Raw genomic sequence first — 230,686 nt, 5'->3', positions numbered from 1 at the left:
CCTCGGCGATGACGTCGATCTCGTCGAGCACCATCACCACGCGCCGGAAGACCACGCCAAGCGAGCGCAACGCCCGCGCGAGCACGACGACGTTCGCGTCCGGGATCTTGCCGCTGAGCAGCTCGTTGCCGATGATGAGCGCCGCCGCCGTTCGCACGGAAATGCTCCTAGCTCTCGAACTCGCGCACGATGGGCTTGCCCTGCGCGTCGATGCCGAGCAGCTCCTCGACGCGACGCTCGGCCCGGTCGAGCCGTTCCTTCGCCGCACGCGCGAGGCGCACGCCCTCCTCGAAGAGCGCGAGCGAGCGCTCGAGCGGCAGCTCCCCGCCTTCGAGCTCCTCCACGATTGCGGAGAGCCTCCGCGTCGACTCCTCGAAGGAGAGCGCGGACGCCTGCTCGGCTCCAGCAGGCTTGGTCATCGAGGCCGTCTCTTGGCTCATGGCGACCCAGCGTCCCCCGGGATGGCCTCGGGCGCAAGCGTGAGCGCGGCAGGGCCGTCCGGCAGGGCCGGGACGAGGACCACGCCGTCCGGATCCGCCACGATCGGCACGGCCACGCCATCCGAGCGGACGAGCCGCGCCGCGCGCCCTTGGATCGACGGGAGCGCCGAAGGCGCGTTCGCCACGAGCGAGACCCACGCGACCGGGCCGCGAGGCACGGCGAGCGTCGGGAGAAGCGTTCGGCCGGACAAGGCCGCGCGCGCGAGGGCGCGGACCTGGTCGTCCGGATCGAGGTCGCGCGCGAGCGCGAGCGTCGCCGCGCGCAAGGGCTCGCGACGCACGGAGAGGGCTCGCACGATCGCGCGACGCACGGTCGGATCCTCCTCGAAGCGGTAGGCGTTCGCGAGCAGCGACGTCGCGTCCGGCTCCGGATCGAGCGCGAGACCGAGCGCGGTATGCGCGCGGATGACTGGATCGGTGCCCGCGAGCAGGCGCTTGATGCGGCCACGGATCGCCTCGTCGTCGCGGCTCGGCAAGGCGCGCGCGGCGAGCGGGGCGAGCGGGCTCTCCCCTTCGGCCCAGCGCGCGAGCAGCGCCGTCGGCAGGCCCGCGCCGCTCGGATCGGCGAGGAGCGCGACGCCCGCCGCGACCTCGAGCGCCGAAGGTGCGTCCCCCTTCGACGCTTGGGGCTTCGGGTCGCCTTCGGCGCCCTGCGCCCCAAACCCCCGCCCCGCCGCCTTCGCGCCGAGCACGCGCCCGAGCTCCGCCGGGGCGTCGTCCTTGCCGATCGCCGCGCGCGCGAGCGAGGCGCGCGCCGTCGCGGCCACGATCGCCACGTCGCACGGGCGTTTCTCGGGGCAAGCCGCGTCGAGCGCGGCGCGCACGCTCGTGCGTCCCGTCGCGACCCGACCGAAGACGCTCACCGCGCGGTCGGCCGCGTCTTTCTCGTTCGCCATCGCCGAGAGCGCGCCCTCGAGGCCGTTCGGTTCGTCCCCCAGCACGAGCACGCGCACGAGCGCCGCGCGCGTGATCAGCCGGCGCGGCGCGCCCTTCTTCGCGGACGTGCTCCCGAGCGCCCGCTCGAGCGCCGCGCGCGCCGCCTTGCCCGGCCTCCTCGCCAGCGCGAACGCAGCTGCCGTCGCGTGCTCGGGCTTGCCGAGCTCGGCGAGCAGCGCCGTCGCCGCCTCCGGCCCGCCTGCGCGCCCGATCGCCGCGATGGCTTGCTCTCGTTCGTCGCCGTCGAGCGCTTCGAGCGACGCGACGAGCGGCTTCACCAGCGCCGGCGAGGGCGCGACGAGCGCGAGGCGCACGCCGTCGACGCGCGTCGGGCCTGCTGCGAGGAGAGCCGCGATCGCCTCCGCCGCACCTTCCACGCCGAGCCGCGCGAGCACCTCGGCGCCCGCGCGCTTCTGCTTCACGTCGTCGCTCTTCACCCACGTGCGCGCCGCGGCTTGCGCGCTCGTGTCGCCGAGCCGCGCGAGCGCGAGCGCCGCGGCCGCGCGGTAGGCCGGATCCGTGTCTTCGAGCGCTTGCCGGAGCCGCGGGATCGCCCGCACGTCGCCGAGGTCTCCGAGCAGCACGGCGAGGGGTGGATCGATCCGGCGACGCCCTTCGAGCAGCGGCGCGATCGACGCGGGCGGGTACACCACGAGCGCCGCCGACGCGGCCTCTCCGCCCGGCCCGCCTTGAAGCACCGCGCCCACGAGCGCCGACGTGGCCTTCTTGTCGCGGCTCCTCGCGAGCGCGAGCGCCGCGGCCCCGCGCGCGAGCCCTCCGTGGGAAGCCGCGCGTGCCTCGGGCCCGCCCTCCGTGAGCTCCCGGATGAGCAGCGGCCGTACGGCCTCGCGATCGGCGTGCGCCGCGAAGATCCTCACGCCTTCGAGCCGCGTGCGCCCGTCGCGCGTCAGGAGCGACGACTGCTCGAACGCGTTCGTCAGGGCGTCGATCGCCTCGGGCGTCCCGATCGCGCCGAGCCGCCGCACGCCGCGCAGCCGCTCCTCGACCGAGCCCGCCACGAGCAGCCGTTCGGCCACGGGCACGCCGAACAGGCCACGCAGCGTCCCTCGGCTCGGGGCCTCGGCCTCACCGTCCTCGGCCTCGCTGACGAGGGTGTTACGCGCCACGCCCACGGCGAGCCCTTGCGCGCTCGCCGCGGCGGGCGCGAGCGAGAGCGCGGCGAACGTGAGCGTTGCGAACAGGCCAAACGAGCGGCGCATGGGGCGCAACTATCGCGCGAGCGCGGGCGGGTTGTCACGCGTGGTCTTCGGGAGGCGACGATGCGGATGTCCGGTCCGTCTGGCGGCAGAGCCCGCAAGAATGGGGCAGGTCGTCACGCTTCACGAATCAGACATCCCCCTCGGCTCATTGCATACCCGCAGTCACGAACACCTCACGGTATCGCTCCAATGCCGTCCAGGTGGCGCCGCCGATGCCCGCCGGGATGATCTGCTGGAGCCTTCGCCAAGCCGTCTCGCGCCATAGCCCCTTGGGCAAGTGGCAATCAATGCGGCGCCCGTCGCCAGGGCTTGCCATCCACTTCACCCGGTCGTAACGCCCCGTGGCCAGTCCGTAGGGGCGGCTCGTGCCCCTCGGAATGTCGACAACGGCGGTGCCGCGCGTGCGCGCCGTCCGCAGCAGGTGCGTGAGGAGCTCCTGGTCGGCGATCCAGCGGAGCAACGGCCTCTCGCTGGCCAAGCATTGCTGCACGAGCGGGTGCTCCCAGGGCGGGATGCTTTCCGTGATCCCGACGACCGAGCACGCCTCCTCCCACACGTGCACGGGCGCGATCACATAACACATGGGCCATTGCGCGGCGTCTCCCCCGCAGAGGTCGTGACCCCACGTGAGGAACCCGGACGTGTCCTCGACCTCCAGGACGCCTTGATCGAAGACCATCATGTCGGCGTCACCGAGCGTGAGGTGCTCCGTGTCGCCGAGGAGCTTCTTCATGCCCGGAATGTCCAGCCGCACGAGCTGGGCCACGGACACAGTGGCGGCATCGGACCATTCACCGCGCAACTCTCGCTCCGGCAGGAAGAGGGGACCCGCGAACTCGCGGCTCGCATCGAGCGCGATACGCCAGAACTCCGAGATCCCATGGTGGCCTGCGACGACGTTCACGAGGACCCGATACCCCAGCGCGGCGTAACTCGCCGCGACGAGTGGAAGGCAAAACAGATAGTCTGGGTTCTGGTTGACGCCCAGCACGACAGCGCGTTTCATGAGCCCCCCGGCATCGAGGAATCACCCCCGAGCAGCTCGACGAGCAGCTTCGCTCGCTCCAGATAGGTGTGCTTGGCCTTCACGGTCTCGTATCCCCGGGCGGCCATGGCCTCGCGCTCGGCGTCGTGCGTGAGGTAATGGTCGACCTTCTCCAGGAGGTCCTCCGGGCTCGTGTACGTCGCCAGGTCGACTCCGACATCGAACAATCGTTCCAGGTTCGGCGTCGCATTCGTGAGGAGCATGGTCCTGCAGCCGAGCGTCTCGAAGGTGCGGTAGTTGATGTCGTCCGCCATGTTCCGGTTGAAATGGATTCGATATCCGTTGATGGCCCGCACCATGTCGTCCCCGAGCACGCCGACGTCCGCCTGGAGGCCCTTCGCGCGCTGCAAAAATTGTATCCAATCCTTCCGATTCACGTAGTTGCCGCAGAACCCGAGCGCGACGGTCTTGGGCACGTCCGGCATCGGGCGGAGAAGCTCGTCGTCGTAGCAATTCGGGAACCAGTGGCACTTCCTCCCCGGGCGCTCGAAGTGCGGGAGGTAGACCTCCGTCGCGTTCAGCAGGATGTCGATGCGGTGACGATCGGCCGCGCGCATGTGCTCCTTCAATGCGCAATGGGAGTCGATCGACCACATCACCTTCAGCACCTTGCAAGCGGACAGGTCGGGGACCCAGCCGTTATCGTAATTCTCGAGCAGAAGCACGGCGTCCGCCTTCGTCTCCTCGAGCACGGCCTGGAAGGAGCCCCGGAGGTCCGAGTACCCGCGGCCCCAAACAAAGGCTTGGTGGCCGAGCTTTCCGAGCGCCCGCGCCATGCACATGGATTCGCGGAATTGCCAGTTCGCCTGGTGCCTGCTGCGCTCCTGGACGATGACGATGTTCATGGTACCGACCTCCGAGACCACCCAACGCGGCGAACGCGCGTCACAATCTCCGGTCACCCTTCGAAACGTTGCACGGCTGGCAGCTCGGGACGAGGTTGAACATGTGGTGCGCGAACGTATCCGGCGCCATGTCCGACGTGACGTCGATAAGCAGGATCAACGCGCAGATGGATTCGAGCGAGAGCGCCGTCGAGCTCGGACCGGGTACACGCGCCCCCCAGGTGACCGTTTTCCGGCCTTCCCCGGGCTCCTTCGGGTGGTCGGACTTGACGCGCTTCGGGAAGAAGGTGTTCGTCGCCATGCGATTGCTCCGCGTCGTCGTCTGCACGCCGACCTTGTACTCGGCGGCCCGCAGAACCTTGCATATGGAGGGAGCGGAGCGCGATTGTGGCGCTCTGTGGTCGATTTGCATCGTCCACCACGGAAGCACGTAACCGCAGTAATAACATGGGATGCTCAGGTGGCTGCCGCCGGGCACCAGCTTCGGTGGTATCGAGTCCCAGTCGGCCCGCATGAGGTCCATCGGATGGGCGCCGACGTATGCCTGCCAGTTCTTGTTCGAGAGGCACGCTCGGTAATCATCGAGGACGTTGTCCGTCACCCACTTGCACATCGCGGCGACCGTCGCGCCGAGGTTCGGCGTGGGGACCTGGGCGAACCCGGTGGGGCCGGACGTGGAGAACTCGGCGTTCGTGAGCGCTCGTGCCGTGTACGTGAGCCGGAACGAGAGATTGCCGGCATAGGTCAGCGTATAGATCGAGGTCCCTGCCTGCTCGGCCACGCTGACGAAGTCATGCGTCTGCCCCCCGGAGAGCAATGGAATCTGCTGCAAGGTTTGCCTGAGTACGCGCATGTCCCGCCTCCCTCCCGGTCACACGCTCGTCTCTGAATACATGCGCCGCTGCGGCTGCTTCAACTGCGCCATGAAGTCCACGAGCGCCTGGTCGAGCTGCCTGGGAGTCACCTTGACTTCGGCGAAGAACCGCTCGCTGTCCCAGGCGTCTTGCTTCAGATTCTCGATGATGGTGTCGAAATCGGACTTCGCGTCCTGCACGAGCCCCCGCAGCGGATCCCTGTCCAGCCCGTCCACGGTCGGGAGGAGCACACCCTCCAGGCACTTCGCGAGCTTCTTGGCTTCGAGCTGCGCGATCTGAAAATCGGACCGGAAGCCGCATTGGCGCGCGAGGCTCGCGAGGCGTTGCCCCTGGCCTTTGTTGTCGAGGTACGACCACATCGCGCTGGCGACGGCCCGGATCGATTGCGTGATCCCCTTCAGGCCGAGCGCCTGCAGGACCTTCGCGTACGCCTTGCTGTAGTTCTCGGCCGCGCGCGGCTTCAGGCCATCGATGGCGCCGCTCTTCCCCGCCTCGTTCAAGGCCTGACTGGCCGTCTTCCCCTGCCCCGTCTTCAGCTTGTTGATGTAACTCGCGAGGTGCGCGCGCGAAAAGGCCCCGTGCCCCTCGCACTTCAAGAACAGGGTCGGCGGGAACGATTTCTTGTCGCGTTTACCGCCCCCTTCGAGCTGCACGAGAAGCTCGTCGTATCCCTGCAGGAAGCTCCAGTTCTTCCCCGCGCTCCTGCCGTGCTCGTGGAGATGGCTGCTCCACCGGGGGCTGAGCTCCTTGTATCCGCGCTTCGCATTCGCCCGCTGCGATGGGGAGAGATCGATCATGTACGATCCCTTCTCGACCGGTTGAAAGATCCAGCAGGCGACGTAGAGGGCCTGGAAGTCACGGACCTGCATTCCGCCCGCGTTCAGGAGATCGGTGACGGGCTGCCCCGATGCCCAGAAGGCATCCGTCAGGTATCTGGTCCATCCGTCCGCGGTCTGGAATTGCTCGGTGAAGACGCTCTTCACAAGATCGTCCTGCTGCCGGATCAATTGCACGAGAGTCGTCATGGCTTGCTCCTCGAAACGTCAAGCGCGGACCCGGTCGACGACCGACAGGGCTGCCGCAATGTTACGGGTGTGCCGCTCGTCGAGCGGCCGATCCGCCTCATCGAAAGGCTCGCCCACGAACTCGAATCCGTTTCTCGGCGTGGGGAATGGACGGCGCTCGAAGAACTCGTCATGGACGCAGGCCCGCCCCTGGACGAGCGGATAGACCTGCGCGCGCAGGAAATCCTGGTCCACGCCGTAGCGATTGGATTTTCTGTATGCGCGAACGCGCTCCACCATGTCGCGGAGCAGCCCATTCCGCGCGCCCCACATGCCGCCCAGGATATGGACGTTGTGACTCGGGTGATCGCGCATGATATGAAAATCGCCCGTACTCCGGAGCCATTCGTCGACCGCCGCGCGCTCGCGCCACGACAGCCTCGAATCCGTGTCGCGCGAGAGCACCACGTCGACGTCGCTGTCCGCGGCCGCCAAGAATCGCCAGAACATTCCCGTCCAGTCGCCCGGCAATCCCGTGCGCACGATCTCGGTATTGGGAAGCGCCGCGAGCGCCGCGAGGATCTCCTCCGGCACCGAGGTCGCGACGTAAAAGCGGCACGTCCAGCCCGGATAGATCTCCTGCGCCAGCTCGGCATTCCGGATCGCGCCCACCGTGTACCGAGGCTGCGTGCCCCAGAGGCTGAACGCGATGATGCGCCGCCCCTCCTCGCGCCCGCTCGACGCGCTCTGCGCGATCCACGCCTCGAGCTTTTCGCGTTCGCGCGAGACCTCCTCGCCGAGGATCTTCTCGGCGTTACGATCGATTTTATACCGCTCCGGTCCCCCCGCGTTCCTGACCAGATAGCTCTGGCACCAGAAGACGTGCCGGGGCGCGTAGACCGCGCCGATCCAGTTGTCGCCCCACCAGTTCTTGAAGGCCCTCGGATAGTAGGTGCCGAAGATCTCCATGTGGCGACGCGAGACGAACGACTGCGTGAGCAGGCTCTTGTTGTTCACGTCGAGCGGCCCCGCGACGCCGACGCCCGGCGCGCTTTCATTTCCGGTCAGCGCTCGCTGGAATGCGTCGGCCCAGCCCGCGCTCATGATCTCGATGTCGTCCCCGATTTGATAGAACCAATCGCAACCGTCCTCGTATGCGAGGCGGAAGAGCTCGTTCCAGACCCACATCGGCGCGTGCGCGGTGCCTTCGCACCCGTGCATCACGAGCTCGGCCGCCCGCTCGCCGACCATACGATCGAAGACATTGGCGAGGGCGTCGCGGTTCAGCGCATCGTCGTAGAATGGGTCGCCCTTGTCGTACCCGACATAGACGCGATAACGGGTCCGCTCGTCCCACGTGGCCGTCTCGACGAAGGTCCGGAGCAGCCTACGGACGAGATCCGTGTCCACGACGGACGAGAGTTGCCTCCCGCGGCTCGTCACCGGGACGAGGAGCGCGATCGTCACGGGGGGCGCGGAGGGCGCGCAAACCGTTTTCGAGCTCGATTCGGAGGTCTCCGTCGCGCTCGCCTTCCCCATCAGTCCCAGGTAAAACCCGCGGTCTTCAGGCGGGATGAGCACCTCGAGTCCGACGCGGTGCATGCCACGACGGAAAGCGGCGTCGGTGCGCCATGTATTGCCACGGTGCCGCAAGCACACGATTTGATCCGCGTCGGGCAGGACGACCATCCGCGCCCCTTTCCCTCGGGCGCGCTCGAAGAACTGCGTGCACTCGTGGAGATTCCCGTTGCCGTACTTCGCCAGCTCCTGCCAGACCGCTCTCCAGAAGACCAGATATCCATCCGCGGTGCGACGCCCTCCGGCGAGGGCCTCCCCTCGCTCGAGCACCAGCATCCTGGTCAGGCGGAGGGTCGTGATGTCGGCTTTTCCGGACAGAAGCGGAGCCGCCTGCACGCTGAGGCGCGTGGGCGCGAACCAGTCGTCGTCGTCCCATTGCGCGATGATGTCGCCGCGCGCGATCTCGCAGCAGATGTTACGCTTCGCGCCGAGGGCGAGCCGCTGGCGCAGGTGGACGTAGACGACGTTCTCGGCCTCCGGGAGCTCGATATCGAGCTCGGCTTTGCTGTCGTCGAGGATCACGAGCTCCTTGTTCGGGTAATCCTGACGCTGGAAATAGTGTACCGATTGCGGAACGAACACCGCGCGACCGTGCGTGGGCATGGTGCAGGTGATCATCGGCCTTCGCGGCGCGTCGGGGGAACGCGCATCGGAAGGCGCGACGGAGGGCGGGTCGATGTCGCTGCTCGTCCGGTCGTGAACGACGAGGCCCTCATCCGGCTGCGCCTCGAACTTCGCCGTGAGGCAACGCGCGACTTTGACGAAGATCTCGTCGGCGTGCTCGGTCACGCGGGGATGCGCGGTCAATTGCTCCCAGACGGCGCGCCAGTACACGAGCGTCCCGGCGAGCGGTCCGTTCTCCGCGAACGCCGTCATGTGGACGTTCCCATCGAGCAATGCGCCTACTTGCCGGCTCAGGCGGCCCGGCGCGTGGACGGCGCCCGGATCGAAATGCGCGATGATCTTGCCCCGCGCGACCGCGCAGCCTCGATTGCGTTTTTCCCCCAGCGACGCGCGCCGGTCGAGCTTCACCACGCGAATGCGATCGTCCTCCGGCGGGAGGTCGAGCGCGGGCTCGCCGTCATCGACGATGACGAGCTCGGCATTGGGGTAATCCTGCCGCAGGAAACAATCCATCGCGCGCGCGACGAGGTGGTGCTCGCCGCGTACGGGCAGGATGCACGTCACGAGCGGCATATCTTCGCTCGTGGACGAGGTTTGCCCCTGCCCCTCGTCCCCCGCGGCCGTGGTGGGCGCCGTGGCGGCCTCCGGCGCCGCGGCGGCGGCCGCAGGCAGCGCGGCGAAGCGCCGATAAAACGCAATGTCTTGCTCCGAAAAGACCTCCGACGCCTCCCGGACCGACCAGCCTACGCGTGTCTTCCGCGCGAGATTCGAGAATTCGCGCCAAGTATTGCCACGGTGCCGGACGTACACGTACGTCCGCTCGTTCGGCAGCACGGAGATCATCGCGCCCCGGCGCGACGGGACGCTGACGAACGACCCGACCTCGCCGAGCGATTTGTTGGGATAACGATACAGCTTCTCCCAGACGACCCGCCAGTAGACGAGCGACGAGGGGAAGCAGCCCAGCGGGAAAAGCGCCTTCGCCACGGCCTCGTCGCAATGCCACAGCTCTCCGCCGCCGAGGTCGAGGTAGAGGCTCCCCTCGACGGCCGTCATGTGCGTCTCGCCGGAGAGCAAGGGCGCCACCTGGTAGCTCAATCGATGATCCGCGTACCAGTCGTCGTCGTCCCACTGCGCGATGATGCGGCCCGCCGCCATCTCGCAGCCGATGTTGCGCTTCCGGCCGATCGTGGTTCGTCGGGACAACTGAACGTAACGAATGGCGGGATCGTCCGGGATGAGGTCCGCGGAGGATGCGCCGTCCTCGAGGACGATGAGCTCCTTCCGCGGATAATCCTGGCGCTGGAAGAGGCGGATCGCCTGGAGCAGGAAGTCGCGCCGGTTCCGGGTCGGCATGACGCAACTCACGAGGGGGGCGTCCTCGGGGATCTCGATGGTCGCCATTTCGCGCTCCATGGGCCTCCGCTCCTTCGCTCCGGATCAACGCGCGCCGGGCTTCTTCGCCTTCGCCAAGTCGTCGGAGGCTTTTTCCATCACCTCGTTGAGCTGCTTCAGCGCGTCGAGCGCAGGCGCCGAGGTCTGCTTGTCGATGTGGAGCTGCAGCCCGCAGCCGGAGCAGAAAATGGACGAGCCCGTGAGGATCTGCTCGATCGACGTCTTGATCTTGAAGTTGCACTGCGGGCACGGAAACCCATGGTTCTCGGACTTCGCTTTCAATCCCTGGAGCATGACGGTCCTCTCCTCGTTTTAGGTTCGTTCTCTCGTGATTGCGCCGCTCACCGTCCTCACTGCTGGGCGACCTGAATTTTGTTGCCGAGCAGGCCGAAGATGCCGGAGAGCCCCGCGGTCATGTCGCTTCGCCCCATCTTCAGCGTGAATTTGACGTTCGCTTGTTCGCTCCCCGAGACCTCGCTGAGCGCCGTGTTCGGCGCGATCTTCGCTTGCAACCTGGGCGTGTCCGCCTCGTCCTTCTCCATCTCCACGATCGTCGCCGTGAACGAGATCTCCGCCGCCTCGACCCCGAGCATCGGGATCGGGATGACGGTCAAGAGCGGCACCGAGACGGTGTATTTCTTCGTCCCCCCACCGGGAGCGGGCTGCTCGTAGCTGAACCGCAGCATACGCAGCTCGCCCTTGTCGAAGCAGACGTTCTCGAGGAACTCCGCCGTGGCCTTGGCGGCCATTCCATCCGCGTCGACGACGTCGCGGACGAGGCTCCCGACGAGCTCACTCAAGGAAATGGACGAAAGGACTTGCTCCGACATGAAAAACTCCTATCCAGCGAAACCCGGCTCGACGAACGCAACGCCCTCGAGGCGTGGCGCGCCGGAACGTTCGAACTCTCCCCATACCTTCAGCGTGACCCGCTCCGCCGGCGCCGCGCGGTTTCGAGGCATGTCGATCATGCACTCGAAATGCGTCGGCCACAGGCGCGACAGGGACGCATCGCTCTCTTCTTCGAAAGACTCCACCTGCTGCCCTGCGTGAGGCTCGCCGCCGCGCTGGAGAGCGATCGCGAGCCCTCGCTCGATTTCGCCCACCACCGCGGTGACGATTCGTTCGATTCTACGTTCCATCACGGCTCACCTCATGGCGCAGCAGGTGGAGGCACCCGGGACCACCGCGCGCCTTCGTTCGTCGCGCGGCCGCCCTTTGCGATCAGTGGTGGTGCGACGGCACCGCGATGATCGCGTCGTTCAGCATGTTGAGCACCTTCGAGGTGCCGGCCGGCATGTCGTGGCCCGAGGCGTGCACCTCGACGTCGATCGTGTACTCCACGGAGTACTTCGAATTCCTCGTCGAGCTCGAGTCCGTCTTGCTCGAATACCCGGCGCTGAAGTTCACCTTGTCGAACAAGAAGCCCGCGGAGCCATTGACGTTCGCATCCGCCGAGCTGTGGCTGTCGTTGCTCGCCTGCCAGCTCGAGCTCGCATTGATCGCGGCCTTGAAGCTGATGTCCATCGTCTCGATCAGGAGGTACGGGATCGGGACGAGGGTCAAAAGCGGGACCGTGAGCGACGCCGAGTCGACGCCACGGTTGAACGTGAACGTGACGGACATGACCGGGCTCGTGCCCTGGGCCTGGGGGTTGCCGTGGCCATCCTGACCAAAGAGGACGGTCATGATGTACCGGAGCGTCGCGTTCGCCGCCAAGGTCTGCGCTTCGACGCCGGCCACCAGCGGACCGCCGATGATCGCGCCGAACGGGATCTGGCTCAGGAGCTGCGTCGCCTGGGACTGGTCTTGTCCGGAGTTCGAGGGGTCGCCACTCATGAAAACATTCGGGAATTTAGGCTCGTTAGCCATCTTCGCTCTCCTTGTATTGCCGCCTGGCGCCGAAAGCGGAGGCCACCGCCGAGGCGCCGCGACGACGCGTGGCTCGCAGGCCGAGCTCCGCCCACGTGCCGCGAAGATGGGATCACGGCCCGCGCGACGACGGCCATAACCATCGCGCGAAGAACCATCCCCCGCCCATCGGGCAAATAAGCAAAAACCCGGCCCTCGAAGACCAGGAGTCGCGAGCCCCGGCTACGGCTATCGGCCGCCCGCCGGTGTTCTACAGATACGGCCGGTCGATCCTCGGGAGCAACAGATTTCCGCCCGATCACGCGATTGTTACGAATTCGTACGACTCAGGCCCGCCGAACGGCATCGTTTGACAACGCGACAGGGCGCATTTTCCAGCGAGAATGGTCCCATTTTCGTTCGCGTGAAACGGAGGTGATCGACGCGTGCGGATGGACCAACGATATCGGCGGGTCGCGCGAGGCCACGTTTCGCCGCGGATTCGATCCGCCCTCGCGCCCGGACGTACCCCCTCGCGGCGCCCCCCTGGATCGCCTCCGATCCACCCACCAGATCACAAACACGGAGCCGCGCCCCGTCCTGGGCACACGGCACGGCCGTTTCGGCTGCGATCCGTGGCCGCTCTGCGCGCAGCGACGCACCCGCGTCCACGGCCGCGAGGGCCTCCGCTCCCGCCCGCCCCGCGCGTCACGCCGAACCGTTCCACGGGACCGACGCCGGGGCGCCGCGAGGCCTCGGGCCCGCCTCCCGAGGTCCCTCTTCCTGTCAAGACCCATCTTGCCCGTGTCGACGCGACAGCCGGCCCACATCCTCACCGAGACCGCAATATTCCGTATCGTCAGAACGGAACGAAATTGCTGGTCGGGCCGGCGAGCGGCAACTACGTTACGTCACCCGTCGGGGGGCCGAGGAGGTAAGCAGCACCGATGTTGTCCGTGCGCCATCTGGAGAAATTCGTCACGGCCTCCGCGAACCGGGTGTGGCCGGTGATGCAAACGCTGAACGCGCTCGGCCCCAAGCCTTTGCCGTTCAAGCCTCGATGGAGTGATCGCCCCATCCCGCGCGGCAAGCAGCGGACGAAGCCGCCGCTCGGCTGGCCGCGGGTGACCGACAGCCTGTGTCCCACCTGCGTCAAGGAAGCGCGGGCGGAGATCCTGCGCGGCGACGCGGATTGGACGAAGCTCCTCACGGACAAGCCCGGCGAGATCAAGGCGCACATCGTCGAGCGGGACGGCCAGATCCGGATGGAGAAGGAGTGCCCGAAGCACGGGGCCGTGAGCGACGTCCTGTCGATCGATGCGAAATTCCTTGCGCGGATCGAGAGCCTCTTCCAGGGCCGCGACGTCGAGATGACGCCCGATCGTATCCACCAGCACGGCTCGAGCTCGATCCAGTACGGCCGCGGCGCGGTGCTCACGGTCGATCTCACGAATCGCTGCAACATGATGTGCGACCCGTGCTTCATGGACGCGAATCAGGTCGGCTACGTGCACGAGCTCTCCTGGGAGGAGATCCAGCAAATCCTCGACGACGCCGCCGAGGTGCGACCGAAGCGGCAGATGTCGATCCAGTTCTCCGGCGGCGAGCCCACGCTCTCACCCCATTTCCTCGACGCGATCCGCTACGCCCGCAAGAAGGGGTATTTCGCCGTGCAATGCGCGACGAATGGCCTCCGCTTCGCCCAGGAGCCGGGCTTCGCGCAGCAATGCAAGGAGGCGGGGCTGCGGATGGCCTACCTCCAGTTCGACGGGGTCACGAACGAGGCGAACAGCCACCGCAAGATCGCGAACCTCTACGACGTGAAGCTCCGGGCGATCGAGGAGCTCGCGGCGGTGGGCATCGACGTCATCCTGGTCGTGACCGTCGTCAATGGCGTGAACAACGACATGATCGGCCCGATCATCCAGTTCGCGATCGAAAACGCCGACAAGGTCACGGTCGTGAGCTTCCAGCCCGTGAGCTTCACCGGCCGCGACGAGGACATCTCCGACGAGCTACGCGAACAGCAGAGGTACACGCTGAGCCACCTCGCGCACGACGTGGCCACGCAGACCGGCGTCACCGATCCCTTGCGAGATTGGTTCCCGCTCTCGGCGCTCTCGCCGTTCGGCGACGTCGTCGACCTGCTCGACGGCCCGGACAAGGACTTCGGCCAGCTCAACTGCGGATGTCACCCGAACTGCGGCATCGGCACCGTGCTCTTCGTCAACAAGAAGACGAAGCAAATGGTCCCATTGCTCGAGTTCCTCGACATGGACGGCATCCTGCGAGATTTCCGGACGATCTTCGAAGCGGGCAAGGGGTCGAAATGGACGAAGGCGCAGGTGCTCACGAGCATCCTCCGCCATTACAAGCCCGAGAAGGCGCCGCCCGGGTTCGACGTGAAGACGCTCGTGAAGCAATTCATGAGCCAGACGGGCGCCGCGCACGCGGGCGAGAACGACGCGAAGGAGTACGAATGGCGCGTGCTCTTCGTGGCCGGCATGTGGTTCCAGGATCTCTTCAATTACGATTTCCGCCGGACGGAGATGTGCATCATCCCCTACGGCACGCAGATGGGCGAGATCAGCTTCTGCGCCTACAACACGGGCGTCGGCTGGCGCAACGTGCTCGAAAAGATCAAGGCGAACGCCACGGTCGCCGAGTGGTACCGCAAATACGGCAGGCACCCGATCTACGCGAAAAACAAGGACCTGTCCCTGCCCGACTTCGAGAACCCCATCACCGTCAAGGAACACGAGCTCGCCAAGCAGGAGCGGAAGAAGGCCGTCCGCCTGCCGATCGTGCCGTCCTAATCGAGAGACGTGGCCCGCGCCGCGACCTTTCGCGACCGCGCGTCCCGCGCCGCCCGATATCGCTCGAGGATCCGCCCGCGCTCCGTCTTTTCAAGGATCGCGGGCACGTCCTGCACCTGCATGTCGAACGTGATCGGCGCGGAGCACTCGTTCAGCCACGCCCAGGAGGCGAGCGCGAGCTGGAGGAGGCGGTCCTCCTCGTTCTGTGCCTCCGCGCCGCCGCGAAGCCCGTAAAGCCGCTCGATGATCCGGAGGTGCTCGTCGAACTCCTCGTCCGCGAGCATCCCCCGCACGCGCACCATCGACTCGTCGTACGAGAGCTCCTGCAACCAAGGCACGTCGGATTCGGCGATCGGATAGAGCCGGCCCGTGGCCTTGAAATGGAGCAGGTTCGCGGCATAGAGATGCCCGACGCCGCAATACCGGCACCCGTTCCATAACCCGGCGAAACCCATGATCAGATTGGAGACGAGCAGCCCATAACGCTTCTCGAGCCCGCCCATCGCTTTGCCCACGGCCTTGCCGAAGTTGAGCGCCCCGACAAACCCGCTCGAACGCACGAGCTCCTCGGAGAACGGGTGCTTGAAGCCGAACGTCTTCAGCTCCATCCAGCGCAAGAGCCGGAGGAAGAGCCGCTCGGGCCAGGTGAGTGGTCGTGGGACGAGCGCGAGCTCGTCATTCACGTGAGCCTCTTCGCGCGGGCCATGATGCCTTCGAGGCGACCCTCGCTCGAGGCGAACCACGCTTCGGCCTGCGCCAGCGTCTGAAACACGCCGGCGCCGTCATCAGCAGCGTTGTGCGCGACGAGCGTCGCGAGCCCGTGCTGCCGCGGCGTCGAGACGAGCCACGCCGTGCGGATCTGCCGCCGCCGGAGCAGCTTCTGGCACGTCCCGAGGCCCACGCGCGCCATCACCGTGAAATCGGTGAGCCCGCGGATGTCGATGAGCACGAGCCTCGTGCCGGCCTGATTCGCGAGCGTGTCCACCGTCCGGGTGGTGAGCTCCTCCGCGATCAGGTCCCCGAGCGCACCGCCGATCTCGATCGTCACCCGATCCGGCGGAGTCGTCGTGAAGTGGAAGCGGTGTTGTGCCATCGAGGCAGACCACCTTCCATCCTACGCAACTCCTCGCGCGTCGACCAGCGCACGTCATCGATCGGAACGGATTCCATCCATCAAGGATTCTTCCGTCCCGAGGACACTTACACTCACTCGGGCTCGGGGCAGCCGTCGTCGTCGTCCTTGCCGTCCTCGTCTTCCTTGGTCTTGGGGCACTTGTCTTCGTTGTCGGGCACGCCGTCGTCGTCGTTGTCGCCGTCGGGGCAGCCGTCTTGGTCCTCGAAGCCGTCCTTGTCCTCGGGGAGCTCGCGGCACTGATCGGCCTCGTCCGGCACGCCGTCGTTGTCCGCGTCGCGCACGCGCGGAGCCCAGCCGATGCCGAGCATCACGCGCAAGGGGCCCGTGCCGAGCCCCCCGAAAAACCCCCGCGACACGCCGGCGACGATGGAAAAATCCCCGAGCTGCGCGCGCGCCCCGAGGCCCGCCTCGAACGCGGTGAGGGTGCGGTTCTGGAAAGGCTTCATGGGGTAGATCGGCACGTGCCCGTTCGTCTCGACGAACAGGGTGAAGCGCCCGGCTTCATCGATGCCGAGGGCCTGCGGCCGGAAGGAGAGGCCGAAAGAGAACGGGAGCTCGTGCCCGATGCGCTGGCGGCAGGCGTAGGGGTCGGTGACGGGGATGTGCGCGCAGGCGAAGCGCTCGGTCTCGGCGCGGAGCTTGACGCCCGTCGCGAGGTGGACGCCGAGCACGAGGAGGCGGTACTCGGCGAGCAGGCGCGTGGTGCTGGTGACGGCGCCTTCGCCAAGGAAGGAGGCCCGATCGCCGGTGGGAACGGTGAACCGCTCGTGGAGGCCCAGGGCAAACCCGCCGTGCTCGCCGCCGGTGGGTTTGACGAGGACGAGCTTGCCAGTGAAGGCGAGGTCGCCGAGCGCCTGCTGGGGGATGTTCGTCGGTCCGAGCGTGGCGGCGGAGTCGAAGTCGGGGGGGTCGCCCTTCTGGTACAGGGCGAACGGCAGGTCGGCGCCGAAGGAGAGGCGACCGAGGGCGCCGATGTTGGCGACGAGGTCGCCGGTGAGTTGATGGGTGAGGACGTCGAAGGCGTGCTCGCCCGTCGCGGGATCGCGGAGCGTTATTGGTTGGTACGCATACGATCCGTAGACGGCGATGTTCCAGTCGCCATGCGCCGGCGTGGAGACGGGCTCGAGGAAGAGGCCCGCCGCAGGATCGGTGGAAGGACGGTACCCACGCAGATCGAGCGAGGGCACGGGATCAGGCTCGACAGCCGCGGCCGAGCGCGCCACGAGGGACGCGGCGAGCGCAAGGCCCGTGGCAAGACGCGAAGAGAAGAAAGGCATGACGCGGGCGTAGGTTAGCCCAGGTGAAACCTCGGGGAAAAGGGGGCGGTGTTGGTCCCCGGGGTTCTTCGCCCCAAACGGATCACCGATACATCCGATCGATCCGCGTCTCCGGCGACCGCGGATCGAGCAGCACGAGCACCAGGTAGAACACCCACTCCGCGGGCTTCATCAGGAGGTACACCACGTCCGACACCCACGCCGGGCGCAGGTGGTTGCACACGGGCCGCGCGAGGCGATCGTACGTTCGTCGCGCCAAACGACCGAAGCGGGGCCAGCGCTCGTGCAGCAGGTCCTCGAACGCGTTCGCCACCGCGAGCTGCCGGTTCACCACGATCGGCACGCCGCCGCGCTTGCCCATGCGGAGCGGGCGCACGAGCCAGGCGTGGCCGCGCGCCGCCACCGTGCAGAGATAATGGCAATCGCCGGGGATGATCTCGATCGGGAGCCGCGAGAGCGTGTAGTCGCACGTCCGCGTGAAGACCTGGAGCGCGCCGGCCGCCTTGCCCAGCCAAACCGCCTGGATCACCGCGTGCGCGCCGAGCACGACCGGCGACAGGGCGAGGGCGCGGAGGAGCGTCGGGCGGTGGATCTTGTCGGGGAGGAACGATTGCTCCGGGCCTTCGCGATACACCGAGAGCGACGGGGACAGCGCGAGCGAACGCGCGTCCGCGCCCCGCAGGCGCAGCCGGTGGCGGAGCTCCGCGCCGTAGAGGATCACGGTCAGGACCGGGGACAAACCGGGCAAGAAGGCCGGCGGGAACGCCGCGCCGAAGAGTACCCATTTGCCGAAATGCACCGCGAGAAGCACGTGGATGACCATTCCCGCGATCAAACCCGCATGCACGAGGAGCTCGGCCATCGCAGGGCGCAGCGCCGCGCGCCTCCGCCGCGAGACCACGTACGCGAGCACCGTCACGAGGTGAAACGCGAGCAGGCCGAAGACCTCGGGCTCGGCGAGCGGGCGGAAGATCTCGCCGTTCGCCTCACACTCCAGCACCTGGCACGTCGCGTTGACGATGTGGTTGTAGAAGAGCCCCCACGCGGGGAGGATGCCGAGGACGAGCACGTCCACCCACCCCAGGGTCGTCCCGCGCCCGTGCGTTCGGATGTGGCGGTAAAGCTTGACGACGGCCCAGATCCCCCCGCCGACGGCGAGCAGCGAAACGAGGACGAACGCGACGCCGTGGGCCCCCGTGGCGGCCGCGATGAGAGCCGCTGCGGCCGGCGAGATGAACCCGATGACGAGCAACGTCGCGAGCGCGGCGTCCGCGATGCGGCTGTGCGTGGAGGGCGTCTCCGCAGGCTCCGCGAGCGGGGCCTCGGGGGCCGCGAAGGGGGCCATCGCGACCTCTGGTGCAGCGCCTTCGGTCGGCGCCTCGGGCGCCTCGTCGCGTTCGTGTTCCGCGGAATTCATGCGCTCTCCGGTGCCCATCGTACCTTGCGTCCTGCAAGCTGACACGCGGATCCTACCCACGCCTACATGCACGGCCCCGGCGAACGCTCGCCAAAGGTTCGCCTTTCCCGCCGAATCATGCGAAGAGACGGATCCATGGACGCCATCCGGATTCGCGGTGGAAAGCAGCTTCAGGGCAAGATCCGCGTGAGCGGCGCGAAGAACGCGGCGCTGCCGATCCTGTGCGCGACGCTCCTCTCGGACGGCGAGAGCATCGTGCGCAACGTGCCGGCCCTCAGGGACATCGAGACCACCGGGGAGCTGCTCCGGGTGCTCGGGCGCAACGTGATGGTCGACCCGCCCCTCGTGCGCGTCGCCGGCGGCCCCGAGGCGAACGTCGAGGCCCCCTACGAGCTCGTCAAGCAGATGCGCGCCAGCGTGCTCGTGCTCGGGCCCCTCGTCGCGCGTTACGGCCGCGCCAAGGTGAGCCTCCCCGGCGGATGTCAGATCGGCTCGCGCCCGGTCGACCAGCACCTGAAGGGCCTCGAAGCGCTCGGCGCGACGATCCGCCTCTCGAACGGCTACATCCACGCCGAGTGCAAGCGGCTGAAGGGCGCCGAGGTCGTCTTCGACATGCCCACCGTGACGGGCACCGAGAACATCATGATGGCCGCCGCGCTCGCGAAAGGCCGCACCACGCTCGTCAACTGCGCCCGCGAGCCGGAGGTCGAGGAGCTCGGCCGCGTGCTCAACAAGATGGGCGCGCGCGTCGACGGCGCGGGCACCGACGTCATCCACATCGAGGGCCGCGACGAGCTCGACCCGTTCGACCACGCGATCATCTCGGACCGCATCGAGACCGGGACGTACATGGTCGCGGCGGCGGCGGCAGGCGGCGACGTGCTGCTCGAGAACGCGCCGCTCGAGGACCTCGAAGCGGTGGTGGCGAAGCTCCGCGCCACGGGCGTGGAGGTCGGGCGCGAGGGCGACTGCGTGCGCATCCGCCGCGACCCCGACAGGCCGCTGCGCCCCGTGGACGTGATGACCGCGCCGCACCCCGGCTTCCCGACGGACATGCAGGCGCAGTTCATGGTGCTCATGTGCCTGGCGCGCGGGACGTCGCGGATCGTCGAGACGATCTTCGAGAACCGGTTCATGCACGTGCCGGAGCTGCGCCGCATGGGCGCGGAGATCGACACCGACGGGCACACGGCGCACGTGCACGGCGGCCGGCCGCTGTCGGGCGCGAAGGTGATGGCCACGGATCTTCGCGCGAGCGCGTCGCTCGTCATCGCGGGGCTGCTCGCGACGGAGGGCGAGACCGAGGTCCTGCGCGTCTATCACCTCGATCGCGGCTACGAGTACATGGAGCGCAAGCTCGCGCAGCTCGGCGCGGATACGGTGCGGATCAAGGGGCAGGCGGGGTGAACGAGGGGCCGCTCGCGATCGCCGTCCCGAAAGGCCGCATCCTCAAGGCGCTCGCGCCCCTGTTTTCCCGCGCGGGCCTCGACGTGAGCCCGCTCGTCGCCGATGACCGGCGGCTCGTGCGCGACGACGCGGCGGGCCGCCTTCGGTACGTGTTCCTCAAGCCCGACGACGTGCCGACGTACGTGGAGTACGGCGCGGTCGACCTCGGCATCGCCGGGCGGGACACGCTGCTCGAAAAGAAGGCGGACCTCTACACGCCGCTCGACCTCGGAATCGGCCGCTGCCGCCTCGCCGTCGCGGGACCGCGGGGCAAGAAGGCGCCGGACCTGCCGCGCGTGGCCACGAAATACCCGCGCATCGCGGCGGAGTTTTTCGCGAAAAAGGGGATTCAGGCCGAGGTGATCGCCGTCTCCGGCTCGGTGGAGCTCGCGCCGCTCGTGGGTTTGTCGGACCTCATCGTCGACGTGGTCGAGACGGGAAAAACGCTCGAAGAGAACGACCTCGAGGTCCTCGAGACGGTCGCCGAGGTGAGCACGATGCTCATCGCGAACCGCGCGGCGTACAAGCTCCGCGCGGCGGAGATCCGGCCGCTTTGCGAGGCGATCGGCAGGGCCGTGGCAGAGGGCGCGCCCGCCTGATCCGGCGTTGACCTCGCTCTCGTTGCCGGCCTACGATTCCGGCGAAAGCGAGGGATCCATCATGAACATTCGCGGAACGATGCGCTTCGCGGCGCTCGGCCTGCTCGCAGGCGGAATGGTGTTCGCCTGCGGAGGCGGCGGCAGCACGGACGCCACGGGCACGAACGCGGGAGGCACCGGGGGCGCGGGCGGCGGCAATCCCGGCGGCGGCGGGACGGGCGGAGATGCAGGGTCGGGCGGCATTGTATTCACGGACGCCGGATGCCCGCCGGCGCAGATCTGCGGCGACGCGTGCTGCGCCGCGGGGGAGACGTGCGCGCTCGGGACCACGTGCGCCCGCGAGCAAGCGCCCTGCGCCACGAACGACGATTGCTTGTTCGATAGCTACTGCCAGGATGGGAAGTGCATCCCTTACGGCATTCCGGGGGCGCAGGAGAACGACCCGGCCTGCACGAGCCCCGTCGAGATTGGGGCCATCGTCCCCTCGGAGCAATGCCGCTGGACGGGCCCGCCCGACGGGGACGCGCATCCGAACAGCTTCCAGGTGATGGCCACGCCGATCGTCGTCGATTTCGACTTCGACAACGATCCCAATACCCTCTCGCCCTCCGTCGTCTTCACCTCGTTCCCCACGGCGGGCAGCTACACGAACCCCGGCGTCCTGCGCGTCATCAGCGGGAAGGATTGCTCGCAACAATGGAGCTTCGGCGACGCGGCCGACGCGACGATGTCGCCCGCGTCGGTGGCCGCCGGCGACATCGACGGCGACGGGCGCGCCGAGATCGTCGCGGCCCGCCACGGCGGCGGCGTGATCGCCTTCAAGTTCGATCCCGCGGCGAACAAGTTCTCCCAGCTCTGGCGCTCCGGCACCTGCCCGGGGGGCTCGGGCCCGCCGGCCACGTTCGATACGACCGGCGGCGGCGACAAGTGGAGCGGTCCTTCGATTCACGACCTCGACGACGACGGCAAACCGGAGATCATCTACGGCGCCACGGTCTACCGCGCCGACGGCTGCATCGCCTCGAACAGCCTCGGCTTCTTCGCGTATAGCAAGGGCGTCGTGCCCGTCGTCGCCGACGTCGACGAGGACGGGAAGATGGAGCTCGTGTCCGGCAATGGCATCCATCAATGGGATACCGCGGCCGGCGACTGGGTCGCGGAGGCGTATTTCACGCCGGGCGGCCTCGCCGCGGGCCAGGTGGCCGTCGCGGAGCTCGGAAACTACCCGCTCGACGCGTTCGGCGGACAGGACCGCGCCGAGATCGTGGTCGTATCGGGCGGAAACATCCGCGTGCAGACGCTCGCCGGCACCGTGGTCTTCGGGCCGGTCACGATTCCCGGCGGCGGCACCGGTGGTCCCCCCACGATCGCCGATTTCGACGGGGATGGTCGCCGCGAATTCGCGAGCGCGGGCGGGACGCGGTACGTCGTGTTCGATTTCGACTGCCTCGACGGCGGCGATCCCGCGAAATGCGGCGGGCAATCCCCGGGGACGGGCATCCTCTGGAGCCAGCCCTCGAAGGACGCGAGCTCCAACGTGACGGGGTCGAGCGTCTTCGATTTCGATTACGACGGCAAAGCCGAGGCGGTCTACGCCGACGAGTGTTTCCTTCGGGTCTATGACGGCACGACGGGCACGGTCATCTACAGCGTCGCGCGCTCGTCGGGCACGACCTACGAGAACCCGGTGATCGTCGACGTGGACGGCGACTATCACACCGAGATCGTTTCGGCCGTGAACGACTACGCGGGCGTCAATGGCTGTGCGGCGACGGACCCGCTCTTCCCCGCCGCGACGTTCCAGCCGAACCACGGCATCCTGATCCTGCGCGACGAGCAGGAGCGCTGGGCGGCGTCGCGGCCCGTGTGGAATCAACATGCCTATGCCGTCACGCACGTCGGCAATCATGGCGAGATCCCCAAGACCTCGAGTGTGGCGATCAACTGGAAAGATCCCGCGCTCAACAATTTCCGCCAGAACGTGCAAGGCGACCTCGAAGCGCTCGGGCAGCCCGATCTCACGGCGGGCGGCGACGTGGGCGCCGTGAAATGCGTCGGGACCCTGGCGACGATCGAGGCCCGGGTATGCAACCGCGGCACGCTCCCGATGGTCAGCGGCACCGAGGTCACGTTTTATGACGGCTCGGCCGAAGGGCCCGCGCTTTGCACGGCGCAAATTCCGATCGCGCTCGGCGTCTCGGAGTGCACGATCGTGAACTGCCAGGCGGATCTCGGGGGCAAGAAGCTCGACATCTACGTCCGCGTCGACCCGCAGACGCAGACGCTCGAGTGCCACGAGAAGAACAACGACGCGCTTTATACCGGCGTCGAGTGCGGCGCCGTGCCGAACTGACGCCCTCCCCTCGATTTCCGTGTATCATCCCTCCCTGGAGGTGATGATGCACGCCCCCCGCTGTTCCTCGAAAAAGAGATTTTTCGTCGCCCTCGCCTTTCTCCTCCCGACGCTCGGCGCCGCGGGGACCGCCTCGGCCACAGGCATGCAGGGCCATATCTACATGGCCCAGTGCGCCGCCGAGCAGGTCACGGATCCGCGGCTCCGCGCGCTCTTCGACGCGCACCTGAACGACCTCTCGAACGGGGCCTTCTTCCCCGACTCCGGCTACACCGCGGACGACCACGATCAGGGCGAAATCCCGCACTGGGAGCAGTACGTCGAGGGGTACGTCGAGCTCCTCCGCGCGCGGTACGGGGACAAACCGCTCGACAACCCGGAGGCGGCGACCCACGTGGCGTTCTTGATGGGGCTCGCGGCGCACGGGATCACCGATTCGACGTTCGATTCGCTGCTCTACGAGCGCGCGGACCAGGTCGACCCGGGGGACATGGATACCTTCGACATGGCGATGGACATCTTCCTCGTCCACGACCATCCGCGGTATTACCTGCCCGAGATCGCCGTCGACGCGGAGACGCAGAGCGAGATCTTCGAGCAGAAGATCGTCCACCCCGTCACGCCCGAGGCCATCGAGAAGGCCATGTCGACGGCCTGGTCGGGAATCTCGGTCGTCGCGAAATACCTCTACCTCGGCGCCGACGATTACGGGAAGAAATTCCCCTGGGCCCGGCAAAGCCTGCGCGATCCGCGGACGCCCGGTGGATATCCGTTCGGCGCGCACGTCACGATGGGCTATTACCGTGAGATCCTGCGCCGCCTCGACGGCAACCCGTCGGCCGACGGCGTGGTCATCGGTCAATATCCGGACGATACCTACCCGCTCGTCACGCTCGACAATACGCGGCCCGATGGAAGAATCGTGCTGTTCTTCGGCGAGGGAATGGACCGGGCCACGATCGACGACACGGTCGTGACCTTGCGCGACGGCGCGGGGACCGTGGTTCCCGCGACGGTCAGCGTGTATCGCGGAGACAAGTGGGCGAACGTCCTGCTCGTCACGGCGCAAGAGCCCTGGAAAGCAGCCACGAAATACACGGCCACCTTGCACAAATCGATCAAGACGCTCACCGGCGCCTCTCCGACCGAGGATTTTGTTTTGTCGTTCACGACCTGCACGCCGGCATCGCCGGGCGGCGATTGCGCGGCGCCGGTAGGGCCGCCGCCAGCCTCGGCTTGCCCGAAGCTCGACGCGACCTATTCGATGCGGCCCGACGACATGCCGCCGGAGGAGGAGGAGCCGCCTCCGCCGACGAACGTCAATCCCGTCCCGGAGGACGACGACGGCTGCACGGCCGCGCCGGCTCGCCGCGGGGCGAGCGCCGGGTCGCTCCTCGCGCTCGCCGGCGCGTGCATGGCCCTCGTCGCGCGGCGGCGCGGCCGTCGTCCCTGATCAGCCGCACATCCCGTTCGGCAAGCACCGCTCGCCGACGGCGCATTGCGTGGCGCCGCAGGAGCAGACGCCCGTGCCGACGTTGCACGTGCCCGCCGTTCCTGCATTACAATCGGCGTCCGCGTCGCAGCGGCACGTGGGCGCCTGCGGAGCCATGCCTCCGCAGACGAAGCCGGCCGGGCATTCACGGCCACAAGCGCCGCAGTTGTTGACGTCCGTGTAGGGGTCGACGCAGCCCGCCGGGTTCTGGCAGCAAAGCATGTTCGCGCCGCACGCGGCGCCGCCATTGCAGGAGCACGCGTTCGCCATGCAGATCTCGCCCGTGGCGCAGGCCGTGCCGCCGCAGGTGCAGATGCCCGTGCCGCCGTTGCACGAGCCGCCCCCGCCGCATTCGTTGTTGTTGCTGCAACCACAGACCTTCTGCGTGAGGGCGCCGCGATCACAGTCGAGGCCGCCGCTGCAATCGTTGCCGCAGCCGCCGCAATTCGTGTCGTTCTGCTGGACGTTCAGCTCGCAGCCGTTGTCGTTGCCCATCGCGGGCATGGCGCAGTTCGCGAAGCCGAGATCACACGACGAGTCGCAGACGCCCGCATTGCAGCTCTTCGAGGCGACGTTCGTCCCGGAGCACGCGCGGCCGCAGGCGCCGCAGTTGTCGATGTTCGTCGCCGTGTCCGTCTCGCAGCCGTCCGAGGGATCGTTATTGCAATCGCCCGTCCCCGCCGGGCAATTCAGCGTGCACATCCCGTTCGTGCAGGCCGCCAGCGCGCCACCCGGACAGACGTTGTTGCACGATCCGCAGTTGTTCGGGTCGGTCTGGAGATTCACCTCGCAGCCCGTGGCGTCCATCATGTCACAATCATCGAACCCGGCGTCACACGCGCCGAACGTGCACGTGCCCATGTCGCACGTCTCGGCCGCGTTCGCGAAGTCGCACGTGTCGCCGCAAAACTTGCAATCGAGCAGCGTACCGAGCATGGTCTCGCAGCCGTCGCTGTTGTCCATGTTGCAGTCGGCCGTGCCCGGCTCGCAGGGGCTCGGCTCGCACTTACCGTCGATGCAGGCCTCGAAGGCCGTGCAGGCCGAATTGCATGCGCCGCAGTTCTGCGGGTCCGACTCCGTGTTCGTCTCGCAGCCGGTCTGCGCCATCATGTCGCAATCGGCGAACCCCGGCGTACACGGACCGAGCCCGCACAGGCCCGCCTCGCACGTCGCCGTCGCGTTCGCCGCCGTGCAGACCGTGTTGCACGCGCCGCAGTTGTTCGGATCGGTGGCCGTGTTCGACTCGCATCCGCTCGCCGCGAGGCCGTCGCAATCGGAGAACCCCGTGTCGCACGTGCCCACCGCGCAAGCGCCGTTCATGCAGGCGGCCGTCGCATTCGGGACGTTGCAGGGGCTGCACCCCGCGCCGCAGCCGAAGGCCGGATCGTCGGCAGAGACGCAGGCGTCATTGCAACGCACCTGGCCGGTCGGACACGCGGACGCGCCATTGCCGCCGCTGCCCCCCGTCGGTTCGAACTGGTCGAAATCCTGGGTACAGCTCGCGACGCCCAGGCCCGCGAGGGCAAGGGCCATGAGGGCAGACAAGAAACCGAACCGCATCGGACGCCTCCGTGGGGGAACACCGCGACCCCAGTCACGATTATCCCGAGACCACCGGAAAGTTCAATGCTTTTGTCGATGTACGAAGGCAGGAAAGCGCGCGCCGGCCGCGGAAACGGTCGTTTCGTCAGCCCTCGACCTTCACGGTTGTCGCCTCGGTCTTGCCGAAGAGGCGCACGAGGACGACGTAGAGGCCACCCGACACGAAGAAACCCACGAACCAGGCATAGTTGTAGAGCTTCATCCACATCGGATCGACGGTCATGACCTTGATCGTCCCGAGGAACCCCGGCAGATTCGGCAGGATGCCGGCGCAGAGCGCGATGATCGCCGCCGGATGGAAGCCGCCTTGATACCAGTAGGCGCCTTCGCGCACGTAGAGCTGCACGAGGTCGAGCTTCGTTTTACGGACGACGAAATAATCCGCGATGAGGATCCCGCCGATCGCGCCGAGCAGCGCCGAATACCCGACGAGCCACGTGAAGATGTATCCCGAAGGGTCCGAGACGAGGCGCCAGGGCTGGATCAAAATGCCGATCACGCCCGTGATGAAGCCGCCGGTCCGGAACGAGATGCCCTTCGGCCAGAGGTTCGCGAAATCGTTCGCCGGGCTCACCACGTTCGCCGCGATGTTCGTCGCGAGCGTCGCGATGCAGAGCGAGAAGAGCGCGACCACGAGAAGGACCGGGTTCTTGAACTTCGTGATGAGCACGACCGGATCCCATATCGTCTCGCCGTAGATCACCGCCGTCGCCGAGGTGACCGCCACGCCGATGAACGAATAAAGCCCCATCGTGGTGGGCAGCCCGAGCGCCTGCCCGACGACCTGATCCCGCTGCGAGTACGCATACCGCGTGAAATCGGGGATGTTCAGCGAGAGCGTCGCCCAGAAGCCAATCATGCCCGTGAGCGCGGGGAAGAAGAACGACCAGAACTGGCCCTCCTTTTTCCCGCCCGCCGCGAACGCCGAGGGCGTGTCGAGCATCGGGCCGAACCCGCCGGCCTTGCCATACGCCCACGCAAGCAGCGCGAGCCCGAGCGCGATGAGCAGCGGGGCCTTGATGTTCAAGAGGACCCGGATCGAATCGATCCCCTTGTGGATGACCCACATGTTGATCCCCCAGAAAAACAGGAAGCAGAGGAGCTGGGGGAGGCTGATGCCGAGGATGTTCGCGGGTGCGCTCTCGAACGACGGGACGAAGACGGCGATGATCTTGTAAATCGCCCAGCCCCCGATCCACGCCTGGATCCCGAACCAGCCGCACGCGACGAGCGCGCGCAGGATCGCCGGGATGTTCGCGCCGAGGATGCCGAACGACGGGCGGCAATACACCGGGAAGGGAATGCCGTACTTGGTGCCCGCGTGCGCATTCAGGATCATCGGCAGAAGCACGATCGTGTTGCCGAGGAAGATCGTCACCACGGCCTGCCACCAGCTCATTCCTTCGGCGATGAGCGAGGAGGCGAGCATGTACGTGGGCACGCAGGCCGACATGGAGATCCACAACGCGGCGATGTCCTTCATCGCCCACTTGCGATCCTTGATCCGTGTCGGTTCGAGGTCGTGATTGACGTAGGGCGAGACGATCTCGCCCTCGAGCTCGTGAATGTCACCCGAGACGCGAACGGCGAGGCGTGCGTCGCTTGTCATGGTGGGACCCCCGAAATGGTAGGCTCAGCTGCTTCGCTTGGCTCGCTCGATCTCCGTGGCGTGCAGGCCTCCGGGGACGAAATCGGCGCCCCGCTGGACGCGGTCGTTCCAGGTCTCGCTCGGTTTGCCCGAGGGCACTTCCTTCATCGTGATGCAGCCCGAGACGGGGCAAACGAGCTGGCAGAGATTGCAGCCGATGCACTCCTCCTCGTCGACGAACGGCACGCGCCCGCCGGGCGTCCCACCCTTCGCCGTGACCGCGCGGTCCGGGATGATCTTCGGGATGTGCGTATGCCCGGCCTTGCGCGCCTGCTCCTCGGTGCGGCCAGGCAGGTGGATGCACTGGTGCGCGCCGTCCATGCAGGCGACATAGCAGAGCTGGCAACCAATGCATTTGTCGGTCGAGATGTCCGCCACGACGCGATAGCCAAGGTCGAGCTCGCCCCAGTTCTTGTATTGCGGCGCGGCCCGGCCCCGGAGCTCCAGGACCGATTTCATGCCCTTCGAATCGAGGAAATCGCTCAGGCCCTCGATCATGTCCTCGACGATGCGGTAGCCGTAATGCATGACCGCCGTGCACACCTGCACGCTCGTGCACCCGAGCGCGATGAACTCGGCCGCGTCGCGCCAGTTCGAGATGCCGCCGATGCCCGAGATCGGCAGCTTCGCGATGTACGGATGCCGCGTCAACTCGCCGACCATGTGCAGCGCGACGGGCTTGACCGCCGGGCCGCAATAACCGCCGTTCGTCGAGGCGTTGCCGACGCGCGGCAGCGGCACCATCCGGTCGAGGTCGATGGCCATGATCGACTTGATCGTGTTGATCAAGCTGATCCCGTGCGCCCTCGATTCGAGCACCGCCTCACCCGGCTCGACGATGTCCGTCACGTTCGGGCTCAGCTTGACGATGACCGGCTTCGTCGCGAATTCGACGGCCCAGCTCGCGATCTCGCGGAGGACCTTCGGCTCCGAGCTCACGGCCGAGCCCATCCCGCGCTCGCACATGCCATGCGGGCAGCCGAAATTGAGCTCGTGGCCGTCCGCGCCCGCCTCCTCGGCGCGCTGGATGATCTCCTTCCACTCCTCCTTCGTCTCGACCATGAGCGAAGTGATCACGGCGTGGTTCGGATACCGGCGCTTGACCTCGCGAATCTCGCGAAGGTTCACCTCGAGCGGCCGATCCGTGATGAGCTCGATGTTGTTGAGCCCCATCATGCGCGTATTGCCGTAATCGATGCCGCCGAACCGGCTCGACACGTTGACGATCGGGTTTCCGAGCGTCTTCCACACGGCGCCGCCCCAGCCGGCGTCGAACGCGCGCATGACCTGGTCGCCCGTGTTCGTGGGCGGCGCCGAGGCGAGCCAGAACGGGTTCGGGCTCTTGATACCCGCGAAATCAATCGATAGATCTGCCATGTCTCAGGCTCCCACGCCCTTCTCCGTGCCCATGAGGAACGCGTGCATGCTCGTGACCGCGATCTTCGCCTCGGCGACCGCGTTCACGACCTCCTTGCCGCCGTTGACGCAATCGCCGGCGCTCCAGACCTTGGGGTTTCCGGTGCGGTAGGTCTTCGGATCGACGATGACCCGGCCGCGCGTGTCGAGCTCGACGCCCTCGAACGAGCGCGCGACCTCGGTCATGCGGCTCTGGCCGACCGCGACGACCACGAGGTCGGCCCGGAGGTCCTCTTCGGTGCCGGCGACGGGCTTCTTGTCCTCGGTCCGGATCACGCGGACGCCCGTGACCTTGCCCATGTTGTCCCGTAAAACCGCGACCGGCGAGCGCTCGCAGAGGACCCTCATGCCGTCGACGCGGCCGCTCGCGAGCTCGTGCTCGTAGGCCGACATTTCGTGATCGCCGCCGCGATACACCATGGTCGTCTCGATGCCGAGCAGAGCGAGCTCGTGCGCGATGTCGACGGCCGTGTTGCCGCCGCCGACGACGATCACGCGATCGACGCCCTTGAAGCGCAGCGTCGGGTCGGCCTTGAGCCGCTCGATGAGGTGCGTCGCGCCCACCACGCCGCCGCCGTCCTCGCCGGGGATCTTGAGCCGCGAATCCGGGCCGAGGCCGAGGCCGAGGAAGACCGCGTCGTATTGCTGGAGCAGCGCGCTCGCCGAGACCTCCTCGGGCGAGCCCGAGACGGGGACGATCTCGACGCCCTGATAGAGCTCGATGTTGCCGAGCGAGAGCACCCAGGTGATCTCCTGGAGCGCCTCCTCGACCTTCATCTTGTACGGGGCAATGCCCAGCGTATTGAGGCCGCCCGGCAGGAGCTTCTTCTCGTAAATGGCCACCTCGTGCCCTTCGAGCGCGAGCCAGCCGGCCGCCGCGACGGACGCCGGGCCCGCGCCGACGAGCGCGATGCGCTTGCCCGTCGGGGCCTTGGGCTTGAAGAGCTGCGGATCCTCGGCGAGCGCCGTCTCCACGGCATGACGCTGGAGGCGGCCGATCTTGATCGGATCGCGGTTCCAGTCGTTGTACACGCAGGCGCCGGCGCAGAGGACCTCCACCGGACAAACCTGGCCGCACGATTTGCCGAGCAGGTTCTGCGAGAGAATGGTGCGCGCCGCACCCTTGACGTTGCCCGTGCCGATCTTCCGGATGAACGTGGGGATGTCGATCGCGGTCGGGCACGCCTTGATGCACGGCGCGTCCACGCAATACAGGCACCGGTTCGCCTCGGCGATGGCCTCGGCGTCCCCGTACGGCGGCTTCTTGTCCTCGTAAAGGACCTCGAGCCGGTCCCCCTCGACGTCCGGGATGTGCGGCGAATGATGCGTCATCGGACCTCCCTCGCGGCAGCCGACGTCTCGAGCTTGCGCGGGAGATAACGCCCCGCGCCGCGCACGACATCGAGCTTGCCGTCCTTGTATTGGACGCGGCCGTGGACGATGGTGTGGCTCACCTTGCCCTTGACCTCGAATCCCTCGAAGATGTTGCGATCGCAACGGTGGTGGTGCGTCTTCGCCGAGATGACGCTGGACCCCTTCGGATCGAAGATCACGAGATCGGCGTCGGCGCCCGGCACGATCGCGCCCTTGCGCGGATAGAGGCCGAAGATCTTCGCGGGCTGCGTGGAGAAGAGATCCACGAAGCGGTTCACGTCGATGTGGCCGCCGAGGACGCCGTAGGTCCAGAGGAGGCCGAGGCGGTTCTCGATACCCGCCGCGCCGTTCGGGATCTTCGTGAAATTCTCCCGGCCCATGTCCTTCTGGCCGACCTGATTGAAGGGGCAATGGTCCGTCGCGACCACTTGAATGAGCCCCGAGGCGATGCCCGCCCAGAGCGCCTCCTGGTGGCCCTTCGGCCGGATCGGCGGGCTCATGACGTACGCCGCGCCCTCGAAATCGGGTTTGTCGTAGACCGAGTCGTCGAGGATCAAATATTGCGGGCACGTCTCGGCGAGGACGAGCTGGCCGCGGCGGCGCGCGTCGGTGACGGCGTCGAGCGCCTCGCGACACGTGAGATGGACGATGTAAATGGGCTCGCCGATCATGCGCGCCATCATGATCGCGCGGTTCGTCGCCTCGCCCTCGACGGGCGCCGGGCGGGAGAGGGCGTGGTATTTCGGTTCGAGCTTGCCCTCGGCGACGAGCTTCTTCTGGAGCGCGACGACGACGTCGCCGTGCTCGGCGTGCACCGTGACGAGCGCGCCGAGGTCCTTCGCCGTCTGCATGACCTGGATGAGCTCGACGTCGTCGACGCCGATCGCGCCGCGATAGGCCATGAACGTCTTGAAGGAGGGGATGCCCTCCTCGCGGACGCACTGCTCCATCTCGGATTTCGTGCGGTCGCCCCACCAGGTGACCGCCATGTGGAAGGCGTAATCGGCGACCGACTTCTTCGCCTTCTCCTTCCACATGGCGAGGCCGTCGAGCAAATGCTGGCCGCGCGCAGGGATGACGAAATCGATGATCGACGTGGTGCCGCCGGCGACGCCCGCCGCGGTGCCCGTCTCGAAATCGTCGGAGCTCTCCGTGCCCATGAACGGCAGCTCCATGTGCACGTGCGCGTCGATGCCGCCCGGGAAGACGAGCTGGCCCGAGGCGTCGATGACGACGTCGTCCGCGCCCTGCTTCACGAGCCCGGACCCGACCGCCACGATCTTGTCGCCATCGCAATAAACGTCACCGACAAACTTGTCGGAGGCGGTGACGATCTCGCCATTCTTGATCAGGATGCCCATCTCGTCCTCCCGAACGCCCCTCGATCAGGGCAAGAGCTTGACCATGTCCTCGTACGTCTCGGGCCTGCGGTCGCGGTAGAACTGCCAGGTGCGCCGCACCTCCTCGATCACGTCGAGGTCCATCTCCGCGACGACGAGCTCGTCACGGTCCTCGCTGCCGACGGCGAGGAAATTGCCCCGCGGATCGCAGAAATAGCTCGTGCCGTAGAACTTGCCGATGTTCCACGGCGCCTCGGTGCCGACGCGGTTACTCGCCGCGATGTAATACCCGTTCGCCACGGCGTGCGCGGGCTGCTCGAGCTTCCAGAGGTACTGGGACAAACCGGCCACGGTCGCCGAGGGGTTGAAGACGATCTCGGCACCATTCAGGCCGAGAAGGCGCGCGCCCTCGGGGAAATGGCGGTCGTAGCAGATGTAGACGCCGATCTTCGCGTAGCGCGTCTGGAACGTGGGATACCCGAGGTTGCCCGGCTTGAAGAAATACTTCTCCCAGAAGCCGTTCGTCTGCGGGATGTGGTTTTTCCGGTACTTGCCGAGGTACGTCCCGTCCGCGTCGATGACGGCGGCCGTGTTGTAATACACGCCGGCCTGCTCCCGCTCGTAGACGGGGACGATCATCGCCATCTGGTACTTCTTCGCGTACTCGGCGAGCCGCTGGACCGTGGGGCCGTTCGGGACCGCCTCGGCCGTGTCGCACCATTTCGCGTCCTGCGAGGGGCAGAAATACGGGGTGTTGAAGACCTCCTGCAAGCAGAGGATCTGCACGCCCTTCTTGCCCGCCTCCTCGATGAACGGGAGGTGCTTCTCGTACATCGCGTCGCGGATCTGGAGCACCGAGGCGCTCGGATCATTGAGCGGATTGCTACACTGGATGAGCCCGCCGATGACTTTCCTGGCCATTAGAACCACCTCTCGATGACGATCTTGCGCTCGGTGTAGAAGTCGACGCCGGCCGAGCCGTGGGCCTTCGTGTCGCCATAGAGGCTCGCCTTCTGGCCGCCGAACGGGAAGAAGGACATGGGCGCGGCGACGCCGATGTTCACGCCGACCATGCCCGCCTCGATGCGGGCCCCGAAGTCGCGCGCGGCCTTGCCGTTCGTCGTGTAGATGCTCGCGGCGTTGCCGTATTCGCTCGCATTCGCGAGCCGGATCGCCTCGTCGAGGTCCTTCGCGCGCATGAACGACGCGACTGGCCCGAAGATCTCCTCGCGCCCGATCACCATGTCGGGACGCACGTCCTCGAAGATCGTCGGCCCGATCCAGTTGCCGTCCGGCAGGCCGTCCACGGTCGCGTGGCGGCCGTCGAGCACGAGCTTCGCGCCCTCCTGGATGCCCTTCTCGATGTACGAAAGCACGCGGTCCTTGTGCGCCCGCGAGACGACAGGCCCGAGCGTGGTGCCCGGCGCCTTGCCGTCGCCGAGCACGAGCTTCTTCGCGTACTCGACGAAGAGGTCCCGCACGCGCTCGTACGCGTCGCCGACAGGGACGATCACGCTGCCCGCGAGGCAACGCTGGCCTGCGCAGCCGTAGCAGGACTCGACCGCGTTCTGCACCGCGCGCTCCATGTCGGCGTCGGGCATGATCACGATGAAATTCTTCGCGCCGCCGAGCGCCTGGACGCGCTTGCCGGTCTCGCCGCACTTCCGGTAGACGATCTTCGCGACGTGCGAGGAGCCGACGAAGGAGACGCCCTTCACGTCCGGGTGCTCGCAGATCGACTCGACGACCTCACGGCCGCCGTTCACGAGGTTCACGACGCCGTTCGGCAGGCCGATCTGCTGGATGAGCTCGAAGATGCGGCGCTGCGAGAGCGGCACCTGCTCGCTCGGCTTCAGCACGAAGGTGTTGCCCGTGGCGATCGCGTACGGGAGGAACCAGAGGGGCACCATCGGCGGAAAGTTGAACGGCGTGATCGCCGCGAAGACGCCGAGCGGCTGGCGAAGGACGCGCGAGTCGATGCCCGAGGCGACGTCCTCGAGGTTCTGCCCCATGAGCAGCGCCGGGATGCCACACGCGTGCTCGACGTTCTCGATGCCGCGGCCGAAATCGTTGTACGACTCGGCGAACGTCTTGCCGTGCTCGCTCGTGCAGATGCCCGCGATCTCCTCGCGGTGCTGCTCGAAGAGGCCCTTCAGCTTGAAGAGGTAGCGCGCGCGCTGGACCGGCGGGACGGCGCGCCACGCAGGGAACGCAGCCTTGGCCGCTTGCACCGCGGCGTCGACGTCGCCCGAGGTCGAGAGCGGGACCTTGGCGAGCAGCTCCCCGGTCGCGGGGTTCTTCACGTCGAGCAAGGTGGTGCCCGCAGAAGCAACCCAGGCGCCGTTGATGAAGTTCTCGAGCACGCGCATAAAAAGACGATCCTCCTCCTGACGTGGGCGCTTCGCCCTTCCCCCCCGAGCGCGCGCCTCCGCGGCCCCGACAGGGGCCGAGCGAGACGCGCCGAGCACAATCAACCGTGATTTTCTCTCCGCGACAAGGCCCAAGGGCGAACCGCCGCACGGCGACCACGTATGCCGCCCCGCGTCGTCGCGGGCACGGTTCGGGCGCGGGTGGCGTCGCTCGGGCGCTTGCGAGCGCGCCCAGGATGCTCTTACGCTGAGGCGTACATGTCGGGGGCCGAAGTTTCCGCGTTCCGGCGAGCGATGTTGCAAAGGCGCCCCGAGGTCCTCGCGCGCCTCGTGGAAACGAGCCCGAATCCCGGGTCGGCCGAGGCCTTCGACATGCCAGACGAGCTCCGCGCGAAGCTCGACGCGAGCTTCGAGGCGTGGCTCGACGCCGCGGAAAACCCCGAGACGGGCGAGCTCGAGGCGTGGGTGCACCGCCTCGGCGAGGCAGCCCGGGCGCGAGGCTTCGAGACGCGCAAGGCGCTCGCTTGGCTCGAACACACAGGCCAAGGGCTGCTCGAAGCCGCGCTCGAAGCCGTCGACGAGGGCGTGCCGGGCGCGGAAGCGGGCGCGCGGCGCATCGTCGGCGCGATGAACACGGCAGCCGCCGCATTCAATCGTGCGTTCCGGACGAAGGCCGAGGAAGCGGCGCAGCGCGCGATGGTGCTGCGCGCGGTCACAGAGAACGCGCCCGACGGGATCGGTATCGCCAAACCCGACGGGACGGTGATCTACGCGAACCCGGCGTTCTGCGCGATGATGGGCTCGGAAGAAGCCAGCCGCGGGCACTTCACGGACTTCGTTCACCCGGACGAGCAATCGAAGCTCGCGCACATGGCCGAGGCCTCGGAGCACACGGGGAGCTGGGAGGGAAGCCTCAAGTACCGGCGCGCGGACGGGTCGTCGTTCAACGCGCGGCTCAAGGCGTTCCGCGTGAAGTCGGAGGCGGGCGAGACGATCGCGCGGTGCGTGCTCGTGCGCGACGCGACGCCCGAGGAGCGAGCCGAGGAGGAGCGGCGCGCGCTCGAAGAGGAGATGCAACGGGCGCAGGCCGCGGCGCTGCGGGAGCTCGCGGCGCCGCTTTTGCCGCTCGCGGAAGGGGTGCTCGCGATGCCGCTCGTCGGCGCGCTCGACGCCGCGCGGACGCCGCGGATCATCGAGGTGATGCTGGCCGCGATCACGCGGACGGGCGCGGGGCACGTGATCGTGGACATCACGGGCGTGCCGGTGGTGGACGCGGAGGTGGCCGCGTCGATCGTGCGCGCGGCGAGGGCCGCCGAGCTCGTCGGCGCGGAGGTGGTGCTGACGGGCGTGCGGGGCGCGGTGGCGAAGACGCTGGTCGATCTCGACGTGGACCTCGGCGGCATGGAGACGTGGAGCACGCTGCGCGCGGGCGTGGCGCACGCGATCGGGCACGAGCGGCAGAAGCGGCAGGCGCGCCGGGGGGCGGGTTCGAGGCGATGAGCGAGCCCGTGGGTACGCCGGGAGGAACGTTCGCGGAGGTGTTCGCCGCGCGCCGGGAGAGTCTCGTCGATCGGCTGACCGAGGAGGCGCGCGCGGCGCTCGGCGGGACGCTCGGGGCGTCGATCGAGGCCTTCCGCGCCGATCGCGCCGTGGAGGTCGACGCGGCCATCGCGGCGATCCGCGAGGGCAGCATGTCGTTCGCGAGCGAGAGCTGGAGGCGCTGGATCGACAGCTCGGTGCAGCGCGGCTGGACGGCGTCGACGCTGCAGGGCGTCCTCGGCGCGATGCGGCAGGTGTTCGTCGACGTGGGGCTCGAGCTCCGCGCGGCGGGCGTACCGGACGCGACGTCGAAGATCCGCGCGTTCATCCGCTCGTCGAGCGAGGCGCTGTACCTCATCGACAAGGAGCTCCGCGCGCGGGTGGAGCTCCTGCACCGCAAGACGCAGATCTTCGAGGCGCTGATCCACAACGCGCCGGACGGGGTGGGCGTCGCGTCTCCGGACGGGACCCTGCGCTACGTGAACCCGGCGTTCGAGCGGCTGCTCGGGCGCGACGATCTCGTGGGCCGCTCGGTCCACGAAACGCTCGCGCCGCAGGCCGAGACGGTGCACCGCGGGCAGGTGCTGACCGCGGTGCTCGAGCAAGGCTCGTGGAGCGGGGTGCTTCCGTACCAGCGCGGCGATGGCACCACGTTCGAGGCACAGGTGACGGCGTTCCTCGTGCGCGACGAGCAAGGTCGGGGCATCGCGCGCTGCGCGATCGTCCGTGATCTGACGGGGTCGCGGCGCGCGGAGGAGGAGCGGCGCAGGCTCGCGGCCGAGGTGATCGCGGCGCAACGAGCGGCGCTCGAAGAGCTCGGGACGCCGCTCGTGCCGATCGCGGAGGGCGTGCTCGTGATGCCGCTCGTCGGGGAGATCGAGCCTGCGCGAGCCGAACGGATGCTCGGCGTGCTGCTCGAAGGGATCGGGCGGCAAAACGCGAAGGTCGTGATCCTCGACCTGACGGGCGTGAAAGAGGCGAACACGGAGGCGGCCGACGCGCTCGTGCGAGCCGCGCAGGCGGCGCGGCTGCTCGGCGCGGAGGTGGTCACGACGGGGACGGGGCCGGAGCTCGCGCGGGCATTTGTGGAAAATGGGGTAGAGCTCGGAACGATCGTGACGAAGGGGACATTGCGAGACGGCGTGGCGTACGCGCTCCGGGTGGCGCGGGGATACGTCGATCGCCGCTGATTGTTCTACGTCAAACGAGTGGCGCGCACGACGAACCATTACCTGTGATGGAAGCACGAATGCGGCGCCATTGAGGTATTCGTGAAACGAGGATTCACTGGTAATGTCCTCGTTCATGAAAAACATCACATTGTCCCTGCTCCTCGTGATGGGGTCGCTCACGCTGTTCGGCTGCGGCGGCTCGATCGAGGCAGAGGACCAATACGCGGACGAGACGACCGATGAAATCGGCGAGGCCCTGGGCGAGGGCCTGGAGACCACCGCGGACGAGGACGCGGACGCGTTCGCCCCCGAGGCGGACACGGCGGATCTCGTGGCGTGGTGCGACGACGTCGTGACCTGGGATCAGGGCTGGTCCGATTACGAGGCGCAGGTGCTGACGCTGGTGAACCAGAAGCGCGCGGCCGGCGCGAGCTGTGGCGGCGTGGCGTATCCGCCCGCGCCCGCGCTCACGCTCGACGAGCGGCTGCGGTGCGCGGCGCGCAAGCATTCGAAGGACATGGGCGTGAAGAATTTCTTCAGCCACACCGGCTCGAATGGCTCGACGCCGTGGCAGCGCATCAAGAGCGCTGGCTACACGTACACGAATGCGGCCGAGAACATCGCCGCCGGGTATTCCACGCCCAGCGCCGTGGTGAGCGGCTGGATGTCGAGCACGGGGCATTGCAAGAACATCATGAATGCCAAGCTGAAGCAGATCGGCATCGGGTATTACGTGGGGACGATCGGCTACAAGAAGTACTGGACGCAGGATTTCGGGACGCCTTAACGGATTTTCGCAGCCCCGAGCGCGGCCACGATCTGCGCGCTCACGACGTCCGCCCCCTCCGCGGTCGTGAGTGCGCCCTCGGGCACGCGCAGGCGCGAGACCTTCACCTCACCGCCGCGGGAAACGGCGCCCTGGGCGCCCGACGCAACCTCCACGAGCACGACCCCCGAAGAGCCGATCGCCGCGAGCACGGCCTTGCCCTCGGGCCGCGCCACGGGCACGCAAGCGACGCCCTTCTCCGCGAGCGAAAGGGAGAGCCGGGCCTCGGGCTCCGGGAGCGCCGGCGGGGGTCCGTCGAGGCGCAGGCCGAAATGCACGGCCGACGCAGGGTCGTCCGCGGTCGCGGCCGCGTCCCGCACGGCCGACGTGAGGCTCTCGGCGAGCGGCGGGTCCCGCTCGATCCGGGCAAAATCGGCCGGGTCGAGGCGCAAGAGGAAGCGGCGCATCGAGCGAGCCGCGGCATGCACGAACGACTGCTCCATCGAGGCCCGCCGCAGGATGCCCTCCGCGTCGCGGTTCTTCCGGGCCTTGCAGAGATCGGCCGCGCCGCCGAGCACGGCCGCAGGCGGGGGCGGCGGCTCGGCGCGCGGGGCAGGCGCGTCGCGGTAGGCGTGGCGATGAAACCCCGCGCCCGTGGGCGGGAGCGCGAGCACGAGCGAGAGGCTCTCGAGCTCGGTCTCGGGCGTGCGCGCGGCCGCGGCGAACGCGTCGCGCAGGGTCGAGAGCCGGCTCGGTTGCGCGCTGAGGAGGACGTGATCCTGCGCGGAGACCGTGAGCACGACGCGATAGGCGCGCACCTCGCGCGAGCCCATCGACCAGCGATCGGCCTCGCCCACGAGCTCGACCGCGCTGCGCTCGACGAGCGCCGCGAGCTCGGCCTCGCCCCCCGCGTCGAGCAGGCTCCTCGCGCCCGCGGCGAGCGCGCTGCCTTCGGGGATCATCGCGGCTAGATCTTCCGACCCGCCGCCATGAACTTGCGGGCCTGCAGCTCCGCCTCGGCCTCGGCGATGGCCTCGGCCTCGTGCTGCGAGGCCGTGCGGAGCGCGCCCGCGCCGGGGTTGTCGACGCGCACGCGCGGCTGCTCGCCGGCCGTGGCCGCCTCGGCCATCGCGGCCGCCGTGTGCCGGACGTCGTCGTAGGGCTTGGCGAGGTCGAAGATGACCTTCGTGTTGCCCTGGCTCAGGTTCGCGAGGGCCTCGAAGCGCCGCAGCTCCATCGCGCCCGGCGACTTCGAGAGGATCGAGGCCGCCTCGGCGAAGTTCTTCGCGCTCTCCACGTCGGCCTCGCTCTTGATGACCACGTACTTGCGGTCCCGCTCGGCGATCGCGACCTTCGCCAGGACCTCCTGCATCTGCGGCGGGAGCTGCACGTCCTGGAGGCCGATGAGCTCGACGTGCAGGCCCCACTGCGAGACCGTGGTCTCGACCTGCGCGCGCACCTTGGCCGCGACCTCCTCGCGGTGCGCGAGCAGCTCGTCGAGGCGCGTCTCGCCGACGACGTCGCGCAGCACGACCTTCGCCCGATCCTTCACCGCCGCCTCGTAGTTCTCCACCGCCAGCGTGGCCTTCTCCGGGTCGACGACGCGGTAATAGAGCACGGTGTCGACCATGGTCGTCACGTTGTCCCGCGTGATCACCATTTGCCGCAAGAGGTCGCGGTTTTTCGTGCGCGTATCGATCTTGCGGAGCGACTGGAAGCCGGGAAGGAACAACGTCACGCCAGGCTGCACCCTTCCGGAGAGCTTGCCCAACGTGAAGCGCAGCGCGACCTCCCACTGGTTGATCTGCCGGATGCCCGCGAGGAGGTACGCCAGGAGGAGAAACCCGAGCACGAGGAGGAGCGGATCCATGGTCGCGCCAATGTAACCGGCGAATCCGCGTCCACCACGGTCTATCGATCGAATCGCACGCGATCCTCGAACGGAACGTCGGCCCCGACCTCGATGACCTCGCCGAGCCGGAAGGCCTGCTCGCCGGCCCCGCGCAGCACGTCGAGCGCAGCGGCCTCGGCCTCGGGCGCGACCACCACGACGAGCCCCACGCCGAGGTTGAACGTGCGTCGCATCTCGGCCTCCTCGACCGGCCCTTGCTCGGCGATCACCCGGAAGATTGCCGGCCGCTCGTACGCGGACAGGTCGAGCCGCGCGCCGAGGCCCTCCGGCAGCACGCGCGGGAGGTTGCCCGGCAAGCCCCCGCCCGTGATGTGCGAGAGTCCGCGCACGGCGTCGGGCACGGCCGCGAAGAGCTCGCGCACCGCGCGGGCGTAAATGCGCGTCGGCACGAGGAGCGCCTCGGCCGCGGTGCGTCCGAGCCCGGGGACCTCGTCGTGGATGCCGAGCCCCATCCGCTCGAACAGCACCTTGCGCGCGAGCGAATAACCGTTCGAGTGCAAACCACTCGACGCGACGCCGAGCACGGCGTCGCCCGGCCGCGCCTTCGTGCCGTCGAGCATCTTCGCCCGCTCGACCACGCCCACCGCGAAGCCCGCGAGGTCGTACTCGCCCGGCGCGTACATGCCCGGCAGCTCCGCCGTCTCGCCGCCGAGCAGCGCGCAGCCGGCGAGCTTGCAGCCCTCGGCGATGCCCCGCACGACGGCCTCGCCCACGTCGAGCTCGAGCGTCCCGGTCGCGAAATAGTCCAGGAAAAACAGGGGGCGCGCGCCGACGGTGATGACGTCGTTCACGCACATCGCCACGAGGTCCTGGCCCACGGTGTCGTGCACGTTCGCCGCGAAGGCGACCTTGAGCTTCGTGCCGACGCCGTCCGTTCCGCTCACGAGGATCGGGTCGACGAGCCCGCTCGGCAGGGCGCAGAGGCCCGCGAAGCCGCCGACGTCGGCGACGACCTCGGGGATGCGCGTCGGGCGCGCGAGCTTCTTGATGCGCTCGACGAGGGCGTCCCCCCGGTCGATGTCCACGCCTGCCTGGCTGTAGGTGATGGGCATGCCGGCGGAATGTCACAGCTTGGGGCGAGGTGCTAGGGTTCGTCGCCGCCATGACCGATACGCCGCGTCCGCCCGTCCTCGTCGCCGCCGCCGTCCTCGTCGAGGAGGGGCGCGTCCTGCTCACCCAGCGCAAGCGCGGCACGCACCTCGCCGGCGCCTGGGAGTTCCCCGGCGGCAAGGTCGAGCCCGACGAGGATCCGCGCGCGGCCCTCGTCCGCGAGCTGCGCGAGGAGATCGGCATGGAGGTCTCGGTCGGCGATCCCGTCGAGGTGACGTTCCACCGATACCCGGAAAAATCCGTGCTGCTCCTGTTCTTTGCGGTGACGCGCGCGGCGGGCTCGCCCGATCCGCGTCCGCTCGACGTCGCGGACGTGAAGTGGGCCGGGCCGGGCGACCTGAAGGACGAGCTCTTTCCCCCGGCGGACGTCGCGATCTTGTCGAAGGTGCGGACCCTGCTCGCGCCTCGCACGTAATCGGCGCACACGCGCGGCCCGAAGAGCGGTATCCTGCGCCCGGCCTCGCCCGTTCGCTGCGAGGGCCATGGAGTCAGGTCGCATGGAAGGATCCGGGCAAGGAGCGCCGCGCGAGGCATCCGTGGTGGTCGTCGGCGCGGGGCTCAGCGGCCTCGTGGCGGCGCGGCGGCTCGCGGCCGCGGGCGTCTCGGTCGTGGTGCTGGAGGCGCGGGACCGCGTCGGCGGCCGGACCTTGAGCCACACGACGGCGCGAGGCGACCGCGTGGACCTCGGCGCGCAATGGATCGGCCCCACGCAGGACCGAATGGCGAAGCTCGTCTCGGAGCTCGGGCTTTCGACGTTCAAGCAATGGCGCGACGGCAAGAAGGTGCTGTCGCTCGGCGGGACGCTGACGACGTACAAGACCTCGATCCCGAGCCTGTCGCTCATCGGCGCCGTCGACCTCGGGATCACGATCCAGCGCATCGAGACGCTCGTGAAGGAGGTGCCGATCGAGGATCCGCTCTCCGCGGCGAAGGCATTCGAATGGGACGGGACCACGGTCGAGGCGTGGAAACGCAAGAACGTGAAGACGCGCGGCGCCAAAGCAATGCTCGACACGGCCGTGCGGGCGGTCTTCGCGGCGGAGCCGTCCGAGCTGTCGCTCCTGTTTTTCCTGTATTACCTGCGCCAGGGCGGTGGGTTCATGCGCTTGACGGAAATCGAGAATGGCGCGCAGGAGACGCGGCTCGCGGAGGGTTTTCAGGAGGTCTCGAAGCGGCTCGCGCGCGGGCTCGGCGAGGAGCGGGTGGTCCTCGGCGCGCCCGTGCGGCGCATCGCGCAGGACGCGGGGGGCGTGACCGTGACCTCGGACGCGGGCGCGTGGCGGTGCAAGCAGGTGATCGTGGCGGTCCCGCCGACGCTCGCGGGGCGCATCGATTACGAGCCGGCGCTGCCCGCGGGCCGAGATCAGCTCACGCAGCGGTCGCCGATGGGCAGCGTGATCAAATGCGTCGCGACGTACACGTCGCCGTTCTGGCGGCAAGCCGGATACTCGGGAGAAGCGCTCTCCGACGTCGGCGCCGTAAAACTCGTCTTCGACGATTCTCCCGAGGACGGCTCGCACGGCGCGCTCGTCGGGTTCTTCATGGGCAAGGACGCGCGCGCCATGAGCGGAAAGAATCCCGAGGAACGGAAAAAAGCCGCCGTCGATTCCTTCACGCGTTTCTTCGGCCCGAGCGCGTCCGCTCCGATCGATTACGTCGATCAGGACTGGCCCGCCGAGCGATGGTCGCGCGGCTGTTATTCGATGGTCCTCGGCCCAGGCGTGCTCACCGCGCACGCCGCGGCGCTGCGCGCGCCCGTGGGCCGCGTGCACTGGGCCGGGACGGAGACGGCGCGCGTGTGGACGGGCTACATGGAAGGCGCCGTCGAAGCCGGCGAACGCGCTTCCGACGAGGTGCTCGCCGCCCTCGGTTGAGCGTGGTTCTCCGAATTCAGCGCCTCCGCATGGGCTCGGGCTCGCGCGCGGTCCCGTCGGGCGCCGCGACGAAATAAAGCAACCCGCGCCGCGGATCGTGAAGGCCCGCCGCACGCTCGACGAACGGCGTCAGCGGCGAGACCACGACGAGCCGGAGCATGCGCCGCGCCTCGGCTTCGAGCAGCGCGTCGTCGAGCGTCTTGCGCGGGACGTCCGAGAGCGCCCCGCGCAGAATCGGCAGCGGCACGCCGGGTGCATTGCGATACGCGCCGTAGAGACGCCCCATCGCCGCGAGGATGGAGGAAATCACGTCCGGGTCGGGTGCCTTCCCACGCGCAGCGAGCAATCGTTGCGCATGAAGGAGGACATCGCCGAGTTCGCGAATTTCCATCTTCCGGAGAATTTCGTTCATCTCGTCGAGGGGCGTCCGGAGCTTCCGGCTCGACGGTCCCGAGCGCGGCTCCGCGGAGAGCGCGTGCACCACGCCGGCCGGCTCGGGCGGAATCGAGAAATAATCCGGCGCCATGGGGCGCATCGCGGATCGAGGCCCATACCGTTCGGACACGGGCGGCGCCGTCTCGCTCGATGCGGCCGTCACCGTGCCCAGGCGCAACGTCCGGAGCGGCGAACGCGTCTTCGTCCCTGCCTCGTTGTTCATCGGTCCTCTTCGTCAAGCAATGAGCAATGGCCCGACGCCCATTCTTTCGATGCTCGGCCCGCCAAACTCGACCGCAGCCATGACGCCAAAAGTCGAGCTCGCCCGGAGGCCGTCCCCGTCGGACTTCGCGCTATGGCCCAGCCTTCACCGAAGAGGCGGCGAGGGCGCGTGATCGCTCGTCGCGCCTTCGCTTCAACTGTTCCCCTGCAAGCAAAGGCAAGAGCGCGAATCCCCCCGGGGCCACGATCGCCACCACCCAGAGAACGATGCGGAGCCAGGGCGCCATGAACGGGTGTCCATTGCAGCGGCCGTGCCACGCAGGGTGTCGCCGTCGTGCACGACGCTACGCACCGCCGGAGGAGGATCGCGCCCCGTCCTCGTCCTCGGCGAGAGACCGCTCGACGGCCGCGCGCGCCTCGGCGCTGTCCGCGCGGGGCAGCCGGATCCGAAAACGCGCGCCCCCGAGCGGCGAGCCCGTGGCCTCGATGGTCCCGCCATGATCGACGACGATCTTCTTCACGATGGTGAGCCCGAGGCCCGTCCCGTCGCGCTTCGTCGTCACATAAGGATCGAAGAGCACGTCGCGCACCTCGGCCGAAATGCCCGGCCCGTCGTCGTCCACGTCGACGACGTACGAGCCGCCCACGGGCCGCGCCGAGACCACGACCCGGCCCCAGCTCCCCTCGCCCTTTCCAGCGCGCTTGCGCGCGTCCCGGAGCGCCTGTGCCGCATTCTGCACGACGTTCGTGAGCACACGGTGGAGCATTTCCCGATCGAGGACCGCGGGCATCGAGTCGTCGGACACTTCGAAGCGCAGATCGATCTTCGAAAGGAGCGCCTCCTCGCCTTCGGCCCTCCCGCCCTCCGTCCGGGCCGAGAAATGGTCGCGCTGCTCGCGCAGGAAGGAACCGAGGTCGACCGGCGCGAGGTCCGCCCGCGGCAGCCGCGCGAAGCTCGAGAACTCGCCGACGAGCCGGCGGAGCGTGCCGACCTCCTCCTCGACGACCTCCAGCGTGGTCTGCACGATGCGCCGGTAATCGGGGTCGTCACCGGCATACCGGCGATGGCACTCCTGCACGGCGAGCTGGATCGGCGTGAGCGGATTCTTGATTTCGTGCGCCAGGTGCCGCGCCATCTTCTGCCACTCGCCCATGCGCCGCAAAAACTCGATGCGCGCGCGGCTCTCGTCGAGCTCCTCCAGCATTCGATTGAACGCCCGCCCGAGGTCGCCGACCTCGTCGTCCCCCGTCACGGAGACCCGCACCGTCAGATCACCCGCCGCCACGGGCCGCGTCGCCGCCGCGAGCTCGGCGATCCGCCGCGTCACCGGCCGCGCGACGACGATCCCGGTGAGCGCCGCGAGCAAGATCAAGAGCCCGAACAGGAGGCCGAACGCGCGCGTGTACGTCCGATCGACGTACTCCTCGCGGTGATGTCGTTCGAGCTGATGATATGCTTGAACAAACTCCTGCGCGGACTCCATCTCGGCGAACCGCGCGTTTGGCGCGGCGAACGTGGCGACGAGGAAGGGGCCGTCGTCCTCGGAGGCCTCGCCGAGCGGCCTGCGCACGAGCAGCGTGCGCTCGGCGGCCGGATCCACGGGTTTGTCCCTTTCGTGTTTGCCGAGAACGCTCCCGGACGCATCCTCGATCTTCAGCGAGACGAGCGAGGGATGCGCCGCGAATTCCCGCGCGAGCTCGGCGGAGACCCGCTCCCCTTCCCCTTCCTTCGCGACGCGCGAGAGCTCCGGCCGCATCGCAATGGCGTCGGCCTCGTATCGCATGCCTTGCTTGATGGTCTTCGCGAGGTCCGCATAGACCCCGAGCGCGCGGTCGAGGTGCGCGCCAAACTCCGGCTGAAACGCGGTCGCGCTGACGCGCGAGACCATGGCCCGCGCCATGAGCAGCGCGGCGACGAGCGGGATGACGGCGGTCACGAGCACCGCGAGGACGACGCGGCGCTCGATCTTTCGTGTCTTGATGAGGGGGGCTGGGCGAGGAGGGTTCGGCGGGCCGGACACGGACGCGATACTAGTTCGCTCCGTCCTCGATGGCGCGCTCGACGGCGGCGTGCACCGGAGAAACGTCCGTCGCGGGCTTCGTGACGTCGAAGCTCACCGGCGGCACCACGCCGCGCGGCAGCCACGTCTCCTGCTCGTGGCGCGACGAATCGGGCTTGCGCGCCGGCAGGATGCGGCCGTCGGGCTGGAACCGCTCGAGCTCCTCCGTCACGCGCCGCAGATACGACTGCTTGATGTGGAACGGCATGAACGCGCTCTTGAACCCCGAGACGAGGATCGTCTTGATGTCCCGGAGCGACATGCCCATCTTCGTGTGGCAAAGCCAAAGCTCGTTCGACACCGTCGTATCCGTCACGAGCCGGTTGTCCGTGTTCACCGTGACGCGGAGCCCGAGGTTGTAATAGAGCTTCAGCGGGTGCGACGCGAGATCACGCACCGCGCCGGTCTGCACGTTCGACGACGGGCAGGCCTCGAGCGGGATGCGGTGGTCGTTCACGTAATGCAGGAGGTCGCCGTTCTCGCGCAGGCGGCAGCCGTGGCCGATGCGATGCGCGCCGCAGACGTGGATCGCCTGCGCGATCGACTCGGGGCCGTACGCCTCGCCCGCGTGGATCGTGCAGTTGATGTTGTTGTCGCGGACGAGCTGGAAGGCGGCCTTGTGGTGCTTGGCGGGGTTGTCGTACTCGGCGCCGGCGAGGTCGAAGCCGACGACGCCGCGGTTCTTGTAGGCCACCGCGAGCTCGGCCATCTCCAGCGAGGAGTGCGGCGAGATGTTGCGGATGCCGCACACGATGACCGCGCTCTCGATGCCGAGGTTGTCGTGGGCGGCGCGCAGGCCCGCGAGCACCGCCTCGACGACGCTCGTGAGCTTGAGCCCGAGCCGCGTGTGGAGCATCGGCGCGTAACGAACCTCCATGTAACGGACGTTCTCGCGCGCCGCGTCCTCGGCGAGCTCGTAGGCGACACGGAAGAGCGCGTCCTCGGTCTGAAGGACGCGCAGCGTGACGTCGAATGCCTTCAGGTACTCGACGAGCGAGCCCGTGTTTTGCCCGAGCCGCATCGCGCGCCGAAGCTCGGCCGGGTCGTACGACGGCATCTCGATGCCGTGCTTTTTCGCGAGGTCAATGATGGTCTCGAGCCGCAGCGAGCCGTCGAGATGGACGTGAAGATCCGTCTTCGGAAGCTGCTGGAAGAACTCGAGCGGCAGCGTACCTACGCCGCCCGTCGCTGTATCGGTCTCCATGGTGAACTCTTACACGGACGGCGCCTCGAGGGGAGGCCGATCCGCCCGGCCGGGCGAGGGTCACGCGGAGGGCGAGCGCTCCTTGTCCGGCGCATCTCCGTCCAGGTCGCCCACCGGCGTCATCAGCGTCACGAGCGCCGCGAGCAAAAACGCCACGCCGAGCACGACGAACATGCTCCAGAGCGGCAGCGAAGGGCGCGCGCCTCCGAGCTCCTGCGTCATGGCCATGTCGACGCGCTCGGGGTTGTACCCGAGCACCACACGCTTGCCGACGAACGTGAACGGTAACCCTCGACCCCCGAGCTCCTCGAAGAGCTTTTTGTCGCGCTCGAGCTCGGCCATCGTCTCCGGCGCCTTCATGCAGCTCGCGAGGGCATCGACGTCGAGGCCCGCCTTCGGCGCGACGAGCGCGGGGAGTTTTTCGCGCGTGAGTTGCTCGGGCTCGGCCGTGTAGAGCTGATCCGCGACGGTCTCGCGCTTCGGCGCGGGCGTGCAGAGGTAGGCGAGCGCCGCGGGCTCCGCGCCCGGGTGGCCCGAGAGCGGCATCATCTTGCGCACGAGCTTCACGCGGTCGCCGTACTGCTCTGCGACGCCGTGCAGCACGGGGTGCATCCGCCGGCAGAAGGGGCACTCGAAGTCGGTGAATCCGACGATCGTGATCTTGCCCGGCGTGCCCTCGGCCTGGACGGCCGCGGGAAGCGGCGGCTCGACGGGATACCGGCCCCAGATGAAGGGCACGAGCACGGCGAGCATCGCGGCCGCGACCCAGGAGCCCACGACGGACCTGCGTTGCGGCAAGAGGACGCTGCCCTCGTTTTTCCACGCGCGGAGCGCGACCCACACCGAGGCACACGCGATGACGATCGCGGAGAGATCGACCGCGACGCACCACGCGCAGAACGCGCCGATCTCGGTCTTTTGCAGCCAGAGGAGGAAGGCCGCGAAGAGGCCCCCGGGCACGGCGAGCGAGGCGACGAGCACGTGCTGGGATTTGCGGCGGGCGACGAGGGTGAGCCCGAAGAGGAGCGCGTAGGCGGCGAGCCCGAGGCTCGGCAGCGGGGCGAGGCCGAAGAGGCGCGACCAGGGGGACATGCGCACCGCGAAGCAGCCCGACGTCACGCCGCAGAACGCGGGATCGCCCGCGTTCGTGTACTCGACGACGAGCGCGGCAGAAGCGGCGATCGCGACGAGCAGGGGCAAACGGAGCAAGAGGACCGGGAGCGTGCGCATCGGCTCATGTTTCGCACAAGCGCCGTCCTTTCGCAGCCGGCTTGGTTCGGGACATGCTAGGAAACCGCCCAACGCGTGCCCCAAAACGCGAACAGGCGGGGTTCGGGGCGTAGCTCGGCTTGTCCGAGCGTAGCCCCAAGCGTTGAAAGGAATGTCCGGGCTCCGGGCACAACGACCATGACGTCGATCGGCCGCGTAACCATCGCCGAGGTGCTCGCCGAGCACAGTCGCCCGCTGCACATCCACGAGATCGCCAGCCGGCTCGGGCTCACGGAGGGCGCCTACGAGCCGCTCCGCCGCGTGCTCGACGATCTCTGCTGGGACGGAAGCGTCGTCGCCTTGCCAGGCCAACGGTTCCGCCTCGCGCGTGCTCGCGAGGAGCGGCGCACGAACAAGGAGTACGAGGGTTCGCTGAACGTGAACCCGCGCGGCTTCGGGTTCGTCACGGTGCTCGACCTGCCCGACGACGTCTTCGTGCCGCAAGAGGCGATGGCCGGCGCGCTGCACGGCGACACGGTGGCGATCCGCGTGGTGACGACGTCACGCCGGGGCATCGAGGGCGCGGTGGCGCGCGTCGTGAAACGCAAGACGACGCGCGTCGCGGGCGTCCTGCGCAAGCGCGGGCGGAGCGCGTGGATCGAGCCCGACGACTCGCGGCTGCGTGGCCCGATCGTCCTGAAATCCGAGCCTCGCATGAAGCTCGAAGACGGCCTCGCCGCGGTCGCCACGATCACGCGGTTCCCCGAGATGCCCGACGAGAACCCGGAGGGCGTGCTCGAAGCCGTGCTCGGCGTGCCCGGCGATCCGAACGTGGAAGTCGCCAAGGTGCTCGTGCGCGAGGCGATCGAGGAAGCGCATCCTGCGGAGGCGATCGCGGAAGCCGAAGCGTACGGCGACGAGGTGCCGCACGAGGCGCTCGCCGGCCGCGAGGATCTGACGCACCTGCCGCTGCCGACGATCGATCCGGAGGACGCGCGTGATCACGACGACGCGGTCTGGGTCGTGCGGAACGAGGACGGCTCGTACCGGGCGTGGATCGCGATCGCCGACGTGTCGCATTACGTGCGGCCCGGGACGGCGCTCGACGAGAGCGCGATGACGCGCGGCAACTCGATCTACCTGCCCGATCGGGCGATCCCGATGCTACCGCGCGCGCTCTCCTCGAACCTGTGCTCGCTCCTGCCGAACGTCACGCGCCTCTGCTTGTGCGTGGAGGTCGATCTCGACGCGACGGGCGCCGTGACGGGCGCGCGCATCTTCGAAGGCTTCATGCGCTCACGCGCGGCGCTCACGTATCCGGCCGTGGCGCGCGCTCTCGGGCTCGCAAAGCACGCGGTGGCGAACCCCGACGCGGAGGCGATGCGCGACGACCTCGCCGTGATGTGGGAGCTCTCGCGGCAGCTCCGCGCGCGGCGCATGCGGCGCGGCGCGCTCGACTTCGATTTGCCCGAGGCGAAGGTCGTGCTCGACGTGGAGACGGGCGCGCCGCTCGACGTGGAGAAGCGCGCCCACGATCCGGGCGTGAAGAAGGCGTACGAGCTCATCGAGGAGCTCATGCTGCTCGCGAACGAGACGGTCGCGCGAGAGATCGTGACGCGGATGACGCCGGGGATCTTCCGCGTCCACGCGCCGCCGAACCCCGAGCGGCTCGAGCGATTCATCACGATGTGCGAGACGCTCGACGTGGGCTTCGAGCTCGAAGACGCCTCGGATCCGAAGAAGCTCTCGACGTTCCTGAAGCGCATCGCGAACCACCCGCAGAAGCAAGTGCTGCACTCGCTCTTGCTCCGCGCGATGAAGCAAGCGGTGTACGACGTGAACAACGGAGGCCACTTCGGCCTCGCGTCGACCGCGTACCTGCACTTCACCTCGCCGATCCGTCGCTACCCGGACCTCGTCGTGCACCGCATGGTGCGCGCGCTGCTGCGCAAAGAGCGCATCGACACGAGCCCCGAGGCCGAGGAGAAACTACGCCTCGCCGCGACGACGGCGTCCGACTGCGAGCGCCGCGGGATGGACATCGAGCGCGAGGTCGTCGATCTCTATCGGGCGCTCTACATGCGCTCGCACATCGGCGAGATCTTCGAGGGCACGGTGACGGCCGTCGTGGGCACGGGCCTCTTCGTGGCGATCGACAATCCGTTCGTGGACGTGCTCGTGCGCCTCGATGCCCTCGGCCCCGACGGCTACGAGGTCGACGAGACCGGCCTTTACGTGACGGGCGTGCGCAGCGGCGAGCAGATCAAGCTCGGCGACACGATGCTCGTGCAAATCGAGGACGTCGCCGTGCTGCGCCGCTCGATCTACGGCAGGCGCGTGATCGCGGTGGACGAAGAGGGCGTGCCCGAGGAGAGGCGGCGCAAGGTCCGTCGCAAAGCGTCCACGATGGGCCCGGACAAACGTGCTGGAGGTCAGGCGGCGAAGGTGTCGACGAAAGGTCGCGCCACGCGCGGGGGCACGGACGGATCAAAAAAGACCAAGACGAAAAAGGTCGTGAAGAAGACGAAGAAGACGCGGCACTAGCCGGCGCGGGTATCCTCGCTTGAGGCTCGATAGAGCGGCGTGAGGCCGCCGCGCTCCGCGTACGGCTGCACATAACGAAGCAGCACGTTCGCGCTCGGCAGGAAGCGGTGATAACGCTTCTCCGGGATCACGAGCGCGTCGCCCGGGGCGACCCAGATCCGCATCCAGCGCTCGTCGGCCGCGCGGACGTCATACACGCCCTCGCCTTCGAGAAAGAGCCGCACCTCGGCGATCAGGTGCAAATGCTCGTCGATCTCGCGGGCAATCGTCGCCTCGTCGCGCGGGTTCGCCACGCTGAGCCGGACGTCGTCGTGCTTGGTGAAACCACGGTCGGCGCGAATGCGATCGAGGAGCGGCTGCATCGACCGCGGATCAAATGCCTCGGTGATGATCCCCTCGGCCCGGAGCTCCTCGGGGCTGCAAACCCGCTCACTCGGGCTCATCCAAACCGCTCGCATCAAAACCTCCGTTCCGTACGGTCTCTCTCGATTTTGATCCCGCCCGGACGGAGGCGCGGCGTCAAGGACCTAACGCCGGATCAACCAGAAGAAGCCGACGACGCTGAGGACGAGCACAAAGGCCCCAAAGACGAACACCAGACCATCGGTGAGGCTCCAACCAGACTCGGGAGCCGGCGTGGCCGCTCGCTGAGGCCGAAGCGGGCGCGAGGCGTCGTCCTCCACGGGCGTCGGCTCCGGCGCAGCCGTCGTGGAGGGCGTCTCGTCCTCGGCGACGGGCGGCGGGGGCGCGTCCTCGGGGCGCATCGGCTCGTCCGCGCACCGCGACAGCTCCGCCAGCGCTTCGGCCGCGGGATACTCGAACACCAGCGTGTTGCGGCCCATGGCGAGGGTTTGTCCGCTACGCCAGGCGACGTCGGTCGGGCCGAGCGCCGCGCCTTCGAGCAGCGCGGCCTTCGAGCCGAGGTCCCGCACGAGCAGGTGCTCGCCCTTGAGGCCGATCTCCACGTGCCGGAACGCGGTCTCCGGATCGTCGAGCGGGAGGTCCACCTCGCGCGCGCGTCCGAGCACGTAACGCCTCGCCGCGTCGGTGAGCGCGAGCGTCTTGCCTTCGTCGGGCCCCGACACGACGACGAGCTTTGGACCTGCGTCCTCGCCCTGCGTGGCGAGCCCACGCGTGACGAGGTCGAGCGCGAGGGCTTTGGTCGTCGCGGGTGTCGCGCGCGCGGTCGCGAGCGGATCGATCTTCACTTCGAGCCACACGCGGCCGAGGCGAAAGAGCTCTCCGGATCGGAGGACGCGCGGCGATTGCGGCGGCAAGAGCACGGAGCCGAGGGCCGTGCCGTTCGTGCTGCCTTCGTCGATGATCACGTACTCGTGGCCGCGCTGGCGGATCGAGGCGTGACGGAGGCTGACGCTGGGGTCGGGGAGGCGGAGATCGGAGCCTTCGCCGCGGCCGATGAACACGCGCGGCATGTCGAAGGTGAGCGAGAGCTCGTCGCCCGTTGCCTCCGCCCGCACCGTGATCGTGAGTGCCATGAAACCTCGGGCGAACGCGCGGCGAGATGCTTCGCCGCGCGCGCCTTCAGGCGCCGATGCTCCGGCGCACGCGCTCCACGGCGTTGCCGAGCTGGCGCATCGTCTGCTCCTGGATACGCGCCGCCTCCTCGATCTTCTTGGAGGCGTCGAGCAGCTGTTCGAAGCCGCGGTTCTGGTTGCGCTGCGACGCGTTCAGGTTGTTCACCATCGCGGAGATCTGCTCGATCGAGCTCGTCATCTGCCGGCCGCCGCGGGCCTGCTCCTGGCTCGAGCGCTCCACGTGTTGCGTGATCGTGCGCATCTTCTCGGCGCTCTTCATGATGAGCTCCGAGCCACGCGCCTGCTCGGCCGTGGCCGCGGCGATCTGCTGCACGGTCTCGGCGATGCGGCCGATCGCGTCGGTGACCTGCTTCGAGCCCTTGGCCTGCTCGACCGTGGCGCGCGCGATGGCGCGCACCATGTTCGTGCTCTTCTGCGAGCTGTCGAGAATCTTCTTCAGCGCGCGCTCGGCTTCGTTCGAGACCTCGACGCCGCGGTCGACGTTGTGCGCGCCGCGCTCGACGGCGGCGATCGCGTTCTTCGACTCGGCCTGGATCGTCTTGATGAGGTCCGCGATCTCCTTCGTGCTGCCGCCCGCGCGATCGGCGAGCTCTTTGATCTCGTCGGCGACGACGGCGAAGCCTTTGCCGTGCTCGCCGGCCTGGGCGGAGAGGATTGCGGCGTTCAGCGCGAGCAGGTTCGTCTGCTCGGCGACGTCGTCGATGACCGCGAGGATCTGGCCGATCGCCTCGATGCGGAAGCCGAGGTTCGAGATGACGCTCACGGCCTCCTGGCTCGACTCCTTGATGCGGTAGATCTCGCTGATCGTCTTCAGGATCGCCTCGGCGCCCTTCTCGGCGTCCATGGCGACCTCCTCGGACAGACGCGCCGTCTCGTTCGCGTTCGACTGAACCTGATCGATGGACACGTCCATCTGGTTCATCGAGGAGCTCGTCTCTTCCGCGGTCAGCGAGAGGCCGTCGACGTTCTTCGCGACCTCGCGGATCGAGTAGGCCATCTCCTCGATCGAGGAGACCGTCTCGCGCACACTCGCCGCGAGCTCACCGACGTTCTCGGCGACCTCGTCGCTCGTCGCCGTCATCTCCAGGATGCTCGAAGAGGACTCCTCTGCGCTCGTCGCGAGCATCTCGATCGACTGCGAGAAGGTCGACAGCGAGGCGTTGATGTCGCGCGCGTGCGCCGTCGCCTGCTCGGCCGAGGTGAGCACGGTGCCGAGGCCGTCGCCGAGCCGGGGCAGGTACTCGTCGATGACGCCGAGCGCCTCGCCGAGCTCCGCGCGCCGCTTCTGCTCGCGTTGCTCCGAGCCGCTGAGGCGCTCGCCGATCGACGCGAGCTCCATGTAGATCCGCGCGACCTCGGGCTTCGCGCCCACGGGCGCGCGGACACGCTCGCCCTCGCCGGCGCGCTGCACGGCGTTGACGATCTCGCCTTCGAGGATCTGCATCGCCTCGGCGAGCTCGGCGCGGCGCTTCTGCTCGCGCTGCTCGGCCTGCGTGAGGCGCTCGCCGATCGAGGAGAGCTCCATGAAGATGCGGGCCACCTCCGGCTTCGCGCCGGGCGGCGGACGGACACGCTCGCCCTCGGCGACGCGCTGGACCGCATCGATGACGTCGGCCTCGACGTTCGCGAGCGTCTCGGCGAGCTCACCCTTGCGCTGGGCCTCGCGTTGCTCCGCGGTCTGCGCGCGCTGCTCGGCGCCGGCGAGCCCTTGTTCGGCGACGATCGCGCGCTGCTCGGCGCCCGAGATCCGCGCCTCGAGCGACTGGAGCCGCTGCTCGGCGCTGCCTGCGCGTTGCTCGGCGGCGCTCGCGCGCTCCTCGGCGAGCTGGACCTTCTTGTCCGCGTCCTTCGTCGCGTCGCGGACCACCTCGGCGACGCCCGAAAGCTCCGCGTAGATGCGCGCCATGTCGGGCTTCGTGCCTGCCGGCGCGCGCACGCGCTCGCCGGAGGAGGCGCGACCGAGGGCGTCGATCACCTCGTCGACGTTCACGCTGCTCGTGCCTGCGTTCTGCTCGAGCTTCGCGACTTCTTCGTTGAGGTCCGCGGTCTTCTTCGAGAGCCGCTGGATCTCCTCGTAGACGTCCGCGAGCTCGCCCGTCACGCCTTCGGGCAACGCTGGCTTCTTGCCGCGGGCCGCGGCTTTCAGCGCGTCGACGAGCCCGCCGAGCTTGACGTTCGCGCCCTGGGACGCGCTTGCGATGAACATCGCGACCGCGGCGCTGAGGCCTATCAGGTAGAAGAGCTCGGACGTGAAGTCCTTGAGGAAGGACTTGGATCCGATGCCGAAGAGGACGGCGGCGACGAGGACGACGGCGGGGGGGCCGAGCTGCCTTGAGTTCATGGTCTGACGCGGCTTGCGGGTGGCGCGCGTCGGGCGACGCTCCGGCCGAGGGGCAGGCGCGAGCCGACACGCGAACGCTCGCCGAGGTTAAGAGCGCCAGGGCCTCGGGTGCAAGGAGAGGGATCATTTCCTCGCGATCGAGGCCTAGGACCCGCCCGGCTGCGCGGCCCCCTCGGCCCCCGTCCGCCGAGATTCCCCCTCCCCCGCGGCCTTTCTCGGGGGCGAGCTGTAGTCCGGCGACGTCCCGAAGGGCTTGTCGTAGCCCCGATGATGCGGAGCTCTGCGGGTAGGAACACCGTCGTTCGAGCCGACGAACGTGCCGCACCCCACAAGCATCCCCGAAAGAACCAGCAAGCCGACGAATCCCCTCATGGAAGAGCCTCCATGCGCTGATGTTCGGAACCCCGAACAGCGTGGACGACGGCGGGCCGGGCCACCCTACGACACCGGCGGAGAATTTTTCAGTGGCGCGGGCGGCGCGCCTCATCGAGGGACGTTGCGGCGCGGAGGCGCGCGTGCGCCTATGATGCGGGCCCTTCGAGGCTTCTTCGCCCGTGACCCTCGCTGCCCGGTTGCTCCTCGCCTTCGGCCTCGTCGCCATCTTTGCCGCGGCGCTCGTGGGTCTGTCGCTGCGCGACGCCTCGCGTCAGATCATCGAGAGCGACTTCGAGGACCGGATCGAGGCCGCCGCGGTGGGCGTTCGTCGCGAGCTCGCGCGGGAGGCGCGCGCGCTCGAAGGCCTGCTCGGTCCGCTCTGCGCGCACGATACGTTCGTGGACAAAGCGCACCTCTTGCTCGAAAAGGCGCGCGGCGACGAGGCCGCGATCGAGTCGGGCGCGCGCATCTCGATGCGACACTTCGTCCCCGATCAGGCGCGCGCGCTCGGGCTCGACGACCTCGTGCTCGTCACCGACAAGGGCTTGATCCTGGCCGCCTCGGACGTCGCGCTCACGGGCACGAAGGCCCCCGAGCTCGCGAAGCTCTTGCGATCGCCGACGGGCGGCGCGCCGCGGCTGCGGCCCGATCCGAAGGGCGGCGAGGCTTCCCTCGAAGTGCACTGCGCGCGCTCGGGCGGCGGCGTCGAGGTCGGCCTCGTCGGCGCGCGCCGCGTCGGCAAGATCCTCGAGCGCATCGGCGCCTCGCACGGCGTCGAGCTCCGCGTCGAGGGGCCCGATCGCGCGAAGATGGCAGGCAGCGCGGTCGTCCGGCCGATCGACGTCGCCGAGGTCCCGGGCCTGCGCGTCGTGGCGATCGCCACGCGCGACAAGCTCCACGCCGCGCTCGCGAAGCTCGATCGCGCGATGCTCTTCGCCGGCTCGGTCGCGCTCGTGCTCGGCCTCGCCATCGCGTTTGTCCTCGCGCGGAGCCTCTCGCGCCCGCTCGTCGAGCTCGCCCGCGAGACGCGCGAGGTCGTGGCCGGCGCGCCGCGCACGGTGAAGGGGCGCGGCGGCCGCGAGCTCTCCGATCTCGCCGACGCGTGGAACCGCACGATCGCCGAGCTCGCCGCGATCCGCAGGCGCCTCGCCGCGACGGAGAGGATCGCCGCGCAGCGCGAGGTCGCGCGGCAGATCGCGCACGAGATCAAGAACCCGCTCGCCCCGATCCGCGCCGCCGTCGAGACGCTTCGAAGGCTCCGCGCCCGTGAAGATCCCGCCTTCGACGAGTACTTCGAGGAGGCGACGGTCACGGTGCTGCAAGAGGTCCACCGGATCGCGAACATCGTCACCGAGTTCACGCGCTTCGCGCGCCTCCCGCCGCCGAACCCCGAGCCGCTCGATCTCGTCTCCGTGGCGAAGGGCGTGGTCACGCTGCACGTCTCGGCGGGCGAAGGCGTCGAGCGCACGGGCACGCGTCGGGTCGAGCTCTCGTCCGAGCCGATCCCGAAGGTGATGGCCGATCGCGATCAGATGGTGCAGGTGCTGACGAACCTGATCCAGAACGGCCTCGACGCAGCGAGCGCCGTGCGTCCCGACCCGCGTGTGCTCGTGACGCTCGGGCCGCTGCCGGACAACAAGGTCCGCATCGTCGTGCGCGACAACGGCCCGGGCGTACCTGCCGAGATGGTGCCGCGGCTGTTCGAGGCGTACGCGACGACCAAGGAGAAAGGCACCGGCCTCGGCCTGGCGATCGTCCAGCGCATCGTGTTCGAGCACGGCGGAGAAATCGCGTATCGCGAGGCGAAGAAGGGCGGCGCGGTGTTCGAATTCTGGCTGCCCGTGTCCGGCCCGCCCCTGCTCGACAAACCGCCGGCCGTCGACACCACGCTCCGCGGGCCGGACAAAGGCGCCTAGAACCCGGACAAAGCCCCAACGATTCCCCCCGAGGCGCGATCGCTTCGTCCTCTCGCAGAGCGCCGAGCGGTTCGGCGCTCGAGGGGCCTCTGCGCTGGCGAGCGTCGATCGCCTCTGGCATGGTCCGGCCATGCGAAGTTCGACGGCACGCGTTGCGTTCGCCCTCTCGCTCGTGGCTCTCTCGTCGCTCGCGCCGGGTTGCGGCGGCGCGCCTCCGAAACAGCCGCGCACGTCGCGCCCGAAGCCCACGCTCCGTCCCTCGGCAAACCCCAAGCCCGCCGCCACGGTCGCGGGCCCGGCGCTCTTGCCCTCGTACGTCATCGCGCGGCTCGACAGCGAGAACGCGGCGCCGTACGTCGCGCGGCGCGGCGAGGACATGCTCGTCTTCTACGACGCGCGCGGCCGGCTCTACACGCGCCTCTGCGGTCCGGAAGGGAAGCCCAGGACGGCCGAGCCCATCGACGTCGGTCCCGCCGCGGCCGAGATGCCCGTCGCCACGGTCGAGGCCGTGGGCGATGGCTACCTCGCGGCGTGGGTCGAGGGCATCAAGAACAACGCCGCGGTGAAGGTCCTGTCCCTCGACGCGACGGGGGCCGCGCGCGGCGCGCCCATCACGCTCGCGCAGTCGGCCGACGAGGTGAGCTGGGTCCAGATCGTCCCGGGCCCGACCTCGGCGCTCGTCGTCTGGGAGATGCCTCGCGACGATCACTTCGACGTTCTGGCGGCGCCGGTGACGCCAGGAAAAACCCCTTCCCCCGCGGTCACGCTCGCGCACGAGGTCCTCGGCTGGGATCTCGTCGCGACCGAGCGCGGCGCCGCGATCGTCACCGTGGTCGCGCCCGCGGGCGGCGCGCAAAACGAGACCAAACAAGGCTGGGTCGGCCGCGTGCTCTACGCCGACGTCGATCTCGCGGGGAAGGTCTCGACGCCCGTCGTCGTGAACCCGGAGGCGACGGCGCAGACCGACATCGTCGCGGGCCGCGCGGGCGGGCGCACGCTCATCGGCTGGACCGACGTGCGCAACATCGACTCCAGCGTGTACATCGCCGCGGTCGAGCCCGGCGGCACCATCGTCACGCCCCCGAAGCGCGCGACCGTGCCCATCGGCGAACAAGCCCTCGTCTCGATCGTCTCGGGCGCGGGCGCGGGCAAACGCGCCCTGCTCGCGTGGGAAGATCTCCTGCGATCGCCGCGCGAAGGGCGCCTCATCCGCCTCGCGACGATGGATGCCGACGGCAAGCTCGGCGCCGAGCGCGCGACGCTCGTCTTCAGCGCGAACGGCCCGCCCGACATCACCGCCGACGGCGACGGCTTCGCCGCGCTCACGCTCGCGCCCATGTCGAACGGCGCGGGCCCTCTGCCCAAGGACGCGCCGATCTGGCCCACGTTCGTGCGCTTCGGCCCCGACCTCCAGGTCCGCGCCGCGGAGCCCGTGCGCGCCGAGGCCTTCGCGACCACCGAGGGCATCCCCTACCTCACGCGAAGTTTGTCCTGCCAGGCAGGCGCTTGCACCACGCTCGCGGCGAGCGAGGGCTCGCCCGCGACGCTCGCGGCGGTCGGCTTGCCCGTGCGGCAGAGCCCTTGGCGCGCGCCGGCCTCGCGGGATCCCGAGGAGACCCCGCCGCGCCCGCTCAGCGTCACGGCCCTCTACGACGGCGAGCACCTCGCCCGCGTGGCCGCGACCGAGCGCCCCTCCGGCGGCGCGCTCGCCGCGTGGGTCACCTACTACCTCGAAGGCTCTGGCGACCGCGACGGCGGCAAACCTGCGCGCAAAGACGAGCAGCTCGCCACGGTGGGCGTGCGCCCCGTCTCCGCGGCCGGCGTTCCCGGAAAAACCCAGATCCTCTCCCGCCGCGCGCTCTCGATCGGCGGCGTCGCGATCGCCTCCGCGCCGGGCGGCAAGACCGAGGAGAGCGCGCTCGTCTGGGCCTCGCGAGACAAGAACGAGGCCCAGGTCCAGATCGCCAAGCTCGGGCCCGAGGGCGAAAAGATCGCGCAAAAGCCGCTCACGACGATCGCGCGCAAGCCGAGCAAGGACGGCGTCCCGAGCGAGGTCTCGGATGTCGCCGTCGCGTACGCGCCTCCCTCCGATCCGGGCAAGAGCACCGACGACGGCTTCATCGTCGCGTGGGTCGACACGCGCGACGGCAACGCCGAGGTCTACGCCGCGCGCGTCGATCGCACGCTGCGCAAGGTCGTCCAGGACCGACGCATCACCGAGGCGCCCGGCGACTCGACCGAGGTGCAGATCGCGGTGCGCGGCAAGGAGACGTTCCTCGTGTGGTCCGACGCGCGGAGCAACCCCGACGAGGGCGCCGGCGACATCCACGTCGTCCGCCTCGACACGCGCACGCTCCAGAAGGTCGGCCCCGAGACGCGCCTCTACGCGTCTCCCGCGCACTCGCGCTCGCCCTCGGTGACGCTCGCCGGCGATCGTGTGATCGTCACCTGGATCGAGGAAGCCGCCTCCGACAAGGGCGAGGAATCGGCGGCGAGCGCGCGCATCGCGATCCTCGACGAACGCGGCGCCCTGGCCGGCCCCCTGCGCACGGTCCATGGCGAGGAGCAGAGCGCCGTCACCTCCGTCGCCCTCGCGTGCGGCCCCTCGAAGTGCCGCGGTGTCCTCACGTCCGCGCGCCTCGAGGGCATGTTCCTCGACGCGTTCGAGCTCTCGCCCGGCGCGCCCCCCGGGCCGCTCAAGGCCCTCGCCACGCTCACGGGTGGCGCCAACGCGGACGTCTCTCCCTCGTTCGCCGGTCGCGAGGGCACCTCGCTCTTCTTTGGCGACGACGCCATCGGCGGCACCGGCCGCGTCCGGTTCATGACGATCGGCTGGCCCTAGCTCCCGACGATCGTTCGACTACCAATCATCCGAGCGCTGCCGCGGCGCGCCTCGCAGCTCGGCGAGCGCGTCCTCCATCGACAGGAGCACCTGCTCCGCCTCGTCCACGTTGTTCGGCCAGTGCGGGCTGAACCGCAGGACGCCGTCCGGGATCGCCGTGCTGATCCCGCGGCCGAGCAGCGCGCGGTGGAGCGCCACCACGTCGATGTCCTTTGGCGGCAGCACCGCGAGGATCCCGCTCCGCCGGCTCGCCTCGGCCGCGCGTAGGCTCGTAAAACCTCGCTCCACGAGGCCCGCCTCCACCGCGTCGCCCCAGCGCACCACGTGCGCGTGGATCGTCTCCACGCCGAGCTCGGCCACGAGGTCCACGGCGGCTTCGAGCCCCACGAGCCCGATCGCGTTGATGCATCCGACCTCGAACACGTCCGCGCGCTTCTTGAGCGGCCGGTCGTACCGCATGTGCCCCGGCCCTTCGATCAGGAAGCGCACCGCGTCCTCGTGGCTCAACCATCCGGCGACGTGTGGTCGCAGCGCCTCCACGCGCTCCTTCCGCACGTAGAGCATCCCCGTCCCTTCGGGGCCCATCAGCCACTTGTGCCCGCCCGAGGCCCAGTAATCGATCTCGAGCGCGCGCACGTCCACCGGCACCGCGCCCGTCGCCTGGATCCCGTCGACGAAGAGCTCCGCCCCGTGCGCGTGGCAGAGCCGCGCCATCTCCCCGAGCGGCATCCGCAGCCCCGACCGGAACTGCACAGCGCTCACCGCCACGAGCCGCGCGCCCTTCGCGAGCTCCTCCGCCAGCCGACCGAGCCCTCGCTCGTCGCTCTCCTGGAAATCCGACAGCGGCAGGAACACCGGCGTGACGTCGAACAGCTCCGCCGCGCGCATCCACGGCGTCACGTTCGCCGGGAACTCCCCGTCGAACAGGATCACCCGATCGCCGCGCTTCCACGGAAACGACAGCGCGATCGCCGTCACGCCCGCCGACGTGTTCGGCACGAACGCGATCTCCTCGGCCGACGCGCCCACGAGCCGCGCGAGCTTCTCGCGCAGCTGTCCCCTTTGTGCCCCGTAGGTCCCGAAGGCCTGCGCCCCGCGCCGCCCCCAGTCCGCGATCGCGTTTTGCATCGCGCGGCGCACGGGCCAGGACGGCGGCGAGATCGCCGCGTGGTTGCAATAGACGAGCGGCTCGAGATCCGGGAAATGCTCCCGATCGCCGAGCTTTGCCGTGAATTTGACGTCGTCGCCGCGGCCCATGGGCCGAAAGGATGCCCCTCCCCAAGGCCTCGTGGCAAGGCTACGCTCGCGGGTCGACGTGCGCGGCAACGACGGCGCTTATCGGGATCCGCTGCAGGGCTTGCGCGCCCGTGTGCAGGACCTCGCGCGCGAAGTCGAAGAGCGCGAGGCCACGCTCACCGACGCGCTCGTCGATCACCTCCCTCGCCCGCTCGCCGAAGCGCTCCTCGAGGGCCGCGCCCACGCGCGCTTGCCGGCCAGCACCGAGGCCGAGCTCCTCGCCGCCGAGGCCAGGCTCCTCGCGTATCGCGACGCCCTCGACCGCGCGATCGAGCTCGCGCCCGACCTCGAGGACGAACAACGCGCGCTCCCCGACGACGCGCCCGATCCGCAGCTCTCGGGCCGGCTCCGCCCCCTGATCGACCTCTTCATCGGCGACATCGTCATCGAGACCTTCGACGCCGCCGAGCGTGGGCTCCACCAGGCCGCGCTCGCTCTCGACAAGCACGCCGAGGTCGAAAAGCAGGCCGCATACGCCTTCCGCGCTCGCTTCCGCGCGCACGACGCGCCCTTCTCGGTCCTCACCCAGATCGCCTTCGCTCCGAACGAGCAGCCGGCCGAGGTCCACGTCTTCGTCGCGACCTCCGTCGCCGCTGGAACACCGCCATTGCGGATTCGACCCCAGACGCTTTTGCATGGACTCGGCAAGGCGATCGGCCTCGTGCGCGACGTGGAGCTCGGGGACGAACGTTTTGATGATTCGTTCCTCATCGAGGCCGAGCCTGACGTCGCAAAGCGCCTGCTCGGCCCCTCGGTGCGCAAGGCGCTCCTCGGCGTCGCGGCCTACGACATCCCTGATCTCGACGTGCGTGGCGGCTCTGCCGTCCTCCACTTCCGCTTCGAGCCGAACGAGCGCCTCCTCCGGAACGCCACCCTCGCGCTCGCGGGGATCCGAAAATCCCCGGTCACGGTCTCGCTCCTGCGTTGAATACCCGCGTCTTCGTTCGTTTTTCGCGTGGTACATTGCGCGAGATGAAGGCCGCATCGAAGTGGAAATCTTTGGCGTTATTGTTCTCCGTGGCCGCGATCGTGGGCGCCGCTGGATGTTCGAACGACCAAACCCCCACGCCCGAGCCCAAGCCGGCTGCATCCGCCGCGTCGAAAGGACGTGTCGAGTGGGTCCGGGCGACCGAGGGGGAGGACGTCGCGACGACCGTGCGGCGCGAGATCGAGCGTGCTCGCAAGGACGGACGGGATCTGCTCGTCTATGTGGGCGCGACGTGGTGCGAGCCCTGCCAGAGGTTCCATCACGCGGCCGAGAAGGGGGAGCTCGACGACATCTTTCCTCGCCTGCGGATCCTGGAGTTCGACCTCGATCGCGACGCCGAGCGGCTCGCCGTCGCTGGTTACACGTCGCGGCTCATCCCCTTATTTGTCGCGCCAAACGATGACGGCACCGCCTCGGATCGGCGCATCGAGGGCTCGGTCAAGGGCGAGGCGGCCGTCATGGAGATTGCGACGCGGCTCCGCCGCATCTTGCCGCGCACCTCGTCCGGCCCTACCGGCTGAGCCGCTTGCCATTCGCGAGCCCGGACAAGCTCCGAACGCCGGGCCGACTGCTACGTTCTTTTCGCACCCCTCGCGTCTCGAACGAAACCCGCTTCGCGTCGAGGGTGATGGTTCGGCCGAACCGATCATAACGATCACATCAAAGGCCGCCGGCGCGTCATCGTTTGCACGCGCCGCATCATCGAGATCTTTGGGAAGACGCGCGTGTTCGCTCGCGTTTTACGCGTGTCTACCGGTCGCCGAGGCGGTTCCGATCGCCTCGGGAGGGGAGCGTGCGCGCGTGCATCGATACGTAATTCAACTTACAACGATGAGCTCCTACGACAAACGGGGCTCGGGGGCAGTTCCATCAATGAAACCGTATTTTCCACTGCCAAGGTTCGTCGGAACAGTGCATAGTAGGGTCGTGCTCGCCCAAAAGCATAACAGGGTGGACGTGGGGCCTGCGCCCGCCCGACGACAAACCAGGCAACAGGACCAGCAATCAACCACTTCCTTGATCCGGCACGAGGAGGGCCGGCGGGGTCGTCCGTGAGGACGTCCCGAAAGAAACGCCATGCCGCGACGAACCGTACCGGATCCTTTCGCAACGCAGGTGGGTGGCCGCATCCGTGAGCTTCGTCTGGAACGAGGCATGTCCCTGGCTGAGCTCGCGGACGCGAGCGAGCTGTCGAAAGGACACCTTTCCAGCGTCGAACACGGGCTCGCAGCCATCACGATCCAGACCATCTCCCGGCTCGCCCACGGGCTCTCGCTGCCGCCCCTCTACTTGCTGACCTTCCCCGGGGAAGACGAGCGCGCGCACGCCGCGGAGCTCGTCCGCAAGCTCCCCACGGATCAGGTCCGCAAGCTCCGCCGTCAGCTCCAGGTGCAGCTCGGTCTCCGTAAACGCTGATCCCGGCGCACGTATCTCACCGATCCCGAAATCGGGACCGCCCTGAAAAGCGGCCCCGATTTTTTTTCAAGAAGGCCCCGACGAACGCCGCTCGATCGGCTGGACCCACGCTTCTCCGTAGCGCTCCACGTCGATGTGCCGGACGCCGAAGCACGCCGATTTCACGGCGCAGCGCTCGCACGCGGGGACCTTCCGACGAAACTCGACCGGACCGGGGATGGGTTTGCCCGAGATGAACCGTTCGTCGGCGTCGAAAGCGCAGAGCGGCGGGCCACACGGCCCCTCGAGCCCGCGCACCATGATCCCCAGGACAAACGCGCGATCGAGCGCCTTCCGGAGCGCGGCCCGCAGGCGCGCGGGATCCGGCACGATCGTCCCCACGAGCGAACGATCGAACGGCATCGTCGGGTACGAGATCATGAGATGCAGGAGCTTCGGATGGCGGCCGAACGTGTCGTGGATGAAATCGGGCAACGCCCCGAGCTCGTCGATGCCCTCCGCCGTCGTCACGGCGTTCAGCGCGACCGGGATGCCCGCGTCGAGCAGCGCATGGATGCCCCGCACGGTCCGCTCGTGCGTGCCGGGCGCTCGCGTGATGGCGTCCGAGACCGCCGCGTCGCCGCTATGGAGCGAGACGAACGCCTGCGTCACGCCCGCCTTCGCGAGGCGCACGGCATACCCCGGCTTGCTCGCCTGGATGGCGTTCGTCTCGAGCGTCACGCCGGTAAAACCGAGCGCGCGCGCTCGCTCCACATAACGAATGAGCTCCGGGTCGAGCATGGGCTCGCCGCCCGAGACGATGAGCGAACGCGCGCCGGCCGCCCACAGGTCCTCGATCCATCGAACGACCTGCTCGGGCCCGTAACGCCCCCAATCGCGGCCTTGCCAGCACATGCCGCAATCCTGGTTGCAGCCGAAGCCCGTCCGCACGATGGCTTCGAGCGGCTCGACGCCCGCCACGATCTGGCGAAAGAAGCCGAGCGGCACGCCCAGAGGCAGCCGCGCGAGCTCCTTTGCGATCCCCGAGGCGCGCTCCCATCGCTCTTTCGTCGTCGCCACGACGAGCCGCGCCGCCATCGCCTCGAACGCCTTCGTCCATCGCGCGGCCTCGGATACGCTCGGACAAACCTCCACCGTGGCAATGCCAGCGGCCTTGTCCCAGCCGAGGCGCAGGCGCGCGATCGGATCCCGTTTGCCGAGCACGAGCTCGACGTGATGTTTGTCCGCATTCACGTCGAGCAGCGCGAGCCCGAACGCGGGCAGGTCCACGGGCAGCGACGGCGCGTTCACGAGCGCCCGGGCGAGCGCGCGTTTCTTTTCGGCCGCCTCATGCTCGACGCTCGGCGGATCCCGAAAGACGACGCCGCTCGATCCGGCCACGTCACGGCCGCGCGGCTGGCCCTTCGCGGCCATGGCGCGCTCGACGTCGTCCACCGTCAAGAGCGCCGGATCGGCCGCGGACGAGACGAGCGCGAGCAGCGTCTCGAAAAGCGTGAGCTCGTCGCGGCCCCCGCTTCGCCGGATGGCCGCGGCCGCGAGCTCGGCGAGGTGGCGGACACGTTTGTCCTGGAACCGCCATGGTCGCGCGGGCAGATACCCATATCGCGCGCTCGCGTCGTCCTCGGGGCTCTCGTAGGCATCGGCGAGCAGGCCATCCCGCTCGGCGAGCCAGTAGAGCGCCGTGTCGGGATAGAGCCGCACGCGCGAGAGCAAGAGGTGGCCGCGGAGCTCGTGCATGCCGGTCTTTCGGATGCACGCGAGGTTCGTCCGGAGGTCCTCCATCGTGGTCCACGGCGTGAACAGGATGAAGCCGAACGCCGCGTGCGAGAGGTCCATCGCGGGCGCGTATTCGGTGTTCCAGCGGCGGAGCGCCTCGAGGAAGCGGACGAGCGTCTCCTGCGTCGCGCCTTTGTTGAAGCGATCGAGCTCGGGCTGGGAGAAGTTCTCCACGCCGACGAGGAAAGGCGCGAGGCGGATCGACGAGCGCCGCGCGGACGCGAGCGCGCGCGTGAAGCGGGCCGTGTTCTGGAGCCACCAGTCGGCGCGCGACTCGATGAGCAGCGTGAAGGGCCCGAGCTTTTCCGCCTCGGCCGCCTCGACGAGCTCGGTCAGGTAATAAAACGGGTTCTGGTCGCGCAGGACGAGCGCCTCGATCTCCGGTGCGTTCGCGCGCAGATATCGGAGCTGCACGAGCGCCCAGGCGAGCGCCTCGTCGCGCGACTTGTGCTCGTAATGGTTGCCCGTGGTGCAGAACCCGCAGCCGCGGCCCGCGCCCTCGGGGATCGTCGTGCCCGCATACAGGGGGTTTTCCCGCGCGTCGGCCTGGTACGGGCAGCCCGTGTTTCCCGTGATCGGAAACGACGGAAACCGCGGGCGCGCATCCTCGGTCGCAACCACGGGCCGGAGAAGCGGCGCATACCGCGGCAGCGGCTCCGTCGGCACGGCGCGGCCCGCGAGCGCGCAAAGGAGCGCGACCACCGCCTGTGGTTCTGCCGGACAAACGTGGCTCGCCGGCGCGTCCGAGAGGTCGTGCTCGCCGACGAGGCGGACGAACGTGGCGTCGGGCAATTCGCGGGCGAGGCGCGTGACGATCGCCGCGCTCCAGAGCCGCTCGTAAAGGATCGTCGGATACGGGCGGAGCGCACGGACGAGCGCGTCCCACGCGTCGCTCGCGTCGGTCTCGGCACCACGCGGCAGGTGCGCCACGACGAGATCGCCCGCAAGGCCCGCGGCGCGCATCGCGCCCGCGATGTGGTGCAGGCCCACGTCGTCCAGGAACGACCGATCCCGGTGGCTGTGCAGGCTGAGCACGGCCGCCGGGAGCACGCCTTCGCCGCGCGCGTCGGGGGCAGGCAAGGAGAGCGGCGGCACACCCGCCTCGCGAACGAGCGGCAAAGATCGCATTGGGGCCCGGAAGCCCGTAGGCTACACCGGGTGCGGCAGCCCGTCATCCTCCTCGGCAAAGGCGAAGTCTCGCTCGCGGCGGCGGACGGGGACGTGCACGTCGAGCCCGAAGGCGCTGGCCTCGAAGGCATCGAGGCGCTGCTCGCGAAGGACCCGCGCGCGGCCGTCGTGACTTCGGGCGGAGACGAAGGTTTTTTCCGCGCGAGCCTGTGCCTCGAACGGGGCGTGAAGGCGGTGGTCCTGCGCCGCGGCGCGCTCGAACAGGCGCGCGAATGGGAGCTCGCCGCGCGGGCGCGGAGCTTCGGGCGTGATCTCTTCGTGCACGACGATACGCGCGGATACGAGCGCGTGCGCGCGGGGGGAGAGCGCGTTCAAGTGGGCGCGCCCGAGGTCGCCGCGTGGGAAATGGCCGTGCGCGCGGCCTCCGGGCAAAGCAGGCAAGCGGCCGCGATCGGGCTCGACGTGGATGCCGCCTGGGAAAAAGCCGCCGAGGCCGCGGCGCCGCTGCCGATGGACGCGCCCGTGCCGGGTTTGTCCGAGAACCTGGAGGAGGTCGCGTTCGCGAACGGGGACAAACCCGTGCTTTATCTGGTGGTGCCCACCCGCTCGCTCGACGCGGCGCGCGCGCGGCACCCGGGCGCGGCGATGGCCCTCGCGCGCGCCGAGGCCGCGCCGCTCGCGGTCGAGGGCGCGACGGGGCGGCGCATCGAAGGCGCGTCGGGCGAGGCGAGCGTACATGCGTTTTTCTCGACCAACCCGGATCTCGCCGCACGGGCGGCCTCGCTCTGGGAGCAGGGTTCGTCCCGGAACGCGGCCGCGATCGGCGAGCTGCTCGGCTATCCGGCCTGCTGCACGGCCGCGTTCGTGGCGCTCGCCGATCGCCGGAACAACGCGGCGCTCGTGTACGTCACGGCCGCGCGCACCCGCGCGCTCGGCGCCTCGTTTCATTCGCTGCTCGACGTGGCCGTGCGACGCGTCGTCCCCTTCACGCCGTGCTCGTTCGGCTGCGCGCGCGCCGCCTCCCTGGCCACGCGCGTCGTCGCCTCGCTCCCGCGCGCGCAGGCCGAGGCGCTCACAGCCGCGCTCGCGAGGCCGGTGCTCTATCTCGACGAGGCGCGGGCCGTCGCGCTCGAAAACGCCCGCATCGAAGGCGCCGCGATCACCTTCGAATCCGCGCGATTCCTGCCCGCCCCGGCCCCCCTCGACCCCGCCGGCGAGCTTTTCGCGCGAAAGCTGTTTGGCGCCTTGTTCGAAGGCGGCGGCACGCTCGTCTGCACGGACGATTTCTTCGAGGTGCGCGGCGCCTCGTTCACGCGGCGCCTCGGACGAACCTCGCCCCGGCTCGGGGTGCTTTTACCGTTCGGCGGTTCGTCCGGATAACCTTCAGCCGAGATATCCCGATCCGCCGGGGATCGCGTCCACGCGCCCTCGCTGCCCGCCCGGGGCCATCGCGGCCTGGTTGCGCCGCCCCACAGGCCGCGGCGGAATTTCGAGCAGATACTTCGTCACGGTCGCCTTGTCGTAGCGCCGCGACATCCAGAAGAGATCGTACTCATTGATCTTGTCGAGCGTGCGGATGCCGAGCTCGCCCATGCGGGAGAGGATTCGATTGCGCGACGCGTCGATCACGTCGCGTTTGTCCTCCCATTTCAATCCGCCGATCTCGTCGTACGCGAGCGTGACCTGCCCCGTCTTCAATCGGTCGAAGTCGGGGCGCAGCACGATGCCCGCGTCCTCGGGGACGACGCCCATGCCGGGGAACAGGTAAAACCCCTGGAAGCAGCCGACGATGTCGATCTCCTCGGCGAGCGTCTCGACGAGGTGCACCGTGGCGTCGACGTCCTCCTCGGTCTCGTGGAAATACCCGGCGATGAAATTGACGCGGTTGATGATGCCGGCGCCGTGCGTGTTCCGGAGCGTCTCGACGATGTCCCGCGAGAGCAGGCCCTTCTTCATCAATTCGAGGATCTTGTCGCTGCCGCTCTCGGCGCCGTAATTGAGCAGGAGGCAGCCCGACGCGCGCATGAGCGCGGCGAGCTCGGCGGAGATGTCGGTGGGGCGGCAGGAGTCGGTCCATTGCAAGCCAGCCTTGGAATCGACGAGGCGCCGGCAGAGGCGCTCGAGCAGGCGCGGGCTCACGTTGACGAGGTTGTTCAGGAACATGAAGTCCCGGACCCCGTATCGCTCGGAGAGCGCGATGAGCTCGTCCGCGGTCTTCTCCGGCGACTGGACGTCGAGCCACTCCTTGGCGCTGCAAAACTCGCATTTCGCGGTGCAGCCCTTCACGAATCCGTAAGGCAGATATGCGAATGGCTCGACGGAATCGCCGTGGTAGAGGCCGTCCCGCGCGAGGGCGGCGAGGAGGCGCTCGGTGGGTTTGCCGCGGTACAGCTCGAACGGGACGTCGTCGAAATCGGGGCGCGGCATGGCGTTGAGGTGCGAGCGGACGAGCTTGTTTTTCGTGACACTCTCGCCCTCGCGGGACCAGACGCCCGGAATGTCGGCCGCGCGCCGATCCCGGTAGGCTTCGAGGTGCAAGAGGCCGAGGAGCGGGATCTCGCCGTCGCCGTCGACCACGTAATCGAAGGTTTTTCCGGTGCCGAGCGCGCGGTCGCCGTCGACCTGATCCCGCTCGCCGCCGAGCACCGTGGGAAAACCCGTCCGCTCCTTCACGAGGCGCGCGAGGCACGCCGCGATGTTCATCTGGAAATGGCCGAAGTAATCGACGATGGAAAACCCGACCAGCGCCCGGCGGCCCGATGCAGCGGCGTGGACGAGCTCCGGGCCGAACGAATTCCACATGTGCTCGGCCGCCGCCGCGACCGCGGGGCTTTCTGTTCCAGCGAGCCAGCCGTCGACGGCCGCGTCGTCGGCGAAGGCATCGAGCCGATCGTCGGCGTGCGTGATCTGGAGATCGTGAATGCGCGTGAAAAAACCGTGACCGCGGACGAACGCCGCGAGCCGCGCAGCCGCAAGCGAGGGCAATTCGAGCTCGTCGTAGCTGTTGCGATACCGCGGGACGTGCACGAGGACCATTTCGATCGGTCGGTTTTTCGCGCGCGTCGCATACCGGTCGAGGCTCGCCCGCGCGATTTCGACCGACGCCGCGGCGCCGGCGAGCGAGGCCGGCGAGGGCGCGTCCGCGACGCGAGGCGCAGCCAATGCGTGGCGCGTCGCGACCTCGAAGGGGCTCGGGACGACCTCGAGCCGCACAGGGCCGTCCCGGAGGAGCGCCTTTCGCGTGAGAGATGCGCCCTGCTTGCTCCAGCGACAAACCAGCGCGCCGCGCCGCATGACGGCCTCGACCTCGAGCGGGCCCTCGCCCTGCATTTCCTCGTCGAGGTCGACCTCGACGACGACGTCGCCGATGCGCGCGTGGCAGACGATCCGATCGGCGCCCGCGAGCGCGACGACCTCCGTGACGTCGAGCGCCGGCGCCGCGCCCGGGACGACCGCGTCCGCGAGCGCGAACGGGCCCGCAGCGAGGCGGGCGATCCGCGCCGCAGCGTCGGCGGAGAGGTCGAACGGGATCCGCGCGCCGTCGACGAACGGCGTGCGCGTGGAGGCCGCGCGCAGGACACGTCGGCCCGCCGGCGATCGTACGGACAAACCCACGAGCGCGCCCATCGATGCACGCCGCGCCTCCTCGACGAGCGCGAGGAACATCGGTTCGAGCACGCGCGCGCCCGCGTCGATCACGTCGGGAGATGCCATGTCCCGGAGCGCATGCGCGAGCGCCGAAGGGACGACGATACGAACGCCGGACGTCGCCGCGACGAGGGCGCGCGCGTCGTCCACAGGCACGTCCTCGCCGAGGACGAGGCAACCGCCTTCACCCGCGAGCTTCGCCGCAAGATCGGGCGCGCGGCGAAGGGCCTCCGTCGCGGTCGTGGGCACGATGCGCGCGGCGCGCGCGAGGCGCGAGAGGGGCGAGACGATCCGAGGCGCCGACTCCGGCTTCCCCGCGACGGCGACGAGGAGGGCTTGCCGCTTGCCGTGCGCGTCCGTCATCGCGATCGATGCTACCAGCGGACAGGCTTGGGACGAAAGTGTCCGTCCCCGGCCCGCGCAGCCCGCTCGGCGTGGAGCGCGGCGCGGGCGTGGTCCCCGGCACGGGAAAAGTGCTCGGCGAGGACGACATCCCGCTCGCCCTTCTGCTCGAGCCACGCGGCGGCGAGCGCGTGCCCGAGCGCGCGATCGGCCTCGGTGAGCATGCCGTACGCCGCCTCCCGCACGAGCGTGTGGCGGAAGGCGAGCTCCTGCTCCCCGGGGAAACGGCTGTCGGCGTGAGGCACGACGAAGCCCCGATCGACGAGCACGCGGAGCCTGCCGCTCTCGGTCGTCGTGCGCGTGTGGCCGAGCAGCGCCGAGAGTCCGCCCGACCAGAAGACGTCGCCGAAGATGCTCGCCGCGCGCAGGGTGCGCCGCGCCTCGGCGTCGAGCGCGCCGATCTGCGTCTCCAGGAGCGAGCGCGCCGAGGTCGGCAGCTCGTCGCCGCGCCCTTCGAGCTCGGCGCGCGAGAGCTCTTCGAGGACGAGGGGCGAACCCGCCGCGCGATCGACGAGTCGGTCCACGCGCGAGGCTTCGGCACGATCCCCGAGCCAGCCGCGCGCGAGCTCGACCGCGGCCTTGCGCGGCAGCGGCGCGAGCGGCATCACCTGCGTGAACGTCACGCCGGCCGTGTGGCCGAGCTCGTCGAAGAGCTCCGGCCGCGCGAGCGCGAGGACGAAGAGAGGGCGATCGTAGAGCTCGCAAAGCACGTCGCCGAGCGCGTGGATGGTGCGCGCGTCGCACCCGTGGAGGTCGTCGACGATCATGATCGCGGGGCGCCCCGCGCGGGCCATGGAGAGCGCCTCCGCGCAGTCGATCGAGGTGTCCGCGGTCAAGCGCCCCGCCCGCGAGATTGCCACGTTCGTGATCCCGCGGCGCCGCGCCTCGCGCACGAGCTCGCGCCCGAGCCGCGATTTGCCGATGCCCGGCGGGCCCGTCACCAGCACCGCGCGCGGCGCGACCTCTTCGAGGCACGCTTCGAGCGCCGAGAGCAGCGCGCCGAGCTCGCGCTCCCGGCCCACGAACGGCGCGCCGAGCAGCTCCGCACTCGCCTCGCCGAACGTCCGCGCCGCCGTGACGTCGCGCGTGCGCACCTCGCGCTCGGTGAGCGCAGGCGGCGCGCCGGGGGGTCGCTCCGAGATGGCCTCCTCGACGTCGATCGCGGCGAGCGCGCGCAGCACCGCCGCCGCGCTCTGCGGCCTCGACGCCGGGTCTTCGTGGAGCAGCCGCGCGACGAGATCGTCGAGCGCGGGCGGCACGCCCTTCGCGATCGTGGCGAGGCGCGGCGGTGCCGTGTGGAGCACCGCGGAGAGGACCTCGCCCTCGGTCGCGTCCGCGAAGAGCTTGCGCCGCGCGATGCATTCGAAGAGCAAGCAGCCGAGCGCGAAGAGGTCCGTCCGCGCGTCGATCTCGCCTTCGCCGCGCGCCTGCTCGGGGGCCATGTACCCGAGCGTGCCGATGACGAGCCCGTCGCACGTCAAGGCGCGCGCGGGGCTCGTGGCGCGGGCGATGCCGAAGTCGAGCAGGCGCGCGTCGTCGGGCCTGCCCGAGACGAGCAGGACGTTCTCGGGCTTCACGTCGCGGTGCACGATCCCGAGCGCGTGCACGGCTTCGAGCGCCTCGGCGACGCGCGTCGCGATGGTGATCGACTCGGAGAGCGCGAGGGGCGCGGGCTCGGCGAGGCGCTCGGCGAGCGTGACGCCGTCGAGCCACTCCATCACGAGGAACGGCTCGCCCGCCTCGGTCGTCCCGTGATCGAGGTACCGCACGATCGCCTGGTGATCGAGGGTCGCGAGGATGCTCGTCTCGCGCGCGAAACGCGCTGCGTCATCCGGAGAGGCGCCGCGGAGGATCTTGACCGCGACGGCCTTGCCCGTGACGCGATCGAGCGCGCGGAAGAGGCTCACCGGCTCGCCGTGGGAGCCTCCGAGGAGCTCGTATCGCGCGCGTATCTCTCGATCCGCCATGGTGAGGGACGGGCCACCTCGCGCGCTCGGCGCCGCGCGGCCACCCTCCGAGGGTAAGGCCATTTGCGGGCGATCGTGGCACTTTTTCCCGTCCGTCCGCACGCACACCACCCGGATTCGGTGCGCGCGGCTGTGCCCGACAAAGCTTGTATCGGTTCCCGTGGCCTACTAGAAACGTCCCCCATGATGCGAGGCGCCCTGAGTGACATCACGAAGGCCGTCGGTCGGACTCCCGTCGTCAAGCTGAACAAGGTGACCGAGGGAATCGCGAGCGACATCTATGTGAAGTGCGAGTACCTGAACCCCGGCGGGAGCCACAAGGACAGGGTCGCCATCAACATGATCCGGGACGCCGAGGCGGCCGGGCTCAAGCCGGGCGGCACGATCGTCGAGGCGACGAGCGGCAACACCGGCGCGGCGCTCGCGATGAACGCGGCCGTCAAAGGCTACAAATGCGTCTTCGTCATGCCCGACAAGATGTCGCAGGAGAAGGTCGACACCCTGCGCGCGTTCGGGGCGAAGGTCGTCGTTTGTCCCACGGCCGTCGAGCCCGACGATCCGCGCAGCTACTACCAGGTCGCCAAGCGCATCGCGGAGGAGACGCCGAACTGCTTCTACGCGAACCAGTACCACAACCCCTCGAACCCGGGCGCGCACTACCTCTCGACGGGACCCGAGATCTGGGAGCAGGTCGGCGAGGATCTCGACGTGTTCGTCGCGGGCATGGGCACGGGCGGCACGATCAGCGGCACGGGCAAGTACCTCCGCGAGAAGAAGCCCGCGATCAAGCTCGTCGGCGTCGACCCGGTGGGCTCGCTTTATTACGACTTCGTAAAGACGGGCCGCATCACGAAGCCCTTCAGCTACAAGGTCGAGGGGATCGGCGAGGACTTCTTCCCGAGCACGATGAACCTCGAGATCCTCGACGAGGTCATCCGCGTCGACGACAAGGAGTGCTTCCTCATGACGCGTGATCTCGTGCGTCTCGAGGGCCTGTTCGTCGGCGGATCCGGGGGCGCGGCCGTCGCGGGCGCGATCAAGTACGCGCGGCAGAGCGGCCGGAAGGAGAACATCCTGATCCTCCTGCCCGACGCGGCCTCGAAGTACCTCGGCAAGATCTTCAACGACAACTGGATGCGCTCGAACGGCTTCCTCGAAGAAGAGAAGAGCCTCGGCACGGTGCGCGATCTGCTCGCGGGCAAGACCCTCGGCGAGGTCGTCTCGGCGCGGCCGCAGGACCGGGTCGGCGAGGTCATCAGCAAGCTGAAGACCCACGGGATCAGCCAGATCCCCATCGTCGACGAGGGCAAGCTCTGCGGCCTCGTGCACGAGGTCGACCTGCTCCGCCACCTCGTCGGCGGCAAGGGCAGCCTCGACTCGCACATCAAGGAGCTCATCGAGAGCGAATACGCGACGGTCACCGTCGACACGAAGGTCGAGCTCTTGAAGGGCGTCCTGAACGACGCGCGCGTCGCGATCGTCACCGACGGCACGAAGGTCGTCGGCATCATCTCGAAGATCGATCTGATCGACTACCTGGCGAAGCGCGCGGCCGAGCCCGCGGTCTGAGCCAGGCAGGGGCGAGCGCGCAAGGGCCGAGCTCGCCCCCCTTCCCTCCCTCAGCGACCGCGCACCGTGGCGGCCGTTTGTCCGAAGAGGACTTTCTTCGCCTCATCGTCCATCGTCGGGCTCTGGTTCTGCACGAGCTCGCGGCCGACGGCGCGACCACGCTCGACCGCCGGGCGGGCCTCGATCGCGTCGAACCAGCGCTTCAAGTGCGGGAAATCATCGAGGTTTTGCCCCTGCGCCTTCCACGGGACGATCCACGGCCAGGCGGCCATGTCCGCGATCGAATAGTCACCGGCGAGGTAGTCGCGGTCCGACAGGCGTTTGTCCATGACGCCGTAGAGGCGGTTCACCTCCTTCGTGTATCGATCGATCGCGTATTCGAGCTTCTCGGGCGCATAGACGCGGAAATGGTGAGCCTGGCCGGCCATCGGGCCGAGCCCGCCCATTTGCCAGAAGAGCCATTGCAACGTTTCAGCCCGGCCGCGCGCGTCCTTCGGCATGAAGCGGCCGGTCTTCTCGGCGAGATAGACGAGAATGGCGCCCGATTCGAAGACGCTGATCGGCGCGCCGCCGCCCTCGGGGTCGTGGTCGACGATGGCCGGCATGCGGTTGTTCGGGCTGATCGCCAGGAACTCGGGCTTGAACTGCTCACCGCGCCCGATGTTCACCGGGACGACCCGGTACGGGAGCCCGACCTCCTCGAGCATGATGCTGACTTTGCGGCCGTTCGGCGTCGGCCAGTAATGAAGATCGATCATCGTGCCTCCTCGGGCGCCGCGGGTCGGCGCGACGACATCTTAGCCCCGCCAAGACACGATGCACGAAACGCGGCGCCGAGAGCTCAGAACTCGCCCATGAATCCGAGCGCCGGATAGACGATGAAGCTACCGTGGTCGAGCTCGCGCACGTTTTTGTCGAGCACCTTCAGGGTGCCATTCGAGATGAGCTGCACCAGCGTGAGCTCGAAACCGAAAAAAACGTGCTTGTAGCCGACGGCCACGCCGCCCTGTCCGCCCACGTAAAACGCATTTCCGCCGAACGACGCGATCTCCGTGCGACCCACGATATCGTCCGCGACGACCTCCGGGATCGCGAGCCGGAGCGAGGTGCCGAAATGCGTGTACATGAACCGCGGTCCGCCCCAGAGGCGATACCAGCTCCCGTGCGTGCCGAACGCGATCGGGACGTCGATCTGCCAGCGCGAGAAATCCTCGAGCTCGATGATTTGAAGCGTATCGCCGAGCGGCAAGGGCAAGACGTAATAGCCGAGGCCGAGCCCGGCCGTGGCGTCGACGCCGTGCCGCTCCTTGTTCAAGAATTGATAACGGCCGCCCAGGCGAATGGAGCTCGTGGCGAACCGGAGCGAGATTTCGAGGTTGTCGACGGCCGTGTAGCCGACGCCGATGTGCGGCGTCACCGAAGGCGGATTCAGGAAAAGGCCGCCGGCCGCGTCGTAGATCTGATCGACCTCGGCCTGCGTGAGCTCACGGTCGCCGGAGGCGTCGACGAGCACCGTCGCGACCTCGACGAGGTCCGATATCGGGCCGGTCGGCACCGAGACGTCCATCCCGAGCTCGGCCTGCACGTGGCCTTTCGGCGCCACGTGCGCCGGCTGCATGCTGGAGAGCGCAGGCGCGCAGCCAGTCGCAATGACGGAGAACGCCGCGAGAAGCGCAAAAATGGCAGAGTTCGGCCGGAGGGTAAGCACCGCCGGACGGTATCAGAAAGGGAGCGAGCTCAGGAAGACGCGACGACCGGGCTGCTGGCCCCGAAGAGAGGCGCGAAGATCCGCGAGAGCGCGGCGCTCGCGTCTTCGAGAGAAGGAGGCATCTTCCCCACAGCCGAGAGCCGAAGTACGCGGCCATGGACGGGGACGTCGAACGAGACCATCCCCTCGCCGCGCGTGATCTCGGCGATCACGTCGTCGAAATGGGGCTGCCCTTCCACGACGCCGAGCGCCGCGAGCCAGTCGTGGTCGTACCCGGCCCCGGCCCCGGCCACGAGCAGACCCTCGTCGCTCGCGAGCGCCATGGCCTTGATCCGGCTCCTCTCGATCACGGCTTCGAGATACAGGCAGGCGGCCTCCTGGACCATCTCGCTCCGTTTTCTGCGTCGTTCGTTCTTCATGTAGGAGAACCTCCGGTGGCGTGGGACACGACACTACCTTGGAGGGGCCCCCCGAGGCCAAGAATGGAGCGATCGATCCCGCGGCGGGTGGTGGCAAGCGAGGTGACCAGGCGCGAAGAAATTGCCGACGTTCCGTAAGGCAACCACGCGCGGCGAGGCGAACGATCCACATGTAGAAGGCTGGTAAGGCGCTAAGAGGAAGAATACGATGTTCGGGATGCCCTTCCCTGTCCCTGTCGCGCGCGCATCGAGGCACGCCTGCCACGCGCGCGCGCACGGGAACGAAGCTGCCCGGCCGCCCGCCCGGTGGGGTGCGCGTCGCTGACTATGCTGCCGGAGAAGATCCCCGAGCTCATCGCCTCGCGATATCGCGTCGTTCACCCCATTGGCGAGGGGAACATGGGGACGGTGTACCTCGTCGAGCACGTGTACACCGGCGAAGAGCTCGCGATGAAGGTGCTGCAAGCGCACGTCGGCACCAATGCGAAGCTCGTCAAGCGCTTCAAGCGCGAGGCGTGGCTGCCCGCCCGGATCCGCAGCGATCACGTGGTGCGCGTGATCGACGCCGACGTGGCGCCCGAGCTCGGCAACGCGCCGTTCCTCGTGATGGAGCTGCTCCGCGGCTCGGATCTCGAAGCCTACGTGCAGCGCATGGGGAAGGTGCCCGCCGCCGAGGTCGTGGGCATCTACTGGCAGGTCGCGGACGCGCTGAACAAGGCGCACGCGCTCGGGATCGTCCATCGCGATCTCAAGCCCGAGAACATCTTCCTGCACGAGCACTACGACGGCCGCGTGATCGTGAAGGTGCTCGATTTCGGCATCTCGAAGATGGCCGGCGACGAGGGCAACATCGAGGAGGCGCGCCTGACCCGCACGGGCGCGGTGCTCGGCACGCCGCTCTACATGCCGCCCGAGCAAGCCACCGGCGACACGCCGCGCGTCGGGCCGCCCGCGGACATGTGGGCGCTCGGGCTCATCGCGTTCCGGCTGCTCACGGGGCTCGTCTACTGGAAAGCCCACACGATGGCGGAGCTGCTCGTCGAGATCCTGACGCGCCCCATGGAAGCGCCGTCGGTCCGCGATGCGAGCCTGCCGGAGGCGTTCGACGCGTGGTTCTTGCGCTCGTGTGATCGGGACCCGAAGAAGCGGTTCGCGACCGTGTGGGACCAGGTGAAGGCGCTGGCCGAGAGCCTCGGGATCGGTCCGCCGGAGAAGCCAAACGAGGCGCAACGCACGATGCTCACGGGCCAGGCGCCGAAGGTCGAAGGCGATCCGGTCCGCATGACCGAGCACGCCGAGACGCTGCGCCCGCAGCACCTGCCGCAGACGCCGAGCAACCCGCCGCCGCCGGCGACGATGCCCTCGGGCGGGCTCGCGCGATCGGAGCGGGAGCGCACGCACACGCGCCCCTCGTCGCGCTCGCGCCACAACATGAAGAAGGTCGCCGAGGCCGAGGCGCAAGCGAAAGCCGAGGCCGAGGCGAAGGCGCAGCCCGGGACCGTGACGCCGATGCCGTCGCCGAAGGGCTCAGAGCCGATGCAGGTGGGCATCGGGACGGTGCTGCGCGCCGGCAGCGACACGCTGACACCCGAGGGCGAACGCCGGCAGCTCACGATCGTCTCGTACGAGCTGCTCCCCTCGACGGAGAACGCCTCGAAGCTCGATCCGCAGAAGCTGCGCGAGTCGATGAAGGAGTACGAAGACGCGTTCGCGCAGGTGATGAAGGGCTACAAGGGCCAGACCGCGCAGCCGCTCAGCGAGGGGCAGATCGCGTACTTCGGCTACCCGATCGCGCGCGAGGACGACGCGCGGCGCGCCGTGAGCGCGGCGCTCGAGCTCGTGGAGACGGCGCAAAAGCTGAACAGCCGCCACGACAAACCGCTGCTCGACGTGCGGGTCGGCGTGCACACGGGCCTCGTGCTGACGTGGGAGATCATCGACGACGCGGTGACCAAGCAGGCCGCGATCGCGGGCGCGACGCCGACGATGGCCTGGCGCCTGGCGAACCTCGCGCGGCGCAACACCGTGCTCATCAGCGGGACGACCTACCGGCTCGTGCGCAACTACTACCAGTGCATGGGCCTCGGCCTGCGCACGCTGAAGGGTTATCCGCAGCCGGTCGAGACGTACCAGGTGAGCGACGAGAGCGGCGCGAAGAGCCGCATCGAGGGCATGACCACGGGCCGGCTCACGCCCATGGTCGGCCGCGATCTGGAGCTCGGCCTGATGCTCGATCGCTGGGCCCGCGTGGAAGAGGGATCGGGGCAGCTGCTCTTGATCTCGGGCGAGGCGGGCATCGGCAAGTCACGCCTGACGCGCGTGTTCCGCGACAGACTCGAAGCCTCGCCGCACACCTGGGTCGAGACGCGTTGCCTGCAAGATCAGCGCGACCGGCCGCTCTTCCCGATCGCGGGCCTCGTGAACCAGCTCTTCGTGCTGGTCCCGCGCGACACGCCCGAGGAGAAGATCAGCAAGCTCGAGCGCGCCCTCACGCACTACGGCTATCAACTGCCCGAGGTGATGCCGCTCTTCGGCGCGCTGCTCGGCCTGCCGGTCTGGCATCGCTACCCGCCGACGGCGATGCCCGCGGACGATCAACGCGCGAAGCTGCAAGAGGTGCTCTTCACCGCGATCGAGTCGCTCGCGCGGCGAAGGCCCGTCGTGATCATGTTCGCGGATCTGCACTGGGCCGATCCCTCGACGCTCGCGATCCTCGGCGACATCGTGCACGACCTGCCGACGGTGAGCGCGATGCTGCTCGGGACGGCGCGCCCCGGGTTCGTCCCGCCGTGGCCCGCGCGCTCGCACGTCAGCACCGTGACCCTGAGCCGCCTCACGCCGAAGCGCGTGAAGATGATGGTCGAGGAGATCACGAAGGGGAAAGAGCTGCCCTCGGAGGTCTTCGATCAGCTCGTCGAGAAGACGGACGGCGTGCCGCTCTTCGTCGAGGAAGTGACGAAGATGCTGCTCGAGTCGGGGCTGCTCGAGGAGCGCGGCGGTCGCTACCAGCTCACGGGCCCGCTGCCCGCGTTCGCGATCCCCGCGACGCTGCGCGACTCGCTCATGGCGCGCCTCGATCGGCTCGGCTCCGCCAAACGCGTGGCGCAGCTCGGCGCGATCCTCGGTCGCGAGTTCACCTACGACCTCATCGAGGCCGTCTCGCCGATCGATCCGTCGGCGCTGCAGCGCGAGCTCGATCGGCTCGTCGAGGCGGACGTGCTCTACCAGCGCGGGCGCATTCCGCGCGCGACGTACACGTTCAAGTACGTGCTCGTGCAGGACACGGCGTACGAGTCGCTGCTCCACAACACGCGCCAGGCCTACCATCGCAAGATCGCGCAGGTGCTCCTGCAGCGCTCGATGGCGGCCTCGCAGCTCGGCGACGCGAAGAGCCGCGAGCCGAGCGCGAGCGGCGACAAGAAGTCGCCCTCGGACGAACGGCCGCCGCAAAAAGACGTGAAGGAAGTGCTACGCGGGCTGATGAAGGACAAACCCGAGGACAGCCCGCCCGGCGACGTCAAGGACCTGAAGAAGCGGCCCTTTTAGCGAGACATGAAGGCAATTCGAGTCGATGCGTTCGGGCCCCCGGCCGAGGTGGTTCGTTACCTCGAGGTGCCCGAGCCGGAGCCGCCGCGCGAGGGCGAGATCACGGTCTCGGTCGAGGCGACGCCCATCAACCCGTCGGACCTCTTGATCCTGTCGGGCATCTACGGCGCGCTGCCGCGGCTGCCCACGGTGCCCGGAAAAGAAGGCGTGGGCCGCGTGATCGACGTGGGCCCGAACGTGCGCGGGATCGAGCGAGGCCTGCGCGTGCTCTTGCCGATCAGCGCAGGCGCGTGGCGCGAGCGGGTGAAGGTCCTCGCCGAGGACGTGATCCCCGCGCCGGAAGGCGTGCCGGCCGTAGAGCTCGCGATGGCGACGATGAACCCGCTCGCCGCGCATTTCCTGCTGACGGCGCTCGTGAGCCTCGGGCCCGGCGACTTCCTCGTGCAGAACGCGGCGAACTCCGCGATCGGCCGGTGGATCGTCACGCTCGCGAAGGAGCGCGGCATCAAGACGGTGAACGTGGTGCGGCGCGCGTCGCAATGCGAGCCGCTGCGCGCGCTCGGCGCGAACGTGGTGCTCGTCGACGGCCCCGAGCTCGGCAAGCGCATCACCGCGGCGACGCGCGGCGCGTCGATCAAGCTCGGGCTCGACGCGGTCGCGGGCGGCGCGACGACGCGCATCGCCGGCTGCCTCGGCCGCGGCGGCACGGTCGTGAGCTACGGCATGCTGAGCGGGCAGCCTGGGCACATCGCGACGAACGATCTCGTGTTCCGCGACATCCACCTGCGCGGCTTCTGGCTCGCCTCGCACCTCGCGACGATCCCGAAGGAGGAGCTGCGCGATCTCTGGAAGCAGCTCGCGGGCTTCGTCGCGACGGGCGCCGTGGCCGTGCCGGTCGAGGCGACGTACACGCTCGATCGCATCAAGGACGCCGTGACGCACGCCGAGCGCGAAGGCCGCAGCGGCAAGATCGTCCTCGTCCCGCAGGGCAGTTAGCAGGCTGTCGAGAAACGCAGCGAGCGCCCTGGAGCTAGGGAGGAGGACGCAGGAATCCTCCAGGATTCCGAGGACGACGACCGACGATCCAGGGCGCGCAGCAAGTTTATCGACAGCCTGCTCGTCAGGCGCGCGCGACGATCGCGGAGAGGAGCCGTCCGCTCTTCGCGGCGTCGCGACGATACGAGAAGTAACGCTCGGGGTCGCACACGGTGCAGCCGCGGACGTCGTCGATCCGCGAGGGCTCGACGCCCGCGGCCGTGAGCTGCGCGCGGACGATGCGGCGAAGGTCGACGTGCGCGCGCGCGCGGCTGCGATCGACGACGTCGTCGCCCGCATCGGAGGCGCCGAGCAGCGAGGCCGCGACGTCGTCGCCGACCTCGAAGCAGCAAGGCTCGATGTGCGGGCCGATCGCCGCGACGATGCTCGGAGACGAAGCGAGCGTACGGAGCACGGCGACACCTGCGCCCGCCGCGTTCGCCACGGTGCCGCGCCAACCGCTGTGCACGGCGACGACGGCGCCGCTCCGGCGATCGGCGAGCAAGACGGGCACGCAGTCAGCCGAGCGCACGCCACACGCGACGCCGGGCGTGCGTGAGGCGGTGATGTCGCCGTGACGCTTCACGACCTCCTCGCGGTCTTCGGTGCCGTCGAGGATGTGGGCGTCTGTCCCGTGAACCTGGCTGAGGATGTAGAGGCGCGGCACGGGCACACCCAGGGCCGCTGCGCAACGACGAATGTTCTCCTTCACGGCGGCCGGATCGTCGCCGGTGGCGGCGGCGGCCACGTTGAGGGAGTCCCAGGGGGCACGGCTGACCCCGCCGGCTCGTGTGAAGAACGCGTGGCGGAAGCCTTCGGCGTCGAGAATTGCCGAGAAAACAGGGCTCGGCGCGCTCGCCAGAGGGGGCCCTCCGGGGGGGGTCTCGAGGGCCTCTGCCGGGGGGCTTCCGGAATCCCGGGTTGGCGTGGGGCGTTGGGACGCCTGCTCTCCATTCAGGCTTTTCACGGATCTTCCTCGCCGGACGTGAGGCTGTCATGGACGAGGGAGGCCGGCGAGGTGATATTTTCCGGCTGAAGCTCCGATGCGCCCGCAAGACCCGAACATCGGCCGAGACATTCTGGGCGGTCAGTTCCAGATCCTGCAGAAGATCGGCTCGGGCGGGATGGGATCCGTCTACAAGGCCGCGCAACCGGCGATGAACCGGATGGTGGCCGTGAAGATCCTCCATCCGAAGCTCGCGAACCGCAAAGACCTCGTCTCGAGGTTCCGCCGCGAAGCACGCGCGATGAGCCACCTGACGCACCCGAACACGGTGAAGGTGTTGCTCTACGGCGAGCTCGAAGACGGCTCGCTCTACATCGTGATGGAGTACCTGGAGGGGAAAAACCTCAACCAGATCGTCCGCAAAGAGGGGCCGATGGGCCTCGATCGCGCGATCCCGGTGCTCATCCAGGTCTGCGGCGCGCTGCAAGAGGCGCACTCGCAAGGGATCGTCCATCGCGACCTGAAGCCCGAGAACATCTTTTTGTCCACCAACGGAGGTCTGCGCGACTTCCCGAAGGTGCTCGACTTCGGCCTCGCGAAGGTCACCGAGCGCGAGCTGCGTCCAGGCTCCGTGATGCTCACGCAAGAGGGCATGGTCTTCGGGACGCCGGAGTTCATGTCGCCCGAGCAAGCCCAGGGCAAACCGCTCGACGCGCGCAGCGACATCTACTCGCTCGCGGTGATCCTCTACGAGATGCTCACCGGCAAGCTGCCGTTCGACGCGCGCACGCCGATGGAGTTCATCCAGCACCACGTGACGAAGCCGCCGCTCGCGCTGGAGACGCGCGTTCCGGGGAAAACCTTCCCGCAAGGGCTCGGCACGGTGATCGCGAAGGCGCTCGAGAAGCGGCCCGAGGATCGATACACGACCGCCGCGGACTTCGCCGACGCGCTGAAGCCGTACGCACCGGGCGGAGGCAAGGGTTTCTCCGGGCTCTTCCCCGCGAGCAGCATGGAGGTGCTCGAGAAGGCGTCGCGCTCGCACGCCGAGGTCGCGCACATGCCGGAGCAGAAGCCGGAGTCGCAGCGGCAGCCCCCGCCCGCGCCCGCGCCCTCGTCGTCACGGCAAGGAGGCGCAGCCGCGTCGGCCGCGGTCGACGGCGCGCCCTCGAACCGCAAGCCGAACGGCGCCAATCCGATGACGAGCACGGGCAACCCGCTCTCGTCGCCGCGGCCGATGCCATCGCCGCACGCGGTCCGGCCGGCGATGAAGTCGGGGAGCAACGAAGGCCCGTCGTCCCTGCGCATCGCGCCGCCCGCGTCGAGGTCGGCGTCCGGTCCCACGCCCGCGCCCGCGCCCGTCGTCGTGAAGGGCAGCCCGTCGACGCTCACGCTCGTCGGCGTGGCCGTGGGCTTCTTGATCGTCGGCGTGCTGCTCGCGGTCATCGTCCTCAAGCTGCTCCGCTAGCGGACGATCCGAAACGCGTTCGGCGTTTCCGAGACACCCATCATGCCGGCCGATCGCCCCCCCGAAGAGCAGAACGGTAGCGACACTGGGAAGAGCGTGCCCGCAGCGCCGAACGAGGTGAAGGGCACCGCCGAGGCGCCGAACGAGGCGAAGACGACGAGCGACGACGAGCGCGAGAAGCGCCGCGCCGCGCGGAGGCGCAAGCGCGCCATCCAGCGATGGGTGCGTCGCGTGGGGATCGCGATCGTGCTGCTCGCGGCGGCAGCGATGCTCGGCGTGGCGCTCACGATCCGGCACTACGATGCGGACCTTCCGTCGACGGAGGAGCTCAAGACCTACCGCCCGCCGCAGGTGACGCGCGTGATGGCGCGCGACGGTCAGGTGGTGCTCGGCGAGCTCTTCGTCGAGCGGCGCACGATCGTCGACGTCGAGTCGCTGCCCGCGCACGTGCGCTACGCGGCGCTCGCTGCGGAGGACGCGGCGTTCTACGAGCACAAGGGGCTCGACTATCCGGGGATGCTGCGCGCGCTCTACAAGAACCTGCGCGGCGGGACGAGGCAGGGCGCGAGCACGATCACGCAGCAGGTCGTGAAGAACGTGCTGCTCACGTCGGAGCGCACGTTCGACCGGAAGATGAAGGAGGTCATCCTCGCGCGTCGCATCGAGCAGGAGCTCACGAAGAACGAGATCCTCGGGCTCTACCTGAACCACATCTACTTCGGGCACGGGCGCTACGGGATCGAGGAGGCGTGCCGTTACTACTTCGGCAAGTCGATCCGCGACGCGACGCTCTCGCAGGCGGCGCTGCTCGCGGGGATCGTGAAGGGGCCGAGCATCTACTCGCCGCGCGTGAGCCTCGAGCGCGCGAAGAAGCGGCGCGAGTACGTGCTCGGGCAGATGCTCGCGAAGGGCTTCGCGACGGCGGAAGAGGTGGAGCGCGCACGCGCCGAGGAGGTGAACCTCGCCCCCGCGCAAGAGGAGATGCGCGAGCTCGCGCCCGAGGTCGTCGAGGAAGCGAAGCGCACGCTACGCGCGCTCGTGGGTCCGGACGCGGATCGCGGCGGCTACACGATCACGACGACGATCGATCCGACGATGCAGTCGAAGGCGCGCGGCGCGGTGCGGTCGAGCCTCGACGGGTACTTGAAGCGGCACAACATGGTCGCGCCGCTCGCGCCGGGGAAGAAGGAGCCGCCCGCGTTCGAGGGCGCGCCGAAGCCTGTCGGTCATCGCGTGTACGCGGGCGTCGTGACGGGACACGACGACACGAAGGGGCTGCTCTTCGTGCGGATCGGCGCGCTCGCGGGCGCGGTCGATCTGCGCGGCAAGACCCGGTACAACCCGAAGGATCTCTTGCCGAGCCAGTTCGCGAAGGTCGGCAAGGTGCTGCGCGTGAGCCTCGTGGATCCGAAGGAGGCCGCCGCGTCGGCCGCGGATCCTCGCCATGGCGCGCCCGAGCCGGGCGCGGAGGAGCCGACGCCGGAGCCCGCGCCGAAGGAGAAGGCGCAGCCGGCGGGGCTACGCCTGGAGCTCGGTCCGCAGTCGGCGCTCGTGGCGATCGATGTCGCGACGCGCGACATCGTGGCGCTCGTCGGCGGCTACGAGGGCGTGCGCGGCGGGCTCGATCGGACGCTCGCGAAGAGGCAGCCGGGCTCGACGTTCAAGGCGTTCGTCTACGCGTACGGGATCCACACGCGCAAGCTCACGCCGGCCACGTTGCTCGAGACGAACCCGCTCGCGCTGAAGGGCTACCAGCCGAACAACTACGACGAGAGCGAAGGAAAAACCCCGGCGCGGCTGCGCGAGGCGCTCGCGCACAGCGTGAACGTCGCGGCGGTGTGGTCGATCCAGGAGCTCGGTCCGGCGAACGTGATGACGTTCGCGCAGGAGCTCGGGATCGAGTCGAAGCTCGGCGCGGATCTGTCGCTCGCGCTCGGCGCCTACGAGGTGACGCCGCGCGAGATGGCCGCGGCGTACGCGGTGCTCGCGGCAGGCGGCGAGTACAAGAAGCCGCGGCTCATCACGCGGATCACGGGGCCGAACGGGGTCGACATCAAGCTCGACGACGAGCCGGAGCCGAAGCGCGTGCTCACGGAGGAGGAGGCGTTCCTCGTGAACAGCCTGCTCCGGACCGTGGTGGAGCGAGGTACGGCGACGCGCGCGAAGGCGATCGATCGATGGATCGCAGGCAAGACCGGGACGAGCAACCAGTCGAAGGACGCGTGGTTCGTCGGCTACTCGATGGACATCGCGTGCGCGGTGTGGACGGGGTTCGACGACGCGGCGCCGCTCGGCGCGGGCGAGACGGGCGCGGTCGCGTCGCTCCCCGCGTTCGTGGAGTTCATGCGGGAGGCGCACGCGGGCAAACCGAAACGAGCGCCCGTGGAGCCCGCGGGGCTCGAGCACAAGCGGATCGATCCGGAGACGGGCCTGCTCGCGTACGAGGGGCAGGAGAACGCGATCGACGAGGTGTTCTTGCGGGACACCTCGCCCGACGCGGGCGTCGACGCCGCGCCGGACGGCGAGGCGGACGCGGAGACGGGCGAGGCGGAGGAAGGCGCGGAGGCGGGCGCGGCCGAGCCGCTCCCCGTCATCCCGGTGCCGACGCTGAAGCCCGAGGGGGCGCCCGGCGAGGGCGACGAGGTTCACGTCAAGGAGCCTTGAGGCTCCGGCGTTCGTTCGAGCTCAAACGAGGTCGTCGATGGGACCTGCGCCCTCGCGCAGGATGCGCACGTCGCCTTCGCTGAGGTCGACGACGGTCGTGGGCAGGTTGCCGCCGGCGCCGGCGTCGAGGACGAGCTCGAGGGCGGGGAAGCGCTCCTTGATCTCCCAGGGGTCGACCATGGGCTCCTCGCCGGGCGGCGCGGCGGTCGTGCTGATGATCGGGCGCCCGAGCTCACGCACGATCGCGAGCGTGACGGGGTTCGAAGGCACGCGGATGCCCACGGTCTTCTTGTTCATCTGCACGATCTTCGGTACCTCGCGCGTCGCTTGGAGCACAAAGCAATACGGACCGGGCAGGAAGCGCTTGAGCACGCGATACGCCGCGTTCTCCACGATCGCGTACCGCGCGATGTCCCCGAGATCCGGGCAGATGAAGGCGAGGTTCTTGTCTCGCTGCATCCCCTTGATCTGGTAGAGCGTCTCGATCGCCTGCTTGTTGAAGAGGTCGCAGCCGAGCCCGTAGACGGTGTCCGTCGGGTAGCCGATGACGCCGCCCTTCTCGAGGATCTCGACGGCGCGCCGGATCTTGCGAGGCTCGGGGTGCTCGGGGTTGATGGGCAGGAGGATGGCCACGGGTGCGGCTCGGAGGTGAGGAGGTGCGGGTGGTGGGGCGCGGCTCGGCCCGTCCGAGCGACGCGCCCCCGAAGCTCGACGTCGAAGGACTTAGTCCTTCAGCGCCTCGCTACCACCAATGATCTCCATGAGCTCCTTGGTGATCGCGGCCTGACGCGCGCGGTTGTATTCGAGCGTCAGGCGCTCGACCATTTCCTTCGCGTTCTTCGTGGCCGCATCCATCGCCGTGAGCTTCGCGCCGAACTCGCTCGCCATCGACTCGTAGAGCGCGCGCAGGAGCGAGATGTCGACGTACATCGGCGCGAGCACGTCGAGCAGGGCCTCGCGGCTCGGCTCGAAGAGGAACTCGGTCGCCGACGCCGCCGCGGCCTGGTCTTCCTCGGCGAGCGGACGAACGGGCAAGAGCCGCTCGACCACGACCTGCTGGGTGACCGCGCTCTTGAACTCGTTGTAGATGACGTAAATGCTGTCGACCTCGCCCTTGAGGAAGGGATCGAGGATCTCCTTGCCCACGCGCTGCGCCGTCTCGAGGGCGAGCTTCTCCCAGACGCCCGGGAGGTAGCCGAGGTTCGGGGCGTTGCGGCGGCTCATGTAGTCACGGCCTTTGCGGCCGATGACCTTCATGATCACCTCCTGCCCCTGCTCGACGCGGCTCTTCCACTCGCGCTCGGCGCGCTTGTTGATGTTCGTGTTGAACGCGCCGCAGAGGCCACGATCACTCGTGAGGATCAGGAGCATCACGCGGCGCTCGGGGCGCTCGACGAGCAGCGGGTGAAGCGGACGCTCGAGGACGACCTCGGTCTCCGCAGACACGCCCTGCGCGCTGTCCTGCGCGCTCGCTGCACGCGCCGAAGCCGTGATCGCCGCGAGCACCTCCTGCGTCTTGACGGCGTAGGGGCGCAGCTCCGTGATGCGCTGCTGGGCGCGGTTGAGCCGCGCGCCAGCAACCATCTTCATCGCGCGCGTGATCTTCTGCGTCGAGCGGACGCTGGTGATGCGCTTGCGGATCGCTTTGAGCGAAGGCACGGCTTACTTCGCTTTCTTCGCGGCCTTCTTCGGGGCCGCCTTGCCATCGGCCTTCGCCTCGGCCTTCGGGGCCTCGGCTTCCTCCTCCTCGACGGCGGGCTTCGACTTGCCGCCGGGGACGAAGGTCTTCTTGAAGGACTCGACCGCCTTGTTGATCTTCTTCTTGAGCTCGTCGTCGAGCGCCTTCTTCTCGGCGATCTCCGGCAAGAGCGTCGCGTGCTTCGCCTCGACGTACTTGTAGAGCTCCTCCTCGAACTGCCCAAGCGACTCGACCGGCAGGTCGTCGAGGTAGCCGTTGATGCCGGTGTAGATGATGAGGACCTGCTTCTCGACCGAGAGCGGGACGTACTGGCCCTGCTTCAGGATCTCGACCATGCGCGCGCCGCGCTCGAGCTGCTTGCGCGTCTTCGCGTCGAGGTCGCCCGCGAACTGCGCGAACGCCGCCATGGCGCGGTACTGCGCGAGGTCGAGGCGGAGCGTGCCGGCGACGCTCTTCATCGCCTTGATCTGCGCGTTGCCGCCGACGCGGCTGACCGAGATGCCGACGTTGATGGCCGGACGAACGCCCGAGAAGAACAGGTCCGCCTCGAGGAAGATCTGCCCGTCCGTGATGCTGATGACGTTCGTCGGGATGTACGCCGAGACGTCACCGGCCTGCGTCTCGATGACGGGGAGCGCCGTGAGCGAGCCGCCGGACCACTTGTCCTTGATGATCTCGTAGTCGCTGCCCATCTCCTTCAGGCTGTGGTGCGACGACTCTTTGCCCTGCTCGCCGATGTGGATCTTGCCGTCGGCGCCGCGGTAGTCGCGGTCTCCGTGCGGCGGCGCCGGCGTGCCCTTCTTCACGACCCAGAAGACGTCGGCCATCTTCGCCGCGCGCTCGAGCAGGCGGGAGTGGAGGTAGAAGACGTCGCCCGGGTACGCCTCGCGGCCCGGCGGGCGGCGGAGGAGCAGCGAGAGCTGGCGGTACGCGACGGCCTGCTTCGAGAGGTCGTCATAGACGCAGAGCGCGTGGCGGCCCGTGTCGCGGAAGTACTCGCCGATCGTGACGCCCGTGTACGGCGCGATGTACTGCAGCGGCGCCGTCTCGCTCGCGGTCGCGGCGACGACGGTCGTGTACTCCATGGCGCCGTAGGACTCGAGCCGATCCACGACCTGGCGGACCGTGCTGAGCTTCTGGCCGATCGCGACGTAGATGCAGTGAACGCCCTTGCCCTTCTGGTTGATGATCGCGTCGATCGCGACCGCCGTCTTGCCGACCTGGCGGTCGCCGATGATGAGCTCGCGCTGACCACGGCCGATCGGGATCATCGCGTCGATCGCCTTGATGCCCGTCTGGAGCGGGTCCTTCACCGGCTGGCGCTGGATGATGCCGGGCGCCTTCACCTCGACGCGGCGGCGCTCCTTCGTCTCGATCGGGCCCTTGCCGTCGATCGGCATGCCGAGCGCGTTCACGACGCGGCCTACGACGGCCTCGCCCGCCGGCACGTCGAGGATGCGGCCCGTGCGCTTCACGGAGTCGCCCTCCTTGATGAGGCTCGTGTCGCCGAAGATCGCGCAGCCGACGTTGTCGGCCTCGAGGTTCAGCACGAGCCCCGCGAGCGTCTCGCCGCCCGCGCCCACGAACTCGACGAGCTCGCCGGCCATCGCGCGGCTGAGGCCGTACACGCGGGCGATACCGTCGCCGACCGTGAGCACCGTGCCCACCTCGGTGACGAGCGCGGCCTTGTCGATGTTCTGGATCTGCTTCTTGATGATCTGGGAAATCTCTTCGGCTCTGAGCTGCATGGGGGAAGTCCTTGATCCTGTTTCGACCCGGCCCGTGCGAGGGGCGGTGGAAGTTCTGGGGGCTCGGTCGGCCTACCGACTAGGTGCGGAGCAGCGACTCGCGGAAGCTCTCGAGGCGGGCCTTGACGCTCCCGTCGATCACCTGGTCGCCGATGCGGGTGACGATGCCTGCGATGAGCGAGGGATCCTGCGCGTGCGTGATGACGACCTTGCGGCCGGTCGATTTCTCGAGCTCGGCGCGGAGCTTCGCAAGGTAGGTCTCGCCGAGCGGCCCAGCGCTCGTGACCGTCGCGCGGAGCGTGCCCGCGTCCTCGTCCACGAGCTTCTCGAGCTGGCGGACCATGACCGGCAGCGCGGAGAGGCGCCTTCGCTTGGCGAGCAGGCGCAACGTCGAGAGCGCCGTCTCCGAGAGGCTCATGCGCTGGCCGACCTCCTTGAGGAGCGCCTCGCGTTGATCCTCCGCGATGAGCGGGCTCTGAAGCACCATCCGGAGCTCGTCCGACTTCTCGAAGCTCGTCGAAAAATCCGCGAGATCGCGCGCGATGACAGCCAGATTCTTGAGCTCCTTGCCGAGCTCGAAGACCGCGCGCGCATACCGCCTGGCGATCGTCTCGCTGCTCATCGCGCTCCTCCCGTCGGCCCGCTCGAAGCGAGCGCCTCACGCACCGAGGTCAAGTAGTCCTCGCTCATCCGATCGAGATCGGCCTGCGCCGTGCGGGTGCGGATGATGTCCTCGGCCCCCACCGTCGCGCCCTGCACCGCCTCGCGCATGAGCTCGATCCGCGCCGTGCGGAGCTCCTGCTCGATGCGGAACTCGGCGTCGCGGCGCATGCGCGCCCGGCGCTCCTCGGCCTCGGCGAGGATGTGCTTCTTCTCGAGCTCGGCCTGCGCCGCGTACTCGGCCTTGATCGCGTCGAGCGTCTCGGCCATCTGCTCGAACTTGGCCTCGTACTCCTCGAGCCGCTTCTGCGCCTGGGCCTTCAGGTTCGCGGCGAGGTCGATCTCCGACATGATCGACTGCTTGCGCTTCACGAGCGCCTCGCCGATCGGCTTCTTGCCGAAGCGGTAGACGAGGAACCCGAGCAAGCCGATGTTCAGGAGCGACGCGAGGAACGGCGGCGGCTCGTTCTTCGGATCGCAGGGATCCGCGTGGTTCTCGTACCGCCAGAGGAGCTTGTTCGCGAAGCCCGGCTGGACGGCCTTCTCGTTGTTCACGGCGATCATGCCGTGCCACCAGTTGATCTGGTCGAAGTGCGGGGCGTCGTCCGGGCCGTGGCCGGGGCAATGCCCGCCGTGCCCGCCGCCATGCGCTTCCGCCTCGACGTGCGCCGGCGCGGGCGCGCGCTGCGGCTGCCGCTGCATGCCCGGCGGAAACCCAGGACGCCCCGGCATCCCCTGCTGCGGCATGCCACCCGGCATCGGACGCGCCTGACCCGGCGCCGGACGCGCCTGGCCCGGCGGGACGTCGAGCGGCGGATGCCCCGCGGGCAGCCCCTGGTTCGGGTTCGTCTGCGCGAACGCCGAAGCGCCCGCGAGTCCCACGGCGAGCGGGAAGAAGACCTTCGCAAGCCTCCGCGACATCATCGACCGACCTCCCGACCGAGGACCCGCGACGCGATCTCGGCGGCGAGCGCCGGTTGCGCGTCTTTGAGCTCCTTCCTCATCTGCCCGACCTCCGCGGCGATCCGCGCCTTGCCCGTCTCGAGGATCCGCGCCGCCTCGTCGCGCGCCTCGTTCATGATCTTGGTCTCGAGCTCCTTGGCCTCGCGGCGCATCTTCTCGCGCTCGAGGTTCGCCTCGCGCCGGATCTTGTCGAGCTCGGCCTCGTACTTCGTGAGCAGCTCGCCGGCCTTCTCGTCCATGGAGCGGGCCTCGTGCTTCGCGCCCTCGGTGCGCTTCTCGCGCTCCTCGAATACGCGGAGCAGCGGGTCGAAAAGCAAGGGCCGCAGCACGACGACGAACGTCGTGAAGAGGATGAACTGGGCGATGAACGTCGGATCGAAATCGACGTTGATCGCCGAGGCGAAGAGCTTGGCTGAGGCGAGGTGGTTCACGGGATCCGGCGGTCTCCGGAGGGCTCGATGTCTCGATCGGCTCGGGAGGCGGGGAGGCCAGCGATCACGGCCCTCGGTTGATCCCGAGGAGAGAGCCTCCGAACGTCACGGGCCGCGCGAGAGGCCAAAAGACACCCTCTCGATGGGCGCGGGGGCAACTAGCACGTGGCGAAGGGAACGGGAAGGGCCCTTTTGCTCGCCGGACGCAGGCCCACCAGACCGCGGCAAAAAGGGGGCAATGGAGCGGGGTCCGAGCGCGCCGTTTCCCGAAAAAAGTGCGTCGGGTCCGAGGTCGGCCCCGACGGAACACCCACGAACGCAAGGGGCCGCGTGGACGAACCCGTCCGATCGCGCGCCGCTGCGCGCTAGAGCGTCCAGTCCTCGACGCGCAGGTGCGGATAGATGCGGAACGCGGCGGGCCTGCGGGTCACGAGCGTGAAGTCGTGCGTGACGGCGATGGCCGCGATCATGACGTCGTCGGTGTCGACGTCCGGCGCCACGGTCGTGCGGAGCTTGGCGAAGGACTGCGCCGCGAGCGTGTCGAACGGCGCGACCTTCACCGCAGCAACGAGGCGGATGACGTCCTGCATGAGCTTCGGGTGCTTCGTGCGGCGCGCGGCGATCAGGATCTGGCTGACCGTGATCGACGTCGTCCAGCGCTCCGACGTGGGCACGCCGGCGAGGCGTTTGACGAGCAGCCGCGAAGGGACCGTGCGGAGGACCTCGGCCAGCGTGGCCGTATCGAAGAGGTAACCCACGCGCGCTAACCCCGACGCCAGAGCCCAGTCTGCGAGATGTCGGTGAGGAGCGAGTCGACGAACTCGTCGTGGCGACACGTGCCGCACAAGGAGAGCAGCGGGTCGACGCCGTCGACCGCAGGATCGGGCGGGTCGATCTTGTCGAGGTCGCTCATCGGGACGATGGCCGCGATCGGATGCCCCTCGCGCGTGACGAGCGTGCGCGCGCGGACGCGTTCAGCCGCATCGACGGCATCGAGGCAATGACCCGGCAGGTCGGCGATGGGGATCCCGTACTTCTGCACCACGGCAGATACCTACCGGATCGGGCGGCCAGAGTCACGAGCGCGCATCAGCCGAGGAGCTCGGCGAGCGAGCGTGAGAGCTCGCCGAGGCCCGCCTCGATCGCAGCCTCGGGGCTCGTCGGATCCCGCGGACGGAGGGCATGCTCCTCACGCAAGGCGATCGCGGCGCGCGGGTTCTGGAACCAGTCCTCGTCGAAGCGCTCGATGAGCGCGCGTCGATCCGAGAGGGCGAGGAGCGCGCCCGCGAGGCGCGTCGGATCCTGCGGATCGGAGGCGGGGAGGACGAACGTGAAGACGCCGGGGAGGGAGACGCCGAGGGCGCGATCGGTGAGCTCCTCGAAGCGCTCACGTCGGGCGCGATGCGGCAAGGTGACGACGCCTCGAAGGAGGACGCGGGCAGCGTCGAGGCGAAGCGAGAGGAGGAGCGCGCGGGCGACGTCTCGTGCTTGCGTCCGCGCGCGTGAACGGCCGAGGCCGAGCAAGCGCACGCCGAACGTCGGGTCGGCAGGCAACGCGCCGAAGAGCGCGGCCCTGCGCGCGCGGCGGAGATCGAACGGTGGGCGAGCGAGCACGAAGGGCGCCGCGCGCGGGACGTCGGCCTCGGCGAAGGCGGCGCCGAAGGCCGCGAGCGCGCGAGCGAAGGAGGCGGCGCCGAGCAGGCGGGGCAGCACGAACGGCGGGATCGCGAGTCCGTCGAGCAGGCCGGTCTTGCCGAAGAGCCCCTGGAACCAGCGCGGTGAGAGGCGCGCAGGCCAGCCCTCGCCGGCGTCACGCGCGAGCGTCGCGGCGAGCGCGTCGTCCCAGCGCGGCGCGCGCTTCGGCATGAGCTCGGCCGTCACGTCGAGCAGGCGCTCGGCGATCCGCGCGAGCGAGGCCGCGGGCTGCACAGGGATCTCGAGAGCGTCGACGTCCTCGATCCCGAGGCGGCGGAATGCCTGGGCGCGGCGCTCTTCGTGGATGAGCGCCGCGTCGGAGAGATCGCCCGCGCCGCGCGTGAGCGCATCGGCGAGGACGTGGCGGCGCGCGGGCGCGGTCTCGTCGAGCAGGCGTTCGAGTGTCACGCGCGGGCTCACGCGCTCGGGCACGGGACCTTCGATCTCGATCGTGGGCGCGTGCCACGCCTCGGCGAGGCGCACGCGCTCGGCCCAGGTGACGCGCGTGATCGTGAGTGCTGCGACGTGGGCGCGCGCGGCCGCGAGGATCGGATCCTTCGCGCCGCGCTCGCCGAGCTCGATCCACATCGAGCGTGTGCTCACCGCGCGGAAGGCTTCGAGCATGTTGCCGCGCAGCGCGGGTCCCTCGACGCGGAAGGCGCGCTCCTTCTGGCGGAGCTCGTCCGTGGCGCGTGCGATCAGACGATCGATCTCGTGCGGAGGTAGATCCATGGTGTCACCCGTGCACGGTGGGCTCTTTGCCGAGCACCTCGACGAGCCTCCCCTCGGCCCGCGCGATCTCTTCGAGGCGCACGCGCACGGCGGCGGGATCCGCCTTCACGCTCGTCGCGAGGTCGACGAACGTGCGGTAGTGCCGCGCCTCGCAAGCGAAGAGCTCCTCGTAAAACGCGAGCAGCTCGGGCTCGTCGCCGCGTGACCGCAAGGCGTCGCAGAGGAGGCGAAACCGCTCGCACGAGCGCGCCTCGATCACGGCGCCGACGAGCAGCCGATCGACGAGCGGATCCTCCGGCGCGCCCTTGCGACCGACGCCGATCGCCTTGCGCAGCTCGGCCGCGTAGACGTCGACCTCGGGCTTGCCGAGCGTGAGGCCTCGCCGGGAGAGCTCGTCGAGCACGCCCCGGAAATGACGCAGCTCCTCTTCGGCGAGCTCGACGAGCGCGCGCGCCACCTCCGTCCGCTCGGGCCAGCGCGCCGCGAGCGAGAGCGCGTTCGACGCCGCCTTCATCTCGCAATGCGCGTGATCCCTGAGCAGGGTGGCGAGGTCCGCGAGGGCCAGGGTCGCCCAGCCGGGATCGGTCGGTCGGGTCAGGCAGAGCACGAGGCCCGAACTACGGCACGACGTCTCCGGGCGCAAGACGCGGCGGGGGCCTTCCGTCCGAGATGCGCCCGCGCGACGGGGCGCTTCGGGTCACTTCTCCCCTTCGCCGCCCGCCGCTTCGCTGCTCGCCCCTTCGCCGCTCACCCGCGTGCGCGTGAGGCCGCTCGACTCGAGGTGATACGTCAGCCCGATGCCGATCATCGTGCTGTTGATCGTGGTCGAGAGCGTCCGGCGGACGGAGACCTCGGCGGCGATCTCCTGACCGATGTAGCCGAAGCCGCCGGAGATCTGATGGACGCCCGCGCCTTGATCGAAGCGGTAGCCGAGGCGGATCGGGTAATGGTCGGCCGCGAGGTACTCGCCGCCTGCCATGAGGCGCGCCGTCGCCTTGTTCCACGAGTCGAGATCGGCGACGCCGTCGACCTCGATCGTGATGTCCTTCGAACCGTAGCCGAGCGCGGCGCCGATCGTGGTGGGGAGGAGGCCGTGACCCGGGTGCGTGAGGTTCTGCCCCGCGATGCCGAGGTGCACCGTCTGGGTGATCTTGATCGTGGCCCCCGCGTCGAAGGTCAGCGTGTCGACCGACGGCATGCGCTTGCCTGCCGCGTCGACGAGGCCTCCTGACACGGCGCTGTAACGCGACGCCGTGGCGTCATCGAGCGGGCCGAAGCCGTCCTGGATCATGCGCAGGTAGCGACCGCCGATCCCGAGGAAGACGCGTTCACCGACGGGGTAGGCGGCGGCCGCGCGCGCGTCGATGAAGCCGCGATCGAGGCCATCGGGATCGATGATGCCGCCGTGGAGCGCGAGGCCGCCGGCGATGCGGGACGACGACGTGATCGAGTCGACGATGGCACCGCCGCCGATGGCGCGTGTCACCTCGGGCGTGAACTGCCCGATCGCCTCGATGTGATAGAGGCGCGTGAGCGCCATGTTCGCCGGGTTCGAGAAGATCGCGGTCGTGCCGTTGCCGACCGCGCGCGTCGCGCCGGCCATGGCGAGGCTCCGCGCCGTCTCGTTCTCCCCGTAGGAGTAGGCGAGCTGCGGGGCGAGGGCGGTTTCCTGCGCAGACGCGCTCGAAGCCCACGATCCGACCACGAGCGCGGACAGGACCGCGGCGGTGCCACTTCTCGTTACCGGACGCATGGGGGGGCCTTAGCCACATGTCGAGGTCCAGGGCAACTTCTCGGGCCACGCGCCGAGAGGCGTCGGAACCGGTCACGGCCGTCGCGGGCAAACATCGGAAATCATGGACAATCTTCCCTCTTGACGGACGGACGCGTCTGCCAATGCCCGGCTCTCTCGGGCGTCCGGGTGACGCGCTTCGTCCGGACGCGGTGGTTTCGGCCCTCGCCGCAACGTGACGCCCGAGAGAGCGCGAACGGCGCTACGCGTCGGATCGCCAAACACGGAAAAACTGCGGTAAAATCAGCGGCTTGCGGCCTTTGTTTGCGTTGGGGATGGACGCCCGCCCGTCGCCGGTGCTACCTCCGGTTCGTCGTCGTCGCGGCCCCCTTGGCGGGGCCCGTCGGGCATCGGATTTTTCCTGACGATCGTGAAGGAAACCTCCCAAGGGCTTACGCAGGGGAGGCTTGATCCTGTATTGTCGTTTTCGCGTTCCGTGATGAACCATTGCGCGAAGCTCGAACAGCCCCCCTGGAAATGGGCGGGTCACCCACGAGGGACGACCCCCATCCCCAAGCCGGGCGAGCCCCGAGGTGTCGCTGGGCCGCCGGCCCCTGATCGTGCTCTTCGTGCCCACAGCATGCGTTCCCCTCGGCATCCTGTGGATATCTTGTGGACGACGCGGGGATTTCATCACGGGACACGAACTTCCCGTATCGATTCCGCACGATAGCGAGACGCATCGCTGATGCGGGTTGTGGAAAACCTGGGGGCGATCCTGCAGAAGGATCGCCGCGGCATTGTATTCGCAGCGATTTCTGGGCAGGAATGACCACTTCGAGAGACGAATCGCGAGCGATTTTCGAACGGGCGATCGAGCATACGCGCGGGCTTTCCCCTGCGACGTTCGATCAGTGGTTCGGCGGCGTGCAGTTCGACGACCTCACGGACGGGGTCCTCTCGCTCCGCGTGCAGAACGAGTTCGTCCTCGAGTGGGTCAAGACGAACTTTTTGCCCACGATCACCGACAAGATCCGTGAGCTCACCGGCTGGAGCGTCCAGGTCGCCTGGACCATCGACCAGCACCTCGAGGCTCCCATCGCGAACGTCCCTCAAATGCCGCCCGTGCGCCCTCGCTCCCTCGTCGTGCGCCCCTCGACGAATCCGCCGGGCGCGCCCGCGTCGTCCCCGAGCGCGCCCGTCGCTGCCGAGCCTCGCGCCCCGGCGCCCGCGCCCGCGCCCGCCCCGCAGCGCAGGCCTGCGCTGCCCGATGATCTGAACCCGAAGCACACCTTCGCGACGTTCGTCGTCGGCCCCTCGAACCAGCTCGCCCACGCCGCTGCGATCGCGGCCGCGGGCGGCGGCGGCAGGCGATACAACCCGCTCTTCATCTGCGGCGGCACCGGCCTCGGCAAGACCCACCTCGTCCACGCGATCGCGCACCGCGTCCTCGACGAGCGCCCCGGCGCCCGCATCATCTACGTCTCCGCCGAGCGCTTCACGAACGACTTCATCACGGCGATCCAGCACCACCGCATGGACGACTTCCGCGCGAAGTACCGCGTCCACTGCGACCTCTTGCTCGTCGACGACATCCAGTTCCTCGCCGGCCGCGAGCAGACGCAGGAAGAGTTTTTTCACACGTTCAACGCGCTCCACGGCCTCGATCGGCAGATCGTGGTGACGAGCGACAAGTACCCGCAGAACCTCGAGCGCATGGAGGAGCGGCTCGTCTCGCGCTTCTCGTGGGGCCTCGTCGCCGACATCCAGGCGCCCGAGCTCGAGACGCGCGTCGCGATCGTCCGCAACAAGGCCGCGCTCGAGGGCATCGTCCTGCCCGACGACGTCGCGCTCTACCTCGCGCAGGTGATCCGCTCGAACGTCCGCGAGCTCGAAGGCACGCTGATCCGCCTCGCCGCCAAGTCCTCGCTCACCGGCCGCCCGGTGGATCTCGCCTTCGCCCGCGCCGAGATCACGGCCGCGACACCCCGCGCGTCGATCATGAGCGTGGAGGACATCCAGCGCGCGGTTTGCCACCATTTCCACCTCCGCTCTATCGATTTGACCTCCAAAGATCGCCACAAGAGCATCGCCTTCGCGCGGCACGTGGCGATGTACCTGTGCAAGCAGCGGCTCAAGGTCTCGTTCCCCGAGATCGGCCGCGCCTTCGGCAACCGCGACCATACGACCGTCATGAGCGCCGTCCGGAAGATCGAGGCCCAGCGCGACACCGACCCGCAGGTCCGCGCCCACCTCGAAGCCCTGGAGCGCAAGCTCGCCGGCGATTCCTGAGCGCCCGGCGCGACGCGGCATCCCCGAAGGCCCCCCGCGCGTAGACTGGGGCCATGCGCTGGATCCCGCCCCTTGCGCTGCTCGTCGCCACGAGCGCGTGCGCCTCCCCTGCCCCCACGCCCGCTGCAAAGCCCGCTGCGAAGATCGAGCTGCCCGTGCTCGACGCGGCTCCGAAGGAGGCGAGCACGCCCAGGAAGAGGTTGCTCTTGCCGCCGGGCGACAGGCCTTCGATCCCCGAATGGAACGGCGCGACGGCGTGGCTCAACGTGGATCGGCCGCTACGCCGCGACGCGCTGCGTGGTCACGTGGTGGTGGTCGATTTCTGGACGAGCTGCTGCATCAACTGCCTGCAGACGCTGCCCACGCTGGCCGCGATCGAGCGTCGATTCGCGAAGGATCGGGTGCTCGTCGTGGGCGTGCACTCGCCCAAGTTCGACGAGGAGAAAAACGCGGCGCGCCTGCGCGATACGCTGCGTGATCTCGAGATCGTCCACCCCGTCGCCGTCGACGCGAACATGACGATCTGGGACGCGTGGGGCGTGCGCGCGTGGCCCACGGTCGCGTTGATCGACGCGGAAGGCAGGCTCGCGTGGGTCGGATCTGGCGAGCCGGATCCGGCCGAGCTCAGCGACGCGGTCGCGGAGGCGCTCGCCGAAGGGCGGGCCGCGAACGTGCTCGCGAAGGCGCCGATCGAAGGGCTGCGCCCCGATCGCGGGCCCGCGGGCGTCTTGCGATATCCAGGCAAGGTGCTCGCGCTGCAGAGCGGCGGCCTCGCCATCGCCGACACGGGGCACCACCGCGTCGTGCTGACGAACGCCGCAGGCGCGGTGGAGGCCGTGTTCGGCACGGGCGAGGCGGGCGCGAAGGACGGGGCCGCGGAGAGCGCGACGTTCCAGCGGCCGCAGGGGCTCACGGAGGTCGGCTCCGATCTCTACGTCGCCGACACGGGCAACCACCTGATCCGCAAGATCGACCGGAAGACGCGGGAGGTCATCACGGTCGCGGGCACCGGCGAGATCGGGACGGAGCCGCTCGGAAGGGAGGAGCACACCGCTCGAACGGCCCCGCTGCGCTCGCCCTGGGATCTGTTGCACCACAAAGGATCGATTTACGTCGCGCTCGCCGGCTCGCATCAGATCGCGGTGTTCGATCCGAAGATGGGCACGGTGCGCCTCTACGCGGGCAGCGGGCGCGAGGCGCGCGAGGACGGGCCGGCCCAGGACGCCGCGTTCGCCCAGCCGAGCGCGCTCGCCACCGACGAGAAGAGCCTCTTCGTGCTCGACAGCGAGACGTCGAGCGTCCGCGCGATCGAGTTCGCGACGGCCACGGTGCGCACCGTGATCGGCGTCGATCTCTTCGTGTTCGGCGACGTCGACGGCGAGGCCGCGAAGGCGCGGCTGCAGCACCCGATCGGCATGACGTACGGGCAAGGCGCGCTCTGGGTCGCCGACTCGTACAACGGCAAGGTCAAGCGCGTGGACCCGGCGAAGGGCACGACACGCACGGTCCTCGCGGGCCTCGCCGAGCCGGCCGGGATCACGATCTCGGGCAAAGACCTCGTCATCGCCGATACGAACAAGAGCCGCGTCGTGCGGCGCGCGATCACCGGCAGCGGCGAGGCCGCGCCCGTCGCGTTCACCGGCCTCACGCCTCCGAAGGGGCCGTGAACGGGCGAGGCGATCGAGCTAGCCGAGCTTCGCGAGCGCCTCGCGCGTGTCGTCGGCGATGAAGCCGTTGCCGTAGGCGTCAGCCATCCGGAGCACGAGCTCGAGCTCGAGCCTCGCCTCGTCCCGCGCGCCACGCTCGGCGAGGAGCGAGGCCAGGAGCGAGCGGCCTTCGAGCGCATCGGCGTGGTAGCCGCGCGCCTCGGCGTACTTCACGAGCTCGCGGATCCGCACCTCGGCGCCCGGCTTGCCGCTCTGTCCATCGAGGTACGCGAGGTGGACACGGTTGAGCGACGCGAGGCGCTCGTAGCCCGCCTCCTCGGCGATCTGCAGCGACTCCGTGAGCGTGGCGTAGGCGCGCGGAAAGTCGCCGAGGCGCCGCGTCGTGTCGCCGAGGTTGTGCAAGGACGTCGCGACCTCGGCGCGTAGCCCCGCAGCACGAGCGAGCTCGACCGCGCGCGCCGAGGCCTCCGACGCGGCGCGAAAATCGCGCATGAAGGCGTACACGAGCACGCGCTCCTTCTCGCGCTCGCTCGCGAGCGTGAGGTCGCCGGCCGGGCTCTTCGCCTCGGCGCGATCGATCGCGAGCAGCGCCGCCGCAGCGACGCCGGTCGCGGCGCGCACGTGGGCGATGGCGAGCAGCGTGCGCGGATCCTCGGCCGGCCCCATCGCTTCGAGCCGATCGGCGGCGCGCGCCGCGCGGGCGAAGTCACCGCTCCGCGCGCCGAGATCGATCTCGGCGACGAGCGCGCGACGCTGGAGCTCCTCGTCCTGCGCGGCGAGCTTGAACGCGAGGTCGATCTCGGCGTACGCCCGATCGAACCGGTTCACGGCCCCGAGCGCCCGCGCAACGTCGACGCGTGCCGCGACGCGCTGCTCGAGCGTGCCTGCGGCGTCGATGCGACGGAGCGCCCGCGCGGAGAGATCCTCCAGCGAAGGCGCCGCGCGCACGGGCAGGATCGCGGCGCAGAGCTCACGCAGCCAGCTCGCGATCTCGGTCGCGGGGCGCCGGTCGAGGTCGGCGAGGTCGATCGCGCGGAGCAAGAGGCGGATGCCGGGCTCGAGCTGGTAAAGGCGCACGCGACGCGAGGCCGCGCGCGCGTAAAACGTGGCGGCGCGGTCGCGATCGCCCGCGTGGTAGAGGTGGTTGCCCACGTGCTCGCCGTGCGCCTCCGCGACCTCGTCGCCGAAGACGGCGCGGTACGCCTCGGCCGCCTTGCCGTGCAGATCACGGCGCGCCTCGTGCGGGATCGTGTCGAGGACGATCTCGCCGTGCATCGGCGACGGGAAGCTCACCTCCGCGGGGCCGGCCGCGCGCAAGAAGCCGCGCGCGACGAGCTCGCCGATCCCTCGATCGACGACGGAGAAACTCTCGCCGAGCAGCGCCGCGAGCACCTGCGTGTGCACGGGATCGCCGAGGATCGCCGCGGCGTTCAGCGCCCCACGCTCGCGCTGCGGCAGGCGGCTGACGCGCGCCTCCATGAGCGCGCGCAGCGCTCGCGGCACGGCCCTCGCGCCGTCGAGCCGCAGGCGAACGCGGCCGTCCTCGACCTCCACGGCGCGCGCGTCCACGAGCTCCTTCAAGAGCTCCTCGATGAAGAGCGGGTGCCCCGCGGCACGCTCGCGGCAGAACGCGGTGAGCTCGCGGGGCGCCGCGCGCACGCCGATCCGCTCCGCCACGAGCCGCTCGCTCTCCTCGCCGCCGAGCGGACCGAGCGCGACCACGTGATGACGCGCGAGCGGCAAGAGCACGCTCGGCGGCGCCGTGCGCGTCGCGAGCATGAACACCGCGCGGATGTTCGACGCTGCGCCCTCGTTCCGGCTCGCGACGCTCGCGATCGCCTCCGCCGTCGCCGCGTCCATCGCCTGCGCGTCGTCCCACGCGAAGCAGTGGATCCGGTCCTCGCAGAGCTTGTGCACCATGCGCGTGAACGCCGCGCGCAGCGCCGTCCCCATCCCGCCGACGGGGCGCGAGGGCCGATCGCCGAGCCGCGCGCCGAGCTGACGCAGCACCGCCGACGACTCCTCCTCTTGCAGGCCGAGCGCGCGGAGCCGCGGCAAGGTCGCGAGGATCGCCTGCTCGCCGTCGCCCTCCTGCACGCCGCAGAGCACCTGCAGCATCGCCTGCAGCCCGCTCCACGGCAGCTCCGCGCCGCTCGGCGGACAGCTCGCCGCGTAAAACCCCACCGACCAGTTGCCGCGCCCGAGCCGCCGCTCGATCTCCGCGCAGAGCCGCGTCTTGCCGATGCCCTTCTCGCCCAGGATCGAGATCACCTGCGCGCGCTTGCGCGTCGCAGCCGCGAGGATCTCGCCGATGCGGCGCAGCTCCTCCTGTCGCCCGACGAACTTGCCGCTCGCCGCGATCGGCGGACGCGCCGAGGTGATCACGCGACCGCCTTCCGGCACCGATCCTCCTCCGTCCGGCAGCTCGTCGAAGCCGAACGCCGCGCGCACGATCCGCGCCGCCGGGTGCGACACCGCGACCTGCTCCGCGACCGCTCGCGCGAGCGCCTGCGCCTGCGTGACCAGCGTCCCGAGCCGCGCGTCGACGATCGGCACGCCACGCGCGTCCACGAGCACGCGCCCCACGTGCACGCCCGCCGACGCGCCGCGACCCTTTTGAGCACGAATGATCACCAGCGCCGCGCGCACGGCCGCCTCCGTGTCGCGACCGTCCGCGTCTTCGAGCCCGAAGAGCGCCACGACCTGCGAGGGCTCCTGCTCCAGGATCACCCCGCCGTACCGCGTGATCACCTCGCGCGCGCCCTCCACGTCGAACGGCATCGCCGGGACGCGGCACGTCCCCGTCACGACGAGCACCGTCCCTTCGCGCCGCTCGCCCACGGGCTCCGAAAAATTCGCGGTCGCCACGGTTTCCGTCGCGACCTTCAGCGACGCCGACGTCGTCGGCACCTCGACGGGCGTCCGCTCCTGCTCCGCGCCTTGGATATCTCCGAGCACCGAGCCCGCCTCGATCTCGGGCCCCTTCCTCGCGTCGTCCTGAAACGGCGCGACGAGCTCCGCGAGGTCGTTTGAACCGAAACGATCCCCCGTCGCGTAAAAGTACCCGAGGAGCAGCTCGTGCAGCCGGCCCGCGTCGGCCACGCGCTCCTCGGGCCGCCGCGTGAGCAAGCGCCGCACGATCGCCGCGAGCTCGCGTGGCACGTCCGGCCGAGCGATCTCGAGCGGCGGCGCCTCGGCCGCGCGCACGCGACGCAGCGTCTCGGCTTCGCCCGCGCCGGCGAACGGGTTCGTCCCCGCGACGAGCTCGTAGAGCACCGTGCCGAGCGAGAACAGATCACTCCGCCCGTCGAGCGGCTGCGCGAGCGATTGCTCCGGGCTCATGTACGAGAGTTTTCCGCGCACGCGCAGGACAGAGCCTCCCGCCTGCTCGTCCTCGCGCATGAAGCCCTTGGCCTTCGCGATGCCGAAGTCCGTGACCTTCACCTCGCCTTCCCACGACACGAGGATGTTCTGCGGCGAGACGTCGCGGTGCACGATGCCGAGCGCCTTGCCTTGCTCGTCGCGCCGCCTGTGCGCGTGGTCGAGCGCCTTCGCCACCTCGGCCGCGACGAACACCGCCATGCCGAACGGCGGCCGTGTCTTCGTCCGGCGAAACCGCGCGAGCAGCGTCGCGAGATCGAGCCCCGCGACGTACTCCATCGCGATGTAGTAGCCCGGCGGATCGCCCTCCTGCTCGACGCGGCCGAGATCGAAGACCTGCACGATGTTCGCGTGCGAGAGCCGCACCGAGAGCTTCGCCTCGTGCACGAACATCTCGAGCAGCTCCGGCTCGCGCGCGAGCTCCGGCAGGATGCGCTTCAGCGCGAGCGTCTTCTCGAAACCCAAGGCGCCGAAGCTCTTCGCCTTCCAGACTTCGGCCATCCCCCCGGCGCCGAGCCGCTCGAGGAGCACGTAACGCCCGAACTGTCTCTCCAAGTTCGCCCCCCGAGCATGCCCGCGGCGGGGACGAATCCTACCATCTCGCTCGTATCGGGGGACCCCAAACCAAGCCGAAATCCGCCCCTACGCGGTGCCGGCGCTGCCGCCGTAGATCGCCTCCGAGAGGCGGTAGGCCGCGGCTTCGAGCTTGCCGTAGGCGCCGCGCAGATCGCCGCTCGGCGCGTCCTCGTCGAGCAGCTTGCGCAGGATCACGCAGCCCTCCCGCACGCCGGAGAGCGTCGCCTCGTCGACGAGCTCGGCGTACGCCTCGAGGGCCTGCTCGGTCGTGTAGAGCAGGGTCTCGGACTGGTTCTTGAGCTCGGCCCGATCCCGCCGCTTCGTATCTTCCTCGCGGAATTTTTCGGCCTCGCCGACCAGCCGCTCGACCTCGGACGGCGCGAGTCCGCTCGTCGGCGTGACGCGCACCTTCTGCGCGCGCTTCGTACCGAGATCCGTCGCCTCGACGTGCACGATCCCATCCTCGTCGATGTGGAAGACGACCTGGATCTTCGGCACGCCGCGCGGCGCGGGCGGGATGCCCGAGAGCTCGAAGCGCGCGAGGCTCTGGTTGTCGGCGGCCATTTCGCGCTCGCCCTGCAGGACGTGGATCGGCACGTACGTCTGCCGATCGAGGCTCGTCGTGAAGATCTCGCCGCGCGAGGTGGGGACCGTGGTGTTGCGCGGGATGAGCTTGGTCATGACGCCGCCGCCCGTCTCGACGCCGAGCGAGAGCGGCGTGACGTCGAGCAGGAGGATCTCGTCCGCGTGCCCCGAGAGCGCGGCCGCCTGGAGCGCCGCGCCCACGGCCACGACCTCGTCCGGGTTCACGCCCTTGCACGGGTCCTTGCCGAAGAGCTCCTTCACGGCCGCCTGCACCGCGGGCATCCGCGTCATGCCTCCGACGAGCACCACCGTCTGGATCGCGCTCGGCGCGAGCTGCGCGTCGCGGAGGACGTCGCGCGAGACCTCGATCGTGCGCTCGACGAGGTCCTGCGTGAGCATCTCGAGCTCGTTGCGCTGCATCGATCGTTCGAGGTGGAGCGGCGCGCCGTCGGGGCCGACGGCGATGAAGGGCAGGTTGATCTGCGTGTCCAGAGACGAGCTGAGCTCGTGCTTCGTCTTCTCCGCGGCCTCCTTCAAGCGCTGCATCGCCATCCGGTCCGCGCGCAGATCCACGCCGAATTCGAGCTGGAATTCGCCGACGAGCATGTCCATCACGCGCCCGTCGAAGTCCTCGCCGCCGAGGTGCGTGTCGCCGCCCGTCGCCTTCACGTTGAAGACGCCGCCGCTGATCTCGAGGATCGAGATGTCGAACGTGCCGCCGCCGAGGTCGTAGACCGCGATCGTCTCGGAGGCGCCCTTCTTGTCGAGCCCGTACGCGAGCGCCGCCGCCGTGGGCTCGTTGATGATGCGGCGCACCTCGAGGCCGGCGATCTTGCCGGCGTCCTTCGTCGCTTGCCGCTGCGCGTCGTCGAAGTACGCCGGGACCGTGATCACCGCCTCGGTGACCGGCTCGCCGAGGAAACGCTCGGCGGTCTCCTTCATCTGCGCGAGGATCATCGCGCTGACCTCGGGCGGCGCGTACGCCTTGCCGCGCAGATCGACCCACGCGTCGCCGTTCGGCGCGCGCACGATCGAGTACGGCACGAGCGTGGCGGCCCGCTCGACGTCGGGCACGTCGTGCTTGCGCCCCATCAGGCGTTTGACCGCGTAGACCGTGCTCTGCGGGTTCGTCACGGCTTGCCTTCGGGCCACCTGCCCGACGAGCCGCTCGCCGCTCGCGACGATCGCAACGACCGAGGGCGTCGTCCGCGCGCCCTCGGCGTTCGGGATCACCTTGACGTCGCTCGCCGACGACGCCGACGCCACGTCGACGACGGCCACGCACGAGTTGGTGGTCCCGAGGTCGATGCCGACGATCCTTCCCATGCGCGGGCGAGGATATCAAAGACGCGGCGAACGATGGGCCTCGGTAGACCTCCGCGCCGGTTTTGCGTGACGTCCGAGCGAGATCAGCTCGCGACGGCCGCGCCGCCGCCGGGCGGGCCCTTCGAGACGACGACCATCGCCGGACGGACGAGGTAGTCCCCGATGCGATAGCCGGGCTGCACCTCGTGCAGGACCACGCCGGCCGGGTGCTCGGGCGACTCGAGGTGCTGGATGGCCTCGTGTTGCGCGGGATCGAACGGCTGACCGACCGAGACGACGCGATGGATCCCCATCTTCTCCAGCGTGTCGAGGAACTGCTTCAGCACCATCCGCAGGCCCTCGGCCACGGCCTTCGTCTCGGAGGAGCCTTCGGCGTGCACGAGCGCGCGCTCGAAATTGTCGAAGACGGGCAAGAGCTCCTTCACCGTGGTCTCGCGGCCCCGCCGCTGGGCGTCGTCGACCTCGCGCCGCGAGCGCTTGCGGAAATTGTCGAAATCGGCCGCGGTGCGGAGGAGCTGTTCACGCGTCCGGGCGGTCTCGGCCAGGGCGTCCGCGAGGCGCTGCTCGACCGTGGGCGTCGGAGGAGTCGAGGGCTCCGCCGCGGCCGACGGCTGCTCGCCGTTCGTCGCTTCGCTGGTTTGACCGTTCGGATCCTGGGCAGACTTCGTCGTGGACTCGGCTTCGGACATGGGTGCGGGCCACTATAACCTCCCAAGATCGACTGGCAACGGGCCCCGGTCACCTGGCGGCCGAGCCGCGTCGCAAGGAGCGCGCGTGGCATTTGCCCCGGCGGGGCGACCAGCGTAGATCGCCTCGCATGACCCTCGCCCCCGCGTACGGAGCCGAGAGCCCCATCGCCGAGCTGCTCGAGCCCGAAGACCTCCTCCCGCTCGCCGAGCGCAGGCTCGTGGGCAACTACCGCCAGGCCCCGTTCGTCCTCGAGCGCGGCAAGGGCTCCGAGGTCTGGGACACCGAGGGACGTCGTTACCTCGACTTCTGCGCCGGCGTCGCGGTCTGCTCGCTCGGCCACGCGCACCCGCGCCTCGTCGCCGCCATCGCCGAGCAGGCCGCGCGGCTGATGCACGTCTCGAACTACTTCTACAACGCCGAGAACGCGCGCCTCGCCGACGAGCTTTGCAAGAGGAGCGGCATGGACCGCGCCTTCTTCTGCAACTCGGGCGCCGAGGCGAACGAGGCGATGCTCAAGCTCGCGCGCCGCTGGTTCTTCACGAAAGGCGAGCCCGATCGCTACCGCATCATCGCCTTCGACAACGCCTTCCACGGCCGCACGATGGGCGCGGTCGCGCTCACCGGGACGCCGAAATACCGCGAAGGGTTCGGCCCGCCGCTCGCCGGCGTCACGCACGTTCCGTACGGCGATCTCGACGCGGTGAAGGCCGCGATGGGCCCCGACGTCGCGGCGATCTTCGTCGAGCCCGTGCAAGGCGAGGGCGGCGTGATCCCGCCGCCGAAAGGCTTCCTCGCCGCCCTTCGGAGCCTCTGCGACGAGCACGGCGCGCTCCTCTGCCTCGACGAGGTGCAGACGGGCATCGGCCGCACGGGCACCTTCCTCGGCGCGCAGCACGACGGCGTCGAGGCCGACGCGATCGCGCTCGCCAAGGGCCTCGGCGGTGGGTTTCCGATCGGCGCGCTCCTCATCAAGGAGCGGCTGAACGGCGTGCTCTCGCCCGGCACGCACGGCTCGACGTTCGGCGGAAACCCGCTCGCGTCGCGCGCCGCACGCACCGTGCTCGCCGTCCTCGACGAGGAGAAGCTCGTCGAAGGCGCCGTCACCAAGGGCCAGCGCCTCGCCGAGGGCCTCGCGGCGCTCACGAAGGAGCACCCCACGCTCTGCGCCGGACAACGCGGCCGTGGCCTCTTGCAAGGCCTCACGCTCGCGCAAGGCGTCGACACGCGCGCCGTCCTCGGCCGCGCCCGCGCCCACGGACTGCTCCTCACGGTCGCCGGCGCGAGCACGCTTCGCTACACGCCTCCGCTCGTCGTGCGCGAGGCCGAAATCGATGAAGCCCTTGCCATCACGGGCCGTGCGCTCGCGGAGATGAAGCCTTGAAACGTGACTTGACGAGACTCTCGGACCTCGGCGACGGCGGCATCGTCGCCATGCTGGATCGTTCGGCCTTTTTCGCTCGCGCGCGGGGCAAGGCGGAGCATCCGAAGCCGCTCGAGGGCCACGCCGTCGCCCTCCTCTTCGACAAGCCCTCGACCCGCACGCGCCTCTCGCTCGAGGTCGCGACCTACGAGCTCGGCGGCCATCCGATCATCGTCACGCCCGACTCCACGCAGATGAGCCGCGGCGAGCCCACCGAGGACACCGCGCGCGTGCTCGGCCGCATGGTCTCCGCCGTCACGTACCGCACGAGCACCACGGCGCGCTTCGAGGCCATGGCCCGCGCCTGCCGCGCACCCGTGCTGAACGCGCTCACCGACGACGCGCACCCGATGCAGGTCCTCGCCGACCTGCACACGACGCGCGAGGCGCGCGGCCGGCTCGAAGGTCTGCGCATCTGCTGGGTCGGCGACGCGAGCAACGTCGCCCGTTCGTGGATCGAGGCCGCGGGCCTGCTCAAGCTCGACATGACCCTCGCCACGCCGCCCGCCTTCGCCCCGCCCTTGCCCGAGGTCGACGAGGCGCGCGCCCGCGGCGGTCGCATCACGGTGACGACCGACGCGCGCGAGGCCGCGAAGGACGCCGACGTCCTGCTCACGGACGTATGGGTCAGCATGGGGCAGGAAGCCGAGCGCGACTACCGCATCGGCGCGCTCGCGCCTTACCGGATCACGCAGGATCTCGTCTCGCTCGCTTCGCCCGAGGTCGTGGTGCTGCACTGCCTGCCCGCGCATCGCGGCGAGGAGATCGACGCCGACGTGCTCGAAGGCCCGCGCAGCTTCGTGTGGGACGCCGTCGAGTCGCGGCTGCACACGAGCAAGGCGCTGCTCGAATGGGCCGCGCAAGGGCCCGGGTTCGGCCCGCCGCCCTTCGCTGTCGGCCGCGGCGGCGCGGCAGGCTGAGGCTCGACGTTGCGAGCGCTCGGACCCGTCGCCGATCCCGTGCCGTGCTCGGGGTGCGGCAAGCTGCTCGATCCGCTGCGCGCAGGCCACGTCGCGATCTTCGACAGCAAGTTTCACTTCTTCTGCGATCGTCACGGCTGCCGCGCGCATTTCCTCGGCGAGCCCCCCGGCGAAGCCGAAGGCGCGCGCCCCGCGCGGGTCCCACTCTCGCTCTTCGCGCCCCGCAGATCCGAGCCCGAGCCCGCGCGCAGCAACCTCGACGCGCCCATCGTCCCCTTCCACGCGCCTGCGTCGAGCGACGCCGCGCTCCCCGAGCCGCCCGCTCCTTTCGACGATCGGACCCTCGTCGAGCCCATCGCGCACGCCATCCTCACCGAGGAGCCTTCACGTATCGACGTGCCCGAGCCGCGCGACATCGGCGCGCTGCTGCTCGTCATCGCCACGATCGCCGGCACGCTCGCCGTCGCGCTCGGCCTCGCCGGCGACGCGGCTCTCGTCATCGGCGCCCGCATCGTGCTTGCGTCCGTCGGCGCCGGCATGCTCGTCGGCCGCGCCGCCACGACCCCGCGCGAGCCCTCCGATCCGCACCCCGCGCCGATCCTCGCGCCCTCGATCCTCTCGCTCGTCCTCGCGATCGGCGCCGCGCTCCGCGCCGCTCCTTCCCTCGGCGCCGAAGCCGCTTCGCTCGCCGGCATCATCGTCACGGCGACGGCCGTCGGCGCGTGGCTGCTCGAAGGCGCGCGGCACGCCTCCCTCGCCGAACGCGCGTTCGTCGCGCAATCGCTCGCCGTCCCCGGCAGGCGCGCGCCCGAGGACGGCGCGACCGGCGAGATCGCCAAGAACAAAGTCTTCGACCTGTGCCCCGGCGAGCAGGTCCTCGTCGAGCCGGGCGAGGTCGTCCCCGTCGATCTCGTCGTCGGCTCGGGTGAAGTCTTCGTCCTGCCGTGGCTCGGCGCGACCACGCCCGTGCGCAGGCGCTCGGGCGAGCCTGTCGTCGCCGGCGCGAAGGTCGTGCGTGGCAGGCTCCGCGGCACCTGCACGTTCGCCGGCAACGACCGCGCGTTCGCGCGTGTCCTCATCGATCCGCGCCGCCGCGCCGACGCCCTCGCGCCCATCGCGCGCGCCTCGCGTGCCCTCGCCGAACGCTGGTCGCTCGCCGCGCTCGTGACCGGCGCGCTCTCCGCCTTCATCGCCGGCGGCCGCACCTACGTCGAGATCTCGATGACCGCCGTCGCATCCCACGCCGCGCTCGCGACCACGCTCGTCGCGGGCGTCGCCGGCGTGCACGTCGCGCGCGGCATCCTGCACGCGCAGCGCCGCGGCATCGCCTACAAGAGCGAGGGCGCGTGGGACCGCGCGGCGCGCGTCAACGTCGCCGTCTTCTGCGCGCGCGGCACGCTCCTCCTCGGCGAGCCCGAGCTCGCGGAGCTCGAAGCCCCGGGCGGCAAACTCGAACCGCTCGACGTCCTCTCCCTCGCGGCCGGCGCCGAGCGCGGCGAAGAGCACCCGATCGCCACCGCGATCGTGCGCGCCGCCGTGACCCGATCGGTGCGCCCCGACGGCGTGCGCAACGCGCATCATGTCCCTGGACTCGGCGTCACGGCCGTCACGAGCTCGGGCGAGGATCTCTGCGTCGGCAGCCGCGCGCTCCTCCTCGCGAACCGCATCTCGATCGCCGCGGCCGAACAACGCATCGCCGAGCTCGAAGCCCTCGGCCGCACCGTCGTCCTCGTCGCGGTCGGCGCGCGCCTCGTCGGCATCCTCGGCTTGCAGGACGGCCTGCGCCCCGGCGCGCGTGCTGCGGTGCAACATCTTCTCGACGCCCAGATCGAGCCCGTGATCATGTCGGGCGACGCGCGCGAGACGTGCGAGGCCATCGGCCACTCGCTCGACGTCGACCACATCCGCCCCGAGGTTTTGCCGACCGAACGCGCCGCCGAGGTCCGCAGGCTCATCGACGCGGGCATGTCCGTCGCGGTCCTCGGCCATCCAAGCGTCGACGATGGCGCGCTCGGCGCGGCGGACGTCGCGGTCGCGCTCGGCGCGGCGGGCTCGTCGCCGGGCGATCTTTCCGTCGCGCTCGCCTCCGACGACGTGCGTGACGCGGCGCTCGCGCTCGCCATCGCGCACCGCGCGCGCCTCGAAGCGCGCGTGGGGCTCGCGATCGCCGTCCTGCCTGCGCTCGTCGGGGCGATCGCGGTGGCGTTTGGCGTGCTTCCCCCTGCGTATGCGCCGCTCGCCTCGCTGCTCGGCGGGGCGATGGCGGTTTTGCACGTGCGAGCGCTCGATCGCGTGCGAGAGTCTGGGACGACGCGAGGACACACGTGGGAAAACGGCCCAGGCGCCACTTGACGCCCGGAAATTCGGACGGGATAAATGACGCCATGGTCGCGAGCGTGAGGGAGGAAGCCGTGACCCTGGACCGGGCCGCCGTGGATCGCTTGCGGGCTCGCCTCCAGGCGTACATGGCCAAGAAGGGTCTGCGCTCGACGGCGCAACGACGGCTCATCGTCGACACGTTCTTCGAGGGCGCGTCGCACATGACGATCGAGGACCTTCTCACCGAGGTCCGCGCGCGCGACAAAGGCATCGGCTACGCGACCGTCTACCGCACGCTCAAGCTCCTCGCCGAGTGCGGCGTCGCCTCCGAGCGACGCTTCGGCGACGGCCTCAGTCGCTACGAGCTCGCCGACGACGCGAAGGCGCACCACGACCACCTGATCTGCAGCAGCTGCGGCACGATCGTCGAGTTCGAGGAGCCGCGCATCGAGGCGTTGCAAGAAGACGTCGCGCGCCGCTACGGCTTCCACGTCATCTCGCACAAGCACGAGATGTACGGCACCTGCGCCGACTGTCAGAAGAAGGTGTCCTGAGACGATCGCCCCTCTCCAGCATGGGAGAGGGGCTCTGCGAAGAGGCGGGGTTTTACTCGCCGACCTGCGCGACGTAGCTGACGCGCGCGACCGGATCGTAGAGCGGGTTCAGCACCTGCGTAGGCGGCGCGACGAGGCCGGCGTACTGCGTGTTGTCGAGCACCACGTAGTAGAGCCCCGGCGCGAGGCCGAACTTGCGTGTCTGCGCCGGCCCCGGCGCGAGCGGCGCGCCGCCGAGCACCGGCCCCGGCGCCGGCCCGAGCGGCTGACCCGTCTGGTAGCCCTCGCGCCACGGGTCACCGACCATCTTGCTGACGATCATCACGTCGACCGTCGGCCCTTGCACGCTCATCGTCAGGTAGAGCGATTGCCCCGAGCCGACCTCGAACGGGCCGAGGAAGTCGCGCGCGTTGCCGTGGATGTCGACGCTCTCGTTCGCGAACGTGAAGCGCTCGTCGTCCTGCACCTTGAACGGCTTGGCGGGCTTGTTCGGCGGCATGAGGATCCCGAGCGTGAACTCGTTGCCGCGGTCCTCGTTCGCGACGACCGTGAAGCCGCGCGTGAGCTCGCCCGTGATCACCTGGTTGCCGAAGAAGTTCGTCAGCGTGCCGAACGGCGGGATGTTCGAGGCCACGTTGAACGCGGCGTTCTCGATGTACCCGACGCGGAAGTCCGGCCCCGAGATGATGCGGTTCAGCCGTCCCCAGACGTAGATGTCGTCATCGGAGATCGCGAAGTCCGGCCGGAGCTCGATCGTCGCCGACGTCGAGAAGCCGACGCGTTTCGCCGGCATCATGTAGCCGTACCCCGTCCCTGCGAACGTGACGGCCACCGTCTGACGCGCGTCGTCGACGGTGTAGTTGCACGTCATCGGGAAGAAGCGCCCCATCGCCGGGGAGCTCGAGTCGGTCTTCAGGGGTACGCCGATCTTCAGCATCTCCGGGCAGATCCGACTCGCCCCGAAGTTCGAGAAGAGCCACCACCGGAGCTGCGGGTTCGCGTTCACCACCGTGCCGGCGCATGGGCAGCCGGCCACGGCGAAGGAGAGCGCGAGCACGAGCAGGACCAGAAACGCGCCCGCCGGTCGGGCGGACGACTTGCGACGGGATCGCAACACGCGGATTACCATAGCGACAGAGCGGGCGAGCGTGTCCTGGAACCTGCACCAGGAAGCCGGGATCCAGGGCGCGCTCCGTGAAAGGTGGAAGGAGCGGAGAAAGATGCTCCTTGGACGCCCCGGAGGCCCCACTCCCTAAAATCCGGGCACGAATCCGGCACTTCGGAGCCCCGTGGAGGAATTTGCCCGGGATTCGTCGGTCGGATTTGACCTCGCCATCGAGCAGGCCTACAAAAAGCGAAGCAAGCTAGCACAGGGGAGGAAGACGACGAGCCCAGGTGACTCGTAGGGACGGATGCGATCATGAGTGACCTGACGAACCGCTCTCGCAAAATCCTGCTCGCCGTCGTGACCGAGTTCATCTCGACAGGCGCCGCGGTGGGAAGTCGCACGCTCGCGCGCAAGTATGGCCTCGATCTCTCGGCGGCCTCCGTTCGCAACGTGCTCGCCGATCTCGAAGAGGCCGGGTACCTGAAGCAGCCGCATACGTCCGCGGGCCGCATCCCCACCGATCGCGCGCTGCGCCTCTTCATCGACACGCTCGTCCAGGCGCGCGCCTACAGCCCCGAGGAGCAAGCGAAGCTCGGCCAACGTTTCGCCGAGATCTATGCAGTCGCGACAGACCCGATGCGCGAAGCCGGGCGGTATCTGTCCGAGCTCTCCGGCACGGCCGCGGTCATCGCCTCGCCGCGCACCGAGCTGCGCGCGCTCTCGCAGCTCCGCTTCATCCCGACGCGCCCCGGCCAGCTCCTCGCCGTGCTCGTCTTCTCCGACGGCAGCGTCGAGAACCGCTTCATCCAGATCGAAGAGGTCCCCGCCGAGCCGGAGCTCACGCGCATCCACAACCTGCTCGCCGACGTCATCGAAGGCCGCTCGCTCGGCGAAGCACGCGACCTCTTCGCGCGCCGCCTCGCCGACGAACGCATCGCGCTCGACGCCCTGCGTCGTCGTGCCTTCGAGCTCGGGAGCCGCGCCACCGCCGACGTGAACCGACGCGGCGGCGACGTCGTCATCGAGGGACAGGGCAAACTGATCGATCTGCCCGAGTACGCCGACGCGTCGCGCTTGAAGAAGCTGCTCTGTGTGCTCACCGAGCGCGAGGATCTGCTGAAGCTGCTCGACAAGGTCATCGCCGCGGGCGCGGTCACGGTGTTCGTCGGCAGCGAGGCCGGCGAGCTCGGCGAAGGCGATCTCAGCCTCGTCGTCGCGCCGTACACCGAGCATGGACGTGTCGCCGGCACGGTCGGCGTGCTCGGTCCGACGCGCATGGACTACGCGAAGGTCATGCCCCTCGTCGACGCGACGGCCACCGCGATGAGCGAGGCGCTCGGCGGAAGGCGCGGATCATCCTGAAGCGCGCAGCCGCTCGAGCACGCTCTGAAAATCCTCGGGCGGAGGTTCTTCGAAAAAGACATCGTCGTCCGACTGCGGGTGGATGAACCCGAGCTCGGCCGCGTGCAGCATGAGCCGCGGCGCGTCGATGCGCGTGCCCGCGTAGTTGCGCACGTACACGTTCTCCCCGACGATCGGATGTCCCGCCTCGGAGAGGTGGATGCGGATCTGATGCGTCCTTCCCGTCTCCAGCCTGCACGCGACGAGCGTCGCGCCGCGCAAACGTTCGAGCGGCTCGACGTGCGTCACGGCGAGCTGACCTTCGCCGCGTCGCTCTCCTTCGTCGAGCGATCCTCGCAGCCCGTCGCCGCGATCCGCGACGAGCCGTGATCGAAACGTCTGCTTGCGGATGTCGCCGTGCACGATCGCCAGGTAGACGCGACGCACCGAGTGCTCGCGGAACTGCTGCGTGAGGTGCTTCTTCGCCGCGAGCGTGCGCGTGAAGACGAGCAGGCCGCTCGTCGCCTTGTCGAGCCTGTGCACGATGCCGAGCGGCGCGCGCCCGCGGATCCGATCGCGCTTCGCGAGCAGATCACGCACGAGCGCGTCGAGCGTCTTCTCTCGCTCCGCGGGCGACTCGTCCCCGAACGGGATCGTCGAGATCCCCGCCGGCTTTCGCACCACGACGACGGCCGGATCCATGTGCACCACGAGCTCCTCGCCGATCTCCGCGAGGCGCGCGACCTTCCGCGAAGGCGCGCGCGGGTGCCGCGTGATCTCCGCGCCGGCCCGCGTCTTGCGCGTCGGATCGAGGATCTGCGTCCCGTCGACCGCGATCTTTCCGGTCTCGATGAGCCTTCGCGCGTCGGACCAGGACACGGCGGCGAGCGTCCGGACGACCCCGTCGAGCGGACGCCCCCCGAGGTCGGGCGGGACGACCCAGGTCGCGTCGGGCGAACCGAGCGCGCTCGCGGGCTGGCCGGCGGGCGGAGGAGTGCGAGGCGAACCACGCACGGCGGCGCGGGGGCGGTTACGGGGCGGGGGACGCGAGGACATGCAGGAAATCAGCGGGGAGGCGGACCAACCTTGCGCTCACGATGACGTGCCGCGCATGAATACGCCGCTCGATTTTTCCTCGCGGGCCTCGACTGCGCTATGCTCGCGCCGCTCTTCGGAGCATCGTTCGATCGTGGGCGCTCGACATTGCACGCCGCATGGGGCGCCCGCGGCGGAAAATCATCCGGCTTGTTGACACGCTGCGCGCGCGAGACCGAAGATAGCGCGAAAGGCAGCCCCAGCGGCGCTTTACCCCAGAGGAGACCGTTCCGTGGCCAGCACCATCCTCGCCGTCGACGACAGCGTGACCATGCGCAAGGTCCTCGAGATCACGTTTGCGGGTCCCGAGTTTCGCTGCGTCACGGTCAATGGGCACGACGCGGCCCTGGAGAAGCTCAAGACCGAAAAACCTGCCCTCGTGATCGCGGACGTCACGCTCGAGGGCAAGAGCGGTTACGACCTCTGCAAGGCGATCAAGCAGGCGTCGCCCGCGACCCAGGTCTTGATCCTGTCGTCCAAGCAAAACCCCTACGATCAGGCCAAGGGCTCGGCGGCCCAGGCCGACGACCACGCCGACAAGCCGTACGACAGCACGGCGATGATCGACAAGGTCAAGAAGATGCTCGCGTCGCCCGCGAAGCCGGCCGAGGCCCCGAAGGCCGCCGCGCCGGTCGCGTCGCCGACCCCGGTCCCCGTGGCCGCCGCCGCCGCCAAACCCGCCGCGGCCGTGCCTGCCGCCGCTGCGGCCGCGCCGCCCCAGCGCGCCAAGACGATGCTCTACAACCCGGGCGGCGTGAACGCCGGCCTCCCGGGCGCGCCCGCCGTCGCCGCGAAGCCCGAGCCCGCGCTCTCCAAGACGGACGTCTCGGCCAAACCGGCCACGGCGGCAGCCGCCGCGGTGAACGGGGGTCAGATGGCCGCGCGCCTCGAGGAGATGGGGCTGACGCCCACGCAGATCGAAGGCGTGCTCGCGCTCTCGCGCGAGGTCGTCGAGCGTGTCGTGTGGGAGGTCGTCCCCGTCCTCGCCGAGACGCTCATCAAAGAAGAGATTGCCCGTTTGACGAAGTGACGACGGGGGCCTTCCCAGGCCCCCCTGACGTTGACTTCCCCGCCCTCTCGTTCGTCGGGGCCTCGTGCATGTTGCCGCGGTGTGGCAATGTGCTTGCCCCCGATGAGCACCGCTGAACTCGCAAAAGCTTACGAGCCGAAGGACGTCGAACCCCGCTGGTACGCCTACTGGGTCGAGCACGACGTCTTCGCCGCCAACCCCGATCCGGCGGATACGCGACCCGTGTACGTCCTGCCCATGCCGCCCCCGAACGTGACGGGGTCGCTGCACATGGGGCACGCGCTCTTCGTCACGCTCGAAGACGTCCTCACCCGCTGGCATCGCATGCGCGGGTTCAACACGCTCTGGCAGCCCGGCATCGATCACGCGGGCATCGCCACGCAGACCGTCGTCGAACGTCAGCTCCGTCGTGAAGGCAAGAGCCGCCACGACCTCGGCCGCGCGGCGTTCACCGAGCGCGTCTGGCAGTGGAAGGCCGAGAGCGGCGGACGCATCGCGCTCCAGCAGCGCGAGCTCGGCGCGAGCGCCGACTGGCCGCGCAGCAAGTTCACGATGGACGCGGACATGTCGCACGCCGTGCGCGAAGCGTTCGTGCGTCTCTACGAGCAGGAGCTCATCTACCGCGACACGCGCCTCGTGCACTGGGACTGCGAAGCGCAGACCGTGCTCTCGAACCTCGAGGTCGAGAACGAAGAGGCGAACGGCGAGCTCTTCGAGTTCGCGTATCCGGTCGCCGGCGGTGAAGGCGAGCTCGTCGTCGCGACGACGCGCCCCGAGACGATGCTCGGCGACACCGCGGTCGCAGTTCATCCCGACGATCCTCGGTACAAGCACCTGCACGGCAAGTTCCTCGATCACCCGTTCGTCGATCGGAAGGTCCCGATCATCACGGACGCGATCCTCGTCGATCCCAAGTTCGGCACGGGCGCCGTGAAGGTCACGCCCGCGCACGACTTCAACGATCACGAGACGGGCAAGCGCCACAAGCTGCCGATGATCTCCATCATGAACAAGGACGGCACGCTCAACGCCGAGGCGGGGCCGTTCGCGGGCATGGAGCGCTTCGCCGCGCGCAAGGCCGTGAAGAAGGCGCTCGAAGAGAAGGGCCTCGTGCGCGGCTCGAAGAACCACGCGCTCGTGCTGCCGCGCAGCGAGCGCAACGGTTCGATCGTCGAGCCGATGATCTCCACGCAGTGGTTCGTGAAGATGAAGCCGCTCGCGGGCCCGGCGCTCGCAGCGGTTCGTCACGGCCACACGAAGATCATCCCCGAGGACTGGACGAAGACCTACGAGCACTGGATGACGAACATCCTCGACTGGTGCATCTCGCGCCAGCTCTGGTGGGGCCACCGGATCCCGGCGTTCTACTGCGACGCCTGCAATCACCTGATGGTCACGCGCGAGGATCCGACGGCGTGTGAGAAGTGCGGCAGCGACAAGCTGCGCCAGGACGAGGACGTGCTCGACACGTGGTTCTCGAGCGGGCTCTGGCCGTTCTCCACGCTCGGCTGGCCGAACGACACGGACATGCTCCGCAAGTTCTACCCGGCGAGTGACCTCGAGACTGGCTACGACATCCTGTTCTTCTGGGTCGCGCGCATGATGATGATGGGCATCCACTTCATGGGCGCGCCGCCCTTCAAGCGCATCCTCTTGCACGGCATGGTCGTCGACGAGACCGGCGACAAGATGAGCAAGGTGAAGGGCAACGTGATCGATCCGCTCGACCTCGTGCACGGCTCGACGTTCGACGCGGTCGTGGAGAAGACGCTGCCCGGCGCGCCGCGCGAGGAGTCGCTGAAGAAGTTCAAGAAGGCCTACCCCTCGGCCTCGCAGATGGGCGCGGGCTTCTCCGCGTACGGCGCCGACGCGCTGCGTTTCACGCTGAGCACGTACTCCCCGCAGGCGCGGCGCATCCCGCTCTCGCCGAAGAAGATCGAGGGCAACCGGCACTTCTGCAACAAGATCTGGAACGCGGTGCGTTACGCGCTGCCGTACCTCGAAGGCGCGCGCGTCGGGCGCGAGCCGCCGAAGGCGACGACGCGGACGAACCGCTGGATCCTCTCGCGGCTCGGCGCCGCGCTGGAGACGACGAAGCGCGGGCTCGACGAGTTCCGCCTCGATGACGCCGCGCTCGCGCTCTACCACTTCTTCTGGGGCGAGCTCTGCGACTGGTACCTCGAGCTCACGAAGCCCGTGCTGAACCCGAGCGCGGGCGCCGTGCCGGGGCCCGAGCAGGACGAGACGAAGGACGTGCTCGCGTACGTGATCGAGGCGTCGATCCGCGCGCTGCACCCGTTCATCCCGTACATCACGGAGGAGCTCTGGCAGCGGCTGCCGCGTCCGTCGGACGCGCCGAAGTCGATCGCGCTCGCGGCGTACCCGGAGCCGGGCACCGTGCCTCGCGACGCGGACGCCGAGCGCGAGATGGGCGTCGTGATGGCCGTGATCTCGGCGGCGCGAACGATCCGCAGCGAGCACGAGGTGCACCCGGGCGCCGAGGTGCCGCTCTTGCTGCGCGCGGAGGGCGAGGCGCTGCTGTCGCTGCTCCGCGCCGAGGCGCGCGCGATCAAGACGCTCGTGAAGACCGCGGCGGAGCCGGGCATCGAGGTGCGCGGCGCGGCGCGTCCGAAGGGCGCGGTGATGAGCGTGGCGTCGGGCGTCGACGTGCTCGTCGACCTGCGCGGCCTCGTCGAGGGCGCGAAGGAAGCGGCGCGGATCGAGCGCGAGATCAAGAAGACGGAGAAGGACGTCGCCGCGCTGGAGAAGAAGCTCTCGCTGCCGAGCTTCGCGGACAAGGCGCCGCCCGAGGTCGTGGCCGAGTCGCGCAATCAGCTGGAGGAGCTGAAGAAGAAGCGGGCGGCGCTGGAAGAGGCCAAGAGTTTGGCGGCGGAGCTCGGATGAACAAGGTATCGTTTGTCCAGGGAGGCCCCGGGATGAACGAGCCCGCGCACAAGCTCGAGCACACGTTCGCGGAGTACGTGGCGTACGACGAGGCGAGCGAGACCAAGCACGAGTTTCTCGACGGCGAGATCTACGCCATGGCGGGCGGCACGGGCCGGCACTCGCTGCTCACGACCGCGATGAGCGGCGAGCTGCGTGTCGCGCTCCGCGGCCGCCCGTGCCGCGTCTTCAGCCCTGACATGCGCCTTCGCGTGCAAGAGACGGGACTCGCGACCTACCCCGACGTGGCCGTCGTCTGCGGCAACATCTCGTACGATCCGGAGAGCACGACCACGTACACGAACCCGATCGTCCTCGTCGAGGTCCTCTCCCCGAGCACCGAGAGGTACGACGGGATCTTGAAGTGGGATCACTACCGGCGCATCCCGACGCTGCGCGAGTACGTGCTCGTCCGCCAGAATGAGCCCTGGATCTCGCTCTACACGCTGAACGACAGCGGTACGTGGACGTTCAGCGACGTGCGGCCCCCTGAGCCCCTCGTACTGCCCTCGCTCGGGATCGTGCTCTCGCTCGACGAGATCTACCGCGGCGTCTTCGACGACTGAGGCCCTAGGCTCCCCACCAGAGCATCTCGTGCACCTGCATCTGCCCCTGGATGCTCACGATCACCCGTAGTTTGTCCCCGTCCGTCTCCACGACGTGCGCCGGGAACGAGTCCGCCGGATAAAACGCGCTCTTCACGAACCCCTTCGTGTCGAGCCAGAACAGGTGCACGCCCTCGGGCGTCGGCCCGTGCATCAAGAGCATCCGCCCGCCGCCGAGCCACACGAAGTCGAGCCACTTGAAGCCGAGCTCGGTGAAGCGCTCCGCCGACGGGAAGTCGTCGCCCACGTCGCGCAGCTCCGGCAGGTGCGCGCGCAGGTGCTTGTAGAGCAGGTCGTACCGAACCTTCGCGAGCCGCGGCATCCGCCGGTCCGGCGGCGCGATCACGGGCAACGCGTCCGCGTCGAACGTCGGCACCTCCACGTGCGTCCGGTAGCGATCGACGAGCCGCGGGTGCTCGATCTCGTCCTCCGACAGCGCCTTCAGCCACCAGCCGAAGATCGAAAGATCCCCCGTGCCCGCGCGTGACGTGAGCCGCACGAGCGACTCCCAGAGCGGCCTGCGCACCTGCCACACGCCCCCGTGGTTCTTCACGACGCACGCGCCCACGTAGAGCGCGCCGTGCGTCACGAACTGCACGAGGAACGGCGGTTCTCCTTTCCCCTGCGGTTCGAGCCACGCGTCGCGCTTCTCGCGCGTGAGCTTCGCGCCGAGCCGATGCACCGACGCGTCCGAGAAGTCGAGCACGAGGTCCGGCGCGCCGAGGACCTTCGGCGCGAGGTGCGCGAACGTCTCGGCGATCGCCTCGATCTGCCCGAAGATTGCCGGGTTCCCGGCCGGGTTTGCGTCCTCGGTTCGAGCCTTCGCCAGGTCGAACCGGACGTCCTTCGGGTAGTACGGCTGGAAAAACCTGGCGAAGAGGAGCTCGGGCGTGAGTTTTTCGGCGCTCATGGAGGGAGGAGGGCGAGGCGGGCGCGCTCAGAACATCTTCTTGCGCTTCGACGACGACAGGATGCCGAGCATCTCGCGGTACTTCGCGACGGTCCTCCGCGCGATGCGGATGCCGTCCTGGTCCTCGAGGATCTTCACGATCGCCTGATCACTCAGCGGGTTCGACTTGTCCTCCGCCGCGATGATCTTCTTGATCGCCTGTTTCACGCTCTCCGAGGCGATGTCCTCGTCGGCGACGCGGTGGATCGACGAGTTGAAGAAGTACTTCAGCTCGAAGAGCCCCTGCGGCGTGTGCACGTACTTGTTCGATGTCACGCGCGAGATCGTCGACTCGTGCATCCCCACACTCTCGGCCACGTCGCGCAGGATCATCGGCTTCAGGTAGGCCACGCCTCGCTCGAGGAAGTCCTTCTGCTTCTCGACGATGCACTCGGTCACCTTGATGATCGTCCGCCGCCGCTGCTCGATCGCGCGGATCAGCCATTGCGCCGAGCGCAGCTTCTCGCTGATGAACTCCTTCGCCTTCGGGTCCTTCAGCATCCGCTGCGCGAGGCCCTCGTTGATGAAGAGCCGCTGCAGACCCTTGTCGTTGTCCGTCACGACCCACAGGTCGCCGTCCTTGATGACGTAGACGTCCGGGGTGATGGCGATCGTCTTGTCGTCGACCTCGGCGAAGTTTCGCGCCGGGACGCTCTCGAGCTTCTGGATCTCCTGGACCGCCTCGTAGACCTCTTCCAGGGAGATCTTCAGGGCCTTCGCGATCGCCGGAAAGTTGCGCCGCTCGACGTTGTGGAGGTGGTCCTTGATGATGGCCATCTCGACCGCGTCGTAGCCGAGAACCTCCGCCTGGATGCGCAGGCACTCCGACAGGTCCCGCGCCGCGACCCCCACCGGGTCGAAGCGCTGGAGCATGGCGAGCACCTCCGGCGCGTCCTCCGGGTTGAGGTCCGCCTCGTTGGCGAGGTCGTCGAGCGTCAGGTCGGGCCGCTTCGTCCCGTCCGGGTTCTCCCCGCCCGACATGTCGAGGTAGCCGCGCTCGTCCAGGTTGCCGATGACGAGCTCGGCGAAGCGACACTCGTTCTCCACGAAGTCGCTCATCTGGAGCTGCCAGAGCAGGTGCTCCTGCAGGCTCAGGTTCCGGGTCAGGTTTTGCTCGATCGGCGGCAGCTCCTCGAAGCCGCCGCGCTGGGAGGGCATCGCCTGCTGGAGCTGGCGGTTCTCGAGGAACTGCTCCCAGTCGACCTCCTTCACCCGTTTTTCCGTATCTCGCATGGCGAGATCGGTGTCGGAGTGCTCCGAGTTCGCCCGTTCGAGGGTCATGTTCGACCGACCGTCGAGGTCCTGCCCCTCCCGGTTCGTCGCCCCCGAGGTGTCCCTCGACTTCGCGGACACCGATTCGCCCGAGTCGTCGGCGAGCAACGGGTTGCCGTCGAGCTCCTTGCGGATTTCCTCTACGAGTTCGAGCCGCGACAGCTGTAGCAGCCGGATCGCCTGCACCAGCTGCGGTGTCATCACCAGCTGCTGGGACAGCTTGAACTGGAGCTTCATCTCCATGGCCATCGAGAGCTCCTACCTGGTCGAACACCCTGGGACCCCCACGCCTCCGTCGGCGTGGGGGGGAGGTTCGGGCCGACTACATGCCCGGTACCGCATCCCACCCTAGCACTGAAACCGGTCTCGGCCCGAGTCTTGCTTTGTCTCGTCAACAAACTCCTGGTTCAAAAATTGCGCATCCCCAAGCCCCCCCACAAGCCTTGCCACAAAGTGTTGTGAAACACAATAACTGGAGAGGCTCCCTCGTGCCTCGGGAAATTCCTGAGGGCACCCTCACGCAGGGATGGACGTGAGGCCAGGCCCATGATGTTGTACGAGCAGCCCAGCTCACGCGCTGTGCTGTCAGACAGGGGGGTGCCATGGGTTCGCAGGAAGGCGAGTCACAAACCACGACAACCAAGCCGAGCGTTCGCGCGCTCGAAATCCTCGAGCGCGGGAGCCTGCGCGGCCTCCCCGAGCCCACACGCCGCGCCTTGCTCGACGGCGGCAAGGTCGAGCGCCTCGCCCGCCGCCAGCGCCTCGCCCAGCAAGGCGAGCCAGCGTTGGCTCTCTTCCTTCTTGGCAAGGGTCGCGTGAAGCTCGAGCGCGCAGGCAGCGGGCACGTCTTCCCGGTCGGTCACCGTGGCCCAGGCGACCTCGTCGGAGAGGCCGCGCTCACAGGCAACCTCGCTCCGGAGCACGCCATCGTCGCCGACGAGGCCGAGGCGCTCGTCCTCCCGGCAGCCTTCGTTCGTCAGCTCACGACCACGGACACGGTGCTGCAAGCCGCCGTGGCACGGGCGCTGCTCGAAGGGCAGCGCGCCGCGGAAGACCGGCTCGCCTCTCTCCTCGTGCGCAGCGTCCGCGCGCGTCTCGTCGAGCTCCTCCTCGACGGGCTCGAACGCTGGGGCGAACCCCACCTCCACGGCCTTTCGCTCTCCGCGCCCTTCACCCACGCCGATCTGGCGAGCCTCATCGGCTCCACGCGCGAGACGGTCACGCTCGAGCTCGGCAAGTTGCGCCGCGCCAAGCTCATCGAGCTCGACAGGCGCCGGATCGTCATACCCGACCGCGACGCGCTTGCGCGGTTCGGCGAGACGCAGTGATGCGACGGACGAGCGGGAAGATGCCCGAACGCGGAGCGGCGCGCCGCTGCGAACGCGCGCCGAAGACCGCGTCGAGGAGCCGCTCGAACGGATAGGGCTTGACGATCACGTCCGTGAGGTCCGCGGCCTCGTGCCGCGGCAAGGGCTGGCTCGTCGTGACGATCACCCGGTGCGGCACGTTCCCGTGTGCACGCATTTGCTGCAGGATCTCGACGCACTTCGGCGACGAGCTCGAGAGATCGATGACCGCGACGTCGTACGTCCGGTGCCCGAGCTCCGCGAGCGCCTCGTCGAGCGTCGCCGCCTTCGTCACCTTCGCGCCGCGATTCGTGAGCAAGAGCGCCGTGGCCTCACGCATCAGTTGTTCTTCATCCAAGAGCAGGATCGTCGGTACGTTGAGCATGGCGCCGCGGCATCTTGCAGCGCGCGTGCCGTCAAGGTTCGGTCGCGGCGAATTGGTTTCAGAGCTTACCAGTGTTCATCGACGCGCCCGAAGATCCCTGGTTCAAACAGCGCCCCCGAGGCTGCCTGGTCCCTTTTCGTATGATGACGCGCTGTGCCCGAATGGGGCTCGCGTGAGCCTCCTTGCGCGCAAATCGGTGACCAAACACGGGCAATCGACGTCCGAGGACATTGCAGCGTAGGAGCCGTGCGCGGTTTCTTCCCATCAACGAGCGGTCGGGACGTGGAAAGGCGTTCGACCAGACAGAGCAACCAAGGTCGCCCTGCACGTCCTCCAGGAAGTCCAAGATCGGCGTGATTTCGAGCACTTACACGTCCTCGACGTCCTGGATCGAATCGTGCAATACCGGGTCTGCCGGGCCGGTCTTCCCGTCCCAGGCTTCCTTGGAGGCACGATGATGCATGCGCTTCGCGTATTGACGATTGCCACGCTTTCCCTTGCGACCGCCGCGCTCGTGGGCTGCGGAGACGACGAACCGCCGAAGAACGAGAACAAGAGCTGCTCCGTCCAGGCCCAGACCGGCTGCGAGACCGGGCTCGTATGCGAGGAGGTCGAAGGAGCCAACCCGGCCTGCTTTGCGCCCGTGGCATTCAAAGGAATGGTCGTGAACGCCCTCGACGACAAACCCGTCCAGGGGGCGCGCATCGTGGCCCGCGACGCAAATGACGCGGCCGTCTCGCCGGTCGCCATCTCGGCCGCGGACGGGACGTACACGCTGAACGTGCCGTCGAAACGCAATGCAGAAGGCAAACCCCTCGCCGCGAAGCTGACCTTGCGCGCGGACGCGTCGGGCTACCAGACGTTCCCGCTGGCCCCGCGCGTCGCGCTGCCGATCGACGTGGACACGGCCGTGGGCAGCCCCCCCGTGGTGCAAAACGCGTCGACGGACATCGCGCTCGTGCCGCTGCAAAACGCGTCCGGGCTCGGGTCGATCGCGGGCAAGGTGGTGGCCGACGACGGCGTGGACCTCGCGCCCGCGGGCGCGCTGGTCGTCGCCGGCGGCTCGACGGGCATCGTGGACTTCAAGGGGAACTTCGTCGTCTACAACGTGCCCGTCGGCGCGATGGTCGACGTGAAGGCCTACGCCGCGGGCCTGCAGATCACGCCGAAGACGGTGGCCGTCGAGGCGGGCAAGGAGACGGGCAACGTCGAGCTGCACATCACGAGCGCAGCGACGGCGAAGGTGACGGGCAGCGTGCAGATCGTGAACGGCAACGGCTTCAGCACGACGAGCGTGGTGCTCGCGCTGAAGGACACGTTCATCGCGGACGCGGCGCGCGGCGAGGTGCCGAAGGGCCTGCGCGTGGGCGGCGTGACGGGCGCCTACGAGTTCACCGGCGTGCCCGACGGCGACTACGTGATCCTCGCGGCCTTCGAGAACGACGGCCTCGTGCGCGACCCCGACATCTCGATCGGCGGCACGACGATCCTCGACGTGACGATCGAAGGCGGGCAGAGCGTGACGAAGGAGGGCTTCAAGGTGACGGGCTCGCTCGGCACGGTGTCGCCCGGCAAGGACGCGCTCGAAGAGGTGACGGGCACGCCCACGTTCGTCTGGAAAGACGACTCGAGCGAGGACATGTACGAGCTGCGCGTGTTCGACGCGTTCGGCGTGAAGGTCTGGGAGGACCTGGCGGTGCCGAGCGTGAGCGGCTCGGGCGACGTGAGCGTCGAGTACAAGGGCGACGCGCTGATCCCCGGCATGATCTACCAGTTCCGCGCGACGTCGATGAAGGACGGCGTGCCCATCTCGCAGACCGAGGATCTCCGCGGCGTGTTCATCGCCCGCTGACCCCTCCCGCTCCCTTTCCCCCTTAAAAACAAGGCTTTTTCGGTCCTCTTTCTTTCCCCCCTGGGAGGTGACCATGGCGAACGTACGTCTTTGGAAGTCCTGGCTCGTCGCGTGTGTGACGCTCGCGGCCACGGCGGTGCTCGCGAGCGCATGCAGCTCGGATGGCGACAACACGTCGGGCGGCGGCAACAGCGGCGACAACATGTGCACGTTCGGCGGCGACAAGTGCGCCGCCGGCTGTAGCCCCACGCTCGGCTGCGTGGAGTGCTCGGCCGACGAGGCGTGCCCGGCGAGCGCGCCGTTCTGCGTGCTCGGCCGATGCGAGGAATGCGAAACGACCGCGCAGTGCGGCGCCGGCAAGGCGTGTTTCCCGAACAAATTCACGTGCGAGCCGGCCTGCGCGGGCAGCGGCGACTGCCCCGGCGAGGCGCCGATCTGCGACCCGACCACGGGCGTGTGCATGGGCTGTCTGTCGAACACGGACTGCACCGATTCGAAGAAGTCGATCTGCGACCCGACGCGCAAGCAGTGCGGGGCGTGCGCGGCGAACACGGACTGCGGCGTCGGGCAGCCGGTCTGCGACCTGCAAAAAGGCGAGTGCAAGGAGTGCCTGGTCGACAGCCACTGCCCGGCCGGCTCGCTCTGCGGGACGGACGCGAAGTGCCACTCCGCCTGCACGTCGGACACCGACTGCAAGGACCCGGGCAAGCCGGTCTGCGACGTGCCCGAGAACAGCTGCGTGGAGTGCCTGGCCAACGCCCACTGCGGCGCGGCCCAGCCGATCTGCGACGGGAAAAACTGCCGGGTCTGCGTGACGAACGCGGACTGCGCGAACCCGCAAACGCCGGTCTGCAAGGACAAGAACGCCTGCGTCGGCTGCGTGGCGAACACGGACTGCAAGGACCCGCTCGCGCCGATCTGCAAGGGCGAGGCGTGCGTGCAGTGCGACAAGGACGAGCACTGCACCGACCCGGCCAAGCCGAAGTGCGAAAACCAGGTCTGCGTGGCGCCCTGACCCCGAAAATCCCGCCTTTCGCTGGAAGAATGCGCAGCTCTGCCACATGCTGCTATAGAGTGCCGGTCCCCGCGCACGAGTGGCGGAACTGGCATACGCACCGGGTTTAGGTTCCGGCGCCGCAAGGATTGAGGGTTCGACTCCCTCCTCGTGCACTTTTCTCGGTGGGGGGCTCCGGTCGGCCCGACCTAAAAGCGATTTTTCGCTTCGCGAAAAATCGCCGGGCCTTCCTCTGCCCCCCACACCCCCCGCGCGCTCCCCTCCACTTCGCTTCGCTCCGTTGCGGGAAGCGCTTCGAACCGGTACGTGTTCAGGCCCCACTCCGGGGAGGGCGTGTTCAGATCCCTCGCGGGGGGGCGTGTTCAGGCCTCACGTGGGGGCGTGTTCAGGCCTCACGTGGGGGCGTGTTCAGGCCCCTCGCGGGGGTTCGGGCCCCATCCTGGGGATTTGCGCCCGCTTGCCGTAGGGACTACGTTCGGCAGGCTCCGCGCCACCCCCACGCACCGCACGATCCGACCGGGACGACGAGCCCCGGAGCCAAGGCGAAAGACGATGCTCACCTGGGCGATGAAGAAGATCTTCGGCACCTCGCACGAGCGTGCCATCCGCCGCATGCGACCGAAGGTCGAGGCCATCGGGGCCCTCGAAAAAGATCTGAAGAAGCTCTCGGACGCCGACCTCCAAGCCAAGACGGCCGAGTTCAAGACCCAGCTCGACAACGGCGCGAAGCTCGACGACATCCTCATCCCGGCCTTCGCCGTCTGCCGTGAGGCCTCCCGGCGCGTCCTGCGCATGCGCCACTACGACGTGCAGCTCATCGGCGGCATGGTCCTGCACCAGGGCTCGATCGCCGAGATGCGCACCGGCGAAGGCAAGACGCTCGTCGCCACCCTGCCCTGCTACCTCAACGCGCTCGAAGGCAAAGGCGTTCACGTCATCACCGTGAACGACTACCTCGCCAAGCGCGACGCCGAGTGGATGGGCAAGCTCTACGGCGCCCTCGGCCTTTCGACCGGCGTCGTCGTCAACCAGCAGAACGACGCCGACAAACGGCACGCCTACCGCTGCGACATCACGTACGGCCAGAACAACGAGTTCGGCTTCGACTACCTCCGCGACAACATGAAGTTCTCGGCGCTCGACTACCACCAGCGCCCGCTGAACTACGCGATCGTCGACGAGGTCGACTCGATCCTCATCGACGAGGCCAGGACGCCGCTCATCATCAGCGGCCAGGGCGAGCGGTCGAGCGACAAGTACCGCGTCATCAACGACGTGATCCCGCGCCTGCGCAACGAGGAGCACTACAACGTCGACGAGAAGGGCCACTCCGTCACCCTCACCGACGACGGCGTGGAGCTCGCGGAGAAGCTGCTCGAAGCGATCGGGGCCCTGAAGAGCAAGAACCTCTACGACCCGGTCAACCTGGAGACGCTGCACATCCTGAACCAGTGCTTGCGCGCGCACTCGCTCTACAAGCGCGACGTGAACTACCTGGTGAAGGAGGGCAAGGTCCTCATCGTCGACGAGTTCACCGGCCGCGTGCTCGCGGGCCGCAGGTGGTCGGACGGCCTGCACCAGGCAGTCGAAGCCAAGGAGAACGTGCGGATCCAGGAGGAGAGCCGCACGATGGCGACGATCACGTTCCAGAACCTCTTCCGCATCTACAAGAAGCTGTCCGGCATGACGGGCACCGCGGACACCGAGGCCTCGGAGTTCCACAGCACGTACAAGCTCGACGTCGTCATCATCCCGACGAACAAGAACATCGTCCGCACGGACTACGAGGACGTCGTCTACAAGACCGAGCGCGAGAAGTTCACCGCCGTCGTCAACGAGATCATCGAGAAGCACGAGAAGGGTCAGCCGATCCTGGTCGGCACGACGAGCGTCGAGAAGAGCACCGCGATCGCGAAGATCCTCGGGAAGAAGGGGATCAAGCACAGCGTGCTGAACGCCAAGCAGCACGAGAACGAGGCCTATGTCGTCGCGCAGGCCGGTCGCAAAGGCGCGATCACGGTCAGCACGAACATGGCCGGCCGCGGCACCGACATCCTCCTCGGCGGCAACCCCGAGATGCTCGCGAAGCTGCGCTTCAAGGAGCAGAACCGCCTGCCCGAGGCCGAGCCCGAGGCGTTCGACGAGCTCGTCGCTCAGATCCGAAAGGAGTGCGAGGCCGAGGGCAACGAGGTGCGCGAGATCGGCGGGCTCTACATCATCGGCACCGAGCGGCACGAGTCGCGGCGCATCGACAACCAGCTCCGCGGCCGCGCCGGCCGCCAGGGCGACCCGGGCATGTCGCGCTTCTACCTCTCGCTCGAGGACGACCTCATGCGGATCTTCGCGGGCGACCGCGTGAAGAACCTCATGGAGAAGATGGGCATGCCCGACGACGAACCCATCGAGCATCCGTGGGTCACGAAGAGCGTCGAGAACGCGCAGAAGAAGGTCGAAGAGCGCAACTTCGACATCCGCAAGAACCTGCTCGAATACGACGACGTGATGAGCGCGCAGCGCAAGACGATCTACGACATCCGTCAGCAGCTGCTCCAGGGTCGTTACATCCCCGAGGTCGTCGACGAGGAGGGCAAGCCGACGGGCGAGAAGCGCACGATCAAGGCGCTCCCGAGGCTTCTCGAGGATGTGGTGCCCGACGTCGGCTACCTGCTCGGCATGTTCGCCGCCGACCCGATCTCGCCGCGCGACAAGGAAGGCAACCCGCGGACGCTGACGCGCAAGGACTTCGAGAAGGTCGAGAAGTTCGTCGAGACGGACAACCTGCAGAAAGAGCTCTACACGCGCTACGGCGTGAAGATCGAGTTCGAGGGCCGCGAGGACGAGGGGGTCGAGATCTACGACGAGTGCGTCGACCTGATCCCGCGCGCGCTGACCGAGCAACGCGAGCGCTTCCTCGACCTGATGGACCGCATCATCGGCGCGATGGTCGAGGAGAACTGCCCGCCCCGAAAGCCGCCGGAGGACTGGGACTGGGGCGGGATCTTCCAGGGCTTCCGCGAGCACTTCGGGATCGAGCTGCCCGACGAGATCTCCGAGGCCGCCGACGCCGAGCAGCTCGCCCACGACCTCTTCGATCGCGCCGAGAAGGCCTTCGAGGCCCGCGAGAAGGAGATCGGGACGGAGCTGCTCCTCAGGATCTTCCGGCACATCTACCTGGAAGAGCTCGACAAGTCCTGGGTCGATCACCTGACCGACATGGACCACCTGCGCGACGGCATCGGCCTGCGCGGCTACGGCCAGAAGGACCCGAAGCAGGAGTACAAGAAGGAAGGCTACAACCTCTTCGTGACCATGGTCGCGCGCGTGCAGTCGAACGTGATGACCAAGGTCTTCGCGATGAAGGTGCGTCGCGAGGAGGAGGAGCAGGCGATCGAGGAGCGAGACCTCGCCCGCCACCAGGAGCAGCTCGATCACGCCGTGGCCCACCACGACGAGGAGCTGCCGCCCGGCGCCTCCGAAGAGCCGCCCGCGCAAGCGGCGGTCGTCACGGCCGAGATGGAGTGCCCCTGCGGCAGCGGCAAGCCCTTCATGCAGTGCCACGGCGCCGAGGACGAAGCGTCAGTATGAGCACCGCTGCGTCACAAAGGCCGGTCCACCCGTCGATGGTGCTCGGGGCCTACCTCGAGCGCCTCGTCCGCGCGCGTCGCGTCGCCGTGCTCGGCGACGCAACCCTGGAGCTCGCCGAGAAGCTCGTCGAGCGCGGCGCGAGGCTCGTCCACGCCTACGATCCCGATGCGGCCCGCGCGGCCGAGGCCTTTGCGCGCACCGCACAGGATCGCGACCGGCACGTGACGCACGCAGTGTTCGGAGGAGACCTCGGCGTACGCGACGGGGCCTTCGACGTGGTCGTGTTGCCCGACCTGTCGATCTTCGCCGACCCGTCCGAGGTGCTGCGCAGAGCACGGAAGCTCGTCGGCTCGGCCGGCGTCGCGGTGATCGCCTCGCCGAACCCGGACGCGTCGCGTCGGCTGCTCGCGCTGTCCGCGCAGCACGGGAAGGAGACGGCGCCGCCCGGGTATTACGCGCTCTACGACCTCGTCTCGCTCCAGTTCCCCGTCGTGCGCATGCTCGGGCAAGCGCCGTTCGTCGGGTACACCGTGGCGGACTTCGCCGCCGGCCCGGATCTCGAGGTCAGCGTCGACACGTCGCTGCTCAAGGCGACCGAGGAGCCCGAGCACTTCATCGCGATCGCCAGCGAGCGCAAGGTCTCCGTCGACGCGTTCGTGGTCGTGGAGCTCTCGCTGTCCGAGGTGCGCGACGCGATCGGGACGGCGGGCGCGAAGGCCGCGGACACGGGCCGCGTGAAGGAGCTCGAAGCCGCGCTCGCCGCGCACGACGAGCGAAGGCGCACGGACGAAAAATCCGCCGAGGAGCGCGCGACCGCCGCCGTCGCGACCGCGGCGCGCGTGGTCGAGCTCGAAGCAAAGCTCGAACGGCTGCGCGACGTGGACACGCGCGCGAGCGACACGCACGTGCGCGCCGAGCGGCTCACCCACCAGATCCGCGACCTCGACGAGGAGCTGCGCCGCCAGCGCGACCGCGCGACCAAGCTCGCCAAGCAGCTCGACGACGAGAAGAAGCTACGCACGAAGGCCGAGGTGGAGCTCGGGCTCGCCCGCGGCCGGCCGGAGATCCCGGGCGCGAAGGAGCGCATCGAGCAGCTCACGGCCGAGCTCTCCGCGACGCGCTCGCGAGCGTTGGAGCTCGAAGGCGAGCTCAGCGCGGCAGGCGTGGGCATCGAGGAGCTCTCGAACGATCGGGCCGGGCTGCGCGCGCGCGTCGCCGAGCTCGAGCTCCGGCTCGCCGCCCAGGAGGCCGCCGCGCGGGAGCCGGATCCCGGCCTGCTCTCGCGCGTCGCCCAGCTCGAAGCCGCGCTCGAACGGTCGGAGGCCCACCGTCAATCCGCCGTGCGCCGCGCCGACGAGCTCGCCGAGACGCTCGCCGCGACCACGGCCGAGCGGCTCCACCTGGCCGAGAAGACCCAGACGCTCGAAAAGCAGACGGCCGCGCTGCTCGCCGAGCGCGCCGCGAGCGAGTCGCTCGCGCCGGAGATCGACGCGCTCGAAGCGCAGCTTCGGAACCGCGGGGATCGCATCACGGTGCTCGAAGCGGAGCTCCGCGAGGGCCTGCGGGTCGGCAAGGAGCTCGTCGAGGAGCTCGAATCTCTCCGCGCGGCCGCCGTGGTCCCCACGGGCGAGGCCGCTCCGCCGGCCGCCACGCCGCAGAACGGAGCGCCCACGCCCCCGTCGACGCTCGGCGGGTTCGCATCGGCGACCGAGGCGTCTCCCGCGGCGACCGCCGACGCCGCGCTCCCGAGCCCGCCCGTCGACGACAGCGAGACCCTGAAGACGCAGCTCGACACGCTCGCGGCCCGCGCGGCCCGCTCCGAGGCCGATCTCAAGGCCGCCGAGTGGCGCATCGCGCAGCTCGAGCTCGCCCTCACGTCCGCCGAGCGCGGCGAGGGAGAGCCGGCGGCCGTGGCGGTCGAGCTCGAGCAAGCGCTGCTCGCGGCGCACCAGGAGCTCGCGACGCTGCGCCGAGCGGTCGGTCCCGAGGGCGAGCACGTCGCGCCGGGCGTGATCGAGCAGGCGGTCCTGCTGCACCAGATCTCCACGTCCGCGATCGGGGACTCCGCTCCGTAAACGGAGCGCCCCCAACCCCCCCGCAGATCGACCGCGTCATCCCCTGACGGCTCGCCCCCCCTGCCTGGCCGCGCTAACACGTCGGCCATGCGTCCTCGCCTGATCGCCGCGATCGCTCGCATCGCAACCGCCGCCACGCTCGTGACGGCCCTCGGCGCCTGCGGATCGGCCCTCCCGAAGCCGGCCGCCGATCCGATCGAGGCCATGCGCGCGGGCGCGAGCGCCTCGCAAGACGGCGAGGTCCTCGGCCGCTGGCTGCTCGGCGAGCTGCTCGTCCCCGGCGGCGACGCGGCGCGGGTCCGCGAAGCGCGCGCCAAGCTCGACAAGGCCTCCTCGAACAAGGGCCTCTACGCCTCGCTCGCGCGCGCCGTCGACGACGAGATCCATGGACGCTTCCGTGCGGCGGCCCTCGCCCACCTCGACGCCGTGAGCGCCGCGCGCGTCACCGATCACCCCGACGCGCCGCTCGTCGGATGGTACGCAGCGAGCCACCTGCTCCGCCTGCGCTCCAGCGTCCCCGGCATCTGGGATCTCGCGAAGGACACGGTCCTGCGCACGATCGATCAGCCGGGCCACGTCGGCTGGCGCGCGCGCAGCGACCTCGCGGAGTGGTGGAGCGTCGAGGGCCTGCACAAGGACGCCGAGGGCAAGGACAAGAGCCCGATGGAGATCGCGGCCGAGCGCTTCGGCTGCGCGAAGAAGGCGCGCCTCGCCGGCCCCTTCGGTCACCTCGCCGCGAGTGATCACCGCGTGCATTACGAGGCCGAGCGCGCCGGCCCCTGGCCTCGCCTCTTCCCGGCCGATCCGCGCCGCCAGGATCGCCCGCGTGTCCTCGCCACCGAGCGGCGCGGCTGCCAGGTCCGCGCCGCCGAGCCTGTCTCGGGCGGCGTCTTCTACGCCGAGACCTTCCTCGACTTGCCGGCCGAGCGCGAGCTCATCGTCGCCGTGCAGGGCGCGTTCTCGATCCGCGTCGACGACGTCGAGGTCCTCGCGCGCGACCCGCGCGACTGGGGCATCTGGCCTCGCTTCGGCGCGCGCGTCCGCCTCTCCGCGGGCCGCCACCGCATCCTCGCGCGGATCGGCAGCGCCGAGACCGGCATCCGCATCCTCGCGCCGAACGGCTTGCCCCTCGGCGCCGAGACCTCCGACGATCCTACGGCGCCGTACGTCCTCGAACCGCCGCTCGTCCTGCCCGATCCCAACGTCCTCGAACCGTTCCTCCTCGCGCTCGGCGTCCCTGCCGCGCCGCGCACCCCGCGCCCTGCGCCGCGCGACACGAACGATCCCATCGCGCGCTACCTCGCCTCGTGGCTCGCGCACATCGAGGGGCAGGACGACCTCGCCTCCGTGCTGCTCGAGCCGCTCGTGAAGGACCCGTCGCGCGCCACGGGACCGGCGCTCTCCACGCAGGCGCTCTTCATCGAGAAGGACCCGATCTTTCCGCAGAACGACGCGCGTGATCTCGTGAAGGACGTCCGCGCGCGCGCCGTCGCCAAGGACCCTGACCTCTGGCTCTCGCTCTTCTGGCTCGCGCTCGACGAGGCCGACAAGGTCGGCGCGCCCGAGGCTGCGGCGAAGGTCGCGAAGCTCGCCGATCGTTTCCGCGAGGTCCCGGACATCTTGAAGGGACTCGGCCGCATGTACGCGCAGATCGGCTGGAGCGTCGAGCACGCGCGCACCGTCAAGGACACGGCGGCGCGCTTCTCCGAGGACACCGAGGCCCTCTTCGCGCTCCTGCGCCTCCACGACGAGCGCGGCGACATCGTCGAGGCCGACAAGATCGCCAAGCGCATCGAGGCCCTCGACCCCGACGCCGAGGTCGCCCTCCAGCGCGCGCTCGAACGACGCGACTGGGGCGGCGCGATCCGCGAGCTCGAAAAGATCGGAAAGACCCGCCGCGATCGCGCCGACATCGCCATCAAGATCGCCGATCTCCTCACCCGCGCCGGCGCACAACGCGAGTCGATCGAGGCCCTCGAACGGGCCGTCAAGAACGACCCCGAGGACGCCTCCGCGCGCCTCGCGCTCGCCGACGCGCGCCTCGCCCGCGGCGACAAGACGGCCCTTCGCGCCGCGCTCGTCGAGGCCATCCAGACCGGCGCCGATCCTTCTGCGCTGCGCGAGGCGATCGAGCTCGTCGAGGGCACGACCGAGCTCACGCCGTATCGCATCGAAGGCAAGAAGGTCATCGCGCAGTTCGAGGCGTCGGGCGTCACCATGCCCGGCACCGCGGCGCGCGTGCTCGACTACGCCACGTTGTGGGTCCACGCCGATGGATCGGCGCGCATGCTGGAGCACGAGATCATCGGCATCCAGTCGCGCGAAGCCATCGAGGAGCTCGCCGAGCAGCGCGTCCCGCGTGGCCTCGTCCTCAAGCTCCGCACGGTCAAGAAAGACGGCCGCGTCCTCGAGCCCGAGTTCGTCGACGGCAAGCCCACCGTCACCATGCCGCACCTCGAGGTCGGCGACTACATCGAGACCGAGACGCTCTACACGCTGCGCGGCGACGGCCACGGCGGCCGCAGCTTCGAGGGCCCGCGCTGGTTCTTCCGCGAAGAAAAGATCCCCTACTTCATCAGCGAGTACGTCGTCGTCACGCCCAAGAACCGCCCGCTCGACGTCGAGATCGGCGGCAGCGTCCCGAAGCCGACGACCAAGGAGAACGGCGCGTTCGTCGAGCGCCGCTTCCGCGTCGATCGCAGCCCCGCGCTCCCCGAGGAGCCCGGCAGCGCGCCGACACAGGAGTTCTTGCCGAACGTGCGTGTCGGCTGGGGCATCAACCTCGAAGACCGCATCGATCGCCTCGTCGACGCCACGAGCGACGAGCTCCCGCGCGACCCGCGCCTCAAGCGCATCGCCGAGAGCATCGTCACCGGCGCCGCGCCCGACGACACGGACAAACCTGCTCGCCCCACCTCCATCGACGAGCAGGCGCGGCGCATCTATCGCTGGGTCCTCTCGAACGTCGAGCAGGGCCGCGAGGATGACGGACGTCGCGTCGTCATCGGCAAGAGCGGCAACCGCACCGAGGCGTTCCTCTACCTCTGCCGCCTCGTCGGCATCGACGCCTCGCTCGGCATGGTGCGTGATCGCCTCACGCCGCCGCCCAACGGCCCGCTCAGCGATGCCGAGTCCTTCAACGCGCTCGCGGTCCGCCTCGGCACCGAGCGTGGCGTGCGCTGGATGGTCGTGCGCGACAAGTTCGCGCCGTACGGCTACCTCCCGAGCAGCTTGCGCGGCCAGCCTGCCGTCGTGCTCACGGGAGGCGCGCCGCGCGAGACCACGCCGCTCACGGGCTCGCGCGACGGCGTCACCTACGAGGGCACGGTCGAGCTCCGCGCCGACGGATCGGCCGCGCTCAAGCTCGAACAACGCTTCGAGGGCAAGTTCGCCATCATGCTCCGCAGCGCGCTCGAGAGCCTCCCCGACGCGCAGCGCGACGAGGCCATCGAGACCAAGCTCATCGGCCAGGCCTTGCCCGGCGCGCGCCTGCGCTCGCTCGACATCAAGAACGCGACCGACCTCGACGCGCCGCTCGTCCTCGTCATGGACCTCGAGATGAACGACTTCGCGCGTGTCCGCACCGGCGACATGGTCATCTCGCCGCCCTTCGCGCTGCGCCTCTCCCCCTTCGCCGCCCTCCCCTCGCGCGAAACGCCGCTCTACATCTCGGAGCAATCCTCGGTCTTTTCGAATGTTCGCCTGCGGGTGAAGCTCCCCGAGGGCGCGCGGGTCACCACACAACTCTCCTCGGCGGACGCCCAGGACGGCGGCCGCACGGCCACCGTCAGCGATCGCGTGGATCGCGACACGCTCGTCTTCGAGCGGGCGATCACCATCCCCGCCGGCCGCGTGCAGCCCGATGCGTATGGCACCTTCCAGAGCTTCGTCCGCGAGGCCGAGGCTGCGCTGCACCGCGACATCGTAATTTCAGTGGGCTCACGTTAGCGATCTCGCGTTACGCCCAATCCTGGTAATATGGACCATGAATCATGGTCACGATCCAGGATAACCGGCGCCCCTCGGTCGACGCACCGAAGGTGCGCATCAACCGTGCGCTGAAGCTTTGCCCTCTCTTCGAAAAGGTGGCTCGCGCGACCTTCGACAGCGCGCTCGAGGTCGCCGAGCTCGACGTCGTCCGCGCGGGCCTGTCCATCCAGAAGCAGGACGACGACGTCACCTCGCTGGCGCTCCTCGGGCACGGGCGAGCGCGCCTCGAGCGCAAACTACCGTCGGGACAGACGGTCCCTCTCGGGTACCGCGGCAGCGGTGATCTCCTCGGCGAGGCCGCGCTCGCGGGCGCGAGCACGTACACCGAGAGCGCTGTCGCCATCGACGAGAGCGAGGTCGTCCGCTTCCCGGTCGCCTCGATTCAGACGTGGCTCCGGGACGATCCAGCGCTCGGCCTGGCGCTGCTCGGCCTCCTCGTCGACCGCCAGCGCGCTGCGGAGGATCGCATCGAGTCGCTGCTCTTCCGCAACGTGGAGGGCCGCCTCGTCGAGTTCCTCCTCGCGGCCGTCGATCGGTGGGGCGTGCCCGACACGCGCGGCACGTTGATCTCTGCGCCGATCACGCACCTCGAGATCGCGCAGTCGATCGGCTCGACGCGCGAGACCGTCACGATCACCCTCGGCGCGCTCCGCAAGGACGGCTTGCTCGCCGTGGCGGGTCGACGGCTCATCGTGGTCGACCGCGACGCGCTCGTGAAGCGTCGCTGAGCGGCGCGGCTCGCTTCGTTCGGCCGTCCTTTTCGCGTGCTCGCTCGCGGCCGGGCGTGCTATCGCCCGACCGCGATGTCGATCGCCCAGAGCTACCGGATTCGACTCGAAGGGATCCGGTTCCGCGCGCGCCATGGCGTCTCGCGGGCCGAACGCGGCTTGCCGCAGGACTTCGTCGTCCATGTCGAGGTCGCGCTGCCGATCACGAGTCTGCCGCGGACGGACAGCCTCGCGAAGGTCTTCGACTACGACGGCCTGGCGAACCTCGTCGTCGACGAGGGCACGCGCGCCTCGTACAAGCTGCTCGAAATCCTCGCCGAGCGGCTCATCGCGCGCATCCTCGCGGACACGCCCGCGCTCGCGGTCACGGTGCAGGTCAAGAAGTTCGGCCCGCCTACCTCGGTCTCGGTCGACGCCGTCTCCGTCGAGCTCTCGGCGAACAGGCCTGCGTAGTCCGTCGGCGAGCGGGCGGCCTATCATGGGCCATGGCTCGCCTCTCGCTCCTCGCGGCTCCGCTCGTGCTCCTCGCCCTCGCTTGCTCCGGTGAGGACGTAACACCTCCCGCCGTCAAACCCACGCCCCGCGCCTGGGACAAACTCGCCACGCCGAGCGACGTCGCGCTCGGCCCCGTGCGTGGCTTCACGCAGGCCCGCGGCATCATTCACAGCCACTCGCCCTACTCGCACGACGCTTGCGACGGCAAAGGCCTCGACGACAGCGGCGTCCCGCGCGCCGACTGCGTCGCGAACCTCCGCCGCGGCATGTGCGACGCCGCCGAGGACTACGTCTTCCTCACCGACCACGCCGCCCACATGGCGGACGCCGAGTTCCCCTCGCTGCTCTTCATCCAGCCCGGCGACGAGCCCATCCTCGGCGCGGACGGCGCGCCCATCGGCAACTACGTCGCGTGTGGCGACGGCCGCCGCGTCCTCGTCACGGCGGGCAACGAAAACACCTTCATGTCCGTCGGCCTCGAGCGCCACCTCCCTGGCGACCCGGCCACCCGCCGCGCGATCTACGAGGGCGAAGACGCCACCACCGTGGACGCCATGCACGAAGCGGGCGCCCTCGTCTTCGTCGCGCACACCGAGTCCCGCACGCCCGAGTGGCTCGCCTCGATGCCTTACGACGGCTTCGAGATTTACAACATCCACGCCGCCATCGACCCGGATATCCGGCGCGACTACCTCGGCCTCGAATCCCTCGGCGGAGGCGCCTCCATCCTCCCATTCACGCGCCAGGACGAGGATGGCCCGCAGCCCGACCTCGCCTTCCTCGGCTTCTTCGAGGAGCTGCCCATTTATGGCAAGCGCTGGGACGCCTTGCTCCCCACGCGCCACATCACGGGCATCGCGGGCACCGACGTCCACGAGAACAGCTTCCCGGGCGTCCTTCGCGACGGCGAGCGTGGCGACAGCTACCGCCGCCTCATGCGGTGGTTCTCGAACGTCGCGCTCGTCTCGGGCCCGATCACCCCGACCTCGGTCAAGGCCGCCCTCGCCGCCGGCCGGAGCTACGTCGCGTTCGAGATCCTCGGCGCGCCGACCGGCTTCGACTTCCACGCCGAGACGACCGGCACCGTCATTGAAATGGGCGGCGAGGCCGCTGCGGGCGCGACAATCGTGGCCCGTGCTCCCAAGGTCCATAACCTCGATCCAGCCGTCGAGGCGCCGACCATCTCCATGCGCCTGCTCCGCATCGACGCATCCGGCACCACGATCGCGGCCGAGGGCGACACGATCCGCCTCGAGAATGCGCCGTCGGGCGTCTACCGCGTCGAGGTCCGCATCCTGCCGACGCACCTCCGCCCGCACGTCGGCGACACCGGCGAACCGTACATCCGCGAACGCCTGTGGCTCCTCGCCAATCCGATCCGGATTTCCTGAAGCCCAAGCGAGGTCGAGTGCCCGAAAAACCGATGTGTCGAGGACGAGACATCGGGAAACACGATGTGTATGATAGGTCCACTGTGGAGTGGCTCAACTATCATCACCTCCTGTACTTCTGGGTCGTCGCGCGGGAAGGGAGCATCGCGCGGGCGAGCCAGGAGCTACGGCTCGCCCAGCCCACGATCAGCGGACAGATTCGCGCCCTCGAAGAGGCGCTCGGGGAAAAGCTCTTCGCGCGCAGCGGCCGCCACCTCGTCCTCACCGAGGTCGGGCGCGTCGTTTTTCGTTATGCCGACGACATCTTCTCCCTGGGCCGCGAGCTGCTCGACACGGTCAAAGGCCGGCCGACGGGCAGGCCGCTGCGGTTCGTGGTGGGCATCGCCGACGTCATGCCAAAGCTCATCGCGCACCGCCTGCTCGAACCGGCGCTCGGCCTCGAAGAGCCCGTGCGTATGGTTTGTCGCGAGGACAAGGCGGATCGATTGATCGCCGAGCTCGCGCTCCACAACCTCGACATGGTGATCACCGACGCGCCGCTCGGCACCGGCATGAAGATCAAAGCTTACAGCCATTTGCTCGGCGAATGCGGCATCAGCTTCTTCGCCGCGCCTTCGGTCGTGCTCGATACGCGGCGCCCCTTCCCGGGCCTGCTCGACGGCGCGCCCTTCCTCCTTCCGGCCGAGGGCACCATGCTCCGCCGCTCGCTCGAGCAATGGTTCGAGTCCGAAAGGGTGAGGCCGCGCGTCGTGGGCGAGTTCGACGACAGCGCGCTCCTCAAGGTCTTCGGCCAGGCCGGCGCGGGCGTGCTCGCCGCGCCCTCGGTGATCGAAGCGGAGATCCAGAACCAATACGACCTCCGCGTCATCGGACACACGGACGCCGTGAAAGAGCGTTTTTACGCGATCACCGGCGAACGAAAAATCAAAAACCCCGCCACGAGCGCGGTCGCCGACGCCGCGCGCAAGCGCATCTTCGGCTGAGCCTCCCGCTCATTTTCGCGCGAAATACCGTTCCACGGCCTCCACGAGCCCCTCCATCGTGCTCGTCTCCGCCGTCACGGCGACCTCGATCCCCCGCGCCCGCGCGCTCTCCGTCGTGATCTCTCCAATGCTCGCGACGGTCACCCCCGCGAGCAGCGCGCCCGCCTGCGCCCCGAGCGCCGACACGAGCCCCTCCACCGTGCTCGTCGACGACAGCAGCACGACATCGATCGATTTCTCCGAGAATCGCTGCGCGAGCTCCGCCGTCCGTTCGGGCCCCGCCTTCCGCGTCTCGTAGACCGGCACCACCCGCACCTCGCAGCCCGCCGCCCGCAGCGCCTCGGGCAGCACCTCCCGCGCCACGAGCGCGCGCGGGATGACGACTCTCACAGTGTCTTTGCTAGACAAACGTTTCCGTATTTCCTCGTCCGCCAGGATCGCGGCCGCCAATCCTTCACCGCGGAAATCCGCGGGCACGATGTCCGCGCGAATTCCCCTTTCGGCGAGGGCCGCCGCCGTCCCCGTCCCGATCGCCGCCACCTTCGCGCGCCCGAAGGCGCGCGCGTCGAGGCCCGCCTCCGCGATCGCCGCGAACAGCCGCTCCACGCCATTCTCGCTCGTGAACGCCACGACGTCCCACGCGCCGAGCTCCCGGGCGAGCGCCGACACGGCCGACGGATCCGGCGGCGGTCCAATCTCGATCGCCGGCCACACGTAGGGCTCGGCCCCTCGCTGCCGCAGCCGCTTCGCCACCGATTGCGCTTGACCACGCGGCCGGAGCAAAACCACGCGTTTCCCGAACAGCGGCCGCGTATCGAACCAGCGCAGCGCCTCCCGCCGCGCGGCGACCGCGCCCACGAGCACGATCCCCGGGCTCCCGAGCCCCGCCGCCCGCGCCTTTTCCGCGATCTCGACGAGCGTCCCCGTCACGACCCGCTGCTCGGCCCGCGTCCCCCACTGGATCACCGCCGCCGGCGTCGCGGGATCACGCCGCGACGGCCCCAAAAGGCCCGCCGCCACGTCATCGAGGTTGTGCATCCCCATCAGCACGCAAATCGTGCCTTTCACGCTGGCGAGCTCCGACCAGTCGTATCCCGCGCCCGATCGCATCGTCCCGCTCACGAGCGTCACGCTCGACGCGAGGTCCCGGTGCGTCAGGGAAAACCCTGCGTACGCCGTGGCCCCGAGCGGCGAACACACGCCCGGCACCACCTCGAACGGCACGCCGGCGCGCGCGAGCGCCTCCGCCTCCTCCGAGCCTCGCCCGAACAGGTAGGGATCTCCGCCTTTCAGCCGCACCACGCTCTTTCCGGCGCGCCCGAACCGCACGAGCTCCGCCTCGATCGTGTCCTGCTTCGCCTGCTTCGACGCGCGATCCGCGCCTCGCTTGCCCACCGCCATCACGACTGCGTCGGGCCGCACGCGCGAAAGCAAGGCCGGATGAATCAGCTCATCGTGCAGCACCACGTCGGCGCTCGAAAGAAGCTCGGCCCCACGTTCGGTCAAAAGTCCCGGATCTCCGGGCCCGCCGCCCACCAGGTACACCGTCCCAGGCGCGGCAGCACGTGCCCCGGAGCGCGTCAAATCCCCGCCTTCTTCGCCTTCTGCCCGATTTTTCATGATGACCGCGCTTACTTTCGTCTTCACCCGATTGCCACATCCTTGACACAATGCGCAATTGGCCTAGATTCCGCCCATCACATCCCTTCCTCGTTGGGGATTTGCCGTATGCGATCCATCAAGCTGCTCACCGAGCCCAGCGCGGGCGTCGTCGATCGATGGTACGTGTCCGATGGGGCGACCGCGGTCGGTCCTGTCGGCATCGAGCTCATCGCGCGAGGCCTCGAGGCGGGAAAGGTGCCGCTGGAGAGCTACGTTCGTCACGAGGCGTGGAAGGTGTGGCGACCTCTGTCGGAGCTCGCGGTGGTCTCGGTCGACTCCGCGGCGCCCACGCCGCCCTACCATCCTCGCCCCGCGGACACCATCCCGGGGGACGACATCACGCTGCCGGGTCGGCCGGTTTTTCCGAACGAGGTGATGCCGCAGGACGTCCTCGCGGGCGCCGCGGATCTCGATGACGCGCTGCTCCTCCTGTTCAACGCGGCGGTCGTGCGCACGGGGGCCGACGCGGGCCTCGTGCACGTGGTTCGTCCCGACGGGGCGGTCGTTTTGTACGCCCATGGCCCTTTCGCGCGGGACATGCTGGGCGAGCGGACGAGCCTCGTGGATCCGGCGCTCGCGGCGGCGGCGGAGGGCAACACGGTCATCGCTGAGCCTGCGCCGGGCCCTGCGGGGCAGGCGGTCCGGGATCGGCTGCTGCACCTCGGCGTCGCGTGTGACGCGGCGTGGATGGTCCCCGTGCTCGCGGGCAGCCGTCTCCTCGCGGCCATCGAGCTCGGCCGCAAGGCGCCGCGCCTCCGCGCGAGCGAGCTCGCGGTCGTCGAGGCTCTCGTCGACGCCCTCTCGTACCGCGCCGATCACGACGCCTGGTGATTCGAGGCGTCCCACGCGCGGATGCGCGTGCTCGACGCCTGAGGACTCCCTCGTGCCGGTTTTCGGCCGGGGGAAAGCGATTCTTGGAGGTGAGGACGGGATTCGAACCCGCGTATAACGGTTTTGCAAACCGTTGCCTAACCGCTTGGCTACCTCACCAGTCGAGGTTTGGGGCTCCGGGTCGCCTCACGGCGCCCTTCGCCCCAAGCACCGCTCAGGAGGGCGCGTTTTTGCACCATCCCGCGCCCTCTGTCAAGCGTCCGTGCACGGCGCCTTTCAAGTGACCTTCGCCACATCCCCCGAAACCTTTTCGGCGGCGCGTCTCGATCCGGTACGATGACCGTCGAGGGCGAGCGGAGAACGGGCATGCGTGGGATCGTCGGATGGGTTTGGGCCGCTTGCCTCCTCGCGGCGCCGTCGTTTGCCCTGGGACAGGGCATCACGTCCACGCCCCCGCGCCGTGTCCAGGGGGACGCGGACGCGAAGAAGGCGGAGGCCGCCCCCGACGCGACGCCCAAGCCCTCGGACGCCGGCGCGGCCAAGGCTCCGGCGAAGGACGGAGCGAAGCCGAAGGAGCCGCCGCCGGCGAAGCCCCTCTTCAAGATCGACCTCCACGGCGGCGCCTGGCTCTTCTACTACCAGCCCTTCCAGCCTCCCGAGGAGAAGCCGTTCCTCCGGATGCACGTCGCGCACCTGAATTTCGACGGCTCGATCGGCGATTTCGGCCTCTTCTTCAACGCGAGCGTGCGCGACACCCGCATGCGCGAGTTCTACGAGGGCCCGGCCTGGCTGGAAGAGGGGTATTTTTATTACAAGCACCCGAAGGTCATGGTGAAGGTCGGCAAATCGTACAGCCGCTTCGGCCTCTTCTGGGACAACTCGTTTTTCGGGCCCATCCATTTCTACGACGGCATCAAGCTCGACCCGAACTACGGTATCTCGATCGAGGGCACCGCGGGCAAGGACAAGGGCCTGCACCTCGCCTATTTCGCACAATACTTCCTCGTCGACGGCCGGACGAACGGCTCGTACGTCGGGCGCGACACGATCAGCATCCCCAACGCGAGGCGCAGGAACATCACCATCGTCCGCGCCGAGCCCTCTTATTCCTGGAGCAAGGACACGTCCCTCCTCCTGGGTGTGTCCGGGCAATACTTCCAGGCCGACATCCCGGCGCTCGCGGGGAAAAACCGGGACGTGGTCCGGTTCGCCCTCGATGCCACGATCAACGTCGGCCCGGTGAGCGTGTGGGGCGAGGTCATGCGCCAGGTCGGCCAGAGCGTCACGGACTGGCCGATCCCGCCCGTCCCGGCGACGGCCACGGCGCCCGCGGTCCCGGGCCGCGCCTCGGCGAAGAACGACTATGTCCTCGTCGGCGGCGAGGCGCGCATCTGGAAGTTCGTGGCCCGCTACAACCTGAGCGGCGTGCAATTCCACGACGTCGGCTACACGGAGTTCATGCATCAGCCAGGGCTCGGCTACAACATGAACGACCACCTGCAATTCCTCGTGGAATACGCGCACTGGACGCAGCACCCCGCCCCGGGCGTCGGAAAATTCCTCGACCAGAGCGTCGCCACGACGATTCACGGATATTTTTAGAGGATCCCCTCACCCACGGCCCTCTCCCTCGCGGGAGAGGGCGGGGCGAGACGTCACTTCACGCAGGCGCCGCTGCCGCTGCACGCGAAGTCATCGCAATCGACGAACGGGTTGCCGTCGTTGCTGATGCCGTCGCTGCACTCGGCGAACGTGAGCTCGTGCTGGCAGACGGTGATGCTCGGCTTGCGGCTGCAGGAGTTGTCGGCGCAATCGACGAACGTGTTCGAGTTGTTGTCGACGTTGTCCGAGCACTCCGCGTCGTTCGCCTCGGGGCAGATCGTGACGTCGGGGTTCAGCGAGCAGCCGAAGTCCGCGCAATCGATGAAGTTGTTCCCGTCGTCGGTCGCGCCGTTCGAGCACTCCGCGTTCGCGAGCGCCGTCCACTGGTTCGGCGGCGGCATCGGGTTCGCCGGCACGTTCGCGTCGCACACGATGATGCCCTCGCGCTGACAGCCGGGATCCTCGCAATCGGCGACCCCGTCCTTGTCGTCGTCGAGCCCGTTCGAGCAGAAGACGTTCGAGTCCTCGCGGACGAGGTTCTTGCACGCCGTCACGTCCGGGTTCACAAGGCAGGCATTGTCGCTGCAATCGATGAAGTTGTTCCCGTCCTCGTTCTGCCCGTTCGTGCACGCGTCGTTCGCGAGCATCTGCCAATCGGCCTGCGCGGGCATCGGGCTCGCCGGCTGGTCGCCCGCGCAGACGACGATGCCCTCGGCCTGGCAATCGGTGTCCATGCAGTCGCTCTTGCCGTCGCCGTCGTTGTCGATCCCGTCGGAACAGCGGCCGTTCGACCATTCACGCTTGCAGAACGCGAGCCCCTGACACGCCGTCTCCTGGCAGTCGGTTTTTCCGTCCATGTCATTGTCGACACCGTCGGAGCAGAGTGGGTTCGACGCTTCCTGGATCTTCGCGCACGGCGCGATGCTGTCGCAGTTGAAATCGTTGCAGTCCTTGAAGCCGTCGCAATCGTTGTCGACGCCGTCGCTGCACGCTTCCGTGGTGTTCTCGTCGCCCGTCGGCGTGCACATCGAGCCGCTCGACGACGACGACGAGCCGCCCGCCGCGCCCGTGCTCGACGTGGTCATTCCGCCCGTGCCCATGCCGCCCGACGCGCCCGCGCCGCCGCCGCCCGACGCGCCCGCGCCGCCCTCGCCACCTTCGCCGCCCATTCCGGTCGTATTGCTGCCCGTCGCGCGACACGCGCCGAGCCCGAGGCCCAGTGCACCCGAAAGAACCAAAGCAATGTACGTCTTCGACTTCATGACCCGTCTCCTCGCCGCGGCAGCCTGCGCCACGACCAAGCTTCTGTCCCGAGGGGGACGCCGCGCGTCCCCCTTTCGCCCGGGCAAAGCCCGGTCGATTCACCCCCCGAGCGAAGATCGCTTCGCGATCTTCCGAGCATCGAAACCGATGCTCTACCCTTCGTCCTCGGCCTCCGCCTTGTCGCCACGCAGCCCGAGCGCTTTGCATTTCTTGTAAAGGTGGCTCCGCTCGAGCCCGAGACCGCGCGCCGTCGACGCCATCGCCCCACCATGATGCGCGAGCGCCTCCTCCAGGATCCGCCGCTCCGCCTCTTCGCTGAGGACCCGGAACGGCGTGCCCGGACGAAACAGGCCCGTCGGCGTCCCGGCGGAGGCGCCGCCCAGACAAACCCGCACGTCCTCCGCGTCGATCTTCGCGTCGGGCGTCAAGATCACGAGCCGCTCGATCAGGTTCCGAAGCTCGCGCACGTTGCCGGGGAAGCCGTAGCCCGTGAGCACCTCGATCGCGCCCTCGGTCAGGACCATGCCGGGCCGATCGTTCGCGGCCATCGCGAGCCCCAGGAAATGCCGCGCGAGCAAGGGCACATCCTCGCGGCGCGCGCGGAGCGGCGGCAGCGCGAGCGGCACGACGTTCAGCCGATCGTAGAGGTCGGCGCGGAACTCGCCCTTCTGACCGGCGGCTTCGAGGTCGCGGTTCGTCGCGGCCACCACGCGCACGTCGACCTTGATCGTCTCGTGCCCGCCGACGCGCTCGATCTCGCGCTCTTGCAGCACGCGCAGCAGCTTCGCCTGCATCGGCATCGGCATGTCGCCGACCTCGTCGAGGAAGAGCGTGCCGCCGCTCGCGCGCTCGAACTTCCCGCGCCGTTGCTTCGTCGCGCCCGTGAACGCGCCGGCCTCGTGCCCGAACATCTCGCTCTCGATGAGCTCACTCGGGACGGCGGCGCAGTTCATCTTCTCGAGCGGGCCCTTCGCGCGCTTGCCCGCGATGTGGATCGCGCGGGCCACGAGCTCCTTGCCCGTCCCGCGCTCGCCCGTCACGAGCACCGTCGCGCTCGCCTTCGCGGCACGCGCGATCTGCTCCCGCAGCGCCACCATCGACCGGCTCTCGCCGATGAGCTCCCCGAGCTGCCCGGCCTGCGCGCGCAGCACCTTCGCTTCGGCCTCGGCCCGCACGAGGCGCAGCGTGTTGTCGAGGACGAGCAGGAGCCGATCGGTCGAGAGCGGCTTCTCCAGGAAGTCGAGCGCGCCGAGGCGCGTCGCGCGGACGGCGGCGTCGATCGAGGCGTGGCCGCTCATCATCACGATGGGCAGGTCCGACCCCCCGACGCGGACCTTTTCGAGGAGCGACACCCCGTCGCCGTCGGGCAGCGCGACGTCGAAGAGCGCGATGTCGTAGCTCTTCTTGGCGAGCTTCTCCTCGGCGATGCGGACGCCGCCGGCGACATCCACGGTATACCCTTCGAGGGAGAGGGCCTTCTGGAGCGTGGTGAGGATGGAGGGCTCGTCATCGACGACGAGCACATGGCCGCGCGGCATCGGGAGACCCTAGCACCCGTCCGCCGGGGGTGGGACGGGCCCGGGCCCGAAGCCTCCGTCACGGCACGGGTTCGAACACGACCTGTAACGCAGCTCCGCGACGCGGAAGCGAGCGAGCGGAGGACGTGGGAGGCGGCCGGGAGGCGCGGCGATTCTTCGCGCAGCGCAAAATCGCGCTCCGGCCGAGCCTCGCGCGGCGGGGCGCGTTGGGGATGTACGAACACATCTCTCTTCGTGTTACGTTTCGAGACCCATGCCTGCCGAGATCCTTCCGACCGCAGAAGGCGATCTCGGGCGAACGCCCTTCGCACACCTGCTCGTCTACGTGCTCGACAAGCAGCTGACGGGCGCGCTTTTTCTGCGGGAAGCCTCGGGCGTCGAGCACGCCATCCGCCTCGAAGCCGGCGCGCCCGTGAAGGTGCGTCCGGGCGATGGGCACGCGATGCTCGGCGAGATGCTCGTCGAGGCAGGAGCGATCGACGAGGCCACGCTGCGCGGCGCGCTCTCGATGCACGGGCTGCTCGGCGACGCGCTCCTCCTCGCAGGTTGCGTCGAGCGCGAGGTGCTGGAGTCCACGGCGGCGCACCAGTTCCTGACGCGAATGACGCGCCTCTTCAGCCTCGGCGCGGACACGACGTACAGCTACTTCGACGGCCGCACCGACCTCGTCGACGACGCGGCGCCCGCTTCGACGATGCATCCGCTCGCGGTCCTCTGGGCCGGCGTGCGCGCGCACGCGGCGGCCTCGTCGATGATGGCCGCGACGATCGAACGGCTGCGCGACGTCACGATCCGCATCCATTCCGCGGCCGCGATCGAGCGGTTCGCGATGGCGGCCGAGGAGCGCGAGATCCTCGATCGAATCCGGGAAAACCCGCTCTCGCTCGCGCAGCTCCTCGCCGCTGGCTTCGCGCCCGAAGAGACGCTCGCGTGGATGGTCTACGCGCTCGTGATCACGCGCAGCCTCGATCTCGGCCTCGACACGACGCCGCTCTGCGCGGAGAGCACGCCCGCGCCGCAGCCGGCCGCGACGCGCCCCGTCACGCTCGCGCGGATCCGCCTGCGCGCGGCCTCGCACCGCATGGGCGCCGCGGCGCCGGATCTCGCGGGCGACGGCGAGCGCACGCGCGTGCAGCCGCGCCCGCGCAAGCGAGGTCGTCCGAGCGCGTTCACGCTCGCCGCGCGCCGCATCGAGACGCCGCCCCCGCGAGAGGCCGTGACCGAGCCGCCGCCGTCCGCGGTCGTCGAGATCGACCCTTCACCGCCGAACGTTCCGAAGCCTGCCGCGACGGAGCCACAGGCGAACGACGTGCCCTCGTCGGAGAGCGACAAGGCGCCCAGCGTGCCCATGCCGCCCGAGGGGCAGCCGGACGCCGCGCGCCCGGCGCACGCGCTCTACTGCCTCGCGACGTCGCGCATCGCCGAGCGTGATCTCGCGGGCGCGCTCGCGGCCTGCCAGCTCGCGCGCGAGGTCGATCCGACGCAGCCCGACTATGCTGCGCTCGCCGTGTGGATCCGCTCGCTGCTCGGCGGCGCGGATCTGCGCGCCCGCGTGGCCGAGCTCGACGCGCTGCTCGAAGCGCGCGACGACCACGCGCAGGCCTTGTTCTACCGGGGCTACCTGCGTCGCCGCATCGGCGACGAGCCAGGCGCGGTGCAGGACCTTCGTCGCGTGCTCGACCTGGATCCGGGCCACCAGGACGCCGCGCGGGAACTCCAGCGGATCGCCCTGGGCAAACCGGCGAAGCGGCCGAGCGGCTTGTATCGGTCGTAGCGGGGGCGCGGCGATCGTGGGTCCTCCAAGGGAAGGAGGCAACGATCGCCGCGGAGTTTCGTCAGGGTGCGAGACGGACGCTGAAGAGATCGGCGCCGCCGCTGCTCGTCACGGTCCCGAGCGGGTTGCCGAACGCGATCTGCTGCTCGAAGCTGCCGCCCACGACGAGGTTGCCTTTCCCGTCGGCCGCGACGGCCCAGGCCGTCTGCGTGCCGTTCACGCCAAACGTCTTCGTCCAGAGCGGCGCCCAGTCCGTCGCGGCGAGCTTGACGACGAAGATGTCATTCGCGTTGCCGGTGTTGATCGTTCCGGTGCCGAAATCGATCGAATTGTCGAAATGCCCCGTCACGATGACGTTCCCCGCGCCGTCGGCCGTGATCCCGGCGCCGCGCGAGGTTCCGCTGAGCCCGAAGCGCTTGCTGCGCACGTGGTTGCCGCTGCCGGCGCCGAGCTCGGCCACGTAGACATCCTGCGTGCCCACGGCGGTCATCGAGCTGCCGCCGAAATCGATCGAGCCCGCGAAACGGCCCGTGACGAGGACGTTCCCATTCGGCGTGGCGCCGATGTTCCCGTGGAATTGATCCTGGCCCCCACCGAAAAGCTTGCTCCAGATGTGATTGCCGTTCGACCCGTTGTACATCGCGGCGACGAAATCACGACCGCCGCCGCCCTGCAGATTGCCGCCGCCGAGGTCCAGGCCGCTCTCCGTCTCGCCCATGATTGCGACGTTGCCGTCCTTCATGACCGTGAGGCGCCGTCCTCGTTGATTGCTGTTGTTGACGAGAATCCGGCTCCAGCGATGGTTCCCCGCGGAATCGTAACTCGCCACGAACAGGTCGTCCATGTTCGGGTCCACGGTATCGCCCCCGAGGCTCACGTTGTCGCTGGTGACCCACCCCGTGACGAAAAGATTCCCCGCGGCGTCGACGTCCACGTCCTGCGCGGATTGTGTATTCCCCGCGCCGTACTTCTTGCTCCAGACATGCGCGCCCGCACCGTCGAGCTGGAACATGAAGAGCTCGATGCCATTGCTTTGCAGATCAGATCCGCCGAAATTGATCGTGCCGGTGAATTCGCCGACCACGGTGATACGACCCGCGCTGTCCACGGCGACGCCACGGGCGAGGCCGACCTCCGTCGCGGGATACGTCTTCTCCCACGCCGTTTGTCCGTCGGCGTCGACCTTCGCGACGTAGACGCTGCCCTCGTTCGCGCTGAAGACGAACAGGTCTGACCCGAGCGCCGCGTCGATCGTGCCCGCAATCACGTATCCGCCGTCGGGCGTGAACGCCACGTCGTAAATCGCGTCGTCCATCGGGTCCATGTTCTTCCCGGCCGGCGTGACACCTTGCTCCACGGCGCCGGTGCACATCGCGATGGCCGTGCCGTCGCAATCCTCGTCCTCCGCCGTCACGCAATCGTCGAACGCAGGCTCGTTCACCTGCATGCACGACTCGATCGTTTTACCATCCGCGCTGCACGTCCCCGTACCCGCGCCGCAGCTCCCCGGCAATCCCGTGCTGCACGCGGCGGGCTGGAGCGGCTCGCAGACGCAGATCGCCGCGTCCTGGACCTCGCCATTGCAATCCTCGTCTCCGGGCAGGGTGCAATCTTCGGCCGCCGCCGGAACGACCTCGTCCTCGCAAGGGCCGAACTCCGAGCCGTCGTCCGCGCAGATCTGCGTGCCGGCTTTGCAGTCGCCGACGTTCTCCGTGTCGTCGGGCCCCGAATAACACGCCCTCATCTCGCCCGGCGTACACGGCTCGCTGCCGCCGGCGCCCCCCGAAGCGCCCGCGCCGCCCGCCCCGCCTGCGCCCGCCATCCCTCCCGAGCCGGCCGTGCCGCCCGTCTCCACAGGGAGCGATCCATTCGTGTCGAGGCACGCGAGCGGCGCCGCGGAGAGGCCGAGCACGGCGAACAAACCTAGAGAACGACGAATCCGACGACCCGCGTGAGGCATGACCATTCTCCTGTGCGAAAAGCAATACGCGCCGAGAACGCGCTGGGGGAGGAATCGACTGTACGGGAGCCCGGCGGACGAATCAATCGGGCCGCGCCTACGAGCCGACGGGTTGACGCTGGCGCGCTCCGGCCTCATCGCCTCGACGTGCCCCGCCTCTCCGCTCGCGTGCACCTGCCCTCTGGCCGCGTGGCGCGCCTCTCCGACGAGGCCGTCCGGCGTGCCGGAACACGCGCCCGCGCGCCCGAGACGCGCCCCGGCGGCTGCATGGAGGCGCTCGCCCTGCTCGAAGCCGAGGACGTCGCCCGGACCGACGCGGGCGCGCCGCTCGACGTGCGGGGTTTGTCCTTGCGTGACTTCCACGTGCTCCGCGCGCTCCTCGTCCACGCAGGCGTGCAGGCCGAGGAGCAAGCCGAGCTCGCGTGCGAGAACTGCGGAGAAGCCTTCCGCGTCGGCCCGTCGAGCCTGCTCGAGATCGCGCCGTTCATCGACGGAGAGCTCGACGACCCCGAGCTCGACGCGCCCTTCGATCACGAGGCGTCCCACGCGATCCCGGCGATCCGCGTGGGCACCGAGCTCGCCCGTTCGATCCGGATCGCCGCGCGCACGGTCGAGGAAGCCCTGCCGCTCTTCCGCGCCGAGTCCTCGCAGGCCCGGATCACGCCCGCGATCGTCGTCGCCATGGGCATCACCGCGATCGGCCGCGAGCGACGCGCCTCCGCGATCACCAAGGCGCTCACGGACGCCCCGCCCGAGGCCTACCAGGCCGTCGCGGATCTGCTCTACGAAGCGCACTATTCGGCGCGCCTCGTCGCCGTGCACCGCTGCGCCGCGTGCGGCGCGCGCAACGACCTCGACGTCCCCTGGCAGCGAGAAATCCCCTACGAGATCGGCGAGCCGCGCAAGGCGCGCCGCGACTTTCCGGACCTCGACGCGTTCGAGGCGATGGTGGCGAGCGCCGCCGATCGCATCTACCGCGCGCGCGGCGTGCGCAACATCGACCTCGTCGTCGACGACGACGTGCCCGCCTGCGACGACGGCGGCGAGCCGCTGCTCGGCTGCTACACGCCCGGCGGCACGGACGCGACGCTCGGCATCCCACGGGCGCCCGAGATCCGCTTGTTTTACCGGACATTCCAGGCCGAGCACCGCCACGATCGATCGTTCGACGTGGCCGCCGAGATCGACGAGACGATCGACCACGAGATCACCCACCACCTGCACCACCTCGCCGGCGACGACCCGCTCGACGACGAAGAACACGCGGTGATCGAGAAGGAAACGATCCGCAGGATCGGCAAGCGCGAGGCCGCGCGCCGCGCGGGCAAAGGCCTCGCGTCGGACTTCGCGGGGTTCGTGCGAACGACGTGGCCGCTCTTCGTGATCGCGTTCGTCGCCACGTATTTCACATTCTGCCGTTGAAAGAGGCGAGCCGGCTTGACCTCGGCCCCCGCCCGGCAAGAATGGCCGTCGACATGCGCCCTGCCTCGATCCTGCGCGCGATCCTCGCCTCCTCGATCGCGCTCGTCGCCGCCACGGCCGCGAGCTCGTACGTGCTCGCCCAGGCGCCCGCGCCGAGCGACGGCGACGCGGTCGTCGCGAAGGTTGGAGTTCGAACGATCACGGTGCGCGAGGTCGAGCGGAGGCTCGCCGCGATGCCGCCGTTCCAGCTCCGCTACTTCGGCAAGACGCACGACGAGATCCGCCGCAAGTTCGTCGAGGAGACCGTGCTCAAGGAGACGCTCTACGCCGAGGGCGCCGAGGCCGCGAAGATGCGCGATCTGCCCGAGGTCGGCGAGCGCATCCGCAGCGTGCTGCGGAACGCGATCGTGTCGCAGATCCGCGCCGAGGTGGCCGCAGAGGGCGGCGTGACCGAGGCGGAGGTGCGCGCGTACTACGACGCGAACCGCGACAAGTACCACGCGCCGCCGCGCGTCGCGATCTGGCGCATCCTCGTGGGCAGCCGCGAGCAAGCGCTCGACGTGATCCAGAAGGCGAAGGCCGACCTCTCGCCGAAGCGCTGGAACGAGCTCGCGCGGGATCTATCCCTCGACAAGTCCACGAGCATGCGCGGCGGCAACCTCGGCCTCGTGGCGCCCGATGGAACGACGACGGACCCGAACGTGAAGGTCGACGTCGCGCTCGTCAAAGCCGCCGAGGGCGTGAAGGACAGCGAGCTCGTGCAAGAGCCCGTCGCCGAGGGCGCGTCCTTTGCCGTCGTCTGGCGGCGCCAGAGCATCAAGGCCGTCGATCGCCCGCTCGAGCTCGAAGCGCCGTCGATCAAGCAGATCCTGATGCACGAGCGCACGCAGAAGAAGATCCAGGAGCTCGTGGCCGCGCTGCGCAAGGAGCACCTCGGCGAGACGAACGCCGACCTCCTGGAGATGCTCGGCGTGAGCGCGATGGGCGAGATAGCGCCGGCCAAACGCCCCGGCACCTTGCCCTCGTCGCGGCGCCCTGCCGCAGGCCCGCCCGCGCCCTCGCAGACGCCCGCGGGCCCGCGCTGACGCGGAGCTCGACAGCCTGTGGAATGCTCGTCGCGAGCGCCCCGAAGCTAGGGCGACGGAGCGAGGAATCCTGAAGGATTTCGAGCGATGTCGACCGACGATTCGGGGCGCGCAGCAGAGCAGTCCACAGGCTGTCAAGCGAGCGCGAACGCCAGAAGCAGCCCGAACGCCGACACGATCGCCGAGATCACCGCGACGACCGTGCCCGTGCGCCGCGCGCGCGCCGCCGCGTCCTCGGGCAAACCGTACACGCCCTTGAGCAACGCGTCCGAAGCCCGCCCCGGCACGCGCATCGACAACGCGAGGACCTCGGCCGCGGCCTTCGCGCCCCGCGATCCGAGCATCCAGATCGCGCCGAGCGGGCCCGTCATCAAGTCCCAGCCGCAGGAGTACAGGCCAAACCGGAGCGCGCGCCTCCGCTGCGGCCGCGCCCCCTGCTTTCGCGCGCCCGCGTCGAGCGCCGCGCCGTGGCTCGCATGCGCCAGGACCATCCAGAGCGCGAGCGCGGGCACGCCGATCACGAACCACTCGACCGCCCGCACGCGCATCTCCGGATCCCCGATCACCTGCAGCGCGAGGTGCGGCAGCGCGAGCGCCGCGATCGGCAGGAGCATCGCCACCATCGAGCCGACCGCGAGCATCTCGGCGACGATCGCGAACCGCACGGCCGGCGGCAGCGCGCCGTCCGGCAGCGCCGAGAAAAACGCGTCCGCGCCCTGCGTCGTCGCCAGCGCCGTCCCCCAGAGCCGCGACCACGACGTCCCTCCAGGGCGCTCCCACGGCACGATGGCCATCACGCCCGAGGCCGTCTCGTCCGCGGGCGTGCACCCCGAACAATCCGACTGACCGCAGATCGTGCAGAGCACGGCCGCGGGCACCTCGAATGCATCCCCGTCGGACGAGTCCGCCCTCGGCCGGACGCGTTGCGCGCTCATCGGTGTCTTGGCCATGGCGCACCTCCGACGGACCCGCCCCGCGCCGCGCGAAGAAAAGCCGCCGCCCACAGATTACGCGAGTCTCGGGGCCGTGTCGACCCGGGGCGGCCGCAAAAGCCGCTCAGTGCAAGGTCTCGCCGCCCTTGCGCGCCTCGTTCGAGGGCAGGTCGTCGACGCGCCCGCCGAAGCGCGTCGCGGCGGCGAGCGCGAGCAAGCCGAGCACGAACGTCACGTGCAGGCCGTACGCCCACTCGAAGTGACGAGGCCGATGGCGCGTGCTCTCGGGGACGACCGTGACGCGCATGATCACGGTCATGATCACGATCGCCGCGAGGAATCCGACCGCGAGCCGCGCCCCGCGCATCGCGTGGATCGAGCGGCGCGAGAGCACGAGCGGGAGCATCACGACCCACGACACGAAAGGCGCCCACATCCACTGCAAGCGCTCCGCAAACCCGAACCCCGTGAACACCTGGAGCTCCGGCGCCTGCTCGCGCATCCAGGGCAGAAAAAAAGCGGCGAGCCCGAGGAGCGCGATCCCCACGAGCGCGCCGCGTCCACGCGCGACGTACGTGAACGGCACCGTCTCCATCTCGGGCGGGACCGGCTCCTCGTCTTCGAGCGCCTCGCGCGAGGGCGGCAGCTTGCGGATGTCCTCGAGCGGCAAGCCACACTCGGGGCAGACGCGCGCCTCCGAGGGCTCGAACATCTCACGGCAGAAGGGGCACGCGACGAGGGCAGGCATCGGCGACGAGGAGTTTAGCGCGCGCCGGGTTCCCAGCGCGCGTCCCACCGTTTACAAATGCCCCACCATGTCGAACCGACAGAAGCTCGAAGACGGCGCCGTCAGCGGCTTCCTGGCCGCGCACGCAGGCTGGTCGCGCGCGGGCGACGCCATCCAGAAGACGTACAAGTTCCCCGACTTCTCCACGTCGCTCGCCTTCGTCGTGCGCGTGGGCCTCGCCGCGGAGAAGCGAGATCATCACCCCGACGTCCACCTCGGCTGGGGCCGCGTGACGGTCGCCTGGTCAACGCACGACGCCGGTGGGATCACGGGCGTCGACACGGAGATGGCCGAAGCGACCGATCGGCTCTACGCAGGCCCGTGAGCGAGGATCCGACGCGGTGATGGATTCCCCTCGAGAAGCGCTCCTCTCGCGGCTCGGCATGAGCGGCGAGCTCCCTCATCTGGAGGAGGCGCTCACGCACCCGAGCTTCTCGAACGAGCAACGCAAAGGCGCGTGCGCGGACAACCAGCGGCTCGAGTTCCTCGGCGACGCGGTGCTCGGGCTCTGCGTGGCCGAGCTCTTGATGCAGCGCTTTCCAGGCGCGGACGAGGGCGAGCTGTCGCGCATGCGCGCGGCGCTCGTGAACCCGAACCCGCTCGCCGCGTGGGCGCGGACCGTCGAGCTCGGCGCTGCGCTGAGGCTCGGTCGCGGCGCGCAAGCAGCAGGCGAGCGCGACCGCATGAACGTGCTCGCGGACGCGGTCGAGGCGATGATGGGCGCGATCTACCTCGATCGCGGGCTCGACGCGGCGCGGCTCTTCGTGCACGCGGTGATCGCCGAGCCGCTCGCGCGCCTCACGGAGGGACCGCAGCGCACGCGAGATCCGAAGAGCGAGCTGCAAGAGCGCGTGCAGGCCAACGGCGGCACCTCGCCCCGCTACCGCGTCGTGCGCGTCGACGGACCGCCGCACCACCGGGAGTTCACGGTCGTCGTGGAGATCGACGAGCGGGTCGTGGGCGAAGGCCAGGGCCGCTCGAAGAAGCTCGCGGAGCAGGAGGCCGCGCAAGCCGCGATCCTGAGCTTGTGGTCAGGTGACGCAAACGCGCGAGCGGAGCTATCTTCGGAATCGAATGCGTCTGCGGTTCGTCCGTCCCATGGAGCCCTCCCAGGGACGGAGGACACCTGATTCATTCGAGGAGGTTTTCGAGGATGCGCCGGATCGCGCTCGCCGTGCTCGTGACGCTCGCGCTGGTCTTCACCGTGCTGCCCGCGTGGGCAGGGAGTTACCTCGACCGCGCCGCGCTTCTGCTCGACGAGGCGCGCAAGGAAGGGGACATGCTCCAGCCCCGTACGTTCGACAAGGAGCTCGTGCTCGTCGTGAAGGCGCTCGCCGAGGCGCGCGCGCGCGTAGGCCGCAAGATGGAGGTCCCCGCGGCCGTGACGAAGGCGCACCCGCACCTCTTGCTCGTGCTCGCGAACTACGAACGCGCGGCGTCCGCGGCCGAGGACGGGAACTTCAAGAAGTTCATGGAGCACCTCAACACCGCGCGCGACGAAGACCGCAACTTCCGCGCGATCCTGCGGGAGCTCGGCTACGCACTGCCGGACGTGAACACGAAGAAGTGAACGACCGCGCGGGCTGAAAACGAAACGGGCCGCCTCGAACGAGGTGGCCCGTTTTGCTTCGTGCGCCGGCGCGTTCCTAGAGGACGAGGCCGATGTCGAACGCGAGCGTGTACTGCCGGGGCATGCCCGCGAACTTGTTCACCTTCGCATCCGCGGCGTCGTTCGGATCGGGCGTGAAGACCTGCGAGTCCTCGTCCTGGTTGGCCTCTTCCGGATCGACGACGTCGGTGACGAAGTGCGCGCCGATGCGGACCATCTGGAAGCGGAGCTGCAGGCCCGCGTCGATGCGGTGGCGCGTCATGCGGACCGGATCGAAGACGGCCGTGTTGTTGAAGTCCGCGCTCGTCCCCGTGGCGCAGACGGGCTGGCCGTCGCGGTAGGTCTTGCTCGGATCGGGCGTGGCGGGGGAGTTACCGCCCCGGTAGCCGCAGTAGTTCAGCGCGTCGGTGTTCGGCGTGAGATCGATGAGACCGGAGTCGCCGAAGATGCGGAGGAACGAGTAGCCGACGTACGGCGTGAGCACGACGCTGCCCGCGATCGGGATGGGCTTCGATAGCTGCGCGTCGGCGCCCGCGACCGTCATCTGGAACTCGGGGTTGCCCGTCAGGGTCGTGACCGAGCCGCCGACCGCGATGTCCGGGAAGATCGCGGGGATGCCCGTGCGGAAGCCTTCGAGGAGCGCGATGCGGACGTCGGCGCCGAGGATGCCGATGTTCGAGTTCGACATGAACCCGATCTTCGTCCCGAGCTCCATGCCGAGGATGCCGAGCGGCAGCGAGAGCGGCGCGAAGCCGTACCGGGTCTTCATCGAGAAGACCTGGATGAAGTCGTCGGGGCCGGTGTTGCGCGTGGAGAAGAGCTTGTTGTTCGGGTCCTGCTTGCCTTGCGTCCCGAGCGCCCAGTATTGCGAGTCCGACGAGATGTTCGTGAACGCGCCCTCGAACGCGAGATCGAACCCGCCGTAGCCCGTCGTCCGCGCCGGATGCATCGCCGTCGGCGCGAGCGCGAAGCCCCACTCGCCGATGAGCTTGGCGAACGCGAGATCGTCGGTTCCGCAACGGGAATAGCCCGACTGCGGGTTGTAGTAGAGGCCGCCGCTTCCGCCCGGCGCACGGCAGCTCTCGTCCGTCACGAGGCGCGCGAGGGCGGGGTCCATCGTGTCCGCCTCTGCCTGGCGAGGCACCGCCACCGCCGCGACGAGCGCGGCAGCCGCCGCGATCCACCCGAATCGACGCATACCAGGATCTCCGAGGCGCGAGGCTACGGTGGGGGCCGCTTTCCCGTCAAGGTCTCTGAGGGCGGAAGCTTGTGCCCGGGGCGTGTGGGGCTAGAAAGACCGCGTGGCCAAGGACCAGCGCCCTCGCCTCCGCGCACGACCGCTCGACCGACCCCTGCACGTCGTGCTGGTCGATCCCGAGATCCCGCAGAACACCGGCAGCATCGCCCGGCTCACGGCGGCCACGAAGAGCAAGCTGCACCTCGTCGGCAAGCTCGGCTTCCGCATCGACGAGCACTCGGTCCGCCGCGCGGGCGTCGATTACTGGCACCTCGTCGAGCTCGAACAACACGCCGACTTCGAAGCGTTCCGCGCGAGCATGCCGGCGACGCGGCTCTGCCTCTTCAGCGCCGTCGCCACGAAGAGCTACCTCGACGCGGGCTACCAGCCGGGCGACGCGCTCGTCTTCGGCAAGGAGAGCAAGGGCCTCGACGACGCGCTGCTCGAGCGCTTCCCCGACGATGTCTACGGCATCCCGACCCTCGGGCCCGTACGCTCGCTGAACCTCGCGAACGCGGCGAGCATCGTGCTCTACGAGGCGCTGCGGCAGATCGGCGCGCTCTCGCAGACGACGCTCGGATGATCTCGATGACGAAATCCCTCCTGCTTTGTCTGGCCCTGCTCGTCCCGGCCGCGGGCTGCAACCGGCGCCCCGTGAACGCCTCGCCCGACGGCGCGGTGCGCGAGCTCGTCGAGCGGCTGCGGCTCGTGAACGGCGACCCGGCCGCGGCGAAGTCTGCGTTCGAGCTGCTCTCGAAGCGCGCGCGCGGAAACCTCGCCGAGCGAGCCCAGCGCTACAGCGCGGCGAGCGGCAAGACGATCGCGCCCGAGGCGATGATCGTTCCTTCGCGCTTCGTCGTGCGCTTCGAGCCCCAGCGATATGCGGCGCAGATCTCCGGCAACCACGCGCTCGTCGAGATCATCGGCCTCGGACCGGACGATCGCGCGCAGGTGGCGTGCGTGTTCGAGGACGAGGCGTGGCGCGTGGACCTGCCGCTTCCGGCGCTGCCGCCCGTGCAGGTTCGTCCGGGAAATAATTAAAAAACGAAGGGCCGATTCCTCGTGGAATCGGCCCTCTTCGGGGAACCGCGCCGCCCCCTTGCCCGTGCGGTTCTATGGTTCAGTTGGCGAGAAAGATCGCCTCGATCTCGGTCTTCACCTGTTCCTCGGTCTGGCCCCGCGCGATCGCGATCTCCTTCACGATGAGCGAGCGCGCCGTGTCGAGCATGCGGCGCTCGCCGAAGGAGAGCTGCTTGTCCGTCTTCAGACGGTAGAGATCACGCAGAACCTCGGCGACGTCGTAGATCGAGCCCGTCTTGATCTTGTCCATGAAACCGCGGTAGCGGCGGTTCCACGTCTGGTTGTCGAACGCGATCGTGCGCTCGCGCAGGATGTCGAAGATCTCGCGGATCTCCTGCTCCGAGATCACCTGACGGAGCCCGACGGCGCTGGCGTTGGAGACCGGCACCATGATCTTGCGGTCGGTGTCGAGGATGCGGAGAACGTAGAAGCGCTGGCGGTTCCCGGCGATGTCTTTCTCTTCGATGTTGACGACCTCGGCCACGCCCTGGGCCGGATAAACCGCCTTGTCGCCTACCTTGAACTGGATCTCCGAACGAGCCTGCATACTGTCTCCTTTGCCTACCGCCCCGCCGCTTCGATCACGTGTCCCCGCTGGGCCGAGCGATGCGATCGCTCGAGGTCGGCCAGGAACCGTTGGATCTGGTGTCTCATTCCGAAGAGAGGAGCGCTGCCGCGAAGACCACGATAAGGGCCTGGGGGATGCGGGAGATCGCAGAGCGCTGCTGCTTCGGTCACCATCGAAGACACCGCGGGGGAGCTGACGGTGGAAGGGGTTTCGGGGTTGTTGAGAGAAGTCCCCTCACGGCTCGAGATCTCGACGCCTCGGTGAGGGGTTAGTTTGCGCCAGGCGCGCGCACTCTAGTTAGAACGCCGGGATCTGTCAACCGAATTGGCTTCTCCCGGCGATCTCCCATACAGATATGGCAACGGTCCGGTGAAACGGCAACGGACACGCGCATGGATGGGCGGTAAAGCGAGCGCGCGGCGTTACGAAAGGCGCCCTTCTGCCAGCCTTCGCGCGAGCCCCCAGCGCACGCCTCGATCCGATACGACGAGCTCGACGGTGGAATCCACGGCGGGCGTCGCGCGCGGCTCGCTGGCCCACGCGAGCACCTCCGCGACGAGCACCCCACCCGCGACGATCACGTCCGCACGCTCCGGCTTGATCGTTCGCAAGGCGCGACGCTGCGCCAACGGCATGGCAGCGAGCGAGCCCACGGCACGCACGACCTCGTCCTGCGAGAGACGCGCGCCATGCACGCGCGAGGCGTCGTACGGGAACACGTCCCGCGCATAGGCCGCGAGCGTGGTCACCGTGCCGGCCACGCCGACGAGCGCGCCGCTCGGCGAGAAGCCCGTGCTCCCGAGCGAGGCGCGCACGTCCGCCCGCACCGCCTCGAGCTCCGCCGCCGTCGGCGGGTCGCTCTTCACGTGCCGCTCGGTGAGCCGCACACTGCCGATGTCGAGGCTCGTCGCGCTCACGAGCCCTCCGGCCGCGTCGCCGGTCACGATCTCCGTGCTGCCGCCCCCGACGTCGAAGACCGTGACGGGACCCGAGAGGCCGAGCCCGGAGAGCGCGCCCTCGAAGGTGAGCTCTGCCTCCTCGCGCCCCGACACGACGCGCGGCTCCACGCCGAGCCGCGCCTTCGCCTCCGCGCGAAACGCGTCACCGCCGCTCGCGTCGCGCATCGCGCTCGTGCCCACGGCGACGACCTTCGAGGCGCCGACCGCGCGGAGCTCCTCGCCGTACTTCGCGAGGCAGTCGAGCGTGCGCGTCACGGCGTCGGGCGCGAGCTTGCGCGTGGCGTCGACGCCCTGCCCGAGGCGCGTGATCGTGGCGCGCTCGACGATCGGCACGAGCTCGTCGCCGCGCTGCTCGACGACCAGCAAGAGGACGGAGTTCGTGCCGATGTCGATCGCGGCAAATCGCATGGAGCTCAAACGGTTGGGGGTCGAAGGAACGGACGCTCGCTCAGTTCGCGAGCGTCTTCAGGTCGAGCATCTCCTCGACGTTCGGCAGCACCACGAGCTCACAGCGGCGGTTCGCGAGCTTGTTCTCGGGCGTGTCGTTCGGCTTCACCGGGTCGGTGTCGCCGTAGCCCGCGGCGCTCCAGCGCGCGGGGCTCAGGCCGCCGCCGTTCTTCTCGGGCGTCTCGATGAGGAACGCGAGCACCTCACGCGCGCGCATCACGCTGAGGCCCCAGTTGTCCTTGAAGCGGCCGCCCGTGAGCTTGTCGCTGTCGGTGTGACCGGCGACCTGGAACGAGCGCTGCGACAGGGCAGAGTCGTTGCGCACGACCTCGGCGACCTTGAGCAGGATGTCCTGCCCGTCCTTCTTCAGCGTCTCCTTGCCCGGATCGAAGAGCACGTCGCCCGGGAGCTGGATGACCATGCGGTTGTTGCGCACGGTCACGTTGAGCCCGAGCTTCGTGAGGGCCTGGAGCTTCTCGCGCAGCGTCTCGAAGCGCTTCTTGATCGCCTCGAGCTGCTCGGCGCGGCGCCGGTACTCCTCGAGGGCCTTCGACTGCTCTTCGAGGTTCGCGTTGAGCTTCGAGATATCGACGCCGGCGTTCTTGAGCTGCTGCTTGAGCTGCTCGATCTGCGCCTTCGCGTCGTCGAGCTCGCCGCGGGCCTTCTTGTTTTGCCGTTCCTGATCGGAGAGCTGGCCCTTCAGGGCCTCGATTTCTCGGACTTTGGCTTGCATCTCCTCCTCGGAGTAGCCGCACCCGGTAGCGCCCGTGAAGGCGAAGAGCGCGGATCCGAGCAGGAGCCACGAGGTCGTGCGACGCATCGACATCCTGTCCTCCTGGACGCTTGACGAACGTCCGGACCGTAGCCGAGGTCCCCGGCGTCGCACAAGGGGAGACATGCTCCGCGGGCCCCGATACACAAGTCGAACAAGATGTCAATAGGCGACGTTTGACGACGAAAGGGGAGGTTGTAGGAGCCTGGGATCGCGAGGGACACTACAGCCCATCTGTTCCTACGTTCCGCCCTCGCAATGCTTGCAGAGCGATCTCCCTTCAACCGAAGGGGTACATCAGAGCAGACCTTGCAAGAATTTCCTTGACCGTCACCATGCGTGGCAATATACGTCGTGCAACATCTGTTGTCTCGGGGCTCGCGACTCAGGCAATCCAACCAGCGAGAGCGAGAGCGAGGCGGCCAATCAGGAGGGTCTCAGATGGCTGCGAAGAAGACTGCGAAGAAGCCCGCGAAGAAGGCGACGAAGAAGCCGGCTGCCACGAAGGCCACCAAGGCCGCCAAGGTCGCCAAGAAGCCCGCGAAGAAGGCTGCCGCGAAGAAGACGGCCGCCAAGCGCGCCCCCGCGAAGAAGACGGCCGCCAAGCGCGCCCCCGCGAAGAAGCGCGCCGCCGCCACGACGAAGCGCACGGCCAAGAAGGCCACGAAGCGCGCTCCGGCCAAGAAGTCGGCCGCTCCACGGGGCCGCGCCGCCTCGAAGGCCGCCGCGCCGAAGTCCGCGCCCGCTCCCGCGCCCGCCGCCTCGCACGAAGAGGAATAGGCCCGGTAGCTAGCCCGCAAGCTCTTCGCAGCCGTCCCGGAGGCGGACTTCGAGTCCGCCTCGCGGGCGTCGGGGCCTCGACGATGATCGAGGATGATGTGCCCCGACACAGCTTGAAACCGCGGCGACAGGGACATCGAAGAGCCTCGACCGAATGGACGTCGGAACTCACCGCACGTCCATTCGTGTTTTTGTGCGCCTCTTTCCGTAGTCTCGTCCCGTGATCAAGAGCCCGCGCGCGATCCTCGCGCTGCTCACGGCCCTGAACCTCCTGAACTACGTCGACCGCTTCGTCGTCACGGCCGTCGGGCTGCGCATCCAGGAACACCTCGGTCTCTCCGACAAGGAGCTCGGCTTCGTCACGAGCGCCTTCATGCTCGGCTACTTCGTCACGAGCCCCGTCTTCGGGTGGCTCGGCGACAGGTTCCCCCGCAAAACCCTCATCGCCGCCGGCGTCCTCGTCTGGTCCGCCGCGACCGCAGCCTCGGGCCTCGCAGCCACGCTCGCGTCGCTGCTCGCGGCGCGTGTCGTCGTCGGCGTGGGCGAGGCGAGCTACGCGACGTTGAGCCCCACGATCATCGACGACGTCGCGCCCGCCGCGAAGAAGAACCGCTGGCTCGGCGTCTTCTACGTCGCGATCCCCGCGGGCTCCGCGCTCGGCTTCATCCTCGGCGGTCAGCTCGAGCATCGCTACGGATGGCGCAACGCCTTCTTCATCGCAGGCGGGCCCGGCGTGCTGCTCGCGCTCGTCGCGCTCTTGCTCCATGAGCCACCGCGCGCGCTCGCGCAGACGAACGACGAGCGCGGCGTCGTCGCGAGCTTCCTCGACGACACGCGCGCGCTCGCGCGAAGCCGATCGTACGTGCTCACCGTCGCGGGCTACATCGCGCAGACGTTCGCGCTCGGCGGCTTCGTGCAGTGGGCGGTGCCGTTCCTTTATCGAAAGCACTGCCTCGACATGCACGTCGCCGACGACGCGTTCGGCAAGCTCGCCGTGCTCACGGGCCTCATCGGCACCGGGATCGGCAGCCTCGTCGCGGAGCGCGTGCCCGGCGAGGATCGCGTGCGCGCGGCGCTCTGGGTCTGCGCGATCTCCTCGGCCGTCGCCACGCCGCTCGCCGTCTTCGCGATCCTCGCGCCGACGTCGACGAGCTTCCTCGTGCTGCTCGGCCTCTGCGAGCTCGCGGTCTTCGCCAGCATGGCCCCGACGAACCTCGCCATCTTGAAGTCGGTGCCCGAGGAGCGACGCGCGAGCGCGATGGCGCTGTCGATCTTCCTCATCCACCTGCTCGGCGACATGATCTCACCGCCGATCGTCGGCACGGTGAGCGACGCGTTCCGCGACTCGAAGGCGCAGTGCACGTCGAGCGCAGGGCTCTTCTGGGGCATGCTCCTCCTGCCCGTCGCGCTCGCGCTCTCGGCCGCGTTCTGGTTTGTCGGCGTGCGCCGGACGAACCCTGCTCCCTCCTCGTCGAGCTAGTCGCCGAGGTAGAGCTTGAGCGATCGCGCCGCCGCGGGGCGATCGAACGGCACGCCCGCGAGCTCGCGTTGCGACATGCGCTCGAAGAGCTGGATCGAGAAATCGTAGAAGGCCTCGCACTCGCCCGCGGCTCCATCGAGGCGCGTCGGGTCGAGCAGATCCGTGTCGCGAAGCGCCGCGAGCGAGGCGACGAGCTCTCGCGCGCGCGGGTAGTCCCCGAGCACCACGAGCGGATATCCCATCGCGCGGAAGTAGCCGAGGAAGTCACGCACGAAGCCGAAGCTCTCGGGTACGGCCCACCTGTCGCTCGTGGGATCGGCGTGCCGGAGCTTGCTCGCGAACGCGCGCGTGATCTGCGCGAACATCCACACGTTCTGCCGCACGCGCGCGATCGTCCCGCGCCGCACGCCGACGTCCTCGAAGACGCGACCCTCCTCCAGCGTCGCCCCGAGCGCGCGCCCGAGAAAGAGCACGCAGAGCTCGATCGCCGGCCGCAGCAGCGACGTCGCGCCCTGGATCCGCGCGCGCAGGTCCTGCTCCGTGAGCTTCGCGTCGGCTGGAGGTAGTTCGTGCTCAAAGATTCGGCGGAGCTCCACGCGCAGGCTCGCCGACACCGTGAGCAGCGCGTCCTTGATCGCCGAGAGCCTCTGCCCCTCGGCCACGAGCGCTTCGTGCCGCGCCGCGATGTCCGACGCGCCGACGCGCCCGATCTCCCGGCCAAACCCCTCCGCGAGCAGCTCGCCCGCGCGCCGGCGCAGGTAGTTCGAGAGCGCGCGCCCGTCGCTGCGCAGCACCGCGAGCACGAGGTACGCGCGCCCCGCGACGCGACGATCGGTGTGGTCGAGCGCGATCGCGTCGAGCAGGCGCAGGTACCGGAGCATGCGGTAGAGCGACAGGAACGTGAGCGCCACGAGCCGATGCGGGTGCTCGCCGTTGACGTTCTGCATGAGCTCGAGCACCGCCGACGAGCCGATGCGATCGAACTCGGGCCGGAACTCGAGCGCCGAGAGCGGGTTGAAGAACGCGCTCTGCGTGATCTCGCGCATCGTGATCGAGAGGTGCGCGTAGAAGACACGGTAGCTCACGCGCGGCAGGCGCAGCATCGCCGTGCCCGTCTCGATCAGGTTCGTGAACGCCTGCCGCAAGAGGAAGAGCGCCGCCTCGGGCGACTCCTGCGCCATCGTCGCGTAGACGAGCCGCGTGCGCGAGTTGTCCTCGGGCAGGACGGTCTCGAGGTAGCGCTGAAACACGAACGCGCGATCGCGCTCGCCGAGCATCGTGCGGGCGAGTTGCACGACGCGCGCCATGCCGTCCTTCGCGTGCGCGAGCTGCTCGCGGAAGTCGTGGCTGACGATGGTTTGTCTTCGACCCGAGCCCGGGTGGTTGCGGGGATTCGCGAAGCAGGCGAGGCCCTTCAGAAGGATCTCGAGCTCGAAGAGGATCTCGTCCTTCTGCTTCTCGGCGAGCTTCGAGAACCAGGCGTCGCGCGCCTCGCGTTGCTCGCGGCGCAGGCCTCGCGAGTCGCGCAAGAGCTCGACGTACGCGTTGTGCGCGCCGCCGAGGCCCTGGCCGCGTGTGGGAGGGGTCGAATCGCTCGTCAAAGGCTCGTCCGGCGCCTAGCGGCGCGCCTTGAACTCGAAGGGATACGTAAAAATGGTGTCCTTGCCGCTCGGCGACTTCGGGTACGTGAGACCCTTCGCGACGTCCTGCATGCAGCTCTCGATCTCGGGCACGGTGATGTCGCTCTCCTCGCGCTTGATCTTCGCGTCCTTGAGCCGGCCGTCCGGCGCGAGCTCGAACGTGAAGGCGATCTTGCCCTTCTGACCCGGGTTGTTCTTCGCCCACAGATCGAAGCAGCAACGGAACGCGTCGCGCTTCGACTTGATGAGGTCGCTCATCGGCTGGAAGCGATCACTCGAGCCCGCGTCGGGTGAGGTCTGCGCGTTGTTCATCACGACGCCGCTCGCCGGCGGCTCGTTCGTGATCTCGGCGAGCATGTCCTTGCAGTCGGACGCCTTCTCCGGCGGCTTGCGCTGCACGGGCGGAGGCGTCGGGGCCGCGCCCGGGGCTTGATCGGCCGCCGCGGCGCCGCCCGGCGTGGCCTTCGCCTCGTCCTTCGCCGCAGCGGATTCGCCGCTCGCGGTCTTGTCCGGCGAGGCTTCCGGCGAGCTCGCCTCCGGAGGCGATCCGCTGGCGCACGCCGAAAACAGCGCCGCAAAGGTGAGGCTCAACGTCGCGAAGAAGGAGGCTGTCGCGCAGGCTCGCATGGCGGCCATCCTACCCGATCCTGCCTCGTGCCCGTGCGTCACCTCGCCCCGAGGCGCGCGCCGCGGCATCCTTCCGACATGGGTAGGCTCCCCGCCAAGCTCGCGCTCCTCGTGATCCCCCTCGCATTTGCCCTCCCGGCCGCGTGCGGCGACGGCTACGAGGTTCGTCCCTGCGGTCAGATCCCCGAACAAGGCTGCCCCGTCGGCCGCGGCGGGACGTGCGACGACGCGACGTGCGCGGCTCTCTACGATTGCCTGGACGGCGCCTGGCGTCGCACCGAGGTCTGCCCCGACGGCGGAGACGACCCGGACGCCGGCACCTCCCCGGATGGCTGCGCCAAACCTGTGATTGACCACACGGGTGAGACGACGGGGTGCAAGCCCGACCTGCAGAACCCGGACTGCCCTGCGGTCGCGGCCGAACAGTGCTTCGAGAGCGTTTGCCTCACCGATTGCGTGGATTTTTTTCTTTGCAGCGGAGAAGGCTGGAGCCTCGTGGCATACTGCAATGAAGAAGGGACGCTTGTACTGACCCAGTGAGGCGACGAGGTCTGCATCGAGTCCCGGGAGCCGCGGCGTTCTTCGCGATGGCGATGGCGCTCGTGGGCTGTCCGGACGAACGTGGCTCGGTCGAGGTCGTGGAACCCACGGCCGAGACCGCGGCGAAAGGCGCGCGCCCGCCGATCTCCGGCATGGCCGTGGAGGTCGTCTCGGCGCGCTCGGAGGCGACGATCGATGCGGAGGCGGTGCGCGCCGTGCTGCGCGACGCGGAGCCGGCGTTTCTCGCGTGCCTCGACCCCGATGATTCGACGGGCATGATCGCGCTGAAGCTCGGCGTCGAGGAAGACGGCGCGACGCTCGACGTGGCCTCGCAACAAGCGACGACCTACGGCACGGATGACGCGCGCGCGTGCGTCGAACGAATCGTGGCGGCGCTCCGGTTCCCGACGACGCCGTCACGCGAGCGGTTCGAGCTCGCCGTCACGCTCGAAGTGCGCAAGCGGCACGAGCTGTGAATCAGGGCTTCAAGCCGATTTCAAAAACGGCTCCCACTCCTTGAACGGCTCGGGCCTGCCGAGCAGGAGGAGCATCGAGGCCGACCAGCGCGGCGCCGTCGGCGTGCGAAGAAGGCGCATGCTGGCCTCCTCGGGCGTGCGCCGGCCTTTGCGCAAGTTGCAGGGGCGGCACGCGGTGACGAGGTTCTCCCACGAGTCGACGCCGCCGCGGGATCGCGGCACGACGTGGTCGATGTTGAGGTCGCGCACGGGCGGCCGCTTCAAGCAGTACTGGCACTGGTGCGCGTCGCGCAGCATCACGTTGCGGCGCGAGAGGCGCACCGTCGGCCTTCGTACGCGCTCGTAGCGACGCAGGTGGAGTACGCGCGGCACGCGGAGCGAGCCGCCGACGATGGGGAGACCGTCGTCGGTTTCGCGAACGGGCAAGCGGCGCCAGGAGGTGAAATCGTGGACCTCGCCGGCCTCGTCGATCGCGTGCGCGGCGCCGCCGAAGAGAAGCAGGAATGCGCGGCGCGCGGTCGTCACCTGGACAGGGTGGAAATGCCGGTTCAACGCGAGAACGGGCAAGGTGAGCGGATCGCGGCCCCGCCTCTCGGGATGGAGGAGGCTCGGGTGCGCGGCCGAGAGGTCGTCGTCGATTTCGAACGACCCATCGAGCTCGTCGAGCCCGCCCACCACGTCGGCGTCACCAACATCCGAGGGGCTCGTCTGAAGGAGCGAGGCCCCCAATCGCTCGGAGAGCTCAGGCCTTGGCACAGCCAGAATGTAGCAACAAATGGCCCGGCCTGGCGGCCCCCCGCACGAAAAAAAAGTGAGCCGCCGGCCGCGGGTCTTTGCCCCGCGCTCTCCATCGCTTACAGGCTCCGCATGTTCAAAGAGCGATGCTTGCAAGGCAAGACCGCGATCGTGACCGGCGGCGGAACGGGCCTCGGCCTCTCGATGGCGCTCGGTCTCGCCGATCTCGGCGCGAACCTCGTGCTCACGAGCCGCGACCCCGGGCACATCGAGCCCGCGTGCGAGAAGATCCGCGAGCGCAGCGGAAAAGCCATCGCGGTGCGCTGCGACGTCCGGCACTTCCCCGAGGTCGAGGCGATGGTCGCCGAGGCCGAGCGCGCGTTCGGATCGATCGACATCCTCATCAACAACGCCGCTGGAAACTTCCTCTGCCCCACGGAAGATTTGAGCCCCAACGGCTTCAACGCCGTCGTCTCCATCGTGCTGAACGGGACGTTCCACGCGACGCTCGCCGCGGGCCGGCGGATGATCGCGGCGGGCAAGGGCGGCGTGATCCTGAACATGCTCGCCACGTACGCCTGGACGGGCTCGGGCTTCGTGATCCCGAGCGCGTCGGCGAAGGCGGGCGTGATGGCGATGACGCGCTCGCTCGCCGTCGAGTGGGCGAAATACAAGATCCGCGTGAACGGCATCGCGCCCGGCCCCTTCCCCACGGAGGGCGCGTGGAAGGCGCTCGTGCCGGAAGGAATGGACAGCGTCGGCAAGAGCAAGATCCCGCTCGGCCGGTACGGCGAACACGAGGAGCTCGCGAACCTCGCGGCATTCCTGGTGAGCGACTATTCCGCGTACATCACGGGCGACGTGATCACGATCGACGGCGGCGCGTGGCTTACCGAAGGCGGCACGTTCAACCAGATCGCCATGATGGAGCCCGACACGATCAAGCCCGTCATCGCGATGATGCGCGGCAAGCCGAAGTCGAGCGACTGATGGCGACCGCGGAGGCAGCCGGGCCGCCGCAGGGCTCGCCGTGGGACGATCCCATCGACGAGGCTCCGCTCGTTTTCCTGGACCTGGAGATGACCGGGCTCCGGCCCGCGTCGGACCGCGTGATCGAGCTCTGCGCCGAGCGCACGCGCGGCGGCCGCGTCGAGGCGTCGCTCACGACGCTCGTGCGCCCCGACGACGGCACGTTCGGCAATGCCCACGTGCACGGCATCCAGCGCGAGGACCTCGCGCACGCGCCGACGTTCGCCCAGATCGCCGACGATCTGCTCGCGGTATGCGCGGGCGGGATCCTCGTCGCGCACGCGGCCTCGTGGGACGTGACGTTCCTCGAAGCGGAGCTCGCGCGGGCGAACCGGCCCGAGCGTTTTCCGTTTTTCCTCGATACTCTCGTCCTCTCGCGCCGCGCCTTCGCGCTGCCGACGCACGCGCTCAGAGCGCTCTGCGCCTCGCTCGGGGTCGCGCAGGCCCGCGCGCATCGGGCCGAGGACGACGTGCACGCGCTGCGCGAGATCTGGAGGAAGATCCGGGACGTCCTCGCGCCCACGACGCCGCGGGACCTCTGGCACGTTCGGATCGGACAACGCTACGCGCGCCCGGCCATCGTGGCGGCAGCCGTCGCGGCGGCCGAGATCGGGAGACCCGTGCGTCTGCGCTACCGCCCTGCCCATCGCGGGCCCGAGGACCTCGAGTTCTGCGTGACCGACGTGCGAACGGACCTCGACCCTCCGCGGGTTCTCGGCTATCTGCTTCCCTCGCGCAGCCGCAGGGAGCTACGAGCCGATCGGATCCTGCTGATCGAAGCTCCCGGCGAAGCGGGAAAGTAGAAAGCGAAACGTCCGTGGGAAGCAGTATGTCTCGACGAGATTCCGATCGGCCGATGCGCCGCGTCTCCCTCCTCGGCGCGGCCGCCCTCGCGCTGCTCCTCTCCGGGTGTCCCACGGCGGGCACGCTGCAGAATGCGCGGCCTGCCACGGCCGACAAATGGTTCCAGCGCGCGCAGCAGGACTTCAAGGTCGCCGACATCGAGGACGCGCGCGACGCCGTGAAGCGGGCGCTCGCGATCGTCCCCGACGACCCCGAGGTCCGCAAGCTCGCGGCCCGCATCGCGCTCGCGCAGCTCGACTACGCCGAGACGATCCGCCTGCTGAAGGGCATCAAGGGCTCGGAGGCCTCGGGCCTGCGCGGCCGCGCGCTCTGGTACAAGGGCGACCTCGAAGCCGCGGCCGATCAGCTCGACGCGATGCTCAACGATCCCGACATCGTCGACGACTGGGCCAAGGGGATCACGAAGCTCGCGCGGCGCGGCGCGGGTCGCACGCCGTTCGCGCTCTCGGGCGCGCTGCTCGCGGCCGTGGAGCTTCCGCACGTGAGCCCTCTCGCGCCGTTCTTCGTGGTGCCGGTCGAGATCGACGGCGAGAGCGCGCTCGCGATGATCTCCACGGGCAACGCCGAGGTCGTGCTCGACAGCGCGACGCGGCCCGAGCCGAGCTGGATCTCGCTCCGCTTCGGCAAGAAGCTCGAGGTGCACGACGTGCCCGCGCTGACGCAGGACCTCTCGGGCGTCTCGAAGCAGATGGGCGCGCCGATCAAGGCGCTGCTCGGCGTGAACCTGCTCCGGCACCTGCACGCGACGATCGACTACGACGGCCACCAGTTCGTGGCGCGCAGCTACGCGCCGCCCCCGCCTCCCGACGCGACGCGCGTGGACCTCTCGTACATCCGCGGCGGCGGCATGATCCTGCGCGGCAAGTTCGGCGGCGAGCGCGGCGAGCCGGTGAGCCTCCTGCTCGACACGTCGATGACGTTCCCGCTCGCGCTCGACGAGGGCGGCTGGAAGAAGGCCGGCTCCGTCGCGAAGGACCTCAAGATCGTCGCGGAAGATCCGGAGCAGAAGCTGCGCGAGGGCGTGGTGCCGATGGTGCGCCTCGGCGCCTTCGACGTGCCCAAAGTCCCCGGCGTGTTCGGCACGCCCGTCGACCAGATCGAGCGGCAGATCTCGCTCGACATCGACGGCGTGCTCGGCACGGGCCTGCTCGCGCCGTTCCGCGTGACGTTCGGCGATCAGGGCCGGCTCATGTGGCTCGAGGACACGACGCTCTTCCTCCAGCGCATGATGGCCGAGAGCGGCGGCGGGCAGCCCATGACCGAAGAACTCCCGGGGATCCCCGATCCGCTCTCGCCCTTCGGCCCGCAGCCTATCCTCGGCGATCCGGGGGGTGGGCTCCTGCCGCCGCCGGGCGGCGGACTCGCGCCTGCGCCTGGGCCTGGAGGCAACGCGCCGGCCCCGAAGAAGGCCCCGGAGCGCTGAGCCATGCAGCACCCGATCGCCGTCTACGCGGGCAGCTTCGATCCGCCGACGCTCGGACACCTCGACTTGATGGAGCGCGCGGCGAAGCTCTTCGAGCGCGTGATCATCGCGATCGGCCGTCACCCCACGCGCAACCCGCTCTTCAACTTCGACGAGCGCCTCGCGCTGCTCGCCGAGGTGACGAAGGGCATCCCGAACCTCACGGTCGACTCGTTCGATGGCCTGCTCTTCCAGTATTGCGAGAAGGTCGGCGCGCGCGTCATCGTGAGGGGCCTGCGCGCCGCGACGGACTTCGAGTACGAGCTGCAGATCGCGCACGCGAACGCCGACATGGCGCCGCACATCGACACGATCTTCCTGCCGACGCGCACGAATTACGGATTCGTCTCGGCCTCGCTCGTGCGTGAAATCGCGAGCCACGGCGGCGACGTGAGCCATTACGCGCCGCCCGCCGTGAGCGAGGCGCTCCGGAAGAAATTCGGCCGTTAGAGCATCGACAGGTTCGATGCTCGGAAGATCGCGAAGCGATCTTCCCTCGGGGGGTGAATCGTCCGGGCTTTGCCCGGACGAGAGGGGGACGCGAGGCGTCCCCCTCGGGACAAAAGAGCTAGAATATCGAGCGGTCGTAGACCGATCGATGTTCTAGCGATAGGGTTTGAGCCGCTCCATCGCGAGCAGCGTCCGCACCACGTACGGCACCGACGCGACCCCCGCGAGCTCGGCGAGCGCGTAGGCGATGTGCTCGCGGCTCGCGTGCGGCGGGATGCCCACGCTCGCGATGCGGTAGCCCTCGCGGGACAGGTCCTCGACGGTCTCGATCTGGACGGCGCTCACGGTCTTGTAGACGGCGATGCGCAGCCGCTTCGGCCGGAGGACGTCGAGCGCGCGCATGGCGAAGTCGATGCGGTCGAACTCCTCGACGTCGTGGTACTCGACGATGCGCCGCGGATCGGCCTGCTCGAAGCGGGCATCTTGGAGCGTGGCGCGCGAGCGCATGGAGCAAGCGTAGCCCGAGGTCACGGGCCTGGACAGCCCTCGGGCACGGAGCCCGCGGAACGCCGTTGCCCCGGCGCCACGCCACGCCGAAACTCCCGCCGTGCGCTGCTCCTCCCTCTTCCTCGCGCTCGTGTGTGTTGGTTGTGCAGCTCAGCCCGAGCGCTCGGCGACGCCGCTCGTCGATGTCGCCGCGCCCGCCGCGAAGACGGATGGATTCGCTTCGGAGGACACGGAGCACGACGACATCGACGACGACCAGATCCCCGCCGACAGGGACCTTTGTCCGACCGAACCCGAGGACCGTGACGGTTTTGAGGATGACGACGGCTGCCCCGACGTCGACAACGACGAAGACGGGGTGCCGGACGTGCGCGACAAATGCCCGAATGAGCCCGAGAACAGGGATGGCACGGAGGACGAGGACGGCTGTCCGGAGCACCTCGAGGCGAAGGCGGCCTTCAAGGAGGGGCTCCTTGCCTCCCAGCGGGGGGACCACGCCACGGCGCGCCGGCAATTCGAGGAGGCGTACCGCCTCTTTCCGGGGGACAGCCTCTTCTTCCACCTCGCACAGGCCGCGCACGCCCAGGGGGACCACGACGCGGCGTGCCGGTATTACAAGCAATGGCGCGCGTCGCCCGCAGCGCAGACGAAGCCCAAGACGATCCCCGCGCTCGACGCCTGCCCTTGATCACTCGAACGTCGCGCGCACCAGCCCGAATTTGTTGTTCAGCTCCGGCGTCGTGAGCTTGTCGAAGATGCGCGGGCCCCCGAGCTCGTTCGCGAGCGAGCCCATGCGGCCGTGCTCGGTCATGAAGTAGAACGTCTTCACGCCCTTCTTCTTCTGCTCGAGCACATAGTCCTGGAACTTCTTGCCGCTGGAGACGAAGGCCGGGACGGCGTTGCCATTGTAGAAGTTCTCGCCCTTCCAGTTCATCTGGAAGGCGATGACGGGCCCGGGGATCTCTCGGTTGGCGCGGTAATACGCGAGCACGGTCTCGCGTTGTCCCCAGTGCGGCGAGGTCTTCACGAAATACACGTCGATGCCCCAGACGGTGAAGAGCACGGACACGGCGCAGAGGCCCGTGACGACGTGGCGGCGGGCGCGGGCCCAGACGAGGGCGAGCGTGAAGAGCGCGGCGGCGGCAGTGAAGACGAGGAGCGCGGTCCGGAAATCGAGCGTCGAGGGGAACGGCCGCTTGTAGTTGTACGTGAAAAGGTGGAGCAGGCGCACCTGCCCCAGCATGCCCTCGCGCGCGCCGACGAGGTCGCGGCCCACGAAGAAGACGAGGAGGCCCCCCGCGAGGCCGGCGGCGCCCCAGAGCACGCGCTCGTATTGCTCGGCGAAGGAGGCTTCGGCCCTCTGCGCGCCCGAACGCCGCACCATCTCGTCGAGCAGAATGCCCGTGAGCATCGCCGCCGGCGGGAGGGCCGGCATGATGTAATGGTGAAACTTCGTGAGCATGAGCGTGAAGAGCGCGAACGCGAAGAGGAACCACATCGCGAGGAAGATCGACGCGTCGCTCTTGCGATCGCCCTCCTCGCGGCGCCGGAGCCACGCGACGAGCGCCACCGGCACGAGTCCGCTCCACGGGAACGTGGCATAACCGAGCTGCCAGATGTAGAAGCGGAAGCCGACGTCGTCGCCCTCGTTCGTGTCGTGCACGTGCGTGAAGGCGCGCTTGAACATGTCGTGGAAGAGCAGCCGATCGGTGAACGGCTGCCCGTGCCGCGCGTACATCGCGACGAACCACGGCAATGCGACGGTGAGGAGAATCAAGAGGCCGGCGACGATCTCGAGGCGGAGCAGGTCGCGATAGCGGCGCGAGACCACGATGTAGGCGAGGGCGCAGAGCACGGGCAAACCGAAGCCGGCCGGCCCCTTGGCCATCGTGGAGAGGGCGGCGAAGAACCAGGCCGCCAGGAAATAAAGCCGCTGCGCGCGTCGCTCCCCCCAGCACATGTAAAGCAAGAGGCCGAGCGCCTGGATCCAGAGGACGGCCTGGAGCGAGGGCTGAAGGCCTTTCAGGATGGGGAACGCGTCGCCGCAGGGCTGGTTGCCCGGCAGGCCGCAATTCATGGGCGAGCCGGAGCGGAAGGCGTCCGCGTGGAAATGAAGGGAGAACGGCTTCGGGATGATCTCGAGGTTGCGCGAGAGCAGATAGAGGATCTGCGGGAGCGCGCAGGCGATGATGACGCCGAGGACGATGTGATACCCGGAGAGGCGGTATTTCGCGCCGCCCACGGAGATCTCGTACACGCGGACCTCGCGCTCCGCGTCCTCGTGAATGCCGAGCAGGAAGAGGGCCATCGCCGCGGACATCGTCGCGACGAACGGCATGTCGGTCACGGTCTGGTGCGAGACCAAAAACCACTGCGGCATCGTGGTGAGCACGAGGCCGCCGAGGAAACCGGCGCGACGACCGAAGACACGCGCGACGGCCTTGTAAAGGAGGTACGTCGCGGCGAGCGTGACGAGGAAAAAGGGCAAACGGACGGCCCACTCGGGCCAGGGCTCGCGCCCCTCGGCGACGGCGGAGAGCATCGCGCCGGGCTGATGACGGACGCCGAACGCCGCCATCGCGAGCGCCTGCATCCAGAAATCGAGGATGGGCTTCGACCAGAACCAGCCGTCTTGCGCCCACCAGAGCGAGATCCAGTCGTTCCGCGCGAGGATCTCGCGCGCGACCTCGCCATAATGGGTCTCCCACGGATCGCTGAGCGAATGGCTGCCGAGGGCCGGCAGATAAAGGAGCGTCACGAGGGCGACGAGCCAGAATCCGTGGCGGCGAAGGAGCGGGATGGGTTTGCCCGTGGGATCTTTCTCCCAGGCGCCGAGTTTCTCGCCGATGCGATAGATGCCAACGACGGCGCCGAGAAAGCAGACAGGAACGGTGATGCCCGCGCCGATCGGCCCGAGGTAGCCGGAGACGGCGAGGGAGACCGTGGCGAAGAGGCCGAGGACGGAGCCGCCGAGGAGGGCGAGGGGCCCGGTGAGGTCGGAGAGGGCGAGGCGCTTGGCGACGCGGTCGTCGGGGTCGTCGAAGGTGCCGCAGAGGTCGAGCAGGCCGAAGGTGGCGACGAGGATGGCGAGGATGCCGATGGGAACGCCGACGCGGTACTGCGGGCGCAGCGCCATGAGGAGGAAGGCGACGAGCGCGCCGGTGGCGAGCGTGGAGGCGCCGCGGACGAGCTGGAGCGGGTTGCCAGGGCGGAGGAGCGGTTCGGGGGCGGGAGGCTGTTCGGCTTCGTCGGGGTCGTCGCCGGCGTCCGCGTCTGTGTCGGCTTCCGCGTCCGCGTCCGCTTCGGCATCCGCATCCGCGTCCGCTTCGGAGCCCGCTTCCGCTTCTGCGTCCGGGCCCGCTTCCGTCTCCGTCTCCGCGGCCGGTTCTTCCGGCCGGTCGGCTTCTTCGTCGGCTGCGTCGGTCGGATCTTGCTTGATCTCGCTCATGGCTCGCGGGCTCGGGGAGGCCATGCACTAGCAAGCCTTCGGGCCGGGGCAAAGGGGGAGGTTTCTCACGGCGTTGCGGGCCTCTCCACGAACCGGCGAATCCCTCGCGCGACGTCGGTCCACGCCGGTCCTCAGGTCGACGGCGAGGCGCGCTTTCGAGAGCTCGTCGCGGAGCTCACGGGGTTCCGTCTTCTTCCGGGGTGCTGCGGCGCGCCTCGTCGATCCGACGCGTCCTCCGCCCCGGGATTGGTTGGCCGCTTCGTTGGGTCAGGAGATCGTCACGGAGCTTCAGCAGAGGTTCGAGCTGGTATTCGTAAAAATCCGTGGAGCTCTGCGTCGCCCTCGCTTCTTCGAGCCCTCGCTCGAGCTCGGCGACGAGCGGCAAAAGCACGGCGAGCCCCTCCTCGGGGTTCTCGTCGTATCTACAGCAATCCGCGAAATTCCAGGACATCACGCATTCTCGGTCGGTGTTCGAGAAGCCGAGGCGAACGATGTCCTTCCAGGCCTCGCGGCAGACCTCGAAGGGTGGGCGCTTTCTGCTCGCGAGCGTGAGGATCGTCTCGGCGATGCGCCGCCTCGTCTCGCGCACGTAGAAGTCATTGTCGCCTGCGCGCGCCACGAACTCCGCCTCGAGCCGGCGGAAGTCGTCGACGGCCTCGGCGAAGCTTCGCTCCTTATCCAGAGACTTGACCAAGAGGCGGTCGCTGGCGTTGCAGAAAGCCAGCTCCTCCCCCTCCATCTCTCGGTCGGGGTCCAGCTCATCGCTCATTTACACGTCTCCCATTTGGACATCATGATCTTGTCGGGCCATTTGCCGTCCCCACGACACTTTTCAAAGCACGTCCTACATCTCGAATGGTTCCATACACTCCCCTTTTTGCTTTGTAGAGCCGAGTCGAGGCAGTCGTTCAGGTGCTCTTGACACGGGTCGTCGTCGTCGTCCTTCTTCCGAGCCGTCTTCGCAATATCCGACTTGCCAAGTTCCACCGACGCGGCGATCACGACGATGACGGGTCCCGCTTCGATGATGAGGTCGGCGAGGGCGATCGCCACGGCCACGAGCACCGCGGGGTTCCCCACGAGCCCACGCTCAGCCGGCGTCTGCCCGTTCGCAGGCGCGGGCGACTCGGACAGGCGTAGCTTGCGCAGCCGGAGCAGATCCTCCGGCACCGTCATCGCTCGCAGCGCGAGCCGCATGCAGCCCGCAAGATCCGCGTGGGGCACGCCCTTCGACGCCACATCGACCACGCGGCCCTCTTCGTCGACCTTCACCGCGGCGTCGAACACGTAGTACCCCCGGGCAAGGTCGCCACCGAACTCATCCACGCATTCGCGCAGCCGCTCCGCGGTCGCGTCCGGCACGCGCGGGCCCTCGCTCGCCGCCGGGTATGTGATCTTGGCCCCGCAGCCGAGCGGCACGAACGCCGTCGTCGCGGAACCGAGGAGCCCGAGGGACACGAGGGTTCGCACACGCGGGGACGTCATTGCCGGGATGTGATCAGGAATCCCGGTTTCCGTCAACTCGGCGCGTGTTCACTCTCACAATGCATTCGCCCGCGAAGCTCCTCGCCGCCCGGTGAAGCCCGGTGGAACGTCCTCGCGTCGCCGACACGTTTCCCCTTGGCTTCCGCTTCCGCGTCCGCTTCGGCGGCCGGGCCCGCTTCCGTCTCCGTCGCCGCGGCGGGTCGTTCTTCCGGCCGGTCGGCGTCTTTGTCGGCTGCGTCGGTCGGATCTTCCTTGCTCTCGCTCATGGCTCGCGTGCTCGGGGAGGCCATGCACGAGTAAGCCTTCGGGCCGGGGCAAAGGAGAAGGTTTCTTACGGCGCCGCGAGTTTCTCCACGACCCGGCGAATCCCTCGTGCGACGTCGGTCCACGCCTCGTCCGGATCGGCCCAAGCCTTGATCGGCTTTCCGTCGCGCGGCAGAGCCTGAAGCGCTCCGAACGGCGTCTTCTGCCAATCGTCACATGGCCGTAGGATGATCGGAATGACGACCGCCTCCCCGGACGCGCGACGCTGAAGCGCCCGCTTCAGCTCGATATCATAGCAATAGTCGGAGTTGATGAAGTCGACGCTCACGAGCAGGAGAATGATCCGAGCTCGGTCGAGGTTCTCGTCGATGGCGGCCTTCCAATCATCCCCGGCGCCGATCCGCCGATCGTGCCAGCTCCGGATCGCACCGCTGCGCCGCAAGAGGGAGAGGTGCTTCTCCAGTTCCTCGCGAAAGGGCTCGTCGCGGTGGGAATACGAGATGAAGACGTCGATCGGCGCGGTCACGGAGACCTCCTCGAGGAATTTCGAAATCACGGCTCATCGAGAAAAAACAGCACACGCGTGGATCTGTCGCCGCCCGGTGGAGGGGCGAACTCCGCCGGGTCGAGGCGCATGGTCACGCCGACGCAAAGGGCGGTCGTCTTGAGGTTGGTTTCGAGCGCGATCGTGCCCGTCGCCCACCGTTGCTCCTCCACCCAGACTTCAGCCACGAGCCCATTGCCTTCAAGCAGATCCCCGAGCACCACCGGGATCCGGGTCAAAGGGCCTGCCCAGGGTTTCCTGTCCTTCTCCCTCGCCTTGGCATCGGTGTTCGGAATGCACCCCAGCCACTCCCTGGCTCCGGCGCGGCGAAAACAAATCTTACCCTCCGCGGGGACATCGTTCCCGTTCACGATCGCATGAGACAGCCGAATGACATAGGAATGCGAGGGTGACAGGTTGTCCGAACATCCTCCAGGGACGCATCGACGCTCCGAAGGGCAATCGGTGCAGCTTTGCGCCCCCGCCGGGCATATCGCCTTCATGACGGCGGCGTTCGTGTTGTCCCATGTCGTCGCACACTCGCTGCCCCCACAACAAGGAGCACCGCAGGTCGAATGGCCGGCGACGACGGAGGCCTTGGCCTTGGGTGGCGCGGTCGCGGTGACAGAGTCGCGGATGGGCGGCAGGGTCACGGCGCGCGGAGAGGGCTCGTCGGGGAGGAACTTCGGAAGAGCAATGATGAGCCCGAGCGAGAGGAGCGCCACGGCGACTCCGACGAACACGAACGAGGGAAAGCGGCGGGCGGGGAGCGGCGGAGGGACGAATCGTATGCTGCTCTCCGTCATCGACCACCCGGCGAGCTGCTTGACGATACCGCGAATTCCCTTCGCCACGTCCTGCCAGGCTTCGTCGCGCGCGTCCCGGCCCCAGCTCTCGACGGGCTTCTCATTGGACGGGAGCACGACGCGACCCGCCGGGAACAACCTCGTCGCCTTCCAGTCGAACGCGCGCACGAGCACCGGGACGAGCCTGGCGCTCCCCTGCTCGTGCCTCTCCCACCCGCGCGCCTCTTCGGCCTGGCATTGCGAATCTCGGAGGTAATCGGGCGTGAGCAGACAGACGATGATCTGCGCCTGCTCGAGCCGAGCGCCGCGGGTCGACCTTGAATCCCCTCCGAGGAGGTATCCCGCATGCCAAACCTGAACGCGGCCGGTCTGGAGGAGCGGCTGGAGGTGCTTTTCGAGCTCCTCACATGCCGCCACGTCCCTCGGCGAGCTCGACGCGAACGAGACGTAGATGTTGATCGCCATGCGCATCCCGAGACGGTAGGGGACACTACGCGACCTCCAAGCGAATGTCAAAAATCCGCAGAGAACAGGGCGGCTCGAGCACGGCGAACTCGCAGTCGCCTGCGTGCCCAGCGGAGGCCAGCCGGACGGCGAAGCGAAGCCAGCGAAGCCGAAGGTTTTCTGCTGTCAGGCTCCTCGAGCGGAGTGAATCCCCGGCTTACCCTCGCGCAGCATTCACGATCGCCAAGATCTGCTCCCGGGAGAGCGGATACGGTTTGTCAAACGACTCCCATGTCTTCAACATTTTGGTGTATACACCCACCATCGGCGCGTGGCTGTTGCAGGAATCGGTCTTGCTTTCATAAGGCCACTGTTCTGACCAGTGCTTCTTCACCTTTATCTGGAAGCGGGTGAAGCTGAGGTAGTGCCCTTCATTATTCGCATCGAACCCATGGAAGAATGCCCATGGGTGATTAACGACCTCAGCGCCCTTGGGGTGGCTCTGCTTGTACGCTCCCCCTCGGAGGTCGTTGCCTGAGCGTGCAGGCCTCCGCGATGGCGGGGCGATCCGACGTTACCGCGAGTTCGGTTGTCTCCCCACATTTCCCTTGCCCCCTACCAACTCTCCTCCGTACGCTCCCGCACGTTCACTCACTGAAAGGAGTCCTCATGCGTCGCCTCCGCCCCACCGACGGCACCCCTGCCCACAAGCGCGCCGGTCGATATCACTGCACGACGGTCAAGACGGGCAACACGAAGCTCCACGCCGACCTCCACGAGGAAATGGCCCTCAAGCTCGCCGACCTCACGACGAAGGCGCGCGCCCACGAGGACGCGGAGGAGGACGCGGTCGCCGCGTCTGCGGCGAGTGATGCGGCGGAAATCACGCTGGAAAACGTGATTCGTGATATGGACGGGGATCTGGCGAAGCTCGATCGAGAGGATCCGACGCTGAATGCGCGCGCCACCGTGTTCCCTGACGGGTATGGCAAGGAGATCGACCCCGAGGGCGAATCGCAGCTCACGACCCTCGGTGCATTGCGCGACCGATTGGCAAAATTCGGGGGACACCCGATTTGCGCGGCGATCCTCACGAAGTTCGACGCTGCGCGCGCCGCATTCGAACAGGCCATCAAGGCGGAGCAGGCCGCGGAAGACCTGGCCGACGCGGCCTTCCGGGCGGAGGTCGACGCGCGGAGGATCGTCCGTGAGCAGCTCGAAAGCGCCTACGGTCGGTTGAGGGATCTCTACAAGGCGAGGCCAGCGGTCACCGAGACGTTCTTCCTGAAGGAAGGCCGGCGGCGGGCGCTGAAAGAGCCGACGGGCTGAGCCAGGCGAACCTCGGGCACGCGCAGGCTCTCGCAGCCGGCGTCCCTCGCCAGATTTCGCTTTTCTACATCTCGCAGCCGTCGCCGCATCTCGAAGAACGCCGCCTCCGGCGCGTCGCAGGACGCATCCCTCCGGAAGGACGCCCTCTCCGCCCGCCCGGAGGCGTCCTCCTTCCGCCGGGACGCGCCCTCCACACCGGCCTACGCCCGTTTTTTGCCGAAACGACCCGTCCTTCACGCCTTGGCAACGGGCGTCCTTCCAGGCATCCACGTCCTCCCCGGCCGCGGAGCGCGCATCCTTCCGGAGGGATGCCTGCTGCGAACCGTCGCAACGCGCGTTCTTCGCCAGCTCCACGCGTTCCACCCTCGTGCATGCTCATTTTCGGCGACGAGAACCCTACGAAAATCAGGGGAACACGCGCAAACCCCGGTCCGCCCCCCTGGCACGCCCGCTGCCCATTCCCCCCTCATCATGCCCGCGCCCCCCTCCCCTGCGAAGCCTCTGCTCACGTTTGCCGCGTGCGTCGCCCTCGCCGCGTGCGAGCCCTCTCCCGCGCCGTCCGAACGTCTCACCCTGGATTCCGAGGCTCCCGTCCCCGGAGCCGAGTACCAGGTCACGTACGCGATCGACGCGACGACGCCGCTCCTCCTCGACCTGCGCGGCGGCTCGGCCGGCGACCCTTACGCATTGACGTGCGCGCAAGACGAGCTCGTGGTCGGGATTCGGGGCCGGATCGATACGACCGTCGGCGCCCTCGGGCTGATTTGCGCGCGCATGCTGGAGAACGGCGCGTTCGCGAATCGCGACGAGAGGCCGATGATCGGGGGCACGACGGGAGAAGCGTTTTCCTCGGAATGCCCGCACAACGAGGCCGTGATGGCCGTGCGGGGCCGCGCCGCCACCACGCTCGATCGCATCGGCGTACGCTGCGCGCGCGTGCGGCCCTGGGTGGAAATGGGCGCGCCCGGGAGCATCAAGCCCTCGTTCGGGGGCATGGGCGGCGTCCCGTTCACCGATACGTGTCCGCCCGGGTATTTCTTGCAAGGATTGCTCGGCTACGCCGCCGGCACGGTGAACAGCACGCAGGCCTTGTGCGTGCCGATCGTCAGCTAATGGTCACGCGGCGGCGGCGACGGCCTTGACCTCGGAGCTATTGACCCGCGTATACACCGGCGGCGCTTCGAGCGAGAGGCGGCGGCGCACCTCGTCGACGGGGAGCGCGAGCATCGACGCCCAGTCTTGACCAGGGAGCCATGCCGCCTTCCTGCCGCGGCGGAAACCATCGAGGATCACGCTGCGCGCCTCGGGCTTGCCGAGCGTCTTCACGAGGCCGATCGCAATGATGAGCGCGATCCCAGGGTTCTGCGTCTGGGCGAAGGAGAAGGCGAGCAAAGCCGTCTCGCCGAGGACGTCGCCCTCGTACCCGACCGCGGCGTGCCACAGATCGTGCGTGTCGCGCATGCGGCCATGCACCCATTCGACCGGCTCGGGCAGCGGCGTTCGGCCCGTCGTGCCGCGCACGGCGGCGTCGCGGATCCCCTCGGCCGAAATGTTCTCGCGCTCGACGAACGAAAGGTAGGCGCGACCGAGCGAGCCCTCGGGCAGACGGGCGAGCGCCTCGCGGTCGGCGAGCACGTCGACGATGTCGGGGCGCTCGCCGAGCAGCTTTCGCCCGGTCTCGCTCGTCGCCATGCGGTCGGCGATGCGCTTCAGCGTGGCGCCCGAGAGCGCCTCGATGATGGTGAAGACCTGCGGCAGGTCATCGGGATCCGCGGCGAGGATGCGGGCCGCACGAAGCGCGCGACCGAGCTCGATGCGGGAGTGCGACGTGGCCATGGGAAGACCTCCAAATCAGGACGATCCGGAGGATGAACACTATGAACAATCTTGTCAACAACTACCGACAAGATTGTCGGCAACACCGGGACGTGCGACGTTGGGGACGTGTCCACCTCGCGTCGACCCAAGAAACCGCGTGTTCGTCGGGATGCTGAAAGCGCGCGCGCGCTCATCCTCGAGGCCGCGGAGAAGCGCCTCGTATCGAGCGGCCCTGCGGGCATCCGTCTGCAGGAGGTCGCCGCCGACGTCGGCGTGTCGCACCCGACGGTGCTCCACCACTTCGGCAGCCGCGAGGCGCTCGTAAAGGCGGTCTGTAGCCGCGCGCTCGAATCGATTCATCGGCAGCTGATCGAGGCGATCGAGGCGTCGAGCGGCGACGAGGCGCACCTTTCGGCCATGCTCGATGCCGTGTTCGACGCGCTGACGAAGAGCGGTCGCGGGCGCGTGCTCATGTGGCTCGCGCTCGAGGGCGAGTCGGTCGACTCCGCCGACGTGCGCCTCGCGGACGTCGTCGACGCGACGCACGCCATGCGCAAGGCGAAGCGAAACGAGAAGGGCCTCAAGCCGAAGACACGCGAGGACACCGCGCACGTCGTGGTGCTCGCGGCGCTCGCGCTGCTCGGCTCATCGGTTCTCGGGCGGACGATGCTCACCAACGCCGGGCTCGAAGGCGACGACGCGGGCGCGCGCTTCCGTGCGTGGCTGACGCGCGTGCTCTTGCGACACCTCGATGGCGAGTGAGGCCGCCACGTGAATCATTTGTAGAGCGTGACGGTATATGCGCGCGGCAAGTCGGGGCCCTCGTCGGGGTCGAACGGGTGGCTGCGGTCGATGCTGCCCGCATTCACGCCGACGACGAGGAGGCCGGCGAGGCCGCGCAGGTCGCGGATCGTGCGGTCGGCGTGGGTCGCGCCATTGATGCCGGCGAGGACCACGCGGCCGACCTCGGCGCCGGCGCGGTCGATCTTCACGAGTGCCCAGTGGAAAAACACGCCGAGCTCCCAGTCCGCGGCGAACGTGATCTCGGCGTCCTCGGGCGCGCCTTGCAAATCGAGCCAGAGGTACGTCGTGCCGGTCGATTCGATCGGCCGGAGCGGCGCGAGCCTGCGCGGCAGGCTGTCGTAGGCGACGGACCATTCGAAGCGGACGCGGCCGAAATCGCCGAATCGCTCGACGTCCGCGAGGTGCCCGCCGTCGCTCCGCGAGCCCACGAACGCGCGGTCGATGGCGAAATCCAGGAGGAGGTCCTCGAAAGGTTTGTCGCGGGCGCGGGCATTGCTGCGCAAAGCGTCGAAGACGTCGGGCTCGTTGGCGAAATGGAGCGCGGAAGGCTCGGTGCGCTGGCCGGCGACGGCGAGCAGGCCCCAGAGGACGCCGGAAGGGACGCCCGTGCCGTAGTTCTCGTCGAGGAAACGCGCGAAGAGGAAGGCGCCCGAGGGTTCGTCAGGGCTCGCGAGCGCGGTGAGCGCACGCTCGGGCGCGCGCTGAAAGTCGTCGACGGCGGCGGCGTCGACGAGGCCACAATCGACGATCGTGGCGGCGAGCTCGGAAGAGGCCATCGCAATCGCGGAGGGCTCGGCGCCCGCGTCGAGGCGGAGCGCGGAGGCATGGGCGAGGGCGCGGGTGAGGTCCGCGTCGAACGCGCAGCCGGCCGCAGGATCGGGCGGCGGGAGGACGGAGAATGCCGCGGCGCGGTCCCAGGCGTCGCCCGTGGCAATGCCGTCGGGGACGGTGGACGGCGGGAGGGCGCCTTCGTCGAGGTAGATGTCGTACCGCGCGTCGCCGCCGCGCGCGTCGTCGGGCAAGGGGAGCGGCAAGCCGAGCGCGGTCATGGCGCGGAGCGAGCGTTCGGCAGAGGCGAGGGCGCGGAGGATGGAGCCGTCGGCCACGGAGGCGCCGGCATGGACGCAGACGGGCGCGAGGAAGGAGCAGGCCGCCTTGGGGACGGAGGCGGCGTTCGGGCGTTCGCGGGCCGGGAGAACGGAGGGCCCGGCGGGGCGAGCGGGAGGGGGAGCGGCGGCGGGAGCGGCGGCGGAAGCGGCGGCGGGAGCGGAAGCGGAGGCGGCGGCAGGCGCGGACGCAGCCGCAGGCGCGACAGCGGCAGCCGCAGCGACCAGGAGCACCGCCCACCCGACGGCCCCGCGTATGCGTGACGAGCGCGACGCCGCCATTTGACACCCCTCGGCGCGACGCCCTACAACCATGAGGTCCGAGCTCGTCGGGCTCCGAAGGCCGCTCGACACGGGTAGCGTATGTACACGAACGCGGGGACTTTGTCGTTCGACCTCGCCGAAGGGCTCGTGCGGCTCGGCGGAGAGGCGCGCCTCGTCGTGCCTGCCTCGGCGCTCATGGCGCTCTGGGGCGGCGCGAGCCCGGCCGCGCGTCGCGTGTTCGGTCGCGCCCTCGGCGAGTCGATCGGGCGCGCCGCCGCCAAACGCCTCGCCTCCGAAGGCGCAGACCTCTCACGCGTGATGCTCGACGCGAGCCCCGAAGCCGCGCTCTCCGAGCTCGCCGCCGCGTGGGCGCTCGCCGGCCTCGGCGCGCTCGACCTCGAGCGGTGGGGACGCGCGCTCGTGTTCGTCATCGCAGGTTCGCCGCTCGGCGCGGACGGCGACGAGCTCTGCGAGATCGCGCTCGAAGGCGCGCTGTCCGTGGCGAGCGGCAAGAGCGCGCGGGTCGTGCGGCTCGAACGCATCGAGGGGCGCGCGCGGTTTTTCGTGAGCAACGCCGGCGCGACGGCCAGGATGCGCGCGGAGCTCGCGCGAGGCACGGTATGGGCCGAGGTGCTCGCCGAGCTCGACGAGCCCGCCTCTCGAGGTGACGCTTGAGCGACGACGACGACCAGGACTGGCCGGGCTCGCCGGAGACGAAGGTTTCGAAGTCCACGCCGGACCTCGTGCCGCCCGCTTCGTCGCGACAACCCCGATCGCTCAAGGACGAGCTGCCGCTCGACGACGCCTTGCCAGGCATCCTCGATCCCGAGGCCGAGCCGCTCCCCGAGTCCGAGGAGCGACCTCCTGCCTCGCGCAAGGTCGCGAGCGTGCGCGCGCCCCAGGCCCGCGGCGACGAGCGCGTCGACGACTACTCGACCTGGGAGATCGACGGCCTCACGGCCGAGCCGCCGCCCACGCGCAAGGCGGGATGGCTCGGTGTGGAGCGAAAGACGCCCGTCGACGACGCGCGCGTGCTCATCGAGCCGACCGCCGCCGCAGGGCCTGCGATCGTGCGGCGCGTGCTGCCGGAGGACGAGCTCGTCGCGCTCGCATCCCCTGCACGCGCCCACCGCCCCGCGACGTTCGGCGAGCTGCTCGACGCGACACTCTCGTTGGGTGAGGACGAAGGAGCCTGAAGGAGAGCATCGACCGGTTCGATGCTCGGAAGATCGCGCAGCGATCTTCGCTCCTCGGGACTACGCGCCTTTCTTCGGAGGCTGCTGCGGCGACATCGTGCGCGCCATGAACGAGTAGACGTCCATCTTGTCGCGCGGCGCCTGCCCCTTCTCCGTGAGCTTCTGCGTGATGTCGTCGACGAGCGCGCGCATGCGCTCGTACGCGGCGGCGCTCGGCGCGCGCTCGTACTTCAGCGGGAAGCTCATCATCGCCGCCTGCTTCTCGTAGAACGACGGCTTCACGAAGACGTGCTCCTCCGGCGTCAGGAGCGCGGAGAGCACCGTCGCGAGCGGCCACGTCGCGAGCTTCGCCTTGCCGAGGACCGCGACGAGCCGATCGAAGCGCGCGTCGTACGCGTCGGATCCATGGAGCAGATCACGCACCGCCTCGGCGACGGCACGGTCGTGCTCGGCCGCCATCTTGCCGAACGGGATGATGTCGCCGAGCGGGTGGAGCAGGCCCGTCGCCGCCTTGTGAACCGCGCGCACGTTCGCCACGATCTCCGCGAACGCGCCGGCCTGGATCTGCTTGTCGAGCACGTCGCGCGCGAGGAGATCACGCGCCGTGGCCATCGCGATCGCACGCGTGGCCTTGGCCTTCTTGGCCGTCGGGTTCGGATCCTCGACCCCACGCTCCTCCTTGGCGAAACGCGCGCTCGTGAAGCCGCCCGGGAAGATCTCCAGGAACAACGCGAACTGCGCGTCGAAGTTCGGCAGGACGGGCGCCACCGCCTTCTGCTTGGGCTTGCCCGACGGCGACCGCTGATCCTTGAGACCGCGAACCTTCTTCTCGAGGGCGCGCGCCTCCGCAGCGCCCAGCGTGACCGGCTCGAGCTTCGACCAGAAGGCCTTGGCGATCGAGTGGCTCATGCCGTCCTCGAAGTCGTAGAAGCGCTTGTCGTCGCGCTCTTCAGAGAGATAGCCGAGGCCCCACTCGGGGCAGCCCGGGTGCTTGACGATCATCGGCGCGTCGGCGGAGGCAGGGGGGACGTTCACGGTCATGGGCGGCCAGAGTAGCCCATGAGGAGCGCCGCGCACGCGCTGTCCGCGCTCAATTCAGGTCGCGCCCGCCCGGCCCGAGCGCGTGCCTCTGCATCGCGAGGACCTCTGCCACGCGGCGAACACGCGCACGTGGTGACAGGGTCTCGAGGATCGCTTGACGCTCGCGTGCGTCGAGCACGAGGTGGTGGGCGCAGAGGTCGGCGAGCAAAGCCGGTTTGGCGTCGCGCGGCAAACGAAACTCGAAGCCACGCTCCCGCTCCCGAACGAACTGCGCGAACGCCGTCGCGGTCGATACCAGCGCCGAGAGCTCGCTCTGCGTGACGTCCTCGTCCGGCGGCACGAGCACCTCCGCCGCGGCACGCCGGTACGGCGGCTCGAACGGGAGCTCCGACAGACGAACCCGCACGCGGCCCCGCAGGAGGATGTTGTACCGACCGCCCGGGAGCTCCGTGTGGTCGAGGATCGTCCCGAGCCCGGCGACCTCCGCGATCTCGGGATGTCCATGCGCGTCGACGGCTCGCTCGTTCGTGATCATCACGATGGCCATCGAGCGGTGCGTCTTCAGCACATCGGCCACCATCGCGCGGTAGCGGGGCTCGAAGATGTGCAGGGGCAAGAGCGCGCCTGGAAAGAGCACCGCGTTCGGCAGCGGGAAGAGGGGCAACGCCGGGAGCGCCTCCAGCAGATCCGAAAGGGTGTTCATCGACCGAACGTAGCACGCACCACAGGTGGGGCGTACGCCGACACCCCTGAACGGACGAGCCTCAGCGGCCGAGCGCGGCGAGCGCGAGCGCGCGGCCCTCGCTCGTGGTGAACAATCCGCCGAACGCGAGGGTCTCCACGATCGCCCCGGTTTTCCGCTCGCCCCGCGACACGAGGCAGGTGTGCGTGAGCGAGAGCTTGCAGAGCGCGCCCTTCGCTTCGAGCTCGCGGCCGATGAGGTCGACCACCGTCGCGCCGATCTGCTCCTGCAGCGTCAATCTGCGCGCGACGACGTCGACGACGCGGGCGAGCGTGCCGATCCCCGCGACGCGCGCGCCCGGCTGATACGCGACGATCGCCGAGCCAAACGCGGGCAAGAGGTGATGCGGGCAGATCGTGGTGACCGCGAGGTCGCGCACGACGACGATGCCCGTGCCCGTATCGGTCACGCCAAGCGAGCCTTCGCGCAGCACCGCGGCGGCGTCGATCGACTCGCCTTCGAGCAGGTCGTCCGCCCACGCGTCGGCCACGCGCTCGCCGGTGCCCTCGAGCTCGCCCACGGGCTCGTGCCCGAGGGCGCGCAGAAAATCCTCCACGGCGCGCGCGGCTGCTCTGCGATCGATCATGATGGTCAGTTATACAGCGGCTTCGAGGGGATCCCGATGGGCTTGCGCCCGGAAAAACCCTGATCGAGCTCGTGCCAGTGCTCGACGGCGCGCTCGCCGTACCGCCAGCAGAGCCACACGTCGCGGCCCTCGATCTGCCCGAGGAAATCGCAGAGGCCGATGCGCGGATCCTTCACGGCCACGCCGAGCTCCTCGATGGCGCGCCAGCCTTCTTCGTAGACCAGAAGCTCGGCGCGGAGCGCGCGCTCCTCGGGGTCGAGCGCCTCCTCGCCCTCGATCATCACGAGCAGGCGCCCGCCCTGGCCGCGCGCTCGCATCGCGCGCAGGCGCTGGTCGATGTCGAACGCGCGACGCATCTGCTCACCGACGAGGAGCGACAGGCGCGGCACGAGCGCGTTCGCCTCGTTCACCGTCCAGATCCGCCGGACGCTCAAGGCGATTCTTTCTCGCCCTCGGCCCCGCCCGGCTGCGCCATGACCTTGCGCGCCTGCTCGTGGCTGCACGGGTTGATCGACCACAGCACGCGCACGCTGCGCGGCAAGACCGGATGCGACGTCATCACGGTGCACGTCTCGCAAGCCGTCGGGAACGCCCGCTCGTCCTCGCAGCGCATGCACGGCTCGACGATCTTCGTGGTCTCCTCGAGGTCGTCACGCAGGCGGTTCAGGACCGCGAGTTTTTCCTTCAGCTCGTCGATCCGCGCGGCGAGGACGCGCGTAGCCTGCTGCGCGGCCGCGGACCCCGACGACGCCGTCTTCTTCACGTCGAGGATGGCCTTGATGTCGTCGAGCGACAGCCCTGCCATGCGCATGTCCGTCACGAGCATCAGCCGATCGAGCTCGGTGCGCTCGAACAGCCGATGCCCGCCGTCGGTGCGCCGGGCGGGCCGCAAGATCCCTTCTTCCTCGTAGAAACGCACCGTGCGGAGCGTGCTGTTCGACAGCCGCGCCATTTCACCGGTGGTCAGGAGCTGCGTCTCGCGAGGGCGGTCCGCCTCCGCATGCGCATCCGCCACGGCGGGCGAATCGGTGCGCGGAGCAGGTGCATGAGGATCCACGGGGTTCGAGGGTACATGAGGTTACGTAACCGGCAAGGGGGCTTCCCGGCCGTGCTCGTGTGTTTACGTCCTCACATGCGACTTTTTCATTGCCCTCCCAGCTTTGCGCAGCCCGCTATGAACGACAGTTCTCATCCTGAGCGGCGAAGCACAAATCTCCGCTTCGTCGGTTGAATTCGGTGGAGGCACGTCGCTTGCTGAAGGCCCTTGCATGCACTTGCGCTTGCTCCCTCTCACGGGCCTCGCCGCGATCACGACCCTCGCCATGACCCAGCACGCCGACGCCGCCGGCGCCTGGCTCCCGAGTGAACCGACCACGCCGATCGAGCAGCGCGTGGCCGTCGCCGTCGGCCCCGCGCGCTCCACGCTCTGGACCAGCCTTCGCGCCTCCGCCGACGCCGGCCCGTTCGCGATCATCGTCCCCGTCGCCCCCGGCGCCGCGCTCGATCACAGCTCCGACGCATGGCTCGAAGCCCTCAACGCGGCGACCGCGCCGCGCGTCTTCCCGCCGAACGGCGTGACCCCGACGTGCCCCGGACAGGAGCCCTCCGGCGAGACGGATCCGTTCCACGTGACCGACGACCTCGGCGCGATCGAGAGCCTCGCGCCCGTCCAATCCATCGTCCTGCCGGACATGGCCGCGGTCCTCGCGTGGGCGAACCAGCACGGCTTCAGCATCGCGCCCGACGTCTACGCCGCGCTCGACGGCATGGCGGGCAAGCGCTTCTTCGCCGAACGCTTCGACGCGCCGAACGCGCCGTTCGTCACCTCCACCCTGCGCGTCGTGTCCCCGACGCAGGAGCCCGTGCTCCCGCTCGCCCTGACGCGCGCGGGCGCGGCGGATCTGCGCGTCACGGCGTGGCTGCTCGGCAAGGGCAGGGCCGTGCTCGCGGGCAGCAAGCCGATCACGATCCCGACGAACGATCTGCACTGGAGCGCGGGCGACGACGAATCGAACTACGTCACGCTGCGCGCGGACGAGCTGCTCGCCGGCGGCTCGAATGCGGTGCTGATCGAGGCCGCGAGCCACGAGGCGCTCGTGAGCAACGTGCCGATCGCGAACGGCACGGGCTCGATCACGGGCGTGGTGACGAGCTTCTTCCAGCGCGCCGCGATCTACGGCGACGGCAGCCCCAGCGCATCGACCTGCATCGCGTCGGCCGCGGTCGCGCTCGACGAGCCTTATCCGGTGGCCGAGAGCTGTCCGCGCGCCGGTCTCGGCATCGTGGACGGCGGCGCCGCGTGCGTGGAGTCGCCCGCGGGCGCGGAGATCGATCCGGTGAAGCTGCGCTGCGGCGGCATCGCCGACGACCTCTCCGTCGCGCTCTCCGGCATGGTCCCGAAGGACGCGGTGCTCACGCGCGCGACGCTGTTCATCGCGAAAAACGCGGCCGGCAGCGCGTGGCCCGTGACGTTCGACCCCGCGGCTTCGGATGTTCTGCCCTTGCTCACGACGACGAGCCTCGACCTCGCCTCCTGCGACGGCAGCAGCAGCAGCAGCACGACGGGCAGCGGCAGCGCGAGCTCGGGCGGGAGCAGCAACACGGGCGGGCAAGGCGCATCGAACGGCGTCGGCGTCGGCGTCGGCGTCGGCGGATCGGGCGGTTCGTACGACGACTACGACAGCGACGTCGCCTGCACGTGCGTGGGCACCGCGGAGCCGGTGATCACCGACGACACGGGCAGCGGCGGCGACGACGGCTACTACGACGACTCGTCGAGCGAGGACTGTAGCGGCGACACCTCCGACGACGGCTCCTACGACGACTCGTCGAGCGAGGACTGCAGCGGCGACACCTCCGACACCGGCGACGACGGCTACTACGACGACTCGTCGAGTGACGACTGCAGCGGAGACACCTCCGACACCGGCGACGACGGCTACTACGACGACTCGTCGAGTGACGACTGCAGCGGCGACACCTCCGACACCGGCGACGACGGCTATTACGACGACTCGTCGAGCGACGGCTGCAGCGGCGACACGGACGACGACGGCGACGACAGCAGCGACTCGGACTGCAGCGGCGACACGGACGACGGCAGCGAGAGTGACGACTGGGGCGACTGGGAAGCGGCGCGCAAAGCAAGCAGCGCGGCTCGACGCGTCGCGACGATCGACGCGTCCCACCACGAGGACGTGTCGTCGGCCATGCACCGCGCTCCGGCGAAAAAATTGCGCAAGCGCGGGCCGAAGGCGTCCGTGATCACGCTCGGCCTGCTCGCGATCCTCGCGCCGCTGCGTCGCCTCGCGCGGCCGGACCGTTCGCGGCGTGTCTCCAAGGACAAACCCCGTCGCGAGCGCGCTTCGTCGTGAGGGCCCCGCATGCTCGCTCCACGGGCTGTCCGGGGCGAGCGAGCATGCGGCCCGATCTCATCGGCGCGGCAGGAAAACGTCGGAGGATCCCCTACCGGCCGTGTTGCCGTCCGAGCCGGCGTGATAGGATACCCGAACCATGAATCGCGCCGGGCGCCAGACTCGCGAGAGGGAACAGCGTCATCGCGGCCTAGGCAGCGATCGCCCAGGCGCCACACGAGCACCAGAATCCGTTAGGATCGGCTTGCTCGGGATGCATGAACCCGCTCAACGAAGGATGGCGCGCGCGTGGACTCCCTGTTCGATCAAGTAGTCCAGCGCAGCGGCCTTTCGCCGGTATTCGCGAAGGGCACGATCCAGCGAGCGTTCGCGCGGATCGGGGTCGATGCGGCGAAGATGAAGCGTGACGATCTCGAGCGCGCGCTCCCCACGCTTCAGGCCGCGCTGGGCGTGTTCCTGCCGCCGCAGGAGCTCAAGGAGCGCATCACGGACATTGGCAGGCTCTGCCGCTGATCGCGGAGCAGGGGGGCGCACGTGGGCGCCATCATCGACGCGCTGAACGACTTACAGCACGAGCACGGCTGGCTCGACGACGCGCGCCTCGCCGCGCTCGCGCAGAAGCTCGGCGTTCCGCTCTACCGGATCGAAGGGCTCGTCTCGTTTTACCCGCACTTCCGCAGAAAACCCCCGCCGCGCGTGGAGGTCGCGCTCTGCCGCGACGTGACGTGCAGGCTCGCCGGCGGACGCGATTTCCTGGCGCGGGCGCGGCAGGCGATCAGCGCCGACCCATCGGTGGAAGTGCGCGAGGTGAGCTGCCTCGGCCGATGTGATCGAGCGCCGGCCGCCGCGCTCAACGAGCGACCGGTGTACGCGGGAGACCTCGACGACCTCGCCCACGCCGTCCGCTGGGCCGACGAGCCGCGGCCTGAACGAGCGCCCTCCCCGCCTCGACGCTGGGCGAGTGATCCGTACGAGGATGAAGCATCTCGCTACGGCGTGCTCGCTTCGCTCCGCGGGGATGCGCTCGCGGGCGACCGCGTCCAGGCGACGCTCGAGACGAGCGGGCTGCGTGGCATGGGCGGCGCGGGGTTCCCCACGGGGCTCAAGTGGAAGCTCGTCCGCAAGGAGACGGCGCGCCCGAAGTACGTCGTGTGCAACGCGGACGAGAGCGAGCCGGGCACGTTCAAGGACCGCGTGATCCTCGACGAGCTGCCGCACCTCGTGATCGAGGGCATGGCCATCGCGGCGCTCGTCGTCGGGGCCTCCGAGGGCATCGTGTTCATCCGTCACGAGTACGGTCCCGAGCGGAAGAACCTCGCGCGTGCGATCGAAGATGCGCGGCAGTGCGGCGCGCTCGGCCCCGACGCCCTCGGCCCGGGGTTGCCCTTCGACGTGCGGATCGCCGTCTCGCCGGGCGGATACATCCTCGGCGAGGAGACGGCGCTGCTCGAGTGCCTCGAAGACAAGCGCGGCGAGCCGCGGAACAAGCCGCCGTTCCCCGGACAGAAGGGGCTCTTCGGTCAGCCCACGCTGATCAACAACGTCGAGACGCTCTCGTACGTGCCGCTCATCGTGAAGGAGGGCGCCGAGGCGTGGAAGGCGCGCGGCGTGCGTGGCTCGGGCGGGCTCAAGTTCATCGCGCTCTCGGGCGACGTCGAGCGGCCGGGCGTCTTTCAGGTGCCGATGGGCACGACGATCGGCGAGCTCATCGAGCAGGCCGGCGGCACGAAAGGCGGAAGGCCCATCCTCGCGATCGCGCCCGGCGGCGCCTCGTCGAACTTCCTGCGCGCCGACGCCGTGGACGCGCCGCTCGACTTCGACGCGCTCCAGAAGCGCGGCTCGATGCTCGGCTCGGGCGCGGTGCTCGTGGTGTGCGAAGGCGCGGACATCGTGGATCTCGTGACGAACGTCGTGACGTTCTTCCGCAACGAGTCGTGCGGCAAGTGCGTGCCGTGCCGCGTGGGCACGGAGAAGGCCGTGACGATCCTGGAAGAAGCCGTGCTCGGGCGCGGAAAGAAGCGCCACCTCGCGGTGCTGTCCGAGCTCGCCGAGACGCTCGCCGACACCTCGATCTGCGGCCTCGGCCAGGTCGCGATCGCGCCGTTCCTCTCCGTCGAGCGCGCCTTCGAGGACGACGTGCGCGCCCGCTTCCCGGAGGAATGATCGAGCCATGGCCGTGCGAGACGTACGCATGCGTGGCTTCCGCAAGCGCGCGAGTGTCGACGAGGCGCTGACGACGCTCGCGTCCCGCGCCGCCGAGCTCGAAGCCGAGCGCGTGCCGGTCACCGAGGCGAGCGGGCGCGTGCTCGCCGAAGACGTGGCCGCCGCCGCGAGCGTGCCGCACTTCCGCCGCGCCGCGATGGATGGATGGGCCGTCGTCGGGGAGTCGACCTTCGGCGCGAGCACGTATGCGCCCGCGTCGCTCGTGCTCATCGGCGAGGCGAGGCCGGGCCGACCGTTCGCGGGCGCGCTGCGTCGCGGCGAGGCCGTGCGCATCACGACGGGCGCGCCGGTGCCCGAGGGCGCGGACGCGGTCCTCATGGCCGAGCGCGCCGAGGAGATCACGCGCGGCGATCAGACGATCGTCTCCGTCGCGGAACCCGTGTCGCCCGGCAAGCACGTCGGCGCGATCGGCGAGGACGTCCCGGCGGGCACGATCGTGGCGAAACGCGGTCGCAAGCTCCGGCCGCAAGACGTGGGGCTCTTGGCGAGCGTCGGCGCGGGCCTCGTGCCCGTCGTGCGAAGGCCGCGCGTGCGGATCGTGATCACGGGGGACGAGCTGCTCGCGCCGGGCAGCATGCCCGAAGGATCGTGCATCGTGGACTCGAACAGCGTCGTACTCCGGGCGCTCGTCGCGCGGGACGGCGGCGCGCTCTCGCCCACGGTGCGCGCGGCCGATCGGTACGAGCTCGTGCGCGAGGCGATCGGGGACGGCGACGAGGACGTCGTGCTCGTCTCGGGCGGATCGTCCGTGGGCCCCGAGGATCACGCGCCGCTCGCGCTCGCCGAGATCGGCGAGGTCACGGTGCACGGCGTGGCGATGCGCCCGTCGAGCCCTGCCGGCTTTGGCTTCGTCCCCGGCAAGGATCGACCGCGCCCCGTCTTCCTCCTGCCGGGCAACCCGGTCTCCTGCTTGTGCGCGTACGAGTTCTTTGCAGGTCCAACGATCCGCGCGTTCGGCGGCCTCCCTCGCGCGTGGCCACACCCGCGCGGAAAGGGCCGGCTCGCCGCGAAGCTCGTCTCCGAGCTCGGCCGCGTGGATTACGTCCGCGTGAAGTACGACGGTGCGCGCGTCACGCCGATCATGACGAGCGGCGCGTCGATCCTCTCCTCGACGACCCGCGCGGACGGCGTCGTGCTCGTCCCTGCCGGCAGCGAGGGCCACGACGAGGGCGAGGAGGTCGAGGTCTTCCTGTACGATTGACCTCGGGGGGGCGTCGTGAAGCAAGCGCAGTTCCTCAACGTCGTGGACCGGGACGAGGCCGAGCGGCGCTTCCGCGCGGCGATCGGCGAGCTCGGCTCGATCGGCGTCGAGGTCGTCCCGCTCGACGCAGCGCTCGGGCGCTTGCTCGCCGAGGACGTCGCGAGCCCCGTCGACGTGCCCGGCTTCGATCGCTCGAACGTCGATGGATATGCGGTGCGCGCGGCCGACACGTTCGGCGCCACGGAGGCCGAGCCGCAGCGGCTCCGGCGCTTGCCGGGCAGCGTCGCGATGGGCCGCCTCCCCGACGTCACCGTCGAGCCGGGCACGGCCCTCGCGATCCCCACGGGCGGCGCCGTGCCGCGCGGCGCCGACGCGATCGTCATGGTCGAGCACACGGCCCTCGACGGCGACGACGTGCTCATCACGAAGGCCTCGATCCCCGGCCGATCGATCACCTACGCCGGCACCGACGTCGCGCAGGGCGAGGTCGTGCTCCGCGCGAAGGAGCGCCTCACCTCGCGGGAGACGGGCGTGCTCGCGGCGATCGGCAAAGACACGGTCGCCGTGCTCGCGCGGCCGCGCGTGGCCATCCTCTCGACCGGCGACGAGATCGTCCCGCCTGGTCACCCGCTGCCGTCCGGCGCGGTCTACGACTCGAACGCGCGCATCCTCGCCGACGCCGTCCGCGAGGCCGGCGGCGAGCCGATCCTCGCCGGCATCGTGCCCGACGACGAGACCTCCGTCCGCGACGCGCTCCACCGCTGCCTCGCCGCGGCGCACGTCGTGCTCCTCTCGGGCGGCACCTCGAAGGGCCCCGGCGACCTCAACGCCCGTGTCCTCGCCGAGACCCTCGCTCCGCCTGGCATCGTCGTGCACGGCGTCGCGCTCAAGCCCGGCAAACCCCTCTGCCTCGCCGTCTCCCGCGGCAAACCCGTCGTCGTCCTGCCGGGCTTCCCGACCTCGGCGATCTTCACGTTCCACGAGTTCGTCGCGCCCGTCATCCGCGCGCTCGCGGGCCTCTCCGAGCGCGCGGACGACACGGTCACGGCGCGCCTCCCGTTCCGCGTCACGAGCGAACACGGCCGCACGGAGTACGTGCTCGTGCGCCTCGTCGACGACGAGCACGGCGCGCGCGTCGCGTATCCGATCGGCAAGGGCTCGGGCTCCGTCACCACCTTCTCGCAAGCCGACGGCTTCTTCATCGTGGACGAGCGCGTCGAGATGCTCGACGCCGGCGACACCGTCGTGATCCACCCCATCGCCGGATCACGCCCGCGCCAGGTCGATCTCGTCGTCATCGGCAGCCATTGCGTCGGCCTCGACGTCCTGCTCGGCCGCCTCGCCGCGCGCGGCACGACGAGCAAGCTCATCGCCGTCGGCAGCGAGGCCGGCCTTTCGGCCGTGCGCCGCGGCGAATGCGACGTCGCCGGCGTCCACCTCTACGACCCGAACACGGGCATTTACAACGAGCCCTTCCTCGCCCCCGGGCTCGAGCTCGTCCGCGGCTACGGCCGCATGCAAGGCGTCGTCTTCCGCCCCGGCGATCCGCGCTTCGAGGGCAAGCGCGCCGAAAACGCCGTCCGCGAGGCCGCCCGCGCCGAGGGCATCGTGATGATCAACCGAAACCGCGGCAGCGGCACCCGCGCGCTCTACGATCGCCTCCTCGGCGACGCGCGCCCTGCCGGCCACTCCGTCGAGGCCTCGTCCCACCGCGCCGTCGCCGCGGCCGTTGCGCAAGGCCGCGCCGATTTCGGCATCGCGATCGACATCGTGGCGCGGGATCGGGGCCTCGGCTTCCTCCCGCTCGGCGAGGAGCGCTTCGACTTCGTCGTCCCCTCGAACCGCATGGGCCGGCCTGCCGTGCGCGCCTTCCTCGCCGAGCTCGCGTCCGCACCGGCGCGCGAAGCTCTCCGCGACCGAGGGCTCCGCGCGTGAGCGCCGACCGAGTCCTCGGCCTCGGCGCCGTCGTCCTCGCGGGCGGCCGTAGCCGCCGCATGGGCCGCCCCAAGGCCTGGCTCCCCTTCGGCGACGACGTCCTCCTCCAGCGCGTCGTGCGTCGCCTCGCCGCGGTCGCCGCGCCCCTCGTCGTCGTCCGCGCTCCCGGGCAAGACCTCCCGCCCCTGCCGCCCGACGTCACCCTCGTCGAAGACCCCGTCGAAGGCCGCGGGCCTCTGCAAGGCATCGCCGTCGGCCTCGCGGCGCTCTCCGGCAAGGCCGACGCCGCATTCGTCTCCTCCACCGACGCGCCTTTCGTGGATCCCGCGCTCGTGCGTTTTCTCTGGGATCTCCGCGGCTCCGCGCATGACGTCGTCGTCCCTCGCGGCGGCGGGCATTACCACCCGCTCGCGGCGGTGTATGGCGTCTCGGTCGTGTCCGAGATCGACGCGCTCCTCGCCGAGGACCGCCTCCGCCCGTTTTTCCTGTTCGAGCGCGTGCGCACCCTCGTCGTCCCCGAAGATCGCCTCCGCGAAGCGCCTGGCCTTTCTCTCTCCGGCGACGAAATCCTCGCTTTGCGAAACCTCAACACGCCCGAAGACTGGCTCGCGGCGCTCGACGTCGCGGGCCTCCCGCGGCCGCGCGATCCGGCTTGAGCCAAGGCCGAAGGCCGGCCACGCTAGGCCCGATGCAACGGGACGAAGCCGAGACGACCGACCTTTCCCCCGCGGCCGACGCAAAGGCCGACGAGGCGCCTCCGCCCGATCCCCACGTCGAAGGCGCAGAGGCCGACGAGGGCCCGCTCCGGTGGCAGAAAAACCTGGCTCTGCTCGTCCTCACCATCGTCTCGACGCTCGTCACCTTCGCCCTCTCGAACGGCCTCGTCCCCGAGGGCGCGCCGTTCGCCGCGCAGGTCCGCGCCGTGCTCGGCGCGTGGACCTACACCGTCCCGCTCATGGCCATCCTCCTGACGCACGAGCTCGGCCATTACTTCGCGGCGCGCCTCCACAAGGTCCCGGCCTCCCTCCCCTTTTTCATTCCCCTGCCGCTCTTGAGCCCGTTCGGCACCATGGGCGCGGTCATCGGCATGCGCGGCCGCATCAAGAGCCGCAATGCCTTGCTCGACATCGGCGCGGCCGGCCCGCTCGCCGGGCTCCTCGTCGCCATTCCGGTGATCTTCTACGGCCTGCGCACCTCGCCCGTCCTGCCCATCCCCGAGGACGGCATCCAGGAGGGGCAATGCCTGCTCTATTTCGCGCTGAAGCGCCTCGCCATCGGCACGATCCCCCCGGGGCACGACGTCTTCCTCAATGGCCCCGCGTTCGCCGGCTGGGTCGGGCTCTTCGTCACGATGCTGAACCTCGTCCCCGTCGGCCAGCTCGACGGCGGCCACATCGCGTACGCCCTCTTCGGCGAGAAGCAGAATCGGTATGCCCGGATCGTCCACGTCACGATGCTCGGCATGTTCCTCCTGAACCTCGCCCGCTTCCTGCCTCCGGCGCTCCGGGCCGGCGCGGGGATCGGCGACGCCGTCGGCAATTCGATCTCGTGGCTCGTGTGGTTCGTCCTGGTCCATTTTCTCGGCCGGCTCGGCGGCAAGGACCATCCCCCGACCGAGCCCGGTGAGCTCTCGCCCATGCGCCGCGGCGTCGCGGTCCTCTCCCTCGTCGTCTTCGTCCTTCTCTTCATGCCCACGCCCTGGGCGAAATATTGAAATGAAATGACCTCCGCCTCCCCTGCCCTGCTCTTTGCGCCCGCGCTCCTCGCCACCGGTTGCAATGCCCTCGGGCACACGCAGATCGGGCCGACGGTGTCCTTCGCCAACGGCGCGCCGAACGGAGGGGTCGAGGCGAACACGAACATTTACGTGGACATGCAGCCCGCGGAGGACTTCCTCGACCGCAAGCCGCCCTCCGAGGTCGCGCGCCGCTGGGGCATCGCATCGGGGGCGTACCTGCGCGGATCGACGCTGGGGTTCGGCCTCGGATTACGGCCGGGGCTCTTCGTCGGCTCGACGAGCGCGAAAGTGGCGGTCGTCGGGACCGCCGGTGGCTCGTTCGGACTCCAGAAATTCGAAGGAACCTCGTACGGAAACGTCGGCCTGTACGGAATGCTCGCGGTCGGGATTCCCGTGCGAAAGACCTACGATCCGAACGCCCGCATTCTGTGCCGCTCGCTCACCTACGTCTCCATCGGCCTCCAGGGGAACCTCGATGCTTTGCCGGCGCGGGACACGTCCATCGGGACCCTCGGCCTCCACGTCGGCATCCTCGGGCTCGACGACGCCGGCGCGCCCTCGGACGCCCAAAATCCCGACGTCGACTGCCCGCGCTGAGCCTCACCCCACGGCGCGCCGCCGCAGCCCCGCGCGCGGTCGCCCGATGCGCCGCGCCCGGGCCACCCGCGCCCCCGTCGCCTGCGCGTCCGCGGCGGGATCGAGGCCCGAGCCCTCCTCCTCGTCCTCGAATTCGGCCAGGACAAACTCGACGAAGGTCACGCGCTCCACGTATTCGGTTGTCGTGAAAGACCAGGGATCGACCGGGACGGGCCTCCGATCATGGCGTGCAATGGATGGACGGCGGCGAATGCGAGGCGAAAGAAAGCGCATGTCGTTCTCTCGAAGGTAAGAAGTCGACGGATCTAAGTACGTAAGAAGAGATGCTGCTCGCGCCCTTTTCGCTCGCGGCTGCGACGCGAAAAGGGCGCGCGAAATTCAAGGCTTCGCTTTGACGGCCGCCGCCATCGCCTCGACGAGCGACATCGTCGGCGGGGGCACCGAAGGCGTCGGCTCCTCTTCGGCCTCCGCCGCGACCGCCGCCGGCTCCGGCGCGGGCGCAGCCTCGGGCGCGGCCTCGGGCGCGGGCGCAGCCTCGGGCGCCTTCGCGACGGCCGCCGCGCTCCGGTTCGCCCGGGGCACGTGGCTCTGCCAGCTCGGCGCGGGCATGGCCGTTTGCGCGGGCTTCGCCTCGGGGAGCGCCTTCACCGGCTCCTCCGCGCGCGGCGGCGGCGTCGTCTCCAGCCGGAACGACGTGGCGATGCGATGCGCCCGCTCCGTCGCGCCCGGCATCACCCGGCCTGCGAGCTCCGGGTTTTCCGACAGGAGCGAACGCCCGGCACGCGCGGCCCGCTCCTCGCCGACCTTGTACCCCATCACGAGCGAGCCGCCCACGGCCACGGCCAGGAGCACCCGGTCGAGCGTGATCGGTCGTGGACGGGACGACGCCGGCTCGCGCTCGCGCGCGGCGTCGCTCTTCGGCGGCGGCGGCGGTGGCGGCGTCGACTTCACGGCCCTCGGGAAGAGGTCGACGCCACGGATCGCCGCGCGAATGCTCATCGACACCTCGCCGGGGAACACGTCGGACGGAACCGGCGGGAGCATCGACGAACGCGAGCGGTCCCCGAGCTCGTGCAGATCCTCCAGCCGATCCAGCTTGCTGTGCGGCCCCTCGCGCCTGCTTCCGGGCGCCCAGATGCACGTTGGATCGTCGTCCACGATGGTCGTTTGTCCCCGAAAACGCGCGGCGAACTCCTTCGACACGCACCGAGGACAGACCGTCGCCTCCGTCCCCGGGCGCTCTCCCTCCCGGGTCCCCCCACAGACGCCGCAACTCGATCTCATTGGATCCCCCCGAATCCAAGCGGTATGCTCAGCTAGTGCCTCATATTACCAACTTGAAGCGAGCGTGCATGTCCATTCGACGTCGATCGCTTCGCGCGGGCCGCCTCGAAAGGCGCTTGCTCGGGGCGGACGAGGCGTTTCGAGCAAGGGCGTGAAACTCGCGCGTGACGCGGCGCGTGTGCTAGGAAGGCCGCGCTTGGAGGAAAAAGAATGGGACTTTCGGATGCGCTCGCGGACAAGGACAAGAAGGGCCGGATCATCAGCGACTGCGCCACGCTGATCGACGAAGAGGTCGCGTCGAAGGGGCTCGCCGCGCTCCCGCTCAAGGCGGGTTACAAGGCGATCAAGGGCATCAAGCCCGGCTTCATTCCGCACGTCATCGAGTCGCTCTTGCCTGAAATGGCCACGAAGGTCGACCCGATCTGGGCCGAGGGCGTGTCCGCGGGCAATCCCGTCAAATTCTTCCAGGACAACCGCGGGCGCGTCGCGGACGCCCTGCTCTCCGTGACCGACGCGAAATCGAAAAACGCGAAAAACGCGCTCGTCCGTTCGACCTACGAATCGCTGCGCGGCACGGCCAAGAAGCACGTCGAGGAGGCCGTCCCGCGCCTCTCGAAGGTCATCGAAAAGTACGCCTGAGCCTCAGGCGACCTGCGCCGACCGGGGGATGTCCGGCTCGACGAAGCACCACCGCACGTCGGACCTCCGGTGGCGCAGCGACGCCTCGAACTCGTTGATCGCGGTGCAGACCTCGTTCGTGGTCACGCCGTCGTAGAAGCTCACCTTCACGCAGACGAGCACCTCGCCGGGCCCTTGCTGCACCGTGATCACGTGCAGCACCCGATCGATCTTCGGGTGCGCCGCGACGACCTGGCGCACCGCCACCTCGACCTCCGGATCGGCCGACTCGCCGATCAGGAGCGACATGATCTCCACCGCGAGGAAGACCGCCACGGCCACGAGGACGACCCCGATCCCGATGCTGCCGATCGCGTCCCACTTCGGATCCCCGGTCAGGTACGCCGCCGCGAGCGCGATCGACGCGAGGATGAGGCCGAGTGAGGCCGCCGCGTTCTCGCCGAAGACGACGACGAGGTCCGAGTCCTTCGTGTCCTTGAGGTACTGGAAGAACGGCTTCTGCCCGCGGCGCTTGTTCATCTCGCGGATGTTCGAGATCGTCGCGTTGCCCTCGAGCAACAGCGAAAACCCGAGGATCCCGAGGCCGAGGTGCACCTTCTCCACGGGCTCGGGGTGGCCGAGCTTGTGGATGCCCTCGTAGATCGAGAACACGCCGCCGCCCGAGAACAGGAGCAGCGCGACGAGGAACGACCAGAAGTAGAGCGAGCGCCCGTAGCCGAGCGGATGCGACGCGTCCGGCTTCTTCCGCGCCCGGTTCACGCCGAGCAGCAAGAGGAGCTGGTTGCCGCAATCCGCCGTCGAGTGCAGCGTCTCGGCGAGCAAGGCGCCCGAGCCCGTCAGGAACGCGACCACGCCTTTGCCCGCCGCGATGGCGAGGTTGGTGATCAGCGACTGGACGATATGGGAGGTCGAATGGTCTTCCGACGACGACACGGCAGCCCTTGTATCACGAGCGGCCCTGAAAAGACGAAACCCCCAGCATGGTCACGCCATGCCGGGGGTCTCCTCTCATCACGCGGGGCTCGTCAGCTGCGCGCCGAGATCGGGTCGCCGAACGATCGCTGGAAGAGCTCCTCGATCGCCTGCTTGCCGTCGTCGGTCAGGTTCTGCGTGCCGATGCCGGCGAAGGCCTCGCTCTTGATCATCGGCAGCGTCGCCATCTCCCACGCCGTCCCGCTCCAGCGGAACCACGTCCGCTTCTGCTGATCGAAGACGTAGAGCGGCTTCTTCCAGAGACGCGCGAGCTCCGCGCCCCAGCCCGTGCCGCCGCGCACGGTGCCGTCGTCCTGGATCTGGCCGACGACGAAGACCTCGCGCGCCGCGTTGATCTGGTACCAGATCGTCTGCAGCACGTTGCGCACCAGCGGGATCTCGCTGAGCACGCGGCCGAGGCGCTTCGACACGTAGACCAGGCTGAAGTCGCCGCGGCGCAGGTCCGCCTCGCTCAGCACGTGCACCCCGCGCGTACGCTCGCGCAGCGTGTGGCCCTCGAAGCTGAAGTTCGTCTCCGTGAGGCCCCAGCGCTCCGCACACGCGCCGAACGCCGCCTCCGCGCCCTTCGCGCCGCCCGAGTAGAGGCGGAAGCGCTTCGGGTCACGCTGGCGCTCGGAGGCCGGCGGGATGTCCGCGTCGATGATCCGCATCGTGTGCGGCTCGAGGCGGAGCGAGAGATCGGCGATCTCCTTGCTGTCGTGGTCCTTGAGCAGGCGCAGGCGCACGACGTCCTTCTCGGGGTCGAGGAAGACCACGACGCCGAGTTTGTCGAAGAACCGATCGACCGGCGCGGGCGCCGAGCCCGCCGTGGCCTCGCCGGCCTTCGTCGTCGTCGAGAGCCAGAGCTCGGCCGAGTGATCACGCGCGAGGGCGATCAGCGTGTCGATCATGGCCTCGGTCGCGTGCGCGCAGTCGAAGCCGTCGACGATGATCACGTCCGGCGAGAAGTGCGCGATCTCGCGCGCGAACGCCACGGTGTCGACGAGCTTCTTCATCGACGACGACGCGCCCTCGGTCGTGTTCGCATGACCGAGGAGCGAGAAGATCAGCCGGTGACGCTCCAGGTCGAGGCGCACGGACTCGGGCTCGGCGAGCTTCGTGTACGTCGCGATGTCGTGGAAGAGCTCGTCGTAGTAGGCGCGCACGTGATCGACGGCGTGCTCCGTCGAGATGTGCAGCACGCGCCTGTCACGCAGCAGATCGTCCAGCGCGATCTGCACGAGCAGCGCCGTCTTGCCGACGCCCGCGCGCGACAGCACGACGCCCACGTTGCCGCGGCCCAGGCCGCCGCGCATCGACTTCTCGAAGACCCGCATGGGGCTCCGCTCGTTGACCTCTTTGCGGTACATCGGTGCCCTCACTTCCCCTTCTTCGCCAGCTCTTCTTTGTGCTTCTTGATGAGCTCCTCGGCGATCGCACCGGGGACCGGAGCGTACCGGGAGAACTCCATGGTAAACTCTGCCTTGCCCTGCGTCGCGGAGCGAAGAACGGTCGAGAATCCGAACATCTCGGCGAGGGGGACCTCTGCCTCGACGCGGCAGAAGCCGTCCGACTCCGTCGTACCGATGATGATGCCGCGGCGCTGCATCAGGATGCCGACGACGCCGCCCTGGAACTCGCTCGGGCTCTCGGCGGCCACCTTCATCAGCGGCTCGAGAATCTGCGGACCCGCCTTCGGATAGGCCTCACGCCACGCGCCACGCGCGGCCTCCTGGAACGCGATGTCCGAGGAGTCGACCGCGTGCGCCGCACCGTCGTTGATCGTCACGCGCACGCCCGTCACGGGCGCCTGCATGACGAGGCCCTTCGCGAGCATCGAACGGAAGCCCTTGTCGCAGGAGGGGATGAACTCCTTCGGGATCGAGCCGCCCGTGATGTCGTCGACGAACTCGTACGCCTGGTCGCTGGGCTCGATGATGCCCGCGACCTTGCCGTACTGACCCGAGCCGCCGGTCTGCTTCTTGTGCGTGTAGTTGAACTCGGTCCTGCGCGTGACCGTCTCGCGGTACGCGACGCGCGGCGGGCTCGTCACGACCTCGGCGCCGTACTCGCGCTTCATGCGCTCGATGTACACGTCGAGATGCAGCTCGCCCATGCCGTGGATGACCGTCTCGTTCGTCTCGGGATCGCTGCCCACGCGGAAGGTCGGGTCCTCCTTCGTGAAGCGCTTCAGCGCCTTCGACATGTTGACCTGCGCCTTGTTGTCCTTCGGCGTCACGGTCAACGAGATGACCGAGTCGGGCACGTGCATGCTCGTCATGGCCACGCTGAGCGTGCCGTCGGTGAACGTGTCACCCGAGTTGCAGTCGACGCCGAACATCGCGACGATGTCGCCGGCGCCCGCGCTCTCGATGTCCTCCATCTCGTCGGAGTGCATGCGGACGAGGCGGCCGACCTTGTGGCGCTTGCCCGTGCGCGTGTTCGTGATCTCCTTGCCCTTCGAGATCGTGCCCTGGTAGACGCGCAGGTACGAGAGCTGGCCGAAGCGGCCGTCCTCGAGCTTGAACGCGAGCATGACGAGCGGTTTGTCCGAGTCGCTGTCGAGCTCGATCTTCGCCTCGTCCTTCTCCAGGTCGACGGCGTGGTTCGTCACGTCCGTCGGGCAGGGCAGGAACGTCGTCACGCCGTTGAGCAGGAGCTGCACGGCCTTGTTCTTGTAGGCCGAGCCCATCATCACGGGCACGATCTGGAGTTTGATCGTGGCCGAGCGGACCGCCTTGTTGATGAGGTCCTCGGTGACCTTCTCCTCGAGCATCGCCTCGGTGAGCTCGTCGGAGAACATGCTCAGCGCGTCGAGCATCTCGTCGCGGCACTTCTGCGCCTCGGCCTGCATGCCGGCCGGGATGTCCGACTCGATGATCTTCTCGCCGTTCGGCCCCTCGAACCGGAACGCCTTCATCTTGATCAGGTCGACGACGCCCTCGAACTTGTCTTCGAGGCCGATCGGGAGCTGCAAGAGCACCGGGTTCAGGTTGAGCTTCTCGCGGAGCTGGTCGCGCGCGCGGAGCGGGTTCGCGCCCGCGCGGTCACACTTGTTGACGAACGCGATGCGCGGAACGCCGTAGCGGCGCATCTGGCGATCGACCGTGAGCGACTGCGACTGCACGCCCGCGACCGAGCAGAGCACGAGGATCGCACCGTCGAGCACGCGCAAGCTGCGCTCGACCTCGATCGTGAAGTCGACGTGGCCGGGGGTGTCGATGATGTTGATCTGGGTGTTGCCCCAGGTGCAGAACGTCGCTGCAGACTGGATGGTGATCCCGCGCTCGCGCTCGAGATCCATCGAGTCCATCTTCGCGCCGACGCCGTCCTTGCCCTTCACGTCGTGAATGGCGTGGATCCTCTTCGTGTAGAAGAGGATGCGCTCGGTCAGCGTGGTCTTCCCCGAGTCGATGTGGGCGCTGATTCCTATGTTCCTGAGCCTGGACAGATCGCTGATCACGAAGAGGACTCCTGCCGCCCCCTGGGGGAGGGCGGCTCTCGGCAAAAAACGCGGCGCGCTATAATCGTTAGCCGGCCGTCACGCCAGGGGAAAGTGGACTGGCGTGCCGGCTGACACCGTCTCGTCACGCCGGTGAGGGACGTGATTCCCTTCTTTTCTGGCTCGCCCACCGCATCGCAGGGCGCTCGACGAGCACCCACGAGGCGTAGCCCACGATGACGGAGGCGACCAGCGCGAACGACGCGGTCCGCGCGAGGTTCTTCCAGGTTGGCGGTGACGAGGCTTCGAGGTCGGAGACCCCGAGCGCGAGCTGGTGATAGAGAAACACGCCGTAGCTCACGATTCCGACGAAGGCGAGCGGGCGCGGCGCCACGATCGCGAGCGCGCGGCCGCGGCAGAGGGCGGCCGAGAGGACGAGCGCCGTCGTGACCAGCGAGAGCCACGCATACGGCGCGCCGCCGCCGGGCTCGAGGTAATGGAGCCCCTCCAGCCGGAACGCGATCACGAGCGCGGGCACGCACGCGGCGAGCGCCCAGGGCGCGAGCGAGGCCGCGCGCTCGGATCGTGCGAGGGCGACGAACGCCCGCGCCGCGAGCGCGCCGAGCACGAACTGATCGAGCCGGCTCGGGATCCACCGCCGCTGCGTCGCTTCGAGCAGGCCCGTGTGGATCCCGGGCTCGAGCACGACCGCGTGGAGCCCCATGCGCACGAGCCAGCTCGCGATCACGACGCCCGCGCCGATCCAGATCGATCGTCGGCCCTCCTTCAGGACGAGCGGCGCGAGCCACGGAAAGACCAGATAGAAGCAGGCCTCCGTGGTGAGCGACCACGAAGCGCCGATGATCACGATCCCGCCCGGCGAGACGTATCCTTGGAGCACCAACAGATGCGCGGCGAGCGACGCGGCGAACGAGGGCGCGCCGAGGACGCCGCGATGGAACACGAGCGTCACGACGAGCGCGACCCAGTACGCGGGCAGGATGCGCGCGGCGCGCCGGAGCAAGAAGTCGCGCGGGGGTTGTCCCCTGGAACGGATCCACGAGAGCCCGAGCGAGAAGCCCGAGAGCACGAAGAAGAGATCGACGCCCCACCACGCGTGATGCAGCACCGTCAGGATCCACGGCACGAGCGGCGCCGGCGCGTTCGCCTCGACCGACGCGCGCACGAGCGGCAGGAAGCGATCGCCGAGGTGCTGGACGAAGACCGCGAGGATCGCCACGCCGCGCAGCGCGTCGAGCTGCGGCAAGGACGGGCCCGCGCTCGGCGCCGGCCTATCGAGGGCGAGGGGCATGCGGAGCGGCGCGCGCGTCAGCGCGGCTGGATGCGGGTGAGGCCCACGGTGTCGTCCCACTCGTCGCCGTATCCCTCGAAGTGGATGCGGTACCGCTCCTGCCCCACGATGCCGACGATCACGGCCGGGTACATCGTGCCGTGCCACTCGACGCGCACGCGGTCGCCGATCTTGTAGATGTTCGTCTGCGCCGCCGCGAGCGCCTTCGCGCGCACCTTCTGCGGCGGCTCGGGGTGCACGACCGTCCCCTCGACGAGCTCCTTCACGCGCTCACGCGGCACGACCTCGTCCCAGATCGCGTCGTAGCCCTGGTAGTGGACCTTGAACTTCGTCGGCCCCTGGGTCTCGAGGATGACCGCCGGGTAGTTGTTGTTCTCCCACTCGACGAGGACCTGGTCCCCCACGTCGTAACGCTTCTTGCAGCCCGACGAGAGGGCGGCGACGAGCACGAGGGAGAGCACCGAGGACCGAACGAAGGCCATGACGCGGAGTTCGAGCGTCGGAGAGACGTCTCCGGCGGAGGGAGATACCCCCGAGGGCCAGGGCTTGCAAGCGCGTGGCGCGGCTAACTTCCGAGCGGACCTGGCGTATACCAACCCTCGATTGCGACAACTCCGTCCTCCGAGGGGGGGCGCATCACAGGCAGGAGGTCGCCGATGGCACGCTTGAACCTTCTCGATCCACTCGTCCGCAAGAACCCCTACCCCTACTACGCCGAGCTGCGTCGCGCGGCCCCGGTCTCGGTCGTCGACCCGGGCGGCGTGTGGGCCGTGAGCCGCTACGACGACGTCGTGTCTGTCCTGAAGAACCCTTCCGTCTTCTCGTCGCAGGGCCTCCGGGCGGCGACCGAGCATCCATGGCTCGGGTACAACCCGATCACCGAGTCGCTGGTCCTGCTCGACCCGCCGCGCCACACCGCCATCCGATCGGTCATCAGCCACGCGTTCAGCGCGCGCGTGCTCCCTCGGGTCGAGCCGCTCGCGCGCGCGGCCGCCGCAGCGTTCGCCGAGCGCGCCGCCCAAGGCCTCGAGGTCGACATCTGCGACGAGCTCGCCACGACCCTGCCCGCGAAGGTCATCGCCAACCTGCTCGGCATGGACGGCACGCTCGTCGACAAGTTTCGCACCTGGACCGAGGACCTCGTGGGCGTCCACCCCGGGACGCCCGAGGAGGCGCGCCCGCGCATCGTCGCTTCCATCGTGGAGCTCACGCGCTACGTCGAGGAGGTCTTCGAGGACCGCAAGCGCGCGCGGCGTGACGATCTCGCGAGTGATCTGCTCGACGCCCAGGTGGACGGGCGCCGCCTCGACGACGCGGAGCTCACGAGCTTCATGTTCCTCCTGCTCGTCGCCGGCTTCGAGACGACGACGCACCTGCTCACGAATTCGCTGCGGCTCCTCGCCGCGCGCCCCGATCTGCTCGACCGACTGCGCCGCGACCCCGCAGCGATCGGCCCCTTCGTGGAGGAGACGCTCCGCGTGGAGCCGTCCGCGCACGGGACGTTGCGCCTCGTGATGGAAGACGTCGAGCTCGGGGGCGTGCGATTGCCCGCGGGCTCCGTGGTATGCGCCCTGCTCGGCTCGGCGAACCGCGACGAGACCCGATTCGAGAACGCCGAGCGATTCGACATCGACCGGGAGCGGCGGCCGAACGTGGCGTTCGGGCACGGCGCCCATTTCTGCCTCGGCGCGCCGCTCGCCCGCGCCGAGGCCCGGATCGCGCTCGAGGAGCTCCTGCCTCGCGTGGGGGCGATCCATGTGACCCAGGAGCCGACGTGGAATTGCTCGCTCACGGTCCGGGGCGCCACGAGCTGCCGCATCCGGTTCGATCCGCTCTGACCGAGACGCGCGCTCGGGCAAGGTCGGGTGGGATCGGGCTTCGTTCTGCGCTACCCTCGGCCGCGTCGTGAGGTCCGCCGGACGTTTTTTCGAAACAGCGAGGGCGTGGGGCGCGGGGACCCTCGGGTTCTGCCTTTACGCCCTCGTCGTGGCGTGCGCGCCGAACCTCACGACGACCGGCGGCGCGGGCGGCGAGGGCGGCGACGCTGTGGGCGGCGCGGGTGCGAGCGCGAGCAGCGGCGCGGCCGGGTTCGGCGGCGGCGGGAGCGGGGGCGGCGGCGAGATCGTCTGCCCCGAGGTGCCGAACACGCCCGGGATGGTGGCCATGCCGGCCGCATTCGGGAAGTATTGCATCGACAGCACCGAGGTCACGAACGCCCAGTATGCGACCTGGCTCCCGCTGGTCGACCTGTCTCCCGTGAAGCAGGCACCCGAATGCGAATTCAACACGACGTTCGTGCCTGCGGATGGCGTCACTCCACCCGCGGACGATCGCCCCGTCGCGCTCATCGACTGGTGTGACGCGGCCGCCTTCTGCAAATGGCACGGAAAGCGGCTCTGCGGGAAAATCGGCGGGGGGCCGGTCCCGTACGGCGACATCAACAATGCTGCCGTGAGCCAGTGGTATGCCGCGTGCAGCAAAGGCGACAATTTCGCCTATCCTTACGGGATCGCGTACGCCGCGGATCATTGCAATGGCCAGGACAGGATGCTCGGCGCCTCGGTGCCCGTCGGCAGCCTGGCCGGCTGCGTGGGCGGCCTTCCCGGACTCCTCGACATGAGCGGCAACCTCTGGGAGTGGGAGGACGCCTGCGACGGGGCGACGGGGGAAAACGACACGTGTCGCCGGCGCGGCGGCGGATATGCGAGCCTCGCGACGGATCTCGATTGCCCGACGGCCGGAGGCGAGGCGCGCGGCGTCGCGAATGCGACCACGGGATTCCGCTGCTGCGCGGATGTGCCATGAGGAAAGAGATGATCCGTGCGATGCGGGGCTCGTGGACGCTCGGGGTGGCAGGACTCACGCTTCTCGTGGCGTGCGCGCCGGAGCTATCGACGACGGGCGGTACAGGCGGCAGCGGTGGGAGCGGAGGGGCGGGCGGACTCGGGGGCGCGAGCAGCAGCAGCGCGAGCGGCACGGGAGGCGCGGGCGGCGGACCGGTGGCCGTCTGTCCCGACGTACCTGACACGCCGACCATGGTGCTGGTGGAGGCCCCGGGAGAGGCAACCTATTGCATCGACAGCACCGAGGTCACGAACGCGCAATATGTGGCGTGGTTGAAGCAGATGCCGATCGTGGAATCGCTCCCGCAGTGCGCGTGGAACACGACCTTTCAACCGCAGATCACGCCGCAGGAGAACGACCTGCCCGTCGCGAACGTGGACTGGTGCGACGCGTACGCGTTCTGCGCCGCACACCAAAAGCGCCTCTGCGGCCGTATCGGCGGCGGGCAGCTGGCATATGCGGAGGCCACGGATGCCATGAAGAGCCAATGGTTCAACGCGTGCACCGGCGGGGGTACGAAGATCTATCCCTACGGCGACACGTACGATCCGACCGCTTGCAATGGCCAGGACAAGGATCCGATAGACGGCACCGTCGTCCCAGTGGCGAGCCTCGCGACATGCGAGGGCGGCTTTCCAGGGATCTTCGACATGAGCGGCAACGTCTGGGAGTGGGTGGATTCCTGCGACGAGGCGGTCGGCGGCACGCCCATGGAGAACCCGTGCCGACGCCAGGGGGGTGGATATACGAGCATCGCCGATCTCGATTGCCCCTCGATCTCCTCCGTCTACACCCGCAGCCAGACAACCCCGAACACCGGCTTCCGCTGCTGCGCGGATCCCCTATGAAAGAATTCGCTCCCGGCTCGATCGTCGACAGAAAGTACGCCCTCGAAAAACTCCTCGGGGAGGGCGGCATGGGCGTCGTCTGGCTCGCGCGCGACGTGCACACCGAGGTGCCCGTCGTCGTGAAGGCCATTCGCGCCGAATACGCGCATCGCAAGGATTTCCGCGACCGCATCCTCGCCGAGGGCCGCGCGCTCGCCCGGATCGACCACCCGAACGTCGTCCGCCTCAACGCCGTCGTCTCCGACGAGGACGGGCTCTGCCTCGTCATGCAGTTCATCGAGGGCGAGACGCTCGAAGATCGCATCGCGCGATACGCGAAATCCGGCGCGCCGCTCTCCGTCGCCGAGGCGCTCGCCCTCTTCCGCCCCATCGTGCAGGGCGTCGCCGCGGCCCACGCCGAGGGCATCATCCACCGCGATTTGAAGCCCGCGAACGTGCTCATCCGCGGCAAGGACGGCATCGTCAAGGTCACGGATTTCGGCATCGCCAAGGAAGAGAGCGACGCGCAGAAGGGCAAGGGCAACACCGAGGGCGTCATCGGCTCGGTGCTGTACATGTCGCCCGAGCAATGCACCGGAAAGAAGGACCTCGACAAACGCGTCGATGTCTATTCGCTCGGCATCGTGCTCTACGAGCTGCTCGTCGGGCAGGTGCCGTTCGACGGCGACAGCCATTACATGATCATGACGGCGCACGTGAAGGAGCCGCTGCCGAAGATCCGCGCGCGGCGGCCGGACGTGCCCGCGTGGCTCGAGGCCGTCGCCGAGCGCTGCGCCGCCAAGCGTCGGGAAGATCGGTTCGGCTCGTGCGAGGAGATCCTCGCGGCGCTCGACATGCAAGGCCAGGGGTTGTCCGGCCAGACCGCGCCCGCCGCGCCGCTCCACCTGACGACGCCGGCGGCGCCCTTGCACGCGGACGCGACGGCGCCAGGGATCCCGCAGACCGCGCAGGCTGCCGTGATCACGGCGCCTGGGAACGAGCCGTCCTCGAAGCGTGGGGTCGTCGTGGCGCTCACCGTGGGGATCGCCGCCCTCGCGGGGCTCGGGATCTCGTATTCGCTCGGCTTGTTCGGCGCGCCCAAGGACGAGCGGCGCACGGAGGCCAAAGGCCCGCCCGCGGTGGAGCACGCGACGAGCGCGTCCGCGCACGCGGGCCCGGGGCCGACCGTGGACACGAAACACCCCCTCGCCGCCCTCGCCGGGCGCTGGCGGAGCGAAAGCGGTCGCGAATACGACGCGGTCCTCGTCGGCGACCGGCTCGAAATGCGGATCCGCGACGCCAAACCGTTTGCGCACCAAGGATACGAGGAGGGCGAGGCCCGCTTCGTGCTCCGCACATTGCCCGGAAAAACCGATGTCTTCGGCGTGGAGGATCGGCTGCGGCCGAACCCGCCCGCGGGGAACGAATACGACGTCGCGCTCGCTCGTTCGACGTGCATCGTCCCGTACACCGAGATCGCGGGCAAACCCCTGGAGGCGCGGCTCGATGCCGGGAAGCTGCGCGTCTCCATGGTGCAAACGCAGCCGCCGGCGGCGAGCTACACGCTCGCCGGCAAGCGCGTCACGGGCTGCAAAAACCTCGCGGCCGCGCCGCTCACGCCGATCGAGAGCGTGCTCGGCCGCCCCTGATCCGGAGGCCCGAACCGTGTCCCTCGAGCTCTCGCTCCACGCGCGCACGCCCTACGCGCTCCAGCCCTCCTCGATCCAGTTTCGCTTGCGAATCACGAACCGGGGCCCGGCGCCGGTCCGGGGCGAGGTGCCGGACGGGATGAGCCTGCTCACGACGGACGAAAAGGGCCAATGGCTCAACTTCCTCCCTCGCGCTCCGTGGCCCTATCCGCCCGAGGAAATCGAGATTCCCCCGGGCGGCGCCCACGAGATGACCGTTTCCTCCTCGGCGTGCGGGAGCATGCGCGACGTCGGCTTGTACCGCGCGTCATGCCGCTGGGGCGGCGCCGAGAGCAACGTCGTCGAATACCGGGTCCTCGGCGACCGGCAATCCTACGTGGCGACGCTGCGAGCCGTCTCCGAAAGGACGGTCGAGCTCACGCTCGACAACCGAGGGCGGGCGCCAATCGATTGGGGCGAGCCCTGCGACCCCGAGCAGGACCTGGGCTTCTGGCACGAGGGCAAAACGCGATTGGAGGCCGTGCTGACCACGGGCGCGGATCTCGTGCGAATCGTGCCGGGCACGCCGGCCGTGATTCGAATCGAGCTGCCGGAAGCCGAAAGCGGCCGGAATCTCTCCGGCCGCTTCCAGCGCGAGCCCTTCGCGAGCGGCGAGACGAAGATCGTCTTCTGAGGGGTTATTTCCCCTTCCCCGCCTCGATCCGCTGGATGGTCGCGAGCTCGTTCGCGAACATCACGCTGCGTTGACCATTCTCGAAGACGGGCGCCGGCCCCGCCGTGCCCGGACGGCCTTGCTCGCCGGCCGGACCGAACTTGCCCAGCGCGCCATTCTTGCCGTCCTTCGGCTTGCATTCGGGATCGCCCGCCCTCACGGGGCCGGCATTGCCTCCCTTGCCGCCCCGCCCGCCATCGCCGCCGGGCCCACGATCGCCGCCCTGGCCGCCGACGCTCAGGAGCAGGAGCCGCCCCTTGAGTTTGTCCGCATTCGCGTCGTCCAGGATCACCTTGATCAGACCGCCGGGGCCCCCATCGCCGCCCCGACCGCCGGGGCCGCCGTTGGTCCCATCCGTGGCGTCCGTGCCGTCGATGCATTCTTCCTTCGCGTCCACGCCGTCCTTGCCCGGAATGCCGGACACGCCCTCCCTGCCCCGGCCGCCTTCGCCGCCGACGCTCGTGATCCGCACGGGTTTGTCGGAGGAGGGGCTGATCACATAAGCGCGGTTGCCCGGCCAATCGATGCGGATGAGCGCCGCGTCGGGGTAAAACGGCGTCGAGAGCGTGGTGATCGAGATCGTGAGCTCCGGCCCCGGCCCGCCTTGCTCGCCCACGCGCCCCTTCGCGCCGCGGATCTGTTGCTCCTTCTGGCAATCGTAGACGGGCTTCAGCTGGGCCTCGCCCTCCATCGATTTGCCGCTCGTCGCCGACTCCAGCCAGCCGCGCAGGCCCATGCCCGTATCGGCCGTCTTGAGGACGTCCTTGTCAGGCATCCAGATGAAATTGCCGCCGCCGATGAACCCCGAGCTGCCCTGGATGTGCACGAGATTCGAGGAGATGACCGTATCCTTTTGGCTCATGCACCCCTTGTTCGGGTCGACGTTGCTGCAGGACGTGCCGTCCTTCAGCTTGGCGACGACCTCGACCTGGAAGGGGTCCCCCGGGCAGAACAGGAGCTGCCCCGACGCCGGCCGGACCGAGACGTTCACCACGTTCTTCGGGTCGATCTGCGCTTGGGAGGGGCCGCAGCCGACGAGCAGGGGCAGCGCGGCGACGAACGGAAGGGAGGCGAAACGACGCAGGAAAGACATGAAAAAGCTCCTCGATGGTCCAGGAAAACGCGTGCTCGTTCAGGCGCCGCCGGCCGGCGGGACGTACGGGGTCTGCGGCGAAGAAGGCTGGCTCGACGGGGTTTGCCACACGCCGGGCTTGCGCTTCGTGGGATCGATCCCGGCCGCCTTCGCTCGCCAGCAGCCGCGGGGTACGTCTTGCCAAACGCCGTTCACCTGCACGGCTTTGAGGAGCACGCGCCGGTTGACGGGGTCGTCGACCTCGTCGCCGCGATCGACGGCGGGGCAATACTCGCCATAGCCGACCGGGACGAGCCGGTTGCGATCGACGCCGCCGGCCACGAGGGCATTCGCCATGGCCTGGGCGCGGCGCTCGGTGAGGTTCAGGTTGTAGTTCTTGTCGCCCTTGCTCGACGCGTGCCCCTCGATCTCCATGCGCTGGATCTGCGGCACTTCCTTCAGCACCTTGGCGATCTCGGCGACGGTCGCCTTCGCGGCCGGGGTGAGCTCGGCCGAATCGAGCTCGAAATCGACCTTCTTCGTCTCGGGGATGACGATCTCGTGCGAGCTCTCGTCATACGCGACCTCACCCGCGGCCTGGTCGGGGCAGCCGTCGTCGTCGCGATAGCCGTTCAGCGTCTCGGGCTCCTTCGGGCACTTGTCGTTGACGTCCGCGACGCCGTCCTGATCGCCGTCGGGGGAGGGGCAACCGTCGCCCACGTTCGGCGGCAGGTTGTCCTCGGGCTGGATCGGACACTTGTCCTTCGCATTGGCGACGCCGTCCTGGTCCTCGTCGTCCGAGGGACAGCCGTCCTCGGCCTTCGGCGGCAGGCCGTCCTCCTTTGCGTAGGGACATTTGTCGTCGGCGAGCAGGACGCCGTCGTTGTCGGGATCGGTCGCGGGACAGCCGTCGTTCGCCTTCGGCGGCAGGCCATCTTCGGCCTCCGCGGGGCAAGCGTCGTCGATGTCGGCGGCGCCGTCTTGATCGGTGTCGGCGCCTCGCTCCGCCTGCCCGTACATCGGCCGCGGCGCATAACCGGAGCCACACGCGGCGGGCACGAGCGAGAGGACGAGGGCGAGAAGAGGGCTACGAGCGAAGGTCTTTCGAGGGGGCATGACGCAGAGGGCGCGGAGCCTAGCCGTCCTCGGGGCCGTTGGGAAGAAAAGAGCCGCGTCGCGGCTCAGTTACACACGTTTCCGCAGCTCATCGAGCCGCACTGGTTGAGCTGCTGCACCTGGTTCGCGCCGCCCGGGTGCTGCGCGAGGCAGGTCTGCGGGCAGGACATGTTGCCTTGCGGGCAAGCCCGCACGCAGTCGATGAGCGCCGTGCACTCCGGGTTGCCGACGCAGGCCTCGAACTGCGCCTCGCATTGCTGGGCCAGGCAGAGCTCGCAGGCGCCGACCATCCCCGCGCCGGGGCACGAGGGCGCGCAGAGCGTGCCCGCGCAGCTCGACGCGATCAGGAACTCCGTAAAGCCGAGCGAGTTTTTCTGCTGACAGGATTGCGCGCACGCCTGGTCCATCGCGGGGCACGCCTGCAAACAGGGGACGATTCCAAGGCAGGACGGCTCGCCGGCGCAGTCGCAGTACGCGACGTTGCACTGCTGGAACATGCACGCGGCGCAGTCGTCCGGCGGCTGCATGCACGCTGGAGCGCCGCCGCCCATGCCGCCGGCCCCGCCGGCCCCGCCCATGCCGCCCGCGCCGCCCATCCCGCCCATGCCCCCGGCTCCGCCGGCCCCGCCTACGCCGCCCATCCCGCCGGTCCCGCCGGATCCGGCCGTCCCCGTGCTCCCCGTGAACGCGCCGCCCGTCGTGTCCGAGATGTCGCTTCCGCATCCGCCGAGGACGATCGGAAGCCCGACCATTCCCACGCACAAGAGAAGAAGCGAAAAGGTTCTGTTCATGGACGATCGCATAACGCACCTCCCGAAGCGTGAGATCTCCGGAAAGCCCACAGGGTAAAAACATCGTGACAGATCGTACATACGGGCCGAGGCGGGGCGGCGTGTGCGGACGCAAGCCGCGCTTGCCATCGGGGCCGAAAGTGGGGAGGCTTCAGCCGTGATGGGACCCGACGATCGCGACGTCGCAGCCGAGCCTTCCGAGAGCGCGCCCCTCGTGCCGGCCGAGGCCCTGCTCGCGCCGCCGCGGGCGAAGGTGCGGGCCTCGGTGGCGCGCCTCTCCGGCCACTGGTTCGTCGTGGCGACGTCGAACGAGCTCGGGGATCGGCCGATCGCGCGGACGCTGCTCGGCGTGCCGCTCGTGCTCTTCCGCGACGGCGAGGGCAAGCCGGGGGCGCTGATCGATCGCTGCCCGCACCGGAACGTGCCGCTCTCGATCGGCGAGGTGGTGGAGGGGCAGCTCCAGTGCTCGTACCACGGCTGGCGCTTCGACCGCGGGGGCGCGTGCAAGTTCGTCCCGTCGCTCGTCGGCGACGCCGGAGCGAAGGCGCGCAACGCGCCGAGTTTTGCGGCGCGGGAGCAGGACGGGTTCGTGTGGGTGTACGGGACGCCGAACGAGGCGCCGAAGACCGAGCCGTACCGCTTTCCCCAGCTCGGCGCGGGGTACACGACGGTGCGGCGGCGGGTCGAGTCCGAGAGCACGATGCACGCGGCGCTGGAGAACGCGCTCGACGTGCCGCACACGCAGTACCTGCACAGCGGCCTGTTCCGTTCGAAGCCGCGGGGCATCCAGATCGAGGCGCGCGTGACGCGCACGCACGACCGCGTGGTGGCCGAGTACGTGGGCGAGCCGCGCCCGACGGGCCTCGTCGCGCGGATCCTCTCGCCGTCGGGCGGGGAGGTGACGCATTTCGACCGGTTCATCCTGCCCTCGATCGCGGAGGTCGAGTACAAGATTGGCACGGAAAACCATTTCCTGGTGTCCGCCGCGATGACGCCGGTGACGGATTTCCTGACGCACATTTACGCGGTGGTGAGCTTCCGGGTCCGGCTCTTCCCGGGCTGGCTGCTCAAGCCGTTCCTCTTGCCGCTCGGGCTCAAGGTGTTCGCGCAGGACGCGGCGCTCCTGAAGTTGCAGACGGAGAACATCCAGCGGTTCGGGGGCGAGCAATATGCGTCGACGGAGATCGACGTGCTCGGTCGACATATCTGGCGGCTCATGCGGAAGGCCGAGCGGGGGGACCTGTCGACGAGCGAGAATGTTCATGAAGAAACGGTGAAATTGCTCGTGTAGGGGTTCCAGAAGGTAAAACGGGTTCCAGTTGGAAAAACTCGAGGAGCGTGGTAGGGCGATGGGCAAGGAGGCACCGCACATGGGAGAGGCCGCTCGCAAGCTCGTCACGTTCGCCGAGTACATCGCGTTCGAGGAGAAGGCGGAGACGAAGCACGAGTACCGGAACGGCGAGATCGTCGCAATGGCAGGGGGGACGCTGGAGCACGCCAGCATCGCGGGAAACCTCGCGTTTTTGCTTGGCAGCCAGCTCCGGGATCGCCCTTGCACCGTGTTCAGCTCGGATGCTCGGGTGCGGGTGCCCGCCACGGGCCTCGTGACGTACCCGGACCTCAGCGTCGTCTGTGGCAAGCTGGAGCGGGATCCGGAGCACAAGCACACGATGACGAACCCGATCGTCCTCGTCGAGGTCCTCTCGCCGAGCACCGAGGCGTACGATCGCGGGGCTAAGTTCCATCATTACAAGCAGATCCCCTCGCTGAAGGAATACGTCCTCGTGTCGTCCGAGCAGCGGCTCATCGAGGTATTCCGCCGACGGGAAGACGGCTCGTGGAGCTACCACGACACAGCGGAAAAAGGGGCTGCGGAGCTCACCTCGATCGGCTGCAAGCTCGATCTGGATGACGTCTACCGCAATCCGCTGGGCGAGAGCGCGTAAGCCTCACGGTCCGGCATCACTCCCCTCGAACGTGGCGGCCTGGATGATGAGGAGACGGGAGAGCGTGCTTGCTCACACCCTGCCAGGGGCACTAAGCTGCTCTCGCTGGGAGGTGTATCATGGGGTTGCTTGATCGCGGGAACAACGAGTTCAGTACGTCCGTCACGCGTTCGTGGCTGATTGCTAACAGCGCGGAGCTCACGACCTTGCTCACGGCGCTGGGCGCCTTCCAGAACGACGACAAGAGCGTGCCGAAGCTCGTCACGCTTTATGGCGCCCTCTACAACTGGGGCTTCAAGAAGCCGAAGGAGTACGCGCGGCGGGGGCGGCTGGCAAACGAGCTGCGCAACCAGATTGTCTCCAAGGCAGTCATGCTCCAGAACGTGCACGCCCTCGGCGAATTCAACCAGAAGTTCATGACCCTGCCCCCCTCGTGGAGCTTCTTGCAGGACATCACGACCGCACTCGCGCCTCACGTCGCCACGTTGAAAAACATCGAGATCACGGATCGGCCGACGGGGGTTCCTGGCGCCTACGACTTCACCGCGGGGAACGTTTTTGCCGAGCAGGACCGCAACCATGCCAACATCGACACGACCGAGGTGCGCGAGAACAAGCAGTACGAGCCGAAGCTCTGGCTGCGGCTCGGTCGGCGCGTGGTCACCCCGCAGACGGACGGCAAGGGGTATGGGCGGTGCTTCAGCTGCGCCGCGGCGGCGATCTACAAGATGGTCATGGATCCGGCGTTCGACGACTACATGATCGAGCACGTGGGCGCTGAGGATTACGATCACCACCTCGTGCTGGTCGATCGGCCGAGCGCGACCGGGGTGAACGGGAATGGGCTGAACGATGGCAAGGCGGCGTGGCTCAGCTCGGCAGCGGCGATCGACGTATGGCAGGGGAACCTGAACGGCAACACGAAGTACGCCTCCATCGCGAGCGACAACGTGTACGTTGCGGGCTCGACGCTGAAGTGGTTCTGCGCCTTCCCGCCGTCTCGCCGCGCGCTCGATCGGGAATTCGCGAACGGCCTTCGGGCGCCGCAGCGCAACCCGGTGGACATGGGGCAGATTCAACGGGCCCGGGAGGCCCTCCAGAATGCGCCCGGTCCGAAGACGCGGAACCGCAAGGGGCTCGATGGCAAGTGGATCGTCGAGAAGCTCGTCGGCGAAAACTGGGTGAAGGTCTGAGCATGCGACGAACACCTTTCACGAGCGCTCTTCTCGTCGGTCTCGCTCTCGCCGCGTGTTCCCCGGAGACACGCGATTACACGGGCGGCACGGGCGGCACCGGCGCAGGCGGCGGCGGGACCGGCGGCGGCCCTCCGGGCTGCGAAGCCGGGACCGCCACGTGCGACGACATGCCGGGGTGCGAGGTGAATACCCTGGACGATCCCCTGAACTGCGGCGGTTGCGGGATCGTTTGCCAGCGTTCGTGCGTCGACGGCGTGTGCAACGATCCCGCGCACTTGACCGCGGGCTACGACCATACGTGCAGCCTGACGGGCGTCGGCGAGGTGTTTTGCTGGGGCCGCAATGATTCAGGGGAGCTCGGCATCGCGAGCGGCGCGGAACCGACCCCCGCGCCGGCAAAGGTGGCTGTGGCGACGAAAGCCGTCGACGTCGACGCGGGCGGAGGCCTGTTCAAGAATGCGGCCGGCGCGGATCAGGTCCTCGCGCACACCTGCGCGGCGCTCGAAGACACGACGGTCCAGTGCTGGGGGTCGAACTCGGCGGGGCAGCTCGGCATTGGTCAATCCGGCTGGCAGGACAAACCTGCGACGGTCATCAGCCTCGTCGGCGCCGTGTCCGTGAGCGCGGGCGGGCGGCATACCTGCGCCGTGACGAACAAGAACGAGCTCTTCTGCTGGGGTGCGAACGATCGAGGGCAGATCGGCATCGGGATGGCGAGCCCCGAGGTGAACACGCCGGCGAAGGTGCCGCTCGAAGGCGTGCGCCAGGTCTCGGCCGGATACGAGCATACCTGCGCCGTGCTTACGGATGGCACGCTCCATTGCTGGGGCGGCGATGGCCTGATGGGCCCGCTCGGCCTCGGGGGCGGCGATGATCAGCCTTCGCCGAAGGTCGTGAGCTTGACGGGCGTGGATCGGGTCTCGTCCGGCGCCACGCATACCTGCGCCTTGAAGGGCGGACAGCAATATTGCTGGGGCAATGGCTACCAGGGGCAGCTCGGCATCGAGAACGAGTTCACGTGGCGCACGACGCCCACGGACCCCTCTGCGGTCCCGAAGCCGATCTTCGTGTCGGCGGCATTCAACCACACGGCGAGCATCTCCGACGACGGCGGCCAGGTCTACGTGACGGGCGTCGGCGTGCCGCTCGGCAATGGCACGACCGACACCACCTACGTCCCCCTTCCCGTGGAGCTCTTCGACGCGACCGAGATCGTCGGAGGCCGGCTCCACACCTGCGCGAAGACGGGGGCCGGGCGCGTCTTCTGCTGGGGCGGCAACGAGCACGGCCAGTCCGGCATCGGGGGGGCCACCGCCCAGGACCTCCTGGTCCCGAGCGAGGTCAAGTTTCCCTAGCCCCAGCCGATCCCGATTTTCCGCCCTGGTCGCCCTGTGATACCTCTCTAGGCCGCGCGGGCGGCCACTACGGGCGTCCAGAGGGGAAACTCCGTGAAAGCGACCTATGCATTGAGCAAGCCGACGATCGTCGTCGGTGAGTCCACCAAGCTATCGCTCGTCGTCCGCTTCGGGGCAGAGGGGAAGAAGGAAGACGCGCCGAGGAGGAAGCTGAACCTCAGCCTCGTGCTCGATCGTTCGGGCTCGATGGGCGGCACGCCGCTGCGGCAGGCCATCAAGGCCGCGCAGGCGCTCGTCGGCGAGATGAAGGAAGACGATCGCGTGAGCGTCGTCATCTTCGACGACAGCGCCGACACGATCGTCGATCCGGTGAACGCCAAGGACAAGAAGGGCATCCAGGACAAGATCGGCAAGGCGCGCGCCGGCGGCTGCACGAACCTCTCGGGCGGCTGGCTCGAAGGCGTCAAGCACGTGAAGAAGCACGCGAAAAAGGACGAGGTGAACCGCGTCCTGGTCCTCACGGACGGCCAGGCGAACATGGGGATCACCGACCCCGACGTGCTGAAGAAGACGTCCCGCGAGAAGGCGGGCGAGGGCGTCGTGACGACGACGCTCGGCTTCGGCTCGGGCTTCAACGAGGACCTGCTCATCGGCATGGCCCGCGAGGCCGAGGGCAACTTCTATTTCATCGAGTCGCCCGAGGACGTCGAGCAGGTCTTCAAGATCGAGCTCGAGGGTTTGTCCTCCGTGATCGGGCAGAACCTCGTCGTGAGCGTGCGGCCCGACGACGTCGTGGAGCACGGCTGGGTGCTGAACAAGTACCGCATCCAGGAGAAGGGGAGCGAGCTCGAAGTGACGCTCGGCGACGTGTACGCCGTCGAGGACAAGGTCCTCGCGCTCGAGCTCGAGGTGAAGCCGACGAAGGCCGGGACGATCAAGGTCGCGTCAGTCCAGTTCCAGTACCAGACCGTGGTCGACGGCGCGATCAAGGACGGGTCGGGCGAGTTCGTCGTGACCGTGAACGCGGGCACGGCGGAGGAAGCGGCCGCGGCGGCGCAGGACATCAACGTCATCGGCGAGGCGCGTCGCCTGGAGACGGCGAAGCTCAAGGACGAGGCGGTCGATCTCGCGGACAAGGGCGACCTCAAGAACGCGGCGCAGAAGCTTCGGAAGATGGCCGAGGATCTGCGCAACAGCCCGCTCGCGAACCAGTTCGCGTTCGCCGAGGAGATCGAGCAGCTCGAGCACTTCGCCGATCGGCTGGAGAAGCGGTCGTACGACGGCGTGCTCCGCAAGGAGCTGCGCGATCAGTCCTACCAGGCCGGAACGCGAAGCCGCGGCGACCTCGCGCAGCGCGGCACGGCGGGCGGCAGCGCGGCGGGTTTGCCCACGGTCACGAGCGCGGACGGCGGCGTCGTGGTGCGCTGCGAGAAGGAGGGCGGCAAGCTCCGGATCAAGGTGATCTCGGACGGCTTCGACGCGTCGAAGAACGTGCAGTTCCCGCGCGCGATCCGGCAGGAGGGCGTGACGTACCTCGTCGAGAACGTGGTGGGGAGCAACGACGGGAGCTTCTACCGCGCGGCAGGCTGGATCAAGCGGCTGCTCCGGCCGGGCGAGACGGTGAGCGTGAGCTCGGGCGGCTCGAGCCGGCGCTCGTCGGGATCGTCCTCGAAGGCGGCGAAGACGCCCGCGACGGCGGCGGATCTGCCGACGTGCACGGAGATCGGCGACGGCGTGCTCGTGCAATGCGTGCCCGAGGGCAAGAAGCTCCGCGCGCGCGTGGTGAGCGACGGCTACAACCCGGACTACAACATCCGCTTCCCGCGCAGCATCCGCGAGCTCGGGGTGCTGTACGTCTGCGACGAGGTCGTCGAGGCTTCGGGCGGCGGCTCGTACATCGCGGGCGGCGAGATCAAGCGGCTCATCCAGTAAAACCACGCCGGGCGCGGCGCTCGCTCGGTCGCCGCGCCCTGTTTGTCCCACCATTCGGTTCTCCACCGGAAAACGGGCAAGCGCGAGGAAGGCCGGGAAAAATGTTTCCTCGGCATCTCCTCGGGGGTACGCTTCGCCCGGCCCATGCCCCGTTCGACGAAAAAAACCCCCGCAACGAAAAGCTCCACCCGGAAGAGCCCGGCGAAACCATCCTCCACGAAACGCGCCGCACCCAGGAAACGCGCGGCTGGGTCCGAGGCCGGGATGCCTCCCTGGGCCGCGCTCAACAATCGTGGCAATCGCAAGCAGGAGGACGGCGATCTCGACGGCGCGATCGCCGATTTCACGAAGGCCGTGGAGCTCGCGCCCGAGGAGCACGCGCCGAGGTACAACCGCGGCAATGCCCGATCGCTCGCCGGCGACGTGCACGGCGCGATCGACGATTACTCGAAGGCGATCGAGATCGCCCCGGAATTCGCGCCCGCCTGGCAGCGCCGCGGCCTTTCGAAGCAACGTCACGGGGATCTCGCAGGCGCGATCGCCGACCTCGACGAGTCCATTCGCCTCGCGCCGGACGAGCCGAGCGCCTATGGCGAGCGGGCCGCGCTTCGGGCCCTGCGCGCCGATTTCGAGGGCGCCGTGAACGACTGCGAGCGCGCGCTCGCGATCGCCTCGCCCGACTGGCATCATCGCCCGAACACCCAGCACCTGCTCGACACGATTCGCAAGGCCGCGGAAAACCAGAGGACCGGTACCATGGAAGGCAAAAAGGACGGAAAGAAGGCGCGCAAGGGCGCGAAGGTCGAAGAAGCGCCGCGGACGGCCCGGATGGTGGTCGAGGAGGTGCTCGGGGCCTCGGGTTTTTCGTTCGCCCTCTCCGAGGACGAGGCGGGCTACGTGGACTATCTGGCCGGGGTGGGTCAGGGGATCGTGGAGTCGTTCGCGATCCGTCTGTCCGAGGAGCTCGAGCGGGTCGTCGTGTACGTGCTGTTCGAGCCGAAGGCGAAGAAGGAGCTGCGCGCGGAGCTCGCCGAGTTCGTCACGCGCGCGAATTTCGGCATGGGCGACGGCAATTTCGAGATGGACTTCGACGACGGCTCCGTCCGGTTCAAGGTCGCCCTCGATTACACCGACGAGCCGCTCTCGGCGCTGCTCGTGCGAAACATGATCTTCGACGCGATGGATACGACCGAGGTTTACGCGGACGCACTCGCGCGCGTGATCGCCGGGAAGGCCAAAGCAAAGTCGGCCGTTCGCGCGGCCGAGAAGGCGGCGATGGAGTCGGGTTCGCTTTGAACGCGCCTCCCCCCGGCCCGCGCGGGACAAGCCCCTTGTACCGCGGCCGCAACATGCGAAAGTAGGCCGCTGGAGGGTTTTCGTTTGCCTACCGCTCGGGATGGCTATCTCGCCGTGTTCGCGTCGGCCCGCAGCGACGCGGGTCGCGCGATGGCCCTGGCCAACGTCGCGGCCCTGCTCGCCCACCGCGGCGACAAGGTCCTCGTCGTCGACCTCGCCGTCGACTCGCCCACGCTGACGCGGTACTTCCCGGACGACACGAAGCGCCGCGCCGCCACGTCGACGAGCCCGAGGCCTCGGCCCGCGCCCGGCGTCGTCGATCTGCTCGCCGCCGTGCGCGAAGAAGCCAGGCGCTTGCACGCGACGCGTGGTCCCGCCGGCGGCGGCGCCGCGCGCGAGCTCGTCGAGCGCATCATCGAGGCGAACGACGCCGCGATCCGGCGCGTGCCCCTGCGCTACCCCGGCCTGCCCGAGGACCGGACGGTGGAGCTGCACTTCCTGCCCGTCGGCGGCGAGGACACGCCGCGCGAGCGAAACCGCCCGCTCGACGGGCTCGAAGCGCTCCCGGGCGTGCTCGAAGAGATCGCGGCCGCGCTGCGCGGTCGTTACGACGCGGTGCTCCTCGATGCGCCGACGGGCGAGACCGAGACGACCGCCCTTTTGGCCTCGCACCTCGCCGACAAGCTCGTGGTGGTGCTCGACGACGCGTCGCTCGAAGAGGCCATCGACCTCGGCGCCTGGGCGCACGGCAGGCGCGCGATCGCCTCGACGGATCGGCCCATCCACCTCTTCCCGCTGCTCGTGCACGTGGCCGACGGCCCCGCGGGCCGCGCGTTCGTGGAGGAGGCGCGCCCGCGGCTCGAAGCGCTGCTCCGGCAAACCCTCGCGCTGCCCGCGTGTGACCTCTCGCTCTACCTCGAGCTCGCGCAGATCCCGCAGCGCAGCGCCGCGAAGCCCGCCCCGCGCCTCGCCGCCGAGGTCGAGCCGACGTCGGATCCGCAAGGTCTCTCGCACGCGTACTTTCGCTTCGTGCAGTGCCTCTCGAAGACGAGCCCGATCAAGGTCGGCGCGCGCGCGCGGCCCATGTCGGCGGAGCTGCTCTCGGCGATCGAAGCCAGGCGCGCGGCGCCCCAGGCGACGCCCGCGGAGGGCCTGCGCGCCGTGCCCGCGGAGAGGCCGAGCGCGCCGGGTCTCTCGTCTCCGCCCACCACCGCGCCGCCCGCAGGGCCCGGGGGCCGCGCGACGAGCCCCACGGAGCGGCCGTCGCGCCCCGATCCGCTCTCGTCGCGCAAGCTCTCGGCCCAGCACGCCGAGCGCCTGGCCGAGGCGATGGCGCTAAGGGCGCAGGGCCGGAACGCCGAGGCCGCCAAGATCTGCGCGGCGATCGTGCGTGAAGCGGTGCGCGACGAGCGCGGGAGCAAGGAGACGGCGAAGGCGTTCCTCGCGCTCGGCGATCTCTCGGCGCAGACCGAGACGGGCGAGTACGACGAGGTCGTCCGGAGGTTCCACGACCGCAGGCACGAGGATCCGGAGATCTTCGAGGCCGTGCTGCTCGCGCTCTACCGCAGGGGAAAACGCCACGCGGCCCGCGAGCGCTTCGCCCTCGCGACCGACAGCCTCTCGGCCGCGCTCGAGCTCGCCGGGGAGTGGAAGTTTGCAGGACAAACGTCCTCCGTGGATCTGCGCGCCATCGCGGCGGACGCGGCCCTCGTGCTCGGCGTGATCTCGATCGAGCGAGGCGACGACGCGCGCGCGCTCGCGGCCCTCGACCACGCGGCGCTGTCCACGCCGGGCGGGAGCAGCACGGCGCAGCGGGAGACGGAGGCCGCGGCCGCGTGCCTCTCGGCGTTCGTACTCGCACGCTCGGGCCGGCCCGACGAGGCGGCCGAGCGGGCGAGCGCCCTTCGCGAGCGGCTCGGCCCCTCGCCGGCCCCGGTCGAAGGCGCGATCGCGGCGATCGCGGCGTGCAACGAGGGCGCCGCGCTCGGGCTCGCGGGGCGCTACGACGACGCGCTCGCCGTGCTGGGGGCGCTCTCCGAGCGGCTCACGGGCACGTGGCAGAGCCCGTTCCACGAGGTCGCGATCGCGGCGGCGTACAACGAGGCGGCGGTGCTCGCGCGCGCTGGCCGGCCCGAGGCGGCGCTCGAACGGCTCGGGCAGATGCGCACCTCGCTCGGCGGGCTCGGCGCCGTCGTGCACCGGGTGCGCTTCTCGGCCGCGCTGCTCGAAGGGCACCTGCTCTCCGCGCTCGGCCGGAAGGACGCGGCGATCGCGATGCTCGAAGCGACGCAGGACGCGCTGCGCTGGATGGATGTTTGTCTCGACCACCCGGGCGAGGTGTACATGCGCGAGCGCCGCGCCGACGTCGCCTGGTACCTCACGCTGATGCGCGAGCAGATCCGCGGCGTGGACGGGCTGCCGGGGCTGCTCCAGGCGAGCGAGGAGGAGGGCGACGCGCGGCACGGTCGCGTGCACCTGCGCGCGGCCTTCGAGCTCGTGCGGCACGGGCGCAGGCTCGACGATCTCGGCGCCCACCGCGCGGCCGGCGCCTGCTACGAGGAGGCGATGTCGCGTCTCGAGCGCGCCGGATCGCGGCCGCCGGGCGACGCGGCAATGCTCGCGTGCGCGGGCCTCGTGGCCCTGTCGCGTGGCGCGGCGCAGCGCGGCATCCCGCTCCTGCGCAAGGCCGCCGAGCAAGGCGGGACGGCCGCGCTGCAATGGTCGGTGGAGCGCATGCGCGGCGAGGGGCTCGACGTGGAGGCGCTGGTGGAGGCCGTGCGCGAGGCCTTCGACTGGGTCCCGCGCGACCGCACGGACGCGCTGCGCGCCGCCGATCCGCTCGGCGTGACGTTGATCCGCGCGCTCGTCTACCCGGGCCGCCCGCCCGAGCCGCTCCTGCCTCCCCTGCCCTTCCCGCCCGTGGGCGCGCGCTTTTCGGCCGCGGCCACGCCCGCGCTCACGCCGGGCGCGCCGGGCCTGCCGCAGGCGGCCGCGCTCGTGCACGTCGGCCGGCTCCTCCTGCTCGATCCGCCCGACGGCACGGAGAACGACCTCGCCACGTTCGGCCCGCTCGCGACCGAGCCCGTGACGTCGACGCGGATCTCCCCGGTCTCGCTCGCGTCCCCGCTCACCTGGCCCGAGCGCGTCGGCGCGCCTGCGGGCTCGGGCGAGGAGATCGCGAACGCGCTCGACGCGCTCTACCCGCGCGGTTTGCCGACGTCGGCGCTCATCCATGGGCAGGCGACGGGCCCGGACGGCGTGGTCGTCACGTCGGCGCCCGTCGCCGTCGAGGTGGAGGCGCGCGACAGCTCGACCTTCCGCATCGCGGTGCTGAGCGACGTGCATGGCCACGATCGGCTGGTCTACGACGGCGTCACCTCGATCCAGATCCGCGACGGCCAGGGCGCCTCGGCGCCGCGCCGCGTCGCCACGCCCCTGCTCGCGCTCTGGCGCGCGCTCGCGATGGGCCCGCACGGGACGTTTTCCCTGTCGATCGCGCCGGCCTCGTCGTCGCCCTCGATGGTCGTGCTCACGGGCGCGCCGCGCGAGCCCGGCACGGGAATTCTCCGCGTCGAGCTCCACGTCGATCGCGTGCTCATTTCGCGCGGGGATCCCGCGGCGCTCCGGCGTGTCCTCGCCGAGGACGTCGACGGCGTGGTGTATCGGTTTGAGGTCGAAGCGACGGTCGGCAAGATCGAGCCATCGCTCTTCGGAAGCATTCCGGGTCTGTAAGGCGTGACAGGGCAGGATCGGCCGCCGCGCAGGTCGCGCCGTTCCTGCCCAACCTGCGCAGCCGCGGCGGGCCTCGCGACGGGAAAACGGGCGTCAAGGACGTGGCACGTGGGGTGCAAGGGACTCGTCCGTCCTTGTCACGTTTTCCTGCTCGGGCTGCACCATGAACCACCTCGCCCTGCAACCGATCCACGTCGCCGAGGCGCCCCGATGGGAGCTCGCCGCGTTTCATCGATCGCCGAGCTACCGGATGGACCTCGTGGCGCTGTTCACGATGCTCGACGAGCTCTCGTTCCGCTCGATGCTCGATGTCGGGAGCGGGACGGGGCTCGTGGTGCGCGAGGCGCGGGGGCGCCACCCCGGGCGGCGCATTGACGGGGTGGATCGATTCGATTTCGGCGCGGGCGAGGCGCGGCGGCGGCGACGGCGGTACGACGTGATGACGGCGGTCCACACGCTGAACCACGCGCCGCACTTGGATCGGGCCGCGGCGAGCATGGCCGAGCACCTGACGGCGGGCGGGCACGTGGTGGTCGTCAATCCGAACCCGGCGTTCACGTGGATCGGCGTCGAATACCTCGATCCCCGGATCCTCGACCGCGTGATGGCGCCGCACGGGCTCCGGCGCGTGCGGCTGCTCGAATACGGCAACGAGCTGCTCGTGTACCGGAAAAACTGAGCATCAGGGCTCGGAAACGGCGGTCACCTCGTAAAGCTGGTGCTCGCCGGTTTTTCCTTTGACGGCCACACGCGCGGTTTTCCCGATCGTCACGCGCCCGGAGACCTCGCGGTGAGCGGCCTCCGAGACGAGCAGACGGGCGCCCACGTCCTTCGTGGCGGATTCGATGCGGCTCGCGAAATTGACCGCGTCGCCGATCGCGGTGATCGCCTTTCGATCGCTCGAGCCGATCGGGCCCACGACGGCCTCGCCGTAATGGATCCCGATCCCGATGTCGAAGGCGTGCCCGTACGTCGCGAGGAGGTACGGCGTCATTTTCGATTTCATCGCCTCCAGCATGCCGAGCGCGGCGCGGACCGCGCGCATCGGCGCGTCGGGTTTCCCGTCGACCCCGAAGAGCGCCATGAAGCCGTCGCCCATGTAATTGTTGATGAACCCGCCCGCGCTCGCGACGGCGCTGCCCATCGCCTCGAAATGGCGGTTCAGGACGTGGATCACGTCGTAGGGCAGGAGCGCCTCGGTGAACGGCGTGAAGCCGCGGATGTCGGAGAACAGGATGGCGACGCGGATCTCCTCGCCGACCGGGGTGAGATCGACCTTCGACGTGCGCATGCGGCCGACGAGCGCGACATCGTCGTCGTCGAGCACGAGCCTGCGAACGCGCACCGGCCCGCGCACCGTGGCCTGGCAGGCGATGCGGACCTCGCGCGGCAGGCCGAGGCGCTCGGCGAGCGCACGCTCGACCTCGTTCGGCGGCTCGACGTTGTCGAGGCCCTCGATCACGATCACGCGGCACGTCGAGCAACGCGCGTGGCCGCCACAAACGTGGGTATGAGGAATGCCCGCGGAGAGCGCGGCATTCAAAAGGGTTTGTCTTTCCTCGACGTCGATGCGGATCTGGTCGGGCGCGTAGAAGATGCTCGGCATCGCCTGGCATCCTAGGGCGCGAGCGCCCTCGAAATCCACCCCGAAGGCCTACGTCGCGAGGCGCGCGAGGCAGCGCTCGATCGCCGCGAGGATCGCGGCCTCGTCCTTCGTCTCCGGCCCGAGCGCCTCGAACGACGCCGCGTCGATTTCCGCGGGGAGATGCGCCGCGAGGTCTGCACGCATCGCCTCGTGAATTTCCCGCGCCGCGTGGCCCGTCGCCGCGATGGGCAGAACCACGAGGCGCTGCGTTTTCGCGATCTCGAACTCGGAAAGCACCCCGGGCGCGGGCACGCCTTGCCGCAATCCACCGATCACGATCATCACGCCCGACTGCGCGAGCAGGTCCTCGCGTGATTTTCGCTTCCACGCCTCCAGCGAGGCGCCGGGCGGGACCACTTCGCGGACCGGGCGCACCACGAGCCGCCTCGAAATGGCCGCAGCCGTCCGCCCGTCGAGCGCCTCGACGAGCCCCGTGACCGCGGCGCTGCCCACGACGCGCCCGAGCCCCGTCACGAGCCGCAGGTCCTTCGCGCCCACGAGGCGCCCCACGCCGCGCGCGATCGTCGTAACAAACGCGCGCTCCTTTTCGTCCCCGTCCTCGGGAAAACTGCCCGACACGAACACGCTGCGCTGCGCCCGACGCCGCTCCAGCATGCGCAGAACGTCCGTGATTTCTCCATATTCGGAGACCACGAGCGCGCGAATGCCATACCGGTGCAGATCGGTGACGAGGTGCTCGAACCGCTGCGCGTCGTACGGGTCCGAGGGGCGCTTCAGGATCGCGTAATGCCGGCGCGCGCCGTCCTCGAACGATCGGCGCAGCGTGGAGAGGACGTGGCCGAGGTTCGGATCCGTGAAGCTCAATCCGAGGAACAAAAAGGTGCGCGTCGTGAGGTCGCTCCCGAGGATGTCCAAGAACCCCGGTCGCGAGCGCGGGTAAAGCTCGTAATCGTCCTTCGTCAGGACGATCTCGGACGGTTGCGAGGCCGTGCCGTGCATCTTGAAGAGCACGGCGTCGGCGTCGGGGTCCGAGGTCGTGAGATCGCGGCTTTTGGATTTCACGTCGAAGGCCTTGCCCGCCTGCCGCCACGCGCCTTCGAGGATCTCATCGTAGTTCGTGGTCCAGACATGGCCGATCGGGAGCCGCGCCAGGATCCGGTGGTTGTCCGGGATCATCACCTCCCGATCGAACGTGCGCCGAACGAGCGATTCCAGGTGCGAACGGCTGCCGGCGTGACGATTGACGTAAAATTGGGCGACGAGGACGAGGTCGTGCTCTTTGCCCACGTCGAGCCCGAGCTCACGCGCCATGCCGTCGAGCAGCTTGCCCCAGCCTGGCAGGCCCGCGGCCATCGACAAACCCGCGCCGACGAACAAGGCCGCGCTCCCGCGTTCGAGGGCGTCGACGTAATCTCGCAGGAAATCGGTCAGGCCCTGATCCATGCTCCGGCTCCTCCGCGCACGGCCCGCGCCGCGCGTTTGCTCGAAGCGTACACCCGAGGCGCCACGCCTGGTAGACTCCGCCTTCATGACGGACGCCGCAGAGGGGCAGGAGATGTGGGTGCAGGTCGCGGGCACGGGTTCGCGAAAAGCGCCCCTGCCCAGGACGGAGGAGCTCACGGCGCAGGCGATCGGGCGAGCGCTGGCGCAGAGCGGCGCGGGGCTCGTGACGTGCGGCTGGAACGGCGTGGACAAGGCCGCGACGATGGCCTTCGCCGGGGAGCTGCAAGCCCTCGGGCTCCCGCTCTCCACGCGCCTCAAGCAAATCGTCCCGCGCCCCGACGAGCCCGCCTTTTTCGGCGGGGACGTGGTTTACGTGGAAAAAGGTGTGCCCGAATGGGTCGAGAGCGTGCGGCGCGCGCAAGCCGTGATCCTCATCGGCGGCCTCGGCGGTACGTACAAAACCTACCAAACCGCGCGCAATGAGCAGGTGCCCGTCTTTCCACTGCCGTCCACGGGCGGCGACGCGAAGAAAGCATTCGACGAGATCATGGACGATTTCGAGGGCGTCGGCCTCCACCGGCGCGTGACGCGGGCGCAGCTCCGCGCGCTCGATACGCCGATCGCCACGCGCGACGCGGCCGACGACGTCGCCGAGCGGCTGCTCGATCTCATCACGGAGGAGCTCTCCGGCCGCAAGTCCATCACCGCCACGGATCGCCCGAAGGAGCCGCGGGAGCGCAAGAACGCGGCGAAGACGAAGCCCGAGCGGGTCGATTTTTTGCTCGTCACGGCGCTGCCCGAGGAGCGCGACGCGCTTTTGCGGCGCCTGCCCGGCTTCGAGCGGGTCGTGCCGCGCAAGGACGACGTGCACGTCTATTTCAAGGCCACGTTGCCCGTCGCGGACGGCTCGGGCAGCTATCGAATCGTGGTCCTGCCGCTGCTCGGAATGGGCCGCGTGAATGCGGCGACCGCGACGAGCGAGGCGATCAAGCGCTGGCGGCCGCGGCACGTCGTGCTCGTGGGGATCGCGGGCGGCGTCGCGGCGCGCAGCGTCTCGCTCGGGGATCTTCTGATCTCGGAGCAAGTCGTCGATTACGAGCTGCAAAAGCTCACGGAGCAGGGGATCGAGGTGCGATGGTCGGTGCACAAAGCGTCACGGAGGCTCTACGCGGCGGCGCTGAACGTGCTCGGTGATGCGTGGACGAAGAGCCTCACGGCCCCGCGTCCGGGCGAGGGCGCGCCGCGGATCCACCTCGGGCCCATCGCTTCGGGCGACAAGGTTGTCGCGGTCGGGCGGGTGCTCACGGAGTATCGAAACGTGTGGCCGACGCTGATCGGCGTGGAGATGGAGGCCGCGGGCGTGGCGAGCGCTTGCTTCGCGGCGGCGCGTCAGCCCGAGTTTTTCATGGTGCGCGGCGTGTCGGACCTCGCCGACGAGCAGAAGAACACGGCGCGCGTGGACGGGTTTCGATCGTATGCGTGCGACGTGGCCGCGAGCTACACGGTGGAGCTCCTCCGAAGCCACCCGATCCCGTTCCTGAAGAGCCGCTAGCTCATTTCGGTTCGAGCTTCACGCCGTGCAGGACGTTGCGCTTCTTGTCGACCTCCTCCAGGAGATCGGAGTCGATGAGCAGATGCGCCTGCATGCTGTCTTCTTCGCTGTTCCAGA

At 69.1% G+C, this 230,686-nt stretch carries 189 protein-coding genes and 2 tRNA genes (2 of these 191 cut by a window edge); 90 read left to right on the top strand and 101 right to left on the bottom strand.

Annotation, left to right across the window (positions count from 1 at the left end):
* The 12 genes from QHF85_RS07405 to QHF85_RS07350 form a co-directional block, all read right to left on the bottom strand.
* Window positions 1-157 carry the beginning of a molybdopterin-binding protein gene (locus tag QHF85_RS07405; protein ID WP_281326363.1) on the bottom strand. Its footprint begins 572 nt before the window's first position, so only the first 157 of its 729 coding nucleotides appear in the window; the start codon lies at window positions 155-157; its stop codon lies off the left edge, out of view.
* A gap of 10 nt (window positions 158-167) precedes the next feature.
* Window positions 168-440 (bottom strand): exodeoxyribonuclease VII small subunit, encoded by a 273-nt coding sequence (gene xseB / locus QHF85_RS07400; protein WP_281319947.1) that lies wholly within the window; start codon window positions 438-440, stop codon window positions 168-170.
* Complete coding sequence (locus QHF85_RS07395) at window positions 437-2,656, bottom strand: HEAT repeat domain-containing protein (RefSeq protein ID WP_281326362.1); 2,220 nt, start codon at window positions 2,654-2,656, stop codon at window positions 437-439. The genes xseB and QHF85_RS07395 overlap by 4 nt, the downstream gene beginning before the upstream one ends.
* Window positions 2,657-2,801: 145 nt before the next feature.
* Window positions 2,802-3,662: a hypothetical protein gene (locus QHF85_RS07390; RefSeq protein ID WP_281326361.1), complete on the bottom strand. Its 861-nt coding sequence runs from the start codon at window positions 3,660-3,662 to the stop codon at window positions 2,802-2,804.
* Window positions 3,659-4,546, bottom strand: coding sequence for a glycosyltransferase (locus tag QHF85_RS07385; protein WP_281326360.1), 888 nt, complete (start codon window positions 4,544-4,546; stop codon window positions 3,659-3,661). The genes QHF85_RS07390 and QHF85_RS07385 overlap by 4 nt, the downstream gene beginning before the upstream one ends.
* 40 nt (window positions 4,547-4,586) lie before the next feature.
* Window positions 4,587-5,399 carry a hypothetical protein gene (locus tag QHF85_RS07380; RefSeq protein WP_281326359.1) on the bottom strand — a complete coding sequence of 271 codons (813 nt, stop codon included), beginning with the start codon at window positions 5,397-5,399 and terminating at the stop codon, window positions 4,587-4,589.
* Between the two features lie 18 nt (window positions 5,400-5,417).
* Complete coding sequence (locus tag QHF85_RS07375) at window positions 5,418-6,446, bottom strand: hypothetical protein (protein ID WP_281326358.1); 1,029 nt, start codon at window positions 6,444-6,446, stop codon at window positions 5,418-5,420.
* 18 nt (window positions 6,447-6,464) lie between these two features.
* Window positions 6,465-10,043 carry a glycosyltransferase gene (locus QHF85_RS07370; protein WP_281326357.1) on the bottom strand — a complete coding sequence of 1,193 codons (3,579 nt, stop codon included), beginning with the start codon at window positions 10,041-10,043 and terminating at the stop codon, window positions 6,465-6,467.
* Between the two features lie 24 nt (window positions 10,044-10,067).
* A complete protein-coding gene (locus QHF85_RS07365) occupies window positions 10,068-10,316 on the bottom strand; it encodes a hypothetical protein (RefSeq protein ID WP_281326356.1) in 249 nt (82 codons plus the stop codon).
* A gap of 56 nt (window positions 10,317-10,372) precedes the next feature.
* Complete coding sequence (locus QHF85_RS07360; protein WP_281326355.1) at window positions 10,373-10,852, bottom strand: DUF2589 domain-containing protein; 480 nt, start codon at window positions 10,850-10,852, stop codon at window positions 10,373-10,375.
* A gap of 9 nt (window positions 10,853-10,861) precedes the next feature.
* A complete protein-coding gene (locus QHF85_RS07355; protein WP_281326354.1) occupies window positions 10,862-11,167 on the bottom strand; it encodes a hypothetical protein in 306 nt (101 codons plus the stop codon).
* Between the two features lie 79 nt (window positions 11,168-11,246).
* The gene (locus QHF85_RS07350; RefSeq protein ID WP_281326353.1) at window positions 11,247-11,861 is read right to left on the bottom strand and encodes a DUF2589 domain-containing protein; all 615 of its coding nucleotides are present in this window, start codon (window positions 11,859-11,861) and stop codon (window positions 11,247-11,249) included.
* Between the two features lie 959 nt (window positions 11,862-12,820).
* Between QHF85_RS07350 and QHF85_RS07345 the strand changes: the two genes are divergently transcribed.
* Window positions 12,821-14,689 (top strand): radical SAM protein, encoded by a 1,869-nt coding sequence (locus QHF85_RS07345; RefSeq protein WP_281326352.1) that lies wholly within the window; start codon window positions 12,821-12,823, stop codon window positions 14,687-14,689.
* On the opposite strand, the gene QHF85_RS07340 is transcribed toward QHF85_RS07345, so the two are convergent.
* The 4 genes from QHF85_RS07340 to QHF85_RS07325 all read right to left on the bottom strand — a co-directional run bounded on the left by QHF85_RS07340 (window position 14,686) and on the right by QHF85_RS07325 (window position 18,518).
* Window positions 14,686-15,372 (bottom strand): hypothetical protein, encoded by a 687-nt coding sequence (locus QHF85_RS07340; RefSeq protein ID WP_281326351.1) that lies wholly within the window; start codon window positions 15,370-15,372, stop codon window positions 14,686-14,688. The genes QHF85_RS07345 and QHF85_RS07340 overlap by 4 nt on opposite strands.
* Window positions 15,369-15,782, bottom strand: coding sequence for a hypothetical protein (locus tag QHF85_RS07335; protein ID WP_281326350.1), 414 nt, complete (start codon window positions 15,780-15,782; stop codon window positions 15,369-15,371). The genes QHF85_RS07340 and QHF85_RS07335 overlap by 4 nt, the downstream gene beginning before the upstream one ends.
* Before the next feature lie 113 nt (window positions 15,783-15,895).
* Complete coding sequence (locus QHF85_RS07330) at window positions 15,896-17,101, bottom strand: thrombospondin type 3 repeat-containing protein (protein WP_281326349.1); 1,206 nt, start codon at window positions 17,099-17,101, stop codon at window positions 15,896-15,898.
* Between the two features lie 82 nt (window positions 17,102-17,183).
* Entirely contained in the window at window positions 17,184-18,518 is a 1,335-nt protein-coding gene (locus QHF85_RS07325) for a DUF6688 family protein (protein WP_281326348.1), read from the bottom strand.
* Window positions 18,519-18,653: 135 nt separating this feature from the next.
* Between QHF85_RS07325 and murA the strand changes: the two genes are divergently transcribed.
* The 4 genes from murA to QHF85_RS07305 all read left to right on the top strand — a co-directional run bounded on the left by murA (window position 18,654) and on the right by QHF85_RS07305 (window position 24,369).
* A complete protein-coding gene (gene murA, locus QHF85_RS07320; RefSeq protein WP_281326347.1) occupies window positions 18,654-19,925 on the top strand; it encodes a UDP-N-acetylglucosamine 1-carboxyvinyltransferase in 1,272 nt (423 codons plus the stop codon).
* On the top strand, window positions 19,922-20,563 hold the full coding sequence (hisG, locus tag QHF85_RS07315; protein WP_281326346.1) for an ATP phosphoribosyltransferase: 642 nt from the start codon (window positions 19,922-19,924) through the stop codon (window positions 20,561-20,563). The genes murA and hisG overlap by 4 nt, the downstream gene beginning before the upstream one ends.
* Before the next feature lie 61 nt (window positions 20,564-20,624).
* Entirely contained in the window at window positions 20,625-22,916 is a 2,292-nt protein-coding gene (locus QHF85_RS07310; RefSeq protein ID WP_281326345.1) for a VCBS repeat-containing protein, read from the top strand.
* A gap of 43 nt (window positions 22,917-22,959) precedes the next feature.
* Window positions 22,960-24,369, top strand: a complete 1,410-nt coding sequence (locus QHF85_RS07305; protein WP_281326344.1) for an Ig-like domain-containing protein — start codon at window positions 22,960-22,962, stop codon at window positions 24,367-24,369.
* Here QHF85_RS07305 and QHF85_RS07300 read toward each other — a convergent pair whose 3' ends face one another.
* The 7 genes from QHF85_RS07300 to QHF85_RS07270 all read right to left on the bottom strand — a co-directional run bounded on the left by QHF85_RS07300 (window position 24,370) and on the right by QHF85_RS07270 (window position 34,157).
* Complete coding sequence (locus QHF85_RS07300; RefSeq protein ID WP_281326343.1) at window positions 24,370-25,968, bottom strand: hypothetical protein; 1,599 nt, start codon at window positions 25,966-25,968, stop codon at window positions 24,370-24,372.
* Window positions 25,969-26,095: 127 nt separating this feature from the next.
* Complete coding sequence (locus tag QHF85_RS07295; RefSeq protein ID WP_281326342.1) at window positions 26,096-27,619, bottom strand: NCS1 family nucleobase:cation symporter-1; 1,524 nt, start codon at window positions 27,617-27,619, stop codon at window positions 26,096-26,098.
* Window positions 27,620-27,643: 24 nt separating this feature from the next.
* Window positions 27,644-29,035, bottom strand: a complete 1,392-nt coding sequence (preA, locus tag QHF85_RS07290) for an NAD-dependent dihydropyrimidine dehydrogenase subunit PreA (protein WP_281326341.1) — start codon at window positions 29,033-29,035, stop codon at window positions 27,644-27,646.
* A gap of 3 nt (window positions 29,036-29,038) precedes the next feature.
* On the bottom strand, window positions 29,039-30,406 hold the full coding sequence (locus QHF85_RS07285; RefSeq protein WP_281326340.1) for an FAD-dependent oxidoreductase: 1,368 nt from the start codon (window positions 30,404-30,406) through the stop codon (window positions 29,039-29,041).
* Window positions 30,403-31,809 carry a dihydropyrimidinase gene (gene hydA, locus QHF85_RS07280; protein WP_281326339.1) on the bottom strand — a complete coding sequence of 469 codons (1,407 nt, stop codon included), beginning with the start codon at window positions 31,807-31,809 and terminating at the stop codon, window positions 30,403-30,405. The genes QHF85_RS07285 and hydA overlap by 4 nt, the downstream gene beginning before the upstream one ends.
* Before the next feature lie 24 nt (window positions 31,810-31,833).
* Window positions 31,834-32,709 carry a nitrilase-related carbon-nitrogen hydrolase gene (locus tag QHF85_RS07275; protein WP_281326338.1) on the bottom strand — a complete coding sequence of 292 codons (876 nt, stop codon included), beginning with the start codon at window positions 32,707-32,709 and terminating at the stop codon, window positions 31,834-31,836.
* On the bottom strand, window positions 32,709-34,157 hold the full coding sequence (locus tag QHF85_RS07270; RefSeq protein ID WP_281326337.1) for a CoA-acylating methylmalonate-semialdehyde dehydrogenase: 1,449 nt from the start codon (window positions 34,155-34,157) through the stop codon (window positions 32,709-32,711). The genes QHF85_RS07275 and QHF85_RS07270 overlap by 1 nt, the downstream gene beginning before the upstream one ends.
* Before the next feature lie 294 nt (window positions 34,158-34,451).
* On the opposite strand from QHF85_RS07270, the gene QHF85_RS07265 reads away from it, so the two are divergent.
* The 3 genes from QHF85_RS07265 (at window position 34,452) to QHF85_RS07255 (ending at window position 37,655) form a co-directional block, all read left to right on the top strand.
* Window positions 34,452-35,657: a PAS domain-containing protein gene (locus QHF85_RS07265; protein ID WP_281326336.1), complete on the top strand. Its 1,206-nt coding sequence runs from the start codon at window positions 34,452-34,454 to the stop codon at window positions 35,655-35,657.
* Window positions 35,654-36,886, top strand: coding sequence for a PAS domain S-box protein (locus QHF85_RS07260; protein ID WP_281326335.1), 1,233 nt, complete (start codon window positions 35,654-35,656; stop codon window positions 36,884-36,886). The genes QHF85_RS07265 and QHF85_RS07260 overlap by 4 nt, the downstream gene beginning before the upstream one ends.
* 115 nt (window positions 36,887-37,001) lie before the next feature.
* The gene (locus QHF85_RS07255; RefSeq protein WP_281326334.1) at window positions 37,002-37,655 is read left to right on the top strand and encodes a CAP domain-containing protein; all 654 of its coding nucleotides are present in this window, start codon (window positions 37,002-37,004) and stop codon (window positions 37,653-37,655) included.
* Here the strand turns inward: QHF85_RS07255 and QHF85_RS07250 are convergent.
* The 3 genes from QHF85_RS07250 to purM are packed head-to-tail and all read right to left on the bottom strand — an operon-like array spanning window position 37,652 to window position 40,598.
* Complete coding sequence (locus QHF85_RS07250; RefSeq protein ID WP_281326333.1) at window positions 37,652-38,596, bottom strand: hypothetical protein; 945 nt, start codon at window positions 38,594-38,596, stop codon at window positions 37,652-37,654. The two genes, QHF85_RS07255 and QHF85_RS07250, sit on opposite strands and share 4 nt — an antisense overlap.
* Before the next feature lie 5 nt (window positions 38,597-38,601).
* Window positions 38,602-39,504 carry an SPFH domain-containing protein gene (locus QHF85_RS07245; RefSeq protein WP_281326332.1) on the bottom strand — a complete coding sequence of 301 codons (903 nt, stop codon included), beginning with the start codon at window positions 39,502-39,504 and terminating at the stop codon, window positions 38,602-38,604.
* A gap of 41 nt (window positions 39,505-39,545) precedes the next feature.
* Window positions 39,546-40,598 (bottom strand): phosphoribosylformylglycinamidine cyclo-ligase, encoded by a 1,053-nt coding sequence (gene purM, locus QHF85_RS07240; protein WP_281326331.1) that lies wholly within the window; start codon window positions 40,596-40,598, stop codon window positions 39,546-39,548.
* A 50-nt stretch (window positions 40,599-40,648) separates the two neighbouring features.
* Between purM and QHF85_RS07235 the strand changes: the two genes are divergently transcribed.
* Window positions 40,649-41,071, top strand: a complete 423-nt coding sequence (locus tag QHF85_RS07235; RefSeq protein ID WP_281326330.1) for a (deoxy)nucleoside triphosphate pyrophosphohydrolase — start codon at window positions 40,649-40,651, stop codon at window positions 41,069-41,071.
* A 67-nt stretch (window positions 41,072-41,138) separates the two neighbouring features.
* Window positions 41,139-42,530: a flavin monoamine oxidase family protein gene (locus QHF85_RS07230; protein ID WP_281326329.1), complete on the top strand. Its 1,392-nt coding sequence runs from the start codon at window positions 41,139-41,141 to the stop codon at window positions 42,528-42,530.
* A 16-nt stretch (window positions 42,531-42,546) separates the two neighbouring features.
* On the opposite strand, the gene QHF85_RS07225 is transcribed toward QHF85_RS07230, so the two are convergent.
* The 4 genes from QHF85_RS07225 to QHF85_RS07210 all read right to left on the bottom strand — a co-directional run bounded on the left by QHF85_RS07225 (window position 42,547) and on the right by QHF85_RS07210 (window position 47,681).
* Entirely contained in the window at window positions 42,547-43,188 is a 642-nt protein-coding gene (locus QHF85_RS07225) for a hypothetical protein (RefSeq protein ID WP_281326328.1), read from the bottom strand.
* A gap of 343 nt (window positions 43,189-43,531) precedes the next feature.
* Window positions 43,532-45,208, bottom strand: coding sequence for an ATP-binding protein (locus tag QHF85_RS07220; protein ID WP_281326327.1), 1,677 nt, complete (start codon window positions 45,206-45,208; stop codon window positions 43,532-43,534).
* Between the two features lie 10 nt (window positions 45,209-45,218).
* On the bottom strand, window positions 45,219-46,451 hold the full coding sequence (add, locus tag QHF85_RS07215) for an adenosine deaminase (RefSeq protein ID WP_281326326.1): 1,233 nt from the start codon (window positions 46,449-46,451) through the stop codon (window positions 45,219-45,221).
* 60 nt (window positions 46,452-46,511) lie between these two features.
* Window positions 46,512-47,681 carry a vitamin K epoxide reductase family protein gene (locus QHF85_RS07210; protein ID WP_281326325.1) on the bottom strand — a complete coding sequence of 390 codons (1,170 nt, stop codon included), beginning with the start codon at window positions 47,679-47,681 and terminating at the stop codon, window positions 46,512-46,514.
* A 177-nt stretch (window positions 47,682-47,858) separates the two neighbouring features.
* Between QHF85_RS07210 and rnr the strand changes: the two genes are divergently transcribed.
* A complete protein-coding gene (gene rnr / locus QHF85_RS07205; protein ID WP_281326324.1) occupies window positions 47,859-50,204 on the top strand; it encodes a ribonuclease R in 2,346 nt (781 codons plus the stop codon).
* Here rnr and QHF85_RS07200 read toward each other — a convergent pair.
* The 3 genes from QHF85_RS07200 to QHF85_RS07190 all read right to left on the bottom strand — a co-directional run bounded on the left by QHF85_RS07200 (window position 50,201) and on the right by QHF85_RS07190 (window position 54,101).
* Window positions 50,201-50,662 (bottom strand): hypothetical protein, encoded by a 462-nt coding sequence (locus QHF85_RS07200; protein ID WP_281326323.1) that lies wholly within the window; start codon window positions 50,660-50,662, stop codon window positions 50,201-50,203. The genes rnr and QHF85_RS07200 overlap by 4 nt on opposite strands.
* A gap of 69 nt (window positions 50,663-50,731) precedes the next feature.
* Window positions 50,732-51,700 (bottom strand): FHA domain-containing protein, encoded by a 969-nt coding sequence (locus tag QHF85_RS07195; RefSeq protein WP_281326322.1) that lies wholly within the window; start codon window positions 51,698-51,700, stop codon window positions 50,732-50,734.
* Between the two features lie 46 nt (window positions 51,701-51,746).
* Window positions 51,747-54,101 (bottom strand): methyl-accepting chemotaxis protein, encoded by a 2,355-nt coding sequence (locus QHF85_RS07190; RefSeq protein WP_281326321.1) that lies wholly within the window; start codon window positions 54,099-54,101, stop codon window positions 51,747-51,749.
* A gap of 554 nt (window positions 54,102-54,655) precedes the next feature.
* Here QHF85_RS07190 and QHF85_RS07185 point away from each other — a divergent pair.
* Together QHF85_RS07185 and QHF85_RS07180 are read left to right on the top strand one after the other, a co-directional pair.
* Complete coding sequence (locus QHF85_RS07185) at window positions 54,656-56,392, top strand: ATP-binding protein (RefSeq protein WP_281326320.1); 1,737 nt, start codon at window positions 54,656-54,658, stop codon at window positions 56,390-56,392.
* Between the two features lie 130 nt (window positions 56,393-56,522).
* Window positions 56,523-59,234 (top strand): hypothetical protein, encoded by a 2,712-nt coding sequence (locus tag QHF85_RS07180; RefSeq protein ID WP_281326319.1) that lies wholly within the window; start codon window positions 56,523-56,525, stop codon window positions 59,232-59,234.
* An 18-nt stretch (window positions 59,235-59,252) separates the two neighbouring features.
* On the opposite strand, the gene QHF85_RS07175 is transcribed toward QHF85_RS07180, so the two are convergent.
* Entirely contained in the window at window positions 59,253-60,491 is a 1,239-nt protein-coding gene (locus QHF85_RS07175; RefSeq protein ID WP_281326318.1) for an aminotransferase class V-fold PLP-dependent enzyme, read from the bottom strand.
* A gap of 31 nt (window positions 60,492-60,522) precedes the next feature.
* On the opposite strand from QHF85_RS07175, the gene QHF85_RS07170 reads away from it, so the two are divergent.
* The 3 genes from QHF85_RS07170 (at window position 60,523) to QHF85_RS07160 (ending at window position 62,934) form a co-directional block, all read left to right on the top strand.
* Complete coding sequence (locus QHF85_RS07170) at window positions 60,523-61,458, top strand: hypothetical protein (protein ID WP_281326317.1); 936 nt, start codon at window positions 60,523-60,525, stop codon at window positions 61,456-61,458.
* A gap of 44 nt (window positions 61,459-61,502) precedes the next feature.
* Window positions 61,503-62,039, top strand: a complete 537-nt coding sequence (locus QHF85_RS07165; RefSeq protein WP_281326316.1) for a thioredoxin family protein — start codon at window positions 61,503-61,505, stop codon at window positions 62,037-62,039.
* A 556-nt stretch (window positions 62,040-62,595) separates the two neighbouring features.
* Complete coding sequence (locus QHF85_RS07160; RefSeq protein ID WP_281326315.1) at window positions 62,596-62,934, top strand: helix-turn-helix transcriptional regulator; 339 nt, start codon at window positions 62,596-62,598, stop codon at window positions 62,932-62,934.
* Between the two features lie 66 nt (window positions 62,935-63,000).
* Here QHF85_RS07160 and QHF85_RS07155 read toward each other — a convergent pair whose 3' ends face one another.
* A complete protein-coding gene (locus QHF85_RS07155; RefSeq protein WP_281326314.1) occupies window positions 63,001-65,838 on the bottom strand; it encodes a radical SAM protein in 2,838 nt (945 codons plus the stop codon).
* A 30-nt stretch (window positions 65,839-65,868) separates the two neighbouring features.
* Here QHF85_RS07155 and QHF85_RS07150 point away from each other — a divergent pair, with 30 nt between their 5' ends.
* Entirely contained in the window at window positions 65,869-67,218 is a 1,350-nt protein-coding gene (locus tag QHF85_RS07150) for a hypothetical protein (RefSeq protein WP_281326313.1), read from the top strand.
* A gap of 3 nt (window positions 67,219-67,221) precedes the next feature.
* On the opposite strand, the gene QHF85_RS07145 is transcribed toward QHF85_RS07150, so the two are convergent.
* Both QHF85_RS07145 and QHF85_RS07140 read right to left on the bottom strand, forming a co-directional pair.
* Window positions 67,222-69,849 (bottom strand): radical SAM protein, encoded by a 2,628-nt coding sequence (locus QHF85_RS07145; RefSeq protein WP_281326312.1) that lies wholly within the window; start codon window positions 69,847-69,849, stop codon window positions 67,222-67,224.
* 11 nt (window positions 69,850-69,860) lie between these two features.
* Window positions 69,861-71,855 carry a serine/threonine-protein kinase gene (locus QHF85_RS07140; RefSeq protein WP_281326311.1) on the bottom strand — a complete coding sequence of 665 codons (1,995 nt, stop codon included), beginning with the start codon at window positions 71,853-71,855 and terminating at the stop codon, window positions 69,861-69,863.
* Between the two features lie 183 nt (window positions 71,856-72,038).
* On the opposite strand from QHF85_RS07140, the gene QHF85_RS07135 reads away from it, so the two are divergent.
* Window positions 72,039-73,424 (top strand): cystathionine beta-synthase, encoded by a 1,386-nt coding sequence (locus QHF85_RS07135; protein ID WP_281326310.1) that lies wholly within the window; start codon window positions 72,039-72,041, stop codon window positions 73,422-73,424.
* 50 nt (window positions 73,425-73,474) lie between these two features.
* On the opposite strand, the gene QHF85_RS07130 is transcribed toward QHF85_RS07135, so the two are convergent.
* The 3 genes from QHF85_RS07130 to QHF85_RS07120 all read right to left on the bottom strand — a co-directional run bounded on the left by QHF85_RS07130 (window position 73,475) and on the right by QHF85_RS07120 (window position 75,551).
* Window positions 73,475-74,182 (bottom strand): glutathione S-transferase N-terminal domain-containing protein, encoded by a 708-nt coding sequence (locus QHF85_RS07130; RefSeq protein WP_281326309.1) that lies wholly within the window; start codon window positions 74,180-74,182, stop codon window positions 73,475-73,477.
* 83 nt (window positions 74,183-74,265) lie between these two features.
* Window positions 74,266-75,132, bottom strand: coding sequence for a hypothetical protein (locus tag QHF85_RS07125; RefSeq protein ID WP_281326308.1), 867 nt, complete (start codon window positions 75,130-75,132; stop codon window positions 74,266-74,268).
* Between the two features lie 29 nt (window positions 75,133-75,161).
* Window positions 75,162-75,551 (bottom strand): hypothetical protein, encoded by a 390-nt coding sequence (locus tag QHF85_RS07120; RefSeq protein ID WP_281326307.1) that lies wholly within the window; start codon window positions 75,549-75,551, stop codon window positions 75,162-75,164.
* Window positions 75,552-75,878: 327 nt separating this feature from the next.
* Here QHF85_RS07120 and QHF85_RS07115 point away from each other — a divergent pair, with 327 nt between their 5' ends.
* Both QHF85_RS07115 and QHF85_RS07110 read left to right on the top strand, forming a co-directional pair.
* Window positions 75,879-79,097, top strand: a complete 3,219-nt coding sequence (locus QHF85_RS07115; protein ID WP_281326306.1) for an AAA family ATPase — start codon at window positions 75,879-75,881, stop codon at window positions 79,095-79,097.
* A gap of 6 nt (window positions 79,098-79,103) precedes the next feature.
* Complete coding sequence (locus QHF85_RS07110; RefSeq protein WP_281326305.1) at window positions 79,104-80,093, top strand: zinc-dependent alcohol dehydrogenase family protein; 990 nt, start codon at window positions 79,104-79,106, stop codon at window positions 80,091-80,093.
* A 124-nt stretch (window positions 80,094-80,217) separates the two neighbouring features.
* Here the strand turns inward: QHF85_RS07110 and pgeF are convergent, their stop codons facing one another.
* Window positions 80,218-80,961 (bottom strand): peptidoglycan editing factor PgeF, encoded by a 744-nt coding sequence (pgeF, locus tag QHF85_RS07105; protein WP_281326381.1) that lies wholly within the window; start codon window positions 80,959-80,961, stop codon window positions 80,218-80,220.
* Between the two features lie 214 nt (window positions 80,962-81,175).
* Between pgeF and QHF85_RS07100 the strand changes: the two genes are divergently transcribed.
* Both QHF85_RS07100 and QHF85_RS07095 read left to right on the top strand, forming a co-directional pair.
* A complete protein-coding gene (locus QHF85_RS07100; RefSeq protein ID WP_281326304.1) occupies window positions 81,176-82,546 on the top strand; it encodes a serine/threonine-protein kinase in 1,371 nt (456 codons plus the stop codon).
* A 42-nt stretch (window positions 82,547-82,588) separates the two neighbouring features.
* Complete coding sequence (locus tag QHF85_RS07095; RefSeq protein WP_281326303.1) at window positions 82,589-85,210, top strand: PBP1A family penicillin-binding protein; 2,622 nt, start codon at window positions 82,589-82,591, stop codon at window positions 85,208-85,210.
* Window positions 85,211-85,231: 21 nt separating this feature from the next.
* Here the strand turns inward: QHF85_RS07095 and QHF85_RS07090 are convergent, their stop codons facing one another.
* The 11 genes from QHF85_RS07090 to QHF85_RS07040 all read right to left on the bottom strand — a co-directional run bounded on the left by QHF85_RS07090 (window position 85,232) and on the right by QHF85_RS07040 (window position 94,891).
* A complete protein-coding gene (locus tag QHF85_RS07090; protein WP_281326302.1) occupies window positions 85,232-85,843 on the bottom strand; it encodes an L-threonylcarbamoyladenylate synthase in 612 nt (203 codons plus the stop codon).
* Window positions 85,844-85,933: 90 nt separating this feature from the next.
* On the bottom strand, window positions 85,934-86,869 hold the full coding sequence (atpG, locus tag QHF85_RS07085) for an ATP synthase F1 subunit gamma (protein WP_281326301.1): 936 nt from the start codon (window positions 86,867-86,869) through the stop codon (window positions 85,934-85,936).
* Window positions 86,870-86,872: 3 nt separating this feature from the next.
* The gene (atpA, locus tag QHF85_RS07080) at window positions 86,873-88,657 is read right to left on the bottom strand and encodes a F0F1 ATP synthase subunit alpha (RefSeq protein WP_281326300.1); all 1,785 of its coding nucleotides are present in this window, start codon (window positions 88,655-88,657) and stop codon (window positions 86,873-86,875) included.
* Between the two features lie 79 nt (window positions 88,658-88,736).
* Window positions 88,737-89,279: an ATP synthase F1 subunit delta gene (atpH, locus tag QHF85_RS07075; RefSeq protein ID WP_281326299.1), complete on the bottom strand. Its 543-nt coding sequence runs from the start codon at window positions 89,277-89,279 to the stop codon at window positions 88,737-88,739.
* A complete protein-coding gene (locus QHF85_RS07070) occupies window positions 89,276-90,241 on the bottom strand; it encodes a F0F1 ATP synthase subunit B (protein ID WP_281326298.1) in 966 nt (321 codons plus the stop codon). The genes atpH and QHF85_RS07070 overlap by 4 nt, the downstream gene beginning before the upstream one ends.
* Window positions 90,238-90,711, bottom strand: coding sequence for an ATP synthase F0 subunit B (locus tag QHF85_RS07065; RefSeq protein ID WP_281326297.1), 474 nt, complete (start codon window positions 90,709-90,711; stop codon window positions 90,238-90,240). The genes QHF85_RS07070 and QHF85_RS07065 overlap by 4 nt, the downstream gene beginning before the upstream one ends.
* 365 nt (window positions 90,712-91,076) lie before the next feature.
* Window positions 91,077-91,469, bottom strand: a complete 393-nt coding sequence (locus QHF85_RS07060) for a PIN domain-containing protein (RefSeq protein WP_281326296.1) — start codon at window positions 91,467-91,469, stop codon at window positions 91,077-91,079.
* Between the two features lie 5 nt (window positions 91,470-91,474).
* On the bottom strand, window positions 91,475-91,756 hold the full coding sequence (locus QHF85_RS07055; protein WP_281315912.1) for a hypothetical protein: 282 nt from the start codon (window positions 91,754-91,756) through the stop codon (window positions 91,475-91,477).
* Window positions 91,757-91,800: 44 nt separating this feature from the next.
* The gene (locus tag QHF85_RS07050; RefSeq protein WP_281326295.1) at window positions 91,801-93,138 is read right to left on the bottom strand and encodes a hypothetical protein; all 1,338 of its coding nucleotides are present in this window, start codon (window positions 93,136-93,138) and stop codon (window positions 91,801-91,803) included.
* Window positions 93,139-93,142: 4 nt separating this feature from the next.
* A complete protein-coding gene (gene miaE, locus QHF85_RS07045; protein ID WP_281326294.1) occupies window positions 93,143-93,745 on the bottom strand; it encodes a tRNA isopentenyl-2-thiomethyl-A-37 hydroxylase MiaE in 603 nt (200 codons plus the stop codon).
* Between the two features lie 90 nt (window positions 93,746-93,835).
* A complete protein-coding gene (locus QHF85_RS07040; protein WP_281326293.1) occupies window positions 93,836-94,891 on the bottom strand; it encodes a hypothetical protein in 1,056 nt (351 codons plus the stop codon).
* An 807-nt stretch (window positions 94,892-95,698) separates the two neighbouring features.
* On the opposite strand from QHF85_RS07040, the gene dnaA reads away from it, so the two are divergent.
* The gene (gene dnaA / locus QHF85_RS07035) at window positions 95,699-97,162 is read left to right on the top strand and encodes a chromosomal replication initiator protein DnaA (RefSeq protein WP_281326292.1); all 1,464 of its coding nucleotides are present in this window, start codon (window positions 95,699-95,701) and stop codon (window positions 97,160-97,162) included.
* Window positions 97,163-97,215: 53 nt separating this feature from the next.
* Window positions 97,216-98,829, top strand: a complete 1,614-nt coding sequence (locus QHF85_RS07030; protein ID WP_281326291.1) for a thioredoxin-like domain-containing protein — start codon at window positions 97,216-97,218, stop codon at window positions 98,827-98,829.
* An 18-nt stretch (window positions 98,830-98,847) separates the two neighbouring features.
* Here the strand turns inward: QHF85_RS07030 and QHF85_RS07025 are convergent, their stop codons facing one another.
* The 3 genes from QHF85_RS07025 to grpE all read right to left on the bottom strand — a co-directional run bounded on the left by QHF85_RS07025 (window position 98,848) and on the right by grpE (window position 105,386).
* Window positions 98,848-102,765 (bottom strand): serine/threonine-protein kinase, encoded by a 3,918-nt coding sequence (locus QHF85_RS07025; RefSeq protein ID WP_281326290.1) that lies wholly within the window; start codon window positions 102,763-102,765, stop codon window positions 98,848-98,850.
* Window positions 102,766-102,852: 87 nt separating this feature from the next.
* Complete coding sequence (gene dnaK, locus QHF85_RS07020; RefSeq protein ID WP_281326289.1) at window positions 102,853-104,697, bottom strand: molecular chaperone DnaK; 1,845 nt, start codon at window positions 104,695-104,697, stop codon at window positions 102,853-102,855.
* Window positions 104,698-104,780: 83 nt separating this feature from the next.
* Window positions 104,781-105,386, bottom strand: a complete 606-nt coding sequence (gene grpE / locus QHF85_RS07015) for a nucleotide exchange factor GrpE (protein ID WP_281326288.1) — start codon at window positions 105,384-105,386, stop codon at window positions 104,781-104,783.
* Window positions 105,387-105,514: 128 nt separating this feature from the next.
* On the opposite strand from grpE, the gene QHF85_RS07010 reads away from it, so the two are divergent.
* The 4 genes from QHF85_RS07010 to QHF85_RS06995 all read left to right on the top strand — a co-directional run bounded on the left by QHF85_RS07010 (window position 105,515) and on the right by QHF85_RS06995 (window position 110,600).
* Window positions 105,515-106,768, top strand: a complete 1,254-nt coding sequence (locus tag QHF85_RS07010; protein WP_281326287.1) for an aspartate aminotransferase family protein — start codon at window positions 105,515-105,517, stop codon at window positions 106,766-106,768.
* Window positions 106,765-107,727, top strand: coding sequence for an ornithine carbamoyltransferase (gene argF, locus QHF85_RS07005; RefSeq protein WP_281326286.1), 963 nt, complete (start codon window positions 106,765-106,767; stop codon window positions 107,725-107,727). The genes QHF85_RS07010 and argF overlap by 4 nt, the downstream gene beginning before the upstream one ends.
* A 9-nt stretch (window positions 107,728-107,736) precedes the next feature.
* Window positions 107,737-110,079 carry an HAD-IC family P-type ATPase gene (locus QHF85_RS07000; protein WP_281326285.1) on the top strand — a complete coding sequence of 781 codons (2,343 nt, stop codon included), beginning with the start codon at window positions 107,737-107,739 and terminating at the stop codon, window positions 110,077-110,079.
* Window positions 110,080-110,144: 65 nt separating this feature from the next.
* Window positions 110,145-110,600 (top strand): transcriptional repressor, encoded by a 456-nt coding sequence (locus tag QHF85_RS06995; protein ID WP_348652720.1) that lies wholly within the window; start codon window positions 110,145-110,147, stop codon window positions 110,598-110,600.
* A gap of 52 nt (window positions 110,601-110,652) precedes the next feature.
* Here QHF85_RS06995 and QHF85_RS06990 read toward each other — a convergent pair whose 3' ends face one another.
* Window positions 110,653-111,717: a hypothetical protein gene (locus tag QHF85_RS06990; protein ID WP_281326283.1), complete on the bottom strand. Its 1,065-nt coding sequence runs from the start codon at window positions 111,715-111,717 to the stop codon at window positions 110,653-110,655.
* A gap of 303 nt (window positions 111,718-112,020) precedes the next feature.
* Between QHF85_RS06990 and hrcA the strand changes: the two genes are divergently transcribed.
* The gene (gene hrcA / locus QHF85_RS06985) at window positions 112,021-113,070 is read left to right on the top strand and encodes a heat-inducible transcriptional repressor HrcA (RefSeq protein ID WP_281326282.1); all 1,050 of its coding nucleotides are present in this window, start codon (window positions 112,021-112,023) and stop codon (window positions 113,068-113,070) included.
* On the opposite strand, the gene QHF85_RS06980 is transcribed toward hrcA, so the two are convergent.
* A complete protein-coding gene (locus QHF85_RS06980; protein WP_281326281.1) occupies window positions 113,062-114,063 on the bottom strand; it encodes an RluA family pseudouridine synthase in 1,002 nt (333 codons plus the stop codon). The genes hrcA and QHF85_RS06980 overlap by 9 nt on opposite strands.
* Window positions 114,064-114,376: 313 nt before the next feature.
* Between QHF85_RS06980 and QHF85_RS06975 the strand changes: the two genes are divergently transcribed.
* The 3 genes from QHF85_RS06975 (at window position 114,377) to QHF85_RS06965 (ending at window position 118,683) form a co-directional block, all read left to right on the top strand.
* On the top strand, window positions 114,377-115,174 hold the full coding sequence (locus tag QHF85_RS06975; protein WP_281326280.1) for a response regulator: 798 nt from the start codon (window positions 114,377-114,379) through the stop codon (window positions 115,172-115,174).
* Window positions 115,175-115,276: 102 nt separating this feature from the next.
* A complete protein-coding gene (locus QHF85_RS06970) occupies window positions 115,277-118,078 on the top strand; it encodes a valine--tRNA ligase (RefSeq protein WP_281326279.1) in 2,802 nt (933 codons plus the stop codon).
* 32 nt (window positions 118,079-118,110) lie between these two features.
* Window positions 118,111-118,683 carry a Uma2 family endonuclease gene (locus QHF85_RS06965; protein WP_281326278.1) on the top strand — a complete coding sequence of 191 codons (573 nt, stop codon included), beginning with the start codon at window positions 118,111-118,113 and terminating at the stop codon, window positions 118,681-118,683.
* Window positions 118,684-118,687: 4 nt separating this feature from the next.
* Here QHF85_RS06965 and QHF85_RS06960 read toward each other — a convergent pair whose 3' ends face one another.
* Both QHF85_RS06960 and rpoN read right to left on the bottom strand, forming a co-directional pair.
* The gene (locus tag QHF85_RS06960; protein ID WP_281326277.1) at window positions 118,688-119,632 is read right to left on the bottom strand and encodes a hypothetical protein; all 945 of its coding nucleotides are present in this window, start codon (window positions 119,630-119,632) and stop codon (window positions 118,688-118,690) included.
* A gap of 27 nt (window positions 119,633-119,659) precedes the next feature.
* Window positions 119,660-121,192 carry an RNA polymerase factor sigma-54 gene (gene rpoN / locus QHF85_RS06955; protein WP_281326276.1) on the bottom strand — a complete coding sequence of 511 codons (1,533 nt, stop codon included), beginning with the start codon at window positions 121,190-121,192 and terminating at the stop codon, window positions 119,660-119,662.
* A gap of 353 nt (window positions 121,193-121,545) precedes the next feature.
* On the opposite strand from rpoN, the gene QHF85_RS06950 reads away from it, so the two are divergent.
* Window positions 121,546-122,271, top strand: coding sequence for a Crp/Fnr family transcriptional regulator (locus QHF85_RS06950; protein WP_281326275.1), 726 nt, complete (start codon window positions 121,546-121,548; stop codon window positions 122,269-122,271).
* On the opposite strand, the gene QHF85_RS06945 is transcribed toward QHF85_RS06950, so the two are convergent.
* A complete protein-coding gene (locus tag QHF85_RS06945) occupies window positions 122,225-122,674 on the bottom strand; it encodes a response regulator (RefSeq protein ID WP_281326274.1) in 450 nt (149 codons plus the stop codon). The genes QHF85_RS06950 and QHF85_RS06945 overlap by 47 nt on opposite strands.
* Before the next feature lie 454 nt (window positions 122,675-123,128).
* On the opposite strand from QHF85_RS06945, the gene QHF85_RS06940 reads away from it, so the two are divergent.
* The 10 genes from QHF85_RS06940 to nhaR all read left to right on the top strand — a co-directional run bounded on the left by QHF85_RS06940 (window position 123,129) and on the right by nhaR (window position 138,788).
* Window positions 123,129-124,526: a hypothetical protein gene (locus QHF85_RS06940; RefSeq protein ID WP_281326273.1), complete on the top strand. Its 1,398-nt coding sequence runs from the start codon at window positions 123,129-123,131 to the stop codon at window positions 124,524-124,526.
* A gap of 73 nt (window positions 124,527-124,599) precedes the next feature.
* A complete protein-coding gene (locus QHF85_RS06935) occupies window positions 124,600-125,541 on the top strand; it encodes a hypothetical protein (RefSeq protein WP_281326272.1) in 942 nt (313 codons plus the stop codon).
* A gap of 73 nt (window positions 125,542-125,614) precedes the next feature.
* A tRNA-Leu gene (locus QHF85_RS06930) sits at window positions 125,615-125,696 on the top strand.
* A gap of 397 nt (window positions 125,697-126,093) precedes the next feature.
* Complete coding sequence (gene secA / locus QHF85_RS06925; RefSeq protein ID WP_281326271.1) at window positions 126,094-129,126, top strand: preprotein translocase subunit SecA; 3,033 nt, start codon at window positions 126,094-126,096, stop codon at window positions 129,124-129,126.
* Window positions 129,123-131,201, top strand: coding sequence for a hypothetical protein (locus tag QHF85_RS06920; protein ID WP_281326270.1), 2,079 nt, complete (start codon window positions 129,123-129,125; stop codon window positions 131,199-131,201). The genes secA and QHF85_RS06920 overlap by 4 nt, the downstream gene beginning before the upstream one ends.
* Before the next feature lie 87 nt (window positions 131,202-131,288).
* Complete coding sequence (locus QHF85_RS06915; RefSeq protein ID WP_281326269.1) at window positions 131,289-135,149, top strand: hypothetical protein; 3,861 nt, start codon at window positions 131,289-131,291, stop codon at window positions 135,147-135,149.
* A 44-nt stretch (window positions 135,150-135,193) separates the two neighbouring features.
* Window positions 135,194-135,919: a Crp/Fnr family transcriptional regulator gene (locus QHF85_RS06910; protein WP_281326268.1), complete on the top strand. Its 726-nt coding sequence runs from the start codon at window positions 135,194-135,196 to the stop codon at window positions 135,917-135,919.
* A 75-nt stretch (window positions 135,920-135,994) separates the two neighbouring features.
* Window positions 135,995-136,372 (top strand): dihydroneopterin aldolase, encoded by a 378-nt coding sequence (folB, locus tag QHF85_RS06905; RefSeq protein ID WP_281326267.1) that lies wholly within the window; start codon window positions 135,995-135,997, stop codon window positions 136,370-136,372.
* A gap of 32 nt (window positions 136,373-136,404) precedes the next feature.
* The gene (locus QHF85_RS06900; protein WP_281326266.1) at window positions 136,405-137,805 is read left to right on the top strand and encodes a hypothetical protein; all 1,401 of its coding nucleotides are present in this window, start codon (window positions 136,405-136,407) and stop codon (window positions 137,803-137,805) included.
* A gap of 83 nt (window positions 137,806-137,888) precedes the next feature.
* Window positions 137,889-138,788 (top strand): transcriptional activator NhaR, encoded by a 900-nt coding sequence (gene nhaR / locus QHF85_RS06895; RefSeq protein WP_281326265.1) that lies wholly within the window; start codon window positions 137,889-137,891, stop codon window positions 138,786-138,788.
* A gap of 9 nt (window positions 138,789-138,797) precedes the next feature.
* Here nhaR and cobA read toward each other — a convergent pair whose 3' ends face one another.
* On the bottom strand, window positions 138,798-140,408 hold the full coding sequence (cobA, locus tag QHF85_RS06890) for a uroporphyrinogen-III C-methyltransferase (protein WP_281326264.1): 1,611 nt from the start codon (window positions 140,406-140,408) through the stop codon (window positions 138,798-138,800).
* 108 nt (window positions 140,409-140,516) lie between these two features.
* On the opposite strand from cobA, the gene QHF85_RS06885 reads away from it, so the two are divergent.
* Complete coding sequence (locus tag QHF85_RS06885; RefSeq protein ID WP_281326263.1) at window positions 140,517-141,281, top strand: GAF domain-containing protein; 765 nt, start codon at window positions 140,517-140,519, stop codon at window positions 141,279-141,281.
* Between the two features lie 84 nt (window positions 141,282-141,365).
* Here the strand turns inward: QHF85_RS06885 and QHF85_RS06880 are convergent.
* Window positions 141,366-141,440 (bottom strand) — tRNA-Cys (locus QHF85_RS06880).
* A 207-nt stretch (window positions 141,441-141,647) separates the two neighbouring features.
* Between QHF85_RS06880 and QHF85_RS06875 the strand changes: the two genes are divergently transcribed.
* Entirely contained in the window at window positions 141,648-142,883 is a 1,236-nt protein-coding gene (locus QHF85_RS06875) for a hypothetical protein (protein ID WP_281326262.1), read from the top strand.
* Window positions 142,884-142,936: 53 nt separating this feature from the next.
* Here the strand turns inward: QHF85_RS06875 and QHF85_RS06870 are convergent, their stop codons facing one another.
* Both QHF85_RS06870 and QHF85_RS06865 read right to left on the bottom strand, forming a co-directional pair.
* Window positions 142,937-144,145 carry a hypothetical protein gene (locus QHF85_RS06870; RefSeq protein ID WP_281326261.1) on the bottom strand — a complete coding sequence of 403 codons (1,209 nt, stop codon included), beginning with the start codon at window positions 144,143-144,145 and terminating at the stop codon, window positions 142,937-142,939.
* Window positions 144,146-144,298: 153 nt separating this feature from the next.
* Window positions 144,299-145,684, bottom strand: coding sequence for a sigma-54 dependent transcriptional regulator (locus QHF85_RS06865; RefSeq protein WP_281326260.1), 1,386 nt, complete (start codon window positions 145,682-145,684; stop codon window positions 144,299-144,301).
* A gap of 253 nt (window positions 145,685-145,937) precedes the next feature.
* Between QHF85_RS06865 and QHF85_RS06860 the strand changes: the two genes are divergently transcribed.
* Window positions 145,938-147,458 carry a hypothetical protein gene (locus QHF85_RS06860; protein ID WP_281326259.1) on the top strand — a complete coding sequence of 507 codons (1,521 nt, stop codon included), beginning with the start codon at window positions 145,938-145,940 and terminating at the stop codon, window positions 147,456-147,458.
* Window positions 147,459-147,519: 61 nt separating this feature from the next.
* Here QHF85_RS06860 and QHF85_RS06855 read toward each other — a convergent pair whose 3' ends face one another.
* Entirely contained in the window at window positions 147,520-149,418 is a 1,899-nt protein-coding gene (locus QHF85_RS06855; RefSeq protein WP_281326258.1) for a hypothetical protein, read from the bottom strand.
* 168 nt (window positions 149,419-149,586) lie between these two features.
* Here QHF85_RS06855 and QHF85_RS06850 point away from each other — a divergent pair, with 168 nt between their 5' ends.
* Both QHF85_RS06850 and QHF85_RS06845 read left to right on the top strand, forming a co-directional pair.
* Window positions 149,587-150,840, top strand: a complete 1,254-nt coding sequence (locus QHF85_RS06850; protein ID WP_281326257.1) for a metallopeptidase family protein — start codon at window positions 149,587-149,589, stop codon at window positions 150,838-150,840.
* Window positions 150,841-150,893: 53 nt separating this feature from the next.
* Complete coding sequence (locus QHF85_RS06845) at window positions 150,894-151,925, top strand: peptidyl-prolyl cis-trans isomerase (protein ID WP_281326256.1); 1,032 nt, start codon at window positions 150,894-150,896, stop codon at window positions 151,923-151,925.
* Between the two features lie 134 nt (window positions 151,926-152,059).
* Here QHF85_RS06845 and QHF85_RS06840 read toward each other — a convergent pair whose 3' ends face one another.
* Both QHF85_RS06840 and QHF85_RS06835 read right to left on the bottom strand, forming a co-directional pair.
* Complete coding sequence (locus tag QHF85_RS06840; RefSeq protein WP_281326255.1) at window positions 152,060-152,875, bottom strand: hypothetical protein; 816 nt, start codon at window positions 152,873-152,875, stop codon at window positions 152,060-152,062.
* Window positions 152,876-152,981: 106 nt separating this feature from the next.
* Complete coding sequence (locus tag QHF85_RS06835) at window positions 152,982-153,605, bottom strand: hypothetical protein (RefSeq protein ID WP_281326254.1); 624 nt, start codon at window positions 153,603-153,605, stop codon at window positions 152,982-152,984.
* A 67-nt stretch (window positions 153,606-153,672) separates the two neighbouring features.
* On the opposite strand from QHF85_RS06835, the gene QHF85_RS06830 reads away from it, so the two are divergent.
* Genes QHF85_RS06830 through QHF85_RS06820 form a run of 3 tightly spaced genes read left to right on the top strand, consistent with a single transcriptional unit; the run spans window position 153,673 to window position 155,214 of the window.
* Window positions 153,673-153,969, top strand: a complete 297-nt coding sequence (locus QHF85_RS06830; RefSeq protein WP_281326253.1) for a 4a-hydroxytetrahydrobiopterin dehydratase — start codon at window positions 153,673-153,675, stop codon at window positions 153,967-153,969.
* Window positions 153,970-153,988: 19 nt separating this feature from the next.
* Window positions 153,989-154,774, top strand: a complete 786-nt coding sequence (gene rnc / locus QHF85_RS06825; protein WP_281326252.1) for a ribonuclease III — start codon at window positions 153,989-153,991, stop codon at window positions 154,772-154,774.
* Between the two features lie 23 nt (window positions 154,775-154,797).
* Window positions 154,798-155,214 (top strand): hypothetical protein, encoded by a 417-nt coding sequence (locus tag QHF85_RS06820; RefSeq protein WP_281326251.1) that lies wholly within the window; start codon window positions 154,798-154,800, stop codon window positions 155,212-155,214.
* Between the two features lie 76 nt (window positions 155,215-155,290).
* On the opposite strand, the gene QHF85_RS06815 is transcribed toward QHF85_RS06820, so the two are convergent.
* Complete coding sequence (locus QHF85_RS06815; protein WP_281326250.1) at window positions 155,291-156,451, bottom strand: hypothetical protein; 1,161 nt, start codon at window positions 156,449-156,451, stop codon at window positions 155,291-155,293.
* 103 nt (window positions 156,452-156,554) lie between these two features.
* Between QHF85_RS06815 and QHF85_RS06810 the strand changes: the two genes are divergently transcribed.
* Both QHF85_RS06810 and QHF85_RS06805 read left to right on the top strand, forming a co-directional pair.
* Window positions 156,555-157,073, top strand: coding sequence for a tRNA (cytidine(34)-2'-O)-methyltransferase (locus QHF85_RS06810; RefSeq protein ID WP_281326249.1), 519 nt, complete (start codon window positions 156,555-156,557; stop codon window positions 157,071-157,073).
* 5 nt (window positions 157,074-157,078) lie between these two features.
* Complete coding sequence (locus tag QHF85_RS06805) at window positions 157,079-157,531, top strand: hypothetical protein (protein WP_281326248.1); 453 nt, start codon at window positions 157,079-157,081, stop codon at window positions 157,529-157,531.
* Between the two features lie 79 nt (window positions 157,532-157,610).
* On the opposite strand, the gene QHF85_RS06800 is transcribed toward QHF85_RS06805, so the two are convergent.
* The 3 genes from QHF85_RS06800 to QHF85_RS06790 form a co-directional block, all read right to left on the bottom strand.
* Window positions 157,611-158,117, bottom strand: coding sequence for a CarD family transcriptional regulator (locus QHF85_RS06800; RefSeq protein WP_136920397.1), 507 nt, complete (start codon window positions 158,115-158,117; stop codon window positions 157,611-157,613).
* Window positions 158,118-158,560: 443 nt separating this feature from the next.
* A complete protein-coding gene (locus QHF85_RS06795; RefSeq protein ID WP_281326247.1) occupies window positions 158,561-159,505 on the bottom strand; it encodes a Ppx/GppA phosphatase family protein in 945 nt (314 codons plus the stop codon).
* A gap of 40 nt (window positions 159,506-159,545) precedes the next feature.
* On the bottom strand, window positions 159,546-160,364 hold the full coding sequence (locus tag QHF85_RS06790) for an OmpA family protein (RefSeq protein WP_348652719.1): 819 nt from the start codon (window positions 160,362-160,364) through the stop codon (window positions 159,546-159,548).
* 393 nt (window positions 160,365-160,757) lie between these two features.
* Here QHF85_RS06790 and QHF85_RS06785 point away from each other — a divergent pair, with 393 nt between their 5' ends.
* The gene (locus QHF85_RS06785; protein ID WP_281326245.1) at window positions 160,758-161,096 is read left to right on the top strand and encodes a hypothetical protein; all 339 of its coding nucleotides are present in this window, start codon (window positions 160,758-160,760) and stop codon (window positions 161,094-161,096) included.
* A gap of 220 nt (window positions 161,097-161,316) precedes the next feature.
* Entirely contained in the window at window positions 161,317-162,576 is a 1,260-nt protein-coding gene (locus tag QHF85_RS06780) for an MFS transporter (RefSeq protein WP_281326244.1), read from the top strand.
* Here QHF85_RS06780 and QHF85_RS06775 read toward each other — a convergent pair.
* Complete coding sequence (locus tag QHF85_RS06775; RefSeq protein WP_281326243.1) at window positions 162,573-164,177, bottom strand: hypothetical protein; 1,605 nt, start codon at window positions 164,175-164,177, stop codon at window positions 162,573-162,575. The genes QHF85_RS06780 and QHF85_RS06775 overlap by 4 nt on opposite strands.
* A gap of 15 nt (window positions 164,178-164,192) precedes the next feature.
* Entirely contained in the window at window positions 164,193-164,843 is a 651-nt protein-coding gene (locus QHF85_RS06770; protein WP_281326242.1) for an AgmX/PglI C-terminal domain-containing protein, read from the bottom strand.
* Between the two features lie 78 nt (window positions 164,844-164,921).
* Between QHF85_RS06770 and QHF85_RS06765 the strand changes: the two genes are divergently transcribed.
* Both QHF85_RS06765 and QHF85_RS06760 read left to right on the top strand, forming a co-directional pair.
* Window positions 164,922-165,383 (top strand): hypothetical protein, encoded by a 462-nt coding sequence (locus QHF85_RS06765; protein ID WP_281326241.1) that lies wholly within the window; start codon window positions 164,922-164,924, stop codon window positions 165,381-165,383.
* The gene (locus tag QHF85_RS06760; protein ID WP_281326240.1) at window positions 165,380-165,859 is read left to right on the top strand and encodes a hypothetical protein; all 480 of its coding nucleotides are present in this window, start codon (window positions 165,380-165,382) and stop codon (window positions 165,857-165,859) included. Before QHF85_RS06765 ends, QHF85_RS06760 begins: the two co-directional genes overlap by 4 nt.
* A 9-nt stretch (window positions 165,860-165,868) precedes the next feature.
* Here QHF85_RS06760 and QHF85_RS06755 read toward each other — a convergent pair whose 3' ends face one another.
* Window positions 165,869-166,615: an HNH endonuclease gene (locus tag QHF85_RS06755; protein WP_281326239.1), complete on the bottom strand. Its 747-nt coding sequence runs from the start codon at window positions 166,613-166,615 to the stop codon at window positions 165,869-165,871.
* A 111-nt stretch (window positions 166,616-166,726) separates the two neighbouring features.
* Between QHF85_RS06755 and QHF85_RS06750 the strand changes: the two genes are divergently transcribed.
* From QHF85_RS06750 to coaD, 4 genes are read left to right on the top strand one after another with little or no spacing between them, the layout of a single operon-like run.
* Complete coding sequence (locus QHF85_RS06750; protein WP_281326238.1) at window positions 166,727-167,584, top strand: SDR family oxidoreductase; 858 nt, start codon at window positions 166,727-166,729, stop codon at window positions 167,582-167,584.
* Window positions 167,584-168,426, top strand: coding sequence for a 3'-5' exonuclease (locus tag QHF85_RS06745; RefSeq protein WP_281326237.1), 843 nt, complete (start codon window positions 167,584-167,586; stop codon window positions 168,424-168,426). Before QHF85_RS06750 ends, QHF85_RS06745 begins: the two co-directional genes overlap by 1 nt.
* Before the next feature lie 53 nt (window positions 168,427-168,479).
* The gene (locus QHF85_RS06740; protein ID WP_281326236.1) at window positions 168,480-169,910 is read left to right on the top strand and encodes a hypothetical protein; all 1,431 of its coding nucleotides are present in this window, start codon (window positions 168,480-168,482) and stop codon (window positions 169,908-169,910) included.
* A 3-nt stretch (window positions 169,911-169,913) separates the two neighbouring features.
* A complete protein-coding gene (coaD, locus tag QHF85_RS06735; protein WP_281326235.1) occupies window positions 169,914-170,399 on the top strand; it encodes a pantetheine-phosphate adenylyltransferase in 486 nt (161 codons plus the stop codon).
* A gap of 153 nt (window positions 170,400-170,552) precedes the next feature.
* Here the strand turns inward: coaD and QHF85_RS06730 are convergent, their stop codons facing one another.
* On the bottom strand, window positions 170,553-170,906 hold the full coding sequence (locus tag QHF85_RS06730) for a hypothetical protein (RefSeq protein WP_281326234.1): 354 nt from the start codon (window positions 170,904-170,906) through the stop codon (window positions 170,553-170,555).
* Between the two features lie 100 nt (window positions 170,907-171,006).
* Between QHF85_RS06730 and QHF85_RS06725 the strand changes: the two genes are divergently transcribed.
* A complete protein-coding gene (locus QHF85_RS06725) occupies window positions 171,007-171,594 on the top strand; it encodes a tetratricopeptide repeat protein (RefSeq protein ID WP_281326233.1) in 588 nt (195 codons plus the stop codon).
* Here QHF85_RS06725 and QHF85_RS06720 read toward each other — a convergent pair whose 3' ends face one another.
* The 6 genes from QHF85_RS06720 to QHF85_RS06695 form a co-directional block, all read right to left on the bottom strand.
* The gene (locus QHF85_RS06720; RefSeq protein ID WP_281326232.1) at window positions 171,595-174,354 is read right to left on the bottom strand and encodes a glycosyltransferase family 39 protein; all 2,760 of its coding nucleotides are present in this window, start codon (window positions 174,352-174,354) and stop codon (window positions 171,595-171,597) included.
* Between the two features lie 175 nt (window positions 174,355-174,529).
* Window positions 174,530-175,123 (bottom strand): hypothetical protein, encoded by a 594-nt coding sequence (locus QHF85_RS06715; protein WP_281326231.1) that lies wholly within the window; start codon window positions 175,121-175,123, stop codon window positions 174,530-174,532.
* Entirely contained in the window at window positions 175,120-175,839 is a 720-nt protein-coding gene (locus tag QHF85_RS06710; RefSeq protein WP_281326230.1) for a hypothetical protein, read from the bottom strand. Before QHF85_RS06710 ends, QHF85_RS06715 begins: the two co-directional genes overlap by 4 nt.
* A gap of 32 nt (window positions 175,840-175,871) precedes the next feature.
* Window positions 175,872-176,105, bottom strand: a complete 234-nt coding sequence (locus QHF85_RS06705; RefSeq protein ID WP_281326229.1) for a hypothetical protein — start codon at window positions 176,103-176,105, stop codon at window positions 175,872-175,874.
* Window positions 176,106-176,170: 65 nt separating this feature from the next.
* On the bottom strand, window positions 176,171-176,659 hold the full coding sequence (locus tag QHF85_RS06700) for a toll/interleukin-1 receptor domain-containing protein (protein WP_281326228.1): 489 nt from the start codon (window positions 176,657-176,659) through the stop codon (window positions 176,171-176,173).
* The gene (locus tag QHF85_RS06695) at window positions 176,656-177,924 is read right to left on the bottom strand and encodes a toll/interleukin-1 receptor domain-containing protein (RefSeq protein WP_281326227.1); all 1,269 of its coding nucleotides are present in this window, start codon (window positions 177,922-177,924) and stop codon (window positions 176,656-176,658) included. The genes QHF85_RS06700 and QHF85_RS06695 overlap by 4 nt, the downstream gene beginning before the upstream one ends.
* Window positions 177,925-178,566: 642 nt before the next feature.
* On the opposite strand from QHF85_RS06695, the gene QHF85_RS06690 reads away from it, so the two are divergent.
* Together QHF85_RS06690 and QHF85_RS06685 are read left to right on the top strand one after the other, a co-directional pair.
* Window positions 178,567-179,226: a hypothetical protein gene (locus QHF85_RS06690; protein WP_281326226.1), complete on the top strand. Its 660-nt coding sequence runs from the start codon at window positions 178,567-178,569 to the stop codon at window positions 179,224-179,226.
* A 471-nt stretch (window positions 179,227-179,697) separates the two neighbouring features.
* Window positions 179,698-180,339: a hypothetical protein gene (locus tag QHF85_RS06685; RefSeq protein WP_281326225.1), complete on the top strand. Its 642-nt coding sequence runs from the start codon at window positions 179,698-179,700 to the stop codon at window positions 180,337-180,339.
* A gap of 3 nt (window positions 180,340-180,342) precedes the next feature.
* Here QHF85_RS06685 and QHF85_RS06680 read toward each other — a convergent pair whose 3' ends face one another.
* Window positions 180,343-181,062 (bottom strand): Coq4 family protein, encoded by a 720-nt coding sequence (locus tag QHF85_RS06680; protein WP_281326224.1) that lies wholly within the window; start codon window positions 181,060-181,062, stop codon window positions 180,343-180,345.
* A 108-nt stretch (window positions 181,063-181,170) separates the two neighbouring features.
* On the opposite strand from QHF85_RS06680, the gene QHF85_RS06675 reads away from it, so the two are divergent.
* The gene (locus QHF85_RS06675) at window positions 181,171-181,806 is read left to right on the top strand and encodes a TetR/AcrR family transcriptional regulator (protein ID WP_281326223.1); all 636 of its coding nucleotides are present in this window, start codon (window positions 181,171-181,173) and stop codon (window positions 181,804-181,806) included.
* 14 nt (window positions 181,807-181,820) lie between these two features.
* On the opposite strand, the gene QHF85_RS06670 is transcribed toward QHF85_RS06675, so the two are convergent.
* Window positions 181,821-182,897: a hypothetical protein gene (locus QHF85_RS06670; RefSeq protein WP_281326222.1), complete on the bottom strand. Its 1,077-nt coding sequence runs from the start codon at window positions 182,895-182,897 to the stop codon at window positions 181,821-181,823.
* Between the two features lie 420 nt (window positions 182,898-183,317).
* Here QHF85_RS06670 and QHF85_RS06665 point away from each other — a divergent pair, with 420 nt between their 5' ends.
* Both QHF85_RS06665 and QHF85_RS06660 read left to right on the top strand, forming a co-directional pair.
* On the top strand, window positions 183,318-183,893 hold the full coding sequence (locus QHF85_RS06665) for a hypothetical protein (protein WP_281326221.1): 576 nt from the start codon (window positions 183,318-183,320) through the stop codon (window positions 183,891-183,893).
* A complete protein-coding gene (locus QHF85_RS06660) occupies window positions 183,890-184,414 on the top strand; it encodes a hypothetical protein (RefSeq protein WP_281326220.1) in 525 nt (174 codons plus the stop codon). Before QHF85_RS06665 ends, QHF85_RS06660 begins: the two co-directional genes overlap by 4 nt.
* Before the next feature lie 60 nt (window positions 184,415-184,474).
* On the opposite strand, the gene QHF85_RS06655 is transcribed toward QHF85_RS06660, so the two are convergent.
* From QHF85_RS06655 to QHF85_RS06635, 5 genes are all read right to left on the bottom strand, one after another.
* On the bottom strand, window positions 184,475-185,455 hold the full coding sequence (locus QHF85_RS06655) for a hypothetical protein (protein WP_281326219.1): 981 nt from the start codon (window positions 185,453-185,455) through the stop codon (window positions 184,475-184,477).
* 49 nt (window positions 185,456-185,504) lie between these two features.
* On the bottom strand, window positions 185,505-186,158 hold the full coding sequence (locus QHF85_RS06650) for an LON peptidase substrate-binding domain-containing protein (RefSeq protein WP_281326218.1): 654 nt from the start codon (window positions 186,156-186,158) through the stop codon (window positions 185,505-185,507).
* A 61-nt stretch (window positions 186,159-186,219) separates the two neighbouring features.
* Window positions 186,220-186,783 (bottom strand): GTP cyclohydrolase I, encoded by a 564-nt coding sequence (locus QHF85_RS06645; RefSeq protein WP_281326217.1) that lies wholly within the window; start codon window positions 186,781-186,783, stop codon window positions 186,220-186,222.
* Between the two features lie 5 nt (window positions 186,784-186,788).
* On the bottom strand, window positions 186,789-187,217 hold the full coding sequence (locus QHF85_RS06640; RefSeq protein WP_281326216.1) for a DUF2203 domain-containing protein: 429 nt from the start codon (window positions 187,215-187,217) through the stop codon (window positions 186,789-186,791).
* A complete protein-coding gene (locus tag QHF85_RS06635; RefSeq protein ID WP_281326215.1) occupies window positions 187,214-187,840 on the bottom strand; it encodes a MerR family transcriptional regulator in 627 nt (208 codons plus the stop codon). Before QHF85_RS06635 ends, QHF85_RS06640 begins: the two co-directional genes overlap by 4 nt.
* 211 nt (window positions 187,841-188,051) lie before the next feature.
* On the opposite strand from QHF85_RS06635, the gene QHF85_RS06630 reads away from it, so the two are divergent.
* The 8 genes from QHF85_RS06630 (at window position 188,052) to QHF85_RS06595 (ending at window position 197,851) form a co-directional block, all read left to right on the top strand.
* Window positions 188,052-190,157 (top strand): DUF2330 domain-containing protein, encoded by a 2,106-nt coding sequence (locus QHF85_RS06630; protein ID WP_281326214.1) that lies wholly within the window; start codon window positions 188,052-188,054, stop codon window positions 190,155-190,157.
* Window positions 190,158-190,445: 288 nt separating this feature from the next.
* The gene (locus QHF85_RS06625) at window positions 190,446-190,670 is read left to right on the top strand and encodes a hypothetical protein (protein ID WP_136928993.1); all 225 of its coding nucleotides are present in this window, start codon (window positions 190,446-190,448) and stop codon (window positions 190,668-190,670) included.
* A gap of 21 nt (window positions 190,671-190,691) precedes the next feature.
* Window positions 190,692-192,320, top strand: a complete 1,629-nt coding sequence (locus tag QHF85_RS06620) for an NAD(P)H-dependent oxidoreductase subunit E (RefSeq protein WP_281326213.1) — start codon at window positions 190,692-190,694, stop codon at window positions 192,318-192,320.
* Window positions 192,321-192,327: 7 nt separating this feature from the next.
* Window positions 192,328-193,581, top strand: coding sequence for a gephyrin-like molybdotransferase Glp (gene glp / locus QHF85_RS06615; protein ID WP_281326212.1), 1,254 nt, complete (start codon window positions 192,328-192,330; stop codon window positions 193,579-193,581).
* 15 nt (window positions 193,582-193,596) lie between these two features.
* Complete coding sequence (locus QHF85_RS06610; protein ID WP_281326211.1) at window positions 193,597-195,516, top strand: molybdopterin biosynthesis protein; 1,920 nt, start codon at window positions 193,597-193,599, stop codon at window positions 195,514-195,516.
* Window positions 195,513-196,172 carry a molybdenum cofactor guanylyltransferase gene (locus QHF85_RS06605; protein ID WP_281326210.1) on the top strand — a complete coding sequence of 220 codons (660 nt, stop codon included), beginning with the start codon at window positions 195,513-195,515 and terminating at the stop codon, window positions 196,170-196,172. The genes QHF85_RS06610 and QHF85_RS06605 overlap by 4 nt, the downstream gene beginning before the upstream one ends.
* Window positions 196,173-196,204: 32 nt before the next feature.
* Window positions 196,205-197,230 (top strand): site-2 protease family protein, encoded by a 1,026-nt coding sequence (locus QHF85_RS06600; RefSeq protein ID WP_281326209.1) that lies wholly within the window; start codon window positions 196,205-196,207, stop codon window positions 197,228-197,230.
* A 6-nt stretch (window positions 197,231-197,236) separates the two neighbouring features.
* A complete protein-coding gene (locus QHF85_RS06595) occupies window positions 197,237-197,851 on the top strand; it encodes a hypothetical protein (protein ID WP_281326208.1) in 615 nt (204 codons plus the stop codon).
* A 3-nt stretch (window positions 197,852-197,854) separates the two neighbouring features.
* On the opposite strand, the gene QHF85_RS06590 is transcribed toward QHF85_RS06595, so the two are convergent.
* Together QHF85_RS06590 and QHF85_RS06585 are read right to left on the bottom strand one after the other, a co-directional pair.
* Window positions 197,855-198,124: a hypothetical protein gene (locus tag QHF85_RS06590; protein WP_281326207.1), complete on the bottom strand. Its 270-nt coding sequence runs from the start codon at window positions 198,122-198,124 to the stop codon at window positions 197,855-197,857.
* A 105-nt stretch (window positions 198,125-198,229) separates the two neighbouring features.
* On the bottom strand, window positions 198,230-199,054 hold the full coding sequence (locus QHF85_RS06585; protein ID WP_281326206.1) for a hypothetical protein: 825 nt from the start codon (window positions 199,052-199,054) through the stop codon (window positions 198,230-198,232).
* Window positions 199,055-199,345: 291 nt separating this feature from the next.
* On the opposite strand from QHF85_RS06585, the gene QHF85_RS06580 reads away from it, so the two are divergent.
* On the top strand, window positions 199,346-199,774 hold the full coding sequence (locus tag QHF85_RS06580) for a hypothetical protein (protein ID WP_281326205.1): 429 nt from the start codon (window positions 199,346-199,348) through the stop codon (window positions 199,772-199,774).
* A 3-nt stretch (window positions 199,775-199,777) separates the two neighbouring features.
* On the opposite strand, the gene QHF85_RS06575 is transcribed toward QHF85_RS06580, so the two are convergent.
* The 5 genes from QHF85_RS06575 to QHF85_RS06555 all read right to left on the bottom strand — a co-directional run bounded on the left by QHF85_RS06575 (window position 199,778) and on the right by QHF85_RS06555 (window position 205,982).
* On the bottom strand, window positions 199,778-200,707 hold the full coding sequence (locus tag QHF85_RS06575) for a cation diffusion facilitator family transporter (RefSeq protein WP_281326204.1): 930 nt from the start codon (window positions 200,705-200,707) through the stop codon (window positions 199,778-199,780).
* Between the two features lie 92 nt (window positions 200,708-200,799).
* Window positions 200,800-202,116 carry a hypothetical protein gene (locus tag QHF85_RS06570; RefSeq protein ID WP_281326203.1) on the bottom strand — a complete coding sequence of 439 codons (1,317 nt, stop codon included), beginning with the start codon at window positions 202,114-202,116 and terminating at the stop codon, window positions 200,800-200,802.
* Between the two features lie 8 nt (window positions 202,117-202,124).
* Window positions 202,125-204,209 (bottom strand): elongation factor G, encoded by a 2,085-nt coding sequence (gene fusA / locus QHF85_RS06565; protein WP_281326202.1) that lies wholly within the window; start codon window positions 204,207-204,209, stop codon window positions 202,125-202,127.
* 124 nt (window positions 204,210-204,333) lie between these two features.
* On the bottom strand, window positions 204,334-205,500 hold the full coding sequence (locus tag QHF85_RS06560; protein ID WP_281326201.1) for an acyltransferase: 1,167 nt from the start codon (window positions 205,498-205,500) through the stop codon (window positions 204,334-204,336).
* Between the two features lie 17 nt (window positions 205,501-205,517).
* The gene (locus QHF85_RS06555; protein WP_281326200.1) at window positions 205,518-205,982 is read right to left on the bottom strand and encodes a Tudor-knot domain-containing protein; all 465 of its coding nucleotides are present in this window, start codon (window positions 205,980-205,982) and stop codon (window positions 205,518-205,520) included.
* A gap of 174 nt (window positions 205,983-206,156) precedes the next feature.
* Between QHF85_RS06555 and QHF85_RS06550 the strand changes: the two genes are divergently transcribed.
* From QHF85_RS06550 to QHF85_RS06530, 5 genes are all read left to right on the top strand, one after another.
* Window positions 206,157-207,338: a cytochrome P450 gene (locus QHF85_RS06550; protein WP_281326199.1), complete on the top strand. Its 1,182-nt coding sequence runs from the start codon at window positions 206,157-206,159 to the stop codon at window positions 207,336-207,338.
* A 148-nt stretch (window positions 207,339-207,486) separates the two neighbouring features.
* Window positions 207,487-208,305 carry an SUMF1/EgtB/PvdO family nonheme iron enzyme gene (locus QHF85_RS06545; protein WP_281326198.1) on the top strand — a complete coding sequence of 273 codons (819 nt, stop codon included), beginning with the start codon at window positions 207,487-207,489 and terminating at the stop codon, window positions 208,303-208,305.
* Window positions 208,306-208,313: 8 nt separating this feature from the next.
* Window positions 208,314-209,192, top strand: a complete 879-nt coding sequence (locus QHF85_RS06540; RefSeq protein ID WP_281326197.1) for an SUMF1/EgtB/PvdO family nonheme iron enzyme — start codon at window positions 208,314-208,316, stop codon at window positions 209,190-209,192.
* Complete coding sequence (locus tag QHF85_RS06535) at window positions 209,189-210,820, top strand: serine/threonine-protein kinase (protein WP_281326196.1); 1,632 nt, start codon at window positions 209,189-209,191, stop codon at window positions 210,818-210,820. The genes QHF85_RS06540 and QHF85_RS06535 overlap by 4 nt, the downstream gene beginning before the upstream one ends.
* Window positions 210,821-210,836: 16 nt before the next feature.
* Complete coding sequence (locus tag QHF85_RS06530; RefSeq protein ID WP_281326195.1) at window positions 210,837-211,493, top strand: hypothetical protein; 657 nt, start codon at window positions 210,837-210,839, stop codon at window positions 211,491-211,493.
* 4 nt (window positions 211,494-211,497) lie between these two features.
* Here the strand turns inward: QHF85_RS06530 and QHF85_RS06525 are convergent, their stop codons facing one another.
* The 3 genes from QHF85_RS06525 to QHF85_RS06515 form a co-directional block, all read right to left on the bottom strand.
* Window positions 211,498-212,625, bottom strand: coding sequence for a hypothetical protein (locus tag QHF85_RS06525; protein WP_281326194.1), 1,128 nt, complete (start codon window positions 212,623-212,625; stop codon window positions 211,498-211,500).
* 39 nt (window positions 212,626-212,664) lie between these two features.
* Entirely contained in the window at window positions 212,665-213,720 is a 1,056-nt protein-coding gene (locus tag QHF85_RS06520) for an OmpA family protein (RefSeq protein WP_281326193.1), read from the bottom strand.
* Between the two features lie 65 nt (window positions 213,721-213,785).
* On the bottom strand, window positions 213,786-214,511 hold the full coding sequence (locus QHF85_RS06515; RefSeq protein ID WP_281326192.1) for a hypothetical protein: 726 nt from the start codon (window positions 214,509-214,511) through the stop codon (window positions 213,786-213,788).
* 160 nt (window positions 214,512-214,671) lie between these two features.
* Here QHF85_RS06515 and QHF85_RS06510 point away from each other — a divergent pair, with 160 nt between their 5' ends.
* The 8 genes from QHF85_RS06510 (at window position 214,672) to QHF85_RS06475 (ending at window position 226,647) form a co-directional block, all read left to right on the top strand.
* The gene (locus tag QHF85_RS06510) at window positions 214,672-215,802 is read left to right on the top strand and encodes an aromatic ring-hydroxylating dioxygenase subunit alpha (RefSeq protein ID WP_281326380.1); all 1,131 of its coding nucleotides are present in this window, start codon (window positions 214,672-214,674) and stop codon (window positions 215,800-215,802) included.
* Between the two features lie 79 nt (window positions 215,803-215,881).
* A complete protein-coding gene (locus tag QHF85_RS06505) occupies window positions 215,882-216,457 on the top strand; it encodes a Uma2 family endonuclease (protein ID WP_281326191.1) in 576 nt (191 codons plus the stop codon).
* Window positions 216,458-216,576: 119 nt separating this feature from the next.
* A complete protein-coding gene (locus QHF85_RS06500) occupies window positions 216,577-217,650 on the top strand; it encodes a hypothetical protein (RefSeq protein WP_281326190.1) in 1,074 nt (357 codons plus the stop codon).
* 2 nt (window positions 217,651-217,652) lie between these two features.
* The gene (locus QHF85_RS06495) at window positions 217,653-219,008 is read left to right on the top strand and encodes a hypothetical protein (RefSeq protein WP_281326189.1); all 1,356 of its coding nucleotides are present in this window, start codon (window positions 217,653-217,655) and stop codon (window positions 219,006-219,008) included.
* 93 nt (window positions 219,009-219,101) lie between these two features.
* Window positions 219,102-220,940 carry a VWA domain-containing protein gene (locus tag QHF85_RS06490; protein ID WP_281326188.1) on the top strand — a complete coding sequence of 613 codons (1,839 nt, stop codon included), beginning with the start codon at window positions 219,102-219,104 and terminating at the stop codon, window positions 220,938-220,940.
* 264 nt (window positions 220,941-221,204) lie between these two features.
* The gene (locus tag QHF85_RS06485) at window positions 221,205-222,236 is read left to right on the top strand and encodes a YbjN domain-containing protein (RefSeq protein WP_281326187.1); all 1,032 of its coding nucleotides are present in this window, start codon (window positions 221,205-221,207) and stop codon (window positions 222,234-222,236) included.
* 84 nt (window positions 222,237-222,320) lie between these two features.
* Window positions 222,321-225,968: a hypothetical protein gene (locus QHF85_RS06480; protein WP_281326186.1), complete on the top strand. Its 3,648-nt coding sequence runs from the start codon at window positions 222,321-222,323 to the stop codon at window positions 225,966-225,968.
* Between the two features lie 163 nt (window positions 225,969-226,131).
* A complete protein-coding gene (locus tag QHF85_RS06475; protein WP_281326185.1) occupies window positions 226,132-226,647 on the top strand; it encodes a methyltransferase domain-containing protein in 516 nt (171 codons plus the stop codon).
* 3 nt (window positions 226,648-226,650) lie between these two features.
* Here the strand turns inward: QHF85_RS06475 and QHF85_RS06470 are convergent, their stop codons facing one another.
* Window positions 226,651-227,574 carry an adenylate/guanylate cyclase domain-containing protein gene (locus QHF85_RS06470; RefSeq protein ID WP_281326184.1) on the bottom strand — a complete coding sequence of 308 codons (924 nt, stop codon included), beginning with the start codon at window positions 227,572-227,574 and terminating at the stop codon, window positions 226,651-226,653.
* Window positions 227,575-227,622: 48 nt separating this feature from the next.
* Complete coding sequence (locus QHF85_RS06465; RefSeq protein WP_281326183.1) at window positions 227,623-229,017, bottom strand: SIR2 family protein; 1,395 nt, start codon at window positions 229,015-229,017, stop codon at window positions 227,623-227,625.
* 85 nt (window positions 229,018-229,102) lie between these two features.
* Here QHF85_RS06465 and QHF85_RS06460 point away from each other — a divergent pair, with 85 nt between their 5' ends.
* Window positions 229,103-230,569: a 5'-methylthioadenosine/S-adenosylhomocysteine nucleosidase gene (locus QHF85_RS06460; protein WP_281326182.1), complete on the top strand. Its 1,467-nt coding sequence runs from the start codon at window positions 229,103-229,105 to the stop codon at window positions 230,567-230,569.
* 1 nt (window position 230,570) lies between these two features.
* On the opposite strand, the gene QHF85_RS06455 is transcribed toward QHF85_RS06460, so the two are convergent.
* Window positions 230,571-230,686: the final stretch of a DNA-directed RNA polymerase gene (locus QHF85_RS06455; protein ID WP_281326181.1), read on the bottom strand. Its footprint extends 601 nt past the window's final position; only the last 116 of its 717 coding nucleotides appear in the window; the start codon falls outside the window, past its right edge — the gene reads right to left on this strand; it ends in the stop codon at window positions 230,571-230,573.

Origin of the sequence: Polyangium sp. 6x1 (assembly GCF_029946515.1) — a bacterium.
In the GTDB taxonomy this organism is placed as follows: domain Bacteria; phylum Myxococcota_A; class Polyangia; order Polyangiales; family Polyangiaceae; genus Polyangium.
This window is presented reverse-complemented; position numbering and strand designations above follow the sequence as displayed.

Excerpts from the sequence above, each read along its gene's own strand:
- xseB (WP_281319947.1), bottom strand. The coding sequence starts at position 440 with ATGAGCCAAGAGACGGCCTCGATGACCAAGCCTGCTGGAGCCGAGCAG.
- QHF85_RS07395 (WP_281326362.1), bottom strand. The coding sequence starts at position 2,656 with ATGCGCCGCTCGTTTGGCCTGTTCGCAACGCTCACGTTCGCCGCGCTC.
- QHF85_RS07390 (WP_281326361.1), bottom strand. The coding sequence starts at position 3,662 with ATGAAACGCGCTGTCGTGCTGGGCGTCAACCAGAACCCAGACTATCTG.
- QHF85_RS07385 (WP_281326360.1), bottom strand. The coding sequence starts at position 4,546 with ATGAACATCGTCATCGTCCAGGAGCGCAGCAGGCACCAGGCGAACTGG.
- QHF85_RS07380 (WP_281326359.1), bottom strand. The coding sequence starts at position 5,399 with ATGCGCGTACTCAGGCAAACCTTGCAGCAGATTCCATTGCTCTCCGGG.
- QHF85_RS07375 (WP_281326358.1), bottom strand. The coding sequence starts at position 6,446 with ATGACGACTCTCGTGCAATTGATCCGGCAGCAGGACGATCTTGTGAAG.
- QHF85_RS07370 (WP_281326357.1), bottom strand. The coding sequence starts at position 10,043 with ATGGAGCGCGAAATGGCGACCATCGAGATCCCCGAGGACGCCCCCCTC.
- QHF85_RS07365 (WP_281326356.1), bottom strand. The coding sequence starts at position 10,316 with ATGCTCCAGGGATTGAAAGCGAAGTCCGAGAACCATGGGTTTCCGTGC.
- QHF85_RS07360 (WP_281326355.1), bottom strand. The coding sequence starts at position 10,852 with ATGTCGGAGCAAGTCCTTTCGTCCATTTCCTTGAGTGAGCTCGTCGGG.
- QHF85_RS07350 (WP_281326353.1), bottom strand. The coding sequence starts at position 11,861 with ATGAGTGGCGACCCCTCGAACTCCGGACAAGACCAGTCCCAGGCGACG.
- QHF85_RS07345 (WP_281326352.1), top strand. The coding sequence starts at position 12,821 with ATGTTGTCCGTGCGCCATCTGGAGAAATTCGTCACGGCCTCCGCGAAC.
- QHF85_RS07335 (WP_281326350.1), bottom strand. The coding sequence starts at position 15,782 with ATGGCACAACACCGCTTCCACTTCACGACGACTCCGCCGGATCGGGTG.
- QHF85_RS07330 (WP_281326349.1), bottom strand. The coding sequence starts at position 17,101 with ATGCCTTTCTTCTCTTCGCGTCTTGCCACGGGCCTTGCGCTCGCCGCG.
- QHF85_RS07325 (WP_281326348.1), bottom strand. The coding sequence starts at position 18,518 with ATGAATTCCGCGGAACACGAACGCGACGAGGCGCCCGAGGCGCCGACC.
- murA (WP_281326347.1), top strand. The coding sequence starts at position 18,654 with ATGGACGCCATCCGGATTCGCGGTGGAAAGCAGCTTCAGGGCAAGATC.
- QHF85_RS07310 (WP_281326345.1), top strand. The coding sequence starts at position 20,625 with ATGAACATTCGCGGAACGATGCGCTTCGCGGCGCTCGGCCTGCTCGCA.
- QHF85_RS07305 (WP_281326344.1), top strand. The coding sequence starts at position 22,960 with ATGATGCACGCCCCCCGCTGTTCCTCGAAAAAGAGATTTTTCGTCGCC.
- QHF85_RS07300 (WP_281326343.1), bottom strand. The coding sequence starts at position 25,968 with ATGCGGTTCGGTTTCTTGTCTGCCCTCATGGCCCTTGCCCTCGCGGGC.
- QHF85_RS07295 (WP_281326342.1), bottom strand. The coding sequence starts at position 27,619 with ATGACAAGCGACGCACGCCTCGCCGTTCGCGTCTCGGGTGACATTCAC.
- preA (WP_281326341.1), bottom strand. The coding sequence starts at position 29,035 with ATGGCAGATCTATCGATTGATTTCGCGGGTATCAAGAGCCCGAACCCG.
- QHF85_RS07285 (WP_281326340.1), bottom strand. The coding sequence starts at position 30,406 with ATGACGCATCATTCGCCGCACATCCCGGACGTCGAGGGGGACCGGCTC.
- hydA (WP_281326339.1), bottom strand. The coding sequence starts at position 31,809 with ATGGGCATCCTGATCAAGAATGGCGAGATCGTCACCGCCTCCGACAAG.
- QHF85_RS07275 (WP_281326338.1), bottom strand. The coding sequence starts at position 32,709 with ATGGCCAGGAAAGTCATCGGCGGGCTCATCCAGTGTAGCAATCCGCTC.
- QHF85_RS07270 (WP_281326337.1), bottom strand. The coding sequence starts at position 34,157 with ATGCGCGTGCTCGAGAACTTCATCAACGGCGCCTGGGTTGCTTCTGCG.
- QHF85_RS07265 (WP_281326336.1), top strand. The coding sequence starts at position 34,452 with ATGTTGCAAAGGCGCCCCGAGGTCCTCGCGCGCCTCGTGGAAACGAGC.
- QHF85_RS07260 (WP_281326335.1), top strand. The coding sequence starts at position 35,654 with ATGAGCGAGCCCGTGGGTACGCCGGGAGGAACGTTCGCGGAGGTGTTC.
- QHF85_RS07255 (WP_281326334.1), top strand. The coding sequence starts at position 37,002 with ATGAAAAACATCACATTGTCCCTGCTCCTCGTGATGGGGTCGCTCACG.
- QHF85_RS07250 (WP_281326333.1), bottom strand. The coding sequence starts at position 38,596 with ATGATCCCCGAAGGCAGCGCGCTCGCCGCGGGCGCGAGGAGCCTGCTC.
- QHF85_RS07245 (WP_281326332.1), bottom strand. The coding sequence starts at position 39,504 with ATGGATCCGCTCCTCCTCGTGCTCGGGTTTCTCCTCCTGGCGTACCTC.
- purM (WP_281326331.1), bottom strand. The coding sequence starts at position 40,598 with ATGCCCATCACCTACAGCCAGGCAGGCGTGGACATCGACCGGGGGGAC.
- QHF85_RS07235 (WP_281326330.1), top strand. The coding sequence starts at position 40,649 with ATGACCGATACGCCGCGTCCGCCCGTCCTCGTCGCCGCCGCCGTCCTC.
- QHF85_RS07230 (WP_281326329.1), top strand. The coding sequence starts at position 41,139 with ATGGAGTCAGGTCGCATGGAAGGATCCGGGCAAGGAGCGCCGCGCGAG.
- QHF85_RS07225 (WP_281326328.1), bottom strand. The coding sequence starts at position 43,188 with ATGAACAACGAGGCAGGGACGAAGACGCGTTCGCCGCTCCGGACGTTG.
- add (WP_281326326.1), bottom strand. The coding sequence starts at position 46,451 with ATGGAGACCGATACAGCGACGGGCGGCGTAGGTACGCTGCCGCTCGAG.
- QHF85_RS07210 (WP_281326325.1), bottom strand. The coding sequence starts at position 47,681 with ATGCGCACGCTCCCGGTCCTCTTGCTCCGTTTGCCCCTGCTCGTCGCG.
- rnr (WP_281326324.1), top strand. The coding sequence starts at position 47,859 with ATGACGTCGATCGGCCGCGTAACCATCGCCGAGGTGCTCGCCGAGCAC.
- QHF85_RS07200 (WP_281326323.1), bottom strand. The coding sequence starts at position 50,662 with ATGCGAGCGGTTTGGATGAGCCCGAGTGAGCGGGTTTGCAGCCCCGAG.
- QHF85_RS07195 (WP_281326322.1), bottom strand. The coding sequence starts at position 51,700 with ATGGCACTCACGATCACGGTGCGGGCGGAGGCAACGGGCGACGAGCTC.
- QHF85_RS07190 (WP_281326321.1), bottom strand. The coding sequence starts at position 54,101 with ATGAACTCAAGGCAGCTCGGCCCCCCCGCCGTCGTCCTCGTCGCCGCC.
- QHF85_RS07180 (WP_281326319.1), top strand. The coding sequence starts at position 56,523 with ATGCGAAGTTCGACGGCACGCGTTGCGTTCGCCCTCTCGCTCGTGGCT.
- QHF85_RS07175 (WP_281326318.1), bottom strand. The coding sequence starts at position 60,491 with ATGGGCCGCGGCGACGACGTCAAATTCACGGCAAAGCTCGGCGATCGG.
- QHF85_RS07165 (WP_281326316.1), top strand. The coding sequence starts at position 61,503 with ATGAAGGCCGCATCGAAGTGGAAATCTTTGGCGTTATTGTTCTCCGTG.
- QHF85_RS07160 (WP_281326315.1), top strand. The coding sequence starts at position 62,596 with ATGCCGCGACGAACCGTACCGGATCCTTTCGCAACGCAGGTGGGTGGC.
- QHF85_RS07155 (WP_281326314.1), bottom strand. The coding sequence starts at position 65,838 with ATGCGATCTTTGCCGCTCGTTCGCGAGGCGGGTGTGCCGCCGCTCTCC.
- QHF85_RS07145 (WP_281326312.1), bottom strand. The coding sequence starts at position 69,849 with ATGACGGACGCGCACGGCAAGCGGCAAGCCCTCCTCGTCGCCGTCGCG.
- QHF85_RS07140 (WP_281326311.1), bottom strand. The coding sequence starts at position 71,855 with ATGGCGGATCGAGAGATACGCGCGCGATACGAGCTCCTCGGAGGCTCC.
- QHF85_RS07135 (WP_281326310.1), top strand. The coding sequence starts at position 72,039 with ATGATGCGAGGCGCCCTGAGTGACATCACGAAGGCCGTCGGTCGGACT.
- QHF85_RS07130 (WP_281326309.1), bottom strand. The coding sequence starts at position 74,182 with ATGATCGATCTTCATTACTGGCCGACGCCGAACGGCCGCAAAGTCAGC.
- QHF85_RS07120 (WP_281326307.1), bottom strand. The coding sequence starts at position 75,551 with ATGAAGAACGAACGACGCAGAAAACGGAGCGAGATGGTCCAGGAGGCC.
- QHF85_RS07115 (WP_281326306.1), top strand. The coding sequence starts at position 75,879 with ATGCTGCCGGAGAAGATCCCCGAGCTCATCGCCTCGCGATATCGCGTC.
- QHF85_RS07110 (WP_281326305.1), top strand. The coding sequence starts at position 79,104 with ATGAAGGCAATTCGAGTCGATGCGTTCGGGCCCCCGGCCGAGGTGGTT.
- QHF85_RS07100 (WP_281326304.1), top strand. The coding sequence starts at position 81,176 with ATGCGCCCGCAAGACCCGAACATCGGCCGAGACATTCTGGGCGGTCAG.
- QHF85_RS07095 (WP_281326303.1), top strand. The coding sequence starts at position 82,589 with ATGCCGGCCGATCGCCCCCCCGAAGAGCAGAACGGTAGCGACACTGGG.
- atpA (WP_281326300.1), bottom strand. The coding sequence starts at position 88,657 with ATGCAGCTCAGAGCCGAAGAGATTTCCCAGATCATCAAGAAGCAGATC.
- atpH (WP_281326299.1), bottom strand. The coding sequence starts at position 89,279 with ATGAGCAGCGAGACGATCGCCAGGCGGTATGCGCGCGCGGTCTTCGAG.
- QHF85_RS07070 (WP_281326298.1), bottom strand. The coding sequence starts at position 90,241 with ATGATGTCGCGGAGGCTTGCGAAGGTCTTCTTCCCGCTCGCCGTGGGA.
- QHF85_RS07050 (WP_281326295.1), bottom strand. The coding sequence starts at position 93,138 with ATGGATCTACCTCCGCACGAGATCGATCGTCTGATCGCACGCGCCACG.
- QHF85_RS07040 (WP_281326293.1), bottom strand. The coding sequence starts at position 94,891 with ATGCGTCCGGTAACGAGAAGTGGCACCGCCGCGGTCCTGTCCGCGCTC.
- dnaA (WP_281326292.1), top strand. The coding sequence starts at position 95,699 with ATGACCACTTCGAGAGACGAATCGCGAGCGATTTTCGAACGGGCGATC.
- QHF85_RS07030 (WP_281326291.1), top strand. The coding sequence starts at position 97,216 with ATGCGCTGGATCCCGCCCCTTGCGCTGCTCGTCGCCACGAGCGCGTGC.
- dnaK (WP_281326289.1), bottom strand. The coding sequence starts at position 104,697 with ATGGGAAGGATCGTCGGCATCGACCTCGGGACCACCAACTCGTGCGTG.
- grpE (WP_281326288.1), bottom strand. The coding sequence starts at position 105,386 with ATGTCCGAAGCCGAGTCCACGACGAAGTCTGCCCAGGATCCGAACGGT.
- QHF85_RS07010 (WP_281326287.1), top strand. The coding sequence starts at position 105,515 with ATGACCCTCGCCCCCGCGTACGGAGCCGAGAGCCCCATCGCCGAGCTG.
- hrcA (WP_281326282.1), top strand. The coding sequence starts at position 112,021 with ATGAGTGACCTGACGAACCGCTCTCGCAAAATCCTGCTCGCCGTCGTG.
- QHF85_RS06970 (WP_281326279.1), top strand. The coding sequence starts at position 115,277 with ATGAGCACCGCTGAACTCGCAAAAGCTTACGAGCCGAAGGACGTCGAA.
- QHF85_RS06965 (WP_281326278.1), top strand. The coding sequence starts at position 118,111 with ATGAACGAGCCCGCGCACAAGCTCGAGCACACGTTCGCGGAGTACGTG.
- QHF85_RS06960 (WP_281326277.1), bottom strand. The coding sequence starts at position 119,632 with ATGAGCGCCGAAAAACTCACGCCCGAGCTCCTCTTCGCCAGGTTTTTC.
- rpoN (WP_281326276.1), bottom strand. The coding sequence starts at position 121,192 with ATGGCCATGGAGATGAAGCTCCAGTTCAAGCTGTCCCAGCAGCTGGTG.
- QHF85_RS06950 (WP_281326275.1), top strand. The coding sequence starts at position 121,546 with ATGGGTTCGCAGGAAGGCGAGTCACAAACCACGACAACCAAGCCGAGC.
- QHF85_RS06945 (WP_281326274.1), bottom strand. The coding sequence starts at position 122,674 with ATGCTCAACGTACCGACGATCCTGCTCTTGGATGAAGAACAACTGATG.
- QHF85_RS06940 (WP_281326273.1), top strand. The coding sequence starts at position 123,129 with ATGATGCATGCGCTTCGCGTATTGACGATTGCCACGCTTTCCCTTGCG.
- QHF85_RS06935 (WP_281326272.1), top strand. The coding sequence starts at position 124,600 with ATGGCGAACGTACGTCTTTGGAAGTCCTGGCTCGTCGCGTGTGTGACG.
- secA (WP_281326271.1), top strand. The coding sequence starts at position 126,094 with ATGCTCACCTGGGCGATGAAGAAGATCTTCGGCACCTCGCACGAGCGT.
- QHF85_RS06920 (WP_281326270.1), top strand. The coding sequence starts at position 129,123 with ATGAGCACCGCTGCGTCACAAAGGCCGGTCCACCCGTCGATGGTGCTC.
- QHF85_RS06915 (WP_281326269.1), top strand. The coding sequence starts at position 131,289 with ATGCGTCCTCGCCTGATCGCCGCGATCGCTCGCATCGCAACCGCCGCC.
- QHF85_RS06910 (WP_281326268.1), top strand. The coding sequence starts at position 135,194 with ATGGTCACGATCCAGGATAACCGGCGCCCCTCGGTCGACGCACCGAAG.
- folB (WP_281326267.1), top strand. The coding sequence starts at position 135,995 with ATGTCGATCGCCCAGAGCTACCGGATTCGACTCGAAGGGATCCGGTTC.
- QHF85_RS06900 (WP_281326266.1), top strand. The coding sequence starts at position 136,405 with ATGGCTCGCCTCTCGCTCCTCGCGGCTCCGCTCGTGCTCCTCGCCCTC.
- cobA (WP_281326264.1), bottom strand. The coding sequence starts at position 140,408 with ATGAAAAATCGGGCAGAAGGCGAAGAAGGCGGGGATTTGACGCGCTCC.
- QHF85_RS06885 (WP_281326263.1), top strand. The coding sequence starts at position 140,517 with ATGCGATCCATCAAGCTGCTCACCGAGCCCAGCGCGGGCGTCGTCGAT.
- QHF85_RS06875 (WP_281326262.1), top strand. The coding sequence starts at position 141,648 with ATGCGTGGGATCGTCGGATGGGTTTGGGCCGCTTGCCTCCTCGCGGCG.
- QHF85_RS06870 (WP_281326261.1), bottom strand. The coding sequence starts at position 144,145 with ATGAAGTCGAAGACGTACATTGCTTTGGTTCTTTCGGGTGCACTGGGC.
- QHF85_RS06865 (WP_281326260.1), bottom strand. The coding sequence starts at position 145,684 with ATGCCGCGCGGCCATGTGCTCGTCGTCGATGACGAGCCCTCCATCCTC.
- QHF85_RS06860 (WP_281326259.1), top strand. The coding sequence starts at position 145,938 with ATGCCTGCCGAGATCCTTCCGACCGCAGAAGGCGATCTCGGGCGAACG.
- QHF85_RS06855 (WP_281326258.1), bottom strand. The coding sequence starts at position 149,418 with ATGCCTCACGCGGGTCGTCGGATTCGTCGTTCTCTAGGTTTGTTCGCC.
- QHF85_RS06845 (WP_281326256.1), top strand. The coding sequence starts at position 150,894 with ATGCGCCCTGCCTCGATCCTGCGCGCGATCCTCGCCTCCTCGATCGCG.
- QHF85_RS06840 (WP_281326255.1), bottom strand. The coding sequence starts at position 152,875 with ATGGCCAAGACACCGATGAGCGCGCAACGCGTCCGGCCGAGGGCGGAC.
- QHF85_RS06835 (WP_281326254.1), bottom strand. The coding sequence starts at position 153,605 with ATGCCTGCCCTCGTCGCGTGCCCCTTCTGCCGTGAGATGTTCGAGCCC.
- QHF85_RS06830 (WP_281326253.1), top strand. The coding sequence starts at position 153,673 with ATGTCGAACCGACAGAAGCTCGAAGACGGCGCCGTCAGCGGCTTCCTG.
- rnc (WP_281326252.1), top strand. The coding sequence starts at position 153,989 with ATGGATTCCCCTCGAGAAGCGCTCCTCTCGCGGCTCGGCATGAGCGGC.
- QHF85_RS06820 (WP_281326251.1), top strand. The coding sequence starts at position 154,798 with ATGCGCCGGATCGCGCTCGCCGTGCTCGTGACGCTCGCGCTGGTCTTC.
- QHF85_RS06815 (WP_281326250.1), bottom strand. The coding sequence starts at position 156,451 with ATGCGTCGATTCGGGTGGATCGCGGCGGCTGCCGCGCTCGTCGCGGCG.
- QHF85_RS06805 (WP_281326248.1), top strand. The coding sequence starts at position 157,079 with ATGACGAAATCCCTCCTGCTTTGTCTGGCCCTGCTCGTCCCGGCCGCG.
- QHF85_RS06800 (WP_136920397.1), bottom strand. The coding sequence starts at position 158,117 with ATGCAGGCTCGTTCGGAGATCCAGTTCAAGGTAGGCGACAAGGCGGTT.
- QHF85_RS06795 (WP_281326247.1), bottom strand. The coding sequence starts at position 159,505 with ATGCGATTTGCCGCGATCGACATCGGCACGAACTCCGTCCTCTTGCTG.
- QHF85_RS06790 (WP_348652719.1), bottom strand. The coding sequence starts at position 160,364 with ATGCGTCGCACGACCTCGTGGCTCCTGCTCGGATCCGCGCTCTTCGCC.
- QHF85_RS06785 (WP_281326245.1), top strand. The coding sequence starts at position 160,758 with ATGGCTGCGAAGAAGACTGCGAAGAAGCCCGCGAAGAAGGCGACGAAG.
- QHF85_RS06770 (WP_281326242.1), bottom strand. The coding sequence starts at position 164,843 with ATGCGAGCCTGCGCGACAGCCTCCTTCTTCGCGACGTTGAGCCTCACC.
- QHF85_RS06765 (WP_281326241.1), top strand. The coding sequence starts at position 164,922 with ATGGGTAGGCTCCCCGCCAAGCTCGCGCTCCTCGTGATCCCCCTCGCA.
- QHF85_RS06750 (WP_281326238.1), top strand. The coding sequence starts at position 166,727 with ATGTTCAAAGAGCGATGCTTGCAAGGCAAGACCGCGATCGTGACCGGC.
- QHF85_RS06745 (WP_281326237.1), top strand. The coding sequence starts at position 167,584 with ATGGCGACCGCGGAGGCAGCCGGGCCGCCGCAGGGCTCGCCGTGGGAC.
- QHF85_RS06740 (WP_281326236.1), top strand. The coding sequence starts at position 168,480 with ATGCGCCGCGTCTCCCTCCTCGGCGCGGCCGCCCTCGCGCTGCTCCTC.
- coaD (WP_281326235.1), top strand. The coding sequence starts at position 169,914 with ATGCAGCACCCGATCGCCGTCTACGCGGGCAGCTTCGATCCGCCGACG.
- QHF85_RS06730 (WP_281326234.1), bottom strand. The coding sequence starts at position 170,906 with ATGCGCTCGCGCGCCACGCTCCAAGATGCCCGCTTCGAGCAGGCCGAT.
- QHF85_RS06720 (WP_281326232.1), bottom strand. The coding sequence starts at position 174,354 with ATGAGCGAGATCAAGCAAGATCCGACCGACGCAGCCGACGAAGAAGCC.
- QHF85_RS06715 (WP_281326231.1), bottom strand. The coding sequence starts at position 175,123 with ATGAGCGATGAGCTGGACCCCGACCGAGAGATGGAGGGGGAGGAGCTG.
- QHF85_RS06710 (WP_281326230.1), bottom strand. The coding sequence starts at position 175,839 with ATGACGTCCCCGCGTGTGCGAACCCTCGTGTCCCTCGGGCTCCTCGGT.
- QHF85_RS06705 (WP_281326229.1), bottom strand. The coding sequence starts at position 176,105 with ATGAGCGAGAGCAAGGAAGATCCGACCGACGCAGCCGACAAAGACGCC.
- QHF85_RS06695 (WP_281326227.1), bottom strand. The coding sequence starts at position 177,924 with ATGCGCATGGCGATCAACATCTACGTCTCGTTCGCGTCGAGCTCGCCG.
- QHF85_RS06690 (WP_281326226.1), top strand. The coding sequence starts at position 178,567 with ATGCGTCGCCTCCGCCCCACCGACGGCACCCCTGCCCACAAGCGCGCC.
- QHF85_RS06685 (WP_281326225.1), top strand. The coding sequence starts at position 179,698 with ATGCCCGCGCCCCCCTCCCCTGCGAAGCCTCTGCTCACGTTTGCCGCG.
- QHF85_RS06680 (WP_281326224.1), bottom strand. The coding sequence starts at position 181,062 with ATGGCCACGTCGCACTCCCGCATCGAGCTCGGTCGCGCGCTTCGTGCG.
- QHF85_RS06670 (WP_281326222.1), bottom strand. The coding sequence starts at position 182,897 with ATGACCGCGCTCGGCTTGCCGCTCCCCTTGCCCGACGACGCGCGCGGC.
- QHF85_RS06665 (WP_281326221.1), top strand. The coding sequence starts at position 183,318 with ATGTACACGAACGCGGGGACTTTGTCGTTCGACCTCGCCGAAGGGCTC.
- QHF85_RS06655 (WP_281326219.1), bottom strand. The coding sequence starts at position 185,455 with ATGACCGTGAACGTCCCCCCTGCCTCCGCCGACGCGCCGATGATCGTC.
- QHF85_RS06650 (WP_281326218.1), bottom strand. The coding sequence starts at position 186,158 with ATGAACACCCTTTCGGATCTGCTGGAGGCGCTCCCGGCGTTGCCCCTC.
- QHF85_RS06645 (WP_281326217.1), bottom strand. The coding sequence starts at position 186,783 with ATGATCGATCGCAGAGCAGCCGCGCGCGCCGTGGAGGATTTTCTGCGC.
- QHF85_RS06630 (WP_281326214.1), top strand. The coding sequence starts at position 188,052 with ATGCACTTGCGCTTGCTCCCTCTCACGGGCCTCGCCGCGATCACGACC.
- glp (WP_281326212.1), top strand. The coding sequence starts at position 192,328 with ATGGCCGTGCGAGACGTACGCATGCGTGGCTTCCGCAAGCGCGCGAGT.
- QHF85_RS06600 (WP_281326209.1), top strand. The coding sequence starts at position 196,205 with ATGCAACGGGACGAAGCCGAGACGACCGACCTTTCCCCCGCGGCCGAC.
- QHF85_RS06595 (WP_281326208.1), top strand. The coding sequence starts at position 197,237 with ATGACCTCCGCCTCCCCTGCCCTGCTCTTTGCGCCCGCGCTCCTCGCC.
- QHF85_RS06590 (WP_281326207.1), bottom strand. The coding sequence starts at position 198,124 with ATGCGCTTTCTTTCGCCTCGCATTCGCCGCCGTCCATCCATTGCACGC.
- QHF85_RS06580 (WP_281326205.1), top strand. The coding sequence starts at position 199,346 with ATGGGACTTTCGGATGCGCTCGCGGACAAGGACAAGAAGGGCCGGATC.
- QHF85_RS06570 (WP_281326203.1), bottom strand. The coding sequence starts at position 202,116 with ATGTACCGCAAAGAGGTCAACGAGCGGAGCCCCATGCGGGTCTTCGAG.
- QHF85_RS06560 (WP_281326201.1), bottom strand. The coding sequence starts at position 205,500 with ATGCCCCTCGCCCTCGATAGGCCGGCGCCGAGCGCGGGCCCGTCCTTG.
- QHF85_RS06555 (WP_281326200.1), bottom strand. The coding sequence starts at position 205,982 with ATGGCCTTCGTTCGGTCCTCGGTGCTCTCCCTCGTGCTCGTCGCCGCC.
- QHF85_RS06550 (WP_281326199.1), top strand. The coding sequence starts at position 206,157 with ATGGCACGCTTGAACCTTCTCGATCCACTCGTCCGCAAGAACCCCTAC.
- QHF85_RS06540 (WP_281326197.1), top strand. The coding sequence starts at position 208,314 with ATGATCCGTGCGATGCGGGGCTCGTGGACGCTCGGGGTGGCAGGACTC.
- QHF85_RS06535 (WP_281326196.1), top strand. The coding sequence starts at position 209,189 with ATGAAAGAATTCGCTCCCGGCTCGATCGTCGACAGAAAGTACGCCCTC.
- QHF85_RS06525 (WP_281326194.1), bottom strand. The coding sequence starts at position 212,625 with ATGTCTTTCCTGCGTCGTTTCGCCTCCCTTCCGTTCGTCGCCGCGCTG.
- QHF85_RS06520 (WP_281326193.1), bottom strand. The coding sequence starts at position 213,720 with ATGCCCCCTCGAAAGACCTTCGCTCGTAGCCCTCTTCTCGCCCTCGTC.
- QHF85_RS06515 (WP_281326192.1), bottom strand. The coding sequence starts at position 214,511 with ATGAACAGAACCTTTTCGCTTCTTCTCTTGTGCGTGGGAATGGTCGGG.
- QHF85_RS06510 (WP_281326380.1), top strand. The coding sequence starts at position 214,672 with ATGGGACCCGACGATCGCGACGTCGCAGCCGAGCCTTCCGAGAGCGCG.
- QHF85_RS06505 (WP_281326191.1), top strand. The coding sequence starts at position 215,882 with ATGGGAGAGGCCGCTCGCAAGCTCGTCACGTTCGCCGAGTACATCGCG.
- QHF85_RS06500 (WP_281326190.1), top strand. The coding sequence starts at position 216,577 with ATGGGGTTGCTTGATCGCGGGAACAACGAGTTCAGTACGTCCGTCACG.
- QHF85_RS06495 (WP_281326189.1), top strand. The coding sequence starts at position 217,653 with ATGCGACGAACACCTTTCACGAGCGCTCTTCTCGTCGGTCTCGCTCTC.
- QHF85_RS06485 (WP_281326187.1), top strand. The coding sequence starts at position 221,205 with ATGCCTCCCTGGGCCGCGCTCAACAATCGTGGCAATCGCAAGCAGGAG.
- QHF85_RS06475 (WP_281326185.1), top strand. The coding sequence starts at position 226,132 with ATGAACCACCTCGCCCTGCAACCGATCCACGTCGCCGAGGCGCCCCGA.
- QHF85_RS06470 (WP_281326184.1), bottom strand. The coding sequence starts at position 227,574 with ATGCCGAGCATCTTCTACGCGCCCGACCAGATCCGCATCGACGTCGAG.
- QHF85_RS06465 (WP_281326183.1), bottom strand. The coding sequence starts at position 229,017 with ATGGATCAGGGCCTGACCGATTTCCTGCGAGATTACGTCGACGCCCTC.
- QHF85_RS06460 (WP_281326182.1), top strand. The coding sequence starts at position 229,103 with ATGACGGACGCCGCAGAGGGGCAGGAGATGTGGGTGCAGGTCGCGGGC.